Genomic DNA, 171,020 nt, shown 5'->3' on the forward strand with positions numbered 1-171,020 from the left:
TATCTGGCGTTGACTTTTGGCACGCTGTTGAGTTCTCAAGGAACGGACGCTTCCTTCGGTCCCGTCTCCGGGGCCCTCCGGGCGCTTCCCTTCGGCATTTCGTGTTTCAAACTCTATCAGGCCTTTTCAGTGTTCCTGACCACCGATCCGCAGACATGCAAAAGCGGACCCGAGGTAAGGATCAAGGTTTGATAGATGCCGCCGACCCCCGACTCGAAGTCGCGTCGGTGTCAGGCAGGAGTACGACACTACATGCCGTCTCGCGGCCCAGGCAAATCGATTTGTGCCCTCCGACGGGCCGAGTCGTACGGCAGGTCACGTACGGAACCGTCACTTCTTATGACTTACAGTTCTGAACAGCACGTCGTCCCATCACAGGCAGTGACGACGGCTCACGAATCTCCGCCCCAGGGAGGCTCCCCATGACCATCGTGACGGCCCCACTCGCCGGACGCGCCATCGGACTCGCCGCTGTCCCCGACCCGGTGTTCGCCGGGGCGATGGTCGGTCCCGGTACCGCCATCGATCCCGTCCTCAAACCGTCCGTGGCCGTTTCACCGGTGGACGGGGTGGTGGTCTCCCTCCACCCGCACGCCTTTGTGGTCGTCGATGACGAGGGACACGGCGTGCTGACGCACCTGGGCATCGACACCGTGCAGCTCAACGGCCAAGGCTTTGAACTGCACGTCAACAAGGGCGACACCGTGAGTCGGGGTCAGGCCGTCATCGGCTGGGACCCCGGGGCCGTCGCGGCGGCCGGGAAGTCCCCGATCTGCCCGGTCGTGGCGCTCGAAGCCACGCCCGACGCCCTCTCCGCCCTCGTGGAGGACGGCGACCTCAAGGCCGGCGACGCGCTCTTCAGCTGGGAGTCGGCGTAATGGCGACGACGCTGCGCGGCGTCGGGGTCAGCCACGGGGTGGCGATCGGCGAGGTCCGGCACATGGGTACCGCCGTGCTGGAGCCGCCGGCCAAGCAGATCGGTCCTGAGGAGGCCGAACGCGAGCAGGCGCGCGCCCGCCAGGCGGTGGACGCCGTCGCCGCCGATCTCAACGCGCGGGGGAACCTGGCCGGCGGTGAGGCGCAGGCCGTGCTCGAAGCGCAGGCGATGATGGCCCAGGATCCTGACCTGCTGGCCGACGTGGAGCGGCGGATCGCCGTCGGGAGCAGTGCCGAGCGTGGCGTGTACGACGCGTTCGCCTCGTACCGTGCGCTGCTCGCCAACGCCGGGGAGTATCTGGCGGGGCGGGTCGCGGACCTGGACGACGTGCGGAACCGTATCGTCGCCCGGCTGCTGGGCGTGCCGATGCCGGGGGTGCCGGACAGTGACGAGCCGTACGTCCTGATCGCCCGTGACCTCGCCCCCGCCGACACGGCGTTGCTCGATCCGACCCTGGTGCTCGGTTTTGTGACCGAGGAGGGCGGGCCGACCAGTCACAGCGCGATTCTGGCGCGGGCGCTCGGGGTGCCCGCCGTGGTGGCGTTGCCGGGGGCCGTTGAGTTGGCCGAGGGAACGCTGATCGCGGTCGACGGGAGTACGGGCGAGGTCCATGTCGAGCCGTCGGCCGAGCGGCAGGCGGAACTGGAGGAGGCCGCGGCGGCGCGGAAGGCGGCGCTGTCGGGGGTCACCGGGCCCGGCGCCACCTCGGACGGGCACAAGGTGCCGTTGCTGGCCAACATCGGTGGGCTCTCCGACGTCCAGGCCGCGGTTGAGGCGGGGGCCGAGGGGGTGGGGCTGTTCCGTACGGAGTTCCTGTTCCTGGACGACAGCGCGCAGGCGCCGTCGGAGGAGAAGCAGGTCGAGGCGTACCGGTCGGTCCTCGAAGCGTTTCCCGAGGGCCGGGTGGTCGTGCGGGTGCTGGACGCGGGGGCGGACAAACCCCTGGCGTTCCTGACGCCGGCCGATGAGCCGAATCCGGCGCTGGGGGTGCGGGGTCTGCGGAGTCTGCTGGATCACCCGGACGTGCTGCGGACGCAGTTGACGGCGCTGGCGAGGGCGGCCGAGGGGCTGCCGGTGTATCTGGAGGTCATGGCGCCGATGGTGGCGGACCGTGCGGACGCGAAGGCGTTCGCGGACGCCTGCCGGGCGGCGGGGCTGCACGCCAAGTTCGGCGCGATGGTGGAGATTCCGGCCGCCGCGCTGCGGGCGCGCTCGATTCTCCAGGAGGTCGAGTTCCTTTCGCTGGGGACCAATGACCTGGCCCAGTACACCTTCGCCGCCGACCGGCAGGTGGGGGCGGTGGCACGGTGGCAGGACCCGTGGCAGCCGGCGCTGCTGGATCTGGTCGCGCTGTCGGCCGAGGGCGCCAAGGCCGAGGGCAAGAGCTGCGGGGTGTGCGGGGAGGCGGCGTCGGATCCTCTGCTGGCGTGTGTGCTGACCGGGCTCGGGGTGACGTCGTTGTCGATGGGCTCGGCGTCGATTCCGTATGTGCGGGCGACGTTGGCGAAGCACACGCTCGCGCAGTGCGAGCGTGCCGCGTCGGCCGCGCGGGCCGCGGACTCCGCCGAGGGTGCCAAGGCCGCGGCGCAGGCGGTGCTGTCCGGCGAGTGAGGGAAGAGAACCGGCAGGGGCTTTCCGCCATGGTGTGGCGGGAAGCCCCTGCGCCGTTCAGGCGTTCAGGCGTTCAGGCGTTCAGTGGTGGGTGTCCGTGGTGTCGATGCCCAGGTCGTATCCCGCTCGGTATTCGACGCCGGATTCCGGGGAGAGCGGCTCTCCGGTGTCCGCGTCCGTGCAGTAGGCGCTGAAGACCTCGGCCTCGGTGAGCGGGACGAGGTGTCCGTGCAGGAGCCGCCAGCCGTGCAGGCGGTCGGGGGTGTCGGGTGCTGTCGTACGGAGCACGACTCCTCCGGGCCGTTCCAGCGCGATGCCCGCGGCGAGCACCGAGACGAATTCGGCTCCTTCGGCCGGGTCGACGGCCGCGGAGATGTCGCCGGTGTGCTCGGCCTGGAGGGCGGCCAGGAGTTGTTCGTCGGCGGCGGGGATGCTGCACACCATGTGGTGGGTGCCGGGTCCCGCCGCTTCGAGGAGCGCGAACAGGAGACGGGACGCCCGGTCGAAGGCCGCTCGTCCGATGTCCTGGCCGCAGTCGGCGCAGTCCCCGAGGTCGGCGAGCAGCGCGGTGACGTACTCCCAGGTGGCCTTGCGGACCGCCGTGTTGATGAGCAGCGGGACAAGAGTGTCGAGGGGCTGGCCGGTGTAGGCGACGGCGGCGCCGGTCGCGGGGATGGTGGCGGTGAAGCGGCTGCGGCTGGCGGTGGTGTCGGGGTCGTGGCCGCCGGCCGCGCAGAACTCCGCGTATTCGTCGGGGTCGAAGAGGGCGACCGTGGTGTGGACACCCTGGGCGGTGAGCGATCTCAGCAGGGCCTCGATCTGCCGCAGGTAGGCCGCGTGGTCGTCGAAGGTGAAGGTGTCGTACCGCCGCATCGCGGTGAAGTCCTGCTCGTCGGCCAGCAGGCCGACGGTGCTGGGGACTTCGCGCCGCAGTCGGCGGCGCCGGGTGCGGTCGGTCTCGGTCTGCTTGCTGTGGTCGGTGTGCGCCATGACTCCCCCTGAGCGCTGTCGATCATTGCTCACTCAGCGTAATCGGGGGGTCTGACAGCGGGGGTCTGACAGCGGGGTTCCGGCGGCGGTCGTCCGCCGGGCCGGTCAGCGGCGCTCGCGGGCCAGTTCCTCGTAGAAGTGGAGGAGTTCGACGTGGTCGACGGATCCGGCGTTGACGGCCTTGTCGAGGCTCACGCCCTGGAGGAGGCGCTTGACGGGGACCTCGATGCGCTTGCCGGTGAGGGTGTGCGGGACGCCGGGGACCTCGATGATCTCGTCCGGGACATGGCGGGGTGAGAGCTCTTGGCGGAGGGACGTCGTGATGCGGGCCCGCAGCGTGTCGTCCAGCCGCTGTCCTTCGGCGAGGTGGACGAAGAGGGGCATCCAGTAGCCGCCGTCCGGTTCCTCGACGCCGATGACCAGGGATTCGCGGATCTCGGGCAGCCGTTCGACCACTTCGTAGATGTCGGCGGAGCCCATCCGGACGCCCTGGCGGTTGAGGGTGGAGTCGGAACGGCCATGGATGACCACGGAACCGCGGTCGGTGATCGTGATCCAGTCGCCGTGGCGCCAGACGCCGGGATAGGTGTCGAAGTAACTGTCGTGGTAGCGGCTGCCGTCGGGGTCGTTCCAGAAGCGGATCGGCATGGACGGCATGGGCCGGGTGACGACCAGTTCGCCGACCTCGTCGGTGACGGGCCGGCCCTGGGGGTCCCAGGCCTGGAGGTCCGTGCCGAGGCAGGCCGCCTGGAGTTCGCCGATGTGGACGGGCAGGGTCGGTACGGCGCCGGCGAAGCAGCTGCAGATGTCGGTGCCGCCGCTGACGGAGGCGATCCACAGGTCGTCGCCCGCCTCGTCGGCCAGCCAGCGGAAGCCGTCGGGCGGCAGGGGTGATCCGGTGGTGGCGACGCAGCGCACGCGGGAGAGGTCGTGGTCCCGCGCGGGGTGGGCGTCCGCCTTGCGGCAGGCCATGACGTACGCGGCGGAGGTGCCGAAGAAGGTGGCGCCGGTCCGGTCGGCGACGCGCCACTGGGCGTCGATGGCGGGGAAGCCGGGGCTGCCGTCGTACAGGACGATCGTGGTGCCGGTCAGCAGGCCGCTGACCAGGAAGTTCCACATCATCCAGCCGGTGGAGGTGTACCAGAAGAAGCGGTCCTCGGGGCCGAGGTCGCAGTGGAGGCCGATCTGCTTGAGGTGTTCGAGCAGGATGCCTCCCTGGGACTGGACGATGGCTTTGGGGAGGCCGGTGGTACCGGACGAGTAGAGGACCCACAGCGGGTGGTCGAAGGGGACCTGTTCGAAGAGCGGCGGCACGGTGTCACTGTCGTCCGGGCCCGGCTCGACCAGCGCGGACCATTCCAGCGCGCCTTCGGGAGCCGGGGTGCCGAGCAGCGGGACGTGGATCACGGCCCGGAGGGTGGGCAGTTCGCGGCGGAGTTCGGCGACGGTGTCCGTACGGTGGTGTTCCTTGCCGCCGTAGCGGTAGCCGTCGACGGCGAACAGGACGACCGGTTCGACCTGCTGGAAGCGGTCGAGGACGCCGCGGGCGCCGAAGTCGGGGGCGCAGGAGGTCCAGACGGCGCCGACGGCGGCGGTGGCGAGCAGGGCGGTGACGGCCTGGGGGATGTTCGGGAGGTAGCCGCTGACGCGGTCCCCGGGGCGTACGCCGAGGTCGCGCAGGGCGGTGGCGAGCGCGCCCACCTGGCCGCGCAGTTCGGACCAGGACACGGAGTGCTGTTCCTGTGTCTCGTCCACGTGCACGAGCGCGGGCATGTCGGCGCGGGCCGGGTCCAGCGCGGTACGCAGCGCGTGTTCGGCGTAGTTGAGGGTGGCGCCGGGGAACCACTCGGCGCCCGGCATGGTGTCCGCGCCGAGGACCCGTTCGTACGGGGTGGCGAACCGTACGTCGAACCAGTCGGCGAGCGCGGTCCAGAACGTGTCGAGCTCGTCCACGGACCAGCGGTGCAGCGCCGCGTATCCGCCCTCGGCCGGGGCGCCGTACCGTTCCGCGGCCCACGTCTGGAAGCGGGTGACCCCGGCGGCGGCGACGCGTGCGGGGTCGGGCTGCCAGAGCGGTGCGGGGCTGGCGGCTGTGATCATGATGTGGCTCCCGGTCTTGGCGCGGCTGACACGGACGATGCCATGTGATCGTCTTTCGCACCAGATGTCGTTCTCCCTCCGTCGGCGGGGCGGACAGGTGCCCCCACCTCGGGTGAACGGAAGTTGAACGAACTCCTTCCGGTGGCGGGCGAGTGGCAGGCTGAGCAGCATGGACGGTCGTGAACTGGTGCGTTCGATGAAAGTGGTCGGGTCGGTACAGGGGCTCCGCTCCGTGCGGTCGGCCTGGCGGCAGCGGCGTACGGATGCGAGGGCGCTGCCGGAGCGCGGCGCCGAGCGGGCCAGGGTGCCGGGGCAGGCGGCCGGCGCGCGGCCCGAGCCCGGCGGGGGTGTCGTGCGGTTCGCGCGTGCGGAGCTGCGGGTGTGCGTGACGGTGGGCGGTGCGGTGTTCTGGGGGTGGGACGGCGCGGAGCCGCTGCCGTCGTACGCGCTGGCGGGCTCTCCGCCGGATCCCGACCCCCGGGCGGTGCTGGAGCCGGACACCGACGGCGGCTGGCGGGTGGTGTCGGAGCGCGTGATGGTGACGGTGTCGCGCCACGGCGGGGTGGAGATCCGCACCCCGGGCGGGGTCGTATTGCGCCGTGAGCTGCCGCCGCGCTGGTGGGAGCCGGTGGCCGGGGGTGTGGCGCGGTGGGTGCAGCGGACGGAGGTGGCGGCGGACGCGCGGTTCTTCGGTCTGGGCGGGCGGGCGCGGGGGCCGCGGCTGGCGGACGGGACGTACCGGCTGTGGAACACGGATCCCGGCGGGCGGTTCGGTCCCGGGGACGATCCCCTGTACGTGACGATGCCGGTGCAGCTGGTGGTGGCGGACGCGGGGACGCATCTGGCATTTGTCGACAATTCGTGGGACGGGCGCGTGACCCTGCGGGAGGGTGAGGAGGGCGCGGGCTCGGGGCACGACCGGCCGGGGACGAGCGAGCTGCGCATGGACGGCGGGCCGCTGCGGTGTTGGGTGGTGATCGGGACGCCCGCGCGGGTGCTGCACGGCTGGACGGCGCTGACCGGGGCGCCCGTACCGCCGCCGGCCTGGGCGCTGGGTCCGCAGCACGCGCGGTGGGGGTTCGGCAGTGAGCGGGAGGTGCGGCGGATCGTCGCCGGGTACCGGGAGCGGGGCCTTCCGCTGTCGGCGGTGCATCTGGACATCGATCACTACGACGCGCATCAGGTCTTCACCGTGGACCGGGAGCGTTTTCCCGATCTGCCGGGGCTGGCGGAGGAGTTGCGGGCGGACGGGGTGCGGCTGGTGTCGATCGTGGATCCGGCGGTGAAGGCGGCGCCCGGGAACGCGGTGTACGAGAGCGGGCGCGCGGCGGACGCCTTCGTACGGGACGCGCGGGGCGGCGAGGTCCGGGGTGAGGTCTGGCCGGGTGAGTGCGTGTATCCGGACTTCACGGATCCGGGGGTACGGGAGTGGTGGGGCAGCCTGTACGCGGAGCGGCTGGCGCAGGGGTTCTCCGGGGTGTGGCACGACATGAACGAGCCGGTGTCCTTCGCGCCGTTCGGTGACACGACGCTGCCGCGCTCGGCCAGGCACCGGCTGGAGGGCCGGGGCGGTGACCACCGGGAGGCGCACAACGTCTACGGGCTGGAGATGGCGCGGGCCGGTTTCGAGGGGCTGCGGAAACTGCGCCCGGACGAGCGGCCGTTCCTGTTCTCGCGCTCGGGCTGGGCGGGGATGCAGCGGTACGGCGGCACCTGGTCGGGTGATGTGGCGACGGGGTGGCCGGGGCTGCGGGCCTCGCTGGCGCTGGTGCTGGGGCTGGGGCTGTGCGGGGTGCCGTACTCGGGTCCCGACGTCGGTGGATTTGACGGGAGTCCGTCGCCGGAGCTGTATCTGCGGTGGTTCCAACTGGGGGCGTACATGCCGCTGTTCCGTACGCACGCGGCGATCGACGCGGGGCGCAGGGAGCCGTGGGAGTTCGGCGCGGAGGTTTTGGAGCACGCGCGGGCCGCGCTGGCCGAACGGGAGCGGCTGCGGCCGTACTTCATGACGCTGGCGCAGCTCGCGCGGCTGACCGGGGCGCCGTACGTGCGGCCGGTGTGGTGGGGGGCGCCGGAGGACCGGGCGCTGCGGGACTGCGAGGACGCGTTCATGCTGGGGGACGGTCTGCTGGTGGCGCCGGTGCTGGAGCGCGGGACGGACCGGCGGGCGGTGCGGCTGCCACGGGGGCGGTGGTACGACACGGCGACCGGGAAGGCGTACGAGGGACCGGGTCAGGTGCTGGTCGACGCGCCGCTGTCGCGGGTCCCGGTGCTGGCGCGGGCGGGTGCGGTGATACCGGTACGCGGGGAGGACGGGGCGGTGGAGCTGGAGGCGTGGGCCCCGGCGCCCGGGCGGACGGGGGGCGGGCTGGTGATCGGGGATCCGGGCGACGGCTGGGATACGGCGGAGGTGGAGCGGTACACCTCGCGTGTGGTGGACGGTCAGGTCCGGGTGGCGCGGGTGACGGACGGGGGGACCGTGAAGCCGGAGCGGACCGTACGGGTACGGGGCGGGGCGTCCGGGGGGTGAGGGCCCCCGTGGCCGGGGGGCGGTCCGGTGGTGTGCGGGCCCCCGCCCGCGCCTGGCTCAGCGGCGTGGCCCCGTGTCGTACCGGCCGGCGAACCAGGACCGTACCGCCTCGGTGTGGAGCGGGAATGCCAACTCCGCCGGGGCGCGGAGCAGGTGCCACCCCGTCGTCTCGTCCGTGGCGGCCGACGGGGGGAGTTGGGCGGCGGGCCGCTCGGGGAGCAGGCCGAAGACGAGGATGTGCCCGTCCGGGGAGCTGAGCGTGTCGGCCAGCCGTACGTCCTCCTCGGCCGCCTCGATGCCCGTCTCCTCCCTCAACTCCCGTACGAGGGCGTGCTGCCAGGCCTCGCGGTGGTCGATGAAGCCGCCGGGCAGGGCGACTCCCCCGCGCATGGGTTCGATCGTGCGGGTGATGACCACCAGCGCCCGTCCGCCGGTGTCCGTCACCGGGAGCAGCGCGACGGCGACGGGCAGCGGGTTGCGATAGGCGGTGGCGCCGCAGACCGCGCATGTACGGGGCCAGCCGGCGTCCGCCGGGTACGGGGCGCCGCAGCTGCCGCAGTACGCGTTCATCGGAGGCTTCTTCTCGGGCTCGGGCACGCGCGGACTGTATCCGATCACCCTTCCGCCGTTCCCGGGAACCTGATAGATGAAAGGGCTCATGAGCCCTCTTGTGTCACTGCTGCGGGTGCTGACCGCCTCCGCCGTCGCCCTGCTCGCCCTTCCCGCGCCCGCGGCGGGCGCCGTCACCGAGCCACGGGCTCCCGAGGAGTTCGTGGCGCTGCGGTCGGTCGCGCCGACGATCATCCAGGAGATGCGCTACACCACGCCCCACGACTTCATGGGCGTGCCGGTGGACGGGTACCGGCAGCCGGTCTGTCTGGTGACCCGGCCGGCCGCCGAGGCGCTGCGCCTGGCGCAGGGGAGACTGCTGCGGCAGGGCTACTCGCTGAAGATGTACGACTGTTACCGGCCGCAGCGGGCCGTCGACCACTTCGTCCGGTGGGCGAAGGATCTCCAGGACGAGGCGATGAAGGCGGAGTTCTATCCACGCGTCGACAAGTCGCGGCTGTTCGAGGACGGTTACATCGCGGAGAAGTCCGGGCACAGCCGGGGGAGCACGGTGGATCTGACGCTGGTGAAACTGCCGGCGCTGCCGACCCGGGCGTACGTACCGGGTGAGCCGCTCGTCCCGTGCTACGCCCCGCGCGCGGAGCGCTTCCCGGACAACTCCGTGGACATGGGCACGGGTTACGACTGCTTCGACGCGCTCGCGCACACCGACGACCCACGGATCGAGGGGGTGCAGCGCGCCAACCGGCAGCTGTTGAAGAGCACGCTGGCGGAGGTCGGGTTCACCAATCTGCCCGAGGAGTGGTGGCACTTCACGCACCGGCCCGAGGTCTTCCCCGACACCTACTTCGACTTCCCCGTGGCGTGGCGGTCGGTGGTCGGGCCCTGACGGGCGGCCGGCAGGCCCGGCGTGCCCGTACTCCCGGCCGGTCCGGCGGGGAGTACGGGCCACTTCGCCGGGTCCGCCCGGTCGCCCGGGTCAGGTGACGGCGTGTTCGCGGTGGCGCTGCGCGCGGTTGAGCGCGTGCTCCACGACCGTCACGAGGACTTCCTTGACGGATTCCCGCTCGCGCGCGTCGCACATCACCAGCGGGACCTCGGGGTCGAGGTCCAGCGCCGCGCGGACGGTCTCGCCGGGGAAGCGGTCCGCGCCCTCGAAGCAGTTGACGGCGACCGTGAAGGGGATCCCCCGCCGTTCGAAGTAGTCGACGGCGGCGAAGGAGTCGGCGAGGCGCCGGGTGTCGGCGAGGACCACCGCGCCGAGGGCGCCCTGGGCCAACTCGTCCCAGAGGAACCAGAACCGGTCCTGGCCCGGGGTGCCGAAGACGTACAGGACCAGGTCCTCGCGGAGGGTGATCCGGCCGAAGTCCATGGCGACCGTGGTGGTCGTCTTCTCCTCGACGCCGTCGACGTCGTCGACGGGCCGGCCGGCCTCGCTGAGCCGCTCCTCCGTACGGAGCGGCCTGATCTCGCTGACGGCGCCCACCAGGGTGGTCTTGCCGACCCCGAAACCGCCGGCGACCAGGATCTTCAGTGTGACCGGGTCGACCGGGCGGGGCCGGTGGCTAGTGCGCCCGAGGGTCATGGCTCTCTTCTTCCCCGGAGGGGTGGGTGCGGTTCGGATACATCGTGGGTCCCAGGTGGTCGTTGGACGGTCGGTGTCCGCGTGGAAACCGTATCGCTGTGCCTGTCGGGGCGCCGTCAGCCGGAACGCCGTGGAGTCGGAGGGCCGTGCGTCAGAGCGCCCTCAGACCGTCGATCACATCGCGGAGGATGCTCACGTCCGGCAGTTCGGCCGGCGGGACGGGGCGTGTGACATGGACGATCGCGTCCTCGACGAGGTCGCCGACCAGCACCCGCACCACCCCGACCGGCAGGTCCAGGCTCGCGGAGAGCTCGGCGATCGACTGGGGGCTGTCGTTGCAGCGGTCGACGATCTCCACATGCTCGGGTGAGAGCATCTGGTCCCGGCCGGGGTCGTCCGCCTTGGGCTCGGGGATGACGATCGCGATCAGGTCGAGCCGGTGGCGGGTCGCGGTGCTGGTACGGCCGCGCGTCATGGCGTACGGGCGTACCACCGGTCCGGCTTCGCCGTCGAACCAGTGCTGCGCGTCCTGATCTTCGTCACTCATGTCGGCCCCCACTCACCCTCCGGCGGGCAGACCGGACCGCGGCCTCGTGGCGAGGTGGACGCCGACGCGCTTGACCATCAGCGTCATCTCGTAGGCGACCTGGCCCACGTCGGAGTCCGCGTCGGACAGGACGGCCAGGCAGCTGCCGTCACCGGCGGCGGTGACGAAGAGGAACGCCTCGTCCAGCTCCACGACGGTCTGCCGGACGCTGCCGGCGTCGAAGTGCCGCCCGACGCCCTTGGCGAGGCTGTGGAATCCGGAGGCGACGGCCGCGAGGTGCTCGCCGTCCTCCCGGGTGAGGTCCTTCGACGTGCCGGTCGCGAGGCCGTCACCGGAGAGCACAAGTGCTTTGCGGATGCTGGCGACCCGTTCGACGAGCTCGTCGAGGAGCCAGTTGAGCTCTCCGGCGCCGTCCCGGTCGGCGGAGTTGCGTGCTGCGGCGTTCGGTGCGGTCATCGACCGTCCCCCTCCGATGTGGTTCTGTCTGTCTCGCCGGGGCCGGTGGTCTCTTCGGCGTCGTTCTGCCGGCGACCACGCTGCCAGCCTCGCTGGAGCGAGGCCATACGGTTGCGTACTTCGTCCGCGTCCCGCTCGCCGTCCTGCCGGCCTGCGGGCGCCTGTCCAGGGACACGCTCGGGAGCGCTGTCCCTCAGCTGAGGTGCGAGGCTGGCCTGCCGTACGCGGCGGGGCAGGCCGCCGAGAAGGTCGGAGCCTTCGTCGGTCCTGGCGTCTCCCCGGGCCGTTGAGCGGCCCTTCAAGGGCGCGGGGACACCGGACAGCGGTCCGCCCGACGGCGGTTCGGCCTGTCCACGGCCGGTCTCGGCCTGTCCGCGAGCGGGTTCGGCCCGTGTACGGCCGGTCTCGTCGACTCGCCGGCCGCGGTCGGCCACCAGGGTCGGCGGCTTGCGGCGGGGCAGCGAGAGCGGATCGTCGGACCCCCCGGACGCCGGACCCGACAGGGGCTCGTACGGCTCGTGGAGGTCGTGCGGCTCCGGGGTGGGCGGGCGGCCGTCACGCCGGTCGCGGGCCTCACGGGCCTCGTCGCGTGCGCTGCGGACGCCGTCCCGCGCGGTCCGTACCTCGTCGTGCGAGAGCCGTACGTCCTCCCGGACCGGCTCGCGGACCTGCCAGGACTCGCCCGCGTGGCTTCCCGCGTCGCGCCCGCCGAGGCCCAGATCGAGGTCGAGATCGCGCAGGTGCTCACGGGCGCGGAAGATCCCGCCGCGCTCGCTGTCCGTATCCTCGAGACCGGCGATGCCGTCACCTCCGCCACGTATCGGCCTGGTGTCCCTGCCGAGAGGACCCACGGGTGGTTCGAGCTCGACCGGTCCGTCGAGCACGGAAGGACCGCTGCCCAGTCCGGTCGGGATCTGCGCCAGCGCGGTGAGCCGGCCGGTGGAACCGCTCTCGGCGCGGCCCCGGCCGCGCTCCGCGCCCTTGCGGTCGAGCCGGAAGCCCACCCCCTCGGTCTCCGGCGCGTCGGTGAGCAGCGCGACCGGGAGGAAGACGACGGCGGTGGTCCCGCCGTACGGGGAGGGCTGGAGCGAGACACGGACGTTCTGGCGCTGGGCGAGCCGGCTGACCACGAACAGGCCGAGGCGGTCCGTGTCGGAGAGCTCGAACTCCGGTGTCTCCGCGAGCCGCAGGTTGGCGTCCAGCAGCATCTCGGGAGCCATGCCGAGGCCGCGGTCGTGGATCTCCAGGGTGAAGCCGTTGGCGACCCGCTCGCCGTGCACCTGGACGGCGGTGTGCGGGGGCGAGAACACCGTGGCGTTCTCCAGCAGTTCGGCGATGAGGTGCGTGAGGTCGGCGACCGCCGGGCCGCCGACGCCGATGCGCGGGAGCCTGCGGACCTCGATGCGCTCGTAGTCCTCGACCTCGGCGACCGCGGCGCGCACCACGTCCATCAGCTGGACGGGCTTGCGCCACTGCCGGGACGGGGCCGCGCCGGAGAGGATCACCAGGCCCTCGGCGTGGCGGCGCATACGGGTGGTGAGGTGGTCGAGCCGGAAGAGGTCGGCGAGCTCCTCGGTGTCCTCCGTACGGCGCTCCATGGTGTCCAGGAGCGTGAGCTGACGGTGGAGCAGGACCTGGTTGCGGCGGGCGAGGTTGACGAACACCTCGGAGACGCCGCGGCGCAGGTCCGCCTGTTTGACGGCGGCCTCGACGGCGGCGCGCTGGAGCGTGTTGAGTGCCTGGCCGACCTGGCCGACCTCGTCCTTCTCGTAGTCGAGGCGCGGTGCCTCGGTCTCCACGTCGACCTGTTCGCCCGCGGCGAGGCGGCGCATGACGCTGGGGAGGCGGACGCCGGAGACCTCGTGGGCCTCCTTGCGGAGCTGGGAGAGGTCGCGGATCAGGTCGCGGCTGACCCGTACCGACACGATCACGGAGACGAGCAGCGCCAGGAAGCCGAGCACACTGGCCAGACCGGCGCGGAAGTAGGTGCCTGAGCGCAGCGGGTCGATGTGCGCCGCGTAGAGGGTGTCGGCGCGGTTGCTCTCCTGGTGCAGGTCGTCGAGGACGGGGCCGGTCATCTTCTGCCAGCCGGCGACGTCGATCACCCGGGGGCTCGCGCCGGCGCCGGCGGTGATCAGGCTGTCCTCGGTGGAACCGAGCGTCAGGGTGGAGGGCGTGCGCCAGTACTGCTCCAGGATCGCGCGGTCCCGGGCGGGCAGGTCGGAGAGGTTGGTGCGGTAGAGCAGCGTGCGGTTCGCGACGAGGTCGGAGACCCGGCGGATCTCCTGCGCGTTGATGCTGCCGGTCATCAGGGCGGAGGTGACCAGCGCGTCCTCGCGGGAGAGCATTTCGCGGGCGAGGGCCATACCGATCAGCGCGCGGCCCCAGTTGTCCGCGTCCACCTCCTGAAGACCGTGCAGGGTCGAGAGGAAGGTGAAGCCCGGGTCGACGATCCGGCTGTAGAAGTCCAGGGCCCCGGAGCGGGAGATCTTGTTGTTGTCCACCGAACGGCGGGTGGTCGCCAGGTCGTCCAGTCCGCCGATGACGGAGGTCAGTTGCTGGGCGGTGACGGCGTCGAGGTCGGAGCGGACGTCGGGCGTCGCGTTCGCCTTGACCCGGGCGGCGACCTTGTCCGTGTCGGTACGGCTCTTCTGGAGGGTGACCCGGGCGTCGGGGGCCCGGGGGTCCGCCAGGTAGATCAGCGTCTGCCTGCGCTCGTTCTGGACGACGCGGATCGTGTCCTCGACGGGACCGCCGACCTTGCCTATGACGTAACCGACGTCCAGGAGCCGCTTGGCGTCGCTGCCGGTGAGCGTCGTCGCCAGGGCCCAGAGGGCGGTGAGCGAGACGAGCGGCACGAGCAGCAGCGCCACGATCTTCCGGCGGATCGACTTCCCGCGAAAGCGCATGGCCTCCCCCTGCTCGATCCCCGCCCGATGCGGGGGTCTCCCGGTGAACTTCCGTCAACAAACGGCGCGAGCCTACTACTGTCACACCGACAACTCGAAGACACGTCCGGATGTTTTTCGGCCGCCTCCCTACGACTTGATCATGAGTTGTCCCGGTATTCGGCGAGTTGCCGTCCGTTACTGGGACGAAAAACGGCAGGCCGGACGACGTATGAACTCTCAACCAGATGGCCGGAATCGTTCCGCGGCCGTCACGCTCGGGAATCTTCCCGCGTCGCTGGTCGTCCTTGTGTACGGAGATGTCCTGTGTGCGGGGTCTCCGTGGGGGGCGTGGATGTCCTGGTGTCGCATGTGCGGATGTCCTGGTCCCGTGTGTGCGGATGTCCTGGTGTCGTGTGTGCGGATGTCGCTCTGGGCGGGCGTGAAGCGGCGGAAGCCGGGCAGTGACCCTTGAGGCCGGACCTACGGCGGGCCTCGGGGCCGGAGTTGTGGTCGGACAGTGGTGGGGAGTGACAGGTCCATGGATACGGATCAGCGGCGTGGTGCGGCGCCGGCGGACGACTTCTCGGGGGTCTCGCAGGGGTTTCCGGGAGGCTCGCGGCAGCTCTGGGTGGAGGAGCCCGCGGTCAGGTACCGCATGCCGGATCCGGTCAGGAGGGCGGCGGTCCGCGCGGTGATCATCGCGTCGGTGACGCTGATTCAGGCCATGATTGCGTTTCTCGGCACGCTCACCGCCTCCTGGCTGGCGTTCCCGATGGTGATCAGCAGCGTCGCGTCGACGGTGGTCGCGACCTGGTCGGTGCTGGACGTATGGGTGACGCGGCAGGTCTGGAACCAACGCAACGGCGTGGTGTCCGTACCGAGCAGCACGGCGCGGCAGTTGCGCCGGGAGCGGCGCAGGGCCCGGCGTACCGCGCGGAGTTCGGCGCGGGACGCGGAACGTGCCGGGGGACGCATACGGAGGCCCCGCGCCGACCGGGCGCCGGAGCGGAGCCACGGCCTGGGGGGCGAGCGCGGGCGGGAGCGCGGCGGCAGCCGGCTCAGCCAGGCGTAACGGTCTACTCCTGGGCGGCTTCCGCTCCCTCGGTGGCGACGGCGTCCTGACTCCGTTTGAACATGCGGGTCGCGGTGATCTCGCCGTGGACGACCTCGCCGTCCGGGTCCTGCTTGGGCAGACCGGGGCGCAGGTGTTCCTCCACGCTGATGTACTTCAGCCCCGCGCGCAGGTCCGCGTCGTTGCGCAACCGGATGACCAGGGGGAACTCCGCGAGCGCCGTCGTGTCGAAGAGGCCCGTGGTGTAGAGGAGTTGCACGCCGAGAGCGTCCGACACCGCGCGCTGGAGCTCCAGCAGATACGTGGCGTTGGCGCGGCCGATGGGGTTGTCGAGGAAGAGCGTGCCCGCGTGGCGGTGCTTGTCGCGGCCCCGGTCGTTGCTGCGCAGCGCCGCCATCGTGCAGTAGAGGGCGATCGCCGCGGTGAGCAGCTGGCCTCCGGAGAAGACGTCGCCCATCTGCCCGACGGGGACACGCTCGGCGCGCAGCACGGCGTCCGGCTTGAGGATCTCGACGGCGATGCCCTTGGGCTGGAGCGCCGCCTGGACGCCGCGCAGGAGGAGGGAGATGCCGTCCCTGCGGAGGTCGGAGTTCTTCTTGAGGGCGGCGCGGGTCGCCTCGTCCACGACGTCGCCGAGCCGCTCGGTGAGAGTCGTACGGTCCGGCTCCTCGAAGCGGATCCGCAGGAACTCCTGCCCGGACCACTCCCCCAGGCCCTCCGGCAGCCGGGAGAGCCGCTGGGCGGACCGGAGCGTGGTCAGGGCGGACTCGACCAGGCCGCGCAGCCGGTCGACGATGGACTCGCGGTTGCGCTCCAGCTGCGCCAGCTCGTCCGTCAGGACACGGAGCCGGGGGGCGAAGGCCGCCGCCCAGCGCTCGGCGTGTTCCGGCAGGGCGGACGCGGGCAGTTCCCGGATCTGCTGGCGGGCGGGAGTCCTGACCTGCTCGTAGCGGGTGGAGTTGGCGTGCCGTACGAGGACGTCGCAGGTCTCCCGCAGGGCGGCGTCCGCCGTGGAGAGGTCCTGGGCGCAGGCACGCAGGGACCGGCGGGCCTCGGCGGCGGCCTGCCTGGCCTCCTCCAGGCTGCCGGGATACGGCTCCGGCGGCTGGGCCGTCTCGTCGGTGGCGGTGTCGTCGGCGACCGCGCCGCGCAGCAGGTCGCGCAGGAGGGCGCTCGTCTCGTCGAAGCCGCCCGCCGCGTCCTCGGCGGCGCGGTGGAAGTGGAGCAGCTCGCCGTGGGCGGCGCGGGCGGTGTCCAGCGCGTCGGTGCGCAGGGCCCGTTCGGTGGTGGCGGTACGGAGCATGCTCTGCGCCTGCTCGACGTCCGCGGGGACGAGATCCTCGGGCAGGTCGGTGTGCGCGCCGCTCTCGCCCTCTCCGTCGGCGGGGGCGAGGCGTTCGGCCTCGCCACGCAGGCGGCCCAGTTGCTCGCTGGCGGTCGTGGCGCGGGTCTCCAGCATCTGGACGAGTGACTCGGCGCGGGCGGCGGCGGCCTGGCGGGACGGGCCGTCGGCGCCGTCGGTGGATTCGAGGAGTTGGGCGGCGCGGGTGCGGACCTTGTTGCTGAGCCGGTCCAACTCGGTCACGGCGGCGCTCTCGTCGCTCTCGGCGCGGGACTGTTCGGCGCGGAGGTCGGCGCCGACGCCGACCTTCTCGTATAGTTGGGAGGCGGCGCGGTAGGCCTCGCGGAGGGCGGGCAGGGCGATGCGGGGGGCGTCGGGGGCGGGCTCCGGGAGGGTTTCGGGCGCGCCCGCGATCTCGGCACGTTCGGCGCGCAGGGCGCGGGCGGTCCGGCGGGCGTCGTCGGCGGCGCGCTGGGCGGCCCTGCGGTCCTCGTCCGAGGCGCGGGCCCGCTCCAGGCAGGCGGCGGCCCTGGCCTCGGACTCGGCGGCGTCGTCGGCCAGTTCGCGGAGCTTCGCCTGCCAGGCGGCGCGTTCGCGCAGGCGGAAGGCGAGACCGGCGAGGGCGTCGGCGACGCGGCGGGCGCGCTGGGCGGTCTCCTGCCGTTCCTCGCGGACGCGGGCGGTGTCGGCGGCGGCCTCGTCCGCCTCGGCCCGTACCGTACGGGCCTCCACGAGCGCGGCCTCGGCCGTCACGGCGGTCCGCCTGGCGGTCTCGGCCGCCTCGGCGAGTTCGGTGAGCATGCCGGGCGGGCAGTCGGCGCGCCAGGAGCCGAGGCGGGCGGCCAGGGAACGGTCGCCGGCCAGGCGGGCGGCGAGTTGCTTGATGTCCTCGTCGCGGACGGTGGCGCGGGCGCGCAGGGCCTGGCGCTCCTCGTCGGCGGCGTGTTCGTCGTGCATGGCCGGGTTCGGCGGTACGAGGAACACCCCGCCGTCGTCCAGGCCCGGCGCGCCGGGGCCGGGCACGGGCGCGAGCAGCGCGGCGGCCGTCCCGACGGCGACGGCGGACCGGGGCAGCAGGGCGGCACCGGCGAGGACGTCACGGGCGCGGGCGTGCGAGGCGGGGTCGGTGATCACGACGCCGTCGACCAGCTCGGGCCGGGCGGCGAGGACGGCGGCGTGGTCGCCGGGGTCGACGGCCTGGGCGAGGTAGCGCCAGCCGGGGAGGGCGGGGATGCCGTGCTCGCCCAGGTACTCGACGGTGGCCAGGACGTCGGGTCCCGGCGGCAGCAACCCGCCGTCGCCGAGGGCGCCGAGGATCCGGGAGTCGTCGGCGGCGACGGTGCGCAGGTCGAACAGCCGGCGCTCGGCGGAGGCGATGCCCTGGTCGAGCAGCTCACGCAGCTCGTCGGCGTACCGGTCCAACTCGGCGGGGGTGAGGGGCGCGTCGGACGCGCGGCGGGGGGCGGAACGCTTGCGGCGGGCGGGGACCGGGTGGTCGCCGTCGTGGCCGGAGGGGTCGTCGGCGTCGGCCGAGGGGCCTCGGGGGTCACCGGCGCTGTCCAGAGCCGTGGCGTTGGACGTGTCGGCGCTGCCGGACGTGACCGCGGGGGCGCCCATGAGGTCGTCGTGAGCCTGACGGCGTTGGCCGTCGGACGCCGTACCGGACGCGCCTGAGGCGTCACCGGTCACCCCGCCGGTCCGACCGGCGTCGTGCGAGCCGGTGGCGGTGCCACCCTGGTCACCACCCCGGCCGATGAGCCGGCCTCGGTCCGAGGCCGGCCCGGAGGGGTCGGACGCCGCCCCGTCGTCACCGGAACCGCGGGGGCCTGCGCCGGGGGCCGTTGCGGAATGGCCCTGGGCCGCGGGTCCGGCGTCGCCGGGGGCACTGCCCGCCCCGTCGCCCGACCAGCCGCTCCCGCCGCGCCCCGTACCCGCCGAACCGCCCGAACCTGCGCCGGGCGCAACCGAAGTGTGGCCGTGGGCTCCGGGGCCGGTCTCGCCGAGGTGCCCGACCGCGCGGTCGCCCAACCCGTCGTCCCCGCTTGCGGCCGTACCCGGCGAACCAGCCCGCGCTGCGCCGGGCTCCGCCGAGGGACGGTCCTGGGCCGTCGATCCAGCCTCGCCAGGGAGCCTGTCCGGTTGGTCGCCCGCCCGACCGCTCCCGCCTGTCTCCGTACCCGACAGAGCCGCCCGGGCGTCGCCGGGCGCTGCCGGATGACGGCCCTGGCCGGCCCGACCGGCCTCGCCGGGGGCCCCGGCCGGGCGCTCGCCCGACGAAGCGTCCTCGGCGGACGTCGTGCCCGGTGAACCGCCCTGGGCTTCCCCGGCCGTCACCGAAGAGGCGTCCTGGGCCGCTGGGTCGGCCTCGCCCGAGGCCCTGTTCAGGCGGTCGCCCGACCAGTCGCTCTCGCTTGTCGCCGTACCCGGCGAACCGCCCCGGGCTCCGCCCGGGGTTGGTGGAGTGCCGCCCTGGGCCGGGGGAACGGCCTGGCCTCGTGCCGCCTCCGGGGTGGGCTCCCGCAGGGAGCCGTTCGGCGGGGTGGTGGGTGTGGGGAGCTTTGCGGTGACCCTTGTGGGGCGGGATGAGCGTTCGTGGATGGCGGGGCTCGTGCGGGGTGGGGTCTGGCTCGTGCGGGGGGCCGGGACTCCGGGCTGAGGCTGGGGGGCCGGGGGGAGGCTGAGCAGTTCCGCGAGGCGGTCCTCCTGGGCGAGGGACTCGGCCGCGCGGCGCTCCGCGTCGTACGCGTGCTCGGCGGCCAGGGCCGCGTCGGCGGCGCGGGCCGCGGTCAGTTCGGCGCGGGACTCCTCCGCCGCCGCCTCCCTGGCGCGCTCCGCGGCCGTACGGGCCGCCTCGCGTGCGCCGTCCCACGCCGCCACCGCCGACTTCTCGGCGTCCGTCGCGGCGAGCGCCGCGCGGGCCGGGTCGGCGTCCGGCGCGGTGTTGTCGAGCCAGCCCGCCCGTACCGCCTCGGTCGTCTCCTGCTCCACCTCGCCCAGCCGCTGGCGCAGATGGCCGATCTCGCTGCGGGCGCGCTGCGCCTCGGTCGCGGCGGAGGTCGCGTCGCGGTGGGCGGCCTCGCCCGACTCCTGGAGGACGGCGGAGCGCTCCTCCTCCTCGTTCGCCAGGCGTTCCCCGTCCTCGGCGGCGGCGTGCAGCGCGCGGACGAGATCACCCGCGGCCGTGGCGCGCGCTGCCAGCGCGGGGGCCGCGTCCCGCTCGGCCTCGCGGATCGCGACGGCGACGCGCGCCGCGCGGTCGGCGGCGGCGCGGTGCCGCAGGACGGCCTCCGCCGCCTGCCAGGCGGAGTGGAGCGTACGGGCCTCGGTCAGTTCACGGCGCTGCGCGGCGGCGCGCTTCTCGGCGACGGCGAGCGCCAGGGAGGCGTGGCGGTACGCCAGTTCGGCGGCGATCAGCGCGCTGCGGCCCCGCGCCTGCTCGGCCCCGGTCACGGTGTGCGCGGCGGCGGTGACCCGCTGGGCCAGCTCGGCGGCCCGGTCGCGCTCCTCGGCCCCGCGGGCCGCGATCCGCCGTACGAGCGTACGGGCCCGGCGCTCGGCGGCCGTGTGGATGTCACGGGCCCTCGCGCGGGTGCCGGTGGTCTCGACGATGCGGCCGAGCAGATCGACCGATCCGGCGGTGAAGTCGCGCTCCGCGGTCAGCTCGGCGCGGCGGCCCAGCTTGTTGCCGAAGCCGCCGACGAGGTCGGCGAGGCCGTCCGTGTCGCGGGTGTCGGTGACGGCGCGCAGCAGCAGGTCGGTGAAGTCGGAGTCCTTCTTGACGGCGAAGAGGCCGGCGGCCTCGCCCTCGTCGGCGTTCATCTCCCGCTGGTAGCGGAACAGTTCGGGGTCGAGTCCGAGATCCCCGAGGTGTTCGTTCCAGCGGTCGTGGATCTCTTCCCAGTGGACGTCGAGGTGGAGATAGAACTTGCCGGCCTCGGTGAGCGCGTCCCGGAAACCCTTCATCGTGCGGCGCCGGCCGCGCGCGCCCGAGGCGCCCTCGGTGGGCGGCCGGACGGAGGTGGCTTCGGCGACCGGCAGGGAGTCCAGGCTGAGCCCGGGGCCGGGCCGGAAGGAGTACCAGCCCTCGGTGAACTTCCTCGGGTCGTTGGACACCTGGCGCCCGCGCCACTCACTGGCCTTGCCGACCACGACCAGTTCGCCGGTGAGGACGTGCTGCCACTCCAGGGCGACATGGCCGCAGTCGTCGGCGAGGAGGAACTTGCGCAGGACGCCGGAGCTGGCGCCGCCGAGGGTGTTGCGGTGTCCCGGCAGCATCACCGAGAAGATCAGCTTGAGCAGGACGGACTTGCCGCCGCCGTTCTCCAGGAAGAGCACGCCGGCGGGGGCGGGCCGGCGCGGCGGCCCGACGGGCTCCTCCTCGAAGAACTCCGCCTGCGCGGGGGCGGGGTGAGGCACGGGCGCGCCCACTCCGCGCAGGTCGAGCACGGTGTCGGCGTAGCGCGCACCGGCAGGGCCGATGGAGTAGAGGCGGACCCGGGACAGCTCGTACATGGCGGCGGACTCTCGTCTGGTGAACGGTGCAGGCATGGGGGGGGTAGGGGGGAACGGGCGGCGGGACCGGCCCGGCGGCCGATCGGTCAGGAGTGGAAGGGCAGGCCCGCGTCGGCGACCAGGTCGAGGTCGTCGCTGTAGCGTGGCGGCAGCAGGGTGGCCGAGCCGTCGGTGACCGGGACGATGCCCAGCTCCAGCAGCTCCGTCATGGCCGCGTGACCGGCCATGTCCCGTACCTGGAGCTGGTAGCGGGCGGTGGTGCGGTACGCGCCTCCGGCGTCGTCGCCGGTGCGCTGGAGGAAGCCGGACTCGGTGAGGAAGGCGACGGCCTTGCCGACGATGCCGGTGGTGGAACCGGCCAGCCGCCGCGCGTCCTTCGTGGCGCCGGTGGCGCTGCGCCGTGAGTAGATCCGCCAGGCGACTTCGAGGCCGGGGGCGTCTGTGGACGGGTCGGTGTTCTCGCCGTCCTCCTCGGCGCGTTCCTCCAGCCGCCGGCAGGCCTGGCGGACGAAGCCGTCGACCCCGTTGACCGTGATCCGGCCGATGTAACCGTCGTCGGCGAGGTCCTCGGGCCGGGGGAACGACATGGCGGCGACGGCCAGATGGGCGAGGCCGTGCAGGAAGCGGTCGGCGGAGTCGGTGGCGGCGCGGCGCGCGTAGTCGCCCATCCGGACGGCGAAGACGGAGTCCTCGGCGGCGGTGACGGCCATGCCGGCGCGGGGGGAGACCTCCAGGACGATGAGGCCGAAGCCGGTGGCGACGGCGTCGGCGATCCGGGCGAAGGCGGTGTCCTCGCGGTAGCGGCGGAGCAGCTCGGTGTACTCCGTGTCGCGGGCGGGGAGCAGCTTGGGCTGGAGGCCGAAGGAGACGAGCCGGGCGGCGTCGGCCGCGTCGGCGGGGGTGACCGAACCGCTCGCCGCCGGGACGGCGCGCTCGGCCGTCTCCACGACGGCGGGCTCGCCCCACGCGGCGGAGTGCTCGGCGTGGTGGTCGCTCACGGGGACTGCTCCTTGCGGTGGGGGGTGGCTGTGACGAGAACGACCCGACGACCCGACCGGGCACGGCCGCCGCGCCACGGGGATCCGCGCCCCGGTCTCGCCCTTCCTGCCTTTTCTGTACGGCTCCGATCCGCGCCGCCCATCGCCCGGCGGGGCCGCGTCGGCGGTCCACCGCGGCGGCGGGCACGATCCCCGGGGCGCGCCGGGCTTGTCGCCGGCCACGGGGCAGCCGAAGACTCGGACGCGGGAGGGACAGGCACCGGCCGCCAGGACGCCAGGGGCCTGGCCACCGAAGGCGCTGTCGCCGACCGCCCGGACGTCAGAAAGAAGGCGGCTCGACGCCGAGTTGCTGAAAGCGGGCGCGCCGGCGGGAAGGCCGCCCGAGGACGAGCCGTCGCCGAAAGCCGCGTCGTCGGGTTCACGCTGCCTCCGTGCGGGCCGCCGTCATGCCCGCCACGTCCAGGAGCGCCGTACCCACTATCAGGTCGGCCCCGCCGAACTCCGGGTCGTGCAGGGGGGTGCCGTCGTCCACGGCGAACAGCAGGCGCTCCTCGCCCTGGCGGTAGGCCGTGCCCACGGGAGGGCTGGCCGCGTGGATGGCCAGCAGAGCCACCAGGTAGGGCAGTTCGGGGTCGCGGAGGCGCGCCTCGACGAGGAGGCCCGAGAGGCGGCGCGGGGCGTCGTGTTCCAGCGTGAGCAGTTCCATCGCGCTCGCCAGCTGCTCCTCGCTGAACCGGCTGTCGTCAGGCGTCGCGATCAGGTCCGGCTCCGGCATCTCCGCGCCGAGGTGCTCGCGCTCGACCGGGGGCGTCAGCAGGAGGTCGATCAGGTCGCCGACCCGGACGGACACCGGCGTACGCAGTCCGGTGCCCCGGGCGAAGAACGCGTCCGTCACGCGCGTCGCCTGCTCCACCGGCAGCGGCAGCAGCGGGGCGACCAGCTGCCCGTACAGGTCGAGGCCCGTCCGGGCCGACGGACCCGCGAACGCCTGGCGGTCCTGCTCGGCCCGGAACAGCGGTCCGGCCTCCAGCAGCCGGGACTGGAGCTGGGTGTGCCGGCGGATGCAGTCCTTGACGATGTCGACCAGCTCGGCGGCGCGCCGCTTGTGTTCGGCGGTCTTGGGGTCGTTCCCCGTCTCGGCCTCGTCGCGGGCCTTGCGGATGTTCGTGAGGATCGCGTTCTCGTGGCGGTACCGGTCGGCGACATGGTCGAGCGCTTCGTCGATCATGTCCGGGACGGCGTTGAGCCAGTCGACCGCGCGGACGTTGCGCCGCGTCGCCTCCAGCGTCCGCCGCAGCGTTTCCGCGTACTGCACCGTGCGGTACCTGGCCTGTTCGGCGGCGAGCTGCGCGTCCGCGAGGCGGCCGCGGTTGATCAGGACCTCCAGCTTGACCTCGGCGGCGATCTGGGCGCTGGTGACGTCCGTGTCGAGGGCGCCCACCAGTACGTTGACCGCTTCGTCCGTCGTGCGGAGGTAGACGCTCCCGCCGTGCCCGGGGACCTCCTCGATGAGCTTGAAGTCGTAGTCCCGGCGGGTGTAGACGCCGTCGGTGCCGAACGTCCCGTACACCGCGCGAAAACCGCGGTCCACGCTGCCGACGTTGATCAGGTTCTCCAGCACCCAGCGGGCGACCCGCTCGTGCTCGGCGGCCGGGCGGCGCGGAGCCTGCGCGGCGACGCGCGGCAGCAGCCGGGCGACGATCTGCTCGTGGTCGGCGCCGGTGTCGAAGTCCATGTTCAGCGTGACCAGATCGATCGCGGAGAGCGCGACCTCGGCCATCGCGTATATCGAGTACTCCCCCGCGAGGTTGGCCTTCCGGGTGTCCAGATCGTGCAGGGGCGCCGTGCACGCGAGCGCGCGCAGCCGCCGCGCCAGCCCTTCGTCGGCGGCCGGGCCCTGTGCGGGCCGCGGCCCCGCGCTGAGCTGGGGCGGAACGAATTCCGGCGAGGCAGGCGAAGTCACGTTGCACAGATTAGATCCTCGGACTGACAACGGTCGAAACGGCGCAGAAGCGACCCGCGCGGTGGCCGGTCCGTGTCGTGCGGTCGCCACAGATCCAGATCCAGCTACGGCTACGGCTACGGCTGCGCCACCCTGCGCGCGTACACCTCCACCAGCTGCTCGCGCGAGTCGTCCAGATACGCGGCCAGCAGCCGCTCCGACCCGTCCCTGTCCCCCGACCTGAGCGACTCCAGCAGCACGCGGTTGCGGACGAGATACGGCTGGTGCAGACGCCGGGGATCGCCCACGACATGGAAGGCGAGCCGCAGTTCGGCCACGACTCCGCGCATCAGTTCGTCGGTGCGCGAGCTGCCCGCGAGGGCGACCAGCTCGCGGTGGAAGTGGATGTTGGCCGTCGCGACCCCGGTCCAGATCCCGTCCTCGGATGCCTGTTCGCCCGCGCCGACGGCCGCCTCCAGTCCGCCCAGGAGGTACGGCGGCTCACCGAGCCCGCGCACGACCGCGCATTCGACCAGCCGGCGGGTGCGGTAGATGTCCTCGACGTCCTCGACGGCGAGGACCCGGACGAAGACCCCCCGGTTCAGTTCGTGGACGAGCAGCCGTTCGTGGGTGAGCAGCCGGAACGCCTCACGCAGCGTGTTGCGCGAGACCCCGAGCGCCCCGCCGATGGCCTCCTCGGAGAGCCGCTCCCCCGGCCGGAAGTACCCGTCGGCGATCCGGGTGCGCAGGATGTCCGCGACCCGTTCCGCCGTACTCGTACGGCCCAGCAGCGCCCGGTCGTCGGCCAGTTCACCCACAGCGCCTTCTCTCCCCCGCCGTCGTCACGCGTCCGCCCCGCCTCAGGACGTCCATCGTAAGGAGCAGTCGACCGGAAACAAGAACGAAACCACAAGACTGTTGTCGGATCGTTCAACAATCCTCTACCTTGGGGTCAGCTCAAGGTCCCGGCACTCTCTCCCTCCTCCCCTTTGAGGTGCAGATGAGCACGACCCAAGCACGTCTGACCAAGGACGAACTCCCCGAGGACACCGGCACGTTCGCCTGGTTCCGCGCCCTCGGCCCGCAGGGGCGCCGCGCGTTCGGCGGCGCGTTCGGCGGATACGGCCTGGATTCCTACGACTTCTTCACCCTGCCGCTCAGCATGGTGGCGATCGCCGCCTACTTCGGGCTCGACAGCGGCCAGACCGGCCTCCTCACCACCGTGACCCTCGTCGTCTCGGCCGTCGGGGGAGCCCTCGCGGGCATCCTGGCCGACCGCATCGGCCGGGTGAGGGCCCTGATGATCACCGTGGGGACGTACGCGGTCTTCACCGTCCTGTGCGGCTTCGCGCCCAACTACGAGACCCTGCTGCTCTTCCGTGCCCTCCAGGGCCTCGGTTTCGGCGGCGAGTGGGCCGTCGGCGCGATCCTGGTCGCGGAGTACGCGAGCGGCAAGCACCGGGGCCGCACCCTCGGCGCCGTCCAGAGCGCCTGGGCGGCCGGCTGGGCGCTCGCGGTGATCGTCTACACGCTCGTGTTCCAGTTCCTCGACGCGGACACCGCCTGGCGGGTGATGTTCTGGACCGGCGCCCTGCCGGCGCTGCTGATCATCTACGTACGGCGCAACGTCAAGGACGCCCCGGAGGCCGCTCAACAGCGGCGCGAGAGCGCCGAGAAGGGCGCCTTCACCACGATCTTCCGTACGGGCCTGCTCCGTACGACGCTCTTCGCGACCCTCATGTCCGCCGGGGTGCAGGGGGGTTACTACACGCTCGCCACCTGGGTGCCCACGTACCTCAAGACCGAGCGCGGGCTCAGCGTCGTCGGCACCGGCGGGTATCTCACGTTCCTGATCTCCGGGGCCTTCCTCGGCTATCTGACGGGGGGTTACCTCACCGACCGGCTCGGCAGGAAGAAGAACATCGCGATCTTCGCCGTGCTGTCCGCGCTCGCCATCCTGGTGTACGTCAACATTCCCGCGTCGGCGGACGGCCTGCTGCTCGTCCTCGGATTCCCGCTCGGCTTCTGCATGTCGGCCATCTTCAGCGGCTTCGGCTCGTTCCTCAGTGAGCTGTATCCGACCGCCGTGCGCGGTACGGGCCAGGGCTTCACGTACAACACCGGGCGCGCCGTCGGCGCGTTCTTCCCCACCCTCGTCGGTTTCCTGGCCACCAGCTGGGGCGTTGGCGGCGCTCTGGTCTTCGGGGCCGTCGGCTACGGTCTCGCGGTAGTCGCGCTGTTCGGCCTCCCGGAGACCCGTGGGCGCGAACTGCTGTGAATCGCAGGACTGTTACGACCGGAAGGTGACTCCATGACCTGGGCGTCCGTCGATCTCAACGCCGACCTGGGCGAGGGCTTCGGCCGCTGGCGGCTGACCGACGACGAGCAGCTGCTCTCCGTCGTCACCAGCGCCAACGTGGCCTGCGGCTTCCACGCCGGGGACGCGGCCACCATGCGGCGGGTCTGCGCCTGGGCCGTCGAGCGGGGGGTACGGATCGGCGCCCAGGTCTCCTACCGGGATCTGGCGGGCTTCGGGCGGCGGTCGATGGACGTGCCGCCGGACGAGCTGGCCGCCGAGATCGCCTACCAGATCGGCGCGTTGGAGGTCTTCGCGAAGGCGGCCGGCGCGCGGGTCGCGTACGTGAAGCCGCACGGCGCGCTCTACAACCGGGTGGTACACGACGCGGAACAGGCGGAGGCCGTCGTGGAGGGCGTCAAACTCACCGGCGAGCGGCTGCCGTTGCTCGGCCTGCCGGGCTCGCGACTGCACGACCTGGCGGAGAAGGCCGGACTGCCCGTGATCACCGAGGCGTTCGCGGACCGCGCGTACACACCGGAGGGCACGCTGGTGCCCCGTGGCCAGGAGGGCGCGGTGATCACCGACGCGGCGGCCGTGGTCGAACGGTCCGTGTCCATGGCGCGGTTCGGTGTGCTGACCTCGCGGTGCGGGCAGTCGGTCAGTGTCCGCGCGCGCTCGCTGTGCCTGCACGGGGACACGCCGGGCGCCGTCGACCTGGCGCGGCGCGTGCGGAGCCAACTGGAGGCGGCCGGGGTCCGGGTGGAGGCCTTCGTATGAGTGTGACGCCGGTGGAGGCCGATGGAGAAAGCCTTCGTATGTCCGTGACTCCGGTGGAGGCCCTCGTATGAGTCCGACCGCGCGTCCCTATCGCGGTACGGCCCTGCCCGTCGGCGACCGGGCGCTGCTCGTGGAGCTGGCCGACGGCGAGGAAACGGCGGCCTTCCGGGCCGAGTTGCTGCGCCGGCGCGCCGCCGGGACCCTCCCCGCCGTACGGGAGATCGTGCCGGCGGCGCGCACGGTGCTGCTCGACGGACTGGACGACCCGGCCGGTTTCGCGGCCGGGCTGCTCACCTGGGAGCTGCCCCCTCCCGACTCCCCGGGGTCGGCCACCGTCAGCCTGCCGGTCCGCTACGACGGACCCGACCTGGCGGAGGTGGCGGCGCTGTGGGGAATGTCGGAGCGGGAGGTGGTACGGATCCACACGGCGGCCGAATTCCGGGTCGCCTTCTGCGGGTTCGCGCCCGGCTTCGGCTATCTCACCGGACTCGGCGAGCGGTACGCCGTTCCTCGCAGGGCCACGCCCCGGACGGCTGTCCCGGCGGGCTCGGTCGGTCTCGCGGGGCCGTACACCGGGGTGTACCCGCGCTCCTCGCCCGGTGGTTGGCAGGTGATCGGGACGACGGACACCGTGCTGTGGGACGCGTCGCGCGAGCCGGCCGCCCTCCTCTCCCCGGGGACGCGCGTGCGTTTCACGGCGGTGGAGGACGACGGGCACGGGAGCAAGGGCCGATGACGGACCGGGCGTTGGCCGTCGTGCGGGCCGGGGCGCTGACCACCGTGCAGGATCTCGGGCGGCACGGCCACGCGCACCTGGGTGTGCCCCGCTCCGGGGCGCTCGATCCGCCCGCGCTGCGGCTGGGCAACCGGCTGGTGGGCAATCCGGAGGGCGCGGCAGCACTGGAGACAACCCTCAACGGCGTTGCGGTCCGGCCGCGTTGCACGGTCCAGGTGGCCGTGACGGGCGCGCCGTGCGGGGTGACCGTGGACGGCCGCCCGGTGGCGTGGGGGCAGTCCGTACGGGTCCCGGCGGGGGCGCTGCTCGATGTCGGCCACGCGGTGTCCGGGGTCCGGAGTTATCTGGCGTTCGGCGGCGGGGTCGCGGTGGAGCCCGTGCTGGGCAGCCGGTCCACCGACCTCCTGTCGGGGCTCGGCCCCGCGCCCCTGCGCGACGGTACGGTCCTGCCGCTGGGACCCCGAGGGGGTTCGGCGGCCCCGGCCGACGCGGTGCCGGCGCAGGCGCCGCCCGTCGAACTGGTGTTGCGGGTACGGCTGGGGCCGCGCGACCACTGGTTCACGGACGCGGCCCTGCGGACGCTCGCCTCCGCCGTCTACCGGGTGTCCTCCGCGAGCAACCGCATCGGCCTGCGCACGGAGGGGCCCGCGCTGGAGCGCGCGGTGACCGGTGAACTGCCCAGCGAGGGCATGGTGCTCGGCGCGGTGCAAGTGCCGCCGGACGGGCAGCCGTTGGTGTTCCTCGCCGACCATCCGACGACCGGGGGCTATCCGGTGGTCGCGGTCGTGCGGGAGGCGGACCTCGCGGCGGCGGCGCAGGCGGTCCCCGGCACGCCGATCCGCTTCGTCCCGTACGGCCGGCCCACTCCCCGTACGGACTGATCTCAGGCCCCGTCCGCCGTCCCGTACCCACCGCCGCCCGGTGTCCGCATCACCAGGACGTCGTCCGCTCCCGCCTCCACGGAGTCGACCCCTTCCAGCGGCGTGACCGAACCGTCCGCGCGTTCCAGGGAGTTGTCGCCGAGCGCGCCGGGGCCGCCGCCGGCCATCCCGTACGGAGCCGCCCTGCGGTGTCCGGTGAGGAGGGTCACCGTCATCGGCTCCAGGAAGCGGATGCGCCGTACGACTCCCTCGCCGCCCCGCCATCGTCCGGTGCCGCCGCTGCCCTCCCGGACGGCGAAGCTGTCCACCCGTACGGGATACCGCCACTCCAGCACCTCGGGGTCGGTGAGGCGGGAGTTGGTCATGTGGGTCTGTACGGCGTCGGCGCCGTCGAAGGCGTCGCCCGCGCCCGAGCCGCTGGCGACAGTCTCGTAGTACTGCACCCGGTCGTTGCCGAAGGTGAGGTTGTTCATGGTGCCTGAGCCCTCCGCCTGGATCCCGAGCGCCGCGTACAGCGCGCCCGTGACGGCCTGGGAGATCTCCACGTTGCCCGCCACGGTGGCCGCGGGGTAGGCGGGTGCGAGCATCGACCCGTCCGGTACGCGCACCTCAAGGGGGACCAGGCAGCCGCTGTTGAGCGGGATGTCGTCGGCCACGAGCGTGCGGAAGACGTACAGGACGGCCGCCATCACCACGGACCGGGGCGCGTTGAAGTTGCCCGGCTGCTGTGGCGAGGTGCCGGCGAAGTCCACGACCGCGCTACGGTCCGCCCGGTCGACCCGGAGGGCGACCTCGATCACAGCGCCCGAGTCGGTCTCGTAGCGGTACGAGCCGTCGTGGAGGTCGGCGATGATGCGCCGTACGGACTCCTCGGCGTTGCGCCGTACGTGTCCCATGTACGCCTGCACCACGTCGAGGCCGAACTCGCCCACCATGGCGTGGAGTTCGGCGATACCCTTCTCGTTCGCCGCGATCTGGGCGCGCAGGTCCGCGAGGTTGGTGTCCGGGTCGCGGGACGGGTGCCGGGCGCCGGTGAGCAGGTCCCGCGTCTCCTCCTCCCGCAGCCGGCCGTCCCTGACGAGCAGCCAGTTGTCGAACAGCACGCCCTCTTCGTGGATGTCGGTGCTGAAGGCCGGCATGGAGCCGGGGGTGATGCCGCCGATCTCGGCGTGGTGGCCACGCGAGGCCACCAGGAACTGGAGCTCCCCGCCCCCCTCGTCGAAGACGGGGGTCACGACCGTCACATCGGGCAGATGGGTGCCGCCGTGGTACGGATCGTTGATGGCGTACACGTCGCCGGGGCGCAACTCGCCCCCGTTGCGCCGCAGCACCTCCTTGATGGATTCGCCCATCGACCCCAAGTGGACGGGGATGTGGGGGGCGTTGGCGATCAGGTTGCCCTCGGCGTCGAAGAGGGCGCACGAGAAGTCCAGCCGCTCCTTGATGTTGACCGAGTGGGCGGTGTTCTCCAGGCGCACGCCCATCTGTTCGGCGATGGCCATGAAGAGGTTGTTGAAGACCTCCAGCAGCACCGGGTCGACGTCCGTGCCGACCGCGACCCGCGTGGGCCGGGGCCGTACACGGCTCAGCAGCAGATGACCCGACTCCGCCGCCCTCGCCCGCCACCCCGGCTCGACGATCGTGGTGGCGTCGGGCTCGGTGATCACGGCGGGGCCGGTGACGGTGGCGCCCGTACGGAGGTCGGCGCGCCGGTGGAGCGGGGTGTCCCGGACCCGGCCGTCCACGAACATGCCGGTCAGGGCGTACGGCTCGGGCTCGGCCTCCGCCCCGGCATCGGTGAGAGCCTGCCCCGCCGGCCCGGGCCGGGGCTCGCCGCCCGCCGCCCCGATCGCTTCGACCGAGACCGCCTCCACCACCAGCGGCTTGTCCATCGTGAAGGCGTAGCGGGAACGGTGTTCGGCGAGGAAGGCCTCCGCCATCGCCGGAACGGTGTCCAGGGCGACGGGCAGGCTCGCGTCCGTACCGGCATACCGCAGGAGCACGCGCGCGTGGGTGGTGATCGCGTCGTCCAGTACGGAATCGGCGCGCAGATCGGCGCGGGTGCGCGCGGCCAGGTCGTCACACACCTCGCGCACGTGACGCAGCGCCGGTCCGGTCAACTCGGCCTCGACGGACTGCTCGCGCATGGCGGTCGCGTCGGCGAGACCGATGCCGTACGCGGACAGGACCCCGGCGAGCGGGGGCACGATCACGGTGTCGATGCCCAGGGCGTCGGCGACCGCGCACGCGTGCTGGCCGCCCGCGCCGCCGAAGCTGGTGAGGGCGTAGCGGGTGATGTCGTGTCCGCGCTGTACGGAGATCTTCTTGACGGCGTTCGCCATGTTGAGGACGGCGATCTCCAGGTAACCGGCGGCGACTTGCTCCGGCGAGCGGCGGGCGCCGGTGGCCTTGGTCACGTCTCCGGCCAGTTCCACGAAGCGGGCCCGTACGGCCCCGGCGTCCAGCGGCAGGTCGCCGTCGGGGCCGAACACCGCCGGGAAATGGGCCGGTTGGATCCGGCCGAGCATCACATGGGCGTCGGTGACGGTGAGCGGGCCGCCGCGCCGGTAGCAGGCGGGGCCCGGTACGGCGCCCGCCGAGTCGGGGCCGACGCGGTAGCGCTGTCCGTCGAAGTGCAGAACGGATCCGCCGCCCGCGGCGACGGTGTGGATGTTCATCATGGGGGCGCGCATCCGGACGCCGGCGACCTGGGTGCCCAGTTCGCGCTCGAACTCGCCCGCGTAGTGGGAGACATCGGTGGAGGTGCCGCCCATGTCGAAGCCGATGACACGGTCGAAGCCGGCCTGTTCGGACGTACGGACCATGCCGACGACGCCGCCGGCCGGGCCCGACAGCACGGCGTCCTTGCCGCGGAAGTGGGCGGCTTCGCGCAGTCCGCCGTTGGACTGCATGAACATGAGCCGGATGCCGCGCAGTTCACCGGCGATCTCCTCGACGTACCGGCGCAGGATCGGGGAGAGATAGGCGTCCACGACGGTCGTGTCCCCGCGCGGGACCAGCTTGATCAGCGGGCTGACCTCGTGGGAGCAGCTGACCTGGGTGAAGCCCACGGCACGGGCGGCGTCGGCGACGGCGGTCTCGTGGGCGGGGTGGCGGTAGCCGTGCATCAGGACCACGGCGGCGCTGCGGAAGCCGTCGTCGTGGGCGGCGCGCAGGGCGTCGGTGACGGGGTCCAGGTCGAGCGGCCGGACGGTGGCGCCGTGCGCGTCGATCCGTTCCGGGACCTCCACGACCCGCTCGTACACCGCCTCGGGCAGGACGATCCTGCGGTCGAAGAGCCGGGGGCGGTTCTGGTACGCGATCCGCAGGGCGTCGCGGAAGCCCTCGGTGATCACGAGGACGGTGGGCTCGCCGCGCCGCTCCAGCAGGGCGTTGGTGGCGACGGTCGTGCCCATCTTCACGCCGCGGACGCGCTCGGCGGGGACGGGTTCGCCGGGGCCGAGGCCGAGGAGCAGCCGGATGCCGGCGACGGCCGCGTCCTGGTGGCGCTCCGGCTGGTGGGAGAGCAGTTTGCGGGTGACGAGCCGGCCGTCGGGGCGCCTGCCCACCACGTCGGTGAAGGTGCCGCCCCGGTCGATCCAGAATTCCCAGCGTCCGGTCCCGGTCATTCCCCCATTCTCGCAAGAGATGGCCCGGGAGACCGTGCGCCGAGCGCGGCGAGCGCGCCGGAGAGCGCGTGTTCGGCGTGAAGGTCGAGGCGGGCGGTGGTGCCCCTGGCCCAGTGTTGTACCTCGTCACCGGCCAGGCGCAGCAGTTCGGGCAGCAGGTCCTGGCACCTCCGTACGACCCATCCGGTGCCCGCGGTGGCGAGCCAGGCGAGTGCGGCCGTACGGGTCGGGGGCGGCCGGTCCGCCTCCAGTGAGGGGGCCGGGCCGGGGGCGAGGCCGCGGGCGGCGAGCAGGTCGTGGAAGCGGGCGGCGGTCATCCGGTGGCCGCGCTCGCCCGGGTGCAGCCGGTCGGCGCTCCAGAGGGTCCGGTCGGCGACCCAGGCGGCGTCCGCCATGTGCAGGTGGACCGCGCCGTGGCGTTCGGACAGCGCGTGCACGACGGCGTTGACGGCCCGCTGGCGCCGGGCGAGCGGGCGGGCGAGCGGCGCGGGCAGGCCGAGCATGGTGCCGGGGTCGGGGAGGCAGGCGGTCAGCAGGACGGTGCCGCGCGCGGCGAGGGCGTGACAGACGCGGTCGAGGCGGCGGGCGAGGTCCTGGATGTCGAAGGCGCAGCGCAGGGTGTCGTTGACGCCGACGACGACGGAGGCTAGGTCGGGGGCGAAGTCGAGGGCGGCGGGCAGTTGGTCCTCCTCGACGTCGCGGGTGAGCGCGCCACTGACGGCGAAGTTACGGAAGTCTCCCCCGCCGAGCCCTCCACCGAGCAGGGCGGCCCACCCCCGCCAGCCCCCGTCCACGGGGTCACCGACCCCGGCGGTAAGGGAATCCCCCAGCGCGGCGAACCGGATCCCACGCGACGGAGCGAGACCCCCGGGGCCCGACAGCCGGGCCCCGTCCGGGTCGCCGGGCGCGACCGGGCTGCAGGGCGCGGCCGGGCCGACGCCCCCTGGTGCGGCCCGCCTGACGGAGGACGCCTCGGCAACGGACCCCGACGCCGTGCCGCTGCCCAGGGACGGGTCCGCGACGGACCCGGCAACCGGTCGCAGGACCGCCAGGGCGGCTCCCGGGTCCCGCGGGACCGTGGACGCGTCGGCCGCCGTGGAAGCCGCCGCGCAGGTGGCCGCCCCGGCGGCCGGCCGTGCCACCTCCGTAGGAGCCGACACACACGCGGACACCGGCGCGGACACCCCGGCGGCTCCCGACCCGGCGGGCACCCGTCTCGCCGCACCCCTCTCCGGTGCCGCCTCCCCCGAGGCCTCCCGTGCCGCGGGCGTCCCCGGCCCGCTCACCGTGGCGCCCCGTCCGGGTGGTGGAGTGGGGGCGCGGTGGACACCGGATCGGGCAGCCGTTCGACCGGGCGCAGTGCCTCGGTGTCGTGGGCCGCCAGGAACGCCTCCACCGAGCGGTCCCAGCCGAACAGTTCCGCCCTCGCCCTCGCCGCCGTGCGGCGCTGCGGCTCCGGGTGGCCCAGCAGTGCTTGTACGGCGTCGGCGAAGGCCGCGCCCGTGTCCGCCGCCGACCTGCCCGCGTCGCCGATGACCTCGGGCAGCGCCGACGACGCGCTCGCGACCACCGGTGTGCCGCAGGCCAGCGCCTCCAGGGCCGAGAGCCCGAAGGTCTCGGCGGGTCCCGGCGCCAGGCAGATGTCCGCCGCCGCCTGGAGATCCGCCATGGCGGCCCGGTCCCGCACGTGGCCCAGGAAGAGCGCCGGCAGCCGCTGCGCCTGCGCCCTGCGGACCAGCCCGGCCCGCAGCGGGCCTTCGCCCGCCACGACCAGCACCGCCCGCACACCCCGCGCCCGCAGCTCCGCCAGCGCGTCCAGCGCCGTGCCGGGCCGCTTCTCCACCGACAGCCGGGAGCCGAGCAGCAGCAGGACGTCCGCCCCGCGCGCGTACCGCTCCCGCAGCGCCGGGTCGCGCCGCTCCGGCCGGCACCGCACCAGATCCACCCCCAGCGGCGCCCGCACCACGTTCCGGGCCCCGATGCGCAGGAACTCGCGCTCCGACCACTCCGTGGTGCAGACGATCCGGGAGTACGCCCACGCGCTGCGCAGGTTGATCCGGTCCGCCGTCCGCCCCGCCGCCGCTCCGGGCACGCCCCAGGTCCGCAGCACCCCGTCGGCGGTCTCGTGGGAGACCATCACGGACGGCACGCGGTGGCGGCGCGCCCACTCCCCGGTCCAGCGCAGGGTGGTCCTGTCGGACACCTCCAGCCGGTCAGGACGGATCTGTTCGAGCACCTCCCGCAGCCGCCGCCGCGCGGTCAGGACGCGGTAGCCGCCGGTGCCGGGCAGCACCGGGCCCGGCAGGGTGATCACCCGTCCCTGCGTGGTGTGCTCGTCGGTGTCCCGCTCCCCCGGCACGATCAGCACCGGTTCGTGCCCGGCCGCCAGGTAGCCGCTGCCCAGCTCCTGGAGCGCGGTGCGCAGGCCGCCGGAGGCCGGGGTGACGAAGTTGGCCAGCCGTACGATCCGCAGGCCGCCTCCTACAGAGGCAGACGGAAGGGACGAACCCGCCGCGTTCACGCGACCACCGCCGTGCGGGCGCCGAGGACGGCCGCGTAGTGGTCGATCAGCTGGTCCCCGACCACCGCCCAGGTGCGCCCCTCGACCGTGGCCCGGGCCACGCGTCCGTAGGAGGCGCGCAGGACGGGCGCGTGGGCGAGGTCCTCGACGGCCCGGGTGACGGCGTCGGTGTCGAGGGGCGTCACGAGCGTTCCCGTACGGCCGTGGTCCACGAGGTCGAGCGGTCCGCCCGCCGCGGGCGCGATCACCGGCACCCCGCTGGCCATCGCCTCCTGCACGGTCTGGCAGAAGGTTTCGTACGGGCCGGTGTGCGCGAAGACGTCGAAGGACGCGAAGGTCCTGGCCAGTTCGTCTCCGGTGGTACGGCCCAGGAAGAGCGCGCCGGGCAGCGCGCCCCGCAGTGACGCCTCGCTGGGGCCGTCCCCGACGATCACCACCCGGACGCCCGGCAGCGCGCAGACGCCCGCCAGGAGTTCCACGTGCTTCTCGGGCGCCAGCCGGCCGACGTAACCGACGATCAGCTCACCGTTCGGCGCGAACCGCCGCCGCAGCGCCTCGTCGCGCAGCTCCGGCCGGAACCGTACGGTGTCCACCCCGCGCGGCCACAGGCTGACCCGGGGAATGCCGTGCGCGGCGAGATCGCGGACGGCGGCGCTGGACGGCGCGAGGGTGCGGTCGGCGGCGGTGTGGACGGCGCGTATGCGCCGCCAGGCCGCCGCCTCGCCGGCGCCGACGTACGTCCTGGCGTATCCGGCGAGGTCGGTCTGGTAGACGGCGACGGCGGGGACGCCGAGCCGGGTGGCGGCCGACATGCCGCGCACGCCGAGCACGAAGGGGCCCGCCAGGTGGACGAGGTCGGCGCGGTGCGCGGCGATCGTCGCGGCCACCCGCCGGCTGGGCAGTGCCACCCGGACCTGCGGATAGCCGGGGAGCGGGAGTGAGGGCACACGTACCACGGGGCACGGTGAGTCGATCTCGTCGTCGCCGGCGACGGCCGGGGCGATGACGAGCGGGTCATGACCGCGCGCGGCGAGGTGCCGGGCGGTCTGGAGGGCGCAATGGGCCACGCCGTTGACGTCGGGCGGGTAGGACTCGGTGACAATGACGACACGCATGCTCGTGTTGTCGTCCTGCCGGACGTGTCCCTGCCAACGTGGATCTTTCCGCCCGACGAACGCCCCATGAGCATTGGACTCCGGGGTGTCCCGGAGGGCGCCGCGGCCTCGGACGTCGTACCGAAACACACGTGGAACGCACATCGAGCCACACGCGTGACACGCTCGTGGCCACCGGCACAGTCGTCGCCATCAGCACAGTCGTCGCCACCGGCCCGGCGCTCCGCCGGACGCTCACGGTCCTGAGGTCACCCCGAGGTCAATGAGCGTCCGGTGTCACAGAGCGGCGGCGTCGGGGCCGATCCTGCTCCGTACGGCGGTCTGCACCTCGGCCTCCTCGGCCGGGTCGGCGGCCAGTCTCCGCAGCCGCTCCGCCACCCGTACGTCGGCGGTCTCCGCGTGCAGCGCGGCGACCTCCCTCGTGGTCTCCTCGCAGTCCCACAGGCATTCGACGGCGAATCCGGTGGCGTACGAGGGGTCGGTGGCGGCCAGCGCCCTCGCCGCGCGTCCGCGCAGCTGGGAGGAGGCGGTCTCGCGGTAGACGTGGCGCAGGACGGGGGCGGCGCAGACGATGCCGAGGCGTCCCGCCCCGTCGACGAGGGTCCACAGCAGGGGCGCGTCGGGCCCCTCCGACCGTACGGTCTCGCGCAGCGCGCCGAGGACCAGCTGGGCGTCCTGCGTGCCGCCCCGGCCGGCGAGTACGCCCGCGGCGGAGGCGCCGAGGGCGTCGGGCCGGTGGACCCAGCCCCGGGCCCGGTCGACGGCGTCCTCGCCGCACATCCGCTCGAACGCGGCGACGGAGGCCTCCGCGACCGTGCGGTCCGTACTCGACGCGGCGGCCTCGATCAGGTCGAGGACCACCGGGTCGCGGATCTCGGCGAGGTAGTGGAGCGAGGCGCACCGGGCCGCGTCGGGTCCGTTGCGCGCGGCCTCGACGATCGCCTGCCGGTCGTCGGGCCCCGCGACCGCCGTGAGGCAGCGCGCGGCGGGCACATGGAGGGGCGTGCCCCGGTCGAGCGCCTGTTGCGCCCAGTCGAAGACGGCCTGGACGCTCCAGCCCGGCCGTGGTCCGCTCGGCCGCATCTGGCGCTGCCAGCGGTCGAACGAGCCCTGTTCGCCCGCGGCCCTGATCCGGCCGCCGACCGCCTCGCGCGGATCGTCGGCCCAGAGACGCCAGGGGCGGGGTTCGAAGGCGTCCCGTACGGCCGAGGCCAGTTCGGCCTCGCCCTCCGGGGTCGCCGGGAATCGGGCGAGCACGGGCAGCGCGAGGGAGCGCAGGCCCGTGTCGTCGTCGCGCAGCGCCAGCTCGTCCAGGGCCCAGGCCCAATTGGAGCCGGTCGCGGCGTAGCGCCTGAGGAGGTCCAGGGCGTCGCGCCTGCCGTACGAGGCGAGGTGCCCCAGTACGGCGAGGGAGAGCCCGGTCCTGGACTCCTCGGTGTCGAAGTGGTCCTCTGCCCGGAAGAGATGGTGGTCGATGGCGTCAAGACCGCCGTGGAGATCCAGGTAGAGGCGTGCGTAGTACAGCGAGCGGTTCTCGACCTGCCAGTCGTGGCGCGGGTCGATCAGCACGCAGTGGTTGAGGGCGGCGAGCGCTTCCGCGCGGGGCGCGGCGAGCGCGTGCAGCGTGCCGTCGCCGCGGCCCCTCTGCAACAGGCCGAGCAGCGTGCCGCTCGGCGCTATGACTGGATCGAACATGGGGAAAGCCTCACTCAAGCTGTCGACGCAACCGGGGGGTATGGATACCTAGGCCGCGCGGCAACAAGTTCGGCCGACCGTCGTCTGTCGCTTGGTGTGGACCATCTTCCTCTGCCTCTCGTCGGGGACCCGTACGGGCTCGACGTCATGATGACCCAGCCATTTCGCCTCCGCGACCACATTTCGCCTCCCGCCCGTTCCCGCGCCCGTCCTGAGGACCGTCCCGTCCTGACCGGCGGGACCGTCCTGCCTCACTGGGCTCCGAACAGCTCCAGGAGCTCCGTCTTCCCGAACATCCGCGCGGTATCCACGGCGGAGGGGGTGCCGCCCGCCGGATCGGCCCCGCCGGCCAGCAGGGCGCGGATCACCGCGTCCTCGCCCTTGAAGACCGCTCCGGCGAGCGGGGTCTGGCCGCGGTCGTTGGCCCGGTCCGGGTCCGCGCCACGCGCGAGGAGGAGCTCCACGGCGGGGGCGTGGCCGTGATAGGCGGCCAGCATGACGAGGGAGTCGCCCCGGTCGTTGGAGAGGTTCGGCGACACTCCGGCGTCCACGAACGCGGCGAGGGCGTCGCCCTCACCCCGCCGGGCGTGCTCGAAGATCCTCGTCGCCAGCTCCACCACCGCCGGATCGTGGGCCTCGCTCATCGGTGAACCGCCTTTCACGCCGTTGACCTGGGGCGGACGGCGTACGCAGCCGTCCGGGTGAACGAAAGGGTACTGCTCAGCGGCAAGGTCGGGCGGTCCGCCACCCGGGCGGGGTCCCGATGTGGGCCAGTGCAGTGAAATACCAAATATTTCACTCATTTGCACCTTTTGTCGCATAGATACTTTCGGTGATCCTGGAAGAACTCATGGTGACTGTCCCCTCAACCAGGAGAATCCTCATGATCCTGTCCATCTCAGGTGTCGTGCTGCTCGGAATCATCGTCTTCCTCTTCTTCAGGAAGGACGGACTCAAGGCCTCACACGCGTTTGTGAGCGCCCTCTTCGGTTTCTACCTCGCGGGCACCGCCATCGCTCCGAGCATCACGGCCGGCGGCGCCTCCCTCGCCGGTCTGCTGGGCGGGATCAAGTTCTGACCCCCGCCTCCCTCCCTTCCCGCATCCCCCCAGGAGACAGACGTGGCCCGGCGACCGCTCCCCCGCATTCTGAGCAGCGGCAGTGCCCAGCTCGCTCGCAGCCGCGAGATGGCCCGCACGGCCGCCGACGGCGCCACGGATGTTCTCCATCCGCTGATCACGATCACCCGTGGTCTGCGGGTGCTGGCCGCCGCGGGGCGCCAGAAGTGGGCCGGCACCCCCAGGGAGCGGCGCGGTCCCGCGCTGTTCCTGGTGGCGGCCTGCGGCCTGGTGGTCGCGCTCATCCCGTACGGGCCGCTGCTGGCCCTCATCTCGGTGATGGCCGCGGCCGCCTGGAAGGGACGGGACCGTACGCCGAAGCGGACGGGGCCCGACGAGGCGGAGACGGAGCGGCTCCGGTCCCTCTACGAGGCGCTGGTGCCCTACTTCTCCGTGCCGGAGGACCCCGCTCCGCTCTTCTCCCACGGCGGGGAGTGGGAGGCGGCGTTCGACGAGTACGCGTTCGACGGTGACGGACGGCTCACCAGGCTGCGGATGAAGTACCCCCCGTACTTCACCGACGGTGAGCCGGCCGCCCGCGCCAGGATCGAGCAGCTCCTGCACACCAAGTCGGGGCGCGGGCGCGAATACCTCTTCCACTGGGACGAGGAGGGCAACCAGCTGGTGATGACCGTCCTCGCCGCCCTCCCCACCGCCATCGCCGCGCAGCGTTTTGTCACCGTCCCCGGTGAGACGGTGCTCGGCTTCACCGACGACGACGCGGTGCAGCGCACCGTGCCGGTCCTGGCGGGCGAGGAGACCCACGACGCGCCGCCGGTGGTGTGGCGTACGGGACCGCGCTCCACGGAGCCGCACCTGCTGGTGACCGGCCAGCCGGGCAGCGGCGCCACGAGCCTGCTGCGCTCCCTCGCGCTCCAGGCCCTCCAGCACGGCGACGTCCTGATCGTGGAGGGCAGCGCGACGGGCGAGTTCGCGTTTCTCTCGGGGCGCCGGGGGGTGCTGTCGGTGGAGTCCTCGCTGTCCGGCGCGCTGTCCAGCCTCGAATGGGCCTCGCACGAGACGGAGCGGCGGCTGATCGCGGCGAATCGCGCACGGCAGTCCGGGCATCCCACGCCCGACGACGTGAAGTGCCCGCTGTGGATCCTCGTGGACCGGCCGAGCGTGTTCGGGCAGCTGGCGGCGGCGGGCGGACGGCCCGATCCGCAGGAGCACCTCCAGATCCCGCTGCGCCACGGCCGGGCGGCGGGGGTGACGGTGGTCGTCGCGGAGCAGCTCGACAGCCTGGACGCGCTGGGCGACGCCGTACGGTCACACACACGCGCCCGGGTCGTCCTCGGGCCGGTGGCGGCCGCGCAGGTGGAGGCGGTGCTCGGGGCGCCGCCGCACACGACGCCCACGCCGGACGTCCCGCCCGGCCGGGGGTACGCACGCCTGGGTACGGGGCCGGTGCTCAGGCTCCAGGTGCCGGCGACGCCGGACCCGTACGACGACGCGACGAGCGAGGTGCATCGGAGGGCGGTGCTGGATCTGCTGCCGGACGCGCATACGCCTCCGGCCGGGGAGCCTGTGCCTGAGCGGGAGGTGGAGCGGGTGGCCTCCGCGGGGCCGGTCGCGACGGGGGTACCGGTCGAAGGCTGAGCTCTGCGACCGCGTGCGGACCGGTGGACGGGTGTCCTCAATCGCCGGGCGGGCTGAATTGGCCGGGCACAGTGGCCCGGCGCCGGGCAGGTGTTGACCGGGTCGCACCCCTCCGCGCCCGTCCGGCGCTTGAGGACACCGGCCCACCGGGCCGCACCCGGTACACCATGCCCAGCCCTCGACGGCCGACCCCGCGCGCGGCAGCGCGTTACGCCACGAAGGGCTTCGGGGTGTCCGTGCCCGTGCCCGCGCCGCCTCGTACCAGGCGGGCCGCCGTCGCCAGGCGCGTCGCCGCTTCCACCGCCACCGGGCCTCCCACCGTGAACGGGAGGCGTACGTAGCCCTCGAAGGCGCCGTCCACGCCGAAGCGGGGGCCCGAGGGGACCCGTACGCCCACCCGTTCGCCCACCTCGGCCAGGCGGGAGCCCGACAGGCCGCCGGTTCTCGCCCACAGGGTCAGGCCGCCGCGTGGCACCTCGAACTCCCAGTCCGGCAGCTGGTCCCGTACCGCCGCCACCATCGCGTCCCTGTTCCCCCGCGCCTGTCCCTGCCGGAAGGCGACCGCGTCCTCCCACTCGCCGCTGCGCATCAGCCAGTTCACCGCGAGCTGTTCCAGCACCGGTGTGCCGAGGTCCGCGTACGCCCTCGCCGACACCAGCGACCGGATGACCTCCGGCGCCGCCCGTACCCACCCGATGCTGAGCCCCGCCCAGAAGGCCTTGCTCGCCGAGCCGACCGTCAGGACCGTGCTGCCCGCCGGGTCGAAGGCGCAGACCGGCCTCGGCATCTCCAGGCCCGCGTCCAGCGGCAGCTCCACCATGGTCTCGTCCACGACGAGCACCGTCCCCGCCGAGCGCGCCGCGTCGACCAGCTGCCGCCGCTGGTCGTCGTCGGCCAGCGCCCCGGTCGGATTGTGGAAGTCGGCCACGACGTACGCGATCCGGGGCGCCGCGTCCCGCATCACCTGGCGCCAGCGCGGCAGGTCCCAGCCGGCCAGCCCCTCCGCCATCGCGACCGGCACCAGCCGGGCACCGGCCTGCCGCATCAGCTGGAGGATGTTCGCGTACGACGGCGACTCCACCGCGATCCGCTCCCCCTGGCCCGCGAAGAGCTGGCAGATCGCGTCGATCGCGCCCATGGCGCCGGTGGTGATCATGATCTGTTCCGGCATGGTCGGGATGCCACGGGCCGTGTACCGGTCCGCGACCGTCTGCCGCAGCGCCAGCAGGCCCGCCGGGTAGCGGCCGTGCGTGTGCGCGTAGCGCGGCAGCTCCTCCAGGGCGCCCTGGACGCCCCGGGTGAGCCAGGGCTCCGGCGCGGGCAGCGCGGCCGTACCCAGGTCGATCATCGAGCCCAGCGCCTCGGGCGGCAGCGGCTCCAGCCCGCGGGCCGGCAGCGGGCTGCCCGCCGGGACCGCCGTCCAGCTGCCCGCGCCCCTGCGGGACTCCAGGAAGCCCTCGGCGCGCAGCGCCTCGTACGCGGCGGCCACCGTCGTACGGCTCACCGACAGCGCGACGGCCAGCTCCCGCTCGGCGGGCAGCCGCGCCGCGACCGGCACCCGGCCTTCCAGGACGAGCAGCCGGACCCCCTCCGCGAGCGCCCGGTACGCCGGCGGCCGGCGGCTGTTCGGCCCCGCGGGCCGGTCGTGCTGCGCCTTGAGCTGCCGGGCGAGCTGCGCCGCGCCGACCGCAGAGGTCCACTGCGCCATGAAAGTCAGTCCACCTTCCCCGGATTGGCCATGGTTGGCGAGGAAGAGCCAGCCACAGAGTGATGCGTACCAGTCCACCATCGCATCAGGAGACCCCCTCATGTCCACCACCGCCAGCCTCCGGGGCATCCATCTCACCCGTCGGCTGCTCCAGCTCTCCACCGGACTCGCGCTGTACGGGGCGAGCGCGGCGCTGCTGGTGCGCGGCGGGCTGGGTCTGGAGCCGTGGGGGGTGCTGCACCAGGGGCTGTCCGAGCGCACGGGCCTGTCCATGGGGGTCGTCTCGATCATCGTGGGCGCCACCGTCCTGCTGCTGTGGATCCCCCTCCGGCAGCGCCCGGGGCTCGGCACGGTCTCCAACGTCTTCGTGGTCGGCCTCGCCATGGACGCCACCCTCGCCCTCGTCCCCGACGCCCACGGCGCGCCCGCCAGGATCACCCTGCTGGTCGCGGGCATCGTGCTCAACGGCCTCGCCACCGGCCTGTACATCGCGGCCCGCTTCGGTCCCGGGCCGCGCGACGGTCTCATGACCGGGCTGCACCGGGTGACCGGCCGCTCGATCCGGCTGGTCCGTACCTCCATCGAGATCGCCGTCGTGGCCACGGGCTTCGCCCTCGGCGGCTCGGTCGGGATCGGCACGGTGGCCTACGCGCTGGCCATCGGACCTCTCGCGCAGCTCTTCCTTCGTGTCTTCGCCGTCCCGGCGGCGCCCGCGAGCAGCCCGGTCGTCGCCGCCGGGTCACCGGGGCAGGCCATACTGCGGCCGTGACCCACCCACGCCATCCCTACCTGGACCACCCGGGCCCGATCCCGTTCGCCCACCGCGGGGGCGCGGCCGACGGCCTGGAGAACACCGCCGCCGCCTTCCGCCGCGCGGACTCCCTCGGCTACCGCTACTTCGAGACCGACGTCCACACCACCGCCGACGGCCGCCTGGTCGCCTTCCACGACACGACCCTCGACCGGGTGACGGACGGGCACGGCCGGATCGCCGACCTCCCCTGGGAGGAGGTACGGCAGGCGCGGGTGGCGGGCAAGGAGCCGCTGCCCCTCTTCGCGGACCTGCTGGACGAATTCCCGGACGCCCGCTGGAACGTGGACATCAAGGCGGCCCCCGCGCTGGTCCCGCTGGTGGACCTGATCCGCGGGACGGGCAGTTGGGACCGGGTCTGCGTGGGGTCCTTCTCCGAGCGCCGGGTGGCGGCCGCGGCGCGGCTCGCGGGCCCCCGGCTCGCCACCTCGTACGGCGTACGGGGCGTGCTGGGCCTGCGACTTCGCTCGTACGGGGTCCCCTTCCCGGTCCGGGCCGGGGCGGTGTCCGCACAGGTGCCCGAGGCGCAGAGCGGCGTCCCTGTGGTGGACGAGCGTTTTGTACGCACGGCCCACGCGCGGGGTCTCCAGGTGCACGTCTGGACCATCAACGAGGCGGATCGCATGGAGGCCCTGCTGGACCTCGGCGTGGATGGCATTATGACCGATCAACTGGAAACGCTGCGCACGGTGTTCACCGCGCGGGGAGCCTGGCACTGAACGCCGGGAACTGAACACCGGGCAAACCGAACGCCTGGAACTGATCGAGGGGGCGCGGGTGACCGCCGAGACCGTGGACCGTACCGAAGAGCCGGACGGCACGGGCGGACCGGACGAGGTACGCGCCCGCAGGCGCGAGCAACGAGGCTGGTACTTCTACGACTTCGCCTGCTCCGTCTACTCCACGAGCGTGCTCACCGTCTTCCTCGGCCCGTACCTCACCTCGGTGGCCAAGGCCGCCGCCGACGCGGACGGGTTCGTCCACCCGCTGGGCATCCCCGTGCGCGCGGGGTCGGTCTTCGCCTACTCCGTCTCCCTGTCGGTCGTGGTGGCGGTGCTCGTGATGCCGCTGGCGGGCGCGGCGGCCGACCGTACGGGACGCAAGAAGCCGCTGCTGGCGGCCTCCGCGTACCTGGGGGCGACCGCCACGGCCGGCATGTTCTTCCTGGACGGCGACCGCTATCTGCTCGGCGCCCTGCTGCTGATCGTGGCGAACGCCTCACTGTCCGTCTCGATGGTGCTCTACAACGCGTTCCTGCCCCAGATAGCCGGGCCCGAGGAGCGCGACGCCGTCTCCTCCCGGGGGTGGGCGTTCGGCTACACCTCGGGCGCCCTGGTGCTGGTGCTGAACCTCGTCCTGTACACGGGCCACGACTCGTTCGGCGTCTCCGAGTCGACGGCGGTACGGATCTGCCTCGCCTCGGCAGGCGTCTGGTGGGGCGCCTTCACGCTCGTCCCGCTGCGCCGGCTGCGGGACCGCGCGGTGCCGGGGCACGGCGAGGGGTCGGTGGGCACCGGCTGGCGGCAGCTGATGAACACGCTGCGGGACATGCGGCGCCATCCGCTGACCCTGTCGTTCCTGCTCGCCTATCTGGTCTACAACGACGGCATCCAGACGGTGATCTCACAGGCCTCGGTCTACGGCTCCGAGGAACTGGACCTGGACCAGACGACGCTCATCACGGCGGTCCTGCTGGTGCAGGTCCTGGCCGTGGCGGGCGCGCTCGGCATGGGCCGGCTGGCCAGGTCGTACGGTGCCAAGCGGACCGTCCTCGGCTCCCTGGGGGTGTGGACGCTGATCCTCGGGGCAGGTTATTTCCTGCCGGCCGGGACGCCGGTGGCGTTCTACGCGCTGGCGGCGGCGATCGGTCTGGTGCTGGGCGGCAGCCAGGCGCTGTCCCGCTCGCTCTTCTCCCACCTGGTGCCGCGCGGCAAGGAGGCCGAGTACTTCTCCGCGTACGAGATGAGCGACCGGGGGCTGAGCTGGCTGGGGCCCCTGGTGTTCGGGCTCGCGTACCAGCTCACGGGGAGTTACCGGGATGCGATCATCTCCCTGGTGGTGTTCTTCGTCGTGGGGTCCGTCCTGCTGGCGAGGGTGCCGGTGGGGCGGGCGATCGCGGCCGCGGGAAACCCCGTACCGGCACGGATTTAGACGTTGAAGTCAAAGGGCGGTAGTGTACGCGTTTGGCCTGCCGGGCGGACCGTTCCTGCGTACTGGAGAAATGAATTCGCCGGGTGACATCTTCTGTCAGAGGTGACAAAGCGGTCACTGGTGGGTACAACAAGGGGCGGCACGACGGGCGACGCAAGACCCGGCACGGGAATCTTTACCGCGGACCGGACGTTGACCGGATGACGACGACAGCGACACCTGTCCTGTGGGCGACAAGCCCGGGAGGCACGATTCATGAGTGAGCGAGCTCTCCGCGGCACGCGACTCGTGGTTACCAGCTACGAGACGGACCGCGGCATCGATCTGGCCCCGCGCCAGGCGGTGGAGTACGCATGCGAGAACGGACATCGATTCGAGATGCCGTTCTCGGTGGAGGCGGACATCCCGCCGGAGTGGGAGTGCAAGGCGTGTGGCGCCCAGGCACTCCTGGTCGACGGAGATGGCCCCGAGGAGAAGAAGGGCAAGCCTGCGCGTACGCACTGGGACATGCTCATGGAGCGGCGCACACGCGAGGAGCTGGAGGAGGTGCTGGCCGAACGGCTGGCAGTCCTGCGCTCCGGCGCCATGAACATCGCCGTGCACCCGCGGGACAGCCGGAAGTCGGCCTGACCGCGAGCATGTAACCACCGCACAAAAGTCACAAGAGCGCACAGAGCAATAGAGCAAAGAGCGACAGAACAGCCGATGGGCCCGACACACACACCGTGTGTCGGGCCCATCGGCTCTTCTGTGCGTCGGGCCCATCGGCTGTCCTGCCGACCGCGGCCTCGCTACTTGGAGAGCGGCGGCCGGGGGCCGTTGTCTTCCGGCCGGCGCGGCTCGTCGTGCCGGATGACCTCGCCCTGGACGACCTTGCCGTCCGGCTGCCGCATCCGGGCCTGCTGGAACGCGTCGCCCAGGGTGCCGGGGGCCGCCACGGCGCTCATCCGGCGCTCCAGCGACCGCTCCGCGTACCGGCCCAGGGCCTTCCGTACGAACGGGACGAGCAGGAGCAGGCCCAGCACGTCCGTGATCAGCCCGGGGATCATGATCAGCAGGCCGCCCAGCATCAGGAAGCCGTTGCCGGTGGACCCGTGGCCCTCGGGCGGCGCCACGGCCTGCGGACCGGCCTGCTGCGCCTGCTGCTGGCGCTGGAGGGTCGCGGTCAGGTTGGCGAAGGCCCGCCGGCCGGCGCTCTTGATGACCACCGCGCCGATCACGGCCCCGCCGACGAGCAGCGCGAGGATCGTGAGGCCGCCGGAGACCCCGGCGACGAAGATCAGCAGCCAGATCTCCAGCACCACCCACAGAGCGAGGCCCAGCGGGATCAGCGTGCGGGCACGGGAGCGCTTGGGCGGGGTCCGAAGTGGCTCAGGATGTCCGGTCGTCATGGTTCCAGTGTGCCTGGGCGTGGGCCGGTACGGCGTATGGGAGCAATCAAAAGGGCCGGGCGGAGGGGCCGGGCCGACGGCCTCAGGAGGCTCAGGAGGGCTTGCGGCCGAGGATGCGGTTCGCCCGGGACTCGACGCCCCAGGCGGTGACCTTCCAGAGCGCTTCCACGACGATGTCCTTGCTCATCTTGGAGTCGCCCACCTCGCGCTCCACGAACGTGATCGGGACCTCCACGACCGTGAACCCGGCCTCGACCGCGCGCCGGGCGAGGTCGATCTGGAAGCAGTAGCCCTGGGAGGAGACGGCGGCGAGGCCGAGTCCTTCCAGCGTCTCGGCCCGGAAGGCACGGAAGCCGCCGGTGACGTCCCGGATGGGGACACCGAGCAGGAGCCGCGAGTAGGTGCTGGCGCCCCGGGAGAGGAACTCCCGGTTCTTTGGCCAGTTGACGATGCGCCCGCCCGGCATCCAGCGCGAACCGAGGACGAGGTCCGCGCTCTTGAGCGCGGTCAGCAGCCGGGGCAGTTCCTCGGGCTGGTGGGAGCCGTCGGCGTCCATCTCGACCAGGACTCCGTAGCCGTGCTCCAAGCCCCACTGGAAGCCCGCCAGATAGGCCGCTCCCAGCCCTTCCTTGCCCTTGCGGTGCAGGACCCGGACCTGGCCGTCCTCGGCGGCGAGCTCGTCCGCGAGCTTGCCGGTGCCGTCCGGGCTGTTGTCGTCGGCGATCAGGATGTCGGCCTCGGGCACCGCCGCGCGGACCCGGGAGACGATCGGCTTGATGTTCTCGGCCTCGTTGTAGGTCGGGATGATCACCAAGGCTTTACCGAGCGGGCCGTACCGCCTCTGACCACCGTCGTTCACTGCTGCCCCTCAATCGCCGTACGCCGAGGCACCACCTTAGCGAGCGCTCGGGGGTCGGCGGTCACCGCATCGCGGACCTACGGATCGGGACCCGGCGTCCTTCGGGCCGACCTCGGACCCGCCGGCTGCGGGTCGACCGAAAGCCGTTGTCTACTGAACGCCGGGACCCCGCCCGGGTCGCACCTGCCGACCGGCCGAAACCTTCCCTCGCCCCCGAGACGCGGGTGCTGGACCTGGCTCCCAGTGGTGGTGCGCCGGTGCGGCACACCGCCCCGTGGCCCAGCGGCGTTCGACGACTGCGCGGAGGTTGCCGGACGGACGTCCTGTGGTGGACTCGGCCGAACCTACCCGCCGGTGACTGCTTACTGTCAACAGTCGTTTGACCTGCGGTGTTGACCCAAATCAGCAGGTCAGTGGGGAAGATCCGCAGGTCGCGGCGGAGGCCGGTGAGCATCGGTCGGCGGTACGAAATGTCCGCACGTCACTCTTTCGGTCCCACAAACACCGTTTGTCCGGCGACAACGGTCCGCAGGCATTCCGGCAGCGGTCCGCCCGGCGTGAGATCGGGCAGTCCCGGGGTGCCCGAGCGGGGATCGGTGGACCAGCGGGACACCCGGTCGTCCGGGGCCTGGACGACCAGTGCGCCGGTGCGCCAGACGGCGTAGTCGGCGGGGGCGCCCGGCACGAGCGTACCGGCGTCGTCCCGGCCGAGGACCCGCCAGCCGCCCCGGGTGTGGGCGGTGAAGGCGGCCCGTACGGAGATCCGGTGTTCGGGCGTGCGGTGGAAGGCCGCCGCGCGGACCGTGCCCCAGGGGTCGAGCGGGGTGACCGGGCTGTCGGAGCCGAAGGCGAGCGGGACGCCCGCGCGCAGCAGGGCCGCGTACGGGTTCAGCGTCCGGGCCCGCCCGGCGCCGAGCCGCTCGGCGTACATGCCGTCCTCGCCGCCCCAGGCCGCGTCGAAGGCGGGCTGGACGGAGGCGGTGAGCCCCAGCTCGGCGAAGGCCGCGATCGTCTCGGGGACGAGCATCTCGGCGTGCTCGACGCGGTGCCTGGCGGCTCTGATCCGGGCCAGGCCCAGCCGCTCGGCGGCGGCGCGTACGCCGTCCACGACGGCACCGACGGCGGCGTCCCCGATGGCGTGGAAACCGGCCTGGAGGCCGGCCTCGGTGCAGGCCGTGACGTGGGCCGCGACGGCGGCCGCGTCGAGGTGGGCGGTGCCGGTGTGGGGGGCGTCGGCGTACGGCTCGCGCAGGTGGGCCGTGTGGGAGCCGAGGGAGCCGTCCACGAAGAGGTCACCGGCCGCGCCCACGGCGCCCAGGTCGCGTACGCGCGCCGCGCCCTTCCCGTCCGTGATCGCCTCGGCCCAGTAGCCGTGGACCCGGGGTCCCGGTTCGCCGGCGGCCAGGGCCAGCAGGGCGGTGAAGTCGTCCTCGTCGGAGATGTCGGGCCCCGCGCATTCGTGCAGGGTCCCGATGCCGAGCGAGGCGGCGTGGCGCCGCGCCGCGCGCTGGGCCTCGGCGCGCTGGTGGGGCGAGACCGCGGCGTGGGCGGCCGCCCGGACGGCGTGGTGTGCCGCGGCCGTCAGCGGGCCCTCCTGGTCGTAGCCGGTGAGAGAGGTGACACCGGGGACCAGGTCGAGCAGGGCGGTGGTGGCGACCGCGGAGTGCACGTCGATACGGGTCAGATAGAGGGGCCGGCCGCCCGTCGCCTCGTCCAGTTCGGTGCGGGACGGCGCGCGCCGCTCGGGCCAGCGGGCGGAGTCCCAGCCGTGGCCGAGGAGGATCCGTACGCCGGGGTGCGCCGTGGCGTGGGCCCGTACGAGCCCGAGCGCGTCCCGCAGGCTCCGTGCGCCGGACAGGTCGAGGCCCGTGAGCGCGAGGCCCGTCGCGGTGGTGTGGACGTGGGCGTCGGTGAAGGCCGGGGTGACCAGCGCGCCGTCGAGGTCCACGACCTCGTCCACCCCGGTGGCGAAAGCGTCCGCCGCCCCTTCCGAGCCCACCCAGGCGACATGGCCGCGTTCGACCACCATGGCGGTGGCGAAGGGGTCGGCGGGGCTGTGGACTTCTCCGCCGCGCAGGAGCACGGTGCGGGTTTCGCTCTCGGTCATGCCGACCAGTGTCTCTTTTTCGCCCGGCCGCCCCGCCGCCGGGGGACCCGGTACGACATCCCGGAAGACGGCGGCCCGGAGGACGCCGGGCGCTCACATGCGCGGCGGGCGCGCCTCGTACGGGGTGGAGAGGACCACCGTCGTCCGGGTGGAGACGCCGGCCAGGCCCCGGATACGGGTCAGCAGGTCCTCCAGCTCCAGCGGGGTGGCGACCCTGACCTTGAGGATGTAGTTCTCGTCCCCGGCGACGCTGTGGCACGCCTCGATCTCGGGGACCGACGCGAGACGGTCCGCGATGTCGTCGGGGGCGCTGGGGTCGAACGGCTTCACGGAGATGAAGGCGGTCAGCGGCAGGCCGACGGCCCCGGGGTCGACCACGGCCGCGTACCCGCGGATGACGCCGCGCTGCTCCAGCCGGCGGACGCGCTGATGCACGGCCGAGGTGGACAGGCCGGTGGCCTTGCCCAGGTCGGTGTAGCTCATCCGGCCGTCCTTGACGAGCAACTCCACGATCTGACGATCCAGCTCCTCCATACGGATCAACCTATTGCCCCGAGTCCCCTCCGGCACAGTCGGCCGGGGGTCTCTTGTGGGGGGCCTGCCCGTGTCTCGCGGACACGTGCGGCGGGCATGTGACGAACGCCACAGATCCGTGAGGCGGTCCGTCGGGACCTCACGGTTACCGGACGCGCACGGAGGGAATTGCTTGCTGTGGTCGAGACCACAAGTGCCTGGTCGGCCCACCCGAGGGGGAATGTCTCCATGCAGAGCCTGAAGCGCGCCGGACGCGGCGAACCGGAGTCCGTCGATCTTGTCGAGGCGGATGATTCCGACGAGTTCGACGAGTCCGATCTCTACGACACGTTCGAGATGTACCGGGTGATCTGCCCGGACTGCGCACGGCCGATCGCGCTCCTGGCGGACGAGGACGTCCTGCCCGAGCACGCGCTGTGCCCATCCCCGTGGAACCCGTTCGTGCTCACGGTCTGCGCGGGTACGGGACGCCGGGCGTCGGAGGCCGGGGCCGCCGACGAGTCGCCGGAGGCCCAGGAGCAGCACACCGCCCTGCTCCTAACGCTTCCTCAGGGACTCGACTGGCGTACGCAGCCCTTCTCGCACGTCGGCGGTCCGGGCTCGCGGCCGTTCAAGCCGTTCCCGGCGGCACGCCGGGCCTCACGCGCCGCCTGAGCGCGGCGCCGTACCGTACGTGAGCCAACCCCCGCACCATGACGACGTGTTCGGCATGGTGCGGGTCGGTCCGCGGGCTCAGCGGGTTTCCGGGCCCAGCAGTTGACGGGCGATCACCATCCGCTGGATCTGGTTGGTGCCCTCCACGATCTGGAGCACCTTCGCCTCGCGCATGTAGCGCTCGACGGGGAAGTCCGCCGTGTAGCCGTAGCCGCCCAGGACCTGTACGGCGTCGGTGGTGACGCGCATGGCCGCGTCCGTGCAGAACAGCTTGGCCATGGCGGCCTGCCGGGAGAACGGCAGGCCCGCGTCGCGCAGGCGCGCGGCGGCGAGGTAGAGCGCGCGGCCCGCCTCGATCTGTGTCGCCATGTCCGCGATCAGGAAGCGCAGCCCCTGGAAGTCGGCGATGGGGCGGCCGAACTGCTGTCTGCCGGTTGCGTACGCCGTGGCCTCGTCCAGCGCCGCCTGCGCGAGGCCGACCGCGCACGCGGCGATCCCGAGGCGTCCCGAGTCGAGCGAGGCGAGCGCGATCGCGAAGCCCTGACCCTCCTCGCCGACGCGCCGGTCGTCCGCCACCCGCACGCCGTCGAAGTGGAGTTGGGCGGTGGGCGAGCCCTTCATGCCCATCTTCTTCTCCGGGGCGGCGGCGTGCAGACCGGGGGCGTCGCCCGGCACGAGGAACGCGGTGATGCCCCGCGCGCCGTCGCCGCCCGTCCTCGCCAGGACGGTGTAGAAGTCCGCGATCCCGCCGTGGGTGATCCAGGCCTTGGTGCCGGTGATGACCCAGTCGTCGCCGTCCCTGACCGCGCGCGTCCGCAGCGAGGCGGCGTCGGAGCCCGAGGCGGGCTCGGAGAGGCAGTAGGCGCCCAGCAGACCGCCGCCCAGCATCGCGGGGAGGTGTTCCGCCTGCTGCTCCTTGCTGCCGAACCCGGCGAGCGCGTAGGAGGCCAGGGAGTGGACGCTGACGCCGAGGCCCACGGTGAGGCGGGCGGCGGCGAGTTCTTCGAGGACCTGGAGGTAGACCTCGTACGGCTGGTCCCCGCCGCCGAGGGCGGAGTCGTACGGCAGGCCGAGCAGGCCCGACTCGGAGAGCAGGGTGAAGAGCGGGCGCGGGAAGTGTCCCGCTTCCTCCTCCTCGGCGGCCGCGGGAACGATCTCCCGCTGGGCGATGTCGCGTACGAGCGCGAGAAGGTCCTCGGACTCTTCGGTGGGCAGGTGACGTTCCACCGGCTGCGGGGCGCGGTCGGGCATGGCGGCGCTCTCCTCCCTGTCGGGACACTGCGGCGGTCGCGCGCGGGGTGGGGCGGCGCCGCCGGCTGAGGTCCGGGATATCCCCGGACGCGTACTGCCCAACCGATGCTGCCTTCCCGGATCGCGGAAGAGGCTGACCAGCGGTTGTGGCGCGTTGAGTATGCCCGATCGGCGGCCCCCCGTCACCGGGGGCGGATCCGCCCGCGCCGCGCGCCCGGGAGCGCGCCCGGGCGCCCGGGTGCGTCCTCTTCGTCCCCTTACGGCGCGGCCGAGTTGGTCCGCACCATTGACCGCAGTGGTCTAGTCCTTCTAACGTCCACCCGGAACGGGTTCGGTGTTCATGTCACATCCGGACCGTGGCCGGCCGTCCTTCCACCGCTCCGTCCCGTCCGGCCACTCCCCCACCCGTACGTCCTCCCCCACGAGGAGACTTCGTGCTCACACTTCACCGTCCTCGCGCCCGGCTCCGGGCGCTCGTCGCCGCCGCGTGTACCGCCGCTCTCGGTGTCAGCCTCCTCGCCGGAGCCGGCAGCGCCTCCGCGGGCGCGCCGACGTCGCCGGCGGCCGCGCAGCAGGCCGCCGCACCGGCAGCGGCGGCGGCCGGCAGCAAGGTGGTCGGCTACTTCACCAACTGGGGTGTGTACGACCGGAATTACCACGTCAAGAACATCGAGACGTCCGGTTCCGCCGCCAAGCTCACGCACATCAACTACGCCTTCGGCAACGTCACGGGCGGCAAGTGTGTGATCGGCGACTCGTACGCCGACTACGAGAAGGCGTACACCGCCGACCAGAGCGTGGACGGCAAGGCCGACGCCTGGGACGCGCCGCTGCGCGGCAACTTCAACCAGCTGCGCAAGCTCAAGGCGAAGCACCCCGGCCTGAAGGTCATCTGGTCGTTCGGCGGCTGGTCCTGGTCCGGTGGCTTCACCGAGGCCGCGAGGAACCCGGCCGCCTTCGCGAAGTCCTGCTACGACCTGGTGGAGGACCCGCGCTGGGCCGATGTCTTCGACGGCATCGACATCGACTGGGAGTACCCCAACTCCTGCGGTCTGAGCTGTGACACGAGCGGCCGCGCCGCCTTCAAGAACCTCGCCTCCGCGCTGCGGACGCAGTTCAAGGCCCCGAACCTGGTCACCGCCGCCATCACGGCCGACGGCACCCCCGGTGGCAAGATCGACGCCGCCGACTACGCGGGCGCCGCGCAGTACCTCGACTGGTACAACCCGATGACGTACGACTTCTTCGGTGCCTTCGCGGCGCAGGGCCCCACCGCCCCGCACTCCCCGCTCACGAACTACGCGGGCATCCCGACCCAGGGCTTCACCACCGACACCGCCATCGCCAAGCTCAAGAGCCTCGGCGTCCCGGCCTCGAAGCTGCTGCTCGGCATCGGCTTCTACGGACGCGGCTGGACCGGTGTGACCCAGAAGGCGCCCGGCGGGTCCGCGACGGGCGCGGCGGCCGGCAAGTACGAGGCGGGCATCGAGGACTACAAGGTCCTCAAGACCAGCTGCCCGGCCAACGGCACGGTCGGTGGCACCGCGTACGCCTTCTGCGGCAATAACTGGTGGAGCTACGACACCCCCGCCACCATCGCCGGGAAGATGGCCTACAAGAACCAGCAGGGTCTTGGCGGCACGTTCTTCTGGGAGCTGAGCGGCGACACCACCAACGGTGAGCTGATCAAGGCGATCAACTAGGCAGGACGGTCCTCACTGTTCACCGGGCGGGCCGGCATCCGGCCCGTCCGGTGAATGCCCGCCCGGTGAATGCCCGTCCGGCGCAGGGCCGTCCGGCGTCTGCCCGTCCGGCGCGTCGAGCAGGCTCTCGGCCTGCCGGTCGTCGAGACCCGTGAACGGCCGCCACTCCAGGTCGGGTGGCGGCGCCGGGCATTCCGGCGCGAACTCCTCGATCGTGTTCAGGGTGTGGCGCAGCATCCGCACCAGCAGGTCGCGCGGGATCTCCCGGGGCAGCGTGTCGCGGTGCGCCAGCCATTCGAGCGTGAGCCACTCGACACTGCTCAGCCAGCCCAGCAGCGCGAGCCGGGCGATCGGCGGGATGTCGTGGTGTCCGTAGGCGCCGTCGGCGACCGTGGAGACCAGCCCCGTACGCACGGCGTCCCTGATGGACTGCACCTGGGTGTCGAAGCCGACACCGCCGTTGATGACGGTGCGGTAGGCCGCCTCGTTGTACTGGGCGAAGCGCAGATAGGCCTCGACGGTCCGCTGCACGCGCTGGGTGCGCGGGAGTTCGGCGCCGCCAGCGGCGAGCGTGACGAGTTCGGTGACGGCGTCCTCGACGATCGCGAGGTAGTAGCCGCGCTTGTTCTCGAAGTAGTAGTAGATCAGCCCCTTGGCCACCCCGGCGTGCGAGGCGATGTCGTCCATCGACAGCGCGTCGTACGAGGTGTCGGCGAACAACTTCCTTCCGGTGGCGATGAGTTCGGAGCGTCGCACCTGTGATCGGGCGGACGCGCCCCGCTGCTGACTACGATTCACGTTCGCGTCCTGGTCTCCGGCTGCCTCAGAATGCCCGCAGTATTGCAGAGACACCCGTGGCGGCCGGAGACCGGTTCGATCAGAGCAGTCCGACCGACCGCAGGGCGTGCCGCTGGGCCGTGCTGGGGTCGGCGGGCCAGTAGACGTAACAGACGCCACCGGTCCCCGAGGTGACGTTCCCCGACGCGTTGTAGCGCTTGGTGCGCAGCCAGATGGTCTCCCACTCGGCCCGCCGGTACACCCGCCGCACGGCGTTGTTGTCGGGCGAGGCGGGGTCGTTGGCGATCACGTCCCCCTTCTCCGTGAAGCCGATCACGGTCATCAGGTGTCCCGCCGTGCCGTAACCCGCCCCGGTCAGCTCCGTCTGGAGGAACGACTGCGAGGTGATGACGGGGATGCCGGCACGGACCAGGTTCTCCACGTCGGTCAGCGAACCGAGCCGGGTGACGGCGGAGTTCAGGTCCCGGTACGTGGCGGCGTACGCGGCGTTGAAGGGCCAGTTGCCGCAGCCGTCGTACTGGTGGTCGAACGTGTACCGGGCCGCGTGGCAGACCTGCGGGTCGGCGAAGGCGGGGTCGACCCAGGCGAGATCCTCCGCGGTGGGCCTGCGCCCCCAGTACTCGATGATCATCTGCGAGGAGGTGGGGCTGCACCACGCCTCGCCGCCGTTGTCGTACTCCGGGTACTGCCCGGCATGGGTGTTCTGCGAGTAGCGCGGCACGGTCAGCTCCCGCGCCAGGCCGGGCGCGGAGGCCGGCACGGTGAACCGGTCGGGGATGTCGGACGCCATCGCGCCGAGCCGGTGCACGGTCGGGGTGAGCCGGGTGCCCGGCTTGCGGTACAGGGTGAGCCGCAGCTGGTACGAGGCCAGGCGCAGCCCGCTCGCCGCGTCGTCCACGGAGAAGGTGTCGGTCCAGATGCTGCTGCGCCCGTCGGTCTGGTCGTCGACGGAGGTGCGCCGGATGTCGTCGGGGCCGTCGCCGGAGGTCCAGCGGCCCAGGACGTACCACGGGGTCCTGGTCTTGTCGGAGTAGTCGCCCCGCAGCTCGATCTGGATCCAGGTGCCGGCCGGTGTCCTGGCGTTCCAGGAGGCGACGAGTTCGGTGGCGGGGACGGCCGAACGATGGACCGGCGAGGTCCACGTCCCGTACTCCCAGGCGGTGGTCAGCCCGGTGTGCGGATCGGCGTAGTCGACGCGGCCCGTGGGGGCCCCGATCACCAGGGAGGGCCGGGCGCCCGGCACGGCGCGGGTGCCCTGGGCCTCGCCCGCGCGCCAGTCGGAGTACGACGTCCAGAAGGAATTGTCCACCAGCGGCTCGGCGCGGGGGGCTGACAGGGCGGCGGCGGGGACGGCGGAGACCACGGCGGCGGACGCGGCGGACGCGAGCACGGCGGCCAGTACGGTTCTGCGGGAGGGGGGACGGGTCACAGGGGGGACCTCCGGTCGACGGCAGAAAGGGCGAAAGCGGCAGAAAAGGGGAGTGAGGAGAGGGAGGGGAGAGAGGGGGAAGGGACGGCCGCTCGGCAGTCGTCAACTATCCAGGCTCCCGGCGGCCTTCTGCCAGCGATTCGGCCCGCGTGGCGTGAGCAATATTGGTCCTGACCAGTGGCATGACCTGCGGGACCACCGGGCACCGGATCACCGCCCCCGCCCCTCGTAGGCTGGGCGGATGGACGATCTGACGGATGTGGCCGCCGCCCTGCGCGCCCTGCCGCCCTCCTGCGGGCCCGTACGGCTGGTGGCGGTCGACGGCCACGCGGGCTCCGGGAAGAGCACCTTCGCCACCCGCCTCGCGGACGCGCTCGGCGGCGCGCCCGTCCTGCGCCTCGACGACCTGGCGACCCACGAGGAGCTGTTCGCGTGGCTGCCCCGGCTGCTGGACCAGGTGGTCGACCCCTTCGCGCGCGGGACGAGCGCGCGCTACGCGCCGTACGACTGGACCCTGCGCCGCTTCGGCGCGCCGCGTGTCCTGGCGCCGGCCCCCGTCGTCCTGATCGAGGGGGTCGGGGCCGGGCGGCGGGCCCTGCGGCCTTACCTCGCCCGGCTGCTGTGGATGGACCGGGGCGCCGAGGAGTCCTGGCGCCGGGGGCGCCGGCGCGACGGACCGGCGCAGGCCGGGTTCTGGGACGGCTGGACGGTGGCGGAGACCAGCCATTTCGCGGAGGATCCCTCGCGGCCGTTCGCCGATGCGCTGGTACGGGAGGTACAGGAGGGATATGTGGTGTCTCCTGAGCCGCCTGCGACAGCGGGAACCGAACCGGTCCCTCACCCAACGTGATCAGTTTCGGCCTCCCTGCCGGGCCGTGGGCAATCGGCCCGGCGTGTGCTCCAACTCCGCTTGACCGACGGGTGGGACAGGTCTTACGTTCTTAATGTGCGGCTTTTCGGAGCCGCCGCAGACGCGAAGCCCCCGGTTGTTCCCCCGTGATCGGGGGCTTCGTTCTGCCCCTTTCACCCCTTCCCGGCCGCCGCGCCCCACCCCGCGCTCACCGTCGGTCACCGCTCCCCGCAGACACGCGGCACCCTTAGTCGGACACCCCCTGCGCAGGTACGATGCATCTCGGTGCGGTCAATTCCCGTCCGCGACAAGGTGGTTCAGCACGCTGCCGACGGGCTCCCGCCCGGCGGGACATCATGGGTGCACGGTTTGTGGGGGACCTGATGGATATCGGCACGCAGGGCACGCACGCCCCGGCCGACCTCGCCTGGGTGCGCGGCGTGGACGCGTACACCATGGGCGCGTATCCGCAGGCGGAGGAGGAGTTCAGGACCGCCGTACGGCTCGATCCCGGAATGGCCGACGGCTGGCTGGGGCTGCACGCGCTGCGCGTCGACACCACGACGGCCCTGCTCCGGATGTACCGCCACCGCGACCGCTTCGGCGAGCAGCGCGCCCACCACCGCCGCACGCTCAACTCCTGGTACTGGCTCGGCTGGTGGGTGCAACCGGTACTCGAGAGCGGCCGGGACCTGCTGCTCGCGCACGCCTCGCACTGGCTGGACGGCCGGCACGTACCGGAACTCGACCGGGCACTCGCCGGGCTGCCGCCCGTGAACGCCGATCCGCAGGTGCGGTTCCTGCACGCGTGCCGCGCGTACCTGGTCAAGGACTGGGACGAGCTGGTACGCCACACGGAACCGCTCGTCGACGACACTCTCCTCGGGATCGAGGCGGGCTTGTTCGGCGGCATGGCCCGGGTCAGGCTGGAGATGTTCACGCAGGCGGAGCCGCTGCTGGCCACGGCGCTGATGCGCTGTCGCAGCGAGCAGCCGCAGCGCAAGGAGCTGCGCTACTGGCTGGCGCGCGCCCACGAGGGCACCGGCCGCAGCGCCGCCGCCTTACCTCTCTATCGCGCGGTGCACCGGCTCGACCCGTCCTTCATGGACACCGCCGCCCGGCTCGCGGCGATCACGGACCTGGACGGGTACGAGGGCGCCGACGACCCGGGCGGGCTCGCCTCGGTGGCGTTGGCGGGCTTCGGCCAGGAGGCGGTGGACGCGCAGGGCGATCCGGAGGCCCCGCAGGGGCCGCCCGCCTCCGAGGCGTACCTCGGCGGTGGGCCGCAGCCGCTGCTCGGCGGCCCCGCGGACCCCCCGCCGGACAACTTCGACGGGGTACGGGAGAAGGTCCCGCTGCCCGTACAGCCCGCTCCCCCGCGCTTCCCCGCGGGCCCCACCGACCCGGTGCTGCTGGCGAGCGCCCTGGCCGAGCTGGAGCGGATGGTCGGCCTGGAACCGGTCAAGCGGCAGGTCAAGGCGCTCTCGGCGCAGCTCAACATGGCCCGGCTGCGGGCCGGCGAGGGACTGCCCGTCCAGCCGCCGAAACGTCACTTTGTCTTCTCGGGCCCCTCCGGCACCGGCAAGACCACCGTCGCCCGCATCCTGGGCCGGGTCTTCTACGCGCTCGGGCTGCTCGGCGGGGATCATCTCGTGGAGGCACAGCGGGCCGACCTGGTGGGTGAGTTCCTCGGCCAGACGGCGGTCAAGGCGAACGATCTGATCGACTCGGCGATCGGCGGGGTGCTGTTCGTGGACGAGGCGTACAGCCTCGCCAACACCGGCTACAGCAAGGGTGACGCCTACGGCGACGAGGCCCTCCAGGTGCTGCTCAAGCGCGCCGAGGACAGCCGCGACCATCTGGTGGTGATCCTGGCGGGCTACCCGGAGGGCATGGACCGGCTGCTCGCCACCAATCCCGGCCTCTCCTCCCGCTTCACCAGCCGGGTCGACTTCCCCAGCTACCGGCCGCTGGAGCTGACCGCCATCGGCCGGGTGCTGGCGGCGGAGAACGGCGACGCCTGGGACGAGGAGTCGGTGGACGAGCTGCGCTCGATCAGCGCGCACGTCGTCGACCAGGGCTGGATCGACGAGCTGGGCAACGGGCGCTTCCTCAGGACGCTGTACGAGAAGAGCTGCGCGTACCGCGATCTGCGGCTGTCCGGGTACAGCGGCACCCCGGGCCGGGACGACCTGGCGACACTGCGGCTGCCCGATCTGATGCAGGCGTACGGCGAGGTGCTCTCGGGACGCGGTCCGGTGAACCGGGGCCCGCAGGATCCGCCGGGCGCCTGAGCCGGCCGCCGGCCGACCGGGAGCCGGCCGGGGAGCACCGTCAGGAAAGCCGACCGGAAAGGGCCGGCCCCGTGGGGCCGGCCCTCTGTCGTGTCACAGGACGCGTGTCAGAGTGCCAGCGCCTGGTTGTTCTCCCGGTGGGACGGGTCCCGTACCTCACCGACCAGCATCTCCAGCACGTCCTCCAGCGCCACCAGACCGAGCACCCGCCCGGACGCGTCCGCGACCTGCGCGAGGTGCGTGGCCGCGCGGCGCATCACGGTGAGCGCGTCGTCCAGCGGCAGTTCCGCCCGCAGGGTCGCCATCGGCCGCCACACGTGCTGCGGTACGGCCCGTTCGTCCGCCTCCAGGTCGAGGACGTCCTTGACGTGGAGGTAGCCCATGAAGGCCGCGTTGCCCTCCGCGCACACCGGGAAGCGCGAGAAGCCGGTCCGTACGGTCAGCTCCTCGATCTCGCGCGGGGTGACGGCGGGGGTCACCGTCACCAGCGACCCGCGCGGGAGCAGGACGTCGGTGACCGGGCGGCTGCCCAGCTCCAGCGCGTCCTCCAGGCGCTCCTGCGCCTCCGCGTCGAGCAGTCCGGCCTGGCCCGAGTCCTCGACGAGGCGGTTGAGCTGCTCACTGGTGAAGACGGCCTCCACCTCGTCCTTGGGCTCGACCCGGAACGCCCGCAGGACCAGCCGGGCGCAGGCGCCCAGCGCGGCCGTGACCGGGCGGCAGAGCCGGGCGAAGCCGACCAGCCCCGGGCTGAGCCAGAGCGCGGTCTTCTCCGGGGCCGCCATGGCGAGGTTCTTCGGGACCATCTCCCCGATGACCAGGTGCAGGAAGACCACCAGCGCCAGGGCGATGACAAAGCCCAGCGGATGGACGAGGCCCTCGGGCATCCGGACCGCGTGGAACAGCGGTTCCAGCAGGTGCGCCACCGTCGGCTCGGCCACCGCGCCGAGCGTCAGGGAGCAGACGGTGATGCCGAACTGCGCGGCCGCCATCATCTGCGGCAGATTCTCCAGACCGTGCAGCACCTGCCGGGCCCGCGCGGAGCCGAGGGCCGCGTGCGGTTCGATCTGGCTGCGGCGTACGGAGACGAGGGCGAACTCGGCGCCGACGAAGAACCCGTTGGCCAGGACGAGGAGCACGGCGAGGCCGAGTTGCAGCACGCTCATCGGGAGCCCTCCGCCATCGCGGGGGTGTCCGTGGAAGCGTCCTGGGCCACCCGGCCCGCGTCCTGGGCGACCACGCCCGGCAGGTCGTCGTGCGCGCCCCCGGACAGACCGTCACCGGCCACCCCCACCGGGACCTTCGCGGGACCTCCGGCGCGGGATCCGGCAGGACGGGAGGCGGGCGCGTCGGCCGCGAGCTCCTTCGGGCTGTCCTGGTACGCCTCCGCCGGTACGTCACCGGTACGGACCAGCCGTACCCGCTCGGCCCGGTAGCGGTCCACCCGCCGGACGGAGAGCCGCCAGCCGGGCAGCTCGGCCCGGTCCCCGGGAGCGGGGATACGGCCCAGCAGATCGGCGACGAGGCCCGCCAGCGTCTCGTACGGTCCTTCGGGCACGTCCAGGCCGATGCGCCGCAGGGTGAGGACACGGGCGCTGCCGTCGGCCTCCCAGGCGGGCCTGTTGTCCTCGGCGGCCACGGGGGCCAGTTCCGGCCGCCCGTCGCCCTCGGCGTCGTGCTCGTCCCTGACCTCGCCGACGAGCTCCTCGATGATGTCCTCCAGGGTGACGACCCCGGCCGTACCGCCGTACTCGTCGACCACGACGGCTATGGGCTGTTCGCTGCGCAGCCGTTCCAGCAACTGCTGGACGGGCAGGGTCTCGGGGACCAGCAGCGCCGGGACGGCGATGCTCCCGGCCTCCGTACGCGCCCGCTCGTCGCGGGGCACGGCCAGCGCGTCCTTGAGGTGCACCATGCCGACGATCTCGTCGATGCGTTCCCGGTAGACCGGGAAGCGGGACAGGCCGGTGGCCCGGGTCAGGTTGAGGACGTCCGCGGCGGTCGCGTCCGACTGGAGGGCGCTCACCTTCACGCGGGGTGTCATCACGTGCTGCGCGGTGAGCCGGCCGAGGGACAGGGTCCGTACGAACAGGTCGGCGGTGTCCTGTTCGAGCGTGCCCGCCCGGGCCGAGTGCCGGGCCAGGGAGACCAGCTCGCCGGGGGTGCGGGCCGAGGCGAGTTCGTCCGTCGGTTCCACGCCCAGCATCCGGACGAGGCGGTTGGCGACGGTGTTGAGGAGCGTGATCACCGGCCGGAACGCGGTGGAGAAGAGATGCTGCGGTCCGGCGACGAACCGGGCCACCTGGAGCGGCCGGGACACCGCCCAGTTCTTGGGGACGAGTTCGCCGATCACCATCTGGACGGCGGAGGCGAGCAGCATGCCCACCACCACCGAGACCCCGGAGACGGCGCCGTCGGGCAGCCCCGTCGCGGTCAGCGGGCCGTCGAGCAGGTCGGCCAGGGCCGGTTCGGCGAGCATGCCGACGACCAGGGAGGTGATGGTGATGCCCAGCTGGGTGCCGGAGAGCTGGAACGACAGCTCGCTGAGTGCCTTGACGACGGTACGGGCCCGCCGGTCGCCCGCGGCGGCGGCGCGCTCGGCGTCCGGCCGGTCCACGGTGACGAGGCCGAACTCGGCCGCCACGAAGAAGCCGTTGGCGAGGATGAGAAGGAATGCCGCGGCGAGCAGCAGAAGGGAGAGGGTCATGCCGCCGCCTCGTCGAAGGGGGCGGCGCAGGTACTACCGGATGATCCGTCCATTGCTGGAGGGAGTCACTCCTCGGGTCGCAGGATGCCCCACGGGCCGGACACGGCCGTCGGATGCAGGGCGCGGCGCACTCGGCGCCGCCACCACCAGAGTAATCAAGACAGGGGCGTGGAGGGCAGGGGCTCAGCCGTTGTGGCTTCCGGCGTCGCCGGGGCCGGTGCTCCGTGGACCGGTCCCGGGGCCCTGCGGTTCGGGGTCCCGGGCGTCGCTGCCGGTGCCGTGGGACTCCGCGAGGGCGCGCAGGGCGCGCGCGTCGCGGATGGCGTGTTCCTTGGCGACACCGGGCTGGATGGCCAGGACGGGCAGGCTGCTGCCGTCGCTGAGGTCGAGGAAGACCCAGGGGTCGCCGGTGCGCAGATTGACCCGCAGGATCTCCGCCCAGGCCAGCCGGCGGGTCCGGGTGAGATTGACCACGGTCACCCCGTCGGCGTCGGCGACGACCTTCGGCCGGCTCAGGAGCGCGAGCACGCCGAAGAACAGCGCGGCGGTGACGATGAAGCTCAGCCGCTCCCCCGGGTTCAGCTGGTCCAGCGTCATGCCGATGACGGAGATGACCGCGAACATCACCGCGCCGACGCTGAGGAGCACGATCCGGGTACGGGTGGCCCGGAAGGTGACGGGGAGCACGGGCGGCGAGGGCAGCACTGGCATGGGGTTTCGGTCTTCCGGAGGGGACATCGGGGCGGGGAGGACGGCACGCGGTACGGGCCGGTATCAGAGGCGGCAGGCGTGGATGGCGGTGGTGAGGATCGCGCGGGCGCCCAGCTCGTACAGATCGTCCATGATCCGCTGCGCCTCCTTGGCGGGGACCATGGCGCGGACCGCGACCCAGCCCTCATTGTGCAGCGGGGAGATGGTGGGCGACTCCAGGCCCGGGGTGAGGGCGACGGCGCGCTCCAGGTGCTCGGCGCGGCAGTCGTAGTCCATCATCACGTAGCTGCGGGCCACCAGGACGCCCTGGAGGCGGCGCAGGAACTGCTGCACCTTGGGCGTCTCGGAGTCCGCGCCGGTGCGCCGGATGACGACCGCCTCCGAGGTCATGATCGGCTCGCCGATGACCTCCAGGCCCGCGTTGCGCAGGGACGTGCCGGTCTCGACCACGTCCGCGATGATCTGGGCGACGCCCAGCTCGATCGCGGTCTCGACCGCGCCGTCCAGGTGGACGACGGAGGCGTCGACACCGTTGTCCGCGAGGTGCTTGGCGACGATGCCCTCGTAGGAGGTGGCGACGGTCATGCCGCCGAACTCCGCGACCCCGCTCGCCGTACCGGGCTTGGTGGCGTAGCGGAACGTGGAGCGGGCGAAGCCGAGCGGCAGGATCTCCTCCGCGCTGGCCCCGGAGTCCAGCAGCAGGTCCCGGCCGGTGATGCCGATGTCGAGCCGGCCCGAGCTGACGTAGATCGCGATGTCGCGGGGGCGGAGGTAGAAGAACTCGACCGCGTTCTCGGGGTCGACCAGGACCAGTTCCTTGGACTCCTTGCGCTGCTGGTAGCCGGCCTCATGGAGCATCGCCGACGCAGGTCCTGAGAGGGAGCCTTTGTTGGGGATGGCGATGCGCAGCATGGGGTCCGATTCCTTTGTGCGAAGGGGCGGGTCGTACGGGGCCCGGCCGGGGCCCTGCGGTCCGGTCGGGGCGTGCGGCGGTACGGCTCAGAGATGGGCGTACACGTCGTCGAGGGAGATGCCGCGCGCCACCATCATCACCTGGACGTGGTAAAGGAGTTGGGAGATCTCCTCGGCGGCGGCTTCCTTGCCCTCGTACTCCGCGGCCATCCACACCTCGGCCGCCTCTTCGACGACCTTCTTCCCGATGGCGTGCACGCCTTTTTCCACCAGCTCGGCGGTGCGTGAGGTGGCGGGGTCGCCGTTGGCGGCCTTCTGCTGGAGCTCGGTGAACAGCTCCTCGAACGTCTTCTTCGACATGGTGGCGCCCACTTTACGCGGCCCTCCCCGAGTCTCAACGCCAGGGTTCGGCCACAGTCCGGAGGATGGTCGCGGTCGCGACGGCGGCCGTCACCGCCTCGTGGCCCTTGTCCTCGTTCGACTCCGGCAGGCCCGCGCGGTCGAGGGCCTGGTCCTCGGTGTCGCAGGTCAGCACCCCGAAACCGATGGGGACGCCGGTGTCGATGGAGACCTGGGTGAGGCCCTGCGTGACGCCCTGGCACACGTACTCGAAGTGGGGGGTGCCGCCCCGGATGACGACGCCGAGCGCGACCACGGCGTCGTAGCCGCGATCCGCCAGGACCTTGGCCACGACGGGCAGTTCGAAGCTGCCGGGCACGCGCAGGAGGGTCGGCTCGTCGATGCCCAGTTCCCGCAGGGCGCGCAGGGCGCCGTCGACCAGACCGTCCATGACCTTCTGGTGCCACTGCGCCGCGATCACGGCGACCCTGAGGTCACCGCAGTTCTTCACACTCAGTTCGGGTGCGCCCTTGCCGCTCACGTCTCTCCTCGAAGCTCGTTCTGTGCGTGGTACAGGTGTGTGTACGGGTCTACGCGTCCTACTGGTTGCCGCAGGCCGACACGGCGACGGCCGGATCCAGCCACGGCAGGTCGTGCCCCATCCGGTCCCGCTTGGTGCGCAGGTAGCGGAGGTTGTGCTCGCCGGCCTGGACGGGCATCGGCTCGCGGCCGGTGACGTTCAGCCCGTGCCGTACCAGCGCGGACGTCTTGTCGGGGTTGTTGGTCATCAGCCGCAGGCTGTGCACGCCGAGGTCGTCCAGGATCCGCGCGCCGGCCGCGTAGTCACGCGCGTCGGCGGGCAGGCCCAGTTCCAGGTTGGCGTCGAGGGTGTCCCGGCCACGCTCCTGGAGCTCGTACGCGCGCAGCTTGGACAGCAGGCCGATCCCCCGGCCCTCGTGGCCGCGGAGGTAGACGACAACTCCGCGCCCCGCCTCGGTGATCCGGTCCATGGAGGCCTGGAGCTGGGGGCCGCAGTCGCAGCGCAGCGAGCCGAAGATGTCGCCGGTGAGGCATTCGGAGTGGACGCGCACGAGCACGTCCTCGCCGTCGCCGATCTCGCCGTGGACGAGGGCGAGGTGCTCGACGCCGTCGGCGACCGAGCGGTAGCCGTACGCGGTGAAGTCGCCGGAGGCGGTGGGCAGGTGGACCTTCGCCTCGCGGCGGACGGTCGGCTCGGAGGTACGGCGGTACGCGATCAGGTCCTCGATGGAGATGATCGTCAGCCCGTGCTTGCGGGCGAACGGCACGAGGTCGGGCAGGCGCAGCATCACGCCGTCCTCGCCCGCGATCTCCACGATGGCCCCGGCGGGGCGCAGCCCGGCCAGCCGGGCCAGGTCGACGGCCGCCTCGGTGTGACCGTTGCGTACCAGCACCCCGCCTTCCTTGGCGCGGAGCGGGAAGACGTGTCCGGGCCGTACGAAGTCGGCGGGGCCCGCCGAGCCGCCCGCGAGGAGCTGGAGCGTGGTGGCCCGGTCGGCGGCGGAGATGCCGGTGGTGACGCCGTGGGCGGGGCCAGCGTCCACGGAGACGGTGAACGCGGTGCCCATCGACTCGGTGTTGTGGTCGACCATCTGGGGCAGGGCGAGCCGGTCCAGTTCGTCACCCTCCATGGGGGCGCAGATCAGGCCGCGGCACTCGCTCATCATGAAGGCGATGATCTCCGGGGTGGCCTTCTCGGCCGCGATGACGAGGTCGCCCTCGTTCTCCCGGTCCTCGTCGTCCACGACGACGACGGGCCGTCCCGCGGCGATGTCGCGGATGGCCTGTTCGACCGGGTCGAGGGCGAAGTCCTCGACGTTGTCGGTGGAGTACCAGGTGGGCAGTGCGGTGGTAGTCATGCTGCTGCTCCTTCCAGAGAGACGGCGCCGGCCCTGGAGCGCAGCCACCAGTCGCGCATCCCCCACAGGACGAGGGCGAGGTAGATCACGTACACGAGACCGGAGAAGGCGAGCCCGCTGCTGAACGCGAGGGGGACGCCGACGAGGTCGACCAGGAGCCAGGCGAACCAGAACTCCACCAGCCCGCGGGCCTGGGCGACCATCGCGGCGAGCGTGCCGACGAAGATGTACGCGTCGGGCCAGGGGTTCCAGGAGAGGTCGGGGAAGGCGATGAAGAGGCTGCCGACGGCGAGCGTGCCCACGGCGGTGCCGCCCACGAGCATGGCGCGCTCGCGCCAGGTGGCGAAGCGGACGGCGATGGTGCCGTCGGCGTTGTCGCCGGTCCGCCGCCTTCCGCGCTGCCAGAGCCGCCAGCCCCACAACGCCACACCGATGACGAGGAGTTGTTTGCCGACTCCGCCGCTGAGGTCAGCGGAGGCGTAGGCGCCGACCAGGATGACGCCGGACAGGAACTGGGCGGGCCAGGTCCAGATCGAGCGCCGCCAGCCGAGCGCGAGCGCGCCCAGGCCGATCGTGTTGCCGATCATGTCGGACCACAGGATGTGCTGCCCGACGGCGGTGAAGGCCTCGCCGTTCAGCCAGGTCAGGGCGCTCACTGGACGGGCTCCCCGGATCCGGCGCCGAGCAGGCGCTCCACGTACTTCGCGATGACGTCGACTTCGAGGTTGACCGGGTCGCCGGGTCCCTTGTGGCCGAGGGTGGTCAGCGCGAGGGTGGTGGGGATGAGGCTGATGGTGAAGTAATCGGGTCCCGCGTCCACGACCGTGAGGCTGACGCCGTCCACGGTGATGGAGCCCTTCTCCACGACGTAGCGGGTGAGGCCGGCGGGCAGGGCGATCTTGACGATCTCCCAGTGCTCGGAGACCTTGCGTTCGACGACCGTGCCGGTGCCGTCCACGTGGCCCTGGACGATGTGTCCGCCGAGCCGGCCGCCCACGGCCATCGGCCGTTCCAGGTTCACCCGGGAGCCGACGGCGAGCGCGCCGAGGCTGGACCGGTCGAGGGTCTCGGCCATCACGTCGGCGGTGAACGCGCCCCCGTCCAGGTCGACCACGGTCAGACAGACACCGTTCACGGCGATGGAGTCGCCGTGCTTGGCTCCGTCGGTGACGACGGGGCCGCGCAGCGTGAAGCGGGAGGCGTCGCCGAGATTCTCGACGGCGGTGACCTCACCCAGTTCTTCGACGATTCCGGTGAACACTCAGTGCTCCTTCGTGGCGGTGCCCGGGGTGGCGGGCACGGGGGTGGAGGTGTCGGCGACGGCACTGTCGTGGACGGCTGTGGCGGGGAGTGCTGTGGTGGCGTCGGCCTCCCTTTCGGGGACGGCGGTGACGCGCAGGTCCGCGCCGATCCGGGTGCTCTCCGTCATGCGGAGTCGCAACGCCCCGGTGAGCGTGGTGATTCCGGCGTCCCCGAGGGCGTGGGGTCCGGCGCCCAGGAGGACGGGGGCGAGGTAGCCGACGACCTTGTCGACGGCGCCCGCGGCGACGAACGAACCGGCCAGCGCCGGGCCGCCTTCGAGGAGGACGGACCGGACCCCGCGTTCGTACAGCGCGGCGAGCAGGGCGGGGATGTCCAGACCGCGGGCGGCGCGGGGCAGCCGTACGACGTCCTTGAGGTGCCCCCGGCCGTCCAGGTCGGCGTCCTCGGCGACGGCGATCAGGGTGGGCGCGGCGGAATCCAGGATCCGTGCGCCGGGCCGTACGGCGGTGGCCTCGGTGTCGACCACCACACGCAGCGGCTGTACGGCGCCCTCGATGCCCCGTACCGCGAGGTGCGGGTCGTCGGTGCGGGCGGTGCCCGAGCCGACCACGACGGCGTCGGCCTCGGCGCGCAGCCGATGGACGTCGGCGCGGGCCTCGGCGGAGGTGATCCAGCGGCTGGTGGAGTCGGCGGCGGCGATCCGGCCGTCGAGGGTGGCCGCGTACTTCCACAGGACGTGGGGGCGGCCGAGCCGTACGGAGGTCAGCCAGGCGGTGTTACCCGCCTCGGCCTCCTCTTCGAGCAGCCCCCGCTCGACCGTGACACCGGCCGCGCGCAGGGTGTCGGCGCCGCCCCTGGCCCGGGGGTTGGGGTCGGCGACCGCGTAGAGGACCCGGGCGACGCCCGCGTCGACGAGGGCCTGGGAGCAGGGGCCCGTACGGCCGGTGTGGTCGCAGGGTTCGAGGGTGACGTAGGCCGTGCCTCCCCGGGCACGCTCGCCGGCCGCGCGCAGGGCGTGGATCTCGGCGTGCGGGCCGCCGGCCCGCCGGTGGAACCCCTCGCCCACGGGCCGTCCCGAGGCGTCGAGGATGACGCATCCGACGACCGGGTTCGGGCTGGTGGAGCCGAGTCCGAGGGCGGCGAGCGTGATCGCGCGACGCATCGCGTCCGCGTCGGTCACCGCTTCGGCTTCCGTTGCCACCGGGTCCTCCTGCCTCTGGGGCACGGACTCCGGGGCCTGTCGATGACGACAGAGAAACGGGACACATTCGGGGGCGCCAGGGCCGGCGAACCGGCTCGTCCGAGGACGAACCGCCGACGGCGGCATACCCGATCATGGCCCGCCGCGCACTGCCTCCCATCCGGACTTTCACCGTCGGTCCAGGAATCTCACCTGGTCAACCGGCCGCTGGCTGCGGACGGGTCGCGGACTATAACCGCCGGTTCGGAATTACACCGACCCCGGAGTGCGCTGCTTCTGGTACAGAAACAGTGTGCCACGCCTGATCGTCGGCCAACCGGGTGACCTCTGTGTGCTGGCTCACAGACGGTCAGGGCGTGGTGACCGGATCCGTCGGGGCAGGGTCACCGGATGGGCCGGCGCACGGTCGGCGGATCGGCCGGCACACGGTCACCGGATTTCCGCCCCCGGCGCGAACAGCGCGTCCTGCGCGGCGTCCCGCGCGGTGAGCAGCGCCCCGCGCAGGACCGCCGCGCCGCCCAGGGTCCCGGCCCTGACCTCTGTACGCAGCGGGGTCATGGCCGCGAGCCGTTCCTCGACCCGGGCGGCCAGGGCGGCGCCGCCCGCGTGGCCGACCTCGCCGGCCAGGACGACCCGGCCGGGGTCGAGGACCGCGCTGACCGCCGCCGCCCCGATGGCCAGCCGCTCGGCGAGCGTGACGAGGAACGGTTCGCCCTTCTCCTCCGCCGCCAGGGCGGCGCGCACATAGGCGGCGGCGGGCAGTTCCTGGGGCCCGGGATCGGGCGTCAGGCCGTGCCGCTCGCCCAGTTCGCAGACGGCCGCCGAGCCCGCCAGGGTGTGGAAGCCGCCGTCGCAGGCGAGCGCGGACGGCAGCTGCGAGGTGCCGGGCACGGGCAGGAAACCGATCTCGCCCGCGCCGCCGGAGGCGCCTCTGCGGAGTCTGCCGTCGAGCATGACGGCCGCGCCCACGCCGTGGCCGAGCCAGAGCAGGACGAAGGTGTCCTGGCCCCGGGCCGCGCCGAGGCGCTGTTCGGCGAGGGCGGCGAGATTGGTCTCGTTCTCGACCAGGACGGTGGCGGGGAGCCGGTCGTGCAGGGCCGTGACGAGGTGGCGGTGCCACGCGGGCAGCCCGCTGGTCTCGCGCAGTTCGCCGCTGACCGGGTCGACCAGTCCTGGCGCGCCGATGCCGACGCTGTGCAGGCGTACGGCCCCGGCCTCGCGGGCGGTGCGTTCCAGCAGGGCGGCGGCCTGCTCGACGGCGGGTTCGCTGGCCGTGTCGCTGCCGATGGGCAGGGTGGCCTCGGCGAGGGTGGCGCCCAGCAGGTCGGCGACGACGACGGAGACGCTGTGGGTCCGTACGTCGAGCGCGGCGAGATGGGCGCGGTCGGCGACGATCCCGTACACCCGCGCGTTGGGCCCGCGCCGGCGGTCGCCGGTCTCCCCGACGACGTGGACGAGCCCGGACCCCTGGAGGCGTTCGACCAGATCGGCGACGGAGGGGCGGGAGAGCCCGGTCATCGTCTTCAGCTGTCCGGCGGTCAACGGGCCTTCCTGCTGGAGCAGTCGGAGCGCGAGCCGGTCGTTGATGGCACGGGCGGTGCTCGGGGATGCGGCCATGCGGGGATCCTTCCAGATCGCCGGCGGATGTTTTCGCTCGGTGGTCCGCTATCTATCAGGCAGGGTTCCTGATAATTTACTCCCCGCATCGACGGCACGGGTGGCCAGACACACGACCGGCAGGGGAGGACTGGACGCGATGACGACCGAAGCGGTCTACGACGGGGCGAGGTTGCGGCAGGCGCGGAGGGCCGTGATGGCGGTCTTCTGCGTGCACGGCGCCGTGACCGGCAGCTTCGCCACCCGCATCCCCTGGATCCAGGACCACGCGGGGATCAGCGCGGGCCAGCTCGGGCTGGCGCTCGCCTTCCCCGCGATCGGCGCGTCCCTCGCCATGCCGCTGGCCGGCGCGATCAGCCACCGGCTCGGGGCGCGTCAGGCGCTGCGCGGGCTGCTCGCGCTGTGGACGCTCTCCCTCATCCTGCCGTCCCTGATGCCCAACCTGTACGTGCTGTGCCTGGCGCTGTTCGTGTACGGCGCGACGGCGGGCATGGCGGACGTCGCGATGAACGCGCTCGGCGTGGAGGTGGAGAACCGCCTCGACAAGTCGATCATGTCCGGCCTGCACGGCATGTGGTCCCTGGGGGCGCTGATCGGCTCCGCCGCCGGCACCGTGGCCGCGCACCTGGGCACGGACGCGCGGCTGCACCACCTGATCGCGGCCCTGGTGCTGACGGCCCTCGGCCTGCTCGCCTGCCGGCACGTCCTGGACCTGCGCAGCGCGCCCGGCGAGGAGCCGCCGCCGCACTTCGCGCTGCCGCCGAGGTCGGCGCTGCTGATCGGGGCGGTCGGGTTCTGCGCGGTCTTCGCGGAGGGCGCGAGTCTCGACTGGTCCGCGGTCTATCTCCGGGACGTGCTGGACACCTCGGCCGGGGTCGCCGCCGCGTCGACCACCGCTTTTGCCCTCACCATGACGGTGGCGCGGCTCGCGGGCGACCGGGTGGTGGACCGGTTCGGAGCCGTACGGACGGTCAGGACGGGCGGGGCGCTCGCCCTGGCGGGCGGGCTCCTGGTGGTCGTGGCCCCCCATCCGCTGATCGCCATGGCGGGCTTCGGCCTGCTGGGACTGGGCGTGGCGGTGGTCGTACCGCTCGCCTTCGCGGCGGCCGGGCGCAGCGGGCCCAACCCGAGCCAGGCCATCGCGGGCGTCGCGACGATCACGTACACGTCGGGGCTGATCGCCCCCTCGGCGATCGGCGCGGTCGCCGACGCGACGTCGCTGGTGGTCTCCTTCGGGCTGGTGACCGTGCTGGCCTTCGGCCTGATCGTGGGCGCCGGGGTGCTGCGGACGGGCGACCGGCGGCCGGCGGGGGTCAGCGGTCCGGCTCCGGACGCAGCATCGACGAAGACAGCGACCTGACGTGGTCGCTCCAGGCGACGGGCCGCAGGGTCCCGGGGTCGAGGCGGACCACGGTGCGGGTGCCGTGGGCGTACGTCACGGCGGCGTCGGCGGAGCACACGCGGAAGCCGGCGGTGGCCGACGTACGGCCGAGGGGTTCCAGCCACAGGTGTACGGCGTACTCCCCCGCGCGGTCCAGGGCCAGGTCGAAGACGATGTGCAGATCCTTGACGACGTTGAACTCGTCCCCCTCGGCGGCGGCGAACTTCCGGCCGCCGAATCCCTGGCTCTCCCAGTAGGCGATCCAGGCGCGCTCCACCAGCACCGCGTAGCGGCTGTTGTGGAGCAGGCCCATGGGGTCGAAGTCGTCGAAGTACACGGTCAGCGGGACCAGGACGCCGAAGTCGACGTGGTCGGTGGTGGGCTGGGTGCCAGCGGTCACGAGGGGACTCCCGGGCGGTGCGAGACGGCCGAGACGGCCGGTATGGGCGGTTTTATCCTATCCGCCTCTCGCATCCGCGCAGGAGTCCCGCCCGCGCCATTCAGATGAGCGTCTGGCCCGCGATCGAGTCGAGCTGTTCCGCGGCGGGCCGCAGCGCCCAGACGTCGCCGCCGGGCGGTGCCTGGAGCAGCGGGACGGCCGCGCGCGCCTTGCTGTCACCGGCGTCGGCCGCCGCGTGGACGATGTCGCTCGCCGCGTACCGGTAGAACTCCAGCTCCGGATGCGGCCAGGCGGCCGCCCCGGTCGCGGCGGGCAGCAGATAGTCGACGGCCTTGAACAGGCTCTGCCCCTGCGGCCCTTGATAGGCCCAGAGGTCCACCCCGACCTGCTTGCCGATGGCGGCGAGGCGGGTGTACGCCACCAGGTCGAAGGTCGAGTAGTGCCAGCTGCGGGTACGGGTCAGCTCCTGCGGCTGGCGGCCGTCGGCCGCGATCTGCGGATCGATCCGTTTGGCCCGCGAGTCGAGGACGATCTTGCGTGCGAGCGCCTTGTCGCCGGTGGCCAGCGCGAGGGACGCCACTTGGAGGTCCATGAAGGTGCCGTGGTTGTTCTTGGCCGCCGACTCCTCCTTGCCGAAGGGGGAGTTGACCAGCCAGCCGAGGAAGTCCTTGTTCCAGGTCCGCATCCCGTCGCGGTCGCTCTTCGTCCAGCCGGGCGCGCCGGTGTCGAGGATCGCGAGGGCGTCCAGAACGGAGCTGTACTGCTGGCTGAAATCGATGATGCCGATAGCCCTCCCGTCGGTCTTGCAGGGGATGAACTGCCCGTGGTTCAGGTTGGGGTTCATCCGGGTCGCCGGGTCGACGAACCAGGTGCGCAGGACCTTCGCGGCCTGCTCCGCGTACTTCTTCTGGCCCGTGTAGTACCAGGCCAGGCTGAGCGTGGTGGTCGAGTTGAAGACCTTGCCGATGTCGGGGCGGTCGGTGCCCGTGTCGACCTCGGGGTTGCGCTCGCCGTCGCGCTGCACGTACGGGCAACCCCAGGGGTTCTCGGGGGTCTTGGGCTGCGACGCCCAGTAGTACGGGGCCTGGCTGAGGTAGTCATGGGGGTCGCCGCTGGGCGCCGGCCTGGGCTTGTCGACCACGGTCCACGGTCCCTTGTCGAGCCATGAATCGGCCTGCGTGGTCAGGGACTTGAGGGCCTTTTTGAGGGCGGGGTCACCCTTGTCCAGGGCGGTACGGGCCTGCTGGAGCCGCTTCCCGTCGATCACCGGCGTCGCGGGGACGGCGGGGGCCGCGGTGGAGGAGGCGGCGGGGACCAGGACGGCCGCGGCGGTGACCACGGCGGCGATCAGGGTGCCCAGGCGCCTTCGGGGGGTTCCGCTCATCGAGCGCTCCCATCATGTATGTGAACGACATTCACGAACGAGACCGTTGGAGCGTAGAGGCGCCCACTACGACTGACAATGGTTCACACACGATTCACGGATGGGACCGGCCATAGACGTATGTGTCCGGCCGTCGGGTGTGCCGGGCCATCGGGTGTGCCCGGCCATCGGGTGTGCCCGGCCGTCGGGCGGTCCTGGCGGTCCTGCGGAAGCCCCCGCGCTCAGTCCTCCGGCAGCTCGACCGGCGCGATGGCGTCGAACACGTCCCCGGGCCCCGGGTTCGACGGGTCCGTACCGCCGCCGAAGTGGGTCATCACTCCCCACACCGCGTTCAGCGCGGTCTGGACGGCGCCCTCGGCCCACCCCGCCGTCCACGAGATGTCGTCACCGGCCAGGAAGATCCCCCGCTTGTCCGCGGGCAGCCGGTCCTGCATGAAGTGCGTGAACAGCCGCCGCTGGTACCGGTAGTGACCGGGCAGGTTCGCCTTGAACGCGCCCATGAAATACGGCTCGTTCTCCCAGGACACCGTCACCGGACTACCGATGACGTGCCGCCGTATGTCGACCCGCGGATAGATCTCGCGCAGCGAGGTGAGCATGACCTCCATGCGCTCCTCGGCCGACAGCGGCAGCCACTTGAGGCTGTCGTCGCACCAGGTGTACGAGAGACAGATGACGGCCGGCTCGTCGGGACCGTTCTCCAGCAGGTACGTGCCCCGCGTCATCCGGTCCGTGAGCGTCATCGACATGACGTCCCGCCCGGTGGGCCGCCCCTGGTCGTCGCGTGCCTCGTCCCGCCAGAACGGCCGGTCGACCGGCACGAACAGCTTGGACGACTCCATGTAGTGGGTCCGCTCCATCGCCGTCCAGTGGTCGATCGGGAAGAGCGAGTCGTCACAGGCGATCTTGGAGAGCAGCAGCCAGGACTGGGCGGTGAAGATCGCGGCACGGTACGTACGGATCCGGCCCGACGCGTCCGTGACCGTGACGCGGTTGCCCGCGGTCCGGTGCAGCCGGGTCACGGCGGGGCGCGGCTCGCCGTCGTGCAGCGACTTGAGCGAAGTTCCGGCCGGCCAGTGCGTCATCTTCTCCGGCACGCTCGACCAGAGCCGCAGCGGCAACTGCTCGCTGCCGCCCACGATGCCGCGGTGGTGGTCGTCGGCCTCGGTGTAGACGACCCGCAGGATCTCCAGGATCGAGTTGGGGAAGTCGGTGTCCCAGCCGCCGGTGCCGAAGCCCACCTGGCCGAAGATCTCCCGGTGGCGGAAGGACTTGAAGGCGGGCGAGTCGCACAGGAAGCCGTAGAAGGTCTGGTTGTCGAGCTTCTCCACCAGCCGCGCCCAGATCTCCCGGATCCGCGGCACGTCGCGCTCCCGCAGGGCCCGGTTCATGCCGGAGAAGTCCGCGCCCTCCTCCAGGCAGGTGTTCCAGGCGGCCATCACGTCGCGGTAGACCTGCGGGAGGTCGTCGATGGTCCGGGCGTAGTGGGACTCGCCCTTGAGGTCGACGACGGTCGAAGGGGTGCCCGCGGCCAGCGGGTTGGGGAAGGGCCGCGTCTCCAGGCCCACCAGGTCGATGTAGTGCTGGAGCGCGGTGGACGAGGGCGGGAAGCGCATCGCGCCCATCTCGGCGGTCAGTCCGGGGTCGCAGCCCTCGAAGCCGACGGTACGGAGCCGGCCGCCGAGGCGGTCGGCCTCGTACACCACCGGTCTGAGCCCCATCTTCATCAGTTCGTACGCGGCGACGAGGCCGGAGACGCCGCCGCCGATGACGGCGACCTCCGCGCCGTACGCGGTCGCCGGTATCTGCCCGAGACCGGCCGGGTCCTTGAGGAAGTCGTCGTACGCGAAGGGGAAATCGGGTCCGAACATGGTGATCGGCGGCAGCGCCGGCTCGACGTGCTCGACAGCGGTGGGCACCGTCATGGGGTACGGACTCCTTGCGGGTACGACTGGCTCAGGGGTGGGGCGGATTCGGGGGCGGGGCGGGTTCGGGGCGGTGGAGTGAGAAGTCGTTCAGCCGAGCGAGGTGTACAGACCGGGGCGGCGGTCCAGCAGATACGGATTGGCCTCGCGGGAGGCGCTCAGCAGCGCGGGGTCGACCTCACCGAGGACCAGCTCCTCCCCGCGTCCGGCGCGCGTCCGGGTCGCGCCGTCGGGTCCGGCCAGGCAGCTCAGCCCGACAAACTCGAACTCGCCTTCCTGGCCGGTCCTGTTCACGTACGCCACGTACATCTGGTTCTCGAAGGCCCTGACCGGTACGACGGATTCGGGGACGAACTCAAAGGGGTGCATCTGTGCCGTGGGCACGAGCAGCAGGTCGGTGCCGGCGAGGGCGTGGGCCCGGACGTTCTCCGGGAACTCGACGTCGTAGCAGATCAGCAGTCCGAGCCGCAGCCCGCCCAGCTCGGCCTGGACCACGGGCCGGTCACCGGGGGTGAAGTGCGCGTGCTCGAACGGACCGAAGAGATGGGTCTTGCGATAGTTCGCGAGCCGCGCGCCGTCGGGGGCGATGACCTGGGCCGCGTTGAAGACCCGCTCGCCCTCGCGCTCGGGGTAGCCGTACACCACCGCGATCCCGTGCCGGGCGGCGATCCGGGCGACGGCCCCGGCACTGGCCCCGTCGGCGGGCTCGGCCAGCCGGGACACCTCGTCGCCGATCGCGTACCCGGTCAGGAACATCTCGGGGCACACCAGCAGCCCGGCACCGGCCTCGGCGGCGCGGCCCGCCGCCGTGTCGAGCGCCGCGAGATTGCCGGACACGGCACCGGGCCGGCCGGAGCTCTGGAGCAGGGCGGTGCGGAGCGACGGCATGGCGGGACCTCGCACGGTACGAAAGGGGTTCTGGGGGACGTCTCGACCGTACGGGCCGCCGCCTGGCCGGGACAAGACACGTCTGTTGCGCGCCGACCACCGATCTGTTGCGCGGGGGCGGGCGGGCGCGGCGATTTGTTGCGTGGGGTGCGTCGCCGACCGCGCGAGGGGGGTCTCAGCCCTGCCGAGCGGGTGAGCCCGGGGCCCCGGGGGACCCCGACGAGTAGCGCCTGAGCAGGGGCGACAGCACCAGCACCGATTTAGTCCGCTCGACATAGGGCTCGCCCGCGATGCGCTCGAGCACCTGCTCGAAGTGACGCATGTCGGCGGCGAACACCTGGACGATCGCGTCGGCGTCCCCGGTGACGGTCGAGGCGGACGCGATCTCCGGGTAGCGCTCCAGGCCCCGGTGGATGGCTTCGGGCGAGGTGTTGCGGCTGCAATAGATCTCGATGAACCCCTCGGTCTGCCAGCCGAGCGCGGCGGGGTCCACCCGTACGGTGAATCCGGTGATGGCCCCCTCGGCCCGCAACCGGTCGACACGCCGCTTGACGGCCGGCGCGGACAGCCCGACGAGCGCCCCGATGTCCGCGAAGGAACGGCGGGCGTCCTCGGCGAGGGCGTGGACGATGCGTTCGTCGAGATCGTTGAGTCGCACTGCTGGTGGTTCACTTCTCTGCGGTGGCGGGGCGGCGGAGGCCGTCACCGAAGTAGAACACGGTGGGTCAGCGCGCGTCGCGAACCGGGGCGGGTGGGGGGCGGTGGGCGCGGTTGACGGCGAGGGGGGCGCTGGCGGCCTTCGGCTCGTTCCATGACCGTCTCGACACGTTGGCGTCCAGATCTGCTGTCGCCTTCACCTGGTCGTAGAGCAGATGTGCGTCGATGTGTTCGGCGGCCCCGGGAACGCCTTGTGCCAGGACGCGGACGAGCGCGCCGGTGAAGCGCGACGGCGGCCCGAGGTAGTCCTCGGGTCCGAGAGACTGAGCGGACGACGCCGCCAGCACCACGGCGTACCGGTCGAGCGTACCGTCGCCTGCCGGGAGGCTCGCGCCCTCTCCCCACGCTGAGTTCAGGCGCTCGCCGGACAGGAGTCCCTGGTCGACCACCGTCCTGGTGACCATGCAACAGTCCAGGATGACGACCTTGTACCGGGCAGCGCTCCGCCGAACGATCCGGGTGACCGCTTCGTAGCGCAAGCCTGTGTGCCTCGCGTTCGGATGCGTGTCGGACAACACGAAGGTGAGGGACCCGGTGCCGGGCTCCACCAGTGTGTGGCCGGCGAGGTAGACCAGCAGCGTGTGCGTGGCCGCGTCGGCGGCGTCGGCGATCGCAGCCAGGATTCCAGCGGCGTCCGGCACGTCGAGCGCCACGCGCGTGCGGTGCGCGGCGAAGGCCCCGCCCGCCGTGTCCTTGAGGAGTTCCGCCAAGGCGCTCATCCCCTCGGTGACCCCGGGGAGGTCCGGCAGGTGCTGGTAGTGGGCGGTTCCCACCAGGACGGCGTTCGAGTGCTCCGGGTCCGCGACCGACTGTGCGCGGGGCGGGGGCGTAAGCAGCCACGCCTTGATTACCGTGCCCGCCGCGTCCAAAGCCACCGGCTCGAATCGTCCGGGCAGTGCAGCGGTGACCTCCGGGTGCAGCGCCTCGGAGACGATGAGCCCGTACTGCTGGGACGGCCGCCCGAACACACTCTCGCGCAGGGCCATGGAATCGAGCAAACGAGCCACCCGGCCCACTACGGCTCCTACGGCCCCGGACTCGGTCCTCTGAATGGGCCCCCGATCCAGCGCTACCCGGATACCTGGATGCCGCCGCTGGGCATAGGCCCGGGTCACGCCCGCCGAGAGATCGTCGAGGAACGCGGAGACGACTGCGGGCTCGTCCAGGCGACCGGGAAGGACGAAGAGAAAGCCGTCCCCCAAGTCGTGACTCTCGTAGTACGGAACCTCCGTAGCCGCCGCAGCGTGGAAGACGAGTTCACGCACGATCTCCCGCTCCGCGTTCTGGCCGCGCCCGCTCATATCCGCGTAGCCGACGATGCTCACGGCCACGCACACCCCGTGCTCGAACTGGTTCGACGTGACCTGGTTCCGGACGGCGGCGGCGCGCATCGTCTCGAACTCCGCGATCGTGCGCGGCCGATGACCGCGCTCGCGCGCCAACTGCCGCAGATAGGTGACAAGAAGGGCGAAAACGGAGCCCGACGACGGGACGGTCTCTCCCCGCAGCCACGCACCGACCGTCGACTTCGCCAGGGACACGGAGCCGGACATGGCGCTGACCCGGCTGCTCAGTGAGGCATGGGTGGGGGAACCGGCCTGGTTGTGCAGCAGGGACAGGGCCGTGAAAAACGCCGTCCTGGCGTCGGAGGACACACGCGGGCGTGTCACCACACCGGCCTCTGGCGACGGGGGCGGCGAGACGGCGACGGAAGGAGGCGCCACCGTTTCCCGCATGCCCCGCCACGCGTGGTGGCGCAATGCGACCACGGCTCCGGAAGCGCCGCGCAACAGCATGGCGCACTCGCGCAGCGGAGTCGGACCGTCCGGGTCGTTGCTGTCGTCCACGACGATCAGGAACGACACGGGATCCGACACGCCCATCTCGCTGACGGCCCACCCGTCCATGACGTCCGCCCAGGGGCGGGACGCCTCAATTCCGATGGGGATGGAATATCCGTCCGTAGGCCAGATCATGTCTTCGCGGCTCAGGACGGACTTGCCCCGGCTTTCCTCCCTCGCCACCACGATCCCGTACTGGTTCAGGTGGCGGGAGAGCATTTCGGCTTGGAACAGCGGTGTTCCGGTGTACGGGTTGTCCCATGGCGGCGCGACCAGATAGGCGAGCAACCTGAGTAGGAGCAGCTCGGCATCACGGGGAATCTCCGACAGGCGCATCGTGTGCTGCATCTCCGCGAAAGCGTCACGGACCGCCTCGGGAGCGGTGGCCAACACGCGGCCGAGATACTGGTCACGCACCGCGTCCCTGACTCCGGCCGGCGGATGTCGCGGCGCCGCCGGTTGTCGCAGCAGCGCGTCGACAAAGGACCAAGGAGGCACCGTGGTGCCATCCAGATACTCGGCAAGCAGCGCCTCGGGCACCGCGCTCTCCCGCGCGTAGTCCACGGTGGAGCGGCCCGCGGCGCCGAGCAACACCCCCAAAGACGTGCTCAACGTGCCCCCCGGAATCGCCGCGTACCACTCCTCCGCCGGCCGCACCGCCACAGCGGATCCCACGACCACCTCCGGCACCAGCCCGAACCGCCGCTGAAGCGTCGGCCCCAGCCGCGCGAACGGTCGCGACGTGCCGTCCTCGTCCGCCCCCTCCGGAGCCGGCGGCACCAGCCACGCCGGAAAGTCCGAGGACCGTCCGACCAGCGCCTCGATCCGCTCCCCCACCCGGTCGCTCACGTCGATGAGGTCCGACGTGGGTACCGCGTCCAACAGCAGGTCCTTCGCTTCCGCCGTGAAGTCGAAGAAGCGGTGGCGACCGCCCTCCCACAGCCCTCCCAGCGGCGGCACCGGCTGGAGCAACCCCCCGAGCAGCACCTCCGCCAGCGGCGCCAGCCCCCTCCCCCCGTCCAGGCAGGAGTGGACCAGTTGCATGACCGGCACGCTCACCGGCGCCATGGCCGCGAGGTGGGCAGCCAGGCGCACCGCGCCGGGTGACGCGGCGCGGCCGAAGTCCTCGGCGGAGACCGGGCCGGAGCGCACCGCCCCACCCGCCGCTTCGTGCGGCATCCACAGGCGCAGCGGGACGGGGCCGCCGGTGGCGGTGGTCGCGGCGGCCCAGGCCGCCAGGTCCGGGGCGTTCAGTTCCAGGACGGGAACCGGCAGCTCGGGGGCGGGGAAGACGTCCGGGGGCAGGACGGGGTGCGCGACCTGCCAAGCCCGGTTCGGCGCGCCGGGCCGGGGCGCAGTGACGTGCCAGGTGTCCGCCTGGACACCGGTGCCCGCCCAGAGGCGGCGCGGCAGCGTGTGGATCACGGCCGTCGGCCCCGCCTTGGCCCACCGCCCGAGAACCGCCGCCATCCGCCCGTCCCGCCACGCGGAACCCGCCCCGTCCGTGACCACCAGGATCATCGTCCGGGCCGAGAGGTCCGCCACCGAACGCCCGGGGCGCGTCGCGGCGGCCGACGACCACGGCCGGCCCAGTCGTACGTCGGGATCGCCGGGGCCGTAACGGATCTGATGGACGTCCACCTGGCGGAACGCGCCGCTGCGTTCAAGGACGGCTTGCAGTTCGGCGCAGTGGCGTTCCCACAGGGCCATGGACAGGCCGCCGTCGATGACCAGGGCCAGTCGCAGCCACCGTTCCGGCCTGGCCCGCAGCACCAACTGAGGGGTGTCCGTGTCCGCCTGGGCCGCCGCCGTGGCCGCCTCGTCGAGTTCGGTCGGCCGGCGCCCCGGCCGGCGCCGCTTGAGCGGCCTCAGGGCCCTGCCGAGCGCAAGCTCCTGGTCCAGCGCCTTCGCGCCCGGCATCCACAGCGCCGGGCCCGGCGCCCCCGCGCCGGAAGGGGCGCCCACCGCCCCGGGGATGCGGGGCGGTTCGGGTGGGACGGCGGGCGGTGCCCCGGCCGCGTCGGCGAGCAGATCCTCGGGGTCGGCCTCCTCGTCCGCCGGTGGCGGGACGCCCGGTCCCCCGGCGGCGGGGGCGGGAGGATGCGTGAGGTCCCGGGAGGCGGTCGCGAGGAGCGGCGCCGCGACCCCGCGCGGGACCACGCCGGCCAGCCAGAGGGCGTCGAGGAAGAACTCCTCGTCCTCCCGCTCCCAGGGGATCCCCGCCTCCGCGAGGATCGCGCGCGCCGTCCGGAACATCGGTCAGCCGCCCGAGTTGAGCCGGTGGAGCAGGGTCTTGAGCAGCCCGTCGGCGTCCAGCCGGGCTCCGCCGCCGCGCAGGAACACCGCGTTGAGGAGCTGGTCGGTGGCCAGTTCGCCCACGGCCCGCTGGTTCAGGAACGCGGTGACCAGGTCTTCCGCCCCGGCCAGGGCCTGGGGTCCGAGATGGCTGGAGATGATCGCGCGGAGCCGTGTCTCGTCCGGGTCCCCGAGGTGCAGGGGCAGGCAGCGGCGGCGGAACGCCGGGGGGAAGTCCCGCTCGCCGTTGCTGGTGATGACCACGACGGGGAACTCCGTGCAGCGGACCATGCCCCGCGTCACCAGGGACCGCCGGCGCGGATCCGCCGTCAGCACGTTCACCTCGCTCTGGTCCTCGGGCAGCCGGGACAGTTCGGGGATCTCGAACGTGCCGTCCTCGAACACGGTCAGCAGATCGTTCGGCAGGTCGATGTCGCCCTTGTCGAGTTCGTCGACCAGGAGGAGCCTCGGGCGTTCCGCCGGGACGAGCGCGGTGCCGACGGGGCCGAGGCGGACGAAGGTCCCGATGTCGGGGGCGTCCCCCGGGGAGTCCCTGTGCAGGTTGGTCTCCTGGAGCCGGCCGATGGCGTCGTACCGGTACAGGGCGTCCTGGAGCGTGGAGCGGCTGTTGACGGGCCAGTGCAGCACCGGTCCCAGGTCCAGTTCATGGGCGATGGCGGCGGCCAGCGACGACTTCCCGGTGCCCGGATGCCCGGTGACCAGCAGGGGGCGCCTCAGGTGCAGCGCGGCGTTGATGACGTCGGTCTCGGCCGCGCCGATCACATACCGGGGCGCGTCGTCGTCCTCGCCGGCGGGCTCCGCGTCCGAGAAGCGGCGCCAGGGCGGGGCGGCCGGGAGGGGTGTCGTACGGCAGGTCCCGTCGCCACGGAAGAGCCGCCAGGCGGCGTGCTCGCCGGAACCGACGGGTCCGCCGGGCTCGGGGACGGACGTGCCGGACACCTCTGGCACGCCGGACACCTCGGGCTCGTACGTCATCAGGAACTCGCTTCTTGAGGTTCGGACAGTTCGGTGAGCGACAGCACGGGCGGCAGGGGGCGGTCCTCGTCCTCGAACAGCAGGCCCGGTCGTACGGGATGGGCCTCCGGGTCCCCGCACACCCTCGCCCGGTAGTCCCTGACGCGGCCCGGCAGCCGGTCCACCGGGTCCTCCGGTGCCAGCGGGTCGAAGTGCGGAGGCGGTACGGCGTCCGTCGCGCGCTGGTCCCACAGGACCACCGGGTAGCCCAGGTAGAGGGCCAGCTGGACCAGGTCCCCACGGGCCTTCATCCCCGCGCGGACCACCACCCGCGACGCCTCACTGTCCGTTTTCAGCGCCCCGTACGCGGCACGGCCCTCCGCGTGCCGGTCGTCCAGGTAGACCACCTTGCCGCCCGCGCGGCCGGCCCACCGGTGCCGCAGCTGGTCGCGGCGCCGCTTCTCGCCGTCGGGGGAGGCCAGCGGCGCGGAGCGCACCACGGTCGCCCGTTCGACGCCGAGCACGTTCGGCACGGGGTCGCCCGGGTCCGCGCCGTCCCAGGTCTCGACGGGCAGGTGCAGGGCGTCGGGTTGCAGCAGGACCTCCACCATCGGCTCACCTCCCACCAGCGGGTGCAGTTCGTGGATCGCCCGCTCGATGCGGCCGACCACCTGACTCGGTGTCAGCGGGGCGCTGTGCTCGTCGGCGGACCTGACCAGTTCGCCGGTGCCCGTGTCGACCCATATCGCGCAGGTGTAGAGATCCGGGTTGCCGGCGCCGGGGCGGTCGCCGGCCCGCACGGCGGAGCCGGCGACACCGGAGGCACCGCCGACACCGGAGAGACCGCCGACCCCGGCGAACGCGGTGTCGGCATCCAGTTGTACGAGAACGCGCGGCGGACGCGCGGAGCCGTCGAGAGCGGCGGCCCACGCGTCGGCGTCGGCGCGCCGCTCGTCGAGGCCGCCCGCGCGCACCCCGAGCCGCTCGGCCACCCGGTCCCCCCACTCCCGAAGTCCCGCGCGCAGCGCGGGCGTCGCGGCGGCCGCCACGTGCTCGGTGAAGCGCACGACAGCGGGGACCAGCGGTGTCCCGCCGTGCTGGACGCTCAGCCCGCCCAGGCGCTCTTCGAGGTGGTGCACGGCCGCCATGAACTGCCCGGCGGGGCACGCCTCGTACGGCTCGCCCTCCGTAGGAGGCAGCCACGCTCCCCCCATCGGCGTGGCCACCCGTACGGCGGCGGCCGTCACCGAGACCGGGGGCAGCGGGGCCGCCCCGTCGGCCAGCGCGCTCAGGAAACCGTGCTCCCCCGGTGACAGCAGTCCGGGCGCTCCCTGCGAACGGGCCAGGGACAGGAACAGGTCGGCCGCTTCACGGTCCTTCGGGAACACCACTTCGGTCAGCGCGGCCATCGCCCGGGGCACGGAGAGCAGGATCTCGGCGAACGTCTCGTCGCTGTCCTGGGGCAGGAGCCCGGGGACCCCGCAGCCCGCCACCACGTGGTCGACACACCGGCGGCGGTGCTCCGCGTCCGTGAGCGCGTTGCGCAGGGCGAGGGCCACCCGGTCCCGGCTGCCGGGCGCCACCGCACGGCGGGGCGCCGGAGACCTCAGCATCTCCTCGGAGCCGTCCAGGGTCCTGATGTGCAGGCTGGTGGGCGTCTGGAGCGGGCCCCCCTTCGTGTGCAGATCCTCGAACCGTCCCTTGACGTGTGTGACCAGCCGGGTCAGGTCGGGCCGCAGGTCGACGGCATGCCCCTCCAGCCAGTCGTTCACGACCCGGGAGAAGACCCCGCTGCGGCGTTCCGCGTCGTTCTCGGCGACCTGGCCCCGCCCGGCCGCGTGCAGGACGAACTGCTCCTGCTCCCGCCGGGGAGCGCGGGGGAAGCGGGCGACCGCGGGCCCCGCCGGTTGGTGCAGATGCTCCAGGAAGGTGGCGCAGGCGTCGAAAAAGAAGACCTGCCGGGAGAAACCGGACAGGTCGGCGCGGGCGAGGTGCTCGCGCAGGTCGGTCGCGTCGATGCAGCGTTTGTCGTTCAGCGAGGCGTCGGGGCACAGCAGCAGGCGCCGGTCGCCGTGGTCGAGGACCCCGTGGCTGCCCCAGAAGACGTACAGCACGTCGCCCGCCCGCCCGTCGAGCCCCCCGGTGAAGGCGTCCATGAGCTGGTCGCGCGACCCGACCTCCTGCCACGTGACGTCGGCCGCGTGGGCCTGTGCGTCCAGTTCCGGCACGCTGTCCGCCAGCGGCGCCAGCAGCAGCTCGATGTTCCCGCCGGGCACGCCGCCCTTCCGCAGCCACCGCGCGAAGCGCAGGGCGTCGGCGGAGGCGCCCGGCAGACTCCAGCCCGGGTGGCGGGGGTACGCCTCCAAGCCCACGGCCACGGCATGGATGCGCGCGGGATCCACGCCGTTCAGCCCGTCCATGCGCATGTGATGTTCAGCCCATCCACGCACCGATCGCGCCCCAGACCTTGGAGTTGGACCAGTAGGCACTGTGCGCGAACGGGAAGGGCTGCCGGTTGTCGACTTCCTGGTCGTAGGCGTGCCGCGGGAAGACCCCGGCGGCGGCGAACGAGAGCAGGTCGCGCCGGTCGTACAGGTTCAACCAGCGCCGGGGGAAGTGGTCAGGGAGTGTCTGCGGGTGTTCGAGCGAGACGAGGGCGCCGGTCTCGTAGAAGAACGGCGCCTGGGAGCCGACCGTGATCAGCTGGTCGACCCGCTCCGCCTTCTCCTGGACCAGCAGGTCCACACAGGCCACCCCGCCCAGGCTGTGCGCGACGACGGTGATGTGATCGCCGGGCGCGTGCTCGATCGTGCGCCTGATCAGCCGGCGCAGGGATTCCCCCCGCGCCTGGTAGCGCAGGATGTCGCCGACGCCGGGCACGACCATCGTGTCGCTGTGGCTCCCCCGGCGCCGGCCCGCGTACCGGGTCAGAGCCCGCAGGGCGGGGGTCGCGGCGGCCTTGGCCACGGTTCCGGAGAGCGTACGGCCCTGCGTGTGCAGGTCCGCGCCGAGCAGCGAGAGCAGAACGTCCCGCCGGGAACCGTCCACGGCGTCCGCGCCCTCGTCCACCGACGCGGCCAGGGCGGTGGCCACCACCGCGCGCGCGAACGCGTGCCGGTGTTCGTAGCCGCCCTCGTCCGCCGTGACGGAGGCGTCGCGCAGCTCGGGGGACGCGGCGACGGTACGTAACGCCGTGTCGAGGAAGACGTCCAGGCCGTCGCCCGCGAACGCGGCCCGCACCTCGGGGGACGGTGTGTAGCGCGTCAGGTCCGCGAGGAGCTTCTGCGCCGGGCTCTGCCCGCGTCCCAGTCCGGAGACCACGGCGGGGCGCAGGCCCAGTAACCGCAGTTCGTATCCGGGGTCGCGGTAGAGCACGCCCCAGACGGCCACGTCCTCGTCGTCCTGCCGGCCGCCGCCGGCCTTCCGGTAGCCGGGGATCGAGACCCCGCCGAGGGCCAGCTCCGCCCCCTCCTCGCGACCCCAGAAGCAGCCCCGCACCTCAAGCCCCTCGCGAAGACCGGTCAGTTCGGACCGTACGGTCGCGAACGTCTTGTTGTAGTCGTCGAGCCGGACACCCGTCCCATGAACAAAAACGACAGACCGCCGCACACCCCACCCCCCACACCTTCGTACTGTCCCCGTGAGGAAGACGCCGGCCGACCGCGTTTCGTGAGGTCTCCGTTTCCCGTTCCCCCCGGCGATGCTAACGCTGCCTCCGTTCCCGGTCGGCGCTTTGACGGAATCGCCCCGGCTCCCTCCCACCTGCCCCTCTGCCCCATACGACGGAGGAGGGGCACCCCACACGTGTGGGGTGCCCCTCCTCCGTAAGACCCGGCAGGACCGGTCCGATGCGACGGCCGCCGTCTACTCCACCACGAGCAGTCCGTCCCGCAGCCGCCCGGTGATCCGGGACAGCAGCCGGGACACGTGCATCTGGGTGACGCCCAGTTCGGCGCCGATCTCCGCCTGTGTCATCTCGTCGCCGAAGCGCATCTGGAGGATCTGCCGCTCCCGGTCGTCCAGCTCCTGGATGAGCGGCTTGAGCGCCTGGACGTTCTCCGCCGTCTCCAGGCCCGCGTCGGGGGCGCCGAGGCGGTCGGAGAGCGGGGCCGAGGAGTCCGAGGAGTCGTCGGAGGGGATGTCGATCGACCCGGCCGTGTAGCCGTTGCCGGCGACGACGCCCTCGATGACCTCGTCCTCGTCCAGCCCGAGGTGTTCGGCCAGCTCGGCCGTCGTGGGCCCGCGGTCCAGCCGCTGCGACAGGTCGTCCGTCGCCCGGGCGAGGTCTATGCGCAGCTCCTGGAGCCGGCGCGGCACATGCACCGCCCAACTGGTGTCCCGGAAGAACCGCTTGATCTCGCCGACGATGTACGGGACGGCGAAGGTCGCGAACTCCACCTCGCGGGTGAGCTCGAAGCGGTCGATCGCCTTGATCAGGCCGATGGTGCCGACCTGGACGATGTCCTCCATCTGGTCCGCGCGGTTACGGAACCGGCCCGCCGCGTACCGCACCAGTGAAAGGTTCAGCTCGATCAGGGTGTTGCGCGCGTACTGGTACTCGTGCGTGCCCTCTTCCAGCTCCGTGAGCCGGGCGAAGAAGAGCTTCGAGATCTCCCGTGCGTCCTTGGGTGCCACGTCCGCCGGGCGCTCCAGATACGGAAGGGCGTGCTCCGTGGACGCGGCGTCGTGCCGGGTCCCGTAGCGGATGCTCGTCGCCGGCACCGTGTTCGCCGTGGACACATCGGCCTCCCTTGCTCCGTGGACAGTGCGGGGAGGCGCTTACCCGGTCCTCACACATCCATGTCCACGAACTTCAGATATTTTTCCGGACGTCGGACACGGACCCCCGACCGGGACCTGGGAGGCGGGCTGAACGCGCCCCTTCACCTCGGGCCGGCTCAGCCCCAACTGGCGTGCAGCGGCTTGCCCTCGGCGTATCCGGCGGCGCTCTGGACCCCGACGACGGCCTTGTCCGTGAACTCCGCCAGGGAGCCCGCCCCCGCGTAGGTGCACGCCGAGCGCACGCCCGCGACGATCGAGTCGATCAGGTCCTCGACACCCGGCCTGGCCGGGTCGAGGAACATCCGGGAGGTCGAGATGCCCTCCTCGAACACCGCCTTGCGCGCCCGGTCGTACGCCGACTCCTCGCTCGTACGGTTGCGTACGGCGCGGGCGGACGCCATCCCGAAGGACTCCTTGTACAGCCGCCCGTCGGACGCCTCCTGGAGGTCGCCCGGCGACTCGTACGTCCCCGCGAACCACGAGCCGATCATCACGTTCGACGCACCGGCGGCGAGCGCCATGGCGACGTCGCGCGGGTGCCGTACGCCACCGTCGGCCCACACGTGCTTGCCGTGCCGCCTGGCCTCGGCGGCGCACTCCAGGACGGCCGAGAACTGCGGCCTGCCCACGCCGGTCATCATGCGCGTGGTGCACATGGCGCCGGGGCCGACCCCGACCTTGACGATGTCCGCGCCCGCCTCGATCAGATCCCGTACCCCCTCGGCGGAGACGACGTTGCCCGCGACGACCGGCACGTCGGGGCGGAGCGCGCGGACGGCCTTGACCGCGGCGAGCATCGACTCCTGGTGACCGTGCGCGGTGTCGACCACCAGCGTGTCGATCCCGGCGTCGAGCAACTGCCGGGCCTTGCCCGCCACGTCACCGTTGATCCCGACGGCGGCGGCGATCCGCAGCCGGCCCCCGCCGTCGACGGCGGGGGTGTAGAGGGTGGCGCGCAGGGCGCCCTTGCGGGTGAGGATCCCGGCGAGCCGCCCGTCCGCGTCCACGGCCGGGGCGAGCTTGCGGTTGGCGCCGTCGAGGGCGTTGAACGCCTCATGCGGGTCCCTGTCCGCGGCGATCGCCAGCACGTCCTTGGACATGACCTCGGAGAGCTGGGTGAAGCGGTCCACACCGGTGAGGTCGTGCTCGGTGACGATCCCGACGGGACGGCGGTCGGCGTCGACCACCACCCCCGCGCCGTGGGCCCGCTTGGGCAGCAGGGACAGCGCGTCGCCGACGGTCTGGGAGGGCGAAAGCACGATCGGGGTGTCCAGTACGAGGTGCCGTGTCTTGACCCAGGCGACGACGTCGGCGACGACCTCGATGGGGATGTCCTGGGGGATGACGACGAGCCCGCCGCGCCGGGCGACCGTCTCGGCCATCCGGCGGCCCGCGATCGCGGTCATGTTCGCCACGACGAGCGGGATGGTGGTGCCGGTGCCGTCGGGGGCGGAGAGGTCGACGTCCTGACGGGAGGCGACGGCCGACCGGCCGGGGACCATGAACACATCGTCGTACGTCAGGTCGTAGGACGGTGTCTGGCCGTTGAGGAAACGCATGCTGACCCTGTCACCTGGAGTTCTACGGAAGGGGTGGGCGGGGAGTCAGCACCGGGCCGAAGCGGACCGGGGCGGCGGCTCCTGTGTCATCATCGCCGATCACCCGGTCCCGGGGCGAACACCGGGACCCGGTTCTGTGGCTTCCTCCGGACACCGGGCAGCGATCTTGGACGTTCGTCCGGTCGCGACCGCGTGCGTCCGTCGGGTCCACGTCCGCGCGTCGGGACCACCTCCCTCGGGTCTACGTCCGTCGGGTCCACGTCCGTCGGGACCACGTGACGGGGAAGACCCGGAAATCCCGGCGACCGCCTCAGTCGCCGTCCGGGTCCGACCGCTCCAGCGCGGGGCGCGGCGCCGGCGTGAACTCCGTCAGCAGGAAGTCCGCCGCCGCCGTGTCCGTGACCAGGCTGGTGACCAGCCCGGAGCGCAGCACCGCCCCGATCGCCTCGGCCTTGCGCAGCCCGCCCGCGATCGCCACGACCTCCGGGATACGGCGCAGCCGGTCGGCCTCGACCGTGATGCACCGCTCCCCCAGGTCACGGCCGACCCGGCGGCCCTCCGCGTCGAAGAGGTGCGCGGACATCTCGGCGGCGACGCCGAGCGAGGCGTAGTGGGACCGCTCCTCGTCGCTCAGCATGTCGTGGACCGTGGAGATCCCGGCCTCCCACGAGCCGATGGACACGGCCGCGACCGTCACCTTGTCGAAGTACTCGAAGGCGCGTGCGATGCCCGGCTGGCTGCGCAGCGCGGCGGCCGTCGCCGGGTCGGGGAGCAGCATGGGCGCGTAGATGGGGTGGGCCTCGCCGCCGGAGACCTGGGCGGCGCGCCGTACGGCCTCGACCGAGCCGCGCTCGGCCGTGCCCGCGTCGTACACCCCGGTGAGCTGGACGACCGTGCAGGGCGGCAGCCGGTCGAGCGCGGCGGCCATGTGGATCGTCGAGCGGCCCCAGGCCAGCCCGAGCACATCGCCCTCCGCGACCAGTTCGCCGAGCAGGTCGGCGGCCACCTCGCCGAGGTTCTCCGGGTCGGGCGACTCGTCGGCGGCCTCCGCGGGGGATTCCACGACCACGGCGTGCCGCAGGCCGTAGCGGGCCCGCAGGGCGTCGGAGCGCTCCGCGTCCAGCTCGGCGGGTACACGGATCTCGATCCGTACGAGATCGCGCTCCAGAGCCGTCTCCAGGACCCGGGCCACCTTGAAGCGGCTGACGCCGAACTCCTCCGCGATCTGGATCTTGGACTTGCCCTCGAGGTAGAAACGGCGTGCCATGGCCGCCGCCTGCACCAGCTCCGCGGGTCCCATCCGCAGGGCCGGCCGACCCGCCGACATACCAGACACCGCGATCTCCTCACTGCTCTTCACACTCTGGGCTCTTCGCACTCCGGATCCGCTCTTCATCCTGTCAGATCCAGCCGTTCTTGATCAGGCCTGTTGGGCCCCGTTCACTTACGTGTGGCTCAGTGGTCGATTCGGTGCGCACACCCGATCAGCGCGGGCGCACGACCGTTCACCGGGCGCGCGCCGGCTCAGTGCGCGCACGCCCACGACGCGGCGGCGGTCGCCTCGTTCGCCTGGTTGCGCAGCATCCGTACGGCGGCGGCCGGATCGTCCGTCCCGTACACCGCCGAACCGGCGACGAAGACGTCCGCTCCCGCCTCGGCGCAGCGCTCGATGGTGGTGGCGGAGACCCCGCCGTCGACCTGGAGCCACAGCTCCAGGCCGTGCTTGGAGATCAGCTGCCTGGCACGGCGGATCTTCGGCAGCATGATGTCCAGGAAGGCCTGGCCTCCGAAGCCCGGCTCGACCGTCATGATCAGCAGCATGTCGAGTTCGGGGAGGAGGTCTTCGTACGGCTCGATCGGCGTCGCCGGCTTCAGCGCCATGGACGCCCTGGCCCCCTTGGCCCGGATCTCACGGGCCAGCCGTACGGGCGCGGCGGCGGCCTCCACGTGGAAGGTCACCGAGCCCGCCCCCGCCTCGACGTACTGCGGGGCCCAGCGGTCCGGGTCCGCGATCATCAGGTGGCAGTCCAGCGGGGTGTCCGTCGCCCGTCCGAGCGCCTCGACCACCGGCACGCCGAGGGTCAGGTTCGGTACGAAGTGGTTGTCCATGACGTCGACATGGAGCCAGTCGGCGCCTTCGACCGCCTTCGCCTCCTCGGCGAGACGCGAGAAGTCGGCGGACAGGATGCTGGGGTTGATCTGAGCCATGTGCCAAGCCTGCCATGCTCCGGGCCGCTTCCCGACCGTCCGGGGGACCCCGGGTCGACCCGATGTCCGCCACGGACAGTCACACTCCGCGCAATCCTCGCGTATCGCGCGGACGGGTGACGCGGTGGGCGCCGAAGGGGCGCGCGGTCCGCGCCCACGGGTGGGCGTTCCGGAACGCCGGACCGGCCTGATCCGCTCGTCCGGCGTCGGGGGCAGATCAAGCCCGTCCGGCGATTGAGGACACCGCCGCGTCAGCGGCGGTCACGCCCCGCGAGCCGACCGGTCACGCCGTACGCGCCCACGGCTCACGCGGTACGGCGCAGCAGGGCCAGGTACATCGCGTCCGTGCCGTGCAGATGCGGCCAGAGCTGGACGTCGGGGCCGTCCCCCAGCGCGGGCACACCCGGCATCAGCGGCCGGGCGTCGACCCATTCCGCGGCGACGGCCGGCCCGCCGCGTCCGCCGAGGACGTCCTCGACCACGATCCGGGTCTCGGCGAGGTGCGGCGAGCACGTCGCGTACCCGACGATCCCACCGATCCGTACGGCGCCCAGCGCCTCGCGCAGCAGGCCGCGCTGGAGCGGGGCGAAGCCCTCCAGGTCCTCCGGGCGGCGCCGCCAGCGCGACTCGGGGCGGCGGCGCAGGGCGCCGAGGCCCGAGCACGGGACGTCGACCAGCACCCGGTCGAAGGAACCGGGGACCCACGGCGGGCGGGTGCCGTCGGCGGTGATCACCTGGTACGGGCCCGGGTTCCCGGCGAGCGCGCGGGCCACGAGGCGCGCGCGGTGGGGCAGTTTCTCGGCGGCCACCAGGAAGGCACCGCGTTCGGCGGCGAGGGCGGCCATCAGGGCCGCCTTCCCGCCGGGGCCCGCGCAGCCGTCGAGCCAGCGCGCGTCCTGGCCGTCGAGCGGGGCGTTGGCCACGGCCGCCGCGACCAGCTGGCTGCCCTCGTCCTGGACCCCGGCCCGGCCGTCCCGTACGGCGTCCAGCGCACCGGGCTCGCCGCCCTCGGCCAGCCGTACCGCGTAGGGCGACCAGCGCCCCGGCAGCGCGGAGTCCTCGCCGACCGCTTCGAGCAGTTCGGCGGTGGTGGAGCGGCCGGGGCGGGCGACGAGCGTCACCTCGGGGCGTTCGTTGTCCGCTTCGAGCAGGTCCTCGATGCCGGCGCGGCCGCCGCCCAGCGCGTCCCACAGCGCGGAGACCACCCAGCGCGGGTGCGAGTGGACCACCGCGAGATGGTCCTCGGGGTCCTGGTCGTACGACGGGGCGACCTGCTGGAGCCAGGAGTCCAGGTCGTGCTGCGAGATCTTCCGTAGGACGGCGTTGACGAACCGCGCGCGGCCGTCGCCGAGCACCACCCGGGCCAGCTCGACACTGGCGGAGACGGCGGCGTGCGTGGGGATGCGGGTGCCGAGGAGCTGGTGGGCGCCGAGGGCCAGCACGTCCAGCACGGGCGGGTCGACCTCGCGCAGCGGCCGGTCGATGCACGCGGAGATGATCGCGTCGTACGTGCCCTGGCGGCGCAGCGTCCCGTACACCAGCTCGGTGGCGAGGGCCGCGTCGCGGGTCTCGAACTCCTTGTTCTCCCTGGCCTTCTTAAGGAGGGGCGGAAGAACGAGGTTCGCGTAAGCGTCCCGTTCGTCCACCGCCCGCAGCGCCTCGAAGGCGAGCATCCGCACGGGATCCTTCTTGGGGCGGCGGTACGGGGTGGCGGGACGGCGACGGGCCTGCTCGTTCAAAGGTGCTCCGCGGTGAGAAAGAGTCGATCCCTCTCAGCCTACGTCGGCGGCGCCCAGCCGTTCGCCCGGGGCGATCCGTACCCCGCGGGCCCAGTCGGCGGCGCGCATCGGCTTCTTGCCCTGCGGCTGGACCCAGAGCAGCTCGATGTCGTGCGAACCGGTCCCCGCGTGCACGGTGTTCTTGCCCACGGCCAGCTCGCCGGGGGCCAGTTCCGTACGGCCCGGGAACAGCCCCAGCTGAATCAGCTTGAGCCGCTCGCCGCGGAAGACCGTCCAGGCGCCGGGGGCGGGGGTGCAGGCGCGGACGACCCGGTCGACGCGCAGCGCGGGCGCCCCCCAGTCGACGCGCGCGTCCTCGACGGTCAGCTTCGGGGCGAGCGTGATGCCCTCGGCGGGCTGCGGGCGGGGCTTGAGGGTGCCGTCCTCGATGCCGTCCATGGTCGCGGCCAGCAGTCCCGAGCCCGCGAAGGCGAGCCGGGTCAGCAGATCGCCGCTGGTGTCGGTGGGCCGTACCGCCTCGGTGATCACACCGTAGACCGGCCCCGAGTCCAGCCCCTCCTCGATCTGGAAGGTGGCCGCGCCGGTCATCTCGTCACCGGCCATGACCGCGTGCTGTACGGGCGCGGCGCCGCGCCAGGCGGGCAGCAGCGAGAAGTGCAGGTTCACCCAGCCGTGGGCGGGGATGGCGAGGGCGACGCGGGGAAGCAGCGCGCCGTACGCGACCACCGGGCAGCAGTCGGGGGCGATCTCCCGCAGCCGGGCGAGGAAGTCCTCGTCGCGGGGTTTCGCGGGCTTGAGCACCTCGATGCCGGCCTCCTCCGCGCGTTCGGCGACCGGGCTGGCGACCAGCCTGCGCCCGCGTCCCGCGGGGGCGTCGGGCCGGGTCACGACGGCGGCGACCTCGTGCCTGCCCGAGGCGAGGAGTGCGTCCAGGGCGGGTACGGCGACCTCGGGGGTGCCGGCGAAGACGAGCTTCATCGGTGGCTGACTGCCTCTCGGACGGGTGCGGTACGGGTGCGGGGGTCGCTCGCGCGGTGACCGGCTGGTACGGGGCGCGAGCGACGCACCAGTCTATGGGGCGGCGGGGGTGGGGCCTGAGGGGGCGTACGTCGTGGCGCGCGCCCCGCGCATATGCGGATACGCCCCCGCAGCGTGACCACAACGGCGGGTTACGCGTTGTCAAGGGAGATTGACCTACACGGGCCGCACCGGTGCGGCCCGGATCCTTTTCAACGCCGGTTCGAGAGGCTTGTTCATGGCCGACCACACAACCCACGACGCACAAGCCCGTGCAAGTCTGCACCTTCTGGTGAGGGACATCGAGCGGGTCAGGCGTCAGGTGGACGCGCTGCGCACCCTCACCGCCCAGCTGGGGAACGTCTACCGCCCGCGCCGCTCAGGACCGTCGACGGGCTTCGTCGTCTACGGCAGAGCCCCCGCGCCGACCGTCCGCCTCGCACAGGAGCTGCGGGACAGCGTCGAGACCCTGGTGACGGCGGCCGTGGACTTCGACCGCTCGCTGGGTTTCTCCTGGGACGCGGTGGGGTCGGCGCTGGGGGTCACCAAGCAGGCGGTGCACCGCCGTTACGGCGCGCGGCGGGCGACACCGCAGCCGGGCGCGGCGGAGGCGGACCACGCCGCCTCCCAGGACCCCGCCGCGCCACCGCCGTCCCGTCCGGCGCTGCCGGCCGTCCCCGGCCCCCTGCCGGCGGTCCCGGCGGCACGCTCGATGCCACCCCAGCCGACGGCGAGCACGCAGTCGCTCCGCGAGGAGACCCGCCCGACCGCGTTCCCGGGCCCTCGGGGCGGCTGAGGGGGTGTCCTCAATCGCCGGACGGGCTTGGAAACGCCCGTCCGGCGCCCATCAGTCCGGGCTGGCACCCACCATCCCGTCAGGCGCCCCTCACCGCCTGTCCGGCGTCCCTTCAAGCCGTCCGGCACCCGTCACACCCCTCCCCGCGCATATCCATCCGCCCGGGCAACCCGTCAAGCCCGTCCGGCGATTGAGGACACAGCGAGACCGAAGGCCGCGCGACGCCCCCTACCGCCCGCACCGCCCGCCCCGCCCCCACCTCAGCCGATGTCGGGCGGATCGATCCTCACCCGCACGGGCTCCGCCCCACCCCGCGCCAACCGCCCCGCCAACGCCGCCTTCAGCGCCCCCGCCAGCGCCGCCCCGCTCCCCGGCGGCACCCGCAGCAGCGCCCGCTCCCAGACCTCCCCCGGCGGCGGATCGCCGGGCCTGCGCGGCCGGCCCGGGTCCGCCACCGGCAGGGGTACGGGCCCCAGCACCTCCACGTCGGGCGGCAGCGCGGCGGAGCCCAGGAACGCGCCGACCGTCTCCGCCCGCCCCGTCACCGCCGCCATCCGGGACACCGGCGGGAAACCCAGCTCGGCCCGCTCCGCCAGCTCGCGCTGCGCGTGCCCCACCGGGTCCCAGCGCACCAGCGCCTGCACCGGCCGCTGCGTGGGCTCCGCGACGATCACGACCGTGCCGCCCTCCCCCTGCCCGCGCACCAGCGACGCCGCCTGCATCCAGCGCCGCAACGCCTCCTCGCCCGCCCGCAGATCGGGCCGCCCGAGCATCGCCCAGCCGTCCAGCAGCAGCGCGGCCGCGTACCCGCCGCCCTCCGCGACCGGCTCGGCCCCCGGCGTACTGACAACGAGGGCGGGACGCCCGGGCACGGAGTCGAGCACGTGGTCGCGGCCCGACGTACGCACCGGAACCGCCGGGAAGGCCCGTCCCAGCTCCTCCGCCGTCCGCCGCGCCCCCACGATCTGCGCGCGCAGCCGCGTACTGCCGCACTCCACGCAGCGCCAGGCCGGCTCGCCCCTTCCGCACCACGTGCAGTGCAACTCCCGCTGCTCCGGGGCCTCCAGCGGCCCCGCGCAGTGCCGGCAGCGGGCGGGCGTACGACAGCGTTCGCAGGCCAGCCGGGGCACATAGCCGCGCCGGGGGACCTGCACCAGCACCGGGCCTGTCTTGAGCCCCTCCCTGACGGCCTGCCAGGCCAGGCTGGGCAGCCGGGCCACCCGCGCGGCCTCGTCCCTGGCCAGCTCGCCGTCGCCGACGGTACGGACCAGCGGGGCGGCCGTCCGTACCTGCTCGCGATCGGCGGCCAGCGGCAGCGCCCAGCCGGTCTCGACCAGCTGGGCCGCCTCGACCGTGCAGCTCGTACTGCCCAGCAGGAAGCCGCACTTGTCGTGGGCGGCGCGCAGCAGCAGGACCTCACGCGCGTGCGGCTGCGGCGCGTGCTGCTCGCTGTGGCTGCCGTCGCCGTCGTCCCAGAGGGCCACCAGGCCCAGGTTCCGTACGGGCGCGAACATCGCCGCACGGGTCCCGACCACCGCGCGCACCGCGCCGCGCCGCACGGCCAGCCACTCCCGGTACCGCTTCTCGGGACCGGCCTCGGCCGTCAGCAGCGCGTGGTGCCCGGCACCCAGCAGTTCCGTGAGCGCCTCGTAGACCCGGCCCGCCACCCGCCCGTCCGGTACGACGACGAGGGCGCCCCGGTCGGAGGCCAGCGTGGCCGCCACGGCCCGCGCCAGCTCGTCCGCCCAGTGCGGCCCCGGCAGCGCGGTCCACACGGCACGCGGCGCCCCGCCCCCGGCGAGCGCGTCGAGGAACGCCGCGCCCTTCCCGTACCGCTCCCAGGTCCCCGGCCCCGGCGCGGCGGGCGGCGGCAGCGGCTCGGGCGACGGCCTGCCCTCCGCGCGCGCGTTCCTGGGCGGTACGGCCAGCTGCAACACGTCCGCCAGGCTCCCCGCGTACCGGTCGGCGACCGCCCGTGCGAGCCCCAGCAGCTCCGCGCCGAGCACGGGCTCGGGCGACACCACCCCGGCCAGCGCGGCCAGCGGCCCGGCGTAGTCGGACTCGGCCCGGCGCTCCACGACAAACCCGTCGATCAGCCGCCCGCCCTCACGCCGCCCGCCCCGCACCTGCCGCGCCCCGGCCCCGAACCGCACCCGCACCCGCACCCCGGGCTGCGCGTCCCGGTCCAGCTCCTCGGGCACCGCGTAGTCGAAGAACTGGTCGAGGTGCAGCACCCCCTTGTTCACCACCACCCGCGCCACCGGCAACTCCCCCGCCAGCGCGGCCCCCCGCCACGTCCGCGGCTTCGCCCGCGGCACCTTGGCCTTCCGCACGGTCTCCCGAATGAACGCGAGCTGCTCGGGCCCGCCCCCCTCACCGGACCCCTCAGGCTGCTTGTCGTCGCTGCTCACAGCCCCATACCTACCAGACCCCACCGACACCGGCGGACCTGCCGCCGGTCGGGGCAGAACGCGGGCCGTCCGGGCCAGGACGCGGCGGACCCCGGTCACCGTGAAAGGTGGCCGGGGTCCGTCGTGCGGTGCTGGGGTACTACAGGCCCGCCGCCTCGCGGAGGGCGTCCACGCGGTCCTTGCGCTCCCAGGTGAATTCGGGGAGCTCGCGGCCGAAGTGGCCGTACGCCGCCGTCTGGGCGTAGATCGGGCGGAGCAGGTCCAGGTCGCGGATGATCGCGGCCGGGCGGAGGTCGAAGACGTGGGCGATGGCCTGCTCGATCTTCTCCGGGTCGACCGTGTGCGTGCCGAAGGTCTCCACGAAGAGGCCGACCGGCTCGGCCTTGCCGATCGCGTACGCGACCTGGACCTCGCAGCGGGAGGCCAGGCCGGCCGCGACGACGTTCTTCGCGACCCAGCGCATCGCGTACGCCGCCGAGCGGTCGACCTTCGACGGGTCCTTGCCCGAGAAGGCGCCGCCGCCGTGGCGGGCCATGCCGCCGTACGTGTCGATGATGATCTTGCGGCCGGTCAGGCCGGCGTCGCCCATCGGGCCGCCGATCTCGAAGCGGCCGGTCGGGTTGACGAGCAGGCGGTAGCCCTCGGTGTCGAGCTTGATGCCGTCCTCGACCAGCTGGTTCAGGACGTGCTCGACGACGAACTCGCGGACGTCGGGCGCCAGCAGCGAGTCCAGGTCGATGTCCGAGGCGTGCTGGGAGGAGACGACGACCGTGTCGAGACGGACGGCCTTGTCGCCGTCGTACTCGATGGTGACCTGCGTCTTGCCGTCCGGGCGCAGGTACGGGATGGTCCCGTTCTTGCGGACCTCGGACAGGCGCCGGGAGAGCCGGTGCGCCAGGTGGATCGGGAGGGGCATCAGTTCGGGCGTCTCGTCGCACGCGTAGCCGAACATCAGGCCCTGGTCGCCCGCGCCCTGCTTGTCGAGCTCGTCACCCTCTTCACCGGTGGCGGACCCCTCGACACGCTTCTCGTACGCGGTGTCGACACCCTGCGCGATGTCGGGCGACTGGGCGCCGATGGACACCGACACGCCGCAGGAGGCGCCGTCGAAGCCCTTCTTCGACGAGTCGTAACCGATGTCCAGGATCTTGTCGCGGACCAGCTGGGCGATCGGCGCGTACGCCTTGGTGGTCACCTCGCCGGCCACGTGGACCTGGCCTGTGGTGATCAAGGTCTCCACGGCGACCCGGGAGGTCGGGTCCTCCCGCAGGAGCGCGTCGAGAATGGTGTCGCTGATCTGGTCAGCGATCTTGTCGGGGTGACCTTCGGTCACTGACTCCGAGGTGAAGAGACGACGGGACACAACGCTCCCTGAGGTTGCAGCGGCTGCTGGCTCAAACATGGGTGGTTCCGGAACGGCGGGGGGCTGCGCCCCGCGACGCTCCTCGACCACTTTATCGGTCAGATGCGGACACCGGGCCACGTTTCTCGATCCATGAAGGTTTCATGGTGTGCATCGGCGTGGCGCCGGATCCGCCGATCGGGCCCCGCCCGTCGGCAATATGCCGCTTATGCTGGGGTTTTCCGGGGTCTTCAGCTGCGGGTGGAGCGGGATCCGGCGAAACGCCGTCCGACACTCCGCCACAGAGAATTCATGCGTTTCTGGATCCGGGGTCGAGTCCGGCGGGGCCCAGGCGCGGGACCACCAGGTCCCAGACGACGTCCGCGAGCGCTTCTTTGGGGCCGTACGGCACCGGTGTCTCGCCCCCGCCGGCCTCGAGGACCACCGCTTCGTTCTCCTCCGCGCCGAAGGTCCTGCGCTCCCCCACCTCGTTGACGACCAGCAGGTCGCAGCCCTTGCGGAGCAGCTTGCGCCGGCCGTTGGCGAGGACGTCGTCCGTCTCCGCCGCGAAGCCGACCACCACCTGCCCGGGCCGGGCGCGCTCGCCCGCGATCTCGGCGAGGATGTCCGGGTTGCGGACCAGCGTGACGGGAGCGGGCTCCTCGCCGTCCTTCTTCTTGATCTTCCCCGGCGCGTAGGCGGCGGGCCGGAAGTCGGCGACGGCCGCCGCCATCACCACCGCGTCCGCGTCCGCCGCGGCCTTCAGCACGGCCTCGCGCAGCTGCACCGCCGTCCCCGCATGAACCACGTCGACGCCCGCCGGATCGGTCATGCCCGTGTTGGCCTCGATCAGCGTCACGCGCGCGCCACGGGCCGCCGCCGTACGGGCCAGGGCGTATCCCTGCTTCCCCGACGAGCGGTTCCCCAGGTAGCGGACGGGGTCCAGCGGCTCGCGCGTCCCGCCCGCGCTGACCACGACATGGCGTCCCGCCAGGTCGGGGGCGGTCACCCCGCGGGCCAGCACCCGGCGGCAGACCTCGAAGATCTCGCCCGGGTCCGGCAGCCGCCCCTTGCCGGTGTCGACGCCGGTGAGCCGCCCCACCGCCGGTTCGATGACGATCGCGCCCCGCCGGCGGAGCGTCGCCACGTTCTCCTGGGTCGCGGGGTGTTCCCACATCTCGGTGTGCATCGCGGGGGCGAAGACGACGGGACAGCGCGCGGTGAGGAGCGTGTTGGTGAGCAGGTCGCCGGCGAGGCCGTGGGCCGCCTTCGCGAGGAGGTCGGCGGTGGCCGGTGCCACCACGACCAGGTCGGCGCTCTGCCCGATGCGTACGTGCGGCACCTCGTGCACGTCGTCCCAGACCTCGGTGGAGACCGGGTGGCCGGAGAGCGCGGACCAGGTGGCCGCCCCCACAAAACGCAGCGCGGCCCCGGTCGGCACGACCCGTACGTCATGGCCCGACTCGGTCAGCCGCCGCAGCAGCTCGCACGCCTTGTACGCGGCGATCCCGCCCGCGACTCCCAGAACAACCTTCGGCCTGCCGTCCACCGTGTCTCCTCCCAGGGAATGACACACCACAGGCCCGGCAGTCGCGCTGCCGGGCCTGGGTGAAAGTGCGTGTACGTGACTGAGCGCGGGTGTACGTGCCTACTGGGCCGGGCCGTCGATGGCCTCGGAGGTCAGCAGACCGGCGTTGATCTCGCGCAGCGCGATCGAGAGCGGCTTCTCGTGGACGTGGGTGTCCACCAGCGGGCCGACGTACTCCAGCAGGCCCTCGCCGAGCTGCGAGTAGTACGCGTTGATCTGGCGCGCGCGCTTGGCCGCGTAGATCACGAGGCTGTACTTCGAGTCCGTGGCCTCAAGCAACTCGTCGATCGGCGGGTTGATGATGCCCTCGGGCGTGGAAATGGAAGAGGACACTCTCTGGCCTTCCGAAGAAAATTCAGGGAAACGCTAAGGGACTAAGAACAAACGTTGACACCGGCCGATGCCGAAGATGCCAACATTAATGATCATGCAACTGCCATCAAGGCTAGCAGCTCGCGCGCGACGTCCTCGACGGACGTGTTGACCAGGGTCGTGTCGAACTCCGACTCGGCGGCCAGCTCGATCGTGGCGGCCGCGAGCCGTCGCTCGATGACAGGCGCGGATTCGGTGCCCCGGCCGGTGAGCCGGCGCACCAGCTCGTCCCAGCTCGGCGGAGCCAGGAAGACCAGCTGGGAGTCGGGCATCGACTCCTTGACCTGTCGTGCGCCCTGGAGGTCGATCTCCAGCAGTACGGGATCGCCCGACTCCAGGCGGTCGAGGACCGCGCGGCGCGGGGTGCCGTAGCGGTTGCCCGCGAACTCGGCCCATTCCAGCAGTTCGCCGTTGGCGACCAGCTTGTCGAACTCCTCGTCCGAGACGAAGAAGTACTGGACGCCGTGGCGCTCGCCGGGGCGCGGCTTTCTTGTGGTGGCCGACACCGAGAGCCATACCTCGGGGTGGACCTTGCGCATATGGGCGACGACCGTGCTCTTGCCTACCCCGGAGGGGCCGGAGAGCACGGTCAGCCGCGGTCGTACCTCTGCTGCCATGCAGCGATTATCCAGGTTCCCGGGAGTGCCCGGGAACGTCAGGAAGCAGCGCCGCCGAACTCGCGCTCCAGGGACGCGATCTGGTTGGAGCCAAGACCGCGCACGCGGCGGCTCTCGGAGATCCCGAGCCGCTCCATGATCTGCTTGGCGCGGACCTTGCCCACGCCGGGCAGGGACTCAAGGAGGGCGGAGACCTTCATCTTCCCGATGACGTCGTTCTCCTGGCCCTGCTTGATGACGTCATGGAGGGAAGCGCCGGAGTGCTTGAGTCGATTTTTGACCTCGGCCCGCTCCCGGCGAGCCGCGGCGGCCTTTTCGAGCGCGGCTGCGCGCTGTTCAGGGGTAAGGGGCGGAAGAGCCACGCCTACGTCACCTCGGATGTCGAACTGTCGGATACGGACCGGCGCGGGACCTGATCGCCCCGCACCAGGGCGAGCAACGGGCAACGCACTGCACGTTGGCTCTCGACGGAGACTAGCGGCCAAGGCCGCCGGAGTCAGCGAGAACAGACGAAAAGTCCTGGTCAGCATTGATCGGGGGCGACATTCCGGTCATTTTGCCCCACATTTTGGTCAAGAGGGCTCCCGTCGCGTCTCCGCCAGGTCCCGGCGAGGTCGCCGGAAGGTCCCCGCGCGGTCGCCGGAAGGCCCCCGTGAGGTCCCCCGAAGCCGTCGTCCGGTCGTCAGGGGGTCTTCCCGGCCGCCGCGAGAGCCGTCCTGACCTCCGCCGTGAAGCGCTCGGCCGCCTCGCGCAGGGCCGCGACGTCAGGGCCGTGCCGCAGGACCCCCCGGCTGACGCTCGGGACGACGTTCCCGACCGACGCGCCGAAGACGCCCGGGAGGTCCGCCGGGGTGGCGCCCTGCGCCCCGATGCCGGGGGCGAGCAGCGGTCCGTTGACGGCGAGGTCCACCCCCGCGTCGCCGAGCGTGGCACCGACCACCGCGCCCACCGAGCCGAGGACGGGGGCGCCCCGGTTCTCGGCGGCGATGTGGTCGAGCACGACCTGCGCCAGCGCCCTGCCGTCGGCGGCGGTGGCCCGCTGGACCTCCGCGCCCTCCGGGTTGGAGGTGAGCGCCAGGACGAAGACACCGGCGCCGGAGACGGCGGCCGCGTCGAGAGCGGGGCGCAGCGAGCCGAAGCCCAGGTACGGCGAGACGGTCACCGCGTCCGAGAACAGCGGCGAGTCCTTGTCGAGGTAGGTCTGCGCGTACGCCTCCATCGTCGAGCCGATGTCCCCGCGTTTGGCGTCCATCAGGACCAGGGCGCCGGCCGCCCGCGCCTCCTCGACTGCCTTTTCCAGTACGGCGATGCCGCGGGAGCCGAAACGTTCGAAGAACGCGGACTGCGGCTTGAGTACGGCGACCCGGTCGGCCAGCGCCTCCACCGTCGTCCGGGTGAAGCGCTCCAGACCCGCGAGGTCGTCGCCCAGGCCCCAGGCCGTGAGCAGCGAGCCGTGCGGGTCGACGCCGACGCAGAGCGGGCCGCGGGTGTCCATGGCCCGGCGCAGCCGGACGCCGAAGGGGTCGCCGAGCGGGCTCTCCTGCTGTTCGGGCTCCTGTCGTGCGGCCGTGCGGTCACCTTCGGTCATGCGGTCACCTTCCGGGTCTCGGCGCCGACGGCGTCGGCGAGGGTGGCGTACGGGCTCGTGCGCAGCCGCGCCGCGAGCCCCTTGTGGACCGCGCGGCTCCAGAACGGCCCCCGGTAGATGAACGCGCTGTAGCCCTGGACGAGCGTCGCGCCCGCCAGGATCCGCTGCCAGGCGTCCTCGGCGTCCTCGACGCCCCCGACGCCGACCAGGGTGATCCGGTCGCCCACACGGGCGTACAACCGGCTCAGGACGGCCAGCGAGCGGTCCTTGAGGGGCGCGCCGGACAGTCCGCCGGTCTCCGCGACCAGGGCGGCGGGCGAGCGGAGTCCCAGGCCGTCCCGCGCGATGGTGGTGTTCGTGGCGATGATGCCGTCCAGGCCCAGCTCGACGGCCAGGTCGGCGACGGCGTCGACGTCCTCGTCCGCGAGGTCGGGGGCGATCTTGACGAGGAGCGGGACCCGGCGGTCGGTGACCGTACGGTCGGCGGCCTCCCGTACGGCGGTGAGCAGCGGCCGGAGCTGGTCGACGGCCTGGAGGCTGCGCAGTCCGGGGGTGTTGGGCGAGCTGACGTTGACCACGAGGTAGTCGGCGTGGACGGCCAGCCGCTCCGTCGACAGGACGTAGTCCGCGGTCGCCTCACCCTCAGGGACGACCTTGGTCTTGCCGATGTTGACGCCGACGGTGGTACGGAAGGCCGCGCGCCGGGCGGCGAGGCGGGCGGCCACGGCCTCGGAGCCCTCGTTGTTGAAGCCCATGCGGTTGATCAGCGCGCGGTCGGCGACGAGCCGGAAGAGCCGCTTCTTCGGGTTGCCCGGCTGCGGCTGCCCGGTGACGGTCCCGATCTCGACGTGGTCGAAGCCGAGCATCGCCAGGCCGTCCACGGCGACGGCGTTCTTGTCGAAGCCGGCGGCCAGCCCGAAGGGGCCGTGCATCCGCAGGCCGAGGGCCTCGGTGCGCAGCTCCGGGTGGCGGGGGGCGAGGAGGGCCGCGGCGAAGGTGCGCAGGACGGGGACGCGGGCCGCGAGGCGGATCCACCGGAAGGCCAGGTGATGGGCGCGTTCGGCGTCCATCCGGCGGAAGACCAGCTGGAAGAAGAGTCGGTACATGGGTGGGTGCTTTCCTCAGGAGGTCGTGCGAGACGTCGTGCGAGAGGTCATGCACGAGGGGGGACACCGGTTCCGGTGTCCCCCCTCGTGTGCGGGCTACTGGTCCTCGCGGGCCGCGATCAGGTGTCGCGCGTGTTCCTGGAGGGAACGGACGCCGACGTCTCCGTGGGTGAGCGCGTCGATGCCCTGTACGGCGGCGGCCAGCGCCTGGACCGTCGTCAGGCAGGGGACCCCGCGCGCCACGGCGGCCGTACGGATGTCGTAGCCGTCGAGCCGGCCGCCGGTGCCGTACGGGGTGTTGACGATGAGGTCGACCTCGCCCGCGTGGATGAGCTGGACGATGGTCTGCTCGCCGTTGGGGCCCTCGCCCTCGAACTGCTTGCGTACGACCCTGGCCTTGATGCCGTTGCGCTTGAGGACCTCGGCCGTGCCGGAGGTGGCGAGCAGCTCGAAGCCGTGGGCCACCAGCTCGCGCGCCGGGAAGATCATCGAGCGCTTGTCGCGGTTGGCGACGGAGATGAAGGCGCGGCCCTTGGTCGGCAGCGGCCCGTAGGCGCCCGCCTGGGACTTCGCGTACGCCGTGCCGAAGGCGGAGTCGATGCCCATGACCTCGCCGGTGGAGCGCATCTCCGGGCCGAGGACGGTGTCGACACCGCGTCCGTGGACGTCGCGGAAGCGCGACCACGGCATCACGGCCTCCTTGACGGAGATCGGCCCGTCCAGCGGCAGCGTGCCGCCGTCGCCGTGCGCCGGAAGCAGCCCCTCCGCGCGCAGTCCCGCGATGGTGGCGCCGAGCGAGATGCGGGCGGCCGCCTTGGCGAGCGGTACGGCGGTCGCCTTGGAGGTGAAGGGGACCGTACGGGAGGCGCGCGGGTTGGCCTCCAGGACGTACAGGATGTCCCCCGCGAGGGCGAACTGGATGTTGATCAGACCGCGCACCCCGACGCCCTTGGCGATGGCCTCCGTGGACGTGCGCAGCCGCTTGATGTCGTACCCGCCGAGTGTGATGGGCGGCAGGGCGCACGCGGAGTCGCCGGAGTGGATCCCGGCCTCCTCGATGTGCTCCATGACGCCGCCCAGGTACAGCTCGGTGCCGTCGTAGAGCGCGTCCACGTCGATCTCGATGGCGTCGTCGAGGAAGCGGTCGACGAGGACCGGGCGGGTGGGGCTGATCTCGGTGGACTCGGCGATGTACGAGGAGAGGCGCGTCTCGTCGTACACGATCTCCATGCCGCGCCCGCCCAGCACGTACGACGGGCGGACGAGCACGGGGTAGCCGATCTCGTCGGCGATGGCCTTGGCCCCGGCGAAGGTGGTGGCGGTGCCGTGCTTGGGCGCGGGCAGGCCGGCCTCGGCGAGGACCCGGCCGAACGCGCCGCGGTCCTCGGCGGCGTGGATCGCCTCGGGGGGTGTGCCCACGATCGGGACGCCGTTGTCCTTGAGCGCCTGGGCGAGGCCCAGCGGGGTCTGGCCGCCGAGCTGGACGATGACGCCCGCGACCGGCCCGGCGAGCGACTCGACGTGCACGATCTCCAGTACGTCCTCCAGGGTGAGCGGCTCGAAGTAGAGCCGGTCGGAGGTGTCGTAGTCGGTGGAGACGGTCTCGGGGTTGCAGTTGACCATCACGGTCTCGTAGCCGGCGTCGCTGAGCGCGAAGGAGGCGTGCACGCACGAGTAGTCGAACTCGATGCCCTGGCCGATCCGGTTGGGCCCCGAGCCGAGGATGATCACGGCGGGCTTCTCGCGGGGCGCGACCTCGTTCTCCTCGTCGTACGAGGAGTAGAAGTACGGGGTCTTCGCGGCGAATTCGGCGGCGCAGGTGTCGACCGTCTTGTAGACCGGGCGGACTCCCAGTGAGTGCCTGACCTCCCGGACGACGTCCTCGCGCAGCCCGCGGATCTCGCCGATCTGGGCGTCGGAGAAGCCGTGCCGCTTGACCTCGGCGAGCAGTTCGGGGAAGAGCCGTTCGGCCGCGGCCAGTTCGTCCGCGTACTCCTTGATCAGGAACAGCTGGTCCACGAACCACGGGTCGATCTTCGTCGCGTCGAAGACCTCCTCCTGGGTGGCCCCGGCCCTGATCGCCTGCATGACGGTGTTGATCCGGCCGTCGGTGGGGATCTTGGAGGTCTCCAGCAGCGCGTCCTTGTCGCCGGGTACCCCGGTGAAGCTGAACTGGCTGCCGGCCTTCTCCAGGGAGCGCAGGGCCTTCTGGAGCGCCTCGGTGAAGTTACGGCCGATGGCCATGGCCTCGCCCACCGACTTCATGGTGGTGGTGAGCGTGGCGTCGGCGAGCGGGAACTTCTCGAAGGCGAAGCGCGGGACCTTCACGACGACGTAGTCGAGCGTGGGCTCGAAGGACGCCGGGGTCTTCTCGGTGATGTCGTTCGGGATCTCGTCCAGCGTGTAGCCGACGGCGAGCCGGGCGGCGATCTTGGCGATCGGGAAGCCGGTGGCCTTGGAGGCGAGCGCGGAGGACCGGGACACCCGGGGGTTCATCTCGATGACGATGATGCGGCCGTCGTCGGGGTTGACCGCGAACTGGATGTTGCAGCCGCCGGTGTCCACCCCGACCTCGCGGATGATCGCGATGCCGACGTCCCGCAGGGTCTGGTACTCACGGTCGGTCAGCGTCATCGCGGGCGCGACGGTGATCGAGTCACCGGTGTGCACGCCCATCGGGTCGAAGTTCTCGATGGAACAGACGACGACGACGTTGTCCTTCTTGTCGCGCATCAGCTCCAGTTCGTACTCCTTCCAGCCAAGGATGGACTCCTCCAGGAGCACCTCGGTGGTCGGCGAGAGCATCAGTCCCTGGCCGGCGATCCGGCGCAGCTCCTCCTCGTCGTGGGCGAAGCCGGAGCCGGCGCCGCCCATGGTGAAGGAGGGGCGGACGACGACGGGGTAGCCGCCGAGCGTCTCCACGCCGGCGATGATGTCGTCCATCGTGTGGCAGATCACCGAGCGGGCGGACTCACCGTGGCCGATCTTGGCGCGGACGGCCTCGACCACGCCCTTGAACAGCTCGCGGTCCTCACCCTTGTTGATCGCCTCGACGTTGGCGCCGATCAGCTCGACCCCGTACTTCTCCAGGACACCCTGCTCGTGCATGGAGATGGCGGTGTTGAGCGCCGTCTGGCCGCCGAGGGTGGGCAGCAGCGCGTCGGGGCGCTCCTTGGCGATGATCTTCTCGACGAACTCGGGGGTGATCGGCTCGACGTACGTGGCGTCGGCGATCTCCGGGTCCGTCATGATCGTGGCGGGGTTGGAGTTGACCAGGATGACGCGCAGGCCCTCGGACTTGAGGACCCGGCAGGCCTGGGTGCCGGAGTAGTCGAACTCAGCGGCCTGGCCGATGACGATCGGTCCTGATCCGATGACCAGGACGGACTGGATATCGGTGCGCTTAGGCACGCTGGTCCTCCATCAGGGATGTGAAGCGGTCGAAGAGGTACGCGGCGTCGTGCGGGCCCGCGGCCGCCTCCGGGTGGTACTGGACGCTGAACACCGGCCGGTCGAGCAGCCGCAGCCCCTCCACCACGTTGTCGTTGAGGCAGACGTGGCTGACCTCGGCGCGGCCGTAGGGGGTCTCGGAGACCCGGTCGAGCGGGGCGTCGACGGCGAAGCCGTGGTTGTGCGCGGTGACCTCGACCTTCCCGGTCGTCCTGTCCTGTACGGGCTGGTTGATGCCCCGGTGGCCGTACTTGAGCTTGTACGTGCCGAAGCCCAGCGCGCGGCCGAGGAGCTGGTTGCCGAAGCAGATGCCGAAGAGCGGGGTGCCGCGCTCCAGGACGCCCTTGACGACCGTGAGGTCGGCGGTGGCGGGGTCGCCGGGGCCGTTGGAGAGGAAGACCCCGTCGGGGGCGGTCGCGTAGACGTCGTCCAGGGTGGCGGTGGCGGGCAGGACGTGGACCTCTATGCCGCGTTCGGCCAGCCGGTGCGGGGTCATGCCCTTGATGCCGAGGTCGAGGGCGGCGACGGTGAAGCGCTTGGTGCCGATCGCGGGCACGACGTACGGCTCGGCGGTCGTGACCTCCGAGGACAGTTCGGCGCCGGTCATCTCGGGGGCCCGCAGGACACGGGCGAGCAGCGCCGCCCCGTCCGCGACGCCCTCGCCCGAGGCGCTGTCGAGCGCGTCCCCGGAGAAGATGCCGACGCGCATCGCACCGCGCTCGCGCAGGTGGCGGGTGAGCGCGCGGGTGTCGATCCCGCTGATGCCGACCACGCCCTGCGCGGTCAGTTCGTCGTCCAGCGAGCGCCGGGAGCGCCAGTTGGACGGGACGCGCGCCGGGTCCCGTACGACATAGCCGGACACCCAGATGCGGCGGGACTCCTGGTCCTCGTCGTTGATCCCGGTGTTGCCGACGTGCGGAGCCGTCATCACGACCACCTGCCGGTGGTACGACGGGTCGGTGAGGGTCTCCTGGTAGCCGGTCATGCCGGTGGAGAACACCGCCTCGCCGAACGTCTCCCCCACGGCCCCGTAGGCGCGGCCGCGGAAACTGCGGCCGTCCTCCAGGACGAGCACGGCGGGAGACGCCTTGTCACGGGCGGATCCCCGGGGGGAGGTGGTCATGATGCGCCTTCCGTTGTAATCGAGTGGTTCATGAAGTTCGTGACGACGTTGGCGATCGCGCCGACCCATTCCGCCTGCTCGGCCGACCGGTCGGACCGGAAGCCGGAGTCGATCAGCCGGTCGCCGTGCTGCCAGGTGACGATCAGCAGGCCGCCCTCGGCGAGGACCTTCCCGGCGATGCCCTTGTCGAGCCGCGCCTCCCGCAACTGCGCGGCCGGGATGAAAAAGTCGGTGGCGCCGGGGCGTACCACGTCCAGTCCCGCGTCGGTCAGGGTCAGTTCGACGCGGGAGCGGGCGCCCAGCCCGTGGGCGACGATCCGGTCGAGCCACTGCCCGGCGGTCGTGGAGCCGTGGTAGCGGCCGGTCAGGGTCAGCCGGGCCTCCCCCGGGGTCTCCGGGGCGGTGGGCAGGTCCGGTACGTCGGACTGGAGGCTGCCGCGCCATTTCCAGCCCTGCCGCATCAGCCAGTAGATGAGCACGACGAAGAGCAGCAGGCCGACCACCCAGCCGATCCTCGCGGCCCAGTCGGTCACCTCCGCCGACTTCTGCTCGGCGGCCAGCGGCAGCGTGAGCTTCGGTGGAAGGAACGGAGACAACTTCGTACCCGGCGCATCCGTCAGAAGATGCGTACCCGTCAGACCAGTCACACTTGTCACGCCAGATTCCCGTCGACGACCGTGGCGCGGCCCCGCAGGAAGGTGTGGGTCACGCGTCCCGGCAGCTCACGCCCCTCGTAGGGGGTGTTGCGGCTGCGGGAGGCGAAACCCGCGGGGTCCACGACACCACGGTAAGCCGGATCGACCAGGGTGAGGTTGGCGGGCTCGCCTGCCGAGACGGGCCTGCCGTGTCCCTCCAGGCGGCCGATCCTGGCCGGGCGGAACGACATCCGGTCCGCGACCCCCGCCCAGTCGAGCAGCCCGGTGTCGACCATCGTCTGCTGGACGACGGAGAGCGCGGTCTCCAGGCCCACCATGCCCATGGCGGCCGCGGCCCACTCGCAGTCCTTGTCCTCGTGCGGGTGGGGGGCGTGGTCGGTGGCGACGCAGTCGATCGTGCCGTCGGCGAGGGCCTCGCGCAGGGCCAGCACGTCGGCCTCCGTACGAAGGGGCGGGTTCACCTTGTAGACCGGGTTGTACGACCGTACGAGCTCGTCCGTGAGAAGCAGGTGGTGCGGGGTGACCTCGGCGGTGACGTTCCAGCCCTTGGACTTGGCCCAGCGGACCAGCTCGACGGAACCGGCCGTGGAGAGGTGGCAGATGTGCACCCGCGAGCCGACGTGCGCGGCGAGCAGGACGTCGCGGGCGATGATCGACTCCTCGGCGACGGCGGGCCAGCCGCCGAGGCCCAGTTCGGCGGAGACGACGCCCTCGTTCATCTGCGCGCCCTCGGTGAGCCGGGGCTCCTGGGCGTGCTGGGCGATGACGCCGTCGAAGGCCTTCACGTACTCCAGCGCGCGGCGCATGATCACCGCGTCGTCCACGCACTTGCCGTCGTCGGAGAAGACCCGCACGCCGGCCGCCGAGTCGTGCATGGCGCCCAGCTCGGCGAGCTGCTTGCCCGCCAGGCCGACGGTGACCGCGCCGATGGGCTGCACGTCGCAGTAGCCGGACTCGCGGCCCAGCCGCCAGACCTGCTCGACCACTCCGGCGGTGTCGGCGACGGGGAAGGTGTTGGCCATGGCGTGGACGGCCGTGAAGCCGCCGATCGCCGCCGCCCTCGTGCCGGTGAGGACCGTCTCGGAGTCCTCGCGGCCCGGCTCGCGCAGGTGGGTGTGGAGGTCGACCAGACCGGGCAGCAGGACCAGCCCGTCCGCCTCGATCACGGTCGCGTCACCGGCGTCGAGGCCCGTGCCGACCTCCGCGACCGTCTCGCCGTCGATCAGGACGTCCTGTGCCGCGCCACCGAGCACCCGCGCGCCCCGGACAAGGATCTTGGTCATGGTTACTTGTTCTCCTCAGTACGGGCGTGGCTGACGGCGGGCTCGTTGCCGCCCAGCAGCAGGTAGAGCACGGCCATGCGGATCGAGACACCGTTGGCGACCTGCTCGACGGCGGTGCAGCGGTCGGAGTCGGCGACCTCGGCGGTGATCTCCATGCCGCGGTTCATCGGGCCCGGGTGCATCACGACGGAGTGCCCGGGCATCCGGGCCATCCGGTCGCCGTTCAGGCCGTAGCGGCGGGAGTACTCCCGCTCGGTGGGGAAGAAGGCCGCGTTCATCCGCTCGCGCTGCACGCGCAGCATCATGACGGCGTCGGAGGCGGGCAGCACCTTGTCCAGGTCGTAACTGACCTCGCAGGGCCACCGCTCGACGCCGATGGGCACGAGGGTGGGCGGGGCGACCACGGTGACCTGGGCGCCCAGGGTGTGGAGCAGCAGGATGTTGGAGCGGGCGACCCGGCTGTGCAGGACGTCGCCGACGATCGTGACCCGGCGTCCTTCCAGGTCGCGGCCGATGCCCTGGTCGGCGCCGACGAGGCGGCGGCGCAGGGTGAACGCGTCGAGGAGGGCCTGGGTGGGGTGTTCGTGGGTGCCGTCGCCCGCGTTGACGACGACGCCTTCGATCCAGCCCGAGGTGGCGAGCCGGTAGGGGGCGCCGGAGGCGCCGTGCCGGATGACGACGGCGTCCGCGCCCATCGCCTCCAGGGTCAGCGCGGTGTCCTTGAGCGACTCGCCCTTGGAGACGGACGAGCCCTTCGCGGAGAAGTTGATGACGTCCGCGGAGAGGCGCTTGGCGGCGGCCTCGAAGGAGATCCGGGTCCTGGTCGAGTCCTCGAAGAAGAGGTTCACGACGGTACGGCCGCGGAGGGTGGGCAGTTTCTTGATGGGCCGGTCGGCGACCCTGGCCATCTCCTCGGCGGTGTCGAGGATGTGGACGGCTTCGTCGCGGGTGAGATCGCCGGCGGAGATGAGGTGGCCGGGCGTGCGGGGGCTTGTCCCTGGGAGACGCAGCATCTGGTGTCTGCTCCGGAGGTGGTGGCGGTGTGCGGGCGCGCGAGCGCTGCCGTACGGGTGGGTCGGAGGGCGTACGGGAACTTCGGCTACCGGTCGCCGGACGTGGCGGGCCCGCGCAGGCCGAGCAGGACCGTGTCGCGCCCGTCCTCCTCGGCGAGCTGGACCTTGACCGTCTCCCGCAGCGACGTGGGGAGGTTCTTGCCGACGTAGTCGGCGCGGATCGGCAGTTCGCGGTGGCCGCGGTCGACGAGGACCGCGAGCTGGACGGCCCTGGGGCGGCCGATGTCGCCGAGCGCGTCGAGCGCCGCGCGGATCGTACGGCCGGAGAAGAGCACGTCGTCCACGAGGACCACGAGGCGTCCGTCGACCCCGTCGGCGGGGATGTCGGTGCGGCCCAGCGCGCGGGCGGGCCGCATGCGCAGGTCGTCGCGGTACATGGTGATGTCCAGGGAGCCGACCGGGATCGTGCGGCCGGTGATCTCCGCGAGCCGGTCGGCGAGCCGGCGGGCGAGGTAGACACCGCGGGTGGGGATGCCGAGCAGCACCACGTCGTCGGCGCCCCTGGCGCGTTCGACGATCTCGTGGGCGATACGGGTGAGGACCCGGGCGATGTCCGGGGCCTCCAGCACGGGGCGCGCGGCCTCGGAGCTGTGGGCAGGGCTGTGCGAGTCCATTGGAAACGGACCTCCTTCTCCGCCTCACGGGACGGATCTTAAAGGACGTCGAAATTGCGCCACCCACGTTAGCAGGGCACGGTGGAGTGCCTGGTGGCGCCCCTGCGGGGGACGAGCCGCGAGGCTGTGCGGAAGGGCGGTACGGACCATTCGGCTTGACGCATCCAAGTAACGCTGCGTAACCTCACAGTGAGTTACCAGACTTCGTCCGGGGAGCTATATGTCCAGCGAATACGCAAAGCAGCTCGGGGCCAAACTCCGCGCCATCCGCACCCAGCAGGGCCTCTCGCTCCATGGCGTGGAGGAGAAGTCCCAGGGCCGCTGGAAGGCCGTCGTGGTCGGTTCGTACGAGCGCGGCGACCGTGCCGTCACGGTGCAGCGCCTCGCCGAGCTGGCGGATTTCTACGGGGTCCCGGTGCAGGAGCTCCTGCCCGGTACGACGCCCGGCGGCGCCGCCGAGCCGCCGCCGAAGCTGGTCCTCCAGCTGGAGCGCCTGGCCCACGTGCCGCAGGAGAAGGCAGGCCCTCTCCAGCGTTACGCGGCGACCATCCAGAGCCAGCGCGGGGATTACAACGGCAAGGTGCTGTCGATCCGCCAGGACGACCTGCGCACCCTCGCGGTCATCTACGACCAGTCGCCGTCGGTCCTGACCGAGCAGCTGATCAGCTGGGGAGTCCTGGACGCCGACGCCCGCCGTGCCGTCGCGCACGACGAGGGCTGATCTTCCGCCCCACGCATAACAGCAGAAACGTCACCTCGGGAGGACGGACCCGCACGCCGGGACCGTCCTTCCGGTGCGCCTGGGCCTGGAGCGGTGCACTCCGGGGGCGTGGGAGGCGGCGCGAATGCGCCCCACGGCACCGCCAGCGGCCTCCGGGCGCCCGGGCGGGCATCCGGGCGCGAAGGCTGCCCAGGGAGGCGCACACGGACTCCAGGGGGCTCAGAGCCGAATTCGCCTCGCGCCCCCAGTCCGCGCGGCGACGGAATCAGCCGGGCCCCGACAGAAGCTCCGGCGGAAAGACGTCAGACGGACGTCGCCGGGCAGGCTGATGATCAGCCTGCCCGGCGACGGGAAGCACAGAAGCACGGGCGGACCCGCGGTCGTCCTAGGGCGTGTCCGCAGGCCGGCGCAGGTTCGGCTTCAGCTCCTTGAAACGGCCCAGGAGGCCGTTCACGAAGGACGGGGAGTCGTCGGTGGAGAACTCCTTGGCGAGCTGGACCGCCTCGTCGATCACCACGGCGTCCGGGGTGTCGTCCACCCAGACCAGTTCGTACGCCGCGAGCCGCACGATGTTCCGGTCGACGACCGGCATGCGGTCGAGCGTCCAGCCGACCGCGTAGGTGGAGATGAGGTCGTCGATCCGGTCCGCGTACACCGCGTACCCCTCGACCAGCTCCATGGTGTACTCACCGACCGGCGGCTGGCGCTCGTCGGTCCTGGCGTGCCGTATCCAGTCCGCGAGGACCGTCTGCACGGGCGCCCCGCGCTGGTCGGCCTCGAAGAGAATCTGGAAGGCCCGCTTACGGGCCTTGTTCCGGGCAGCCACGGTTAGCTGTTCACCCGGCCGAGGTAGTCGCCGGTGCGGGTGTCGACCTTGATCTTCTCACCGGTCGTGATGAAGAGCGGGACGCCGATCTCGTAGCCCGTCTCCAGCGTGGCCGGCTTCGTACCGCCGGTGGAGCGGTCGCCCTGGAGGCCCGGGTCGGTGTGCTGGATGACCAGCTCGACGGCGGCGGGCAGCTCCACGTAGAGCACCTCGCCCTCGTGCTGGGCGACGCTGGCGGTGAAGCCCTCGATCAGGTAGTTCGCGGCGTTGCCGACGGACTTGCGGTCGACCATGAGCTGGTCGTACGTGTCCATGTCCATGAAGACGTAGTACTCGCCGTCCATGTACGAGAACTGCATGTCGCGGCGGTCAACGGTGGCCGTCTCGACCTTCACGCCGGCGTTGAAGGTCTTGTCGACCACCTTGCCGGAGAGCACGTTCTTCAGCTTGGTGCGCACGAAGGCCGGGCCCTTGCCGGGCTTGACGTGCTGGAACTCGACGACGGACCAGAGCTGGCCCCCGTCGAGCTTGAGCACCAGGCCGTTCTTGAGGTCGTTCGTGGAAGCCACGGTTGCGGAATCTCCTGGACTGAAAGCTGGCGGACGACCAGGGGTGCGCCGCGCTAGAGCGCGAGCAGCTCCTTGGTCGTAATGGTGAGTAGCTCGGGTCCGCCGTCCGCCTCGGGGCGGACGACGAGCGTGTCATCGATCCGGACACCGCCCCGGCCCGGAAGGTGGACCCCCGGTCCGACGGTGACCGGCACACAAGCGTCCAGTTTACCCATGGCGGCGGGGGCGATCTGCGGGTCCTCGTCGATTTCGAGCCCGACGCCGTGCCCCGTACGGGGAGCGAGCCCCTCCGAGTGGCCCGCGGCCTCCAGCGGCTGCCGGGCCGCGCGGTCCACGTCGCGGTATCCCGTGCCGGGCACAAGTACCTCCCGACCTGCCCGTTGTGCCCCGAAGACCAGCTCGTACAACTCGATCTGCCAGTCGGCGGGAGACGTCCCGATGACAAACGTACGGCCGATCAGACAGCGGTAGCCGCGGTAGTCGGCGCCGAGGGTGACGGACAGGAAATCACCCTCCTCGACCCGGCGGTCCGACGGCCGGTGGTGCGGCCGGCCCGAGTGGGGGCCGGTGGCGACGGCGGTGGGGAAGGCGGGACCGTCGGCGCCGTGGTCGACCAGCCTGCGCTCCAGCTCCAGCGCGAGATGGCGTTCGGTACGGCCGACGAGGATCGACTCCAGCAGCTCGCCCAGCGCCTGGTCGGCGATCTCGGCGGCGATCCGCAGGCAGGCGATCTCCTCCTCGTCCTTGACGATCCGCTGGTGCTCGACGGCGGCGCCCAGGTCGGCGAGGCGCAGTCCGGGCACGACGGAGCCGATGGCCCGGTGGCGGGTGACGGTGAGGTGGTGCTCCTCGACCGCGAGCGAGTCCACGGCGGACCGGGCGAGCAGACCGGCCGCGGCGACCGCCGGGTCGCCGTCGGCGGTGGGCAGGACGGTGAGCCGCAGCTCCTCGTCGACGTGGCCCTCGGTGGACTCGGGCGCGGGGGTACGGGGGCACAGGAGCAGGTCCTCGTCGGGGCCGACGAGCAGCACCGCGCCGGGTGGGGCGCCGCCGGCGAGATAGCGGACGTTGGCGGGCCGCGAGACCAGCGCCGCGGTGTCGCCTGCGGCGGAGCAGCGGTCTCTTAGCCGCGCGCGGCGGGCCGCGTACACCTGTGACATGGTCCGAGCGTAGGAGCGTGGGCGCGGGCGCGCCGGTTCTGTGCGGCCGACTGGGGGGTGGGGGGGGCTCGTCGCGGTGACCGGGTTGCGGTCCGCGTTGTCCTCAATCGCCGGACAGGCTTGATTTTTCCCGCTGCGGGCCGGTGGCCTGGGTGCGGGTTGTCGCCGGGGGCCGGTCAGGGGCCGTGTCCTGCACTGCATGTTTTACGTCGCGTTCAGCAACTCGCTTTGATCAACGATCGCCATGCGACACAAAACACGCTCTACGTTCCGGACACGACCCCTGCCCGTCCCCCTCCCAGGCCCGCGCCACAACCCAGCCCACCCCGGGGCGGGCGGGGTCGTTCACTGTCCCGTCCGGCGTGAGGGGGGCGGGGTCGGAGGAGGTGCGTGTGTCCGGACGTAAAGCGTGTTTTGTGTCGCATGGCGACCGTTAAGAATGGGAGTTGCTGAACGCGACGTAAAACATGCAGTCCGGACATACGTACCTCCGGAGGCCCCGCCCCCCGTCACCACGACAAACCAAGCCCGTCCGGCGATTGAGGACATCAGTAACCGCAACCAAACACCGGGCGAAACGCAACCACTACCAGCTGGGCGGACTCGCCAGCGCGCGCGCCAGGACGTCGTCCAGGACTCGGGCCGTTGTCTCCACGTCGTACTTGGAGTTGTCGATGATCGGCAGGCCCGAGCCGTACCACCCGGCCATCCGGCCGTGGATCCCGGCGACCTCCTCGTCCGCGAGGCGGCGGTTCCCGCTGCGTTCCGCGTTGCGTTCCAGGACGATCTCCAGCCCGGGCAGCAGGACGACCGGCAGCAGGCCCGGTCCGACATGGCGCTTCCAGCCGCCCAGGCCGACGACGGGGCGGTCGGGGAAGACCGCGTCGTCCAGGATGCAGGAGATCCCGTTGGCGAGGAAGTTGCGGGCGGCGAAGCCGCAGGTGCGGCGGGCCAGGCGGTACTGCGCCTCGGAGTGGTCGTTCCACCCCGACTGCGGGTCGGCGAAGCCGGAGCAGACCCACTCGCGGACGTCGTCGAGGCTGATGTGCGCGGTGGGCACGCGGCGGCTCTGCGCCCAGTGGCGCGCGACCGTCGTCTTGCCGGCGCCGGCCGGGCCGATCAGCAGCACGGCGAGCGTCGCCACGCCCGTACCGCTGTCGCCGGGGAGCGGCGCGGGGATGGGCACGGGGCCACCGGGCGGCAGCTGGATGTGGCCGGTGACGTCGGAGGGCGGCTGGCCCGAGGGCCGGCCGGGGGGCGGTACGGGTGCCTGCCGGGGCGGGTGGGCGGGCGGCGGCACGGCGCCGGGGGGCGGCGGGCGGTACTGCGGGTGGTGCGGCGGCGGGCCCTGCGGCGGCTGCGGCGGACCCTGGGGCGGGCGGGGAGGCCCCTGCGGGGGGTGCCAGCCCGGCGCGGGCGGCTGCCCCTGCGCGCCGGGGGGAGGTGCCTGGTGCGCCCAACCGCCGGGTCCGTGCGCCGACCCCTGGTGAGGCGGCAGCGGAGCCCCCACTGCGTGCTGCATCCGGTGCCACTCCGTCTCGTGCGACTGACTCAACTCGTCCGGCCGGCTCGTGCCACCGGCCGGTTCGTGCGACTGGCTGGTGCGTCTGACGCCGGGCCCCGGTCGCGTGGTTCCCGCGCTGCGACACGGTACCGCCCCCGGCCGTCCCAGGCGTGTCCGCGAAGGGGGAACGGCCGGGAGCGCACGGGAGTGCCCGGGGCGTCAGCCGGTCAGTTCGTCCGCGAGCGCCCGCAGGGCCAGCCGGTACGAGCCGATCCCGAAACCCGCGACCGTACCGCTGGCGACGGCCGCGACCACCGAGGTGTGGCGGAACTCCTCGCGCGCGTACGGATTCGAGAGGTGCACCTCGATGAGCGGCGCGGTGCGCTGGGCCGCCGCGTCCCGCATGCCGTACGAGTAGTGCGTGAACGCCCCGGGGTTGAGGACGACCGGAATCGAACCGTCGGCGGCCTCGTGGAGCCACCGGATCAGCTCGCCCTCGTCGTTCGTCTCCCGGACGTCCACGTCGAAGCCCAGCTCCTTGCCGAGCGCCTGGCAGACCTCCACCAGACCGGCGTACGAGGTCGCCCCGTACACCTCCGGCTCCCGCGAGCCGAGCCGCCCCAGGTTCGGGCCGTTGAGGACGAGCACCGGCCTGCTCACGCCGACACCTCGCCGTACGCGGCGAGCAGGACGGCGGGGTCGGGACCCTCCAGCACGGTCGGCTTGGCGAGCCCGTCGAGCACGATGAACCGCAGCAGGTTCCCCCGCGACTTCTTGTCGATCTTCATGTTCTCCAGCAGCTTGGGCCACTGGTCGGCGCGGTACGTGAGCGGCAGGCCGACGGACTCCAGGACGGCGCGGTGCCGGTCGGCGGTCGCGTCGTCCAACCGCCCCGCCAGTCGGCCCAGTTCGGCGGCGAAGACCATGCCGACGGAGACGGCCGCGCCGTGCCGCCACTTGTACCGTTCGTTCTTCTCGATGGCGTGCGCCAGCGTGTGGCCGTAGTTGAGGATCTCCCGCAGCCCGGACTCCTTGAGGTCGTTGGAGACGACCTCGGCCTTGACGCGGATCGAGCGCTCGATCAGCTCGGCGGTGTGCGGCCCGGCGGGCGTACGGGCACCCTGCGGGTCGGCCTCGACCAGGTCGAGGATCGCGGGGTCGGCGATGAAGCCGGCCTTGATGATCTCGGCCATGCCGCTGACGTAGTCGTGCACGCCCAGCGAGTCCAGGGCGGCGAGGTCGCAGAGCACCCCGGCGGGCGGGTGGAAGGCCCCGACCAGGTTCTTGCCCTCGGCGGTGTTGATGCCGGTCTTGCCGCCGACGGCCGCGTCGACCATGGCCAGCACGGTCGTCGGGAGGGCGATCCAGCGCACCCCGCGCAGCCAGGTGGCGGCGACGAAGCCGGCCAGGTCGGTCGTAGCACCGCCGCCGACGCCGATGATCACGTCGGTACGGGTGAAGCCGGTCTGCCCGAGCGCCTTCCAGCAGTACGCCGCGACCTCGATGGTCTTGGCCTCCTCGGCGTTCGGCACCTGCACGGCGACGACGTCGTATCCCTGGTCCGTGAGGTCCTGGCGCAGTGTCTCGCCGGTCTCGGCCAGCGCCTCGGGGTGGATGACGGCGACGCGCCGGGCCTGGGGGCCGATGAGCGCGGGCAGTTCACCGAGCAGCCGCCGGCCGACCAGCACCTCGTACGGCGCGTGGCCCGCGGTGCCGCCGACCTGGATGCGGGTGGACTCCTGGTCTGTCATACGAGCTTCTCCTTGCCGGGGGTCCGGGGGGCCGTCCCGGGGGAATGCTTGAGCTCCAGCGCGTCGAGGACGGCTTCCGCGACCTCGTCCGGGGTGCGGTCGTCGGTCGCGACCACCACCCGCGCGACGTCCGTGTAGTGGTGCCTGCGGGCTTCCATCAGCTGCTTCCACTGCTGGCGCGGGTTGATCGCGAGCAGCGGGCGGGCGGTGTTCAGCCCGACACGCTTGATGGCCTCGCCGACCTCCATCGTCAGGTAGACGACGGGCAGCCCGGCGAGCAGGCCGCGGGTGGCCGCGTCGAGGACCGCCCCGCCGCCGAGCGCCAGGACGCCGTCGTGCTCGGCGACCGCGAGCCGTACCGCCTCACGCTCCAGCTCCCGGAAGCGCGGCTCGCCGTCGTCCACGAAGATGTCCGCGACCGTCCTGCCCTCGGCGGCGACGATGTCGGCGTCCGTGTCGCGGTAGTGGGTGCCCAGGCGTTCGGCGAGCAGTTCGCCGACGGTTGACTTGCCGACCCCCATGGGCCCGACCAGGACAACAGCGGGGCCGGTCATCGGATCACCAGGTTCTTCAGGTACGACTCCACGTTGCGACGGGTCTCCGGCACGCTGTCGCCGCCGAACTTCTCCGCGACCGCGTCCGCGAGCGTGAGCGCGACCATGGCCTCCGCGACGATCCCGGCGGCGGGCACGGCGCACACGTCGGAGCGCTGGTGGTGGGCCTTGGCCGCCTCACCCGTCACGACGTCCACGGTGGCCAGCGCGCGCGGCACGGTCGCGATGGGCTTCATCGCGGCCCGTACGCGCAGCAGTTCGCCGGTCGTCAGGCCGCCTTCCGTACCGCCGGACCGGCCCGAGGTGCGCCGGATGCCGTCGTCGGTGGCCACGATCTCGTCGTGCGCCTGCGAGCCGGGGACCCGGGCCAGCCCGAAGCCGTCGCCGACCTCGACGCCCTTGATCGCCTGGATGCCCATCAGCGCGGCGGCCAGCCGGGCGTCGAGCCTGCGGTCCCAGTGCACGTGCGAGCCGAGCCCGACGGGCACGCCGTACGCCAGCACCTCGACCACGCCGCCGAGGGTGTCGCCGTCCTTGTGGGCCTGGTCGATCTCCGCGACCATCGCCTTGCTCGCGTCGGCGTCGAGGCAGCGCACCGGGTCGGCGTCGAGCCGCTCGACGTCGGAGGGCTTCGGGTAGACGCCGTACGGCGCCTTGGCCGCGGCCAGCTCCACGACGTGCGAGACGATCTCGATCCCGGCCGTCTCCTTGAGGTAGGAGCGGGCGACGGCGCCGAGCGCGACCCTGGCGGCGGTCTCCCGGGCGCTGGCGCGCTCCAGGATGGGCCGGGCGTCCGGCACCCCGTACTTCTGCATGCCCGCGAGGTCGGCGTGGCCGGGCCGGGGGCGGGTCAGGGGTTCGTTGCGGGCCAGTCCGGCCAGGACCTCCGGGTCGACCGGATCGGCCGACATGACCTGCTCCCACTTGGGCCACTCGGTGTTCCCGACCATGATCGCGACGGGCGACCCCATGGTCAGGCCGTGCCGTACGCCGCCGAGGAAGGTGATCTCGTCGCGCTCGAACTTCATCCGGGCGCCGCGACCGTAGCCGAGGCGCCGCCGGGCGAGGTGGTCCGCCACCATCTCCGTGGTGATGGGCACACCGGCGGGAAGACCCTCCAGCGTCGCCACCAGGGCGGGGCCGTGCGACTCCCCCGCGGTCAGCCAGCGCAACCTGCTCAACGGTGCTCCTCTTACTCGCGCCCGGAACGTCATCGGCGCCACCGGGTGCGCGGCCCTGGCCCGCCGTCTCCGATCCTCCCACGCTCGCGGGCGCGGACCGCCCGCCGGTCCAGAAAACGGACACGAGCGTCCGGATCCGGCCGGATCTGTGTCCAGGGCCGTCCCGGTGGCTCTCAGCGGGCCCCGAGGGCCTGTTCGCCCGCTTTGCGCATCACCGGCAGGGGCGCGGGGGCGCGGCCCGTCATCATCTCGACCTGGAGGACGGCCTGGTGGACGAGCAGATCGAGGCCGCCGACCACCTGGCCGCCCCGCGCGGACCACGCGGCGGCGAGGGCGGTGGGCCAGGGGTCGTAGAGGACGTCGAAAAGCGTGCCGGGGTGGTCGGGGACCTGTCCGGCGAGCGCGTCGGAGGCGCCGGCCGGGGTGGTGCCGATGACCAGCGGGGCGTCGAGCGCCCCGGCCGCGTCCGCCCAGTCCGCCGTACGGACCTCGACGCCGAGCCTGGATCCCCAGCCGCGCATCTCGGCGGCGCGCGGTTCGCTGCGTACGTACGCGGTGACCGGGCCCGTACAGACGCGGGCGAGGGCGGCGAGCGCGGACGACGCGGTGGCGCCCGCGCCGAGGATCGCGGCGGACTCCACCGTGGTCACGCCCCGCTCGCGCAGGGCGGCGATCATCCCGGGGATGTCGGTGTTGTCGCCCGTACGCCGGCCGTCGGCGTCGAGGACCACGGTGTTGACCGCCTCGACGGAGGCCGCGGTGTCCGTGATCTCGTCCAGGAGCGGGATGACCGCCCGCTTGAGCGGCATGGTCAGCGACAGCCCGGCCCAGGACGGGTCGAGCCCGCCGAGGAAGTCGGCGAGCCCCGTCTCGGTGACCTCGAACCGGTCGTACGACCACGTGGTCAGGCCGAGTTCGTCGTAGGCCGCGCGGTGCAGGACGGGCGACAGGGAGTGCGCGATGGGCGACCCCAGGACGGCCGCCCGGCGGGTCCGCGAACTAGTTGCCCTGCTTGGCATCGAATTTGTCCTTGAGTTTCTGGAACTCCGCGTACGTCTTCGCGAATTCGGTCTTGTGCACACCGTCGGTCGCCACGAAGTACAGCCAGCCGTCCGAGGTCGGATTGAGCGCCGCGGCCAGCGCGTCGCCGCCCGGGTTGCTGATGGGCCCCGGCGGAAGACCCCGCTGCGTGTACGTGTTGTACGGGTCCTGATTGCTGTTGATCTCGGACTCGCTGATATTGATGTTGCTCTCGCCCTTCAGGTAATTGAAGGACGAGTCGAACTGGAGCTTCTGGTTGGTCTCCGTGTTGGTGGGCTTGAGGCGGTTGTAGACCACCTCGGCCATCTTCCGGAAATCGTCGTGCGTCTTGCCCTCGACCTGGACGAGGCTGGCGATGGTGATCATCTGCCAGGGGCCGTCGACCTTGAACTTCTTGGCGTTGGCCTCCAGGTCGAGTTTGCCGTATTCGGCGTTCGCCCGGGACACCATCTTCTTGAGGACGGATTCCGGTTTCATGCCCTTGGCAACCGGATAGCTCGCCGGATAGAGGAAACCTTCCAGCGGATCCTTGAGCTCCTTGTGGCCCTTTGCCCAGTCCGGCAGACCGAGGCTGTTGAGCTGCTTCTTCGCGACGGCGGCGGTCGTTCCCTTGTCGAGTCCGAGCTGCTTGTCGATCTTCTCGTAGACCACGACGTTACGGGTGCCCTCGGGAATGACCAGCGCGTTGTGACTGTCCGGGTCGAGCATCGCCTTGACGGCGTTCTCCCCCGACATTCCCTTGCGCAGGGTGAAGACGCCCGCCTGGACAAGAGTGCCCTTGGGGTTCTTCTTCTGCGCCTCGACAAACGCGCCCTCGCTCTTGATCACGCCCTTCTTCACCAGGATCGCCGCGATCGCGTACCCCCCGGAGTCCGGCGGGATCTCCACCTCCACCTCGGTGGAACCGGCGCCCGTGAAGTCCGGCGGGGGGCCGAACCGGTCCTGGTAGAAGGTGTAGCCGACGTAACCGATCCCGCCGACGCCGCCCACGAGCACCACGGCGAGGACGAGGCAGGCGCGGCCGTTGCCGCCCTTCTTCTTCTTTTTCGCCGACTTGCCACGACGGTCACGGCCGTCACGGTCATCCCGGTCGTCGTCCTCGTCGTCGTGCCCTTCGTCGCCCTCGTCGTCGTTCCGGGGGTTCCGGTTGCCGGACTCGTCGTCGTCGCCCGTGAAGAAGGGGTGGGTCTCCGGGGGCTGCTCGGCGTCCCACTCGTTCTCCGGAGCCGCCGGGGCGGCGGGAGCCGGGACCGGGGGCTGCTGCGGCCGGCGCTGAGGCTGCTGCTGCCGGGACTGCTGCGGCTGCTGGTGTTGCTGCTGCACGGGCTGCTGAGGCTGCTGCTGGTGGAACTGCTGCTGTTCCTGCTGGGGATCCACCTCGCCCGGCCGGCGGCCCGGCGGCTGGGGCGGCGGGTACGCGTCCTGGGTGCCGTAGTAGTCCTGGCCCTCCGGGTAGCCGCCCGCGTGCTGGACCGCGTAGGGGTCGGCCGGATTCCCGCCGTACGCCATCGCGGCCTGCTGCTGATGGGGGTCCCAGGCTCCCGTACCGGCGTTGTACTGCTGCTGGTGCGGGACCTGCTGCTCGCCGTATCCCTGCGGCTGCTGCTGATACTGCTGCTGACCCTGGTACTGCTGCGGGTCCTGGTACTGCTGCGGGTCCTGGTACTGCTGTGGATTCTGCTGCTGGTACTGCTGGGGATCCACGTACTGCTGCTGCGCGTCGTACTGCTGCCCGCCGTCGTACGGCTGCTGCTGGTACTGCTGCTGTTGTTGCTGCTGCTGCTGGTACGGATCCTGACCGGCCTGACCGGCGTCGTACCCCTGCTGCGGATACTGCTGCTGCTGCTGAGGCTGCTCGCCGTAGGGAACGCCCTGGCCGTCCGCCGCCTGCCGCTCTCCCCACCCCTGATCCCCGTACAAGGGATCTTCGGGGTGCCACGGTTCGGAGCCGGGGCCCCGGCCATAGTCAGTCATCGATCCCCTAGAGCCGCGAGGCGGCGGCCGTAGCACCAGCGGTACGGCGTCCGTTTCGCCTCTTGCTGTGCGGCAGCTGTTCGAACACCGCCGCATCGCGCGGAACGTTACCGTACCGCGATCAGATGACCACTTCGACGCCCTCGCCCGGGGCTTCGCCGGAGCCCCGTTCGGCCTCCAGGGCACTCTGAAGGATGACAACCGCCGCCACCTGGTCGATGACGGACCGGCCTTTTTTTGACTTCACGCCGGAAGCACGCAACCCCTGAGTGGCGGTCACCGTGCTCATGCGCTCGTCCACCAGTCGTACCGGCACGGGTGCGACGCCCCGCGCGACCTCCTGTGCGAACGTACGTACCTTCGCCGCGGCGGGCCCCTCGCCACCGTTCAGGGACCGGGGCAGGCCGATCACGACCTCGATCGGCTCGTACTCCTCGACGAGCTGCCGCAGCCGCCGGTGGGCGGCCGGGACATCACGTCCCGGCACGGTCTCCACCGGCGTGGCGATGATCCCGTCGGGGTCGCACGAGGCGACCCCGATCCGGGCGTCCCCGACGTCGATCGCCAGGCGGCGTCCGCGTCTCATGTGAGCCGTTCCACAGTCAGCACGGGGGCGTCAGGCCGTCTCGGCGACAAGGCGCTCGACGGCGGCGACGGCGTCCCCGATGGCCTCCGGGTTCTGTCCGCCGCCCTGGGCGACGTCCGGCTTGCCGCCGCCTCCGCCCCCGAGGGTCTTGGCGGCGGCACGCACCAGCTCACCGGCCTTGAGGCCACGCTCACGGGCCGCCTCGTTGGTGGCGATGACCGTCACGGGACGGCCGCCCGACGTGGTGAACAGGGCGACAACCGTCGGCCGGTCGGCGGGCATCCGGCCGCGCACGTCGAGGACCAGCTTGCGCAGGTCGTCGGCCGAGGTGCCGTCCGGGACCTGGCCGGTCACCAGGGCCGTACCGCGGACGTCCTTGGCGCTGTCGGCGAGGCCGCCGGCGGCGGCGAGCACCTTCTCGGCGCGGAACTTCTCGATCTCCTTCTCGGCGTCCCGCAGCTTGGAGAGCATCCCGGAGATCTTCTCGGGCAGCTCCTCCGAGCGGCCCTTGACCAGCTCCTGGAGCTGGGCCACGACGGTGTGCTCCTTGGCGAGGAAGTTGTACGCGTCCACGCCGACCAGGGCCTCGATCCGCCGTACGCCGGAGCCGATGGACGATTCGCCGAGCAGCTTCACGAGCCCGAGCTGGGCCGTGTTCTTGACGTGCGTGCCGCCGCACAGCTCCTTGGAGAAGTCGCCGATCGTCACCACGCGGACGCGCTCGCCGTACTTCTCGCCGAACTCGGCGATGGCGCCCTGCTTCTTGGCCTCGTCGATGGACATGACCTCGGCCTGGACGTCCAGTTCGCGGGCGAGCACTTCGTTGATCTTCTGCTCGACGTCGGTGAGGACCGTGCCGGGTACGGCGGCGGGCGAGCCGAAGTCGAAGCGGAAGCGGCCCGGGGAGTTCTCGGAGCCGGCCTGGGCGGCCGTGGGGCCGAGGGCGTCGCGCAGCGCCTGGTGCGTGAGGTGGGTGGCGCTGTGGGCGCGGGCGATGGCCCGGCGGCGGTTGAGGTCGATGACGGCCTGTACGGGGGCGCCGACCGTCACTTCGCCGACCTGGACGACACCCTTGTGCACGGAGACCCCGGGCACGGGCTGCTGGACGTCGCGGACCTGGATGACGGCGCCGGTGTCGAGCCGGATCCGGCCCTGGTCGGCGAGCTGGCCGCCGCCCTCGGCGTAGAACGGCGTGCGGTCGAGGACCACCTCGACCTCGTCACCCTCCGTGGCGGCCGGTGACGACACCCCGTCGACGAGCAGGCCGACGATCGTCGACTCGTTCTCGGTGGAGGTGTAGCCGGTGAACTCGGTGGAACCGCTGTTGTCGGCCACGGCGCGGTAGGCGGAGAGGTCGGCGTGGCCGGACTTCTTGGCCTTGGCGTCGGCCTTGGCGCGCTCGCGCTGCTCCTTCATGAGCCGGCGGAAGCCGTCCTCGTCCACGGAGAGGCCTTGTTCGGCGGCCATCTCCAGGGTGAGGTCGATGGGGAATCCCCAGGTGTCGTGGAGCAGGAAGGCCCGGTCGCCGGAGAGCACCTGGCCGCCGGCGGCCTTGGTCTCGGTGACGGCGGTGTCGAGGATGTTCGTCCCGCCCTTGAGGGCCTTGAGGAAGGCGGCCTCTTCGGCGAGGGCGACGGTCTCGATGCGCTTGCGGTCGGTCTCCAGCTCCGGGTACTGCTCGCCCATGGTCCTGATGACCACGTCGACCAGCTCGGCGACGACCGGCTGGGTGGCGCCGAGGAGGCGCATGTTGCGGATGGCGCGGCGCATGATGCGGCGCAGCACGTAGCCGCGGCCCTCGTTGCCGGGGGTGACGCCGTCGCCGATGAGCATGGCGGAGGTACGCATGTGGTCGGCGACCACGCGCAGGGAGACGTCCGAGCCGTGCTCGGCGCCGTAGCGCACGCCGGTCAGCTCGGTGGCCTTGTCCATGACGACGCGCAGGGTGTCGGTCTCGTACATGTTGTGTACGCCCTGGAGGATCATGGCGAGGCGTTCGAGGCCGAGACCGGTGTCGATGTTCTGCGACGGCAGGTCGCCGAGGATCTCGAAGTCCTCCTTGCCGGTGCCCTCGCCGCGCTCGTACTGCATGAAGACCAGGTTCCAGATCTCCACGTAGCGCTCGTCGTTGACGGCGGGGCCGCCCTCGACGCCGAAGTCGGGGCCCCGGTCGTACATGATCTCCGAGCAGGGACCGCAGGGGCCCGGCACGCCCATGGACCAGTAGTTCTCCTTCTTGCCGAGGCGCTGGATGCGCTCGGCGGGGAACCCGACGACGTCACGCCAGATGCGCTCGGCCTCGTCGTCGTCCTCGTACACCGTGACCCAGAGCCGGTCCGGGTCCAGGCCGAAGCCGCCGTCGGCCAGGGAGCTGGTGAGCAGCTCCCAGGCGAGCTTGACGGCGCCTTCCTTGAAGTAGTCGCCGAAGGAGAAGTTGCCGCACATCTGGAAGAAGGTGCCGTGGCGGGTGGTCTTGCCGACCTCTTCGATGTCCGGGGTACGGACACACTTCTGCACGCTGGTGGCGCGCGGGAACGGCGGCTTGACCTCACCGAGGAAGTACGGCTTGAAGGGCACCATGCCCGCCGGGACCAGCAGGAGAGTCGGGTCGTCCGCGATGAGCGACGCCGAAGGGACAACGGTGTGACCGCGCTCCTCGAAGAAGCTCAGCCAGCGGCGGCGGATTTCGGCCGACTCCATCAGTGGTCCTCATTCCGGTTGTGCGGGTTGTAGGTGTTCGTAGGCGTACGCGGGGCGCGGGGGTTGTCCGTGTACTCGATCGCCGTGACACGACGGGGCGCGGGGAGCGCCGGGTCGGACGGTGCCTCCAGACCCAGCGCCTCGCCCAGCTCGGCCTCGCGGCGGACCATTCCGGTCCTGACGTCGAGGGCGAAGTCCTTCAGTTTGTGACCGGCGTCGATCGCCTTGTTCGCGGCCTGCGCGGCGAGGGACTCGGGGGTCAGCTGCCGGAGCTTGCGGTTGACCTTGGTGGTCGCCCACACGCCGGCCGCCGCTCCCGCGGTGAACCAGAACGTACGGCGGAACATCGCTGCCTCAGCCCTTCTTGTTCCTGCGCCGGGCGGCCGGCACCGTACGGCCCACGACCGTGCGGCGCGCTCCGCGCTCGGGGGCGGCGCTCCCGGCGGCCGGGGCGCCCTTGCGGCTCAACGCCTGCCGTACGCCGTAGCCGAAGGCCGCGACCTTGACGAGGGGGCCGCCGAAGGTCGAGGCGACCGTCGAGGACAGCGCGGAGGCGTTGGAGGTGACTTCCTGGACGTCGGTCGCGATGGCGTCGACGCGGTCGAGCTGGGTCTGCGCGGAGCGTACGGTCGCCGACGCGTCGGCGAGCAGCGGTACGGCCTGCTCGGTCACGTCCGCGACGAGTCTGGTGGCCGCCTTGAGCGTCTGGGCCAGCCTCACCAGCACCACGGCGAGGAAGGAGACCAGAATCGCCCAGAACACGGCCACGAGGATCCCGGCAACTTCTCCACCGGTCACGCTGCACCGCTCCCCTGCTTGCTCGGTCGAATCGCTTGTTTGCCTGCTTGCTCGAAGCGTCGTTTTCCGCTCCGCCGACGAGGTACGACCCTATCGCGCCGAGGGTCGGGGCCCGTACCGCATTACGGCCCGGCGCAAACGCGGAAACCCGCCTCTTCCGCACCGGTGACGGCGGGGAAGAGACGGGCCGGAACGCTGTGGAGGTACGCCTGATCAGCGGGCGTAGTACTCGACGACCAGCTGCTCGTCGCAGATGACCGGGATCTCCTTGCGCTGCGGGTCACGGTCCAGGCGGAACGCCAGGGCCTTCAGGTTGACCTGCAGGTAGCGCGGGGTCTCGCCGTCGGTGTCGTAGCCACCTTCGCGCGCGACCTGGAAGGGGACCTTCTCGCGGCTGCGCTCGCGGACCATCACGACGTCGTCGGGACGGACACGGAAGGACGGCTTGTCGACCTTGCCGCCGTTGACCTCGATGTGGCCGTGGACGACCATCTGGCGGGCCTGGTAGATCGTGCGGGCGATGCCCGAACGGAGGACCAGGGCGTCGAGGCGGCGCTCCAGCTCGACCACGAGGGCTTCGCCCGTCTTGCCTTCGGCCTTCTTGGCGCGGTCGTAGGCGCGGGCCATCTGGCGCTCGCTGATGTCGTACTGGGCGCGCAGGCGCTGCTTCTCGAGCAGACGAACCTTGTAGTCCGAGTTCTGCTTGCGTCCGCGGCCGTGCTCGCCCGGCGGGTAGGGGCGGGCCTCGAAGTACTTGACTGCCTTCGGCGTCAGCGCGATACCGAGCGCGCGTGACTTCTTGACCTTGGGACGCGACTGGTTAGGCACGTTCTCCAGACCTCCATGTAGGTTAGGTTAGGCTCACCTTACTCAAAGGAGATCGCATGTCTCGCCCTGGGAACACCACGCGCATCACAGACAGCCTCGACAGCCCGCAAGAGGGGGTCGATTCGACGGAGGTCCGATCAGCTCATGGTCAGCCGCGTCCCAGCGGGCTTGAAATCGATCGGATGCCGTCAGCAGCCGAACGCACACGAACTCTCGTACAGAGTACATGCTCGGCGGTACTGGTCATTCCCGGTCTGGACGGGGCCGGGCCGTACCAGCTGATGCCCGACGCGCGCACCGTCGGGAGCGACGGCGAGGTGCTCATGGTGTTCCCCGCGGACTCCCCCGCGGTACGGGCGGCCACCCACGCGCAGGACGACGAGCTGACCGCGGTGCTGGAGATCACGGACGTGGCGCCGGTCTCCGTGCCCCACCGGATCCGGGGCCGGGCCTGGCTCTCCGGCTGGCTGACGCGCGTACCGGACCGGGAGGCGGAGCCGGGGCGGATGATCCTGCGGCTGGAGGTCGGGGAGGCGTGTGTGGACGACCTGTGGGGCGCGGAGACCGTCGAGGCCGAGGACTTCGTGGCGGCCGTCGCCGATCCGCTGGTGGAGCACGAGACGGAGCTGCTCCAGCACCTGCACGCGGCGCACGGCGCCGAGGTCCAGGGGCTGCGCGGGCTGCTCGGCGTGCGGGCCGAGGGTCCTTCAGGCGCGGGGACGGCCGCCGTACCGGTCGCGCTCGACCGCTTCGGGCTGCGGGTGCGCTTCACCGGGGTCCAGTGCTTCGACGCCCGCTTCGACTTCCCCGAGCCGGTGAAGGACGTGGGCGGGCTGCGGCGGGCGATGCACACGCTGTTCGACGCGGTGTCCTCCGCCCCGTACGGCGACTGAGGAGGCGGCCGAACTGCTCGGGGCGGCTCAGGAGCCGTCCCCCCGCAGCCGCTCGCGGACCTTGTCGACCACGTCGGCGTAGCGCGCCTCCGCGCCGTACCGCGTCGGTTCGTAGTAGTGCCGGCCCGCGACGGACTCCGGCGCGTACTGCTGGGCGGCGATCCCGCCCGGTACGTCGTGCGGATAGACGTACCCCTGGGCATGGCCGAGCTTGGCCGCGCCCTTGTAGTGGCCGTCGCGCAGGTGGGCCGGGATCTGGCCGGTCAGTCCCTTCCGTACGTCTTCGAGGGCGCCCCCGATCGCCAGCGTCGCCGCGTTCGACTTCGGGGCCAGGGCCAGGGCGATGGTGGCGTGGCTGAGGGTGAGCGCGGCCTCCGGGAAGCCGATCATGGCGACGGCCTGGGCGGCGGCGACCGCCAGCGGCAGGGCCGCGGGGTCGGCGAGGCCGATGTCCTCGCTCGCCGAGATCATGAGGCGGCGGGCGATGAACCGGGGGTCCTCCCCCGCGTCGATCATCCGCGCCAGGTAGTGCAGCGCCGCGTCCACGTCGGAGCCGCGGATGGACTTGATCAGCGCGCTCGCGACGTCGTAGTGCTGGTCGCCGTCCCGGTCGTACATCACCGCCGCGCGGTCGACCGTCTCCTCGACCGTCTGGAGCGAGATCTCCTTCTCACCCTTGGCGAGCGCGGCTCCGGCCGCCGCCTCCAGGGCCGTCAGCGCGCGCCGCGCGTCCCCGCCCGCGATCCGCAGGAGGTGCGCCTCGGAGTCGTCGGGGAGGGTGACCGCGCCGCCGAGGCCCCGCTCCTCGGTCAGTGCGCGGCGCAGCAGGCTGGTCAGGTCGTCGTCGGTGAGCGGCTCCAGCGTCAGCAGGAGGGAGCGGGAGAGCAGCGGGGAGATGATCGAGAAGTACGGATTCTCGGTGGTCGCGGCGATGAGCGTCACCCAGCGGTTCTCCACCGCGGGCAGCAGGGAGTCCTGCTGGGCCTTGCTGAACCGGTGGATCTCGTCGAGGAAGAGGACGGTGTCCTTGCCGAAGCCGCCGGAGGCGCGGCGGGCGCCGTCGATGACGGCCCGTACCTCTTTCACGCCCGCGGTGATCGCGGAAAGCTCCACGAAGCGTTTGTTCGTCGCCTTGGAGACCACGTACGCCAGGGTCGTCTTGCCCGTGCCCGGCGGCCCCCAGAGGATCACGGACGAGGGGCCCGCGGGGCCGCCGCTGCCCTCGCCGACGAGCCGGCGCAGCGGGGACCCGGGCTTGAGCAGATGCCGCTGGCCCACCACTTCGTCCACGACACGCGGGCGCATCCGGACGGCCAGGGGACTGCTGGACGGGTCCTTCTCCTGGCGCTCTTCGGCGGCTGCGGTAAAGAGGTCTGGCTCCACATGTGAAGCCTATGCCAGCCCACTGACAGTCCGGCCGGTGCGAAGGCCCCGCCCCCCGCTGGGACGGGGACAGCCGGCCGGGTCAGCCGGTCCAGAAGTCCCACCAGCGGATCAGGATGAGCACCCCGATGAGTCCGATGTGCAGGGCGGGCAGGACCCAGGTGAACTCGCCCAGCAGGCTCCGCAGCCCGGCGGGGGCGGGGATGATCCCGTGGCGGAGGTTGTGGGAGGTCACGTACCAGAACATGACGATCGTGCCGACCCACGCCAGGCAGCACCACAGGCACAGCGAGTTGATGTTGTAGAGGGACTGGTACTGGAGCCAGGCGCAGAATCCGACCCCGAACAGCGTGCCCGCGTTGAGGCCCAGCCAGAACCACCGGCGGTAGCGCGCCCCGGCCAGCAGCGCCAGACCGATCCCCATCACCACCGGATACGTCGCCAGCCCCAGCATCGGATTCGGGAACCCGAACGCCGACGCCTGCGCGCTCTTCATGATGTTCCCGCACGACACCACCGGATTCAGACTGCACCCCGGCGTGAAATTCGGGTCCTCCAGCAGCTTGAACTTGTCCAGCGTGATCACCCACGCCGCCAGCAGCCCCATCGCACCGGTGACCACCAGCATCAGCGCGAACGCCCGGCCGGCACCGACCGCGCCGGGGGCGCCGCCGCCTTCCTCGGGGTCCGAGGAGACGTCGTCGAGCGTTGCACTGGTCATGTCTCTGATCCGTCGCTGTGTGGCCTGGGCCTGTGGGGTGGGCAGGCCCATTGTGCCGTACGCGTCCCCATCTCCACCGTTCGGTGGAGATAAGGACCCGGGTACGGAGGCTCAGCCGAGCCTGCTGCCGATCTCTGTCACCAGCTCGCCGAGGGCGACCGGAGTCTGCTCGCCGGACTCCATGTCCTTGAGCTGGGCGACGCCCTCGGCGAGATCGCGCTCCCCGGCGACGATCGTGAACCGCGCGCCGGACCGGTTGGCGTTTTTCATGTGCCCCTTGAGGCCCCGCTCGCCGTACGAGAAGTCCGCGGCGATCCCGGCCTTGCGCAGGTCGGTGACCACGGCGAAGAGCAGCCGCCGCGCCTCGTCGCCCAGGGCGACCGCGTACACGGTCACCGGGGCGGGCAGGGCGAGCGTGATGCCCTCCGCCTCCAGCGCCAGCACCGTACGGTCCACGCCGAGCGCCCAGCCCACGGACGGCAGCGCGGGCCCGCCGATCATCTCGGACAGTCCGTCGTAGCGGCCGCCGCCGCCCACCGCGGACTGCGCGCCGAGCCCGTCGTGGACGAACTCGAAGGTCGTACGGGTGTAGTAGTCGAGCCCCCGGACGAGCCGGTCGTCGTCCTCGTACCCGACGCCCGCCGAGGCCAGCAGCGCGCGGACCTCTTCGTGGTACGCCCGGCAGGCGTCACACAGGTAGTCCCGCAGCAGCGGTGCGCCGACGAGCTGCTTCCGTACCTCGGCGCGCTTGTCGTCGAGGACGCGCAGCGGGTTGATGTCGATGCGGCGGCGCGTCTCCTCGTCCAGGTCGAGCCCGCGCAGGAAGCCCTGGAGGGCTTCGCGGTAGACCGGCCTGCACTCCTTGTCACCCAGGGAGTTGAGGAGGATGCGGAAGTCCCGCAGGCCCAGCGAGCGGTACGCCTGGTCGGCCAGGATGATCAGCTCCGCGTCCAGCGCGGGGTCCTCGGTGCCGATCGCCTCGGCACCGACCTGGGAGAAGTGGCGGTAACGGCCCTTCTGGGGGCGCTCGTAGCGGTAGTACGAGCCGGAGTACCAGAGCTTGACGGGCAGGTTCCCGGCCTTGTGGAGGTTGGCCTCCAGCGCGGCCCGCAGCACCGACGCGGTGCCTTCGGGGCGCAGCGCCAGCTCGGAACCGCCCTTGGTGGTGAGGGTGTACATCTCCTTCGTGACGATGTCGGTGGACTCACCGACACCGCGCGCGAAGAGCTCGACGTCCTCGAAGCCCGGCGTCTCCACATAGCCGTAACCCGAGGTGCGTAGCGGCGCGGAGATCGCGTCCCGGACGGCGAGATAGACCGCGGAGGCCGGGGGGAGAAGGTCATAGGTCCCCTTGGGGGCCTGGAAGGTGCTCATGGGGTTCGCTGTTTCACATTCCTCGTCGCGGAGCGGCGTCCTGGCCGCCTCCGAGGCCGGCGGCCACCTCCCGCAGATACGGGTTGGTGGCGCGCTCCCGGCCGATGGTCGTCTGGGGGCCGTGGCCCGAGAGCACCACGGTCGAGTCGTCGAGCGGCAGGCACACGCGGGCCAGCGACGCGAGCATCTCGGCGTGGTCGCCGCCGGGCAGGTCGGTGCGTCCGACGGAGCCGGCGAACAGCAGATCACCCGAGAACAGCACCGGTGGGATGTCGGCCCCACCGGCGGCCTCGGGCAGTCCGAAGGTCACCGACCCCTTGGTATGGCCGGGCGCGTGCGCGACGGTGAAGTCCAGGCCCGCCAGGCGCAGCGCGGCGCCGTCGGTCAGCACACGCACGTCGGACGGCTCGCCCACCGTGATCCCGTCCATCAACGGCGTCCCGATCGAGCGGCCGAGACCCTTCTCCGGGTCGCTCATCATGTACCGGTCGGCGGGGTGGATCCACGCGGGCACGTCGTGCGCGCCACAGACGGGGACGACCGAGGCCACGTGGTCGAGGTGGCCGTGGCTGAGGATGACGGCGACGGGCTTGAGCCCGTGCTTGCGTACGGTGTCCGCGACGCCCTCGGTGGCCTGGTGGCCGGGGTCGATGATCACGCACTCCTCACCCGCGGCGGGGGCGACCAGATAGCAGTTGGTCCCCCAGGCCCCGGCGGGGAACCCGGCAATGAGCACGATCGTCCTTAGATGTCGAGGTGTCGAGATGTCACCGATGTCCCCGAATCCCCGATGTGGACCCCGGGAAAGGGCGCTGCGGTGGTTTCAGGTGCGGCGATGCGCTGGATCAGAGCCTACCGGCGCTGCTCATTCCACAGCTAACCCATATACCGTACGGGGCCAGGGCCAGGGGCCCTCAGCAGCACGAGCACCACACAGCGTCACTCAGCATCACGACACTCAGCACCACGACCCAGCATCACGACGAACGAGGAGAAGACCCGGTGGCAGGGACCGATCAGCGGCGGCGGCAGCTCGCCCGGGAGAAGTTCGAGCGGCAGCAGCAGCGCAGGGTGGAGGCCCGTCAGAAGGCCAAGCGGCGCAATGTCATCATCGCGTCCGTGCTGGCCGTCGTGGTGGCGGCCGGCGGCGCCGCGTACGCCGTCGGCGGTCTGACCGACGGCGACAAGGACACCAAGAGCGACGCCGCGGCCCCGGCGACCTCTCCCCCGGCGTCGCCCGAGCCGACCGAGGCCGCCTCTCCGGAGCCGAAACTCACGATCGACAAGACGGCCAAGTACACGATGTCGCTCAAGACGAACGTGGGGGACATCGCCATCGCGATGGACGCCTCCAAGACGCCGAGCACCGTGAACTCGTTCAAGTCCCTCGCGGACAAGAAGTACTTCGACAACACGAAGTGCCACCGTCTGACCACCCAGGGCATTTTTGTGCTCCAGTGCGGCGACCCCAAGGGCGACGGCACGGGCGGCCCCGGCTACACGATCCCGGACGAGAACCTCAAGTCCCTGGGCAACGCGGCCGCCGACGGCGCGGTGACGTACAAGGCCGGGACGGTGGCGATGGCCAATACCGGCCAGCCGCACACCGGCGGCAGCCAGTTCTTCCTCGTGTACAAGGACACCAAACTGCCCCCCACGTACACCCCGTTCGGCACGATGGACGCGACGAGCCTGAAGGTCGTGGATGCCGTGGCCAAGGCCGGTGTGGACGGTGCCACGGGCGACGGCGCCCCCAAGAAGGCCGTCACCATCGAGAAGGGCACGGTCGACAAGGCGTGACCCTCTGAATTCGGCCGTGCGGAGTGCGGACAGCCGGCCTGCCGGTCGCCTAGATTGGCGGGGTGGAGGACGGGCGCGAGCCCGTCCCAGGAAACTGTGGACGATGCCCGGGGGCGAACTCCCCCGCAGGCATCAGGTGGAGGAGGCGCTGTGAGCAGCGACCCGTGGGGCCGTGTCGACGAGACGGGCACCGTGTACGTGCGTACGGCCGACGGCGAACAGGTCGTCGGATCCTGGCAGGCAGGCTCTCCGGATGAGGCTCTGGCCTATTTCGAGCGCAAGTACGAGGGCCTGGTTGTCGAGATCGGCCTCCTCGAACGGCGGGTGAAGACCACCGACCTGTCCGCGAAGGACGCGACGGCGGCCATCGACCATCTGCGCGGCCAGGTGGACGAGCACCATTCCGTGGGCGACCTGGACGCGCTGCGCAAGCGGCTCGACGCCCTGGTCGCGACGGTCGACGCGCGCCGCGAGGAGCGCAAGGTGCAGCGGGCGAAGCAGACCGACGAGGCCAAGGTGGCCAAGGAGGCGCTCGTCACCGAGGCCGAGGAGCTGGCGCAGAGCGACCAGTGGCGGTCGGCGGGTGAGCGGCTTCGGGCGCTCGTGGACATCTGGAAGGGCCTGCCCAGGCTCGACCGGAAGTCCGACGACGAGCTGTGGCACCGCTTCTCGCACGCGCGCTCGGCGTTCTCCAAGCGCCGCAAGGCGCACTTCGCCGCCCTCGACGCACAGCGTGAGGACGCCCGGAAGGCGAAGGAGAAGCTGGTCGCCGAGGCGGAGACGCTCTCCAAGTCCACCGACTGGGGCGACACGGCCGCGCGTTACCGCGAGCTGATGACGGACTGGAAGGCGGCGGGCCGCGCCCAGCGCGAGGCCGAGGACGACCTGTGGAACCGTTTCCGCGGCGCCCAGGACGTCTTCTTCGCGGCGCGCGGTGAGGTCTTCGCCGAGCGGGACGCGGAGCAGACCGAGAACCTGAAGGTCAAGGAGGATCTCGCCACCGAGGCCGAACGGCTGGTCCCGGTGAAGGACCTCAAGGCCGCCAGGGCCGCCTTCCGCGCCCTCAATGAGCGCTGGGAGGCCGTGGGGCACGTGCCGCGCGACGCCCGGCCGCGGGTCGAGGGCCGGATGCACGCGGTGGAGCGGGCTCTCCAGGAGTCCGAGGAGAACGAGTGGCGCCGTACGAACCCGGAGGCACGCGCGCGTGCCGCGGGTCTGACGGGTCAGCTCCAGGCCGCCGTCGACAAGCTGCGCGGGCAGATCGACACGGCGCGGGCGGCGGGCAACAACGCCAGGGCGGACAAGCTCGCCAAGGAACTGGAGGGCCGGCAGGCGCTGCTGGACCAGGCGCTCAAGGGTCTCCAGGAGTTCGGCGGCTGACACCACCGCGCCGGATGACACCGGCATACGAAGGGGCTCCCCGTACGTGATGTACGGGGAGCCCCTTCGTATGCCGCTCCTCTGCGAGGCTTTGTACGGCCCTACGGCCTGCGCGCCGACGTCACGCGGTAGACGTCGTAGACGCCCTCCACGCCCCGTACCGCCTTCAGGACGTGCCCGAGGTGCTTGGGGTCGCCCATCTCGAAGGTGAAGCGTGAGGTGGCCACCCGGTCGCGCGACGTCTGGACCGCCGCGGACAGGATGTTGACGTGCTGGTCGGAGAGGACGCGTGTGACGTCCGACAGCAGCCGCGACCGGTCCAGCGCCTCGACCTGGATGGCGACCAGGAACACCGAGGACTGGGTCGGGGCCCACTCGACTTCGAGCATGCGTTCGGGCTGTTGCGAGAGCGAGTCCACGTTGACGCAGTCCGCGCGGTGCACGGAGACGCCCGCGCCCCGGGTGACAAAGCCGATGATCGGGTCGCCCGGTACCGGCGTACAGCAGCGGGCGAGCTTCACCCAGACGTCGTCGACACCCTTGACGACCACCCCGGGATCCGCGCTGGAGCGGCGCTTGCTGCGGCCGTGCGACGGCGGGGCCGTCTCGGCGATGTCCTCGTTGGCCGCCTCCTCGCCGCCGAGCGCCTGCACCAGCTTCTGGACGACGCTCTGCGCCGTCACATGGCCCTCGCCGATCGCCGCGTACAAGGACGAGATGTCGGGATAGCGCATCTCGTGCGCGAGGGTGACCAGCGAGTCGCCGGTGAGGATCCGCTGGATCGGCAGGTTCTGCTTGCGCATCGCCTTGGCGATGGCGTCCTTGCCCTGCTCGATGGCCTCGTCGCGGCGCTCCTTGGAGAACCAGCCACGGATCTTGTTCCTGGCGCGCGGTGACTTGACGAAGCCCAGCCAGTCGCGGGACGGGCCCGCGCCGGAGGCCTTGGAGGTGAAGACCTCCACCAGGTCACCGTTGTCGAGGGTCGATTCGAGCGGTACGAGCCGTCCGTTGACCCGCGCTCCTATGGTGCGGTGGCCGACCTCCGTGTGGACGGCGTAGGCGAAGTCGACGGGGGTGGCCCCGGCCGGCAGCGCTATGACGTCGCCCTTGGGCGTGAAGACGAAGACCTCGTTGCGCGACAGGTCGAAGCGCAGGGACTCCAGGAACTCGCTGGGGTCCTCGGTCTCCTTCTGCCAGTCGAGGAGCTGGCGCAGCCACGCCATGTCGTTGACGGTGTCCTGGCCGCCGACCCTGCTGGTGGAGCGGGGCACGTCGGTGCGGACCTTGGAGGTGCCCGCCACGGCCTCCTGCTTGTACTTCCAGTGCGCGGCGATGCCGTACTCGGCGCGGCGGTGCATGTCGAACGTACGGATCTGGAGCTCGACGGGCTTGCCGTTGGGGCCGATGACCGTCGTGTGCAGCGACTGGTACATGTTGAACTTGGGCATCGCGATGTAGTCCTTGAACCGCCCCGGGACCGGGTTCCACCGGGCGTGGACGGTGCCGAGCGCCGCGTAACAGTCACGGACGGTGTCGACCAGGACACGGATGCCCACCAGGTCGTAGATCTCCGCGAAGTCACGGCCGCGGACGATCATCTTCTGGTAGACGCTGTAGTAGTGCTTAGGCCGGCCGGTGACGGTGGCCTTGATCCGGGCCGCGCGCAGGTCCGACTGCACCTCGTCGGTCACTATGGCGAGGTATTCGTCCCGCTTGGGGGCGCGCTCCGCGACGAGCCGCACGATCTCGTCGTACATCTTGGGGTAGAGGATCGCGAAGGCGAGGTCCTCCAGCTCCCACTTGATGGTGTTCATGCCCAGGCGGTGGGCCAGCGGCGCGTAGATCTCCAGCGTCTCGCGGGCCTTCTTCTCCTGCTTCTCCCGCTTGAGGTACCGCATCGTGCGCATGTTGTGCAGCCGGTCGGCGAGCTTGATGACCAGGACGCGCGGGTCCTTGGCCATGGCCACGACCATCTTGCGTACGGTCTCGGCCTGCGCGGCCTCGCCGAACTTGACGCGGTCCAGCTTGGTCACGCCGTCCACCAGCAGCGCGACCTGGTCGCCGAAGTCACGGCGCAGGGTGTCCAGGCCGTACTCGGTGTCCTCGACCGTGTCGTGCAGCAGGCCCGCCATCAGGGTGGCGGGGTCCATGCCCAGCTCGGCGAGGATCGTCGTCACGGCGAGGGGGTGCGTGATGTACGGGTCGCCGCTCTTGCGCTTCTGGCCGCGGTGCCAGCGCTCGGCGACCTGGTACGCGTTCTCGATCTGCCGGAGCGTGGCGGTCTCGATCTTCGGGTCGTTGCCGCGCACGGTCCGCAGCAGCGGCTCCAGGACCGGGTTGTACGTGGACGAGCGCTGCACGCCGAGCCGGGCGAGCCTGGCCCGTACCCGGTTGGAGGACCCGCCGGTACGGGGCGGGGTCGCGGGCACCGGCTTGGGGGCGGTGACCGGGGTCGAGGGCAGCTCGGACGCGGGCTTCGCGGCCTGCGGCTCCACGGGCGCGGGGGTGCCGGGCGCCGGGCGGCCGTTCTCCGCCGCCTTCGGCGCGGACGTGTCCGCGGCAGCCGCCTTGTCCGCGGCCGCCTTGTCCTGGGGCGCGGCCGACCGCGCCGCGGCCTGGGCTGCGTGCTGCTCGGGCGTCGCGGCGGCCAGTGGCTGTGCCTCGTCTGGCAAGAGCGCTCCTCGTGCGGTTCCGGGACCCCCGGACAGGGCCGGAAGCTCCATGGTATCGACCTCGGGCGCCCCTCTCGCCCCGGGACCGAAGGGTTTACGAAACGCGGGACGGGCACCCGCTTGTTCCCGGGTGCCCGTCCCTGCGCGTTTCGTGCGTGTTGTCTGTGACGCGTGTGTGTCTTCCGGATGCGCCCGACGGGCGCTCCGCCGCTGCTCCGTACGGGTGCCGTCAGGCTTCCGTACGTTTCCGTACGGCCCGGACGGCGCTCAGAGCGTGAGCAGCGCCTCCAGCGGGGCGCCGCCCAGCGACGGCTCAAGACGGGACCGGCCGTCCAGGAAGGCCAGCTCCAGAAGCACCGCCACCCCCACGACCTCGGCCCCGGCCCGCCGGACCAGCTCCACGGAGGCCTCCGCCGTGCCCCCGGTGGCGAGGACGTCGTCGATGACGATGACGCGGTCCCCCTCCCCCAGGTCCTCGGCGTGGACCTCCACCTCGGCGGAGCCGTACTCCAGCTCGTAGGACTGCGACAGCGTCGCGCCGGGGAGCTTGCCCGCCTTGCGTACGGGGATGAAGCCCAGGCCCGCCCGGACCGCGACCGGCGCGGCCAGGATGAAGCCGCGGGCCTCCAGGCCGACGACCTTCGTCGCGCCGTACTCGACGCACAGCGCGGCGAGCGTGTCCGTCAGCGCCGTGAACGCCTTCGGGTCCGCCAGCAGTGGGGTGATGTCCTTGAAGACGATGCCGGGCTTCGGGTAGTCGGCGACATCACGGATACGGCTGAGGAGCAGGTCCCTGGTGCTGGCGTCGGTCACCGCCGCCGTCCCGAGGGACGGCCCCGGCCACCTCGGCTGCCGCGCGGTCCGGCGACGGCCGCGGCGGTCGCGACCCCGTTGGGGACGTCCTCCGGCTCGTCGTCGTACCGGACGCCCGTGTCCTCGGACCCCTCGGCCGGCTCACCCTTGGCCGCGGCCGCGGCGCGCTTGGCGAGCACCCGCTTCTTCAGGGCCTTCATCTGCGGGTCGCGTTCCTTGAGGTCGGCGACGAGCGGAGTGGCGATGAAGATCGAGGAGTACGCGCCGGCGGCGAGGCCGACGAAGAGCGAGAGCGAGATGTCGTTCAGCATGCCGGCGCCCAGGACGCCGCCACCGATGAAGAGCAGGCCCGCGACCGGGAGCAGCGCGACCACGGTGGTGTTGATGGAGCGGACCAGGGTCCCGTTGATGGACCGGTTGGCCACCTCGCTGTAGTACCACCGCGTCTGCTTGGTGATGTCCTTCGACCCCTCCTTGAGGCTGTCGAAGACGACCACGGTGTCGTACAGGGAGTAACCGAGAATCGTCAGCAGACCGATCACGGTGCCCGGCGTCACCTCGAAGCCCACCAGGGCGTACACCCCGACGGTGATGGTGAGGTCGTGGATCAGGGCGATGAGGGCGGCGACGGCCATCCGCCACTCGAAGGCGATGGCGAGATAGATCACCACCAGGACCATGAAGACCGCCAGGCCCGTCCAGGCCTTATTGGCGATCGTCTCGCCCCAGCTGGGACCGACGATGTCGGCGGCGATCTTGTTCTCGTCGACGCTCAGGTCCTTGGCCAGCTGCGTCTTGACCTTGTCGGCCTGCGCCTGGGTCAGCTCGGTGACCTGGATCCTGAGGGTCCCGTTGCCGAGCTTCTGGACGATGGCGTCGTGTCCGGCCGCCTCCTGGGCGTCCGTCTGGGCCTGCGAGACGGAGATACTCGTCTTCGGGGTGGTGAAGACGGCACCGCCCTTGAACTCGATGCCCATGTTGAGGCCCTGCACCGCCAGGCCGAGGATGGCCGTGATGGTGATCAGGATCGAGAGCCCGTACCAGACCTTCCGCTTGCCGATGAAGTCGTAACCGACCTCACCGCGGTACAGCCGGGCGCCGAGTGCGCCGAGTCGCGACATCTCACGCCTCCTTCGAGTCGGTCGGGGCGGCGCTGACGCGGGAGCGGCGCTGCGGTGGCTCGGGCGGGTCTTCGTCCAGGAGGTTGGGGCGCGAACGGCGCAGCGGCGGCTTGGCGCCGAGCCGCTTCGGGTCCAGGCCGGACCAGCCGTGTCCCTCGGAGAAGAACTTCTTGCGGGCCATGAGCGTCATCACGGGCTTGGTGAAGAAGAACACCACGACCACGTCGAGGACGGTGGTCAGACCGAGGGTGAACGCGAAGCCCTGGACCTTGCCGACCGTGACGACGAACAGCACGGCGGCGGCGAGGAACGACACGAAGTCGGAGACCAGGATCGTGCGCCGGGCGCGCGGCCAGGCCCGCTCGACGGCGGGGCGCAGCGTGCGGCCCTCGCGGATCTCGTCACGGACTCTCTCGAAGTACACGATGAACGAGTCCGCGGTGATACCGATCGCAACGATCGCACCACACACCGCGGGCAGGTTCAGGGCGAAGCCGATGCCCGGGCCGAGGAGCGACATGATCGTGTACGTCATGACCGCCGAGGCGCCGAGGCTGAGGATCGCGATCAGCGACAGGCCGCGGTAGTAGGCCACCAGGTAGATGATGACCAGCGCCAGGCCGATCGCGCCGGCGATCAGGCCGGCGTGCAGCTGCTCACCGCCGAGCGCGGCGGTGACCGTGGTGGTGCTCGCCACGTCGAAGGAGAGCGGGAGCGCGCCGAAGGACAGGATGTTGCCCAGGTTCTGCGCCGACTCCTGGTCGAAGCTGCCGGAGATCTCGGCGCTGGCGCCGAGGGTCTGGCTCACCGAGGGCGCCGAGACGACGTTGCCGTCGAGCACGATCGCGAACTGGTTCATCGGGGGCTGCTGCTGCGAGAGCTTGCCGGTGATCGACTGGAACTTCTTGGTGCCGCCGCCGGTGAAGTCCATCTGGACGATCCACATGCCGCGCTGCTGGTCGAGCACGCCCTTCGCCTTGGAGACGTCGGTGCCGTCCAGCTCGGCCGGGCCGAGGATGTACTTGTCCCAGTTCTTGCCGGTGGTGTCCTGGCCGCAGGCGACGATCGTGTCCTTGGGACCGCTGCTCTGGTTGACCGTCGTACGGGACGCCTCGTCCCGGCAGTCGAGCGCCGTGAACTTCTTCTCCAGGGCGGCGGTGGCCGGGTCCGGGGGCGTCGTGGCCGCCGGATCCGGAGGCGTCGTGGCGGCGGGGGGCGCGTCACTGGCGCCGGGGGTGGGGGTGGGCGTCGGCGCCTTCTTGAGGGCGTCCGTGACAGCCCGGCCCTGGGTGGTGGAGGCCGGGCTCGGCGTCGACGACTTCGAGCTGTCCGCCTGGGGCTTGCCGCTCGCCGAAGGCTTCGCGGAGCCGCTCGGGGAGCTGCTGGGCGCGGGCTCAGGTGCCGTGGGCGTACCGGGCGCGTAGGTCAGCACCGGCCGGAAGAAGAGCTGGGCCGTCGTACCGACCTGATCCTGGGCCTGCTTGCTGTTCGTACCCTTGGGGATGTTGACAATGATGTTCTTGTCACCCTGGGTCTGAACCTCGGCCTCGGAGACACCCAGACCATTGACACGGCGGTCGATGATGTTGACCGCGGTGTCCATGTTGGTCTTGTTGATCGCGTTCGGCTTGCCCGGCGTGTTCTTCGCCTGGAGCGTGATGCTCGTGCCGCCCGCGAGGTCGATCCCCAGGCGTGGCGTGACATGACCGGACCAGAACATGCCGCCGGTGAGGGCGACCATGGCAATCAGGAACAGTGCCAGGGTGCGCCCCGGCCTGCCTGGGGACCCTGCCTGCCTTCGGCCCTTATTAGGTGCTGCCACCTTCTCGTTTCTCCCTGTCCAACCGCCCCGCGCCGGGTGTGCGCCGGAGCGGCCACGAAGTGATGTGGGGACCTGCCCCCGCAGAAAACAGCACGGAACGCACGCCGACGAGGACCGCGGAGCGGCCCTCGGTCACGGACCGACTACTTCGCGTCCGCTTCGCCGTCGGCCTTGGCGTCCTTGGCGTCGGCCGCCTTGGCATCGGCCTTGACCTCGGCCGCCGCGGGCTCCTCCTTGTCGGCCTTGGCCGCGTCGGCGTCATCGGCCTCGGGGCGCTTGCCCAGGTCGATCTTGGCGACGTCATGAGTGGCATCCGCGTCGGTGGCGTCAGCGTCGATGAGCGACGAGGCGTCGTCGGGGACGACGGTGTCGTCGGACGTCGGGTCGTCGCCGTGCACGATGCGGTTGTACTCGTCGTCGTCCAGCACCGCGCCGATGGAGTTCTTGGCGTAGACGGCTTGTACGCCGGGAGCGACCTCGAGAATGACCATGTCCTCGTGCACCTCCTTCACCGTGGCGTACATGCCGCCGATCGTCCGGACGCCGGTGCCGGGCTGCATGTCGCTGCGCATCTGCGCGGCGGCCTGCTGCTTCTTCTTGGCGGACCGGGTCATCAGGAACATGGCCCCGATGAGCACGATGAAGGGGAGAAGGGTCACTGGACTCACGGGAGGGAACTTCCTTCGCACGACCGCGCTGGAGAACGGCCTCATATACGGGGGTGGGCATGCCGACCTGGAAGGGCGGCATCGGCGGAGTCTAAGCGAGTCCGCGTCGTTGGAACAACGCCCAGCATCGCACCCTGGTTCCGCCCCGGTCGAGCGTGCTGCGCCTCACGTCCCGAACAGACCCTGTTGTCCCGCTGTGCCCGGGGCCTGCTGCGGGGGTACGAGCCCCAGGTGCGCCCAGGCCGCGGGGGTGGCGACCCGGCCGCGGGGGGTACGGGCCAGCAGGCCTTCCCGTACGAGAAACGGCTCGGCGACCTCCTCCACCGTCTCACGCTCCTCCCCCACGGCCACCGCCAGGGTCGACAGGCCCACGGGGCCGCCGCCGAACAGCTTGAGGAGGGCCCGCAGCACGGCCCGGTCGAGGCGGTCGAGACCCCGCGCGTCGACCTCGTACACCGCGAGGGCGATCTGGGCGATCTCCCGGTTGATCACTCCGTCCGCCTTGACCTGCGCGTAGTCCCGTACCCGCCGCAGCAGACGATTGGCGATACGGGGCGTGCCGCGCGAGCGTCCGGCGATCTCGGCGGCGCCCTCCGCGTCGATCTCCAGGTCGAGGAGCTGGGCCGAACGGTGGATGACGCGCTCCAGCTCGGAGCTCTCGTAGAACTCCATGTGGCCGGTGAAGCCGAACCGGTCGCGCAGCGGGGGCGGCAGCAGACCGGCCCGGGTGGTGGCGCCGACCAGGGTGAACGGCGGCAGCTCCAGCGGGATGGCGGTGGCGCCGGGGCCCTTGCCGACGATGACGTCGACCCGGAAGTCCTCCATCGCCATGTAGAGCATCTCCTCGGCGGGCCGGGACATGCGGTGGATCTCGTCGAGGAAGAGGACCTCGCCCTCCTGGAGGGAGGAGAGGATCGCCGCGAGGTCGCCGGCGTGCTGGATGGCGGGGCCCGAGGTGATGCGGATCGGGGCGTTCATCTCGGCCGCGATGATCATGGAGAGGGTGGTCTTGCCGAGGCCGGGCGCGCCGGAGAGCAGCACGTGGTCGGCGGTGGCGCCGCGCGCCAGCGCCGCCTTGAGCACCAGGTCGAGCTGCTCGCGGACCCGCTCCTGGCCCACGAACTCGTCCAGCGACTTGGGGCGCAGTGCCGCTTCGACGGCCTGGTCCTCCCCGTCCGCGGACGGGGCGACGAGCCGGTCGTCCCTGTCGTCGGGTGCCTGTGTCTCGGCGCCGGTGTCGTCCCAGTTCACTCTGTCCCGCCGATGTTCACTCTGTCTCACCGTCGTTCACTCGGTCTCAGCGTTCACTCTGTCCCACCGCGCTGTCCGGTCAGCGCGTTCTGTTCAGGCTCTGGAGCGCGGCGCGCAGCAGCTGCGGCACGGGCGGCCGGAGCCCTTCCGCGACAGCGGCCTCGGCCTGCGGGGTGACCAGCGTGACCGCCTCGTCGGCCTCGCGGGTGGCATACCCGAGGCCGATCAGCGCGGCGTGCAGCTGGTCGCTCCAGGAGGCGGGGAGCGCCGTGCCGATGCCCTGCGCGCGGGCCGGTCCCACGGGTGCGCCGAGCCGGTCCTTGAGCTCCAGCAGGAGCTTCTGGGCGCCCCGCTTGCCGATGCCGGGCACGGCCGTCAGCGTCTTCTCGTCGCCGTTGGCCACCGCGATCCGCAGGGTGTCGGGGCTGTGCACGGCGAGCATGGCCTGGGCGAGGCGCGGGCCGACGCCGCTGGCGGTCTGGAGCAGCTCGAACACCTGGCGCTCGTCGTCGTCGGCGAAGCCGTACAGCGTGAGCGAGTCCTCGCGGACGACGAGGGAGGTGGCGAGCTTGGCGTCCTGGCCGATCCGGAGTCCGGCGAGGGTCCCGGGGGTGCACTGGACGGCCATGCCGATGCCGCCGACCTCGATGACGGCCGTGGTCGGGGCGAGCGCGGCGACCGGGCCGCTCACGAAGGCGATCATCGGGGGACCTTCCGTACAGGTGCGGTGGTGGGGGCCTTGGCGGGGATACGGGAGGCGTGGGCCGCGGCATGGGCCTGCTGGAGGCGGTTCATGGCGGGGGCGCGCCAGATGTGGCAGATGGCGAGCGCGAGGGCGTCGGCCGCGTCGGCCGGTTTGGGCGGGGCGGCCAGCCGCAGCAGCCGGGTCACCATCGCGCCGACCTGTGCCTTGTCGGCCCGGCCGCTGCCGGTGACGGCGGCCTTGACCTCGCTGGGGGTGTGCAGCGCCACGGGGATGCCACGGCGTGAGGCGCAGAGCATGGCGACCGCGCTGGCCTGGGCCGTACCCATGACCGTACGGACGTTGTGCTGGGCGAACACCCGCTCCACCGCGACCAGTTCGGGCCTGTGCTCGTCCAGCCAGGCCTCGATGCCCTGCTCGATGGCGACCAGCCGCATCCCGATCTCGGCGTCCGCCGGTGTCCGTACGACACCGACACCGAGCATCGTCAGCGGGCGGCCCGCGACGCCCTCGACCACGCCCACTCCGCACCGGGTCAGCCCCGGGTCGACCCCCAGCACCCGCATCGCGCCCCCTCCCGGACTCCGTGCCCGCGTTCCAGCCGTTCGCGTTCAACCTCGCTGATCAGCACAGTATCGGTCACCACTGACAACAGGACGGACCGACGGAGCCCTGCCCCGTCGGTCCGTCAGGTGAAGCCGTGTCAGCGGCGGACGCTCAGGCGTCGACCTTCTCCATCACTTCGTCGGAGACGTCGAAGTTGGCGAAGACGTTCTGCACGTCGTCGCTCTCCTCCAGCGCGTCGATGAGCTTGAAGATCTTCCGCGCGCCCTCCTCGTCCAGGTCGACCTGCATGGTCGGGACGAAGCTGGCGTCGGCGGAGTCGTAGTCGATGCCCGCGTCCTGGAGGGACGTACGGACCGCGACCAGGTCGGTGGCCTCGCTGAGCACCTCGAAGGACTCACCCAGGTCGTTGACCTCCTCGGCGCCCGCGTCGAGCACGGCACCCAGGACGTCGTCCTCGCCGAGCTCACCCTTGGGGACCATCACCACGCCCTTGCGGTGGAAGAGGTACGAGACGGAACCGGGATCGGCCATCGAACCGCCGTTACGGGTCATGGCGACCCGGACGTCGGAGGCCGCGCGGTTGCGGTTGTCGGTGAGGCACTCGATGAGCACCGCGACCCCGTTCGGGCCGTAACCCTCGTACATGATCGTCTCGTAGTCGGCGCCCCCGGCCTCCAGGCCGGCCCCGCGCTTGACCGCCGAGTCGATGTTCTTGTTGGGCACCGAGCTCTTCTTCGCCTTCTGGATGGCGTCGAACAGCGTCGGGTTGCCCTCGATGTCGGCGCCACCGCTGCGGGCCGCGACCTCGATGTTCTTGATCAGCTTCGCGAAGAGCTTGCCGCGCTTGGCATCGATCACGGCCTTCTTGTGCTTCGTCGTAGCCCATTTAGAGTGGCCGGACATCTGCCTGTCTCCTTCGCGTAACCCATCCTGCTCCGTTCGGCAGCGATCCTACCGGCCCATCGTCACCGTGCGGAGCGCACCATGTCGGAGAAGAAGCGGTGCAGGCGGTGGTCGCCGGTCAGTTCGGGGTGGAACGACGTCGCGAGGGCCGTGCCCTGCCGTACGGCGACCACATGGCCTCCGTACTCCGCGAGCACCTCCACCTCGGCGCCGACCGACTCGACCCAGGGCGCGCGGATGAACACGCCCTCCACGGGGCCGCCTTCGACGCCGGTGACGTCCACGGACGCCTCGAAGGACTCGTTCTGCCGCCCGAAGGCGTTCCGGCGCACGATCATGTCGATCCCGCCGAGCGTCTCCTGCCCCGAGCGGGGGTCGAGGATCTTGTCGGCCAGCAGGATCATCCCGGCGCAGGTGCCGTAGACGGGCATCCCGGCCGCGATCCGCTCGCGGAGCGGCTCCAGCATCCCGAAGAGCACGGCCAGCTTGGACATGGTGGTCGACTCGCCGCCGGGGATCACCAGGCCCTCCACTCCGGCCAGTTCCTCCGGGCGCCGCACCGTCCTGGCCACGGCGCCCGCCGCGGCCAGGGCGGCCAGGTGCTCCCGGACGTCACCCTGGAGGGCGAGTACCCCGATCACCGGGGCCACCGGGGGCGCCAGGGTCTGGGGGATCGCCTCAGGGATCACGGGGGTGCTCATGGGTGGTTACCAGCCACGCTTCGCGTAGTGCTCGGACTCGGGGAGGGTGTCGATGTTGATCCCGACCATGGCCTCGCCCAGGTTCCTGGAGGCATCCGCGATGATCTTCGGGTCGTCGTAGAAGGTGGTCGCCTTCACGATCGCGGCGGCCCGCTTGGCGGGGTCGCCCGACTTGAAGATGCCCGAACCGACAAACACGCCCTCGGCGCCGAGCTGGCGCATCAGCGCCGCGTCCGCCGGAGTGGCCACCCCGCCGGCCGAGAAGAGCACCACCGGCAGCTTGCCGAGCGCGGCGACCTCCTTGACGATCTCGTACGGCGCGCGCAGTTCCTTCGCGGCGGCGTACAGCTCGTTGGAGTCGAAGCCGCGCAGCTTGGCGATCTCGTTCTTGATCTGCCGCAGGTGGCGCACGGCCTCCACGACGTTGCCGGTGCCGGCCTCGCCCTTGGAGCGGATCATCGCCGCGCCCTCGGCGATACGGCGCAGGGCCTCGCCCAGGTTGGTGGCACCGCAGACGAAGGGCGTGGTGAAGGCCCACTTGTCCGCGTGGTTGACCTCGTCCGCCGGGGTCAGGACCTCGGACTCGTCGATGTAGTCGACGCCGAGGGACTGGAGGACCTGCGCCTCCACTATGTGGCCGATACGGGACTTGGCCATGACCGGGATCGAGACGGCCTCGATGATGCCCTCGATCATGTCCGGGTCGGACATGCGCGCCACGCCGCCGTCCTTGCGGATGTCGGCGGGCACCCGCTCCAGCGCCATCACGGCCACCGCGCCGGCGTCCTCGGCGATCTTGGCCTGCTCGGGCGTGACCACGTCCATGATCACGCCGCCCTTGAGCTGCTCGGCCATACCGCGCTTGACGCGAGCGGTACCGGTCTCGGGGGACTGGGGGGAAGCGGATGAAGCGGACACGGAAGCGACCTCACTGGCTGAAAACGGTGGACGGAAACTACGTCATCCCTGAGGAAACGCCTGGAGGGCGGTCCACAGCAAGAGCCAATGTGGTGCCGGTGGATCGTTCTCAGCCGCGCCGTCGGGGGTGGGTGGACCGTTCTCAGCCGCTGCCCGGGCGGTCCGCCAGCGCCACCGGCGGCTCGTCGTCCATCTCGAAGGCCAGCGGGAACGGCGCGTGCCCGGCCAGCCGGAACCAGCGGACCTTGCGGTGGCGGCGCAGGGCGCGGGCGGCCCGTACGGCGTCGTTGTGGAACCGCCGCGCCATCGGTACGCGCCGGACGGCGGCCGCCAGTTCGCCGGCGGCGTCCTCGCCGCCCGGGGCGGCCCGTACCGCCTCCACCTGCTCGGTCTCCCCGAACACCGCGCGCAGCGCCTGGCTCAGCTCGCTCTCCGCGACCTCACGCTGCTCCTCCTCGGCCTGCCGGGCCGCGTGCGCGGCCTGGTACAGCACGATGGACGCGGCGGGGTCGAGGACGCCGGAGGTGGCCAGCTCCTGGGTGACCGAGGCGCGGCGCAGCAGCTGGGCGTCGAGGGCGGCGCGGGCGGCGTCGATCCGTGCGTGGAGGCGGTCGAGGCGGCCCGCGGTCCAGCTGAGGTAGAGGCCGATCGCGACGACGGCAACGACGATCCATACGAGGGTTGGGGTCACGGGCCGCAAGGTTACCGGCGGGCGGTGCTGCGGGGTGCGGGGGCGTTGCTGGACGGGGGCGCGGGTGGGCGGTGCCGGTGCCGTGGTGGGGGCCGGTGCCGTGGTGGGCGGTGCCTGCGGCGCTGTCCCCTACCCGCCCCTTCCCGGGACCGGGGCTCCGCCCCGGGCCCCTGTGTCCTCAATCGCCGGACGGGCTTGAGGTGGCCGGACAAGGTTGATACCTGCGGGCGAGATCAGTCTTTTGTCGCGCCCAGGCCGAATCTGGCCCACAGGCCCGTCGTCCGTTCGTCCGTCGCCACCGACGTCGCGCCGTCCGTCACCGTCTCGTACACCGCCAGGATGTCCGCGCCCACCGTCGACCAGTCGAAGCGCCGTACGTGCGCGCTGCCGCGCTCGCGGAGCTGTGCGCGGCGGGCCGGGTCGCCCAGGAGGCGGACCGCCGAGGCCGCCAGGGCGTCCGCGTCCTCGTTGCGGAACAGTTCGCCCGCCGCCCCCTGGTCCAGCACCTGCGCAAACGCGTCCAGGTCGCTCGCCAGCACCGCCGCCCCCGCCGACAGCGCCTCAACCAGGATGATGCCGAAGCTCTCGCCGCCCGTGTTGGGCGCGACGTAAAGGTCGACACTGCGGAGCAGCCGCGCCTTGTCCTCGTCGCTGACCATCCCCAGGAACTCCACCCGCGACCGCATCGCCTTGGGAAGGGATTCGACGGCTTCCTTCTCGTCGCCCCGGCCGGCGACCAGCAGCCGCGTCTCCGGGTACGCGCCCAGGATCTTCGGCAGCGCCCGCATCAGTACGGGGAGTCCCTTGCGCGGCTCGTCGATGCGCCCGATGAAGCCGATCGTGCCGCCCTGCCACGCCGGATTGGCCTCGGCCTTCGCGAAGAAGTCGACATCGACGCCGTTCGGGATCACCACGGCGTCCCCGCCCAGGTGCTCCACCAGCGTCCGGCGCGCGTACTCGCTCACCGCGATCCGCGCGCTGATCTTCTCCAGCGCGGACTGGAGGATCGAGTACGCCGCGAGCATCGCCCGCGACCGGGGGTTCGACGTGTGGAACGTCGCGACGATCGGACCCTGCGCGGCCCAGCACGCGATCAGCCCCAGCGACGGCGACGTCGGCTCATGGATGTGGATCACGTCGAAGTGCCCGTCGTGCAGCCACCGCCGCACCCGCGCCGCCGACAGCAGCCCGAAGTTCAGCCGGGCCACGGACCCGTTGTACGGAACGGGCACCGCACGCCCCGCCGACACCACGTACGGCGGCAGCGGCGTCTCGTCGTCCGCGGGCGCCAGGACGGATACCTCGTGGCCGAGCCGGATCAGATGCTCCGCCAGGTCCCTGATGTGGAACTGCACCCCGCCGGGCACGTCCCACGAATAGGGGCAGACGACCCCGATCCTCACACCGGCCCCCCGCGCGACACGCCGGCGGAGCCGGAGCCGGCGCCGGGCGCCCCGGACGGTTCGAGGTCCGCGACCCACAGTCTCTGCAACATGTGCCAGTCCTCCGGATGCTCGGCGATCCCGCCGGCGAAGGCGTCCGCCACCGCCTGTGCCATGACAGACGTCTTCTCGGCGCGCGTACCCGACTCCGGTACCTCGACCGGCGGATGGACCCGCCCCCGCATCACCGGGGAGTCGTCGTACCAGAGCGTCACCGGCAGCAGCAGCGCCCCCGTCTGCTGTGCCAGCAGCGAAGGCCCCGCCGGCATCCTGGCCGTGTCCCCGAAGAACTCGACCTCGACGCCCGACGCCGACAGATCACGGTCGGCGACCAGGCAGACCAGACCGCCGTCCCGCAGCCGCCGCGCCAGCGTGCCGAAGGCGGAGCCGCCGGTGTGCGGCAGCACCTCCATCCCCAGGCTCTCGCGGTACGCCACAAAACGGTCGTACAACGTCTCCGGCTTGAGCCGCTCGGCGACCGTCGTGAACGGCACACCCAGCGCGCGCGTCACCCAGACCCCCGCCAGGTCCCAGTTGGCCAGGTGCGGCAGCGCCAGTATCACGCCCCGCCCCGACGCCAGCCCGTCCGTCAGATGGTGCACGTCCTTGGGGTCGAAGCCGGCGCTCACCCGCTCCGCACTCCAGGTCGGCAGCCGGAACGACTCCATCCAGTAGCGCATGTACGAACGCATCCCGGCCTTCGACAGGGCGGCGAGCCGCTCAGGACCCGCGTCGGGCACGACCCGCGCCAGATTCGACTCCAGCCGCAGCACACTCTTGCCGCGCCGCTTCCACGCCGTGTCGGCGATCGTCCGGCCGAGGGCCGCCGCCGCCGGCTCCGGCAGCGTCTTGACCGTGCTCCAGCCCAGCCCGTACAGCCCGTCCGTGACCCGGTCGCGCACCCCGCTCATGACGCGGCCTCACGCCCCTGCGAGCCGGACCCGGGGCCCGCGCCCGAGGCGGCCTCCGCCGCCGCGGCCGCGTCGGCCTCCGCCGACTCGCGCCGTACGGTCACCACCCGCTGCGCCAGCGTCACCGCGGAACCCACCGCGACGATCCACAGCGCGATCGGCAGCAGGATCTCGATCCCGGGGACCCCGAAGGTCCGGTGGAATCCGGCCAGGCCCGCCGCGACCAGCGAGATGACCAGCCGCTCCGCCCGCTCCACCAGCCCGTTGACGGCGACCGGCAGGCCGATCGACTCCCCCCGGGCCTTGGTGTACGAGACGACCTGGCCGCTGGCCAGGCAGAAGATCGAGACGGCACACAGCACGTTGTTGTCGCCGCCGCCCGCGTACCAGAGGGCGAAGCCCCCGAAGATCGCGCCGTCCGCCACCCGGTCGAGCGTCGAGTCCAGGAAGGCGCCCCAGCGGCTGGAGACGCCGGCCTGGCGCGCCATGTTGCCGTCGACGAGATCGGAGAAGACGAAGATCGTGATGACGATCGTGCCCCAGAAGAACTCCCCGCGAGGGAAGAAGACCAGCGCACCCGCCATCACTCCGGCCGTACCGATGAGCGTGACCGCGTCCGGACTGACTCCACGCCGGAGCAGGAACGCGGCGAACGGCGTGAGGACACGCGTGAAAAATGCACGCGCGTACTTGTTCAGCATGGCCTTCCCGACGGTCGTTGGGCCGTGCGGCCCCGACGGCCACCGGCTGGCCCATCGTAGCCACGCCCGCGACGCGGCACCGCCGCCGCACCCGCACCGGGCGCCGGACAACATCCGGCGCCCGGTGGCGAAAGAGCGCCAACTCCCCTGACGTGGACCGCATACCGCAGTTACGCTGAGGTGCCCAGCTCCGAAGGTGAGCCGGGCGCTCTGACCAGGAACAGGCCGCAGCAGCGGATCCTTGCGGCGAGGGGGCGGCAGTGGCGAGTGACGGATTCGACTTCAGCCCGGGGGCACAGGTCCCGCTGACGGGGTCGGACGGACAGACCGCGGCGACGCACGCCCTCGCCTCGGCGGCCTACCGGGACAGCCCGGTCGAGGAGATCCTCAAGGCCGACAACGAATGGCACAAGTCCAAGGTCTCCAAGGGCAGATTCTCGCTGATGGAGCCGAATCTGGGCGAGGCGTTCGCACGCGCCGTCCAGCTCAGGACCCTCGGCGGCGGGCGCGGGGCCCTCATCCAGTCCTTCGGCACCGAATCCCGGACCATCGTCGAGCACTGCCTCGCCGCGAACGGGATCCGGAAGGAGCGGGACAAGAAGCTCACCGCCGTGACCGCCCTCTTCGGCCTGCTGTTCCTGCCCGGCGCCCTGCTCTGGCTCGGCGTCTTCCAGCTGCGCCGTACGCTCGCCGGGGCGAAGGACCGGCGCGTCGGCGCCATGGGCTCGGCCCTCCTGATCGCCGTCGGCGTCCTCGCCGTCATCTTCCTGATCGCGCTCCCCTTCGCCGGCCCCCTGGGCTGGTACCTGCGCGGGATGATCGTCGCCCCGGTCGTCGGCTGGTGGCTGGCCAAGCGCATCTGCGAATCCACCGCCAAGGACCTGCGCTCCCGCTGGAGCGCCCTCCTCGCCGGCGGCGGCATCGGCGCCAAGATCCCCGAGGCCGTGCCGGGGAACCCGGGCGACGCGAGCCGCGAGGAGCTGCGCCAGGGCCTGGAGAGGCTCACCGCCGAGCAGCGGTCCAACGTGGTCTTCTACGCGGGCCCCAAGGGAATACTGGGCATGGGCACCCGCTGGGGCAGCTGGCAGCTCGCCGAGGACCTCGTCTCCAAGGATCCCGCCAAGGAGATCCACCAGTTCCGCAGCTACGACGTCATAAGGGCCATCCACGACCAGATGAAGCTGCTGGAGCGCGGCCCCCTGAACTCCGGTGGTTTCACGCCGCCTTCGGTCAAGCACTGGATCGTCTCACCGGTCGGCGAGGGCGCGGGTTCCGTGAGCCGCCCCGACGGCCAGGACGTGGAGGCCTACCAGGTCAAGAGCCACGAGATACAGCGGATCTGCAACCACCAGCAGTTCGGCAGCGGCAACCGCCACTACCTGGGCGTCCAGTTCACCCTGTGGGACGGCCAGTTGGTCATCACCATGATGATCAGCGTCACCGTCCTCTACCAGACGCTGCGCATCGAGGTCACGGGCCACGCGCTCGGCCCGGTGCACTCCCTCTTCACCAGCGGCCCCTCCGCCAAGAGCCGCACCGTCGCCAAGCCGGTCCGCTTCTGGGAGACCGTCGACAGGCCGCTGCCGCTGGTCGAGCCGAAGGAAGCGGTCCGCCTCGCGGTCCGCGCGCCCTTCACCTGGTACCCGCCGCTGCTCGACCACCTCGGCGGCAAGCTCGGCCTGCCCGAGCCCTTCGGCCTGCGGCACGCCTGGGCCGACCAGCCCTGGCGCCACCGCTTCATGGCCGACGACGCGATGCGCGCCGCGACCCCGGTCCTGCGGGTCGCCCACGCCGCCGCGATGAAGGTCCTGGACGAACACGGCGTGGACACCGCGAGCTTCGGCAGCAGGTCGTCCATGCTCGGCGGAGCCGTACAGGACCCGAGCCCGCGGAAGGCGGACGCCTACGACGCATGAGCGGGCGCCCCGGCCCGCTCGGGCGGGCGGGCGGGCCAGGGGCAACGGCTTGTGCTACGGCTGCACGGACTTGCTGCGGCGTACGGAGTCGCTACGGCTCTACGGGCCAGGCCGCGGCCAGCATCGCCCGCGTGTCCGCCAGGAGCTGCGGCAGCACCTTCGTATGCCCCACGACCGGCATGAAGTTGGTGTCGCCACCCCAGCGCGGCACGACATGCTGGTGCAGATGCGCGGCGATCCCCGCCCCGGCCACCGAGCCCTGGTTCATCCCGATGTTGAAGCCGTGCGCGCCCGACGCCGTACGGAGCGCGGTCATCGCCCGCTTGGTGAACAGCCCCAGCTCGGCCGTCTCCGCCTCGTCCAGCTCCGTGTAGTCGGCGACATGCCGGAACGGCACCACCATCAGATGGCCGCCGTTGTACGGATACAGGTTCAGCACCGCGTAGACCCGGGCCCCGCGCGCGATGACAAGCCCGTCCTCGTCGGACTTCGACGGGATCGCGCAGAAAGGACAGCCGTCGCCGGCCTCCGGTCCGGTGGGCTTGTTCTCGCCCTGGATGTACGCCATCCGATGGGGCGTCCACAGACGCTGGAACGCGTCCGGGGTCCCCACACCGATCTGCTGCTCCGGCTCACTCGTCATGCTGTGCAGCATATGACTTAGGACCGCGGAAGCGTGTCGCCGGGCCTCCGCCGGACCACCCCCCGCGATGCTGGGGCGATGCACGTCAGGAACGGCCCCGAACGCCGGCTCCGCTGGGAGCGCCACATGGAGCTGCCGCTGTTCATGGGCTCGGCGGTCTTCCTCGGCTGCTACGCGGTCCTCGTCCTGGCCCCGCACACCAGCCCCGTGTGGCGCGACCTCGCCCTCACGGGTGTCATGCTGACCTGGGCCGTCTTCCTGACGGACTACGTCGTACGGCTGGTCCTCAGCGGCCTGGGCCGGCACTTCCCGCGCAAGCACTGGCTGGACACGGTGGTGCTGGTCCTGCCCCTGCTGCGCCCGCTGCGCATCGTGAACACGTACAGCGCCGTCCAGCGCCGCCGGGACCGCCCGCGCCTCAGTCTGTACGCCAGAGTCATGTCGTACGCGGGACTCAGCGCCCTCCTCCTGGGCTTCGCCACCGCGCTCGCGGTCTACCAGCAGGAGCGGGGCGCGCCGGGCGCGACGATCCGTACGTTCGGCGACTCGGTGTGGTGGGCCGCGTCGGCGATCACGACGGTGGGGTACGGGGACGTGACTCCGGTGACGCCGTGGGGCCGGGTGTTCGCGGTGGTCCTGATGGCGTGCGGGCTGGCGCTGCTGGGGGCGGTGACGGGGTCGTTCTCGTCGTGGCTGATCCAGATTTTCGGCCGGGAGGACCGGGAAAGGCCCCCGTCCAGCTGAACGCTGGCCGGGGGCCGCCGTACCTGTGCGGTCAGGCATGTGCGGTCAGGCGTCACACCTGGACGCGGCGCTCCACCACATCGACCAGCTTCGCCAGCGCCTCGTCACGCGGGATGCCGTTCTCCTGCGAACCGTCGCGGTAGCGGAAGGACACCGTGCCCGCGTTCATGTCCTCGTCGCCGACCAGGATCATGAACGGGACCTTGAGCTTCTGGTGGTTGCGGATCTTCTTCTGCATCCGGTCCGAGGACGCGTCCACCTCGACCCGCAGGCCCTTCTTCTTCGCCTCGGCGGCAAAGCCCTGCAAGTACTCGACGTGGGCGTCCCCGATCGGGATCCCCACCGCCTGCACCGGCGCCAGCCACGCCGGGAACGCGCCCGCGTAGTGCTCCAGCAGCACCGCGAAGAACCGCTCGATCGACCCGAACAGTGCCCGGTGGATCATGACGGGCCGCTGCTTGGAGCCGTCCGGCGCGGTGTACTCCAGCTCGAAGCGCTCCGGGAGGTTGAAGTCGAGCTGGACGGTCGACATCTGCCACGTACGGCCGATCGCGTCCCGCGCCTGCACCGAGATCTTCGGGCCGTAGAAGGCCGCGCCACCCGGGTCGGGCACCAGCGGCAGCCCCTGCTTCTCGGCGACCTTGCGCAGCGTCTCGGTCGCTTCCTCCCACGCCTCGTCGGTCCCGACGTACTTCTCCGGGTCCTTGGTCGACAGCTCCAGGTAGAAGTCGGTCAGACCGTAGTCACGCAGCAGGTTGAGCACGAAGGTCAGCGTCGAGTCCAGCTCGTCCGCCATCTGCTCCTTGGTGCAGTAGATGTGCGCGTCGTCCTGGGTGAAGCCGCGGGCGCGGGTCAGGCCGTGGACGACGCCCGACTTCTCGTACCGGTACACCGTCCCGAACTCGAAGAGACGCAGCGGCAGTTCGCGGTACGACCGCCCGCGCGCGTCGAAGATCAGGTTGTGCATCGGGCAGTTCATGGGCTTGAGGTAGTAGTCCACGCCCTCGTCGAGCTGCATGGGCGGGTACATGCCGTCCGCGTACCAGTCGAGGTGCCCCGACTTCTCGAAAAGGCGGCCTTTGGTGGCGTGGGGGGTGTAGACGAACTCGTACCCCTCCTCCTCGTGCCTGCGGCGCGAGTAGTCCTCCATGGTGCGGCGGATGATGCCGCCCTTGGGGTGGAAGACCGCGAGGCCGGAGCCGACCTCGTCGGGGAAGGAGAACAGGTCCAGCTCGTTGCCCAGCTTGCGGTGGTCCCGCTTCTCGGCCTCGACCAGGAAGTCCAGGTGCGCCTTCAGCTCTTCCTTCGTCGGCCACGCGGTGCCGTAGATGCGCTGGAGCATCGGATTCTTCTCGCTGCCCCGCCAGTACGCGGCGGCGTTCCGCATCAGCTTGAACGCCGGGATGTACCGGGTGGTCGGCAGGTGCGGGCCGCGGCACAGGTCGCGCCAGGCCAGGTCGCCGGTCTTCGGGTCCAGGTTGTCGTAGATGGTCAGCTCGCCGCCGCCCACCTCGACGTCCGCGCCGTCGTCGGTCGACGCCGAGCCCTTGATGCCGATGAGCTCCAGCTTGTACGGCTCGTCGGCCAGCTCCTCGCGGGCCGCCTCGTCCGTGACGACGCGGCGCGAGAAGCGCTGCCCGCGCTTCTGGATCTCCTGCATCTTCTTCTCGATGACCTTGAGGTCCTCGGGGGTGAAGGGCCTCTCGACGTCGAAGTCGTAGTAGAAGCCGTCCTTGACCGGCGGGCCGATGCCCAGCTTGGCCTCGGGGAAGATCTCCTGCACGGCCTGGGCCATCACGTGCGCGGTGGAGTGGCGGAGGATGTTGAGGCCGTCCTCGGAGGAGATCAGGACGGGCTCGACGGTCTCGCCGTCGGCGATCTCGTACGCGAGGTCCTTCAGCTCGCCGCCCACGCGCGCGGCGACGACGGTGCGCTCTCCGGGGAACAGTTCGGCCGCCGTAGTGCCCGTCGTCACCACGCGCTCTTCCCGCTCGGAATCGCGTTGGATGATCACACGGACGTCTGACACCGGACTCTCCTGACTGCACGGGGCGCGCACGTCTTGTTTTCCGTGCGCATCAGGAATCGTACCGAGCCCGGGCCGTCACCCACTAAACGGTTTCCGCACCGGCTTCCGGATCGGGGCCCCCGCCGCACGCCTCTTCAAAGAAGTCCAGGTTCTCCTGGAGCGATTTCATCAGCCGGTCGCGCTCCGCCTCGTCCACCTGGACGGGCACCACACCGCTGGCGTCGGAGAGCCTGCGGAAGCCGCCCCGGCTCTCCAGCCGGCCGACGACCCGGATGGGCAGGCCCACCAGATGCGCGTGTCCCGCGATGCGGTACGCCTCTTCGTCGAGTGCCACCCGTACATGCGGGATCTCCGCCCCGGCGAGGACCCGCAGCCGTACGGATCCGGTGCCGCGCGGTCCCGCCCGGCGCATCCGGATGACGGCTCCGGTGATCCGTACGGGCATGGAGGGCTCGTCGCGCAGGTAGCGCCGGCCCGCCTCGCGGAGCGCGGGCAGGTCGCCGGGTGAGAACTCCACCGGTTCGGGGCGTGGCACGCAGCCGTCCGGGACTCCCGCGCCGGGTGCCCAGGCCAGGGTGATGCGGGCGCCTTCCGTGCCGCGTACGAGAGCCACCACGGCGTCGGTCAGCTCGCGGCTCACTCCTGCCTGGACGGCCGTGTCGAACGCCTCCATGCCACCGGTGGCCCGCTGGTAGTCGACGGCCTCGCGGGTGGCGTAGAGGGCGTGGTGGAGGCGGACGGCGACGGCGCGGCCGTCCGTGACCGGGGCGAAGGCGGTGAGTTCGCGTCCGCCGGGGGCCGGTCCGACGAGGATGCCTTCGAGGGAGGCCTGGGCCTGGCTGCGGTGGCGGGCTCCGTAGTAGCCGGCCCTGCTCCGCACGGCGAGCGCGCCGGCCAGCAGCAACTGCCTGGCGGCCGTGCGCAGTTGTTCCTGTACGGTCCAGGCCGCCGCCCCGGAGGGGCCTTGCGGCACGTCGCGCCACCAGCGGATCTCGTCGCTGGGGACGGTGAGGCCGACCAGGATCTCGCGGGCGGAGGGGGCGGCGCTGCGGGCGAGGGCGGTGAAGGCCTCGGCGAGCAGGTCGTCGCAGTCGGGGAAGGCGCGGCTCTCGGGCACCAGGAGGCTGGTGCCGCCGCCGGCGGGTGCGGGGGGTGTCCAGCGGGTGTAGCGGCCGGGGGCGCCGCCGCGGCGGCGCCAGCCGTGCCGGGCGAGGAGCGCGCCGAGGACGGCGGGGTCGGTCCGCGCGGGGTCGGGCGCCAGACCGCCCGTCCAGGGGCCCGGTGGTTCCGCCGCGGGATCGTGCGCGGGGCGGGGGCGGGCGGCCCAGGGGGTCACCTCGTCGGCGGGCTCGTCGGACGGCCGGTGCATCACGGTCTCCCTCCCGACCCGACGCGGGTCATGATCTCGCAGAGTGCCCGGTCGTCGAAGATGCGCGCGGTGGGCACCCGCACGGTCGTCCGGTGGCGGCCGGTCACGGGGTGGCCCGCCAGGTTGATCCAGTAGCAGCAGTGTCTGAGGTCGAGGCGGTCGTGGCCGGCGCGCAGCCATTCGTCCTGGCTGCGGGGCACGATCATCACGACCAGGATCTTGTGCACCGAGACGGGGGTGCGGGCCAGTTTCACCAGGTGGGCGTTGTCGAGGGCGAAGGAGAAGGCCGGGCCGGCCGGGTGCGGGGCGAGTTGGTAGGTGCTCTTGAGCTGGACCTTGATGGTCACCTCGTCGTCCACGACATGGCCGGGTGAGCTGTGGCTGACGTGCCAGTCGATGCCGGTGTCGGGGAAGGGCTGGCTGAGTGAGCAGCCGGCCGCGGCGGCGACCGCGTGGAGGTGGCCCACCTGGAGTGTCTCCATGCAGGCGGTGGTGGCGAGTGCTCCGCGCAGCGGTGCGATCCGCTCGGGCAGCAGCCCGCCCGGTTCGGGCTGCGCGAGAGCCATGGCTCTGGGTGCCTTCCGGGCCGTACAGGTGAATTGGGGTGACGGGCCGTCAACGTCCGTGTCCGTCCCTTGTGTTGTCACCCTCCGGCGTCCTCCGTAAACAGTGCGTACCACACGTCCTGTCCGGGTATCACCGATTCGGGCAGAGGATGGACGCCATCTGCCGGATATGCGCGAGGAGTTCGGGGATGACGCGTTGGTACGAAGGCCCGCTGGCCGCATTCGACACGGAGACGACGGGAGTGGACGTCGAGGGGGACCGGATCGTTTCGGCCGCCCTGGTCGTCCAGGACATGGCGGGGGCGAGGCCCCGGGTGACGCGGTGGCTGATAGACCCGGGCGTGCCGGTGCCTCCCGCGGCCACCGAGATACACGGTCTGACGGACGACTTCCTTCACCGCAATGGCCGGTGGCCGGCGCCGGCGGTGGAGGAGATGGCGCGGGCGCTGGCGGAGCAGTGCGCGGCGGGCCGGCCGCTGGTGGTGATGAACGCGCCGTTCGATCTGACCCTGCTGGACCGGGAGTTGAGGCGGCACCGGGCGTCGTCGCTGGGCCGGCATCTGGAGAACGTGCCGCTGTGCGTGCTGGATCCGCGGGTGCTGGACAAACATCTGGACCGCTATCGCAAGGGCCGCCGTACGCTCACGGATCTCTGTGTCCAGTACGGCGTGGAGCTGGAGGGCGCCCATGACGCGGCGGCCGACGCGCTGGCGTCGCTGGAGCTGGTCCGGGCGGTGGGCCGGCGGTTCGCCTCGCGCATGGAGCGGCTGTCGGCGGCGGAGCTGCACGCGCTCCAGGCGGTGTGGCACGCGGCGCAGGCGCGGGGGTTGCAGGCGTGGTTCTCGCGCAACGGCACGGAGGAGTCGGTGGATCCGGCGTGGCCCCTGCGGCCCGAGGTGCCCGCGGCGGCGGCCTGACCGGCACGGAAAAGCCGGCCCGTCGGGGACGGACCGGCTTTTTCCGGTGGGCGATACTGGTTTCGAACCAGTGACCTCTTCGGTGTGAACGAAGCGCTCTCCCGCTGAGCTAATCGCCCGGGAACGCCTTGAACCATACAGGCCCGCACGGCTCCGCTTCAAACCGGATGTGACGTACTCACCCGGCGATCTGAGTAGGCGCGCCGATGGCACGGGCTGTGGCGCGCACCACACTCGCTGCCATGACACAGGTGCTACGACCCGACCAGGAGCTGGCGTTCCTCGACCAGGAGCTGGCCCGACTCGACGCGCGCAGGGGGCAGTTGCTGTGGCGCAGGTCCTACTTGGTGAGCCTGCTGGCGGCGGCGGGCCCGCCGCGGGGCGCGCCCCCGGTGGGGTGGGGGGCCGGGTGGGCGTCCCCCGGTGGGCAGGGTGGCGCGCGGCGGGCCGAGACGTCCCAGCCGGGGGCGCAGCAGGTGCTGCTGACGCTGGGCGGGGTGCTGCTGGCGATCGCGGCCGTGGCCTTCACGCTGGTCAGCTGGGGTGAGATGGGGATCACCGGCCGGTCGGCGGTGCTGGGGGCGGTGACCGTCCTGGCGCTCTCGGTGCCCGCGCTGCTGGTGCGCCGGGGGCTGGGCGCGACGGCGGAGGCGGTGGCCGCGCCGGCGCTGGTGCTGACGGTCCTGGACGCGTACGGCCTGTACGCGACGGCGCTGTCCGGCACGCCGCCCCTGGGGTACGTCGCGGGGGCGGCGGCCGTGCTGGCGGCGCTGTGGGCGGGGTACGGGCTGGTGGTCGGCGGGCTCCGCGTTCCGCTGCCCGCGGCCGTGGTGGCCGCCCAACTCCCGCTGCCGCTTGGGGTGTCGGCGGCGGGAGCGCCGGTGTCGGCGACGGCCTGGGCGTTGTTGGTGACGGCCGCGCTGGACGTGGCGGTGGTGGTGTGGGCGAAGCCGGCCCTGGTACGGGGCTTCGCGGCGGCGGGCGCCGGGGTGGTCGGGGCGCCGGCGCTGCTGACGGCCTGCGAGTTGTCGCTGACGGCGGGGTCGCCGGTGGCCGCGGCGGGCCCGGGTGTGCTGCTGCTCGCGGGGGCGGCCCTGGGCCTGTTCGCCGCGCCGCGCCTGCCGGGTGGGGCCGTCGGGTGCGCGGGGGTGTCGGGGCTGGCGGTGATCGCGGCGGTCGGCGGGGTGGTGCGCCCGGGGGTGTCGGACAGCTGGGCGGTGCCCGCGTATGTGCTGGGCGCGGGGGCGCTGGCGGCGGTGACGGTCCTGGTGCCTGGTGTACGGGTGCGGCTGCCGCGCCCGGTGGTGCGGGGACTGGTCGGCGCCGCTGGGGGTGTGGGGGCGTTCTCGGTGGTGTGGGCGCTGCCGCTGGTGGCGGTGGCCCTGGGCGGTGGGGCCGGGCGGCTTGCTGACGTGTGGTCGGGTGCGCCGGGGCGGGCGCGGTCGGCGGCCGGGACGGACTTCCCGTGGTCCGACCTGACGACCGCTCCCCTGGTGCTGCTGGTGGTGGCCGGGGCGCTGGGGGTGGCGTACAGGCGGATGCGGGGCGTGGGGTCGGCGTCGACGGCCGGGGCTTCGGATGCGGGTACGGCCACGGATACGGCGACGGGTACGAGTACGGCGACCGGCTCGCACCGGGCGCGGGCCGCCCTGTGGTGCGGGGTCGTGGCGCTGGTGTGGGCCGCGTTGCTCATCCTGCCGCTGACGCTGGACCTCGGGTTCGGCGCGGCGCTGGTGGTGCCGGTGATCCTCACAGCCCTCGCGCTGGCCCTCGCTGTCCTCCCGGTCCTCCCGGTCCTCCCCGGCCGTGTCGGGGTTTCCCCGCAGGGCCCGGTGAGCACGTCGGTGACGGTCACCGCCCTGTGCTGCGCCCTGGCGGGCGGGGCCGGTGCCGCGCTGCTCTCCCTCGCGACCCGGCCCGCGACGGTGACGGTGCTCGCGGCCCTGACACTGCTTTGTGCGGGCGCGGCGGTGGCCGTGGAGTACGTGGGGCGGCGGGAAGCGGCCACGGAGGCGGTCGTCGTCCCGCCGCGGGTGCGCGTCCAGGCGGTGCTCGGCTGTGTGGCCGTCGTGTACGCCACGGGGCTGGTCGTGGCGGCCGGCGCGGCGGCGGGGCTGTCGGCCGAGGGAGTGGCGGTCCTGGTGCTCGTCGTCCCGGCCCTGGTGGCGCTGCTCGGCGCGCGGCTGCGGCTCCACCCGGTGGCGGCGCCCGTCGAGATCGCCGGTGCCTGTGTAGGCGCGCTCGCCGTGGTCCTGGCGCTGGGCCGGGCCCCGGTCCTGGCGCTGGTGCTCGCGCTGTGCGGGGTGATCGCGGCGGGCACGGCGGTGCGCGCGGAGCGGCGGGCCGTGGCGGGGTACGCCGCGGCCGGGCTGTTCGTCCTGGCCTCCTGGGTGCGGCTCGCCGCCTCCGGGGTGGGGGCGCCCGAGCCGTACACGCTGCCGGTGACCGTCCCCGCGCTCGCCGTGGGTCTGCTGCGCCGCCGGCGCGATCCGGAGGCGTCGTCGTGGACGGCGTACGGTCCTGGCCTGGCCGCCACCCTGCTGCCGAGCCTGGTGGCGGTCTGGGGCGATCCGCACTGGGCGCGGCCGCTGCTGCTGGGGCTGGGCGCGCTGGCGGTCACGCTCGCCGGTGCCCGGCTCCGCCTCCGGGCGCCGCTGGTGCTGGGCGGCGCGGTCCTGGCACTGGTCGGGCTGCACGAGCTGGCGCCGTACGTCGTACAGGTGGCGGGCGCGCTGCCGCGCTGGCTGCCGCCGGCGCTGGCCGGACTGCTGCTCCTCGCGGTGGGGGCGACGTACGAACACCGCCTGAGGGACGCGCGCCGGCTGCGGGACAGCCTCGGCCGGCTGCGCTGACCCACCTCCCGGAAATGGCTGACCCACTCCCGGAAATGACCGAGGCCCCCAGACCTGTCAGGTCTGGGGGCCTCGGTTCCGGGTGGGCGATACTGGGTTCGAACCAGTGACCTCTTCGGTGTGAACGAAGCGCTCTCCCACTGAGCTAATCGCCCGGGAACGCACCGCACACATTACCCCATGTCAGCGGCGCTCCCCGCCGTGTACGGGGCCGCCGGTGGGTCGACTCCGGGTCAGCGGTCGATGTTCCAGGGCAGGACCCAGCCGAACTTCCAGAGGTAGACCGCGAGCAGCGCGGCGAGGATCGCGACCGCGATGCTGGTGAGCACGATGTTCCGCCGCCGGACCTTGGGGTCCATGGCCTTCTGGGCGGCTTCCGTGACCTTCCGCTTGGTCCAGCGGAGCACCAGCTGCGCCCAGACGAACTCAGTGGCCCAGATCGCCATGCCGCCGAAGATGATCAGCCAGCCGGGACCCGGGAGCGGCAGCAGCACGACGCCCCCGCCGACCACGGCGAGCCCGACGATGAAGACCCCGACCTGCCAGCTCAGATGCAGCGGCCTCGACGCCTTGATGAAGCCGGGCGCCCGGGAGCCCAGCTCCGCCGTCCCGGTCCGTTCGTCCTCGGTCTTCCGTACCCGCACCAGATGCGCCCCGGATTCAACTTTCCTGTCGTCCGCCGTAGCCGTCGGTACGACGGCGTCCCCCCGCTCGTCACTCTCCGCATGCATAACCCCCAACCTACCGGAATCGGTCACGTCACCGGAATGGCGGTATGGCCTGAAGTCACGCACCGCTGTACGAGCTATCCCAAGGATCACAAAACAGACAGAGGGGTTTACAACGACACCGTAGGTGGCATGTCGATTTCGCCGACGTGCGAATCCCCGAGCGCACACTGAGCGAAAGGCCCTGGCGCTTATGAACACCACGGTCAGCTGCGAGCTGCACCTGCGCCTCGTTGTATCGAGCGAGTCCTCACTGCCTGTACCCGCGGGCCTGCGGTATGACACGGCCGATCCCTACGCCGTGCACGCCACCTTCCACACCGGAGCCGAAGAGACGGTCGAGTGGGTCTTCGCCCGCGACCTTCTCGCCGAGGGGCTGCACCGGCCCACCGGCACCGGCGACGTCAGAGTCTGGCCGTCGCGCAGCCACGGTCAGGGCGTCGTCTGCATCGCTCTGAGCTCTCCGGAGGGCGAGGCCCTGCTCGAGGCCCCGGCGCGGGCCCTGGAGTCGTTCCTCAAGCGGACCGACGCCGCGGTGCCACCGGGCACCGAACACCGCCACTTCGATCTCGACACGGAACTCTCGCACATCCTGGCCGAGAACTGAGCCAGGCCGAGGGCCGCTCGGCGCCGTCCGACTCGGGGAGACGGCGCCGTGCTGACAACCACATACGGAGAACACCGGCGCCGTCGCCGCGGAATCCACCGCGGCGACGGCGCCGGTGCGTGCGCGTTGCACGCCTGTGCGCCCGCGTACGCCCATGCGTGCAACGGTGTCCCAGCGAGGCCACGCCCGCCCCGTACAGCGGCTAAAGTCGGCGGGATTCGGCGGGCACCGGCCCGCAGCAGGCCAGGGAGCGGATCGTGCTGATTCCCCACGACACCAGGATCGCCCTCGAAACCGTGGTCGATCTGGTGAACACCGCGCCGGACGGCGACGCGGCGGAGGTCACGCGCGACGGGCTCGCGGACATCGCGGCGCTGCACACCTTCGTACGGGATCACCACGTCAGCGGGGTGGAGGAGCTGGGCGCCCGTGATCTGCGGGCGGTGCTGGACGTACGGAAGCGGTTCGCGGACGTGTTCGGGGCGCCGGACGCGCCGACGGCGGCCGCCCTGATCAACCAGCTGGTGGCGGCGGCGGGCACCACCCCGCAGCTGACCGACCACGACGGCTACGACTGGCACGTCCACTACTTCGCGCCGGGCGCCTCGGTCGCCGACCATCTCGCCGCCGACTGCGGCATGGCCCTGGCCTTCATCGTCGTGGCGGGCGAACAGGAACGGCTGCGGCGCTGCGAGGCCCCGGACTGCGGGCGCGCGTTCGTCGACCTGTCACGCAACCGCTCCCGGCGGTACTGCGACAGCCGCACCTGCGGCAACCGGCTGCATGTGGCCGCGTACCGCGCGCGCCGCAAGGAAGCGGCCGGCTGAACCTCGCGGGCCCTTGGTCACCGTTCCTCACAGCAGGAACAGGTCGTGGACAGCCGCCATCAGCAGCAGGGCGCCGATCACCGTGAGGAAGATCATCAGGGGCGGCTGGGAGAGCGCGAAGAGGCAACCGCGCTGCTCATCGGTGGGTGCCGGGGTCTGGTCCCGGGAGGTATCGAGCATCTCGGGGCGATGATGACCTACCCCGAACCCGGCTGATGACCAACACGCGTCTTCTGCGCGGTAGTTCATCATATTCCGTGGATAACCGTCCGGCATTCAAGACGGGGGCTGCTCAGAGGCCCCTTTCGGGGGTGTCGGCACGCGGGACGTGCTTCGGGGACCGTGCTTCGGAGGCCGCGCTTCAGAGGCCGTGCTTCTTGAGGATCGCCTCGATGTCGCTGAAGTCGTCGCCGGACCCCTTGGCACGCGGCGCGGGCTGCGGCTCGGGCCGTACCGCCGGGCTGCGGCCCGGGAGGGAGGGCGCGGACGCCGCCGGGGCGACCGCCTCGCGCCGCGCCGCCTTCGCGGCCGCCCTGCGCTCCTTGCGGGTGCCGCCCCTGCGCCGTTCCACCGCCCGGGTCGTCAGGAAGAGCAGCCAGGCGACACCCAGCACGACGAAGCCGAGCCAGGCGACCGGCGAGAAGGCCGTGTGCGCGACCCATTTGACGACGCCGGTCATCACCAGGCCGACCGGGACCAGGGAGTACGCCGCGATGCGGGTCGCCGACAGGAACCGCTTCCGGTACGCCGTCACCGCGGCGATCCCCAGACCGGCTGCGGACACCGCGGAGAAGATGGTCTCGGCAATCATCGGGGTCCTCCAGGCAGGCCGGGTCGTGGCAACGTGTCGTGCCTCCACTGTGCACCTGGTGGGGCGGTCGGGGCCACGCAACGGGGTGACCTCAGGGAGATCTCGGGGGCATCTCGGGGGCCTCCTCCTCCCTGGGGCGGGGACGGGGGAGCTGAGGGGGGCCTGGGGGTCGCTTCCTCGTTCCGGGTGGTTGGGCCGGGGGCACCCGGGCTGGAAGACTGCCGTCCATGAACGATTCCGCCCCCGCCGACCCCGTCATCCTCGACTTCTGGTGCGAGCTCCAGTGTCCCGACTGCCGCCACGCCCTGGAGGACCTGCGGGCGCTGCGCGAGCGGTACGGAAGCCGGCTGGAGCCCCGGCTGCGCCACTTCCCGCTGGAGAAGCACCGCCACGCGTTCGCCGCCGCGCAGGCCGCGGAGGAGGCCTTCGAGCAGGGGCAGGGCTGGGCGTACGTGGAAGCCGTGCTGGCCCGTACGGACGACCTCGCGGCCAAGGGCGAGCCGGTGCTGCTGGAGATCGCCGGGGGGCTGGGCCTGGACGCCGAGGAGTTCGACACCGCCCTGATCGACGGCCGGCACATCCTGATCGTGGACGCGGACCAGGCCGAGGGCAAGGCGATCGGGGTGACCGGCACGCCCACGTACGTCATCGACGGCGAGCGGCTCGACGGCGGCACGAGCCAGGAGGGGCTGCGGGCGCGGATCGAGGCGATCGTGGACCGGGTGGTGGCGCGCGGGGACGCCTGACCTCAGGCGTCGGACGTCAGGACCTCAGGCGTCAGAGAAGCGCCTTGTGGAAGTTCCGGTGTGTCGTCACGTAACCGAGCGACTCGTACAGGCGGATCGCGGGGGTGTTGCCGGCGAAGACGTGCAGTCCCAGCCGGGTCGCCCCGAAGCCGAGGGCCACGCGCTCGGCCAGCAGCATCAAGGCGCGGCCGTACCCCTTGCCGCGCTGGTCCTCCCCCACCACGACGTCGTACACGTACGCGCCCGGCTCGTCAGGCGTCTCCTCGCGCCGGGAGACCCAGAGGGTGCCGACGACCTGCCCGGCGTGGACCAGCGCGTCCAGTGAGACGCCGGGGGTGGCCAGGCCGTCGGGCAGGACCTCGGTCCTGGACGTCTCCGCCTTGGCCCTGGCCAGCTCGGGCGAGGCGCCCCGGTCGATCCAGGCCTGCGCGTAGCGCGTGGACGCCGCGGCCCACCAGGCGTCGTACTCGCTGTCCTGGAGCGGCCGGCCCACGGTCCCGTCGGGCAGCTCGGGCGGGAGGGACGGCAGCGGTTTGACCATGTTGCTGCTGCGTTCGGTGTAGCCGAGGGCGGTGGCGAGGCGGAGCGCGGGAGCGGCGTCCCCGGCCTGCCCGGTGTGCTCGGCCTGCCCGGGGATCTCCACGGAGGCCAGCACCTCCCGGCATCCCCAGCCGCGCAGCACCTCTTCGGCGGCGAGGGCCGCGACCGTGCCGCGCCCGCGCCGCCGGTCGGAGCCGTCGATCCGCAGCGCCTGGATCACGCCGACGGCGGGGCCGAAGCCAGGGTCCGTGCCGAGTGCGATCGTCCCGACGGGGCGGCTGTTCACACATACCTCGTACGTACGGGAGCGGGCGCCGTCGTCGGTCTGCTGGAGCGGCTCGGTCGGCCGCAGTGTGGTGGTCATCAGGGGAGTTGTACCCGTCCTCCGCTCCCGGAGCATCCGCTTTTGCCCGGTGGCGTGTCCTACGGGTCGAGGTCGGCGCCGGAGCGTTCGTCGAACACCCGCATCGCCTTGGCGGTCACCGGCCCCGGTGCCGCGGGCAGGTGACGGCCGTCGACGCGGTGGACGGCCTGGACGTCGCGGAGGGTGGAGGTCAGGAAGATCTCCTCCGCGCGCTCCAGGACGTCCAGCGGCAGATCGGTCTCGTGGGCGCCGGTCCAGTCGACGGTCAGGGCGCGGGTGATGCCGGCCAGACAGCCGGACGCGACGGGCGGGGTGTGCAGTTCGCCGTCGAGGACAACAAAGACGTTGGAGCCCGTGCCCTCGCAGAGTTGGCCCACGGTGTTGGCGAAGAGGGCCTCGGACGCGTCCTGTTCGCGCGCGCGGGCGAGAGCGACGACGTTCTCCGCGTACGACGTGGTCTTGAGGCCGGTCAGGGCGCCGCGTTCGTTCCGCGTCCAAGGGACGGTGATCACGGCGGTGGTGTCCGGCCGGCGCGTCGTCTCGCCGACGGCGACGACGAGGGTCGGTCCCGCGTCGCCCCGGTCGGAGCCGAGGGGGGAGAGCCCGCCGGTGTAGGTGATCCGGAGGCGGCCCAGGGCCGCCGGGTTGGCGTCGAGGACGGCCGTACAGGCGCGGCGTACCTCGTCCAGGTCGGGGTCCGGCAGTCCGAGGCCGCGGGCCGAGCGGGTGAGCCGGTCGAGGTGGCGGGTGAGGGCGAAGGGCTGTCCGTGGACGGCCTTGACGGTCTCGAAAATGCCGTCGCCCACGGTCATTCCGTGGTCGAGCACGGATACTCGGGCGGATTCCGCAGGGTGCAGTGCGCCGTTGACCCAGATCTTCATCAGGCCGTCCTTCCACTTTCTTCGTACCTGCCGTACTCGTGCGACCCGGACTCATGCGACCCGGATTCGTCCGCCCCGTACTCATCCGACCCGTACACGCCCGACGCGATCGCCAGGAGCCGGGCGGCTTTGAGTTCCGTCTCGCGCCACTCCCCCTCGGGATCGGAGCCCCAGGTGATGCCGGCGCCGGCGCCGAAGCGCAGGACGGGACCCGCGGTTCCGCCCGCGGTTCCCTCGCGGTCGATCCAGAAGGTGCGTATGCCGACGGCGAGGGAGGCGGTGCCACGGTCGGCGTCGACCCAGCCGATGCCTCCGCAGTACGGCCCGCGGGGTTCCGCCTCCAACTCCTCGATGATCGTCAGGGCGCTGGACTTGGGCGCGCCGGTGACCGAGCCGGGCGGGAAGGTGGCGGGCAGGAGATCGGCCCAGCCGGCCTTTTCGGTGAGTTCGCCCCGTACGGTCGACACGAGGTGGACCAGCCCGGGGTACGGCTCGACCCGCATGAGCGCGGGGACGGTCACGGAACCGGCGGCGCAGACGCGGCCCAGGTCGTTGCGGACGAGGTCCACGATCATCACGTTCTCGGCGCGGTCCTTGTCCAGGAGTTCGGCGGCCGTGCGGGCGGTGCCCTTGATCGGGCCGGACTCGACGGTGAGGTCGTCGCGCGACAGGTACAGCTCGGGCGAGGCGGTGGCGATCTCGACGCCGTGCCCGGGCAGCCGGATCGTCCCGGCGTACGCGGCGGGGTGCTCGCGGGCGAGCAGGGCCGTCAGCGCGTCCACGTCGGCGGCGTCGGGGTCCGGCAGGGGGGCCGAGAGGACCCGGCAGAGGTTGACCTGGTAGACGTCACCGGCGGCGATGTGCTCACGGATGCGCCGCACGCCAGAGGTGTACGCGGCGTGGTCGAGCGACGACGTCCAGTCACCCGCGCGGGGTCCGCGCCACTGCCCGGGGACCACCGCCGGGACCGGTTCCGTACGTACGTCGTCGAAGCGGGCGCAGGTCAGGTGGCCCTCGAAGTCCGCGGCCACCGCCCAGAACCCCGTGGAGTCGAGGGCTTCGGGATCATGGGTGACATCCCGCAGCCCGGAGGCGACGAGGTTCCCGAAGCGGGCCAGAGGAGCGAGGTCGTGCACGCTTGCGAGTCTAGAACAAGCCCCACCGCGCCGCTCTGGCCGGAACGCACCGTGCACGCACCGCAGCACGCTGCGCAAACGCGTTTTTGTGCTGGCTCGGGAATCCGCTAGAGTTCAACTCGTCGCCGGGCCGTGCACACGGAACGGAAACGACAGGCCCACGTGGCGCAGTTGGAAAACGCGTCGCTCGGGTGGAGTGGCCGAGAGGCGAGGCAACGGCCTGCAAAGCCGTCTACACGGGTTCAAATCCCGTCTCCACCTCCAAGGACGATTAGCTCAGCGGGAGAGCGCTTCCCTGACACGGAAGAGGTCACTGGTTCAATCCCAGTATCGTCCACGCAGGATAGGCAAGACAGGCACCACCGGTACGTCCCGCGCGATTAGCTCAGCGGGAGAGCGCTTCCCTGACACGGAAGAGGTCACTGGTTCAATCCCAGTATCGCGCACGCAAGATGAGCACGGTTTGTGTGAGTAGTGAGTAGTGATGATGGTCCCGCGCGATTAGCTCAGCGGGAGAGCGCTTCCCTGACACGGAAGAGGTCACTGGTTCAATCCCAGTATCGCGCACACGTACCGCGTATCGAGGGAAGCCCCCAGCCGTTCAACGGCTGGGGGCTTCTTCTCTTCACACGGCCGTGCCGTCAGGACGAGAGACGTCAGGACGAGAACAGCATCCGGCCGAAGCTCTTGTTCTTGTGGTGGCCGCCGTGGCCGCCGTAGTGACCACCGTGCTGGCCGTGCTGGCCGTGCTGCGGGGCGCCCCAGGCGGGCGCGGGGGCCGCCGGGTAGCCCTGCTGCGGGGCGGGCGGCACGGGCGGCGGGGCCTGCTGCACCCACTGCGACTCCAGGCGGGTCAGGGACTCCAGCTCGCCGTAGTCGAGGAAGATTCCCCGGCAGCCGCTGCACTGCTCTATCTGGACACCGTTGCGGTTGTACGTGTGCATCGCTGCGTGGCACTTGGGACACTGCATCGTCGGCTCAGCTCCTCGCCGTCTCTTCGGCGCCGCCGGAACACACGCCCGGCGGCAGTCGGTTCACCTTACGACGGCGGACCTGCCCCCAACTCGGCCGGGATTGCTGCAATTCGGGCACAGGCGTCGATCATCAACCGCTCGACGTCGTCGGGTTCGCGGTGTTCGGCGGCGCACTTGACGAGGGCGAGCGCGGCGGTCTGGACGGTGAGGGCGCGGGCGGCGACGTCCAGTTGGGGCCAGGGGTCGCCGCCGGCGGGCACGGCGGGGCCGCCGGCGGCGCGGTAGGCGCCGAGGAACCGCTCCCAGGCGGAGGGCGGGAGCAGGCCTGCGGCGTACCAGGCGGCGGGCCTGGCGAGGTCCCAGGAGGGGTCGCCGGCACCCAGATCGTCGATGTCGATGAGCACCCAGGCGCCGCTGGACACGGGGTACCGCACGAGCTGCCCGAGATGCAGGTCTCCGTGGCACAGCGCGCGGGGCGACGGGGGCGGGGGCGCTTCGCCGCGGGCCCATGGGGGGAGGGTGGCGGCGGCGCGGTGGATGGGGTGGGGGGCGGGTCCGGGGGCGGGCGCGCTGATGGGCGGCTTGACAGTGCCAGTGCCAGGGGCGGGCGCGGGTTCCACCGTGGTCGTGGGGGTTGTGGGGCGGCCGGGGGCCGGGGGCGACACGGCACGCAGCCGGGCGAGGGCGCGGGCGACCTTGGCGGGGCCGCGCATGGCAGGCAGGGGCGTACGGGAGAGGGCGTCGAGCGGGACGGAGTGCAGCCGGGCGAGGAGCGTGCCGGTCTCCTCCCACGGCGCGGCGTCCGGGTCCGCCGGGTCGACGGGAGCGCCGTACGGCCAGGAGGTGACCGGCCGGCCGAGCAGTGCGCCGGCGGCGGTCGGGAGCGGGGGCAGGAGGATCCCCGAGAGCAGCGGATGGGAGGCGACCGCGAGCCTGGCGCGGTGGTCGGCCGGGTCGGTGGTCTCGGCGTGCGCCTTGGCCACGGCGTCGCCGTGTCGTACGACCATCCCGTCGGCCCGTTCCGCGAGCACGTCGTCACCGTCACCGCCGTCGCCGCCGCAGGCGGCGCAGGCGGACGGGGACGGGGACGGGGAGGCGGACTGATGAGCCGCCCGACGAGCCACGAGGGCGAGCGCGCTGACGATGTCTGCGGTCACGGGTCCCCCGGGCGGTATGGCTCGAAGCGAGTGTACGGGCGACAGGGAGAACGGGGCGGACGCAGGCTCGCGCGTGAACCCGACGCCACGGAGAACGACGGCACGACACCCGGTCGCCTCCACCCGGAGAAGCCCGGCATAGCGCCCCGGCCCGTCCCCCTTCCCTGCCCGCGAAGCAGGGGCACGTATGCGGGGCGACGCTCGGGCCCGGGGGCCTTCCTGGCCGTGTCCGACAGCCCCAAGTCACGCGCCGCCCTGCGCACAAGGCCGACACCCCGCCCCTGCCCTCCGGGGGGGACCGTTTACGTACAGGCGAGGCAGGGGCATCGGCAGCCGGGTCCAACGGGCGCGGCCGAGGCGGGGCCCGGAGGCGCCTCGTGGCCTGGCCACGGACACGAAACGACCAGCAGGCGCTGGGGCGTACACAGCCAGGAACCTGTCCGCGTTCCGGCGGCGCGGCCAGGGGCCGGCCCGGAGACACGTCCGTGGCCACGGATGACAGCGAAGGCGGGCGCGTCCAGCGCCGGGGCGGGCCGGCGTCCAAAACCGGCGAACAGGTTCGGGCCCGGGCCGGGGGCCTGTGCGGGGCCGGGGCCGGGGCCCGTCCGCAGCCCCGGCCCGGCAGGGAACCCTGGCGTCCAGGGAACGCGTCCACGACCGGAGGCTTGTTGGGGCCGATACCTCGGGCCTCTCCTGGCCAGGGCCGGGGGACGCGGCGCCAACCGAAGACACCACCGGGGCCGAGGCGGCAGCTCACGCCTCCAGCCCATCCCTGGGCGGGTCCGGGACACAAAACCCAGGACTCGTGGCCGGGCCGG

General features: G+C 72.1%; 144 protein-coding genes, 6 tRNA genes and 1 riboswitch. Of the genes, 37 read left to right on the top strand and 113 right to left on the bottom strand.

Translation table 11 applies throughout. From position 1 onward, the window contains the following. From ACIO1C_RS21340 to ptsP, 3 genes are all read left to right on the top strand, one after another. Positions 1–192: hypothetical protein (locus tag ACIO1C_RS21340; protein WP_356431280.1), on the top strand; the 192-nt coding region annotated here is incomplete at its 5' end. Between the two features lie 230 nt (positions 193–422). Then, positions 423–878 (top strand): PTS glucose transporter subunit IIA, encoded by a 456-nt coding sequence (locus ACIO1C_RS21345; protein WP_401865848.1) that lies wholly within the window; start codon positions 423–425, stop codon positions 876–878. Next, positions 878–2,548 (top strand): phosphoenolpyruvate--protein phosphotransferase, encoded by a 1,671-nt coding sequence (gene ptsP / locus ACIO1C_RS21350; RefSeq protein ID WP_401865850.1) that lies wholly within the window; start codon positions 878–880, stop codon positions 2,546–2,548. Before ACIO1C_RS21345 ends, ptsP begins: the two co-directional genes overlap by 1 nt. 81 nt (positions 2,549–2,629) lie before the next feature. Here ptsP and ACIO1C_RS21355 read toward each other — a convergent pair whose 3' ends face one another. Together ACIO1C_RS21355 and ACIO1C_RS21360 are read right to left on the bottom strand one after the other, a co-directional pair. Next, the gene (locus tag ACIO1C_RS21355) at positions 2,630–3,538 is read right to left on the bottom strand and encodes a hypothetical protein (protein WP_401865852.1); all 909 of its coding nucleotides are present in this window, start codon (positions 3,536–3,538) and stop codon (positions 2,630–2,632) included. Positions 3,539–3,643: 105 nt separating this feature from the next. Then, positions 3,644–5,638, bottom strand: coding sequence for an acetoacetate--CoA ligase (locus ACIO1C_RS21360; RefSeq protein ID WP_401865854.1), 1,995 nt, complete (start codon positions 5,636–5,638; stop codon positions 3,644–3,646). Positions 5,639–5,807: 169 nt separating this feature from the next. Here ACIO1C_RS21360 and ACIO1C_RS21365 point away from each other — a divergent pair, with 169 nt between their 5' ends. Next, positions 5,808–8,168: a TIM-barrel domain-containing protein gene (locus ACIO1C_RS21365; RefSeq protein WP_401865856.1), complete on the top strand. Its 2,361-nt coding sequence runs from the start codon at positions 5,808–5,810 to the stop codon at positions 8,166–8,168. A 57-nt stretch (positions 8,169–8,225) separates the two neighbouring features. Here the strand turns inward: ACIO1C_RS21365 and ACIO1C_RS21370 are convergent, their stop codons facing one another. Then, on the bottom strand, positions 8,226–8,738 hold the full coding sequence (locus ACIO1C_RS21370) for an NUDIX domain-containing protein (protein WP_401866348.1): 513 nt from the start codon (positions 8,736–8,738) through the stop codon (positions 8,226–8,228). Between the two features lie 88 nt (positions 8,739–8,826). Between ACIO1C_RS21370 and ACIO1C_RS21375 the strand changes: the two genes are divergently transcribed. Continuing rightward, entirely contained in the window at positions 8,827–9,627 is an 801-nt protein-coding gene (locus ACIO1C_RS21375; protein ID WP_401865858.1) for a M15 family metallopeptidase, read from the top strand. A gap of 90 nt (positions 9,628–9,717) precedes the next feature. Here the strand turns inward: ACIO1C_RS21375 and ACIO1C_RS21380 are convergent, their stop codons facing one another. The 4 genes from ACIO1C_RS21380 to ACIO1C_RS21395 all read right to left on the bottom strand — a co-directional run bounded on the left by ACIO1C_RS21380 (position 9,718) and on the right by ACIO1C_RS21395 (position 14,235). After that, the gene (locus ACIO1C_RS21380) at positions 9,718–10,323 is read right to left on the bottom strand and encodes an ATP/GTP-binding protein (protein ID WP_161312777.1); all 606 of its coding nucleotides are present in this window, start codon (positions 10,321–10,323) and stop codon (positions 9,718–9,720) included. A 151-nt stretch (positions 10,324–10,474) separates the two neighbouring features. Beyond that, complete coding sequence (locus tag ACIO1C_RS21385; protein ID WP_327237611.1) at positions 10,475–10,870, bottom strand: DUF742 domain-containing protein; 396 nt, start codon at positions 10,868–10,870, stop codon at positions 10,475–10,477. A 12-nt stretch (positions 10,871–10,882) separates the two neighbouring features. Beyond that, on the bottom strand, positions 10,883–11,326 hold the full coding sequence (locus ACIO1C_RS21390) for a roadblock/LC7 domain-containing protein (protein WP_161312779.1): 444 nt from the start codon (positions 11,324–11,326) through the stop codon (positions 10,883–10,885). After that, positions 11,323–14,235 (bottom strand): nitrate- and nitrite sensing domain-containing protein, encoded by a 2,913-nt coding sequence (locus ACIO1C_RS21395; protein ID WP_401865861.1) that lies wholly within the window; start codon positions 14,233–14,235, stop codon positions 11,323–11,325. The genes ACIO1C_RS21390 and ACIO1C_RS21395 overlap by 4 nt, the downstream gene beginning before the upstream one ends. A gap of 520 nt (positions 14,236–14,755) precedes the next feature. On the opposite strand from ACIO1C_RS21395, the gene ACIO1C_RS21400 reads away from it, so the two are divergent. Further along, a complete protein-coding gene (locus ACIO1C_RS21400) occupies positions 14,756–15,289 on the top strand; it encodes a hypothetical protein (protein WP_401865863.1) in 534 nt (177 codons plus the stop codon). 4 nt (positions 15,290–15,293) lie between these two features. Here ACIO1C_RS21400 and ACIO1C_RS21405 read toward each other — a convergent pair whose 3' ends face one another. The 4 genes from ACIO1C_RS21405 to ACIO1C_RS21420 form a co-directional block, all read right to left on the bottom strand. After that, positions 15,294–21,143 carry a hypothetical protein gene (locus tag ACIO1C_RS21405; protein ID WP_401865865.1) on the bottom strand — a complete coding sequence of 1,950 codons (5,850 nt, stop codon included), beginning with the start codon at positions 21,141–21,143 and terminating at the stop codon, positions 15,294–15,296. 86 nt (positions 21,144–21,229) lie between these two features. Next, positions 21,230–22,141 carry a hypothetical protein gene (locus ACIO1C_RS21410; RefSeq protein WP_401865867.1) on the bottom strand — a complete coding sequence of 304 codons (912 nt, stop codon included), beginning with the start codon at positions 22,139–22,141 and terminating at the stop codon, positions 21,230–21,232. Positions 22,142–22,559: 418 nt separating this feature from the next. Then, a complete protein-coding gene (locus ACIO1C_RS21415) occupies positions 22,560–24,104 on the bottom strand; it encodes a hypothetical protein (protein WP_401865869.1) in 1,545 nt (514 codons plus the stop codon). Positions 24,105–24,220: 116 nt separating this feature from the next. Next, positions 24,221–24,901 (bottom strand): GntR family transcriptional regulator, encoded by a 681-nt coding sequence (locus ACIO1C_RS21420; RefSeq protein ID WP_401865871.1) that lies wholly within the window; start codon positions 24,899–24,901, stop codon positions 24,221–24,223. 182 nt (positions 24,902–25,083) lie between these two features. On the opposite strand from ACIO1C_RS21420, the gene ACIO1C_RS21425 reads away from it, so the two are divergent. From ACIO1C_RS21425 to ACIO1C_RS21440, 4 genes are all read left to right on the top strand, one after another. After that, entirely contained in the window at positions 25,084–26,361 is a 1,278-nt protein-coding gene (locus ACIO1C_RS21425; protein ID WP_401865873.1) for an MFS transporter, read from the top strand. Between the two features lie 33 nt (positions 26,362–26,394). Beyond that, positions 26,395–27,159 (top strand): LamB/YcsF family protein, encoded by a 765-nt coding sequence (locus tag ACIO1C_RS21430; RefSeq protein ID WP_401865875.1) that lies wholly within the window; start codon positions 26,395–26,397, stop codon positions 27,157–27,159. Between the two features lie 67 nt (positions 27,160–27,226). Then, positions 27,227–27,895: a 5-oxoprolinase subunit PxpB gene (gene pxpB, locus ACIO1C_RS21435; protein ID WP_401865877.1), complete on the top strand. Its 669-nt coding sequence runs from the start codon at positions 27,227–27,229 to the stop codon at positions 27,893–27,895. Next, entirely contained in the window at positions 27,892–28,776 is an 885-nt protein-coding gene (locus tag ACIO1C_RS21440; RefSeq protein WP_401865879.1) for a biotin-dependent carboxyltransferase family protein, read from the top strand. The genes pxpB and ACIO1C_RS21440 overlap by 4 nt, the downstream gene beginning before the upstream one ends. Before the next feature lie 2 nt (positions 28,777–28,778). Here ACIO1C_RS21440 and ACIO1C_RS21445 read toward each other — a convergent pair whose 3' ends face one another. From ACIO1C_RS21445 to ACIO1C_RS21470, 6 genes are all read right to left on the bottom strand, one after another. After that, on the bottom strand, positions 28,779–32,405 hold the full coding sequence (locus ACIO1C_RS21445; RefSeq protein ID WP_401865881.1) for a hydantoinase B/oxoprolinase family protein: 3,627 nt from the start codon (positions 32,403–32,405) through the stop codon (positions 28,779–28,781). Continuing rightward, on the bottom strand, positions 32,402–33,286 hold the full coding sequence (locus tag ACIO1C_RS21450) for an SGNH/GDSL hydrolase family protein (protein ID WP_401866350.1): 885 nt from the start codon (positions 33,284–33,286) through the stop codon (positions 32,402–32,404). Before ACIO1C_RS21450 ends, ACIO1C_RS21445 begins: the two co-directional genes overlap by 4 nt. 401 nt (positions 33,287–33,687) lie before the next feature. Beyond that, positions 33,688–34,926, bottom strand: coding sequence for a glycosyltransferase (locus ACIO1C_RS21455; RefSeq protein ID WP_401865883.1), 1,239 nt, complete (start codon positions 34,924–34,926; stop codon positions 33,688–33,690). Next, entirely contained in the window at positions 34,923–36,041 is a 1,119-nt protein-coding gene (locus ACIO1C_RS21460) for a glycosyltransferase family 4 protein (RefSeq protein WP_401865885.1), read from the bottom strand. The genes ACIO1C_RS21455 and ACIO1C_RS21460 overlap by 4 nt, the downstream gene beginning before the upstream one ends. A gap of 276 nt (positions 36,042–36,317) precedes the next feature. Beyond that, entirely contained in the window at positions 36,318–37,736 is a 1,419-nt protein-coding gene (locus ACIO1C_RS21465; RefSeq protein ID WP_401865887.1) for a HEAT repeat domain-containing protein, read from the bottom strand. A 251-nt stretch (positions 37,737–37,987) separates the two neighbouring features. Beyond that, a complete protein-coding gene (locus tag ACIO1C_RS21470; protein ID WP_401865889.1) occupies positions 37,988–38,380 on the bottom strand; it encodes an ankyrin repeat domain-containing protein in 393 nt (130 codons plus the stop codon). Between the two features lie 239 nt (positions 38,381–38,619). On the opposite strand from ACIO1C_RS21470, the gene ACIO1C_RS21475 reads away from it, so the two are divergent. After that, positions 38,620–38,814, top strand: a complete 195-nt coding sequence (locus ACIO1C_RS21475) for a hypothetical protein (protein WP_161307554.1) — start codon at positions 38,620–38,622, stop codon at positions 38,812–38,814. A 42-nt stretch (positions 38,815–38,856) separates the two neighbouring features. Then, positions 38,857–40,452: a hypothetical protein gene (locus ACIO1C_RS21480; RefSeq protein ID WP_401865891.1), complete on the top strand. Its 1,596-nt coding sequence runs from the start codon at positions 38,857–38,859 to the stop codon at positions 40,450–40,452. 208 nt (positions 40,453–40,660) lie between these two features. Here the strand turns inward: ACIO1C_RS21480 and ACIO1C_RS21485 are convergent, their stop codons facing one another. Then, positions 40,661–42,160: a PLP-dependent aminotransferase family protein gene (locus ACIO1C_RS21485; protein WP_401865893.1), complete on the bottom strand. Its 1,500-nt coding sequence runs from the start codon at positions 42,158–42,160 to the stop codon at positions 40,661–40,663. A 100-nt stretch (positions 42,161–42,260) separates the two neighbouring features. Between ACIO1C_RS21485 and ACIO1C_RS21490 the strand changes: the two genes are divergently transcribed. The 4 genes from ACIO1C_RS21490 (at position 42,261) to ACIO1C_RS21505 (ending at position 45,752) form a co-directional block, all read left to right on the top strand. Next, entirely contained in the window at positions 42,261–42,929 is a 669-nt protein-coding gene (locus ACIO1C_RS21490) for a YitT family protein (RefSeq protein ID WP_401865895.1), read from the top strand. Further along, positions 42,926–43,690, top strand: coding sequence for a glycerophosphodiester phosphodiesterase (locus tag ACIO1C_RS21495; protein WP_401865897.1), 765 nt, complete (start codon positions 42,926–42,928; stop codon positions 43,688–43,690). The genes ACIO1C_RS21490 and ACIO1C_RS21495 overlap by 4 nt, the downstream gene beginning before the upstream one ends. A 58-nt stretch (positions 43,691–43,748) precedes the next feature. Further along, the gene (locus ACIO1C_RS21500; RefSeq protein ID WP_401865899.1) at positions 43,749–45,122 is read left to right on the top strand and encodes an MFS transporter; all 1,374 of its coding nucleotides are present in this window, start codon (positions 43,749–43,751) and stop codon (positions 45,120–45,122) included. A 255-nt stretch (positions 45,123–45,377) separates the two neighbouring features. Next, complete coding sequence (locus ACIO1C_RS21505) at positions 45,378–45,752, top strand: RNA polymerase-binding protein RbpA (RefSeq protein ID WP_161311542.1); 375 nt, start codon at positions 45,378–45,380, stop codon at positions 45,750–45,752. Between the two features lie 161 nt (positions 45,753–45,913). Here the strand turns inward: ACIO1C_RS21505 and fxsA are convergent, their stop codons facing one another. The 4 genes from fxsA to ACIO1C_RS21525 form a co-directional block, all read right to left on the bottom strand. Next, positions 45,914–46,513 carry an FxsA family membrane protein gene (fxsA, locus tag ACIO1C_RS21510; RefSeq protein WP_401865901.1) on the bottom strand — a complete coding sequence of 200 codons (600 nt, stop codon included), beginning with the start codon at positions 46,511–46,513 and terminating at the stop codon, positions 45,914–45,916. Between the two features lie 91 nt (positions 46,514–46,604). Beyond that, the gene (locus ACIO1C_RS21515) at positions 46,605–47,372 is read right to left on the bottom strand and encodes a polyprenol monophosphomannose synthase (protein WP_401865903.1); all 768 of its coding nucleotides are present in this window, start codon (positions 47,370–47,372) and stop codon (positions 46,605–46,607) included. Between the two features lie 481 nt (positions 47,373–47,853). Beyond that, positions 47,854–49,479, bottom strand: coding sequence for an amidohydrolase (locus ACIO1C_RS21520; protein WP_401865905.1), 1,626 nt, complete (start codon positions 49,477–49,479; stop codon positions 47,854–47,856). A gap of 93 nt (positions 49,480–49,572) precedes the next feature. After that, a complete protein-coding gene (locus ACIO1C_RS21525; RefSeq protein WP_401865907.1) occupies positions 49,573–50,013 on the bottom strand; it encodes an Lrp/AsnC family transcriptional regulator in 441 nt (146 codons plus the stop codon). 228 nt (positions 50,014–50,241) lie between these two features. Between ACIO1C_RS21525 and ACIO1C_RS21530 the strand changes: the two genes are divergently transcribed. Beyond that, entirely contained in the window at positions 50,242–50,667 is a 426-nt protein-coding gene (locus tag ACIO1C_RS21530) for a hypothetical protein (RefSeq protein ID WP_401865909.1), read from the top strand. A gap of 78 nt (positions 50,668–50,745) precedes the next feature. On the opposite strand, the gene ACIO1C_RS21535 is transcribed toward ACIO1C_RS21530, so the two are convergent. Then, positions 50,746–51,918, bottom strand: coding sequence for an acyl-CoA dehydrogenase family protein (locus ACIO1C_RS21535; RefSeq protein ID WP_401865910.1), 1,173 nt, complete (start codon positions 51,916–51,918; stop codon positions 50,746–50,748). 434 nt (positions 51,919–52,352) lie between these two features. Here ACIO1C_RS21535 and ACIO1C_RS21540 point away from each other — a divergent pair, with 434 nt between their 5' ends. Continuing rightward, positions 52,353–53,621, top strand: coding sequence for a glycoside hydrolase family 18 protein (locus tag ACIO1C_RS21540; protein ID WP_401865912.1), 1,269 nt, complete (start codon positions 52,353–52,355; stop codon positions 53,619–53,621). Between the two features lie 12 nt (positions 53,622–53,633). Here the strand turns inward: ACIO1C_RS21540 and ACIO1C_RS21545 are convergent, their stop codons facing one another. Next, positions 53,634–54,419, bottom strand: coding sequence for a TetR/AcrR family transcriptional regulator (locus tag ACIO1C_RS21545; RefSeq protein ID WP_401865914.1), 786 nt, complete (start codon positions 54,417–54,419; stop codon positions 53,634–53,636). A 79-nt stretch (positions 54,420–54,498) separates the two neighbouring features. Further along, complete coding sequence (locus tag ACIO1C_RS21550) at positions 54,499–55,848, bottom strand: peptidase C39 family protein (RefSeq protein ID WP_401865916.1); 1,350 nt, start codon at positions 55,846–55,848, stop codon at positions 54,499–54,501. A gap of 241 nt (positions 55,849–56,089) precedes the next feature. Between ACIO1C_RS21550 and ACIO1C_RS21555 the strand changes: the two genes are divergently transcribed. Together ACIO1C_RS21555 and ACIO1C_RS21560 are read left to right on the top strand one after the other, a co-directional pair. Next, complete coding sequence (locus ACIO1C_RS21555; RefSeq protein WP_401865918.1) at positions 56,090–56,698, top strand: uridine kinase; 609 nt, start codon at positions 56,090–56,092, stop codon at positions 56,696–56,698. Positions 56,699–57,081: 383 nt separating this feature from the next. Further along, positions 57,082–58,992, top strand: coding sequence for an AAA family ATPase (locus ACIO1C_RS21560; RefSeq protein WP_401865920.1), 1,911 nt, complete (start codon positions 57,082–57,084; stop codon positions 58,990–58,992). A gap of 107 nt (positions 58,993–59,099) precedes the next feature. On the opposite strand, the gene ACIO1C_RS21565 is transcribed toward ACIO1C_RS21560, so the two are convergent. From ACIO1C_RS21565 to ACIO1C_RS21615, 11 genes are all read right to left on the bottom strand, one after another. Next, complete coding sequence (locus tag ACIO1C_RS21565; RefSeq protein WP_401865921.1) at positions 59,100–60,155, bottom strand: hemolysin family protein; 1,056 nt, start codon at positions 60,153–60,155, stop codon at positions 59,100–59,102. Continuing rightward, a complete protein-coding gene (locus ACIO1C_RS21570; RefSeq protein ID WP_401865923.1) occupies positions 60,152–61,696 on the bottom strand; it encodes a hemolysin family protein in 1,545 nt (514 codons plus the stop codon). Before ACIO1C_RS21570 ends, ACIO1C_RS21565 begins: the two co-directional genes overlap by 4 nt. 183 nt (positions 61,697–61,879) lie before the next feature. Next, positions 61,880–62,407, bottom strand: coding sequence for a PH domain-containing protein (locus ACIO1C_RS21575; protein ID WP_401865925.1), 528 nt, complete (start codon positions 62,405–62,407; stop codon positions 61,880–61,882). Between the two features lie 63 nt (positions 62,408–62,470). Beyond that, a complete protein-coding gene (gene hisG / locus ACIO1C_RS21580) occupies positions 62,471–63,319 on the bottom strand; it encodes an ATP phosphoribosyltransferase (protein WP_401865927.1) in 849 nt (282 codons plus the stop codon). Between the two features lie 87 nt (positions 63,320–63,406). Beyond that, positions 63,407–63,679, bottom strand: a complete 273-nt coding sequence (locus tag ACIO1C_RS21585) for a phosphoribosyl-ATP diphosphatase (RefSeq protein WP_161310382.1) — start codon at positions 63,677–63,679, stop codon at positions 63,407–63,409. A 34-nt stretch (positions 63,680–63,713) separates the two neighbouring features. After that, positions 63,714–64,199 carry a 6,7-dimethyl-8-ribityllumazine synthase gene (ribH, locus tag ACIO1C_RS21590; protein WP_401865929.1) on the bottom strand — a complete coding sequence of 162 codons (486 nt, stop codon included), beginning with the start codon at positions 64,197–64,199 and terminating at the stop codon, positions 63,714–63,716. A gap of 58 nt (positions 64,200–64,257) precedes the next feature. Beyond that, positions 64,258–65,556 (bottom strand): bifunctional 3,4-dihydroxy-2-butanone-4-phosphate synthase/GTP cyclohydrolase II, encoded by a 1,299-nt coding sequence (locus ACIO1C_RS21595; protein WP_401865931.1) that lies wholly within the window; start codon positions 65,554–65,556, stop codon positions 64,258–64,260. Then, complete coding sequence (locus tag ACIO1C_RS21600; RefSeq protein ID WP_401865933.1) at positions 65,553–66,212, bottom strand: nicotinamide riboside transporter PnuC; 660 nt, start codon at positions 66,210–66,212, stop codon at positions 65,553–65,555. The genes ACIO1C_RS21595 and ACIO1C_RS21600 overlap by 4 nt, the downstream gene beginning before the upstream one ends. Then, the gene (locus ACIO1C_RS21605) at positions 66,209–66,817 is read right to left on the bottom strand and encodes a riboflavin synthase (RefSeq protein WP_401865935.1); all 609 of its coding nucleotides are present in this window, start codon (positions 66,815–66,817) and stop codon (positions 66,209–66,211) included. Before ACIO1C_RS21605 ends, ACIO1C_RS21600 begins: the two co-directional genes overlap by 4 nt. Continuing rightward, positions 66,818–67,981, bottom strand: coding sequence for a bifunctional diaminohydroxyphosphoribosylaminopyrimidine deaminase/5-amino-6-(5-phosphoribosylamino)uracil reductase RibD (ribD, locus tag ACIO1C_RS21610; RefSeq protein WP_401866352.1), 1,164 nt, complete (start codon positions 67,979–67,981; stop codon positions 66,818–66,820). A 181-nt stretch (positions 67,982–68,162) separates the two neighbouring features. Beyond that, positions 68,163–68,293: riboswitch (FMN riboswitch) on the bottom strand. Positions 68,294–68,449: 156 nt separating this feature from the next. Continuing rightward, a complete protein-coding gene (locus ACIO1C_RS21615) occupies positions 68,450–69,637 on the bottom strand; it encodes an ROK family transcriptional regulator (RefSeq protein ID WP_401865937.1) in 1,188 nt (395 codons plus the stop codon). Between the two features lie 139 nt (positions 69,638–69,776). Here ACIO1C_RS21615 and ACIO1C_RS21620 point away from each other — a divergent pair, with 139 nt between their 5' ends. Further along, complete coding sequence (locus ACIO1C_RS21620; RefSeq protein ID WP_401865939.1) at positions 69,777–70,997, top strand: MFS transporter; 1,221 nt, start codon at positions 69,777–69,779, stop codon at positions 70,995–70,997. Here ACIO1C_RS21620 and ACIO1C_RS21625 read toward each other — a convergent pair. The 15 genes from ACIO1C_RS21625 to fmt all read right to left on the bottom strand — a co-directional run bounded on the left by ACIO1C_RS21625 (position 70,951) and on the right by fmt (position 92,709). Further along, complete coding sequence (locus ACIO1C_RS21625; RefSeq protein ID WP_401865941.1) at positions 70,951–71,418, bottom strand: acyl-CoA thioesterase; 468 nt, start codon at positions 71,416–71,418, stop codon at positions 70,951–70,953. The genes ACIO1C_RS21620 and ACIO1C_RS21625 overlap by 47 nt on opposite strands. A 100-nt stretch (positions 71,419–71,518) precedes the next feature. Continuing rightward, complete coding sequence (locus ACIO1C_RS21630; RefSeq protein WP_401865943.1) at positions 71,519–72,802, bottom strand: alginate lyase family protein; 1,284 nt, start codon at positions 72,800–72,802, stop codon at positions 71,519–71,521. A gap of 221 nt (positions 72,803–73,023) precedes the next feature. After that, on the bottom strand, positions 73,024–74,727 hold the full coding sequence (locus tag ACIO1C_RS21635) for a flavin monoamine oxidase family protein (protein ID WP_401865945.1): 1,704 nt from the start codon (positions 74,725–74,727) through the stop codon (positions 73,024–73,026). 90 nt (positions 74,728–74,817) lie between these two features. Then, positions 74,818–75,615 (bottom strand): carbon-nitrogen hydrolase family protein, encoded by a 798-nt coding sequence (locus ACIO1C_RS21640; RefSeq protein WP_401865947.1) that lies wholly within the window; start codon positions 75,613–75,615, stop codon positions 74,818–74,820. A gap of 175 nt (positions 75,616–75,790) precedes the next feature. Continuing rightward, positions 75,791–76,273, bottom strand: coding sequence for an Lrp/AsnC family transcriptional regulator (locus ACIO1C_RS21645; RefSeq protein WP_327237570.1), 483 nt, complete (start codon positions 76,271–76,273; stop codon positions 75,791–75,793). A gap of 67 nt (positions 76,274–76,340) precedes the next feature. Beyond that, positions 76,341–80,429 carry an SAV_2336 N-terminal domain-related protein gene (locus tag ACIO1C_RS21650; RefSeq protein WP_401865949.1) on the bottom strand — a complete coding sequence of 1,363 codons (4,089 nt, stop codon included), beginning with the start codon at positions 80,427–80,429 and terminating at the stop codon, positions 76,341–76,343. Between the two features lie 3 nt (positions 80,430–80,432). Next, the gene (locus ACIO1C_RS21655) at positions 80,433–81,464 is read right to left on the bottom strand and encodes an AAA family ATPase (protein WP_401865951.1); all 1,032 of its coding nucleotides are present in this window, start codon (positions 81,462–81,464) and stop codon (positions 80,433–80,435) included. Continuing rightward, entirely contained in the window at positions 81,464–83,863 is a 2,400-nt protein-coding gene (locus ACIO1C_RS21660) for a hypothetical protein (protein ID WP_401865953.1), read from the bottom strand. Before ACIO1C_RS21660 ends, ACIO1C_RS21655 begins: the two co-directional genes overlap by 1 nt. Positions 83,864–83,876: 13 nt before the next feature. Beyond that, entirely contained in the window at positions 83,877–85,052 is a 1,176-nt protein-coding gene (locus ACIO1C_RS21665; RefSeq protein WP_401865955.1) for a hypothetical protein, read from the bottom strand. 255 nt (positions 85,053–85,307) lie between these two features. After that, a complete protein-coding gene (locus ACIO1C_RS21670; RefSeq protein WP_401865957.1) occupies positions 85,308–86,183 on the bottom strand; it encodes a SigB/SigF/SigG family RNA polymerase sigma factor in 876 nt (291 codons plus the stop codon). Between the two features lie 158 nt (positions 86,184–86,341). After that, positions 86,342–87,784 carry a GuaB1 family IMP dehydrogenase-related protein gene (locus tag ACIO1C_RS21675; protein ID WP_401865959.1) on the bottom strand — a complete coding sequence of 481 codons (1,443 nt, stop codon included), beginning with the start codon at positions 87,782–87,784 and terminating at the stop codon, positions 86,342–86,344. Between the two features lie 310 nt (positions 87,785–88,094). Beyond that, positions 88,095–89,144: a sugar-binding domain-containing protein gene (locus tag ACIO1C_RS21680; protein ID WP_327237566.1), complete on the bottom strand. Its 1,050-nt coding sequence runs from the start codon at positions 89,142–89,144 to the stop codon at positions 88,095–88,097. 164 nt (positions 89,145–89,308) lie between these two features. Next, a complete protein-coding gene (gene rpe, locus ACIO1C_RS21685; protein ID WP_401865961.1) occupies positions 89,309–89,992 on the bottom strand; it encodes a ribulose-phosphate 3-epimerase in 684 nt (227 codons plus the stop codon). 305 nt (positions 89,993–90,297) lie between these two features. Then, positions 90,298–91,731 (bottom strand): RsmB/NOP family class I SAM-dependent RNA methyltransferase, encoded by a 1,434-nt coding sequence (locus ACIO1C_RS21690; protein ID WP_401865963.1) that lies wholly within the window; start codon positions 91,729–91,731, stop codon positions 90,298–90,300. Positions 91,732–91,764: 33 nt separating this feature from the next. Continuing rightward, complete coding sequence (gene fmt, locus ACIO1C_RS21695; RefSeq protein ID WP_401865965.1) at positions 91,765–92,709, bottom strand: methionyl-tRNA formyltransferase; 945 nt, start codon at positions 92,707–92,709, stop codon at positions 91,765–91,767. A 277-nt stretch (positions 92,710–92,986) separates the two neighbouring features. Here fmt and ACIO1C_RS21700 point away from each other — a divergent pair, with 277 nt between their 5' ends. Continuing rightward, the gene (locus ACIO1C_RS21700) at positions 92,987–93,544 is read left to right on the top strand and encodes a hypothetical protein (protein WP_401865967.1); all 558 of its coding nucleotides are present in this window, start codon (positions 92,987–92,989) and stop codon (positions 93,542–93,544) included. A gap of 260 nt (positions 93,545–93,804) precedes the next feature. Here ACIO1C_RS21700 and ACIO1C_RS21705 read toward each other — a convergent pair whose 3' ends face one another. From ACIO1C_RS21705 to pyrR, 14 genes are all read right to left on the bottom strand, one after another. Further along, positions 93,805–95,955, bottom strand: a complete 2,151-nt coding sequence (locus tag ACIO1C_RS21705; protein WP_401865969.1) for a primosomal protein N' — start codon at positions 95,953–95,955, stop codon at positions 93,805–93,807. 139 nt (positions 95,956–96,094) lie between these two features. Next, positions 96,095–97,318 (bottom strand): methionine adenosyltransferase, encoded by a 1,224-nt coding sequence (metK, locus tag ACIO1C_RS21710; RefSeq protein ID WP_401865971.1) that lies wholly within the window; start codon positions 97,316–97,318, stop codon positions 96,095–96,097. 289 nt (positions 97,319–97,607) lie between these two features. Next, positions 97,608–98,846 (bottom strand): bifunctional phosphopantothenoylcysteine decarboxylase/phosphopantothenate--cysteine ligase CoaBC, encoded by a 1,239-nt coding sequence (coaBC, locus tag ACIO1C_RS21715; protein WP_401865973.1) that lies wholly within the window; start codon positions 98,844–98,846, stop codon positions 97,608–97,610. Positions 98,847–98,945: 99 nt separating this feature from the next. Continuing rightward, on the bottom strand, positions 98,946–99,218 hold the full coding sequence (rpoZ, locus tag ACIO1C_RS21720; protein WP_023542989.1) for a DNA-directed RNA polymerase subunit omega: 273 nt from the start codon (positions 99,216–99,218) through the stop codon (positions 98,946–98,948). Between the two features lie 92 nt (positions 99,219–99,310). Continuing rightward, entirely contained in the window at positions 99,311–99,874 is a 564-nt protein-coding gene (gene gmk, locus ACIO1C_RS21725; RefSeq protein ID WP_401865974.1) for a guanylate kinase, read from the bottom strand. 38 nt (positions 99,875–99,912) lie between these two features. Then, positions 99,913–100,236: an integration host factor gene (locus ACIO1C_RS21730; protein WP_161310959.1), complete on the bottom strand. Its 324-nt coding sequence runs from the start codon at positions 100,234–100,236 to the stop codon at positions 99,913–99,915. A gap of 320 nt (positions 100,237–100,556) precedes the next feature. Further along, positions 100,557–101,462 (bottom strand): orotidine-5'-phosphate decarboxylase, encoded by a 906-nt coding sequence (gene pyrF, locus ACIO1C_RS21735; RefSeq protein WP_401865977.1) that lies wholly within the window; start codon positions 101,460–101,462, stop codon positions 100,557–100,559. Beyond that, positions 101,459–102,568, bottom strand: coding sequence for a quinone-dependent dihydroorotate dehydrogenase (locus ACIO1C_RS21740; protein WP_401865978.1), 1,110 nt, complete (start codon positions 102,566–102,568; stop codon positions 101,459–101,461). Before ACIO1C_RS21740 ends, pyrF begins: the two co-directional genes overlap by 4 nt. Positions 102,569–102,664: 96 nt before the next feature. After that, a complete protein-coding gene (gene carB / locus ACIO1C_RS21745; RefSeq protein ID WP_401865980.1) occupies positions 102,665–105,979 on the bottom strand; it encodes a carbamoyl-phosphate synthase large subunit in 3,315 nt (1,104 codons plus the stop codon). Then, positions 105,972–107,141, bottom strand: coding sequence for a carbamoyl phosphate synthase small subunit (locus ACIO1C_RS21750; protein WP_401865982.1), 1,170 nt, complete (start codon positions 107,139–107,141; stop codon positions 105,972–105,974). The genes carB and ACIO1C_RS21750 overlap by 8 nt, the downstream gene beginning before the upstream one ends. Beyond that, entirely contained in the window at positions 107,138–107,737 is a 600-nt protein-coding gene (locus tag ACIO1C_RS21755; protein ID WP_401866354.1) for a hypothetical protein, read from the bottom strand. Before ACIO1C_RS21755 ends, ACIO1C_RS21750 begins: the two co-directional genes overlap by 4 nt. A 56-nt stretch (positions 107,738–107,793) precedes the next feature. Beyond that, positions 107,794–109,080 carry a dihydroorotase gene (locus tag ACIO1C_RS21760; RefSeq protein ID WP_401865984.1) on the bottom strand — a complete coding sequence of 429 codons (1,287 nt, stop codon included), beginning with the start codon at positions 109,078–109,080 and terminating at the stop codon, positions 107,794–107,796. A gap of 2 nt (positions 109,081–109,082) precedes the next feature. Beyond that, entirely contained in the window at positions 109,083–110,093 is a 1,011-nt protein-coding gene (locus ACIO1C_RS21765; RefSeq protein WP_401865986.1) for an aspartate carbamoyltransferase catalytic subunit, read from the bottom strand. 86 nt (positions 110,094–110,179) lie between these two features. Then, a complete protein-coding gene (gene pyrR, locus ACIO1C_RS21770; protein WP_401865988.1) occupies positions 110,180–110,767 on the bottom strand; it encodes a bifunctional pyr operon transcriptional regulator/uracil phosphoribosyltransferase PyrR in 588 nt (195 codons plus the stop codon). A 220-nt stretch (positions 110,768–110,987) separates the two neighbouring features. On the opposite strand from pyrR, the gene bldD reads away from it, so the two are divergent. Continuing rightward, positions 110,988–111,488 (top strand): transcriptional regulator BldD, encoded by a 501-nt coding sequence (gene bldD / locus ACIO1C_RS21775; RefSeq protein WP_161310967.1) that lies wholly within the window; start codon positions 110,988–110,990, stop codon positions 111,486–111,488. Between the two features lie 385 nt (positions 111,489–111,873). Here the strand turns inward: bldD and nusB are convergent, their stop codons facing one another. The 15 genes from nusB to rpsD all read right to left on the bottom strand — a co-directional run bounded on the left by nusB (position 111,874) and on the right by rpsD (position 126,960). Beyond that, positions 111,874–112,314, bottom strand: a complete 441-nt coding sequence (gene nusB, locus ACIO1C_RS21780) for a transcription antitermination factor NusB (protein ID WP_401865990.1) — start codon at positions 112,312–112,314, stop codon at positions 111,874–111,876. 2 nt (positions 112,315–112,316) lie between these two features. Continuing rightward, on the bottom strand, positions 112,317–112,883 hold the full coding sequence (gene efp, locus ACIO1C_RS21785) for an elongation factor P (protein WP_161310969.1): 567 nt from the start codon (positions 112,881–112,883) through the stop codon (positions 112,317–112,319). A gap of 53 nt (positions 112,884–112,936) precedes the next feature. Then, positions 112,937–114,043 (bottom strand): aminopeptidase P family protein, encoded by a 1,107-nt coding sequence (locus ACIO1C_RS21790; RefSeq protein WP_401865992.1) that lies wholly within the window; start codon positions 114,041–114,043, stop codon positions 112,937–112,939. Positions 114,044–114,629: 586 nt separating this feature from the next. Then, a complete protein-coding gene (locus ACIO1C_RS21795) occupies positions 114,630–115,565 on the bottom strand; it encodes an AAA family ATPase (RefSeq protein WP_401865994.1) in 936 nt (311 codons plus the stop codon). 201 nt (positions 115,566–115,766) lie between these two features. Beyond that, the gene (gene aroQ / locus ACIO1C_RS21800) at positions 115,767–116,207 is read right to left on the bottom strand and encodes a type II 3-dehydroquinate dehydratase (protein WP_401865996.1); all 441 of its coding nucleotides are present in this window, start codon (positions 116,205–116,207) and stop codon (positions 115,767–115,769) included. Then, the gene (gene aroB, locus ACIO1C_RS21805) at positions 116,204–117,298 is read right to left on the bottom strand and encodes a 3-dehydroquinate synthase (protein ID WP_327237546.1); all 1,095 of its coding nucleotides are present in this window, start codon (positions 117,296–117,298) and stop codon (positions 116,204–116,206) included. Before aroB ends, aroQ begins: the two co-directional genes overlap by 4 nt. Then, complete coding sequence (locus ACIO1C_RS21810; protein WP_401865998.1) at positions 117,295–117,852, bottom strand: shikimate kinase; 558 nt, start codon at positions 117,850–117,852, stop codon at positions 117,295–117,297. The genes aroB and ACIO1C_RS21810 overlap by 4 nt, the downstream gene beginning before the upstream one ends. After that, a complete protein-coding gene (aroC, locus tag ACIO1C_RS21815; protein ID WP_401866000.1) occupies positions 117,849–119,033 on the bottom strand; it encodes a chorismate synthase in 1,185 nt (394 codons plus the stop codon). The genes ACIO1C_RS21810 and aroC overlap by 4 nt, the downstream gene beginning before the upstream one ends. Positions 119,034–119,206: 173 nt before the next feature. Next, positions 119,207–120,052, bottom strand: coding sequence for a shikimate dehydrogenase (locus ACIO1C_RS21820; RefSeq protein WP_401866002.1), 846 nt, complete (start codon positions 120,050–120,052; stop codon positions 119,207–119,209). Then, positions 120,033–122,048, bottom strand: a complete 2,016-nt coding sequence (gene mltG, locus ACIO1C_RS21825; RefSeq protein ID WP_401866004.1) for an endolytic transglycosylase MltG — start codon at positions 122,046–122,048, stop codon at positions 120,033–120,035. The genes ACIO1C_RS21820 and mltG overlap by 20 nt, the downstream gene beginning before the upstream one ends. Before the next feature lie 121 nt (positions 122,049–122,169). Further along, entirely contained in the window at positions 122,170–122,634 is a 465-nt protein-coding gene (gene ruvX / locus ACIO1C_RS21830; RefSeq protein WP_401866006.1) for a Holliday junction resolvase RuvX, read from the bottom strand. 30 nt (positions 122,635–122,664) lie between these two features. Then, positions 122,665–125,334: an alanine--tRNA ligase gene (gene alaS, locus ACIO1C_RS21835; protein ID WP_401866008.1), complete on the bottom strand. Its 2,670-nt coding sequence runs from the start codon at positions 125,332–125,334 to the stop codon at positions 122,665–122,667. Next, positions 125,334–125,681, bottom strand: coding sequence for a DUF6167 family protein (locus tag ACIO1C_RS21840; protein WP_401866010.1), 348 nt, complete (start codon positions 125,679–125,681; stop codon positions 125,334–125,336). The genes alaS and ACIO1C_RS21840 overlap by 1 nt, the downstream gene beginning before the upstream one ends. Before the next feature lie 7 nt (positions 125,682–125,688). Then, a complete protein-coding gene (locus ACIO1C_RS21845; RefSeq protein ID WP_327237538.1) occupies positions 125,689–126,132 on the bottom strand; it encodes a DUF948 domain-containing protein in 444 nt (147 codons plus the stop codon). 213 nt (positions 126,133–126,345) lie between these two features. Beyond that, positions 126,346–126,960: a 30S ribosomal protein S4 gene (gene rpsD / locus ACIO1C_RS21850; RefSeq protein WP_161311511.1), complete on the bottom strand. Its 615-nt coding sequence runs from the start codon at positions 126,958–126,960 to the stop codon at positions 126,346–126,348. Positions 126,961–127,142: 182 nt separating this feature from the next. Here rpsD and ACIO1C_RS21855 point away from each other — a divergent pair, with 182 nt between their 5' ends. Beyond that, entirely contained in the window at positions 127,143–127,853 is a 711-nt protein-coding gene (locus ACIO1C_RS21855; protein WP_401866012.1) for a DUF2470 domain-containing protein, read from the top strand. A 27-nt stretch (positions 127,854–127,880) separates the two neighbouring features. Here the strand turns inward: ACIO1C_RS21855 and ACIO1C_RS21860 are convergent, their stop codons facing one another. The 4 genes from ACIO1C_RS21860 to ACIO1C_RS21875 form a co-directional block, all read right to left on the bottom strand. Beyond that, entirely contained in the window at positions 127,881–129,236 is a 1,356-nt protein-coding gene (locus tag ACIO1C_RS21860; protein WP_401866014.1) for a replication-associated recombination protein A, read from the bottom strand. Positions 129,237–129,318: 82 nt separating this feature from the next. Next, positions 129,319–129,957, bottom strand: a complete 639-nt coding sequence (locus ACIO1C_RS21865) for a vitamin K epoxide reductase family protein (RefSeq protein ID WP_401866016.1) — start codon at positions 129,955–129,957, stop codon at positions 129,319–129,321. A 111-nt stretch (positions 129,958–130,068) separates the two neighbouring features. Beyond that, a complete protein-coding gene (gene hisS, locus ACIO1C_RS21870; protein ID WP_401866018.1) occupies positions 130,069–131,331 on the bottom strand; it encodes a histidine--tRNA ligase in 1,263 nt (420 codons plus the stop codon). Positions 131,332–131,344: 13 nt separating this feature from the next. Beyond that, positions 131,345–132,067, bottom strand: a complete 723-nt coding sequence (locus ACIO1C_RS21875) for an MBL fold metallo-hydrolase (protein WP_401866020.1) — start codon at positions 132,065–132,067, stop codon at positions 131,345–131,347. Between the two features lie 266 nt (positions 132,068–132,333). On the opposite strand from ACIO1C_RS21875, the gene ACIO1C_RS21880 reads away from it, so the two are divergent. Together ACIO1C_RS21880 and ACIO1C_RS21885 are read left to right on the top strand one after the other, a co-directional pair. Next, entirely contained in the window at positions 132,334–133,131 is a 798-nt protein-coding gene (locus tag ACIO1C_RS21880; RefSeq protein WP_401866022.1) for a peptidylprolyl isomerase, read from the top strand. 150 nt (positions 133,132–133,281) lie between these two features. After that, a complete protein-coding gene (locus ACIO1C_RS21885; protein WP_401866024.1) occupies positions 133,282–134,511 on the top strand; it encodes a DUF349 domain-containing protein in 1,230 nt (409 codons plus the stop codon). Between the two features lie 101 nt (positions 134,512–134,612). Here ACIO1C_RS21885 and ACIO1C_RS21890 read toward each other — a convergent pair whose 3' ends face one another. The 15 genes from ACIO1C_RS21890 to pgsA all read right to left on the bottom strand — a co-directional run bounded on the left by ACIO1C_RS21890 (position 134,613) and on the right by pgsA (position 150,395). Next, complete coding sequence (locus tag ACIO1C_RS21890; RefSeq protein ID WP_401866026.1) at positions 134,613–137,183, bottom strand: RelA/SpoT family protein; 2,571 nt, start codon at positions 137,181–137,183, stop codon at positions 134,613–134,615. Positions 137,184–137,450: 267 nt separating this feature from the next. Beyond that, on the bottom strand, positions 137,451–137,996 hold the full coding sequence (locus ACIO1C_RS21895) for an adenine phosphoribosyltransferase (RefSeq protein WP_401866028.1): 546 nt from the start codon (positions 137,994–137,996) through the stop codon (positions 137,451–137,453). After that, complete coding sequence (secF, locus tag ACIO1C_RS21900; RefSeq protein WP_401866030.1) at positions 137,993–139,117, bottom strand: protein translocase subunit SecF; 1,125 nt, start codon at positions 139,115–139,117, stop codon at positions 137,993–137,995. The genes ACIO1C_RS21895 and secF overlap by 4 nt, the downstream gene beginning before the upstream one ends. Before the next feature lies 1 nt (position 139,118). Then, complete coding sequence (gene secD, locus ACIO1C_RS21905; protein ID WP_401866032.1) at positions 139,119–140,939, bottom strand: protein translocase subunit SecD; 1,821 nt, start codon at positions 140,937–140,939, stop codon at positions 139,119–139,121. Between the two features lie 143 nt (positions 140,940–141,082). Continuing rightward, a complete protein-coding gene (gene yajC / locus ACIO1C_RS21910) occupies positions 141,083–141,607 on the bottom strand; it encodes a preprotein translocase subunit YajC (protein ID WP_401866034.1) in 525 nt (174 codons plus the stop codon). A 165-nt stretch (positions 141,608–141,772) separates the two neighbouring features. Beyond that, complete coding sequence (gene ruvB, locus ACIO1C_RS21915; protein ID WP_401866036.1) at positions 141,773–142,858, bottom strand: Holliday junction branch migration DNA helicase RuvB; 1,086 nt, start codon at positions 142,856–142,858, stop codon at positions 141,773–141,775. Between the two features lie 79 nt (positions 142,859–142,937). After that, positions 142,938–143,561, bottom strand: coding sequence for a Holliday junction branch migration protein RuvA (gene ruvA / locus ACIO1C_RS21920; RefSeq protein WP_401866037.1), 624 nt, complete (start codon positions 143,559–143,561; stop codon positions 142,938–142,940). Next, positions 143,558–144,127, bottom strand: coding sequence for a crossover junction endodeoxyribonuclease RuvC (gene ruvC, locus ACIO1C_RS21925; RefSeq protein WP_401866039.1), 570 nt, complete (start codon positions 144,125–144,127; stop codon positions 143,558–143,560). Before ruvC ends, ruvA begins: the two co-directional genes overlap by 4 nt. 151 nt (positions 144,128–144,278) lie before the next feature. Next, entirely contained in the window at positions 144,279–145,031 is a 753-nt protein-coding gene (locus tag ACIO1C_RS21930) for a YebC/PmpR family DNA-binding transcriptional regulator (RefSeq protein ID WP_401866041.1), read from the bottom strand. A 62-nt stretch (positions 145,032–145,093) separates the two neighbouring features. After that, positions 145,094–145,732, bottom strand: a complete 639-nt coding sequence (gene pdxT, locus ACIO1C_RS21935) for a pyridoxal 5'-phosphate synthase glutaminase subunit PdxT (RefSeq protein ID WP_401866043.1) — start codon at positions 145,730–145,732, stop codon at positions 145,094–145,096. A 6-nt stretch (positions 145,733–145,738) separates the two neighbouring features. Next, positions 145,739–146,650 (bottom strand): pyridoxal 5'-phosphate synthase lyase subunit PdxS, encoded by a 912-nt coding sequence (pdxS, locus tag ACIO1C_RS21940; protein ID WP_401866045.1) that lies wholly within the window; start codon positions 146,648–146,650, stop codon positions 145,739–145,741. Between the two features lie 142 nt (positions 146,651–146,792). Further along, positions 146,793–147,341 carry a hypothetical protein gene (locus tag ACIO1C_RS21945; RefSeq protein ID WP_327237519.1) on the bottom strand — a complete coding sequence of 183 codons (549 nt, stop codon included), beginning with the start codon at positions 147,339–147,341 and terminating at the stop codon, positions 146,793–146,795. 233 nt (positions 147,342–147,574) lie between these two features. After that, on the bottom strand, positions 147,575–148,744 hold the full coding sequence (locus ACIO1C_RS21950; protein ID WP_401866047.1) for a glycosyltransferase family 4 protein: 1,170 nt from the start codon (positions 148,742–148,744) through the stop codon (positions 147,575–147,577). After that, positions 148,741–149,694, bottom strand: coding sequence for a phosphatidylinositol mannoside acyltransferase (locus ACIO1C_RS21955; RefSeq protein WP_401866049.1), 954 nt, complete (start codon positions 149,692–149,694; stop codon positions 148,741–148,743). Before ACIO1C_RS21955 ends, ACIO1C_RS21950 begins: the two co-directional genes overlap by 4 nt. After that, a complete protein-coding gene (pgsA, locus tag ACIO1C_RS21960; protein WP_401866051.1) occupies positions 149,691–150,395 on the bottom strand; it encodes a phosphatidylinositol phosphate synthase in 705 nt (234 codons plus the stop codon). Before pgsA ends, ACIO1C_RS21955 begins: the two co-directional genes overlap by 4 nt. Before the next feature lie 260 nt (positions 150,396–150,655). On the opposite strand from pgsA, the gene ACIO1C_RS21965 reads away from it, so the two are divergent. Beyond that, positions 150,656–152,311, top strand: a complete 1,656-nt coding sequence (locus ACIO1C_RS21965; RefSeq protein ID WP_401866053.1) for a hypothetical protein — start codon at positions 150,656–150,658, stop codon at positions 152,309–152,311. 91 nt (positions 152,312–152,402) lie between these two features. Here the strand turns inward: ACIO1C_RS21965 and ACIO1C_RS21970 are convergent, their stop codons facing one another. After that, complete coding sequence (locus ACIO1C_RS21970; protein ID WP_401866054.1) at positions 152,403–152,966, bottom strand: HIT family protein; 564 nt, start codon at positions 152,964–152,966, stop codon at positions 152,403–152,405. A gap of 66 nt (positions 152,967–153,032) precedes the next feature. Here ACIO1C_RS21970 and ACIO1C_RS21975 point away from each other — a divergent pair, with 66 nt between their 5' ends. Then, positions 153,033–153,698, top strand: coding sequence for a potassium channel family protein (locus ACIO1C_RS21975; RefSeq protein ID WP_401866055.1), 666 nt, complete (start codon positions 153,033–153,035; stop codon positions 153,696–153,698). 52 nt (positions 153,699–153,750) lie between these two features. Here ACIO1C_RS21975 and thrS read toward each other — a convergent pair whose 3' ends face one another. The 3 genes from thrS to ACIO1C_RS21990 all read right to left on the bottom strand — a co-directional run bounded on the left by thrS (position 153,751) and on the right by ACIO1C_RS21990 (position 157,662). Continuing rightward, positions 153,751–155,727, bottom strand: coding sequence for a threonine--tRNA ligase (gene thrS / locus ACIO1C_RS21980; protein WP_401866056.1), 1,977 nt, complete (start codon positions 155,725–155,727; stop codon positions 153,751–153,753). 82 nt (positions 155,728–155,809) lie between these two features. After that, positions 155,810–157,096 (bottom strand): hypothetical protein, encoded by a 1,287-nt coding sequence (locus tag ACIO1C_RS21985; RefSeq protein ID WP_401866057.1) that lies wholly within the window; start codon positions 157,094–157,096, stop codon positions 155,810–155,812. Then, positions 157,096–157,662: a DUF4365 domain-containing protein gene (locus tag ACIO1C_RS21990; protein WP_401866058.1), complete on the bottom strand. Its 567-nt coding sequence runs from the start codon at positions 157,660–157,662 to the stop codon at positions 157,096–157,098. Before ACIO1C_RS21990 ends, ACIO1C_RS21985 begins: the two co-directional genes overlap by 1 nt. Before the next feature lie 188 nt (positions 157,663–157,850). Between ACIO1C_RS21990 and ACIO1C_RS21995 the strand changes: the two genes are divergently transcribed. Further along, on the top strand, positions 157,851–158,579 hold the full coding sequence (locus ACIO1C_RS21995) for a 3'-5' exonuclease (RefSeq protein WP_401866060.1): 729 nt from the start codon (positions 157,851–157,853) through the stop codon (positions 158,577–158,579). Between the two features lie 47 nt (positions 158,580–158,626). Here the strand turns inward: ACIO1C_RS21995 and ACIO1C_RS22000 are convergent. Beyond that, positions 158,627–158,698, bottom strand: a tRNA-Val gene (locus ACIO1C_RS22000). Positions 158,699–158,821: 123 nt separating this feature from the next. Between ACIO1C_RS22000 and ACIO1C_RS22005 the strand changes: the two genes are divergently transcribed. Continuing rightward, positions 158,822–161,431 (top strand): SCO7613 C-terminal domain-containing membrane protein, encoded by a 2,610-nt coding sequence (locus ACIO1C_RS22005; RefSeq protein WP_401866062.1) that lies wholly within the window; start codon positions 158,822–158,824, stop codon positions 161,429–161,431. Positions 161,432–161,514: 83 nt separating this feature from the next. On the opposite strand, the gene ACIO1C_RS22010 is transcribed toward ACIO1C_RS22005, so the two are convergent. Beyond that, positions 161,515–161,586: transfer RNA gene (locus ACIO1C_RS22010), tRNA-Val, on the bottom strand. 78 nt (positions 161,587–161,664) lie between these two features. Continuing rightward, positions 161,665–162,162: a TIGR02611 family protein gene (locus ACIO1C_RS22015; RefSeq protein ID WP_401866064.1), complete on the bottom strand. Its 498-nt coding sequence runs from the start codon at positions 162,160–162,162 to the stop codon at positions 161,665–161,667. A gap of 190 nt (positions 162,163–162,352) precedes the next feature. Between ACIO1C_RS22015 and ACIO1C_RS22020 the strand changes: the two genes are divergently transcribed. Together ACIO1C_RS22020 and ACIO1C_RS22025 are read left to right on the top strand one after the other, a co-directional pair. Beyond that, a complete protein-coding gene (locus ACIO1C_RS22020) occupies positions 162,353–162,766 on the top strand; it encodes an SsgA family sporulation/cell division regulator (protein WP_003987206.1) in 414 nt (137 codons plus the stop codon). A 257-nt stretch (positions 162,767–163,023) separates the two neighbouring features. After that, on the top strand, positions 163,024–163,593 hold the full coding sequence (locus ACIO1C_RS22025; RefSeq protein WP_401866066.1) for a CGNR zinc finger domain-containing protein: 570 nt from the start codon (positions 163,024–163,026) through the stop codon (positions 163,591–163,593). Between the two features lie 27 nt (positions 163,594–163,620). On the opposite strand, the gene ACIO1C_RS22030 is transcribed toward ACIO1C_RS22025, so the two are convergent. Continuing rightward, positions 163,621–163,773 (bottom strand): hypothetical protein, encoded by a 153-nt coding sequence (locus tag ACIO1C_RS22030; RefSeq protein WP_167034211.1) that lies wholly within the window; start codon positions 163,771–163,773, stop codon positions 163,621–163,623. Between the two features lie 181 nt (positions 163,774–163,954). Further along, positions 163,955–164,404 (bottom strand): hypothetical protein, encoded by a 450-nt coding sequence (locus tag ACIO1C_RS22035; protein WP_401866068.1) that lies wholly within the window; start codon positions 164,402–164,404, stop codon positions 163,955–163,957. A 227-nt stretch (positions 164,405–164,631) separates the two neighbouring features. Between ACIO1C_RS22035 and ACIO1C_RS22040 the strand changes: the two genes are divergently transcribed. Beyond that, the gene (locus tag ACIO1C_RS22040; protein ID WP_401866070.1) at positions 164,632–165,150 is read left to right on the top strand and encodes a DsbA family protein; all 519 of its coding nucleotides are present in this window, start codon (positions 164,632–164,634) and stop codon (positions 165,148–165,150) included. A 31-nt stretch (positions 165,151–165,181) separates the two neighbouring features. Here the strand turns inward: ACIO1C_RS22040 and ACIO1C_RS22045 are convergent, their stop codons facing one another. The 3 genes from ACIO1C_RS22045 to ACIO1C_RS22055 are packed head-to-tail and all read right to left on the bottom strand — an operon-like array spanning position 165,182 to position 168,071. Further along, the gene (locus tag ACIO1C_RS22045; RefSeq protein ID WP_401866072.1) at positions 165,182–166,054 is read right to left on the bottom strand and encodes a GNAT family N-acetyltransferase; all 873 of its coding nucleotides are present in this window, start codon (positions 166,052–166,054) and stop codon (positions 165,182–165,184) included. 59 nt (positions 166,055–166,113) lie between these two features. Further along, the gene (locus tag ACIO1C_RS22050) at positions 166,114–166,935 is read right to left on the bottom strand and encodes an aminotransferase class IV (protein ID WP_401866074.1); all 822 of its coding nucleotides are present in this window, start codon (positions 166,933–166,935) and stop codon (positions 166,114–166,116) included. Next, positions 166,935–168,071 (bottom strand): chorismate-binding protein, encoded by a 1,137-nt coding sequence (locus ACIO1C_RS22055; protein WP_401866076.1) that lies wholly within the window; start codon positions 168,069–168,071, stop codon positions 166,935–166,937. Before ACIO1C_RS22055 ends, ACIO1C_RS22050 begins: the two co-directional genes overlap by 1 nt. Before the next feature lie 190 nt (positions 168,072–168,261). On the opposite strand from ACIO1C_RS22055, the gene ACIO1C_RS22060 reads away from it, so the two are divergent. The 4 genes from ACIO1C_RS22060 (at position 168,262) to ACIO1C_RS22075 (ending at position 168,638) form a co-directional block, all read left to right on the top strand. After that, positions 168,262–168,335: transfer RNA gene (locus ACIO1C_RS22060), tRNA-Cys, on the top strand. 1 nt (position 168,336) lies between these two features. Beyond that, positions 168,337–168,408 (top strand) — tRNA-Val (locus ACIO1C_RS22065). A 37-nt stretch (positions 168,409–168,445) separates the two neighbouring features. Beyond that, positions 168,446–168,517 (top strand) — tRNA-Val (locus tag ACIO1C_RS22070). A gap of 49 nt (positions 168,518–168,566) precedes the next feature. Next, a tRNA-Val gene (locus ACIO1C_RS22075) sits at positions 168,567–168,638 on the top strand. 89 nt (positions 168,639–168,727) lie between these two features. Here the strand turns inward: ACIO1C_RS22075 and ACIO1C_RS22080 are convergent. Then, positions 168,728–169,042 (bottom strand): zf-TFIIB domain-containing protein, encoded by a 315-nt coding sequence (locus ACIO1C_RS22080; RefSeq protein ID WP_401866078.1) that lies wholly within the window; start codon positions 169,040–169,042, stop codon positions 168,728–168,730. Positions 169,043–169,110: 68 nt separating this feature from the next. Further along, entirely contained in the window at positions 169,111–170,202 is a 1,092-nt protein-coding gene (locus ACIO1C_RS22085) for a phosphotransferase (protein ID WP_401866079.1), read from the bottom strand. Positions 170,203–171,020 lie beyond the last annotated feature (818 nt).

The sequence above is a fragment of the Streptomyces sp. NPDC087420 genome, from assembly GCF_044744165.1.
GTDB lineage: Bacteria > Actinomycetota > Actinomycetes > Streptomycetales > Streptomycetaceae > Streptomyces.

Coding starts and splice junctions, on each gene's coding strand:
- mltG (WP_401866004.1), bottom strand. CDS start 122,048: ATGACTGACTATGGCCGGGGCCCCGGCTCCGAACCGTGGCACCCCGAA.
- ACIO1C_RS21615 (WP_401865937.1), bottom strand. CDS start 69,637: ATGGCCGCATCCCCGAGCACCGCCCGTGCCATCAACGACCGGCTCGCG.
- ACIO1C_RS21595 (WP_401865931.1), bottom strand. CDS start 65,556: ATGACTACCACCGCACTGCCCACCTGGTACTCCACCGACAACGTCGAG.
- ACIO1C_RS21790 (WP_401865992.1), bottom strand. CDS start 114,043: ATGTCACAGGTGTACGCGGCCCGCCGCGCGCGGCTAAGAGACCGCTGC.
- aroB (WP_327237546.1), bottom strand. CDS start 117,298: ATGACAGACCAGGAGTCCACCCGCATCCAGGTCGGCGGCACCGCGGGC.
- pxpB (WP_401865877.1), top strand. CDS start 27,227: ATGAGTCCGACCGCGCGTCCCTATCGCGGTACGGCCCTGCCCGTCGGC.
- bldD (WP_161310967.1), top strand. CDS start 110,988: ATGTCCAGCGAATACGCAAAGCAGCTCGGGGCCAAACTCCGCGCCATC.
- ACIO1C_RS21975 (WP_401866055.1), top strand. CDS start 153,033: ATGCACGTCAGGAACGGCCCCGAACGCCGGCTCCGCTGGGAGCGCCAC.
- ACIO1C_RS21930 (WP_401866041.1), bottom strand. CDS start 145,031: ATGTCCGGCCACTCTAAATGGGCTACGACGAAGCACAAGAAGGCCGTG.
- ACIO1C_RS21840 (WP_401866010.1), bottom strand. CDS start 125,681: ATGTTCCGCCGTACGTTCTGGTTCACCGCGGGAGCGGCGGCCGGCGTG.
- ACIO1C_RS21650 (WP_401865949.1), bottom strand. CDS start 80,429: ATGTTCCGGACGGCGCGCGCGATCCTCGCGGAGGCGGGGATCCCCTGG.
- ACIO1C_RS21395 (WP_401865861.1), bottom strand. CDS start 14,235: ATGCGCTTTCGCGGGAAGTCGATCCGCCGGAAGATCGTGGCGCTGCTG.
- ACIO1C_RS21565 (WP_401865921.1), bottom strand. CDS start 60,155: ATGAGCGTGCTGCAACTCGGCCTCGCCGTGCTCCTCGTCCTGGCCAAC.
- ACIO1C_RS21400 (WP_401865863.1), top strand. CDS start 14,756: ATGGATACGGATCAGCGGCGTGGTGCGGCGCCGGCGGACGACTTCTCG.
- ACIO1C_RS21740 (WP_401865978.1), bottom strand. CDS start 102,568: ATGTACCGACTCTTCTTCCAGCTGGTCTTCCGCCGGATGGACGCCGAA.
- ACIO1C_RS21470 (WP_401865889.1), bottom strand. CDS start 38,380: ATGAGCGAGGCCCACGATCCGGCGGTGGTGGAGCTGGCGACGAGGATC.
- ACIO1C_RS21535 (WP_401865910.1), bottom strand. CDS start 51,918: ATGCCCGACCGCGCCCCGCAGCCGGTGGAACGTCACCTGCCCACCGAA.
- ACIO1C_RS21560 (WP_401865920.1), top strand. CDS start 57,082: ATGGATATCGGCACGCAGGGCACGCACGCCCCGGCCGACCTCGCCTGG.
- ACIO1C_RS21575 (WP_401865925.1), bottom strand. CDS start 62,407: ATGCCAGTGCTGCCCTCGCCGCCCGTGCTCCCCGTCACCTTCCGGGCC.
- ACIO1C_RS21655 (WP_401865951.1), bottom strand. CDS start 81,464: ATGACGTACGAGCCCGAGGTGTCCGGCGTGCCAGAGGTGTCCGGCACG.
- ACIO1C_RS21630 (WP_401865943.1), bottom strand. CDS start 72,802: ATGAGCGGAACCCCCCGAAGGCGCCTGGGCACCCTGATCGCCGCCGTG.
- ribD (WP_401866352.1), bottom strand. CDS start 67,981: ATGCGTCGCGCGATCACGCTCGCCGCCCTCGGACTCGGCTCCACCAGC.
- ACIO1C_RS21445 (WP_401865881.1), bottom strand. CDS start 32,405: ATGACCGGGACCGGACGCTGGGAATTCTGGATCGACCGGGGCGGCACC.
- ACIO1C_RS22030 (WP_167034211.1), bottom strand. CDS start 163,773: ATGCTCGATACCTCCCGGGACCAGACCCCGGCACCCACCGATGAGCAG.
- ACIO1C_RS21355 (WP_401865852.1), bottom strand. CDS start 3,538: ATGGCGCACACCGACCACAGCAAGCAGACCGAGACCGACCGCACCCGG.
- hisS (WP_401866018.1), bottom strand. CDS start 131,331: ATGAGCACCTTCCAGGCCCCCAAGGGGACCTATGACCTTCTCCCCCCG.
- ACIO1C_RS21635 (WP_401865945.1), bottom strand. CDS start 74,727: ATGACGGTGCCCACCGCTGTCGAGCACGTCGAGCCGGCGCTGCCGCCG.
- ACIO1C_RS21375 (WP_401865858.1), top strand. CDS start 8,827: ATGAGCCCTCTTGTGTCACTGCTGCGGGTGCTGACCGCCTCCGCCGTC.
- ACIO1C_RS22035 (WP_401866068.1), bottom strand. CDS start 164,404: ATGATTGCCGAGACCATCTTCTCCGCGGTGTCCGCAGCCGGTCTGGGG.
- ACIO1C_RS21525 (WP_401865907.1), bottom strand. CDS start 50,013: ATGGAGGAGCTGGATCGTCAGATCGTGGAGTTGCTCGTCAAGGACGGC.
- ACIO1C_RS21345 (WP_401865848.1), top strand. CDS start 423: ATGACCATCGTGACGGCCCCACTCGCCGGACGCGCCATCGGACTCGCC.
- ACIO1C_RS21995 (WP_401866060.1), top strand. CDS start 157,851: ATGACGCGTTGGTACGAAGGCCCGCTGGCCGCATTCGACACGGAGACG.
- ACIO1C_RS21360 (WP_401865854.1), bottom strand. CDS start 5,638: ATGATCACAGCCGCCAGCCCCGCACCGCTCTGGCAGCCCGACCCCGCA.
- ACIO1C_RS21430 (WP_401865875.1), top strand. CDS start 26,395: ATGACCTGGGCGTCCGTCGATCTCAACGCCGACCTGGGCGAGGGCTTC.
- ACIO1C_RS21520 (WP_401865905.1), bottom strand. CDS start 49,479: ATGACCGAGAGCGAAACCCGCACCGTGCTCCTGCGCGGCGGAGAAGTC.
- ACIO1C_RS22050 (WP_401866074.1), bottom strand. CDS start 166,935: ATGAAGATCTGGGTCAACGGCGCACTGCACCCTGCGGAATCCGCCCGA.
- ACIO1C_RS21490 (WP_401865895.1), top strand. CDS start 42,261: ATGTCCACCACCGCCAGCCTCCGGGGCATCCATCTCACCCGTCGGCTG.
- ACIO1C_RS21855 (WP_401866012.1), top strand. CDS start 127,143: ATGCCGTCAGCAGCCGAACGCACACGAACTCTCGTACAGAGTACATGC.
- ruvA (WP_401866037.1), bottom strand. CDS start 143,561: ATGATCGCCTTCGTGAGCGGCCCGGTCGCCGCGCTCGCCCCGACCACG.
- ACIO1C_RS21425 (WP_401865873.1), top strand. CDS start 25,084: ATGAGCACGACCCAAGCACGTCTGACCAAGGACGAACTCCCCGAGGAC.
- ACIO1C_RS21955 (WP_401866049.1), bottom strand. CDS start 149,694: ATGAGCGGGGTGCGCGACCGGGTCACGGACGGGCTGTACGGGCTGGGC.
- ACIO1C_RS21640 (WP_401865947.1), bottom strand. CDS start 75,615: ATGCCGTCGCTCCGCACCGCCCTGCTCCAGAGCTCCGGCCGGCCCGGT.
- ACIO1C_RS21465 (WP_401865887.1), bottom strand. CDS start 37,736: ATGTTCGATCCAGTCATAGCGCCGAGCGGCACGCTGCTCGGCCTGTTG.
- ACIO1C_RS22045 (WP_401866072.1), bottom strand. CDS start 166,054: ATGACCACCACACTGCGGCCGACCGAGCCGCTCCAGCAGACCGACGAC.
- ACIO1C_RS21865 (WP_401866016.1), bottom strand. CDS start 129,957: ATGACCAGTGCAACGCTCGACGACGTCTCCTCGGACCCCGAGGAAGGC.
- ruvC (WP_401866039.1), bottom strand. CDS start 144,127: ATGCGGGTGCTGGGGGTCGACCCGGGGCTGACCCGGTGCGGAGTGGGC.
- ACIO1C_RS22080 (WP_401866078.1), bottom strand. CDS start 169,042: ATGCAGTGTCCCAAGTGCCACGCAGCGATGCACACGTACAACCGCAAC.
- ACIO1C_RS21820 (WP_401866002.1), bottom strand. CDS start 120,052: ATGCCAAGCAGGGCAACTAGTTCGCGGACCCGCCGGGCGGCCGTCCTG.
- gmk (WP_401865974.1), bottom strand. CDS start 99,874: ATGGCAGCAGAGGTACGACCGCGGCTGACCGTGCTCTCCGGCCCCTCC.
- ACIO1C_RS21365 (WP_401865856.1), top strand. CDS start 5,808: ATGGACGGTCGTGAACTGGTGCGTTCGATGAAAGTGGTCGGGTCGGTA.
- pdxT (WP_401866043.1), bottom strand. CDS start 145,732: ATGAGCACCCCCGTGATCCCTGAGGCGATCCCCCAGACCCTGGCGCCC.
- ACIO1C_RS21505 (WP_161311542.1), top strand. CDS start 45,378: ATGAGTGAGCGAGCTCTCCGCGGCACGCGACTCGTGGTTACCAGCTAC.
- ACIO1C_RS21810 (WP_401865998.1), bottom strand. CDS start 117,852: ATGACCGGCCCCGCTGTTGTCCTGGTCGGGCCCATGGGGGTCGGCAAG.
- alaS (WP_401866008.1), bottom strand. CDS start 125,334: ATGGAGTCGGCCGAAATCCGCCGCCGCTGGCTGAGCTTCTTCGAGGAG.
- ACIO1C_RS21570 (WP_401865923.1), bottom strand. CDS start 61,696: ATGACCCTCTCCCTTCTGCTGCTCGCCGCGGCATTCCTTCTCATCCTC.
- pyrF (WP_401865977.1), bottom strand. CDS start 101,462: ATGACCGAAGGTGACCGCACGGCCGCACGACAGGAGCCCGAACAGCAG.
- fxsA (WP_401865901.1), bottom strand. CDS start 46,513: ATGACGACCGGACATCCTGAGCCACTTCGGACCCCGCCCAAGCGCTCC.
- ACIO1C_RS21380 (WP_161312777.1), bottom strand. CDS start 10,323: ATGACCCTCGGGCGCACTAGCCACCGGCCCCGCCCGGTCGACCCGGTC.
- ACIO1C_RS22020 (WP_003987206.1), top strand. CDS start 162,353: ATGAACACCACGGTCAGCTGCGAGCTGCACCTGCGCCTCGTTGTATCG.
- ACIO1C_RS21440 (WP_401865879.1), top strand. CDS start 27,892: ATGACGGACCGGGCGTTGGCCGTCGTGCGGGCCGGGGCGCTGACCACC.
- ACIO1C_RS21530 (WP_401865909.1), top strand. CDS start 50,242: ATGCAGAGCCTGAAGCGCGCCGGACGCGGCGAACCGGAGTCCGTCGAT.
- ACIO1C_RS21765 (WP_401865986.1), bottom strand. CDS start 110,093: ATGCTGCGTCTCCCAGGGACAAGCCCCCGCACGCCCGGCCACCTCATC.
- ACIO1C_RS21555 (WP_401865918.1), top strand. CDS start 56,090: ATGGACGATCTGACGGATGTGGCCGCCGCCCTGCGCGCCCTGCCGCCC.
- ACIO1C_RS21700 (WP_401865967.1), top strand. CDS start 92,987: ATGGCCGACCACACAACCCACGACGCACAAGCCCGTGCAAGTCTGCAC.
- ACIO1C_RS22015 (WP_401866064.1), bottom strand. CDS start 162,162: ATGCATGCGGAGAGTGACGAGCGGGGGGACGCCGTCGTACCGACGGCT.
- ACIO1C_RS21460 (WP_401865885.1), bottom strand. CDS start 36,041: ATGCGTGTCGTCATTGTCACCGAGTCCTACCCGCCCGACGTCAACGGC.
- ACIO1C_RS22005 (WP_401866062.1), top strand. CDS start 158,822: ATGACACAGGTGCTACGACCCGACCAGGAGCTGGCGTTCCTCGACCAG.
- ACIO1C_RS21620 (WP_401865939.1), top strand. CDS start 69,777: ATGACGACCGAAGCGGTCTACGACGGGGCGAGGTTGCGGCAGGCGCGG.
- ACIO1C_RS21760 (WP_401865984.1), bottom strand. CDS start 109,080: ATGACCAAGATCCTTGTCCGGGGCGCGCGGGTGCTCGGTGGCGCGGCA.
- rpe (WP_401865961.1), bottom strand. CDS start 89,992: ATGGCTCAGATCAACCCCAGCATCCTGTCCGCCGACTTCTCGCGTCTC.
- pyrR (WP_401865988.1), bottom strand. CDS start 110,767: ATGGACTCGCACAGCCCTGCCCACAGCTCCGAGGCCGCGCGCCCCGTG.
- ACIO1C_RS21970 (WP_401866054.1), bottom strand. CDS start 152,966: ATGCTGCACAGCATGACGAGTGAGCCGGAGCAGCAGATCGGTGTGGGG.
- ACIO1C_RS21675 (WP_401865959.1), bottom strand. CDS start 87,784: ATGCGTTTCCTCAACGGCCAGACACCGTCCTACGACCTGACGTACGAC.
- ACIO1C_RS21385 (WP_327237611.1), bottom strand. CDS start 10,870: ATGAGTGACGAAGATCAGGACGCGCAGCACTGGTTCGACGGCGAAGCC.
- ptsP (WP_401865850.1), top strand. CDS start 878: ATGGCGACGACGCTGCGCGGCGTCGGGGTCAGCCACGGGGTGGCGATC.
- ACIO1C_RS21985 (WP_401866057.1), bottom strand. CDS start 157,096: ATGCACCGGCCGTCCGACGAGCCCGCCGACGAGGTGACCCCCTGGGCC.
- ACIO1C_RS21485 (WP_401865893.1), bottom strand. CDS start 42,160: ATGGCGCAGTGGACCTCTGCGGTCGGCGCGGCGCAGCTCGCCCGGCAG.
- ACIO1C_RS21660 (WP_401865953.1), bottom strand. CDS start 83,863: ATGGACGGGCTGAACGGCGTGGATCCCGCGCGCATCCATGCCGTGGCC.
- ACIO1C_RS21990 (WP_401866058.1), bottom strand. CDS start 157,662: ATGGCTCTCGCGCAGCCCGAACCGGGCGGGCTGCTGCCCGAGCGGATC.
- ACIO1C_RS22040 (WP_401866070.1), top strand. CDS start 164,632: ATGAACGATTCCGCCCCCGCCGACCCCGTCATCCTCGACTTCTGGTGC.
- ruvX (WP_401866006.1), bottom strand. CDS start 122,634: ATGAGACGCGGACGCCGCCTGGCGATCGACGTCGGGGACGCCCGGATC.
- ACIO1C_RS21370 (WP_401866348.1), bottom strand. CDS start 8,738: ATGAACGCGTACTGCGGCAGCTGCGGCGCCCCGTACCCGGCGGACGCC.
- fmt (WP_401865965.1), bottom strand. CDS start 92,709: ATGAAGCTCGTCTTCGCCGGCACCCCCGAGGTCGCCGTACCCGCCCTG.
- ACIO1C_RS21795 (WP_401865994.1), bottom strand. CDS start 115,565: ATGCAGCACGCAGTGGGGGCTCCGCTGCCGCCTCACCAGGGGTCGGCG.
- secF (WP_401866030.1), bottom strand. CDS start 139,117: ATGTCGCGACTCGGCGCACTCGGCGCCCGGCTGTACCGCGGTGAGGTC.
- ACIO1C_RS21475 (WP_161307554.1), top strand. CDS start 38,620: ATGATCCTGTCCATCTCAGGTGTCGTGCTGCTCGGAATCATCGTCTTC.
- ACIO1C_RS21405 (WP_401865865.1), bottom strand. CDS start 21,143: ATGTACGAGCTGTCCCGGGTCCGCCTCTACTCCATCGGCCCTGCCGGT.
- ACIO1C_RS21585 (WP_161310382.1), bottom strand. CDS start 63,679: ATGTCGAAGAAGACGTTCGAGGAGCTGTTCACCGAGCTCCAGCAGAAG.
- ACIO1C_RS21750 (WP_401865982.1), bottom strand. CDS start 107,141: ATGACCACCTCCCCCCGGGGATCCGCCCGTGACAAGGCGTCTCCCGCC.
- ACIO1C_RS21390 (WP_161312779.1), bottom strand. CDS start 11,326: ATGACCGCACCGAACGCCGCAGCACGCAACTCCGCCGACCGGGACGGC.
- hisG (WP_401865927.1), bottom strand. CDS start 63,319: ATGCTGCGCATCGCCATCCCCAACAAAGGCTCCCTCTCAGGACCTGCG.
- pgsA (WP_401866051.1), bottom strand. CDS start 150,395: ATGCTGAACAAGTACGCGCGTGCATTTTTCACGCGTGTCCTCACGCCG.